This window comes from Streptomyces sp. NPDC088157 (assembly GCF_044741545.1).
In the GTDB taxonomy this organism is placed as follows: Bacteria; Actinomycetota; Actinomycetes; order Streptomycetales; family Streptomycetaceae; genus Streptomyces.
Window position 1 is genome coordinate 281,835 of the sequence record NZ_JBIUSU010000005.1, and the last position, 211,273, is coordinate 493,107.

Consider the following 211,273-nt stretch of genomic DNA (forward strand, 5'->3'; position numbering starts at 1 on the left):
CCGGGTGAGGCTGCAGGTCGACACCGACAAACTCGACGCCGTGCTGCGGTCGTTGACCGACTCGGGCGTCCGGTCGCTGACGTCGACACCACCGACGTTGGAGGAACTGTTCCTGCGCCACTACCAGGAGACGCGGCCATGACCACGTTCGCGGGCACCGCCCCGCTCCTGCGCTTCGCGCTGCGCCGCGACCGGGTGCTGATCCCCGTCTGGGTGGCGGTGAACACCCTGATGGTCCTCTCCATGCCGAACACGCTCAAGAGCCTCTACGGCACCCCTGCCGACCGCGCCGACCTGCTGCGGCAGCTGGAGACCAACTCCTCCCTGCGAGCCCTGATCGGCCCGGTCTTCGACGACTCGCTCGGCGCGCTCACGGCCTGGCGGGTCGGCGTGTACGCGGCGGCGCTCGCCGCCGTGACGAGCCTCCTGATCGTCGTCCGGCACACCCGTGACGAGGAGGAGAGCGGCCGTCAGGAGCTGATCGCGTCGGGCATGGTCGGCCGCCGTGCCTCCCTCACGGCGGCACTGCTGGCGGCCGGCGTCGCCAACGCCGTACTGGCCCTGCTCGTGACGGCCGGCCTGGCGGGCCGGGGAGCGCCGGGAGCGCTCGCGTTCGGGCTCGGTCTGGCAGGGGTGGGCATGCTGTTCGCCACGACGGCCGCGATCGTCGCGCAGCTCACGGAGAGCGCGAGGCTGACCCGTGGGCTCACGGCGGCGGTGCTGGGCGCGGCCTTCGTCCTGCGGGCGGCGGGCGACGCGTCGACGGACGGGGGCTCGTCACCGCTGACCTGGCTGTCCCCGCTCGGCTGGCTGGAGAACCTGCGGGCGTTCGCGGACGAGCGGTGGTGGGTGCTCCTGCTGATCGCGGCGGCGGTCCTGACGCAGGGCGCGCTGGCGTACAGGCTGGCCGGGCGCCGGGACGTGGGCATGAGCTTCCTCCCCACCCGGCCGGGACCGGCGACAGGCCGCCCAGGTACGGCTTCCGCCCTGGCCTGGCGGCTGCAGCGGGGCAGCGTGCTGGGCTGGAGCGTCGGGTTCTTCCTCGCCGGGGTCGTCTACGGCGGGCTGACGGACGGCGTGGCCGACCTGGTCGGCGACAACGACAAGGCCCGGCAGATCTTCGAGCGGATGGGCGGCCGGTCGGGTCTGACGGACGCGTTCCTCGCCTCGATGATCGGCATGCTGGGCCTGATCGCGGCACTGTACGTCGTCGCGTCCGTACTCCGGCTGCACGGCGAGGAGACCTCGGGCCGAGCGGAACCCGTCCTGGCGAACGCCGTGGGCCGACTGCGCTGGGCGGCCGGTCATCTCCTGATCGCCTTCGGCGGCTCGGCCCTGATCATGCTCCTTGCCGGACTCGGCTTCGCGGCGGGTCACGGCAAGGAGGCCCTCCCGATCCTGGGCGCCTGCCTGGTGCAGCTTCCGGCGGTCTGGGTGGTCGGCGGTCTGGCGGTCCTGCTGTACGGAACGGCCCCCCGCCTGGCGCCGGCCGCGTGGGGCGTGGCGGGCGCGATCCTGCTCATCGGCTGGATCGGCCCGGCGCTGGACGCTCCGCAGGCGGTCCTGGACCTCTCCCCCTTCGGCCATCTGCCGAAGCTGCCCGGCGGGCACATGGAGTGGGGCCCGGTGCTGCTGCTCCTGGCCACGGCGTCGGCCCTGGTGGCCGCAGGGCTGGCAGGCCTACGACGGCGGGACCTGACGACCTAGGCGTTACTACGACCTGGGCGTACGGAGACATCGGCGTACGACGACCTGGGCGTACGGAGACATCGGCGTACGACGACCTGGATGCCACGCCTACCAGGATGCACGCCGGCATGGGTGTACGACGACCTGGGTGGTGCGCGAGGGTCCTCGGCCGGGGTTCCCCGGACGAGGAGTCCTCGGCCGGGGTTCCCCACGGCGGCCCGCGCGCGTCCCTCGCATACATGGGACAACGTACGCAGGCCGCCGTCGGCTGCCTCGCCATGGCGCTCGGCTGGGGGGCGGGACTGGCCGTGTGGGCCGTCGGCGTCCGCGCCCGCCTCTGGCGCTTCGAGCAGAGCCCCGACTGGAGCGTCCTCTACGCGGAGCTACCGATGGCCCTGCTGGGCGGGACGGCCGGGGGCCTGGCCCTGTGGGCCGGGCTCAGCCGCCTCAGCAGGTCACGCTGAGCCCCTCCAGTCCCCGGATCACGAAGTTCGGCTTCCGCCGGGGTTCCGCCGCCAGGGTCAGGGCCGGGGCCTTCTCCAGCAGTGCCGTCATCGAGGCGGCCAGCTCGATACGGGCCAGCGGGGCGCCGATGCAGTAGTGGATGCCCGCGCTGAAGGAGATGTGCGGGTTGTCCGTGCGGGTCAGGTCGAGCCGGTCCGGGTCGGCGAAGACGGCCGGATCGTGGTTCGCCGCCCCGAAGAGCATGGCGATCTCGGCACCCCGGGGCACGACGGTCCCGTCGATCTCGATCTCGTCGAGCACCCACCGCTCGAAGAGCTGGAGCGGAGTGTCGTACCGCATCAGTTCCTCGACGGCGGAGGGCACGAGCGAGTGGTCGGCACGCAGCGCGGTCAGCTGCTCCGGGTTGCGGAAGAGCGCCCACCACCCGTTGACCGTGGCGTTCACGGTCGCCTCGTGCCCCGCGTTGAGCAGCAGCACGGCGGTCGAGATCATCTCCTGCTCGGTGAGCCGGTCGCCCTCGTCGTGGGCGGCGATGAGACCGGAGATGAGATCGTCGCCGGGCTCCTTGCGCCGAGCGGCGATGAGCTCCCGCAGATACTCGGAGAACTCGACCGAGGCCCGCACGGCCCGCGCCGCCGTCTCCTGCGACGGGCTGAGCTCGTACATCCCGCAGATGTCCGCCGACCACGGCCGCAGGGGCGCCCGGTCCGACTCCGGAATGCCGAGCATCTCCGCGATCACGGCGACGGGCAGCGGCTCGGCGACATCGCTCAGCAGATCGCCTCCGCCGGCCACCACCAGCCGGTCCACCAGTTCGCCGGCCAGCCGCCGCACATACGGCTTCAGCTGCTCCACCGTGCGCGGGGTGAACGCCTTCGACACCAGCCGCCGGATCCGGGTGTGGTCGGGCGGCTCCAGGTCGAGCATCCCGTGATCGTTGAGCGTGTGGAACGGCTCCTGCTCGGCCGGGGGCGCCGTCCGCCCGAAGTCCTCGTGCGTGAACCGGTGCTGGTACGTCCGCCCCAGCCGCCGCTCCCGCAGCAGCGCCGAGACATCCGCGTGCCGGGGCACCAGCCACTGGTCGGTCGGCTCGTAGTAGATCACCCGCCCCCGCTCCCGCAGCTCGGCGTACGCCGGGTACGGGTCCGACACGAACGCGGGATCCCAGGGATCGAAGGAGAGCTCGTCAACTGCTGCCATGAACGGACGCTAGCCGGTGAACGAGCTGCTGACCAGGGGGGTCTTGGCGGGGTGAGGGCTGGACGGGTGCTGGGCGGGACGGGTGCTGGGCGGGGTGAGGGCTGGACGGGTGCTGGGCGGGATGAGGGCTGGGCGGGGTGAGGGCTGGACGGGGGGGGTCAGGACGGAGTGCCGGGCTTGGTGCGGTGGGGGGCCTGGCGGCGTGAGGCCCAGGCGCGGGGGGCCTGGGCTCGGGAAGCCTTGGCGCAGGAAGCCTTGGCGTCGGGGTCCACGGCGCAGGCGAGGCTGGGCGCAGGGCTTCTCGGCGCAGGGGCCCGGGCGCGGCATGGGGCTGGGGGCGGTGGGGCCCAGGCGCGGGAAGACCAGGCGCGGGACGCCTTGGCGCGGGAGACCTTGGCGTCGGGGTCCACGGCGCAGGCGAGGCTGGGCGCACGGCCTTTCGGCGCAGGGGCCCGGGCGCGGCATGGGGCTGGGGGCGGTGGGGGGATCCGTCGGGGGAGCGCCACGCTGGGGTGTGGACCACCGTGCCGCCGTGGGATCCGGGGCCCGCCCTAGCCCGGGGTCACCAACCTCGCCTCGTACGCGAACACCGCCGCCTGGGTGCGGTCCCGCAGGCCCAGCTTGACCAGAATCCTGCTCACGTGGGTCTTGATGGTCGACTCCGCCACCACCAGCCGGCCGGCTATCTCCAGGTTCGACAAACCCTGGGCGATCAGGACCAGTACCTCCGTCTCCCGTTCGGTCAGTTCCCCGTAGGCCGCCTGCGCGGTCAGGGACAGTCGCGGGGTGTCGGACAGCTTCGAGAACTCCGTGATCAGGCGCTTGGTGACGGACGGGGCCAGCAGGGCCTCGCCCGCCGCCACCACCCGTACCCCGTCGGCCAGCCGGCGGGCCGACGCGTCCTTCAGCAGGAAGCCCGAGGCGCCCGCGCGCAGCGCCTGGTAGACGTATTCGTCCAGGTCGAAGGTCGTCAGCACCAGGACCTTCGCCGCGCCGTCCGCCGCCACGATCTCCCGCGTCGCCTCGATGCCGTTCAGCTCGGGCATACGGATGTCCATGAGGACCACGTCCGGGGCCAGTTCGCGGACCCGGTCGACCGCCTCTCGGCCGTTGATCGCCTCGCCCACGACCTCGATGTCCGGCATCGCGTTCAGCAGGACCGAGAAGCCCTCGCGCACCATCATCTGGTCGTCGGCGATCAGTACTCGGATCGTCATGTTCCACTCTCACTCGCGGCGGGCACCGGCAGGAACACCGTCACCTCGTAGCCGCCCGCCGGCGTCGGTTCCGCCGTCATCTCGCCGTTCAGCATGCTCACCCTTTCCCGCATTCCCGTGATGCCGTGACCGGCGCCGGGCGAGGGCTTGATCAGGGACGGGTTCGGCGGTGCGCCGTTGACTATCCGCAGCCCCAGGCCGCCCAGCACGTAACCGATCTCCACGCGGGCGCCCGCGCCGGGAGCGTGGCGCAATGTGTTGCTCAGTGCCTCCTGCACTATCCGGTACGCCGACAGCTCCACGCCCTGCGGCAGCTCGCGCACCGCGCCGGTCACCGTCTTCTCCACGTCCAGGCCCGTCTCCCGCACGTTGGTGAGGAGCCCGTCGAGTTCGGCGAGCGTGGGCTGTGGGGCGTCGGGGACCTCGTAGTCCTCGGCGCGGACCACGCCCAGGACCCGGCGCAGCTCCGTGAGAGCCGCCACCGCGTTCTCCCGGATGGTGGCGAAGGCGTTCTCCAGCTCCGGCGGAGGGTTCTCCACCCGGTAGGGGGCGGCCTCGGCCTGGATGGCGACCACCGACATGTGGTGGGCGACGACGTCGTGCAGTTCTCGGGCGATCGTGGTGCGCTCCTCCAGCAGTGTGCGGCGGGAGCGCTCGTGCGCGGTCACCGACTGCTGGGCCGTCACCTCCTCCTCGGCCTGCCGGCGGATGTGCCAGACGGTGACGGCGAGGAGGATGATCGCGGAGAAGACCAGCATGGGGGCGACGTTCGTGAGGTCGTGGCCCCAGCTGAAGAAGGTCTCGGCGACGAAGCCGTAGGCCGCCGTCAGCATCCACATCCAGGCCGTCGTGCGCGGGCGGGTGCGTATCGCCACGACCGTCAGGACGATCAGGTGGGCGGCGAAGCTGCCCGGCAGCCAGGGCCACTCGCCGTACGTCGTGCCGATGACGGCCACGATGGTCGTCGCCGCTATCGACAGCCAGAAAGCGCCGACCGGCCGCACCAGCGTCAGCAGCACCGGGGCCAGAGCGAGGAAACCGGTCAGGAGACCCACGCCGCCGCCCGAGTCGTCGCCCCAGGCGATGAACATGGCCAGGGCGCCGGCCGCCCCGACCATCGCGTGCCGGGACCAGGCGGCGTACTCCCGCTTGCGGCCCTTCAGGCCGCGCGTGAGGCGGCCGGGTTCCTTGCGGGGAAGCGGGCGGTAGGCGAAGGCGTCGTGGAAGAGGTCCTCCCGCAGGCCGCGCAGGGCTTCCGCGGCCGCCCGGACCTCCGGACTGCGCGGCCGGTAGGACTCGTCCGGGTCGTCCGGGTGCGCGGTGTGCGTCTGCGTCGTATCGGTCACGTTCAAAACGGTATGCGGAGGAAGGGGCCTCGGTCGTCACCAGTGAGAAGGGTTCCGTCGGATCCCTCTCAAGTACTACGGGTCGGAGGAGGAGCCGTCGGGGAACCACCGCTCAGTACCCCGCCGGTCTCACCAGCCCCGATTCGTACGCGAGCACGGCCGCCTGGGTGCGGTCCCGCAGCCCCAGTTTCGTCAGGATGCGGCCCACGTGCGTCTTCACGGTCTGCTCGGCGACGAACAGGTGGTCGGCGATCTCCGCGTTGGACAGGCCCTGCGCGATCAGCGTGAGCACCTCCGTCTCGCGTTCGGTGAGGTCGCCGACTCGCTCCTTCAACGGAGCTCTGGGCCTGCCGTCGAGGCGGGAGAACTCGGCGATCAGCTTCCGGGTGATGACGGGCGCGAGCAGGGCGTCGCCGGCCGCCACCACCCGGACCGCCTCGGCGAGCTGGTCCGCGGACGCGTCCTTCAGCAGGAACCCGGACGCCCCGGCCCGCAGCGCGTCGTACACGTACTCGTCGAGATCGAAGGTGGTGAGCACCAGCACCTTGATGTGGGGGTGCGTGAGGGTGATGCGGCTCGTGGCGTCGATGCCACCGAGCTCGGGCATGCGGATGTCCATCAGAACGACGTCCGGATCGAGTTCGGCGACCTTCGCGACGGCGTCCAGACCGTGCACCGCCTGTCCGATCACCTCGATACCCGGATGGGCGTTGAGCAGCACGGTGAAGCCCTGCCGGACCATCTCCTGGTCGTCGGCGATCAGTACGCGGATGGTACCGGCGGTCGTCATCGGTTTCCTTTTTCTGTCGGGGGCCGAACGCCCGGGTACTCCGGGTCGTCCCGGTCGTCCCGGTCGTCCGGGAAGACGAGTTCGAGGCCGTCCGGGATGCCGGGACCGGCGGAGTCGTCGAGGTCGGCCGGGTCGTCGTAGGGGCCCGAGCCGCCGCGGGGTGTCGCCGCGCCGTCCCTCGGGAGGAACGCCGAGACCGCGAAACCGCCGTGCAGGGTCGGGTACGCGCTGACGTGGCCGCCCAGCATCACCGCTCGCTCACGCATCCCGAGCAGCCCGTGCCCCGCTCCGGGGGAGGGCGGTGCGGGTTCGCGCGGGCGGGAGTTGTTGACCTCCAGGTGCAGACCCCGCTCATGGTGGGTGACCTCCACCCGCACCCGTGAACCCGGCGCGTGCCTCAGGGCGTTGCTGAGCGCCTCCTGCACTATCCGGTACGCCGACAGCTGCACTCCCGGCGGATACACGGGAGCCTCGCCCTCGATCCTGGCGACCACGTCCAGCCCCGCGGCGCGGGTGTTCTCCATGAGGGCGTCGAGCCGGTCCAGCGTGGGCTGCGGGGTGTCCGGGGCGGCTCCGGTGCCGGCCGCCCCGAGGCCGTAGGGGTCCTCGGGGTTCTCCGAGCGCAGCACCCCGAGCACCCGGCGCAGTTCGGTGAGCGCCTCCACGGCGTTCTGCCGGATACCGGCGAGGTTCTCCTTCAGCTCCTCGGAGGGGTTCTCCACCAGGTGAGGGGCGACCTGGGCCTGGATGGAGATCACGGACATGTGGTGGGCGACCACGTCGTGCAGCTCGCGCGCGATCCGGCTGCGCTCCTCGAGCACGGTGCGGCGGGCACGTTCCTCGGCGGTGATGGTCTCCTGCTCGACGAGCCGGGTGCGGGCCTCGCGGCGGCCGCGCAGGGCGCTGCCGAGGAGCACCACGACCGCGAACACGATCAGCGCCGCAGGACCGCTCGGCGCGTAGTTGGCAGCGCCGACAAGCCCTTCCAGGACGTAGGTGACCAGCGCGGTAATGCCCAGCGCCGCCACGGAGGCGCGGGTGGGCAGGCGCAGCGACAACAGGAGCAGCACCATGGCGTGGGCGATCAGACCGGGTACGCCCCAGGGCCAGGAGGCGGCGGGCTCGGCCTGGCCCGACATCAGTTGGGAACGGGCGCCCAGGGCCACGACCACCGTGACCGTCGTCGAGAGCCACCACGCCGGAACCGGCCGCCACAGGGCCAGCACCAGCGCCGCGCCCTGTGCGACGGAGCAGGACAGGGCGTAGCCGGCACCCTGACGGTATTCGTCGGTGATCTGAGCCACGTCGGCCAGCACGACGGCGATGCCGACCAGCATCGCGTGCCAGTGCGGCAGGCGGCGCAGCAGCACGAACGGCGGCAACGGTGCCAACCGGATCGTCCACAGGTCGTCCCGCAGCGCCCGCAGGCCCCTGGTCAGCCACTCCCCCACGCCGTTCATCCGCACCACCCTAGACACGCCGCGTCTCCCGCGGCCCCGGTGTTTTCCCACGGTGTCCGACGCGCACCACGCGTGACCCGCCCGGCTCTCTGCGCACGCGCCGCCCTCCGCCGCTCTCGAAGCCGTGGAACGCCGCCCAGCACACCCCCAGTACGAGGGCGAAGACGGGCAGCCACAGCAGTCGGGCCGCCACCCAGTCCAGCCCGTCGGGGACCGTGTGCAGGCCGGGGAGACGGCCCGCGAACAGGCCGGTCGCGGTGGTCGCCATCATGGCCGTCTGATGCCAGAGGAACACCGTCATCGCCGAGAGGTTGACCAGCGCCACCGCCGCCCAGACCCGGGGCCCGCGCATGGCACGGCGCAGCCGGTCACGCAGCAACAGCGCCGCTCCGCACTGGGCGAGTCCGAAGGCGACGGCGGCCAGCGTCGGCGGGTTGAGGTTGGACACCGCCGCGCCCGGCACGCCCACCATCGACGCCGGATAGCCGGCCAAGCCGACGAGCAGCGCCGTGACCACCACCCCGCCGATCAGCAGGAGCCGCCCCGCGCGGGGTCGCTCCAGTTCGCCCCGGGTCCAGGCCGCGCCCACGGTGTACGGCACCAGCCAGCCCGCCGCCACGTTCACCCAGCCCAGCCAGGACGGGCCGCCCAGGCCGAAGCGCACCAGGTCCACATGGAGGACGACGGCCAGCGGCCACAGCGGGTTGAGCCTGACCAGCAGCGGGGTCGCCGCCGTCAGCACGGCGAAGACCAGCAGGAACCAGAGGGGGGACAACGCCAGCTTGACCACGGTGTGCACGGTGACGAAGGACGCGCCGCCGAGCAGGAGGCCGGCCGCGGCCACCGTCCACACCGCCAGCACGGCTGCCACCGGGACGAACAGCCGAGCCAGCCGGGTTCGCAGCCACGCGCCGTAGGTCCCGCCCCGCGCGCGGGCCGAGGCGAGGCTTCGGGTCGCCACATGACCGCCCACCATGAAGAACACCGCGAGGGTCTGGAACATCCACGACACCGGGGCGAGCCAGGGCATGGGCCCCAGCGGGCTCGCGGCCCGCAGGACTCCGCCGTCGGCGACGAGTGCCGTCACCAGCCAGTGGCCGAGGACGACACCGAGGATCGCCAGGGCGCGCAGGGCGTCCACGGCCCGGTCGCGCTGTGGGGGCGTGGCGGCGTCGATCCGGCCGACGGCCTGCCGGACCCCGAGCAACACCCGCCCCCGCGACCCACGCTCCCATGACCTACGCGCCGTTGACCCATGCACCGGTGACCCATGCATCGGTGACTCATGCACCGGTGACCCGGGTGCCCGTATCGCACGCCCCTGCGTCTCACGCTCCCGGGTCTCACGCACCGGTGACCTCCGAGGTCTCGCCGAGGACGATCCGGGCGATGTTGACCAGAGAGGCCGAGTCCGGCCTGAAGTAGTCGCTGTGGCCGCCGGATCCCGCCGCGAAGACGTGGGCGCCGAACGCCGGTGACAGGGGATCGGTGCCGAAGCCGACCGTCGTGCCGAACAGGTCGGCGCTGACGTGCGGAACGTCCGCCACCCAGTCGTCGGCGCCCCGGGCCGCCCAGATCCGCGCGCGGGTGCGCAGGTCCGCCGCCGCCTCCACGCCCGTGCCCGGGCTGCCGAGGAGGACGAGATCCGTCACGTCCAGGTGCGGGGCGGCACGGCCGCACACGACCGAGCCGTAGGAGTGGCACAGAAGGGTGACCCCGGTGCCCGAACCGGTGACGGCGCGCAGCTCGCGCAGGAACTCCCGCAGGTCCGGGGCCGCCTGGTCGGCGCGGTCCGGGGTGATCGCGGTGGTGCTGATCGTGCCGGGGGTGGTGTAGCCGAGCCAGGCCACCACCGCCGTACGCGGGGACCCGGCCTGCCGGACGAGCCGGTGGTGCAGTGCGGCCGCTCCCGCGCGGAAGCGTTCGTAGGTGTCCAGCGAGGTGTCGGAGCCCGGTACGAGGACGGCGACACGGTCGGCGTGGGCGAGGTCTCCGAACACCTCGACCGCCCGGCCGGAACCCCGGCCGTCGAAGGACAGCAGCCTGCGGGACGGGGCGGCCAGCGCCCGGTCCGCGGCGGCACGGTGGCGGTCCCCGTGGGCGGCGGCCATCCGGGACGACAGCGCGGCGTTGGCCCGGTTGGCGGTGTACGCCTCCTCCAGCGTCGCCGCCGCCACCGGGCCGAGAGCGGCGGGAGCCGGGGCCGGGATCCGCGGCCGGGCCGCCGCTGCCGTGAGGGGGACGACCACGGCGGCGGTGACGAGGACGGCCAGCAGAACGCGGACCCAGCGCCGCCCCTGGAGCGCTCCACCGTCACGACTCCGCCCCCGGGGCGCTCCACCGTCACGGCTCCGGTCCCGGGGCACTGCCCCTCCACGTCGCCGATCCCGTCCTGTCTCCCCCGAACGACGCCATCGCCCTCGAGAACGAACCTCCGCCATCCCGACCCCTCCCCCGCCAGTACGCCCGGCCATCGGGCCTGTCTGGCTTGGAAGTTACGGATCCGCGCTCGTCGTTCGCGTCCCACTGGGGAGCTCTTCTCCGACGTAGCTCTCAGGTACTACGGGTACGACTCAAGGGACTTCACCCCGCCGAACCGGGGCCACGGCTACCACGCGAGCTGTGCGATCTCCTCCGCCACCACCGCACACGCGTCCGCCGCCGGGTCGATCAGCGGGAAGTGGCCGACGTCCTCCAACAGGGTCAGGCCCACCACCTCCCCCGCCTTGGCCGCCGCGTCCGCGTACGCCTCGGCGACCGCCTGCGGGACGACCAGGTCGGTGCGGCCCTGGACCAGGGTCGTCGCGACGCCGGTCGGCAACAGCAGCGCAGGGTCGGCGTAGGGCCGCCGTTCCTCGAACTTCTCCTTGCCACCGAGGAGTTGATCGGCCGCGCCACCACACACATCGAGCTTCCCGGCGACCTCGAAGTCGGCGATCGGGGCCAGTGCGACGACGCCTCGGAGCGAGGCCGAGCCCCCGGTGCGCCAGGGCGCGTCGGCGGGCAGGACATGCCGGGCCGCCGCCCACAGGGCGAGGTGGCCGCCCGCCGAGTGGCCGGTGAGCACCGTGCGGCGCGCGTCGGCCTGCGGCACGGCCTCCCGGACCAGGGCGGGGAGCGCGTCGAGGGCCGCGGCGATGTCGTCGAAGGTCTCCGGCCAGCGTCCCGCGATCGGGGATGTCCCCTCCGGGGCCGGGCTCCCGGCGCCCCGCCGGTACTCCACATTGGCCACGGCGAACCCGCGCTGGGCCAGGTAGTCCGCGAACGGCGTGATGTGCCGCCGGTCGTACGGCGCCCGCCAGGCGCCGCCGTGCAGCACGACGACGAGCGGGACGGGACCGCCCGGGCCCACCTGCGTGCGCGGGACGTAGAAGTCGATCACCTGGTCGGGGTGATCGCCGTACGCGGTGGTGACGTCGGGCTCGACGGGCGGATGCGCGAAGGCCGACGCCTCCTCGGCGGCGGCCCGGGCTTCGACAACGTCGTCCGGCATGCTCCAACCTCTCAGCGGCGAAACGGATTTGGCGGACCAGGAGAGAATTCGGCCGTTGGCCGGGACGCTATCAGGCCCGTGACGTGCGCGGACACGCGGATGTCACGCTCGGTGAGAGGTAAACGGTTCTGCTCTTCCGTCGCCCCGGCAGGCCCGCCCGCCGGGAAACCCCCTGGGCGTACCCCTAGGTACGCCCGGGAGACCCGGCCGGTTCAGCCGACCGGGTCAGTCCACCAGGTCAGCGCGGTTCCTTCGCGCGGACGCACCACGCGGACGCACCACAGACGCGGCGCAGAACCGCGCAGAACCTCAGCGCAGTTCCTCCGCCAGCACCCGCGCCGCCCGCTCGACGTCCGCGAACCCCACGTACAGCGGGGTGAAGCCGAAGCGGAGGACGTCCGGGCGGCGGAAGTCGCCGACGATCCCGCGCCCGATCAGCCGTTCCATGACCTCGCCGGCATCCTCGCAGCGCAGCGCCACCTGGCTGCCGCGCTCCTCGTGGCGCACCGGAGTCAGCGACTCGACCCGCCCCTCGGGGACGTACGCGGCGACGCATTCCAGGAAGAAGTCCGTCAGGGCCAACGACTTCGCCCGCACCGCCTCGACCGGGACGCCGTCCCAGACCTCGAGTGCCGCCTCCAGGGCGAGCATGGACAGGATGTCCGGGGTGCCGACCCGCCCCCGCCGCGCACCGGTCGCCGGCTCGTACGTCCCGCGCATGCCGAAGGGCTCGGCGTGCGAGTTCCAGCCGGGCAGCGGCGAGTCGAAACGGTCCTGGAGGCCGCTGCGGACGTACAGATACGCCGGTGAACCCGGGCCGCCGTTCAGGTACTTGTAGGTGCAGCCGACCGCGAGGTCCACGCCGTGTTCGTCGAGACCGACGGGCAGGGCGCCCGCGCTGTGGCACAGGTCCCAGACGGCGATCGCACCCGCCTCGTGCACGGCGGCGGTGAGCGACGGCAGGTCGTGCAGCCGCCCGGTGCGGTAGTCGACGTGGTTGAGCAGTACGGCGGCCGTGCGCTCCGACAGCGCGTCCGGCACCTCGCCCGGTGTCACCGGGCGCAGGGTGTGGCCGGTGAGGCGGGCCGCGGACTCGGCGATGTAACCGTCCGTGGGGAAGGTCGTCGCGTCGACGAGGATCTCGTCCCGCGCGCCGTCCACCAGGCGTACCGCGCCCACCAGTGCCTTGAAAACGTTGACACTCGTCGAGTCGCCGACCACGATCTGCCCGGCCGCCGCACCCACCAGCGGGGCGATCCGATCGCCGATCCGCTCGGGCGCCGTCCACCAGCCGCTCTCGTCCCAGGAACGGATCTTCAGCGCGCCCCACTGACGCCGTACGACGTCCTCGACTTGCCCGGGGACGGATCGCGGCAGCGCGCCCAGCGAGTTGCCGTCGAGGTAGACGCCGTCGTCGAGGAGGAACTGGGCGCGCTTGCCCGCCAGCTCGTCGCCGCCGTCCAACTCCTTTGCCTTGACGCCGAGTTGCCCGAAGTCGAGTCGCTCAGACATGGGACCTGGCCGTCCACAGCTCGGGAAACACGTTCTTCTGCGCGCGCTTCTCCAGCCAGGCAACCCCGGCCGAGCCGCCCGTGCCCGCCTTGGCGCCCATCGCGCGGCGGGTGGCGACGAGGTGGTCGTTGCGCCAGCGCCACACCAGCTCGGCGACGTCCGTCAGGGCCTCGCCGAGGCGCGCTATCTCGTCACCCTCGTCACCCGAGTACACGGCCGTCCAGACCGCCTCGACCTCCGCCGAGGGCTCGTGGCGCCGCGAGATGTCACGCTCCAGGACGGACGGCGGGATCGCGTGACCGCGCCGGGCCAGCAGCCGCAGCACCTCGTCGTACAGGCTCGGCTCGTGCAGCGCCTTCTCCAGTTCCGCGTGGACGCGGGGCGCGCCGCGGTGCGGGACCAGCATGGACGCGGACTTCTCACCGAGCAGGAACTCCATGCGACGGTACATCGCCGACTGGAAGCCGGAGCCCTCGCCGAGCGCGGAGCGGTACGAGTTGAACTGGGCCGGGGTCAGCTGCCCGAGCGGCCGCCAGGACGCGTTCAGGGCGTCCAGTTCTCGGACGGAACGCTTCAGCGCGTCGATCGCCACCGGCACCCGGTCCTGGCGGAGCGCCTGCGCGGCGGTCTCCCACTCGTGCACGATGACCGTGAACCACAGCTCCATCACCTGGGTCGTGACCAGGAAGACCATCTCTCCGGGATCGTCGGAGAGGGTGTGCTGGAGGTGGGTGAGCACGTCCGCCTTGACGTAGTCCTCGTACGGAGTCGTACCTGCGAAGTCGAGATGCGGGGTCTCGGGCTCCGAAGCCTCTTGAGGCTGAGCCTGCTGGGACATCGCTGTCTCCTGTTGTACTCCGGGTAGCGGTCCGCCCCTGCCGTTACCGACACGGGGGCCCCGGTCCCCACCGGCACATAGTGCGCAATGCCGACCGGTAAACGCAAGGCCCGCCTGGGTCACACCAGACGGGCCTCGGAAGAACACGCAGGTGAACGGCTATCCCAGGGTCTGGGCCGCCGTGGGCGAGGAGTCCTTCAGGAACTGCGAGCAGCGCTCCCACTCCTCCTGCTCCCCGATCGCCTGCGCGGCGCGGGCGAGGCCGTGCAGGGCGCGCAGGAAGCCACGGTTCGGTTCGTGCTCCCACGGCACCGGGCCGTGGCCCTTCCAGCCGTTGCGGCGCAGGCTGTCCAGGCCGCGGTGGTACCCCGTACGGGCGTACGCGTACGACTCCACCACGCTGCCCCGCTCGAACGCGTCGTCGGCGAGCTGGGCCCAGGCCAGCGAGGACGTCGGGTACTTCGCGGCGACATCGGCGGGCGCCGTGCCGTTCGCGAGGAGCTCGCGCGGCTCGGGGTCGTCGGGGAGGTGGGTCGGGGGCGGTCCCCCGAGGAGGTTTTCGTGAATGGACATGCGTCCAGTCTGCGCCATCCGCGGGCCCTCGGCCCCGCTCGCCCGGGAAACCCGGGCGGCCGTGCCCCAGGACCTGTTCCCAGGACTTCTCCGCAGGATTCGATCGGGGTCGCGCAACCTGTCCCCAGGGCCTGCCCGACGTCGCGCAACCCGCACGGGAGCCCGCCCGAGGCGCGCAACCCGCAACCGGCGCATGCCCGACGTCGCGCAACCCACCACCGGAGCCCGCCCGACGTCGCGCAACCGTCACCACAGCCCGCCCGACGTCGCGCAACCCGCAACCGGCGCATGCCCGAGAACGCGGAACCCGCAACCGGCGCATGCCCGACGTCGCGCAACCCGCAACCGCAGCCCGCCCGAGGCGCGCAACCCACCACCGGAGCCCGCCCGACGTCGCGCAACCGTCACCACAGCCCGCCCGACGTCGCGCAACCCGCCATCGCAGCCTGCTCGACGTCGCGCAACCCGCACCCAGGCCTGTCCGAGGTCAGGCGTCCAGGCGTCCCTTCGCGCGTGCTCCCTCCAGCGGTGGCGCCAGGACGCTGCCGTGCGTCCTGCACTCGGGCCTGCGGCAGCCCGGGGCCGGGCGGCGTACCGTCGCGAAGGCGACCACCGCGCCCAGTACGAGCACTCCGGCGCACAGCACCATCGCCCGCCCGAAAGCGTCGTCGAACGCGGTTGCCGAGCGGTACGCCTCCGCGCTCATGCCGGTCAGCAGCGGCAGCGCCGCAACGGCCACGAGACCGGCCGCGCGGGCCGCCGCGTTGTTGACGCCGCTGGCCACACCGGCCCGGGACACGTCCACGGAGGCCAGGACGGTCGCGGTGAGCGGGGCGACCAGCGCGACCATGCCGCAGCCCAGGACCAGGACGGCGGGCAGGACGTCGGCGGCGTAGGACGCGCCGGGCCCGACGCGCAGCATCAGGAGCATCCCGGCGGCGCACAGCAGCGGACCGACGGTGAGCGGGATCCGCGGCCCGATGTGCTCGGCCAGTTCGCCGGAGCGGGCGGACAGCAGCAGCATCAGCACGGTCGTCGGCAGCAGCGCGGTACCCGCGCCGAGGGCGGACCAGCCGACCACTACCTGGAGCTGGACCGCGGACAGGAAGAAGAAGCCGCCGAAGGCCGCGTACACGCACAGGGTGACGAGGTTGACGGCCGTGAACTGGCGGGACGCGAAGATGCCCAGCGGCAGCATCGGGTCCGGGCTGCGGCGCTCCACCGCCACGAAGGCGACGCCGGCCGCCACCCCCGCGACCGCCACCCCCGTGACGACCCCTACGGGCCCGCTCGGGGCCTGGATCAGCGCGTACGTGACGAGGGCGAGCGCCAGCGCGCCCAGGAAGGCGCCGAGCACGTCGAAGTGGTTGTGCGTGCGCACATGCGGATGGCCTTTCCCGCCCTCGGCGGCGCCCTCGGCGGCACTCTCGGCGGCACTACCGGTCGCGCTCCCGGTCGCGCTCTCCGTCGCGCCCGAGCGGAGGGGCCGCCCGTCCGACTCCGGCACGTGCCGCAGCGCCACCGGCACGCACACCGCCGCCAGCGGCACGTTCAGCAGGAACACCCACCGCCAGCCCGGGCCGTCCACCAGCCAGCCGCCCAGGAACGGCCCCACGGCCGCCCCCATGCCGCCGAACCCGGACCACAGGCCCACCGCCCGCCCCCGGTCGTCGGGGTGGAAGGAGGCCTGGATGAGCGCGAGGGAACCCGGCGTGAGGAGCGCGCCGCCGACCCCCTGCAACGCCCGCGCGGCGATCAGCACGCCCGCGTTCGGGGCGATCCCGCACAGCAGCGAGGCGGCGGCGAACCACACCACCCCGACCACGAACACCTTCCGGCGTCCGTAGTGGTCCCCCAGGGAGCCGCCGAGCAGGATGAGCCCGGCGAGCGTCAGCAGATACGCGTTCACGGTCCACTGGAGGGCCGCCAGGTCGGCGTCCAGGTCGCGGCCGATGCGCGGGAGGGCGACGTTGACGACGGTCGAGTCCAGCAGGGCCATGCTGGAGCCGAGCACGGTGGTGAGCAGGATCCACTTGCCCCGGGGCGAGGCCAACCGGACATCGGGCATGTCCCAGGTATACAGCGAGCCCGGCGCCGTAGACAGACGCCGGGCTCACCCGTACCCGTAGTACTCCCGGGTACCTCTGAGGGTCACCCGGTACCGCTCCGGGGTTACTTGATCTTCTGGCCCGCCGAACGCAGGTGCTGCGTGGCCTCGGTGACACGCGCGGCCATGCCCGCCTCGGCCAGCTTGCCCCAGGTCCGCGGGTCGTAGGTCTTCTTGGAGCCGACCTCGCCGTCGACCTTCAGGACGCCGTCGTAGTTGCGGAACATGTGGTCGGCCACGGGACGCGTGAAGGCGTACTGCGTGTCCGTGTCGAGGTTCATCTTGACGACGCCGTTGTCCAGCGCCGTCGCGATCTCCTCCGCCGTGGAGCCGGAACCGCCGTGGAAGACGAAGTCGAACGGCTGCGAGCCGGCCGGCTTGCCGTACTTCGCGGCGATGCCCTCGTTCAGCTCCTTGAGCAGGTCGGGGCGGAGCACGACGTTGCCCGGCTTGTAGACACCGTGGACGTTGCCGAAGGACGCGGCCAGCAGGTAGCGGCCCTTCTCGCCCAGGCCGAGCGCCTCGACGGTGCGCACCGCGTCGTCGACCGTCGTGTACAGGGAGTCGTTGATCTCGTGCGAGACGCCGTCCTCCTCGCCGCCGGTCGGGGTGATCTCCACCTCGAGGATGATCTTCGCGGCGCGGGCGCGCTCCAGCAGCTCCTGCGCGATGGCGAGGTTGTCGGCGAGGGTCTCGGCCGAGCCGTCCCACATGTGCGACTGGAAGAGCGGGTTGCGGCCGGCCTTCACCCGCTCCTCGGAGACCGCGAGCAGCGGACGTACGTACCCGTCGAGCTTGTCCTTCGGGCAGTGGTCGGTGTGCAGGGCGACGGTGACCGGGTACTTCTCGGCGACGATGTGCGCGAACTCGGCGAGGGCCACGGAGCCCGTCACCATGTCCTTGCTGTACTGGCCGCCCAGGAACTCGGCGCCACCCGTGGAGATCTGGATGATGCCGTCGCTCTCCGCCTCGGCGAAGCCGCGCAGAGCCGCGTGCAGGGTCTGGGTCGAGGTGACGTTGATGGCCGGGTAGGCGAACTTGCCTGCCTTCGCCCGGTCGAGCATCTCGTTGTAGACCTCGGGGGTTGCGATGGGCATCTGTCCGCTCCTTGGTATCTGCGGGTTGGCGATCTGTCGATCTGCGTACTACGGCCCTGACCTAGACCTGGGGTGCGACGTCATCGTCGTCCCCATCTTTCCAGACATGCGCGAATGGTCCACGCCTGGTCCACACGCCGGTCAAGTGCAGGTCAAAGCGGCCCGTCAGTCCAGACCCAGTTCATCCTTCGAGAAGGCGAACAGGTACGGCACGCCCGCGCCCTCGCGGATCTTCTCGTCGGCGCCGGTCGCCCGGTCCACGATCGTCGCCACCGCGACGACCTCGGCGCCCGCCTCGCGCACGGCCTCCACGGCGGCGAGCGGCGAACCGCCGGTGGTGGAGGTGTCCTCGACGACCAGGACGCGCCGGCCCTTGATCTCCGGGCCCTCGACCCGCCGCTGGAGCCCGTGCGCCTTCGCCGCCTTGCGTACGACGAAGGCGTCCAGCCGCCGGCCGCGAGCGGCGGCCGCGTGCAGCATGGCGCCGGCCACCGGGTCGGCGCCCATGGTCAGACCGCCCACCGCGTCGAAGTCGAGCTCGGCGGTCAGGTCGAGCAGCACCTGCCCGACCAGCGGCGCGGCCTCCCCGTCGAGGGTGATGCGGCGGAGGTCGACGTAGTAGTCGGCCTCCAGACCCGACGACAGGGTCACCTTGCCGTGCACCACGGCCTTGTCCTTGATCTGTTGCAGCAGCGCGCCACGTACGTCCGTCATGCCCCTCAGCTTAGAGGCGAAGCCCGGAGGGGGAATCCGAGCCGAAGCTCAGAGCCGGGTCCAGCGCCAGGTGGTGTCGGCCTCCAGCGGTTCCAGGGGCGTGACCAGGCGCGGAAGCGTGTTCAGTCCGTTGGGCGGGCCGGTCTGCGGCTCCACGCACACGGCCGCCTCCTGCTCGTCGTAGATGACGACCCACTCCTCGGAGCTGGTCACCGTCAGCGCCAGCCGGCCGGGCCAGGTGAGGCCGACGTCGACACCGCCGGGCATGCCGAAGCAGTCGTCCCAGGGGCCGGCCTTCGGCGCGATGCGGTTGCCGGTCGGCAGATGGTCGTCGCCGCGCTCCTCCTGCCACCCGGGCTGGAAGGAGATCCGCACGTCCTGGCCCTCCTCGCCGCCCGGGCCGCCCAGGTTGCGGTTGAACCAGGGGTGCCAGCCGATCTGCGCCGGGAAGGACGAGTCGTAGGTCTCGACGGCCATCGCGAGGGTCAGGGCGTCCTCGGCCAGCGTGAACACCTGGGTGACCAGACCGGCGAAGGGCCAGGGCGCCACCAGCTCGTACGTCAGCACGGCCTCGCCGGCCGTCCGCCGCGCCACCTTCCAGGCACCGTCGCGGACGGTGCCGTGGATGGCGTTCGGCGCGGCGTTGAGCGGCATCTGGTGGACGTCCCCGCCGTCCCGGAAGCGGCCGTCGCGGATCCTGCCGCACCAGGGGACCATCGGGAAGCAGCCGAAGCGTTCCCCCTGGCGCAGCAGTTCGAGGCCGCCGACGCGCAGCCCCCCGACCCGGCCGCCGTTGCCCGGCTGCACGGTCACCTCCGCGTCGCCCGCGGTCAGCGTGATGTCTTCGTCACTCACGGGACGACCCTACTGGGACGATCGGACCGGTGCGGTGGCGGTCCGGCCGAGACGCCGGGCGAAGAAACCGGGCCGCGTTGTCGGCCTCGAACGGGGCAGTTCGTGGTGCCTGCCCGAGAGGGTGGGCGCGGCCGGCCATCGCCGGGGCCTTCTTGTGGGTGCCGCCGCCGTGGCCGCCGTGCCCCGTCGGCCTCAGCCGCGTCGGCGCAGCGCCCTGCCCACCACGATCGCCGAGGCCACGACCAGCGCGGCAGCCGGAGCGGCCCACCGCAGCGTGCTGTTCGGTACGACGGTCTGCGGGGCCGGGACCGGCGCGTAGCGCCCGCGCGGCGGGGCGTGGTCCACCTCCTCGGCGCTGCGCCCGATCATCGTCCGGCGGGCGTGCGCGGCCTCCGCGGGCGGCTCCGCGGGCCCCGTGAGGTCGTCGAGCCCGGCGGCGGAAACCTCCGCCTCGAAGACGGACGCGGGGGTCGACGAGTCGTCGACGTCGTCCACGTCGTCCACCTCGTTCACGTCGTCCACGTCAACGGCGTCGTCCACCTCGTCCACGTCGTCCACCTCGTTCACGTCGTCCACGTCGTCCACGTCGTCCACGTCAACGGCGTCGTCCACCTCATCGGCGGTTTCGGCGCCCGCGCCCGGGTCCTCCTCCGCCGCGGTTTCGGCGGCTTCCGCCGTCTCCTGCGGGACCGCCGCCGCCAGGTTGACCGCGAAGCGGTTGAGCAGCCGGGAGACCGCCGAGTCCACCGCCTCGGACGGCAGCTCCGCGATCCGGCCGTCCGCCGACGCGGTCCCCTCGAAGCGGAGCGTGGAGCCGGCCTCGGCCTCCCGCAGCCGCAGCGTGAGGGCCAGTTTCACCACACCGCTGCCGCGCGCCTCGGTCGCGTCGCCCTCCACGGCGTAGGCACCGTCCTCGCGCGGGGAGACCCGTACGGCGCCCCGGTACGTGATGGTGTGGCCGCCGACCCGCACCTTCAGCCGGCCCGCGACGGGATCGGTGCCGACGTCCTGCTGGAGGCCGGGGACCGCCCGGGCCACCTGCGCGGGATCCGCGAGGGCCGCCCTCAACCGCTCGGCCGGAACCGGAACGAACACCTCTTGCTCCATGACAGCGGAGCCTACCCAGCGCTCACCGGAAAGCACCTGGCGAAACCGGGAATCGGCCCGGCGGGCCAGGGCCGGTGGTACACCCCGGCATCACCTCCGCACCACCTCGCCACCACCTCGGCACCGCCGAGATCCGGGCCCAGTACCCGCCCCAGCACCGCCGCGATCCAGGCCCAGCACCACCCCAGCCTGGCCTTCGTGACGGCCCGCCCGATCGCCCGCGCCGCCGGGTCCCGCCGGTTTCACCGGTTTCACCGGTTTCACCGACAGGCCGTCACGCGTGTCCGGGCCACGATCCCGCCCCGATCCCGCCCCGGCACACCGCTCACTACCACTCACCACCGCTCAGTACCGCGGATGCACCAGCGTCGAGGCCCGCAGACCCGCCACCCGGGTCCGCTCCGCCTCCCGCGCGTCCGCGGTCAGCTCCGCCTGGGTCAGGGTGCGAGGTGGGGGCTGCTGCCGGCCGAGGCGCAGCGGCGGGCGGGTGTCGACGCCGGCCAGGACGAACCCCCAGTCACGGGGCGCCCGGGAGGTGCCGGCGGTGCGGTCGGGGCCCGCGGTGAGGCCGGTGTCACGGCCGTCCACACGGTAGGAGGCGGTGTGCAGGCCGGCCGCGCGCATCGTCGCCTCGACCGTCCAGAACACGCGCGGCCGGGTGGCGACCGGGCCGGCGTGCACGACGAGGCGGCCGCCGGGTGCGAGAGCGCGGCGGGCGAGGCCGTAGAACTCCTGGGAGTAGAGCTTCGTGCTCGCCGTGATGCCGGGGTCGGGCAGATCCGCGACGACCACGTCGTACGTCGCCGGAGGGGCCCCGCGCAGCCACTGGAAGGCCTCCTCCGTGGCCACGTGGACGCGCGGGTCGCCGAAGGCGTGGCCGTTGAGACGGGACAGGGCCGGGTGGGTGCGGGCCAGCCGGACCAGGCCGGGGTCGAGTGCGACGACGTCGACGCGGCGCACTCCGGGGTGGCCGAGGGCCTCCCGGGCGGCCAGGCCGTCGCCGCCGCCGAGGATCAGCACACGCGCGTGCGGGCCGCTCATCGCGGGCTGGACCAGGGCCTCGTGATAGCGCCGTTCGTCGCGGCCCGCGAAGCGGAGGCGGCCGTCCAGGTAGAGGTCGAGGGGACGGCCGTCGGTGCCGCCGGTGAGGACGATCTCCTGGAGGCCGGTCCCCACCGCCACGCGCGCGTCGTCGCCGTACACCGCCTGCCGTGCCGCTCGTTCGAAGTCGTCGACGAGGACGGCCGCGGAGGCGAGGACGCCGAGGACCGTGATGTTGGCGACGAGCAGCAGGCAGCGGGCCCGGTAGGTGAGGTCGCGCCGGAAGAGGCCCAGGACCAGTGCGGCCCCGGCCACGACGTTGATCCCGCCGGTCAGCAGGGAGCTGGTCAGCTGGCCCAGGAACGGCAGCAGCAGGAAGGGGAAGGCGAGGCCGCCCACCAGCGCGCCCACGTAGTCCGCGGCGAACAGGTCGGCCACCGCGCCGCCCGCGTCCTGGCGGCGGACGCGCTGGATGAGTTCCATGAGGAGCGGAACCTCGGCGCCGATGAGCAGGCCGATGGCGAGGGAGAACGCGACGAGGAGGAAGCGGGGCCCGTCGGCCCACAGGCCGCCCCAGCCGCCCGTCCAGGCGAACACCGCGTACAGGGCCATGGCGCTGCACCCGCCGACCAGGGCGAGGGTCGCCTCCAGGGCGGCGAAGCCGGCCGCGGCGAACCGGCGCAGTCGTTTGGCCGCGAGGGAGCCGATGCCCATCGCGAAGACCATCACGGACAGCACGACGGAGGCCTGGGTGACGGAGTCGCCCATCAAGTAGGAGGCGAAGGCGACCAGTTCCAGTTCGTAGACGAGACCGCAGGCCGCGCAGACGAAGACGCACGCGAGGACCAGGAACCGCCCCGTGTCCGGTCGGACGGGGAGCCGCGCGGGCCCGTGCCGGGGCGGCTCCCGGTCCGGCCGGACACGGGGCGGGGCCGGCGCGTGCGGTTCGATCACAACTGCGACGTTACGTGACGACATGGGTGCCCTTCGTCACCCACACGTGTGGAATCCGAGGGCATCCGCATCCGGACGTTTGAGCCGCCGTCGCTTCAGCCCGCGCCGGCGGAAGCACTCGCGGGCAGGTCGACATCGCCCGGCCGCGCGCGCACCCCCACCCTCGTCCTGGTAGCCACCAGCTGGCCGTCCTGCGGGTAGGCATGCCAGGTGCGCCAGTGCACCTGGCCGTCGCCGCGGTGGGCGAGCAGGGCCGTGAAGGCGTGCGGGCTTCCGGGGAAGACACCGGCGAGGCCGTGCGGATGCTCGGAGACGAGGGCCAGGAGTTCCTGGGCGCGGGCCGCGAACTGGCCGGGCGAGAGCACCTCGACGCGGGCCGCGAACTCGTACTCCCAGTCGCCGACGCGCTTGGCGACGCCGAGCGGGAGCGGGGTGCTGCTGCCGGGGATGCAGGCCACCGTCTCCGAACAACAGCCGCCCTTTTCCGCCTCCAGCAGCACCTGGTGCGATGCGCCGAGCAGCCTCAACTGCATTTTGGCAGCGGACAGTTCGAGGTCGAGCGTGGCGAGGGCGGGCAGCGGCTCCCGCCCCAGGGCCCAGGCGAGGTCGGCCGCGCGCGTGTCGGTGTAGGAGGTGTTCAGGGTCGTGAGCATGGATCGGCTCCGCGGAGACGCAAAGAGAAGAGGGGGTAGGTCCGGCGCACCCCGGTCGAAGCCGGGAGAAGGCCCCGGTCAGCCCGGTCTGGGAAGGTCGTCCGCTCGGGACGTCCGAAAGGGTCCGAGGGGCTGCGTTGGTGGTTTAGAGGGAATCATGAACTGCGGTGGCTCCACAGCGTTTTTACCCAACTTCGTGCGGTTTCCATCCCCCGGGGGGTCCACAGCTCAACTGTTCAACCATGGCGTCCCCCAAGCGGCCCAGACGTGCATCCGCACGCCCCACATGAAAGGCGCGGGGGCGGGTATTCGCTCCGGCCGTCATGCGTGGTGCGACCGCGGAGCCCGTGGTCCGGGCGGGCCCCGCGGTCCGGATGCGGCTCCCCTGCGGGGAGCTCAGCTGCCCCGTGTCAGCTGCCTCCGCCGCCGCATCCGCCGCCTCCGCCGCAGGACGATCCGCCCCCGCAGGACGACCCTCCTCCGCAGGAGTGGCCTCCGTGGCCGCCGTGGCCGCCGCCGGAGCCGCTGTCGCCCCCGCCGGCCCACCAGCTGCCACCGCCTCCGCCGGCGGCGGCGCTCCCGCCGCCGCCGTATCGGCGTGACCGCCCGCCGCGGTACGACCTCTCGGCGCTGCGCCTGCGGACGTTGGCCACCATGGCCCCCACGAACGCGATTCCGACCACCGCCAGGATGATGCCGAAGACCATGGCGTCACCCTCCTTCCGTGTCCCCCGAAGCGGCCCCCCGTGGGCGCCTCGCACGGCGCCCGAGCGCCGCGTGAACGGGGGATGCCCGCCCGTCTCGACCGCCAAAGCAGAGTTGAGGAACTCCAGAGCTTCGGCGCAGGATGACGGGCATGACCTCCACCGCACGCCCCTTCCTCAACCGCCGTCTCGCCGAGTTCGGGACGACGATCTTCGCCGAGATGTCCGCCCTGGCCGCGGCGACCGGCTCGATCAACCTGGGGCAGGGTTTCCCCGACACCGACGGTCCCGAGGAGGTCCGCGAGGCAGCCGTGCGGGCGCTGCGGGACGGGCGCGGCAACCAGTACCCGCCGGGCCCCGGCGTCCCCGAGCTGCGCACGGCGATCGCCGACCACCAGCGCCGCCGCTACGGCCTCTCCTTCGACCCGGACACGGAGGTCCTGGTCACCGCGGGCGCCACGGAGGCCATCGCCGCCACCCTCCTGGCGCTGCTGGAGCCCGGTGACGAGGTCGTCGCCCTGGAGCCGTACTACGACTCCTACGCGGCCTGCATCGCGATGGCGGGCGCCGCGCGGGTGCCGGTCACCCTGCGCCCGGACCCCGAGCAGGCCCGTTTCCGCCTCGACCTGGACGAGTTGCGCGACGCGGTCACCGAGCGCACCCGGCTGCTGCTGATCAACACCCCGCACAACCCGACCGGCACGGTCCTCACCCGGGAGGAGCTGACGGCGATCGCCGAGTTGGCGGTGGAGCGGGACCTGCTCGTCGTGACGGACGAGGTGTACGAGCACCTGGTGTTCGACGAGGCCGAGCACGTGCCGCTGGCGACGCTGCCCGGGATGCGGGAGCGGACGGTCACCATCGGCAGCGCGGGCAAGACGTTCTCGTTCACCGGCTGGAAGGTCGGCTGGGTCACGGCGGCGCCCGGACTGGTCACGGCGGTGCGCTCGGCGAAGCAGTTCCTGACGTACGTGTCGTCCGGCCCGTTCCAGTACGCGGTCGCCGAGGCCCTGGCCCTGCCCGACACGTACTTCGACGCCTTCCGCGCGGACATGCTGGCCAAGCGCGACCTGCTGGCGGCGGGGCTCGCGGACGCGGGCTTCGCGGTCTTCCGCCCGGCCGGCACGTACTTCGTCACCACCGACATTCGCCCGCTCGGCGAGACCGACGGCTTCGCCTTCTGCCGCTCGCTTCCCGAGCGCGCGGGCGTGGTCGCCATCCCGAACGCCGTCTTCTACGACCACCGCGAGGCGGGCGCGCCGTTCGTACGGTTCGCGTTCTGCAAGCGGGTGGGCGTCCTGGAGGAGGCGGCGAGCCGCCTGAAGACACTGGCCGGCTGAGACGGGCCGGCCGGGACAGGCCGGAAAGCGGCGGGTCGACGGACCGGGCCGCACGCGAGCGGGCGCCCGTCCACAGGGTGTGGACGGGCGCCCGCTCGATGTATGGGCAGGTCGCGGACCTACTCGTCGTCCTCGGCCTTCTCGACGTTCTCGGCGCCGTCACCGGGCTCCTCGTCGGCGTCGTTGACCGCCGACTCCAGGCCCAGCTGCTCCACGAGCCACTTGTCGAACTCGATCGCCGCCCGCACCCAGCTCACCGTCGAGGAGACGAAGAGCTCGATGTTCACACCGGCGCCGATCAGCAGCTGCGCCTCGCCGATGAGGCGGACGGTGCCGTCGTCGTGGGTGTGGGTGTAGACCTTGGGCCACAGGGTGCGGCGGTTCCAGTCGTCGATCGACTCGAGCAGCTGCGCCTTGTCGTCGATCTTGTGCGGCCGGTCGAAGAACGTCCGCACCGAGTAGACCGCCTGGTCACCCTCGCCGCGGAACATGAAGTACGTACGGAACTCCTCCCACGGCGCCGCGAGGTCGCCCTCGTCGTCGACGACGTACTTCAGCTCCATCTGGTCGAGAAGCTGCTTCACGAGGTCCTGATCCGGGACGACGGGGCCCGCCGGTCCACCCTGGGGCTGCGGCTCCTGCTGGCCCCCGAAGTTCGGAATCGAGGACGGGTCGATGCTCACCGTGATTTTCCCTTCGTACGGATCCTGCCATCCTCCCCCATGCGGGGAGGGGGGTGGCAAGCCCGGCAGGGGCCTGTCAGCCCTGAGCTGACATGATCCGGCCTGTTGCACCAAGGGGCGGTGACGGGTGGAGGGGAATCGCATGGCGAACGAGCGAAGCGAGACTGGCGAGCGGCCCGCGGCGGTCGTACCGCCGGAGCCGGGGGGCCGGACGCGGTGGGGCCTCGTGGCGGCGATCCTCGCTCTGCCGGTGTCACTGGTGGTGGGCCTGGTGGCGCTGGCCGTCGTCTGGGTGCTGACCGACGACGAGGAACAGGACGGGACCCGGATCGAGAAGGTGCCCTGTGCCGAGGCGCTGGCCTTCGGCGGGGCCGAGCTGCCGACGGGCGCGCAGGACGCGAAGTGCACGGTGGAATCCTGGATGGACACGAACTACCAGGCCGATTTCCGCATGCCGCGCGCGGCCGTGAGCGCCTGGCTGACGGACACCTACCCCGAGGCGCCCGAGCCCGGCGGCCCGGGCACCCAGGCCTGCGTCCACGGCTCGGACTACTGCTTCCAGCTCGACGTCACCGGGCATCCCGGGACGGACGCGTACTACGTCAACGTGAACGTGACCTACGTGAACGCCGAGACCGCGCGGGTGCGGTACTCGGCGTTCACCACGTGACGTGAGCCGGGGCGGGGTCCAGGGCGGCGACAGGGGCAGGGGCAGCAGCGCTACAGCGTCGTGCCCGTCGTGCCCGTCGTCGGGCCGACGATCAGGCCCTCGCCCTCACCGAAGGTGTCCACGCGTACCGTGTCGCCGTCCTTGACCTCGCCGGCCAGGATCTCCTTGGCGAGCCGGTCACCGATGGCCGTCTGGACCAGGCGGCGCAGCGGGCGGGCGCCGTACGCCGGGTCGTTGCCCTCGTCGGCGAGCCAGGCGAGGGCCGCGTCGGTGACCTCCAGGGTGAGACGGCGTTCGGCGAGCCGCTTGGCCAGGCGGTCGATCTGGAGGCGGGCGATCCGCTCCAGCTCCACCTTGTTCAGCGCCGAGAAGACGACCAGGTCGTCGAGCCGGTTGAGGAACTCCGGCTTGAAGGACGCCCTCACCACCTCCAGGACCTGCTCCTTCTTCTGCGCCTCGGTGGACACCGGGTCCACCAGGTACTGGCTGCCCAGGTTCGACGTCAGCACCAGGATGGTGTTGCGGAAGTCGACCGTGCGGCCCTGACCGTCGGTCAGCCGGCCGTCGTCCAGGACCTGGAGCAGGACGTCGAAGACCTCCGGGTGCGCCTTCTCCACCTCGTCGAGCAGCACCACGCTGTACGGGCGCCTGCGCACCGCCTCCGTGAGCTGGCCGCCCTCCTCGTAGCCGATGTAGCCGGGAGGCGCGCCGACCAGACGGGCCACGCTGTGCTTCTCGCCGTACTCCGACATGTCGATGCGGATCATCGCCCGCTCGTCGTCGAAGAGGAAGTCGGCGAGGGCCTTCGCCAGCTCGGTCTTGCCGACACCGGTCGGGCCGAGGAACAGGAAGGAGCCGGTGGGGCGGTCGGGGTCGGCGATGCCGGCCCGGGAGCGGCGTACGGCGTCGGAGACCGCCTGGACCGCCTCCGCCTGGCCGATGAGGCGACGGCCCAGCTCCTCCTCCATGCGCAGCAGCTTCTGCGTCTCGCCCTCCATGAGGCGGCCCGCCGGGATGCCGGTCCAGGAGGCGACGACGTCGGCGATGTCGTCCGAGCCGACCTCCTCCTTGACCATGGTGTCGCTGGCGGCCTCCTCCTCGGCCTGGGAGGCGGCCTCCAGGTCGCGCTCCAGGGTGGGGATCTCGCCGTAGAGCAGCTTGCTGGCGGTGTCGAAGTCGCCGTCGCGCTGGGCGCGTTCGGCCTGGCCGCGCAGTTCGTCGAGCTTCTCCTTCAGCTCGCCGACCCGGTTGAGGGACTGCTTCTCCTTCTCCCAGCGGGCGGTGAGCTGGCGCAGCTCCTCCTCCTTGTCGGCGAGGTCGCGGCGCAGCTTCTCCAGCCGCTCGCGGGAGGCGGCGTCCGTCTCCTTGCTGAGCGCCAGTTCCTCCATCTTCAGCCGGTCCACGGACCGCTGGAGTTCGTCGATCTCGACCGGGGAGGAGTCGATCTCCATGCGGAGGCGGGAGGCCGCCTCGTCGACCAGGTCGATGGCCTTGTCGGGGAGGAATCGGGAGGTGATGTACCGGTCGGAGAGGGTCGCGGCGGCGACCAGCGCCGCGTCCGCGATCTGCACCTTGTGGTGGGCCTCGTAGCGGCCCTTGAGACCGCGCAGGATCGCGATGGTGTCCTCGACCGTCGGCTCCGCCACCAGCACCTGCTGGAAGCGGCGCTCCAGCGCCGGGTCCTTCTCGATCCGCTCCCGGTACTCGTCGAGCGTCGTGGCGCCGACCATGCGCAGTTCACCGCGCGCGAGCATCGGCTTGAGCATGTTGCCGGCGTCCATGGCGGAGTCGCCGCCGGCGCCCGCGCCGACGACCGTGTGCAGCTCGTCGATGAAGGTGATGATCTGGCCTTCGGAGTCCTTGATCTCGGCCAGGACGGTCTTCAGCCGCTCCTCGAACTCGCCCCGGTACTTGGCGCCCGCGACCATCGCGCCGAGGTCGAGCGCGACGAGCCGCTTGTTCTTGAGGGACTCGGGCACGTCGCCCTTGACGATCCGCTGTGCCAGGCCCTCGACGACGGCGGTCTTGCCGACGCCCGGCTCGCCGATGAGCACGGGGTTGTTCTTGGTGCGCCGGGAGAGGACCTGCACGACGCGCCGGATCTCCTGGTCCCGCCCGATGACGGGGTCGAGCTTGCCCTCGCGGGCGGCGGCGGTGAAGTCCGTCCCGAACTTCTCCAGGGCCTTGTACTGCCCCTCGGGATCGGCGCTGGTCACCCGGCGCCCGCCGCGGGCCTTGCGGAACGCCTCCTGGAGCTTCTTCGGGGTCGCTCCCTGCCGGCTGAGCACGTCGGCGGCCTGCCCGCCCTTGGCGGCGATGCCGATCAGCAGGTGCTCGGTGGACAGGTACTCGTCACCGAGGTCGCGGGCCCGGCTCTGCGCGTCCGCGATGACGGCGAGCAGCTCGCGGTTGGGCTGCGGGGGCGCGACGGTGGACCCGGTCACGCTGGGCAGCGCGCCGATCACCTTCTCGGCCCCGGCCCGCACGGCGGCCTGGTCGGCGTCGACGGCGGCCAGAAGATCGACGATGTTGTCGTTTTCCTGCCCCTGGAGCAGAGCCAGCAGCAGGTGGGCGGGGATGAGGTCGGCGTGTCCCTGGGACACGGCGGTGTTGCTGGCCGCGTTGATCGCGTCCCGGCTCCGGTTGGTCAGCTCGGCGTCCACGTTCGCTGTCTCCTCCTTGCGTCAGCGCTCTCCCGTACTGACTCAGTCAGCGTACACAAAGTTGAGTCTATTCCGCTCAAGGTGCGCGCCGGGAGTCCGGTACGGGTTAGGTTCCGGACCATGGCCGCATACCCCCAGGACCCGGGCGCCCCGGAGGCGCCGTACCTCGCCTTCTGGCGGGAACGACACCTGTGCACCCTGACCACACCACGCCCGGACGGCAGTCCGCACGTGGTTCCGGTCGGAGTGACGTACGACCCCGAGGCCCGGCTCGCCCGGGTGATCGCGCACCGGGGCAGCACGAAGGTGGGCAACGTCCTCGCGGCGGGGCCGGACGGCGCCCGGGTCGCGGTGTGTCAGGTCGACGGCGGGCGCTGGGCCACTCTGGAGGGCAGGGCGCGCGTGCGCAGGGACCCGGACCGGGTCGCGGAGGCGGAGCGCCGGTACGCGGAGCGCTACGGGCGCACACCGAGCCCGAACCCCGAGCGGGTGGTGATCGAGATCGAGCTGACCCGGGCGATGGGCCGCGGTTGACCAGATCCGTCCCCGTCGTTTTTCGGCCAACGCTCAAGCAGGCGCTTGTACGGAAATGTCGCCGCAAACTGCAGCGGCGTCACCGTGTTCAGGTCACGGTGACGCCGCTGCGGGGGGAAGCACCTGAGCGATCTGTTACGACGGGGGAATCGCGTCAGGCACTGCGGGGGGTGGCTGAGATGGTCTTCAGGGGCGGAGCCTCGGGCTCGACGAGCCTGTGGTCCCGCTGGTCCAGGTTCACAAAGATCATTCCGTATCGGATGGCGCACCGCACGGGCTGCGGCGCCCCCCGGGGCTTGCGCAGGCACCGGTAGGCCCGTACGTCCTCGTCCTCGTCGCGTGTCACGACCACCGGCTCGCCGAACACGGTCACCATCAACGAGTCACCACTGTGGGGGATGGCGGTGACCAGGTCGATGAAGTGCCAGCCGGAGCGGTAGGCGGTGGCCATTTCGCGGCGGAAGGAGCGGTCGTCGGGTGGAGTGGTCATGACTCGGCGACCCACGTACTGTCGCCGGGAGCGACCCAAGTGCTGTCACCCGGCACGTCTGCCGCCGTGACGACCCACGTGCTGTCGCGTGGCGCGACCCACGTACTGTCCCCGAGCGGCGCGGCGACGGTCTCGGTACCCGTGCTCCAGGTACTGTCGCGCGCCGTGTCACCCGTCGTTCCCGCAAGGCCACTCAGCGCCCCGAAGGCCAAGGCGGCGGAGAAGGCGGCGGCAAGCGCCGAGCGAAGCATTCTCTTATGCATAGTCGGCTTCGTCCTCATTTGAAGGTCACCTCTCCCCCGTCCACTACGACGATGGCCCATTCGGGCACGTCATGGCCACACAATCGATGCATCATGTTCCTGCACGTTCAGGACCCTGGGGGGTGGAGATTTGACGAAAAATCAGACAAAGCAGACACATCCTCATGCGTCGACTGAGCTGTGCGAGGAAGGTCACCGTCTCTATGGGAACGCTCTTCGGACGGGCCGCATAGCCCGTGCGGACGTGGAGCCCGCTCCGTGTTTGATGGAGTTCGCCCTGCTACACGCGGATCCCGACGACGCGAACTGGCTACGTCCGGTGCCCCCGTCGATCGCCCTGTCCCAGCTGCTCAACCCGATCGAACGCGAGATCACCCAGCGCAGACGGCTGTCGGTGGAACTCGCCGACGCTTTCGAGCCGTTCATGACCCTCAGCGCCCAGCCGACGCCGACCACACACTCGATCACGGTGCTGGAGGGCATCGACCGGATCAACGCGGCACTCGATCTGGCCACGTCCCAGTGCCAGACCGAGATGCTCACCGTCCAGCCGAGCCGCCGGCGCCTCGAGCACACCCTCGTCCAGGGACTCGAGCGCGACAGACCGCTGATCGACCGCGGCTGCCGGATCCGGACCCTCTACCAGCACACGGCCCGGTACAGCCCCGAGACACTCGGCTACGTCTCCCAGTTCACCGACGGCAAGGTGGAGTACCGCACCATCGACGAACTCGTGGAGCGGCTGATCATCTGCGACGAGACCGTGGCCTTCATCCCGACCCGGGACGACGGACAGGTCGCCCTCGAACTCCGTCACCCGGGGCTCGTCCGCTACCTGATCAAGGTCTTCGAGTTCATGTGGGGCCGCGCGGTGCCGCTCGCAACCGGCGCCCCCTACGAGACCGCCCCCGACGGCATCACGGACATCCAGCACTCCATCGCCAAGCTCCTCGTCGAGGGGCATGTCGACGAGGCCATAGCCCGCCGTCTCGGCATGAACGTACGGACCTGCCGGGCCCACATAGCCAAACTCGCCACCGCTCTGGGCAGCGGCAGCCGCGCCCAGCTCGGATTCCTCATAGCCCAGTCGGGGATCCTCAAACAGGAACCCTGACACCCGCCCCTCACCGGCGCCCCCCACGGTCCGGAATCCTCGAACAGGAGAAAGAATCGCAGTGAAGGCGCCGCCGCACCCCCACCACGGCGTGGAGAACCTGTGCGCCGCGGGCACGAAGCTCTACGAACAGGCCCTGCGCAACGGGCGCGTCAAGACCGAGGAGGCCGAGGCGGCGGCCCCCTGTCTGCTGTCCTTCGGCCTGCTGCACCCGGTCGTGGACGACCTGGGCCAACTCGAACCCGTGTCCCCGGCCCTCGCGCTGCACCGTCTGCTGCGCGCCTCGGGCACCCGCATCGCCGACGAACGGCGCCGCGAGGAACGACTGACGACCCTGTTCGAACCCCTCATGCGGATCACCGGCAGCCGCACCGCCGCCACGGATCCCGCCCTGCTCCTGCTGAGCGGCACGGAACGCATCAACGGGGCCATCACCGAGGCGACGGCCGAGGCCACGGACGAGCTGCTCTGCATCCAGCCCAACGTCCACTACAGCGGGCCGCGCGGCCAGACGGCCCAGACCGTCGCCATGGCCCGCGACCAGGCACTCCTGGACCGGGGCTGCCGCATGCGCACCCTCTACCAGCACACCCAGCGCCACCAGCCCCTCGTACTGGCCCGCTACGAGCAGCTCCGGGGCGATGTGGAGGCCCGCACCCTCGACGAGGTCACCGACCGCCTCATCGTCATCGACGGCAAGGTCGCCTTCATCCCCGCCGGCGAGGACGGGCGACTGGCCCTGGAGGTCCGCCATCCGGCGCTCCTGACCTACTTCACCGTCACCTTCGACCGCCTCTGGCGGCTGGCCACGCCCATGTACCCGCAAGCGGTCCACCGCCCCTCCCTCAACGGCATCACCCCCCGGCAGCAGGCCATCGCCGCCCTCCTCGTCGAAGGGCACACCGACGCCGTCATCGCCGACCGCCTCGGCATGAACATCCGCACCGCGCGCGTCCACATCGCCAAACTCGCCGCCACCCTCGGCAGCGAGAGCCGCGCCCAACTCGGCTACCTCATAGGGCAGTCGGGGATCCTTGACCGGGAACAGAGCCGGAACCGGACGCCGGGGCAGGAGCAGCAGCCGGGGCCGGACCAGGGACCGGACCCGGCGCCGGGAGACTGACCGGCGGCGGGTCCGCCGCCCCGGACGGCCGGTCCAGGCCGACCTGCGCGATCCGCACCCCCAGCTGGGTCCGGCTGGCCGCGCCCAGGGTCTCCGAGAGACGGGCGATGTGGGCCCGGCAGGTGCGGACGCTGATGCCCAGGCGCTCCGCGATCACCGCGTCCTGGTGCCCCTCCGCCAGCAGGGCGGCGATGGACTGCTCGCGGTGCGAGATGCCCTCGATACGGGTCTCGGGCAGCGGCGCGGTGAGCGGGATCGCCAGCCGCCAGAGCCGCTCGAAGACCGTCACCAGGTAGGAGATCAGCGCCGGGTGGCGCAGCTCCAGGGCCATCGTGCGGTCGGTGTTCGCGGGGATGAAGGCGACCGTGCGGTCGAACAGGATCAGCCGGTCGATGACCTCGTCCAGCGTGCGGGCCTCCACCGCGTCGCCCATCAGCTCCAGATAGGTGAGCAGACCCTGGCCGTGCCGGGCCACGTGGTTGTAGATGTCCCGCATGCGCACGCCCCGGCCGCGCAGCTCCAACGCCCGGTGCAGGCCCTCCGACAGCTCGTGCTCCCGCCGGATGCCGCCGGGCTGCACGGTGAGCACCTCGGTCCTGCACGCCTCGGTCGCCGCGTCCAGAGCGGCCTGGATGCGCGAGGAGCCGTCCAGGACCCGGATCGCCGCGCCCTCAACGGCCGTCGCGCCCGCCGGCCCGCCCAGGCCCGCGTACCACTCGAAGGCGGCGACCGCCGAGCCCATCCGGCGCCGGCTCGCGCTCACCTCGTCGTACAGACCGCGCAGCAGCCGGGTCATGACCTCCTGCGGGGAGGTCGGCACCAGCCAGTCCATGTCGTCGGGGTCGGGGTGCAGGAGGGCGAGTTCCAGAAGGCAGGGGACCGGCTCGGCGTCGGTCCGTGGCACCCGACCGCGCCGTACGGCCCGGGAATACACCCGATCCCCGGCATCGCACAGCCGGTCGGCACCGTGTGGATGCTGCTCCGTCCCGTGCCCGGCCATCGCCCATCCCACCCCCGCCGTACGCCTCTTCCGGAGCGCAACTATGCGCGGCCCGGACCGGGTCCGCAACAAGGCTCCTCCGGCCGACGCCATGGAAATCGGCCTCTCTGTACCTGTTTCTCCCGGCCTCCTCCCCTCGCACTGCAACAAGCTGACGGTGGTGCAGGAGGTATGCCACGGTGCATCGTTGGTCCTGCTTGCCCCCCGGGTGCTCCCCACTCGGGGGACAGCGAGGCCAACCCGGCCGGACCACGGGGGAGTCCGGCCGGGCCACGGGCCCATCACCGCCCGCAGGGGCCCACGCGGACTGGCGCGGACCCGTGCGCTCACGGAAATACCCGGGTGATCGCCGCGTCACGTCCCGCGCTTGGCGTCAGGTCATGGCGGACACATTCGACGCGTACGCGCCGGCCGACGCGTGGGACGAGATGTTCGAGCGGGCGGGTGAGGTCAGGACCGCCTGCGAACCGGTGGACGCGGCGCTCCGGCTGATCGGACCGGGTGAACTGCGCTTGCGGGCCGACCAGATGGCCCGCGGGTTCACCGACCGCGGGTGACCTACGCCTTCGCCGGCGAGGAGCGGTCGGGGCCGCTCGACCCGGCGCCCAGAATCCTCGGCGCCCATGGGATCGCATACAAAGAGGCGTCGCTCAGCGGATCAGAGCCCTGGAGGCCTGTCTCGCCGACGCCCACGGGCCCTGCCGCGCCTTTCGAGGACGGTGTCGTCCACGAGCGCTGCCGGACCCGGAACACGCGGGCGCGGGTGCACCGATGTGCGGTCACCGACCGGGCGGTGTCGGTCGGTGACCGACCGCCCGCCGGGCGCACACGCTCAGAGCAGCTTGAGGGCCTGGCAGGCGGCCTTGTACTTGGCGGTGCAGATCTCGGAGACCGTGTAGATGCCGTCGGCGATGATGGTCGTCTTGATGTTGTCCTTGACCAGCGCGACCACGGGCACCAGCTTGGCCGGGATGTTCTTGTTGGTCGGGCTGTCGACCTTGTCCCGGGTGAGGGCGTCGAACTGGAGGTCGCGGCCCTGGACCTTGGCGACGGCCGCCTCGGCGGCGGCCTCGGCCTCGCTGGCATACGGCTTGTAGACGCTCATGAACTGCTCGCCGCTGAGGATGCGCTGCACGGCCGGCAGCTCCGCGTCCTGGCCGGTGATCGGGGGCAGGTCGCCGTCGCTGACGCCCGCGGCCTTCAGGGCCTTGATGATGCCGCCGGCCATGGCGTCGTTGGCGGAGTAGACGCCGGCGATGTTGGACGCGCCCAGTGCGTCGATCGCCTTGGTCATGTTGGCCTGGGCGACCTCCGGGCTCCACTTGTCGGTGTCGTACGACTTCGCCACCGTCACCCGGCCGTTGAGCTCGCTGAGCGCGCCCGCCTTGAACTGTCCGGCGTTCGGGTCGGTGGGCGAGCCGTTCACCATGACGACCTTGTCACTGGCCTCGGCGTTGGGGATGGCCTCCACGAGGGTGCGGCCCTGCACCTCGCCGACGAGCTCGTTGTCGAAGGAGACGTACCCGTCGATCGGACCCTGGGCCAGGCGGTCGTAGGCGATGACGGGGATGTTCGCGTCCTTGGCCTTCTGCACCAGGGGCGCGATCTTCTTCGAGTCGACGGCGTCCAGCAGGATGACGTCGACCTTGTCGTCGATCATCTTCTGCATCTGGGTGCTCTGCGTCTCGACTTCCCCGGCCGCGTTCGCGTACTCGGTCCTGCCCTTGCCCTGGGTGAGCTCGGTGACCTTCTTCTTGATGATGGGGTAGTCGAAGTCCGCGTACCGGGTGTTGGTCTCCTCCGGCATCAGCACGCCCACCGCGATGTCGTTGCTCCGGGTCGGAGTCGCGCTGGCGCTGTTCTCCGAAGCCCCCAGCATCCCGCACCCGGCAAGCGAGAGGGACATTGTGGAGGCGACCACAGCTATGGCGATACGACGCATTCGGGGGCTCACTTCAGGTGCGTTCGGTGCGATCCGGACATGGGTGCGGCATGTTGGACCCAGGTGTCTGAAAAAGACAACGCGGCCGCGACCACCGGCGTCAAGCCGAACTACTTAACGAAGTAGCAACATCACCCTCCGTTTAACGCGTGAAGACGCATGGAGACGATGCGAAGGGGTTGCGAAGAGCCGGCCAGGAACCCGGGCGGGCATGTGGGGCGTACACAGGGACCTGCGCGGGATGCGGGGCCCCGCAGGGATTCGGGCAGGGACGCGGGGAAGGAGAGCCCCGCCGGACTCGCCGCAGCCACCGCGGGTCACCGGCGGAGCGGAGTGTGATCCCCCGGTTATACGCCCGTGACCTGCGGAATTGCCGCTTCCGGCGCTGTTGCGAAGTGGTGACGGAGCGACGATTGATCAAGCATGGGTACCGGGTGAAGATGAGTGCACCGCGAGCCGCCGGGGGGAACGCAGGACCGGCCGGGCGAACGGACGCTCTCTCTGCTCGCAGCTCTTCTCTCAGCTCTTCCTTCTCCGTTCTTCCGTTCTTCCGGTCGCCTCTTCGTCGTGCACCGGTTCTTCTCCGTTGATTCCTTGGGGGGATTCATCATGTCCGCTCGTTCCGTCGCCGCCCGCCGCATCCGTACCGTGGCCGCGACCGCCGTCGTCACCTCTGTCGCCGGCGCCGCCTTCGTCCCGGCCACCGCCGTCGCCGCCGACAAGGCGGGCGAGCACGCGCTGAAGATGACGCTCGGCGCGCCCACCCCCAACGGCCCGCTCAAGCGCGGCGGGGCGACCGAGTCGATGATCCTCACGGTCACCAACTCCTCCGACAAGGCACAGGACTTCTCCGCCTGGCTGCCGGGCGAGCCCGACGGTCCGAGCCCGGTGCTGAAGGACTCCATCGTCTTCGACGTGACCCCGATCGACGCGCCCGCGACCAAGTCCGCCATCGGTCACCAGGACGGCTACTTCCAGGGCGAGTTCTACCCCGCCTCCGGCAAGGCGTTCTCCGCTTTCTCCGTCCCTGCGAAGACCGAGTTCACCTGGAAGGTCACCTTCGGTCTCAGTGCCACGTACCCGACCAACGACGGTGACTTCACGCTGCACGCGGGCCGGCTGGTGGGCGACATCGACGACGCCCCGGCGCGCAACACCGTCGTGTTCAAAACCGACCCGCAGATCAAGCCCGGCAAGCTGAACCAGGCCTGGGTGCGCAACGACAACGCCGTCGCCCGCCCGGGGGAGCGTGCCGGCCTGCTGCTCGAGGCCCGAGCCGACGGCCCCGGCGAGTTCCCCGCCGTACTGCACCGCACCGTCTCCGCGCAGGGCTTCCGTCAGGGCGCGGGCCACCCCGACTTCATCCTCGAGGCCAAGATCGACGGCAAGATCGTGAAGCTGAAGGAGAGCGCCGACAGCGAGTGGGAGCTGCCCGACCTCCCGAAGGGCTTCGGCGCGGCTTCCGGGCTGGCGAGCATCGACCTCTACCTCTCCCTGGGCGAGCACAGCGACATCAAGAAGGACACGGCCGTACCGCTGGAGGCGATGATCTCCATGGATGGATCCGGGTACTTCAACACGATGACGACGAACGTGACGGCCGGTCCGGCCAAGACCACCCCGAGCTCGCCGTCGGCAACCCCGTCGACGCCCGCGTCGCAGTCGCCGTCCGCATCCGCGACCCCGTCGGCGTCCGCGTCCAGCTCCGCGGCCACCACCACGGGTGGCACGACCGGCGGCACCACGAACACCCCGAGCGCTACCGGTTCGCTCGCCAACACCGGTTCGGGCGGCGGCCTTTACGGCGCCCTGGCCGCCGTCCTGCTGGCCGTCGGCGGCGCGGCTGCGTGGTTCGGCACGCGTCGTCGGCGGGTGGCGCGCGTCTGATCCACCGCGCGACACCGACGAGGGGCCCGGAGGTATCGACCTCCGGGCCCCTCGTCGGTGTCGCGGTGCTGCTGTCAGCGCGCCCCGGGGTCGTACTTCTTCAGCGAGGCCTGGACCTCGGCGGCGTACGCGCCCTCCCACCACGGAACCGTCTCGACCAGCACCGGCTTGGTGCCGGAGGCGAGGACGAGGGCCCGGCCGGGCGGCATCGCGCCGAGGTCGGAGACGTGGAGGACGCGTTCGCGGCGCGTGGACTCGCTGATCGCGCGGTTGCCGGACCAGCCGCCGAACTCCGACTCACGGCTGGTCTGGTACTCACGCAGCTCGAACTCGCCGGCCAGCTCGCTCAGGTCGCCCAGGAAGCGGGTGTCGGAGACGCCGCCGCCGTAGACGCGGACGTTCGCGGCGGACCACAGCTTCTCCATGCCGCGCTCGCCCCACACCTCGATGCCCTGCGCCCAGGACTGGAGGATCGTCATCAGGATGATGCCGCGCGAGCCGTAGTGCGAGTACAGGTCGGGCAGGGACCGCCAGCGGCACACGTTGGCCGCCTCGTCGAGGACACCGACGAGGGGCAGCGGGAGGCGGCCGCCCCGCTGGGTGGTGGCGTACTCCTCGGCGGCCTCGACGACGGCCACGGTGAGCGCGGTCACGAGCGGCCCGGCGGAGTCGCGCCCCTCCCTGCTGAGCGAGTACAGGGTGCCGCCACCGCGGACGAACCGATGCGGGTCGAACTCCCCCGCGTGCTCGTCGGCGGGCGGCGTGACCCACCGGTTGACCTCGGGGTTCACCAGGCAGGACGCCATCTGCTGGGCGACGCCGTAGATGCCGCTGCGCTGCTTGTCGGGTGCGTTGATCACACCGGCCAGCCCGTCCGCGGACATGGCGTGACCGGCGCCGCGCAGGATGCGTTCCGGGGCGTCGTCCTTGGGGTTGGACAGCCAGGTGTAGATCTGGGTGATCGGCGCCTTGGCGCAGGCGGCGGCGAGCAGCAGGTTGGCGAGCAGGTCCTGGCCGGCCGGGTCGAAGAAGGCGTCGGTGGAGGCGTTGGCGTCACGTGAGCCGCTGGCGAAGTGGTCGGCCATCTTGCGGGCCTTGGCGACGTCGGTGACGTACGACAGCGGGTTCCACCACCAGCTGGGCTCCTCCTGCGCCACCTGCTGCGGGTCGAACACCCACACCGGTCCGCGCGCGGTCCGCGGACCCCGGGTGGCGTCCACGATGTCGCGCTTGTTGGAGGTGACGAGGACGGCGCCGGGGCCGTCGAGGATGGCGGGGATGGCCCGCCGGGTCGTCTTGCCGGTCCGCGGACCCCAGATGTCGACGTGCATGTCCTCGTACGACCCGAACAGCGGCTGGCGTCCCTTGACGGACCGTCCGATGAACACCCCCGGAGTGCTCGACCGCACCCCGAGGCGCTCGGCGGTGGCGGCCGCGCCCTTCATGGTCAGCTTGCCGAGCTCCTCGCCCTTCGCGAGGTGCTGGGCGGCGCCGTCCACCTTGGGCTTGTTCCTGAACCGCTCCCGCACCCGGTAGGCGGCCAGGCCGAGGATCCCGACCACCACCGCCTCCCCGGCCGCGACGGCACTGGCCGCGGAACCGGGCCAGCTGTAGTCCCCCTTGATCACCTCGACGAGGAACGTCAGCGGGTTGCCGGGCGGCGCGGGCGCGTCGGCGTACCCGGCCCCGACCTTCGCCGCCAGCCAGGCACCGGCACCGACGAGGAGCACGACCGCGACCGCGATGACGATCTCGAAGGTCCAGTCGTCCTCGGCGCGGGGTTTCTTCTGCTGTTCTGCGGTCACCCGCGGGTCCGTCCTTTCTGGACTACTTCAACTGTCTGGGGAGTCGGTCGGGGGTCCGGTCAGGGCTTCGTCGCCGCGAAGGCGAAGAGGGTGTTGTCGGCGGGGATGAGTGTGTAGCCGTTGGTGGTGAACTGCGTGGGTGCGTCCGCCCCCTGGGGGAGCAGGCCCATCAGGCTCTTCGTCGCCATGGACAGGGCTCCCTGGTTGGACTCGAGCTCCGCGAACAGGACACCGCCCGCCGTCACCGCGACCGGCCGGATCTCCTTCTCGTCGGCCTCCTGTCGCCACAGCTCGGCACCTGTCGCGGTGTTCCAGGCCACCGCTTCTCCGGCGAAGTTGACGACGGCGGTCTTGCCGTCGGGGGAGACCACGGGGACGTCGACCTGGTCGAACTCCTTGAGCGTGGTGCGGGGACCGACGGCCAGGGTGGCTCCGGTGCGCAGGTCGACTGTGGTGATCACCGCGTCGTTGGAGCCGCTCGCCGACCAGACGAGGATTCCCTGGTCGCCGTGGAGGGCGTAGAGCTCGGCATCCGGTTCCTCTTCGTCCTCGATCTGCGCGACGACGTCCGTGGGCGGGGTGAGGTCCGTCGTGGTCCAGAGGGACTTGCCCGTGCTGCGGTCGATCACCGACAGGGGTTCGTTCCTGCCGTCGCCCTCGACCGTGTATCCCTGTCCGGTGCCGACGGGATCGGCCTCGGCGAACTTCGCGGGAAGCACGAGGTCCTTGCCGCCACCGATGGGCGCCAGCGTGCGGTCCTCGTCATCCTCGCCGGGCAGAAGCACATGCCCCCGGACTACGGGGAGTCCCGCATGCTCCTCGTCGGTGTACGTGGAGCTGCCCAGCTTCGTGCCGTTGGGCGCGTACATGGTGTAGACGGTCTTCACCGCGGCCTTCTTCAGGCCGCTGGCCTCGGTGTTCTCGCAGCTGCGGATCAGCACGGCCGGGGAGCCGTCCTTCCAGGTCCCTACCTGGACCTGCGCGTCGCGGCCGGGTGCGTCGCTCACGGACGGGTCGTACGTGCACTCGACGGTGAAGGCCTTGCGTTCCTTGCCGGTCGCCGCGTCGTAGAGGTGACCGACGAAGTGCGCCGTCTGCGGGTCGGTCTCGCCCTCCGCGACCGGCGCGGACAGGTCCTCGACCAGGAGGAAGGCGTCGCCGACCGCGCAAATGCCGTCCTGCCCCTGTTTGTCGGAGGCGAGAGCGGCGTCGCCGGCGCACCACTGGTAGCCATCGGTCTTCTGGGCAATGCTCCACGCGGGCTTCGCCGAGAGCCCGGGGATCGGGTCGCCCGGGTAGGCGAGCGACTTGGCCGCGGACGCCGACGCGTACGGGGAGGCCGGCCCCGTCGCCTCCTTACCCGCCGACTCGTCACCGCCTCCGCAGCCGGTGAGTAGTCCCAGAAACAGCACGGTACCGGCGATGAGGGCGGTACGTGGCTTCGTCAACTTCCTTGCTCCATCAGGTGAGGTCCGACATGAGTGGCGGGCACACGCCAGGCCTCAGGCGCCCGCGGTGTTGTTCGTGCCGTCGCCCTCGACGGCGTTCGTGCCCTGCGGGATCGGGACGCGGTAGACGCCGGTGATCTCGGCCTGGTAGTCCCAGGTGCTGAACTCGACCGACTTGCCCGGGCGAGGGGCGTGAAGGATCTTGTGCCCCTTGGCGTCCCAGACCAGCCCGACATGGCTCGACCTGCCGCCGCCCTCCGGCCCGAAGAAGATCACGTCACCGGGCTGGGCCTCGGACAGATCCACCTTGTACTTGCTCAGATAGGGCTGCTGCGAGTACGTCGTACTGCCGATATCGATCTTTCCGTCGCTGGCCATGTAGTACGCCCACTGGGTGAAGCTCGAGCAGTCGAAGCTGGTGGGGTTCTGACCCTGGAGGCGCGGTGCGCCGTACACGTACGGGGTGCCGATGCCACGCTGGGCCCAGCCGAGGACCGCGCGGATCACCGGGTCGTCGGAGTCGGGGATGACACCGGAGGCACCAGCGCCGTCGGGAGCGACGGCCGCGCCGCCGTTGCCCTCGGCGCACTGGGCGTACTGGGCGTCCCTGCTCTGCTCTTCGGAGCCGGGGACCGTGCCGTAGTCGGGGTTTCCAGTGACCCGGCCGTCCATCCAGGCCTTCGGGTCGACCATCCCGGGGCCTTGGTCCTGACCGCCGACGAACGGGTTGTCCACGCCGGGGACCCGGACCTCCCAGTGCAGGTGGGGTCCGGTGACGTTACCGGTGGCGCCGACCGTGCCGATCTGCTGACCGCGCTTGACGCTGTCGCCGACGGACACCTTGATCGTGGTCTGGTGCGCGTAGAGCGTGATGACGCCGTCCGCGTGCTGGATCTCCGTCTCGTTGCCGTACGAGCCGCCGGGGCCCGCGTGGACGACCTTGCCGTCGGCCGGGGCGTAGATCGGCGTACCCGAGGTGGCCACGAGGTCGAGGCCGGTGTGGTAGCCGAGGCTCCACATGCTGCCGTTCTGGTGGTAGGGCGTGCCCAGCGAGTAGGTGCCCTCCTTCATGGGCCACTGCCAGTCCTTGCCCCCCACCACGGTGGGCTGCTTGGCCTCGGGGAAGGCGACGGTCGTCACGCTCGTCGTGTTCGCGAGGCTCGTGGTGTACCCGGCGGGTGCCATGGCGGTGGTGGTCGAACCGTCGTCGTCCAGCGGCGGTGTGGACCACGAGCGGGCCGGCGACGAGGAGATGCTGAGAGCCTTGTTGGGCTGGGCGTCGTTGCCCACCGGCTCCGGGATGTCCGACTGCTGCCCGAGGGTCGGGAAGTCGGGGTTCTTCTCGACCGTCTCCTTCAGGTGCGCGTACCAGCGCTCGATGAGGTCCTGGTCACCGGTGAGCACCCCGCGGTACCGGGCGGCCTGGGTGAGGACGACTCGCGGGTAGATGGTGTTGGAGGCCGTGGAACCGGAGTAGTTCTGAAGCGCCTTGAAGGGCTCCGTCTCGGCCTTCTTGGCGTGCAGGAACTTGGCGGCGGCCCAGGCCGCGTCATCGATGTTGTAGAGGTCCTTCTTGCCGTCGTCGTTGCCGTCGGAGCCGTAGTCCGTCCAGGCCGGGGTACCGAACTGGAGGATGCCCATGTAGCCGAGGGAGTTCTTGCCACCGGGCGCGGCCGACTTGTCCTGGCCGTACTTGGTCTCCTGGTACATCTGCCCGGCGATGAGCGTCCAGTCGAGGCCGTCGTAGTTGGCGGCGGCGCGCATCGCGGCGAGGATCATCTTCGGCGGTATCTCCGCGCGCGCGGTCGCGCTCGGCATGTACATCTTGCCGGCCGGCATGATCGGGTTGGTGGCGGCGGCATCACCGGTGTTGCCGGCGCTGGCGTTGTCGGCGTAGTCGCCGCAGGCCGCGTTCGTCGCGCCGTTACCGACGCCGCCGACCATGCTGCCGATGAGCAGCAGGACCAGGAAGACCACGGAAGCGGCGGCCAGTCCGCCACCACCGCCGATGATCATCCACCACTTGAAACTCTTGTCCTTCTTCTTGCCGCCGTCGCCGTTCTGGCCTCCCCCGGGACCGGCCGCGAGCTTGCCCGCCTTCTTGGCGGACTTGGCAACCTTCGCGGCCTTGGCCGCGGCCGCGAGTACAGCGGGTGCCACCATGGCCGGCTCACTCCCCCGAGTCGTCGGAGGCGCCGACGTTGCCGAGACCGAAGACGTCGAAGCCGGAGACCTCCCACTGGCCGTCGTCCTCCTTGACGGTCACCAGCCACTCGTTCTCCTCCGTCGAGGACTGCCCGCCGGAGGTGTGCGTGGCTGTCACCTTCACCACGCTGGAGATCGTGCGACCGCTGTCGCGAACAACGTCGTCGGCTATCACCGCGTCACGCTCCACGACCGCCGCGCCCTTGGACGAGCACTCCTCGGCCTGGCAGGTCGCCCACTCCTTGCCGGACGGCAGGACGGTCACCTGCTTCATCCGTGTGTCGTCGGTGGTGAGCTCGAGCAGCGGAGCGCTCCAGGCGCCCGTCTTGCTGGTGTGGTCGTAGGTGGTGAGTCCGGCCATGTAGTGCGCCATGACAGCGTGGGCCCGGGCCACTTCGGCGGGCTCGACGATGGGGGTGGCGCCGCCGCTGGGCGCACCGGAGCCCGAAGACCCCGAATTCGCGTCGGCACCGTTCTGGCCGCCGGAGGTGGCGGCCGGGGCCGCGTTCCCGCCGTCACCACCATCGCCGTCTCCGTCGAAGACGGTGAACACCGTCAGCACGAGAATCAACAAAACGCCGAGCACGACCAGAGGCAGTAGTGCCGTGCGCTTGTTCTCGGCAGGCAACTCCACGTTTCCGCGCCTCCCTTGTGCTGGGCCGGTGACGGCGGTCGACGGGTGACCGGGACACGGTAGGTGGCGGCGGCGCGGCGAAGCCCTGCGTTTTCCCGGTGGGGAAAGAAGCGGGAATTGGCGGGCGGAGGTCCCGGGAAAGGAAGCTGTCCGCCGTGGTCACGAACGAAGTGTCCTCACTCCGAACGCGGATCCACCGGCAACGGATCGAACGGGTAGGCCGTGTGCCCGTCCTTGGGTGAACAGGCGGCGAACGGACCCGAGTCGGCGTCCATCAGGACCCGCAGATGCGGGTCGGCATGGTGCAGCCACCACGTCGACATGCCGAGCGCCGGGTCCTGGCGCAGATGCTCCCAGGCCAGCCAGAGTGCCGACAGACGGGCACCGGCCTCGGGGTGCTCCCACCACTTCGGGCACCAGGTCGCCGAAGTGCCGTTGACACGGCGGCGGACCAACTGGGCGAGGTAGTCGGAGACGAAGACGAAGACGTCCGCAAAGTAGAACTCCGGCTCGGTGCCGACCTCGTCGGTGCTTGTCATCGTTGTCCTCATCGGTCGGTCTGTAGCGTTCGCATGATCAGGTCAGGAAAATACCGAGCAGCAACAGCACCACCACGACCGCGCCCATCACGATGCGCGCCGTCGGATCCTCGCGTTCCCACAGGTCGTGGACGACCGTCCAGCCGCTCATCCGTGCGGCGCGCCCCCCTTGGAGGCGGGCGACCATCCCCTCCTGCTCCTCATCGTCTTCCTCACCGACCGCCGGCGACGGCTCGGGATCCTCGTCGAAACCGACCGGCATCCCCTGCTGTTCCTGCGCCACCAGGACCATCTGCTCGAGGAGTTCGGGAATCGTGTTCGGCGTGAGCGGATAGGCGAAGGTCCCGTACGGCGTCTGCACGCACAGGCTGGCCCGCCAGGGATTGCCGGGCTCATAGCCGTCCACCCAGGCATGCTCGGCCTGGAAGACCTGCGGGGTCTGGGCCGGCTGAGGGGTCGGCACGGCGACGGGGGCGGGAACGGGGGCAGGGAAAGGGGCCTGCTGGACCGGCGAGGCCTGGTGGGGGATCTCCCAAGTGCGCGGGTCGGGCTGCTCCGGGGGTTGCGGCTGCTGCGGATGCTGCGGGTGCCCGTTGTGGTCGGTCAACTCTCGTCCTTCGCCGGGTCCGTCGGGTCCAGGGGGTGGTGCCGGGTGGCGGTACCCAGTACCTCGGGCACACGCGCCCAGCGCATTGTGGGCCCAGGACGGGCCGGAACGGCACGGCGCCCTCCCGACGTGTCCCTGACACTTTTCCCGACCGGTTTCCTCATGGCCACGACATCGGGAATTCCCGCAGTCCCGGCGAGGAAAGCGACACCGGTCCGGTGGCAGGTCTTTGTCACACTGCCAAGCGCACCTGGCCGGGCCAGGGCCCGTCGTGCGGTGCGGTCGTGAACCCGCCCAGGCGGACGGGGAACCGACTCGCTGGAGTAACCGACTCGATGACAGACCACAACAGCCCTGCTGGCGCGGTCGGCGGGGGCCAGCCTTCCGGGCAGCCCGGGTCCTTCGGTCCTTCCCAGCAGCCTCAGCAACAGGCCTGGCAAGGGCAGCATGCCCCCGCCCCGCAGTCGCCTCAGCAACTCCCCTCCGACGCGGCCCGCGCACAGGTCGCCGCCGCCTGGGTGCGGAACACGCCCCGGGCCGGTCAGGCTGCCGTGCCCTCGCTGCCGCCGCGTGAGACGCGCCCCCAGGGCGAGTCGAAGAAGGAGAAGCGGGAGCGGGAGCGGGCGGCGCGCAAGGCGGCCTACGAGCAGAAGAAGGCGGAGAAGGAGCAGCGCAAGCGGGGCGGTACGGTGACAGCCGCTGCCACCGCGGCGACGGCGCCTGTCGTCACGCCCCAGCACAGCCACCACGCCCCCGTCGGCAGCACCCCGACGCACTCGTCGAAGCCCACGGCCACCGCCTCCTCGGTCGTCGTCGGCGCCGCCCCCGCCCGGACCACCACTCCGAAGCCCGCCCCCACCCGCGACTTCGATGTACCCAAGCCCGGTGGCCGTATCCCCGGCGGTGGGCGCCGTACGCACGTCGCGCTCCGCGCCACCCTGCTGATCACCACCTGCGTCTTCGCGCTGGGCTCCTGCGGTGTGATGGGGCTGGTGGTCGGTAAATCTTCCGGGACCACCACCGCCGGGCTGGACGAGGCTGACGCCACCCGGTACCGCCTCACCGAGTTCCCCACCGAGCAGGCGGCGGCCTTCGCGGAGCAGTACGCCCAGCTCTGCATGACGTTCTCCCCGGACGCCTCGACCGCCCGCCGCACCGACCTCGCCCGCTACGCCTCCGCCGGTGTCGACCCCGAGTGCGGCTGGAGCGGCGAGGGCACCAGCAAGGCTGTCTCCGCCACCTGGGACGGAACCACGGAAAACCTTCCCGAGTTCGGTGACCACGGCCGGTACATCGGCGTTCAGGTCCGGACGGACGACGGCACGCTCACCACGCTCACCGTCCCGGTGTACGTGAAAAACCTCAAGACGGGCGAAGGCATGCGCGTCGCCGGCGACGTCGGCCAGATGCCGCTGCCCGCCCGTGCGGACGTGCCGGAGGTCGACCAGCGCGACGAGGTCGTGGACGAAGCGCTGTCCACGCAACTGCAGCAGAAGGTGCTGCCGGGCTACTTCGAGGCCTGGGGCGCCTCCGACGTGACCGCGATGTCCCGCTTCATCACGCCCGACGCGACCCTGACGGCCACCACGGGCCTGGCCGGTCGCATGACGAACCCAAAGATCGGCGCCGTCGTCGCGCTCGTCCCGGCGAGCGTCCAGGACACCGACCCGTACGCCTACAGCGCCGGACAGCCGGTCCAGGTGCGCGTGGTCGTCGACTGGAGCGACGCGAAGGGCGTCGCCGTCAGCCGCGCCTACCGGATGACGATCGTGAACACCGCCCAGGGCTGGTTCGTCAACGACGTCCGGGGCGGTGTCCTCGACGAGCAGGGCGGCCGCGCCGACAGCGACGAGACCGACAGTGGCGCCGCGACGGGAAGCGCGTCGCCGTCCGCCGCGGCCTCCCCTTCCACTTCCGCCTCGACGACGCCCCAGACGTCCAAGAGCGCGCAGACCGGCAAGTCCTGACCGGGACCGCGTCGTCCTCGCCCCCACCACCTACCACCGTTCCACCACCCGAGAGGAATCACCATGTACCTGGCTGCCGGTACGACCCTGGACGAGATGTTCGGAAAGATCGAGGACATCCTCCGCAACGCGGGCACCATGGTCGCCGTCATCGCCCTGCTCATCCTCGGCATCCGCATGCTGATGTCGATGAAGCGCGGCGACGGCATGCGCGAGGCCTTCCAGGGCTTCGGAATGATCGCGCTCGCCGCCCTGATCATCGGTGGTGCCAGCGGTCTCGCCGGTGTGCTGATCGGCCTCGGCACGGAAATCGGTGGCGGCAACTGACCGACCGCTCGGGCACTGCCCGGCGTCCCATCAGTAGCCGTCCCTATCAGGGGAGTTCGCAGTCATGAGCCAGGAGGCACCACCGGAGCCGCTGGTCGCGTACGACCACACCGATCTGGTCAACCGGCCCAAGCGGATCTGGAACTGGGGCAACATCCCGCTGCCGGGGCTGCTGCTGCCCGCGCTCGGTGCGGCCTTCGGCTTCGGGCTGATCTGGCTCATCGCGCTGTTCACGATGTCGGCGTTCCTGCCCTTCCTCGGCATGTCGATGTGGACGTCGATCCTCTACTTCGGACCGCCGTTCGCCGTCTACTTCGTCTGGGGACGGCCGCTGCCCTCGGCGCTCACACTGAGCCAGCAGATCGTGGTGTGGACCGACTGGTGGTTCCAGCCCAAGCGCCTGCAGGGGCTCGCCGCCGACCAGGAGCCGGAGCACCTGCACTGGCAGGTCATCCTCTTCACCCCCGGCTCGCCGCGCTGGCAGGCCCGCTACGAAGCCGCACGCCGGACCGCCGCCGAACGGGGCAGCGCCTTCTCGACCTACCGCTGACCCACCGCCGACCCCCTACACGTCAACTACCGCAGGTGACTCCTCCATGTTCATGCTGATCCTTCTGGGCGGGGCGGCCGCCTTCTTCGTGGTCGCCATGATCATGGCCGCCTCGTCGAGCAAGAAGAACGGCCAGGGCGGCCAGGGCGGCTCGAACCGGTCGTCCTCCTCCCGCTCCAAGCCGTCCGGCTCGTCGGCCGCCGCCCGCCGCGAGGACCTCCGCCTCCCCTACCGCTACGCCGACGACATGATCTTCGTGCACGGCGACTCGGTGTGGACGGGCATGGTCCTGCCCAACGCCATCGACGAGTACCTGAACGCCGGTGAGCTCCAGGCGATGGCCGAGGGGCCGGCCCGCGGTCTGCTGAACCTGGCCCGCGGCGACCGCAACGTCGAGTGCCACTACCGCAAGGTCTACCAGCCGATCACCGCCATGACCTGGGCGGAGGAGCTGAACGCGGTCGCCTGGGAGCCCACCGAGAACTACAAGGCGTACAACCTGCGCAAGGCCGAGTACCAGGAGCGCATCGGCGCCAAGCGCGAGCGCAACATCCTGCTGGTGAAGCTCGGTTCGCTGAAGCGCACCAACGGCGGCAGCGGTGTCGTCGCCCAGGACGACGAGCCGTACGACGAGCCCGGCCTCCTCCGGGGCGTACGGGGCGCAGCCGACCAGGCCGCCGCCACCGCGACCGGCGTCGCGGACGAGTACCTCTCCCCGCACGTCCTCGCCGAGTGGACGCAGGTCGCCGTCGAGGTCCACGAGAGCCTGGAGGGCCTCAAGGGCACCCCGCTCAGCCGCGAGGAGCTCGTCTGGCTGATCCGCAAGCCGCTCCACGGCGACCTGCCGGTCCCGCCGGAGCCGGTGCTCGGCTCGCGCGCCTGGGGGCCGAACCAGTTCGACCTGGTCGTCGACTTCTCCGGCGAGAACCGCAAGACGCACATCGTGCTGAACCAGTACGACGAGGTGACGGGCGAGCAGCAGACCAGCTATACGACCACCCTCGTCGCCGCCAACTGGCCCGCGGAGACCCGCTTCCGCCAGTCGACCGCGTGGGCGCGTTACGCCGCCCAGCACGTGGACTTCCCGGTCGAGATCGACATGCGGTTCACGCTCATCCCGTACCTGAAGTTCAAGGACCGCGCCGACAAGATCCGCGGCAACCTGGTCGACGAGATGAACGACATGGCCAACTCCGGCCGCAGCCCCGACACCAAGCTCGCCACCCAGGTCACCCGCGCCCAGGAGCTCGTCGACGACATCGACGAGCACAAGATGCCGGGCATGGAGGCGCAGATCCGCTTCACGATCTCGGCTCACGACGTGAAGGAGCTCGAACGGCGGCGCCGGGTCCTGGAGATGCAGTTCAAGCAGGACCTGAAGGTCACCCTGCTGCGCCCGACGCGCCAGCAGTGGCGCCTCCTTCAGTCCCAACTCCCCGGCGACGCACCCAAGTTGCCGATCGCGCCCTACCTCCGCCTCCAGGAGGTGGAACAGCTGGGCGCCGGACTGCCCACCGCGGGCACGGAGCTGGGCGACAACCCCGAGCAGCGTTCCGGCAAGCGTCTGGGCTGGGTCGGCAACCTGGTCGGCTGGGCGGGCAAGATGCCGGTCCACTACTCGCTGCACGTCGGCCCGGCGCGCAACGACGGCGGTGGCCTGGCCATCGTCGGCGCGTCCGGCGGCGGCAAGTCCTCCCTGGCCCTGCAGAAGTTCTACGAGGAGTCGGAGTCGGGCGTCCGCTGCCTGGTCATCGACCCGAAGACCGACTTCGCGCAGCTGTGCTACTACCTGGCCTTCGGCTCCCAGGTGAACGATCCGGAGTTCGCCGGCGACGCGGAGACGGGCGTCCTGGGCACCCCGGCCAGCAAGTTCCAGCCGGTGAACCCGGAGTTCTGGGCGGAGACGGAGGTCGTCGACCTCCTGAAGGGCCAGGCGGGCGTCCTCGACCCGTGGGTCATCGCCCGCGACGTCCCCGCGGGGCGCCTTCTCGCCGAGACCATGCTCCGGGGCTTCCTCGGCGACGAGGACTACCAGCGCGTACGGCTCCCCGTCATCGAGGGAATGGCGACCGTCATCGGCCGCTACAACTCCGCGATCCGCCAGGCGGTCGAGCAGGGCTACACGGCCCGCGACGCCGAACTGGCCGTCGCCCGGCCGACGTTGTGGCAAGTGGTCGACGAGGTCGTGGCGGCGTACGACCACGCGGTGGCCAGCGGCGACCGCGAGGCGATCAAGGACCTGAAGCTCGCGCAGATGCTTCTCACCGAGCTGCGCACGCTGCCCTACGCCCGGCTCTCCTTCGCCGAACATCCGCAGCCCCTGTCCAGCATGCGCAAGCGCCGTACGGTCATCACCCTGCGCGGCTTCCAGTCGCCCGCGGCCTCCGACCCGCGCAGCTGGAACCCGGCGGAGCGCCTCGCGGCGACGGCCCTGATGGCGGTCGTGGAACTGGGCAGCCAGATGCTCGACGTCGGCTACGAGAAGAACCCGGTGACCGGCGAGATCGGCCTGCGTCCGAAGGCGCTCTTCGTCGACGAGGCGTACGTCGTGACGGCCACGGAGGCGGGCCGCGACCTGATGCGCCGCGCGCTGAAGCAGGGCCGCTCCTACCTGGCGGTCACCGTCCTGATCACCCAGCAGGCCATCGACCTCGTCCAGATCGAGGACTCCGAGGCCCGCAGCGGAGGCGCCAACCAGATCCACACGGTCTTCGCCTTCAAGCAGAAGTCGGCGCAGGAGGCGTCCCTGGTGGCCCCCCTCCTGGGCCGCCCGGAGAACGACCCGAAGGTCATCGCCGCCCTCCAGGAACTCCGCACCGGTGTCTGCCTCCAGCGTGACGCGGACAAGCGCGTCGGCACGGTCGCCGTCGACCTGGTCTTCAAGGAGATCCTCGCCGCCACGGACACCAACGGCACCACCCGCCCGTCCCGCCAGGGCGTCAACCCGCCGCTGAGCGTCTGGGACTGGACGTTCCTGCAGGAGGTCGAGGAGGACCCGGCAACTTCCCAGCCCGCCACGCCGGAACCAACCGCCGTATGACCTCGCCCGAACCCACCTCGTCCCCGGAGGCCAGCGTCCCCATGTCCCTGTCCAAGCCCCTGACCACGGGCATCGTCTCCCTGGCCCTGCTCACCGCGTTGACCGGGTGCGGGTCCGACTCCGACGGGGACGGCGACGGCTGGCCCCCTTCCGGCTCCGGCTCCTCCTCCACCTCTGGCTCGGGGAACGGCTCCGGCTCGGCGAGTCTTCCCAGTGCCAAGACGCTGAGGGACGTCCAGGAGTTCATCTCCGGCGCGGGGCTGCCATGCGACAACCTCACGGACGACGAGAGCGCTCAGGGAACACCTTCCGAAGGGTTCCTCGGTCCTGCGACCGAGGACGATGACGCCACCCGGAAGGCCGAGGCCGACGCCTGGAAGATCAGCAAGTCCGGTTTCTGCGGGGAGACCCGGTCCGATACCGGTGGCTGGATCATCTACCTTCCGAGCGATATGAAGGCGTTCCAAGAGAACTACCGCAAGCAGGCGCAGGAGTTCGCGAAGGAAGACGGCTGGACGGACAAGCTGGCGCGCGGCAGGTTCCTGTTCGGTGCCGACTTCATCGTGGATCCCACGGACTATCAGGCGAGCAAAACCCTCCTCGAAGCCGGACTGCTGCTGGAGAATTGCGACCCCGGCTTCAAAGCCCCTGACGGATACCGCGTACAGGATGCGCCGGCGAGCGGCTGCGTGCTGACCAACTATCTCCTCGATCCCCTGGACCAGTAGGCAGACATGCCGCCCGGGGCTTGTCGACTGCTGTGTTCTGAGCAACCGCTCCGGCGACTGAGCCCGTACATCGAGCACCTGACTCTGCCCACGCGTACCCGAAGGAATACAGATGCATCCGCGCAACGCACTGAGCCGTCGAATACGGAAAGCCGGTGTGGCCGTCCGTGCCGGCCTCTTCGTGGTGCTGGCGCTGATCGCCCTCACCCTGGCCGCACCGGGTTCGGCGTACGCGGACTTCGCCTGCAACTTCACCGGCGACGAGAGCTACCACATGGACTCGCCGGGCAGTAACGGCGAGGGCATCATGCCCGCTGTCATGCAGTGGAAGGACGGCGGCGGCTCCGAGAACCTCGGTGACCAGAAGGGAACGGTCAAGGGCGCCTTCAAGGTGGATCCCGGCCAGGCCCAGCACTACACCCTCTACGAGCTGAACGGCATGCGGGGCCTGAACTGGTCCATGACGTTCAAGGGCAAGGGCGACGCCTCCGAGAAGAACGGCTCGTGGGGCAGTGGAGCCGACTCCTGCCAGGTCATGGCCTATGTCAACAACGGCATAGCGGACGCCGTGTTCTACGGCACCAAGGTGCTCACCCGATTCTCCATCTCCATCAAGGAGATGGCCTCCAACCCGAGTCCTTTCTCGGGCCTCTACACCGGCCGCGACAATGTGGTGACGACGCTTCGCGACAACGTCCTTAAGCCCGCCGTCACAGTCATGATCCTGCTGGTCGGTCTGTGGGTGTTCACCAAGTGGCGCAAGGGAGATATGCGTGAGGTGTGGGCAGGAGTCTCCTGGACCGCCCTGACCGTGATCGCCGTCATGGCATTCCTCACCGGCAACAATTACGACAAGGTCGTGCAGAGCTCCGACGAATGGATCGCCAGCGCCAATTCGGCGCTCAGTTCCACCGTGCTCGCGGGCGTGTCGGGCCGGATGCAGTCCCCCTGCGATCTGCCGGACAACGGCAAGAACGAGACCGGTCAGGTGGGCCTACGACTTTCGAGCTGTGCCATGTACGACACCCTGGCCTTCCGCCCCTGGGCCATGGGTCAGTTCGGCGATGCGGGATCCAACTGCGTCTTCAGGAAGGACAGCAACAGCGAGGTCTCCGCCCTCGACGGCACCTGCACATTCAGGGGCGACACGGATTACGACTGCTACTGGGGTCAGGAGAACAGCGCCCGCTGCGGGGACCTCCGCGTCCGTCAGGCCGTCGCCCAGTCCTGGACCAACGTCGACAACCAGCGCGGCGACGACAAACCGGACGGGGACAAGTTCGGTGACTGGGAGAAGATCCGCATCGAAATCGCCGGAGGTGAGCACACCCCGGACGAGAAGCTCTACCCCGTGGCCTTCAACGACTGGGCCGGCAAGAACGCCACCGACCGGGTGGGCATCGCCTTCTACTCCCTCGTAGCCGCCTTCATCGTCGGCGTGATGGTCCTCGCGCTCAGCGCGCTCACCCTCCTGTGGCACGCGGTCACGCTCATCCTGGTCATGCTGCTGCCGCTGGTCGCCACGCTCGGCATCCACCCCTCCCAGCAGAAGTTGCTGAAGAGCTGGTTGGAGACGTTCGTCCACAGCTTCGTGCTGCGCGCGGGCTTCGGCGTCATCCTGACCGTGCTGCTCGTGCTGTACCAGATGATCCTGCCCGCGCAGATCGCCCTCGGTACCCAGTTGCTCATGCTGCTGCTGGTCACCGTCGCCGTCGTGATGATGCTGAAGAAGCTCCTAGCCGGGAACTTCACCCCGCAGGTGGCGGGCGGCGAGGACGCCCTCGGCATCCGGGACGGAGCGAACGCCACCTTCGACAAGGCAGCCGCCATGGCCCCGGGGCTCGCCATCGGATCCGCCCGTGCCACCGGCCGCGTCGCGAGCACCACAGCCAAGGGCACGGCACGCGTGACCGGCAGCGCGGCACGCGGCGGCGCCTGGGCGCTGGACAGGTTCGCCAACAAGGGCCGGGCACGGGCCGGACTGCAGAAGCGAGGCTGGCTCGGCCAGTCCAAGCGGGAGCAGCAGCAGACCGCGTACCGGTCGGCGGAGGCGGCACGTGACGCCCAGGAGACGAGGAATCGGTCGTCGGAGGAGCAGGAGGCCCAGTCACCCCCCGCACCCAGGCGCGGCCGCCGCGTCAGCGACTCGGGCGGCAAGCAGGCTCCGCAGCAGTCCGTGCCGCCGACCGAGTCCCGTCCGGCTCCCGCGCCGCAGGCACAGCCGTCGGCGCCACGTCCTCGGCCCGCCCCGGCCGAACCGCAGGCACACCCACGGCAGCAGCCTCCAACAGCCCCTCCAGTCCCTCCAGCGCCCCGGGACCCGCGCGGCCCCAGCGGTCGCGTCTGACCCACCCCCCGCCCCGCCCGTAAACCGCCACGAGGAGCCATTCCATGCCCGTCCTGACCGCCGACCGCACCCCCGACCAGCTGGTCGCGGAGCTGGAGCGGCTCGTCGAGGTGGACTGGCCCACGGTGTGGTCGGGGGTCCCGGAGAACGAGGAGAAGCGCGCCCAGTGGTGCGCCGGCTTCGACTGGCGGCCGCTGTGGTTCGAGTCGGGTCAGTGGGTCCGTACCGCTCAGGGCGCCCGCCTGCATCTCGCCTCGCTGGCCCCCGCCCGCCCGGTGACCCGGCTCGAGCACACCCTGTGGTCGGTCCGGGCGGGCGCGGCAGCGGAGAACGAGGCCCTGATGGTGCTCACCGCCGCGAAGTGGCCCGCGTACGTCGCCGCCGTCCAGGCGGTACTGAGCGTGCCCACCTGGTCCGGCGACTGGGACACGGCCGGCGTCCCCGACCCGCCCGGCCGCGCCCACTGGCGGGTCGCGGAGTGGCGCGCGGAGCACCGGGACCCGTATCGACTGGCGGTGTGGTCCTTCCGTACGCCCGGAGCACCGCTGTTCGTGCTCAAGGCGAACCTCGCGGCGGGTACTGCGACGGGTTGGGGCCCGGGCAGTGCGACGATCTCTCTCGCCTGCCACGGACCTGCCGATCCCGAGGACGACGGCCCCGGCTGGCTGCTGTGACGACGACCGAGACGAGAGACTGATCATGGGCCTCACTTCAGGACTCCAGGACCGCACCCCGCAGGAGCTGGTCACCGAACTGCGGGGACTGACCGACGTGGACTGGCCGACCATCTGGTCCGGCCCGCCCTACCCGGGGCAGGGCCTGGAAATGTGGTGCGCCCAGTTCGGGTGGACGCCGACCAGCTTCGAGCGGGTACTCCAGGTACGGAGCGACACGGGGGGTGACTTCACCCTCAACGCGCCGGGCGGCAGCTGGGCTCCCGTGGCAGGCGTCAGTCACCGGGTCTGGGGAGCCGGAGCCGAGACCGCCGCGGACAACCCCGCGGTACTGGCACAGGCGGCACGCGCATGGCCGCTCTACCTGACGGCGGCCTGCTCGGTGCTGGGAGAACCGACGTGGGAGGGATCCTGGGACTCCGAGGACTTCCCCGACGTGATCGGCGCCCAGGAACTCGCCGACCGGGAGATCCGCTTCGAAGAGCAGAATCCCTACCGTTTGGCCTACTGGCTGCCCACCTCAGGCACCGGCCCACTGGTCGTCCTACAGGTCGCCCTCGCGGTGGGAACGGCACAACAGGACTGGGACGGTGCCGCGAACCTGTCCGTCAAGTTCAGTCCGCGTCCTGTGGAGATGGGAGCAGCGTGAGCACACAGCCGATTCCCGGGCACATAGAGGCCCTGGCCGTCCGGCTCGCCAACAACGAGGCCGAGCACGCCGCGCACGCCAGATCAGACAAGGGCCGACGGGAGATCGTACGGCGGCTGCGGACGGAGGCCACGGCCAAGGGCATGCAGGTCAAGGAGTACATCGAGGCTCTGACCAGGGATCCGCAGGGCGTGACGCCCCCTGAGGGAACGGCCCCCACCAGCGCCTTCTGGTCGTACGGCATCGATCATCCAGATGCGCCGACGAACCGCTGGGGCCAGAACTTCCTCGACAACCGCTACATCGCCGAAGCCTGGTCGACCGTCCAGAACGAGGGGCAACCGGGATCCGCGCGGACCCTCGAGACGACCGAAGCAGGCCGCGAGCTGAACGCGATGTACCTCTGGGAACCAGAGGTCCTCGAAGCGCTCGGCGGAGCCGAGAAGGGCTTCACCGAGGACTGGACCCGCGACTGCTGGGGCACCATCTCCGAGACCTACGCCACCACGGCCAAGGGGCCCGTCGCCGTCTTCGCCCAGTACGCCGACACCCGCTCGATCCTCTACAACCGCGAGCTCCCCACCCTCCACGCCAATACGGATGTCGGTCTCGACAACATCCACTTCGCCTACGAGGCTCCGCAGCCGTGGCCGAAGGAGACGCGCAACGAGGTCGGCACCGACGCGGCGCGCGCGCAGCTCCAGTACAACGACCCGACCAGGGCGCACTACGTCGACCCCAAGACGTACCCGGACCAGGAACCCACGGCACGCAAGGCCGCCCTGGAATCGGAGTTCGCCTCGGTGACGGCCGAGCGAGTCGAACGGGCCACCGAGAGGAAAGCAGGACGGGACACCGAGGAATCAGCTGAACAGAAGGCCGAACAGACGACCGAGGAAGCCTCTCCACCCACGGCCGGGCCGAAGGAGCAGGCTCCCAAACCGCCATCGGCATCTGTCCCCCTGTGGCAGGCCGGCTTCAAGTTCAAGCCCGTGGTGAACGAAGCCGCCGCCTCCGGCGCAGCAGCCGCCTCTCCGGCCCCGCAGCCGCCCGACCTCCAGAAGCAGACCACCGGACCGGGGCTGGGATGAGCGCGAAGACGAGCGGAAAGCCGAAGCCGAGGTCGACATCGAAACCGGCCTCGAAGTCGAAGCCGAAGACGACTGCGGAGCGCCCGCAGAACGCCAAGGCCCAGCGTCGCATGGAACCGCTGCCGGGCCTCCGTCGCCTCCTCCACCAGGACAAGGACGACCCCTGGGCGGTCAAGCTCCTCCCCCGCCTCGTCTTCGGTCTCGCGGCCGCCTACACGCTCTTCACCATCGCCTCCGAGAGCGGCTCCGGCTTCGTCACGATCTGCACCCTGATCGTCCTCGGCGGACTGATCTGGCTGCTCCGCCGCCGTACCCAACTCCTCCTCGCCATCGGGTCGAGCATTCTCTCCGCCGCGTTCACCGGCTACTTCTCCGCAGTGGGCGACTCGGTCCGCATGTCCACAAGCGCCACCGTCACCGGCCAGGCCGCCTTCGGCTACTGGGCGCTCGCCGGGATGGCGCTTCTCGGTGCCTGGATGGTGAAGGAACACCCGGGCCGACGGGGCGTCACCGTGGTGCTCGCGGATGTGATCCTCGTCATCGCGTCCGTCGTCGGAATGTTCCTGCCACAGGCGGGCGTACCGCTCGGATTCCTCGCTGTGATCGGTGTACTGGCGATCCGCGGAAGCAGCGCGAAAGCGGTTTCGGGCCGGGCGCGCCAGGCACTTCGCCGCCTGCGGACGCACAAAGCCAGTGACCCGACGGACAGTTGAGGCCCGTGTGAACGTTTCGTCTCGTCACTGTGCCAAGTCGGCACATGCTTTGCAGATGCGTTGCACGGGGTTGACGGAACGTTTTAGGCTCCCCCCCGATCACGTATCACCACGGGGGACAACACACATGCCTATGGCCAGCCATACGGCGCTGCCCGCGCGCCCCGCGCGCGGGCCGGTACGGGGGGCGGGGGCGGGGACCGGGGTCCACACTCCCGACGCCGCTCTGCCCTGCCAGCGCCGACCGGACGTCTTCCAGCACCCGCTGCTGGAGGCACCCACGGACATTCCGTACACCTCGCCCGAGCAGCGCCACCAGCATCTCGTACTGCTCCGCACCGCCCGCGACCTCTGCGCCTCCTGCCCGTTGTGGGCGGAATGCCTCCAGGACGCCGTCGCCCACGCCGAGCCGTCCGGTTACGCGGCCGCGACCACACTCGACGACCGGCGCTGGATCCGCCGCGCCCTCGGCGTCGGCGACGCGAACGGCGACCTGCCCACCCACACCGTGGACGGACCCGGCGCGGGCCCCGGCCACCACTCCGGCGAAACGTCCCGCCGTCTGCTGCGCCTGCGCTCCCGCAGCACCGCTACGGCCGCCCGGCACGACGCCGAGCACGGACAGCCCACGCTGGAGCGGATCCTCGACGCGTTCGACGCACGCCAGGACCAACCGGCCAGGTCACGACGTGAGTTGCCCGCCATTCCACGGCAGTTGCACGAGCACACCACCGCACAGCAGACGCACAGCGACAGCCATCACCCCAGCGCCTCCAGACCGTCCCACCCCCACGCACACCCGGAAAGCAGGAGCGAGGACATGGCATCGGCCGAGTCCGGGCAGCGGATCGCCTTCTCGTACGAGGATCCCGCCCAGGCCGTACGACAGGCCCTGCTGGCCCCCCTGATCCGCTCCGCCCTGCCCACGCTCGCCGGTCTGGAGCAGCTGGTCACGATGCTGGCGAGCGTGCCCGGCGGCGAGATCGCGCCGGAGCTGCCGGACACCATCCGCGCCGCACGGAAGGCCGTGGAGGCACTGGCCCCGGAAGGGGGTCAGGGCGCCTGCGACGCCGTCGAGGCCGCCGCTGACACCACCGGCCCGCTCCGCGTCCTCACCGGTTCGGTCTCCGTCGAACTCGCCACCACCGACCCGGTGGCGGCGCTGCGCCGCGACTTCCTGGAACCGTTGCTGCGCGAACTGGCCGCCTCCCTCGCGAACATAGAGAAAGTGGCCACCATGCTGGCCGCGACCGAGGCCTCGGCGGGCGACGAGATCCATCCGGAGCCGATCCGCGCCGCGCTGCAAGGAATCCGCGCGTGTCTTCCGCATCCGGCCCCGACCGGCAGGACGTCCACCGGCACCGGCCAGGCCGCCACCCTCGCCTCCTCCGGCGCCCCCAGCATCCGAGCCGCCGTGGAGACGGCCGTGTCGACCTTCCCCGGCCCCTTCTCCGCCCGTGACGTCCTGCGCGCCCTTTCGCCCGGCGTCTACGGCGACCCCTCCAAGACGATCAGCAACGTCCTGTCCGCCCTCGTCAAGTCGGGCCGCCTGCAACGCGTCGCGCGAGGCACGTACGCTCGCACCGTCGATGTCACCATGGACGTCGCCGTTGACGTCGCCGTGGACATCGTCGTGGACGTCCCCGAGCAGGACGAGGCGAAGAGCGCCTGAGCCGGAACTGATCCGGAACCGAGCCGGAAGGAACCCAGACCCCCGATGACCGAACCGACGCCACCCCCCGCCACGGCGGACGCCCAGGTGCACGTCTTCTCCCCCAACGCCGGCCTGATCGACGGCGTCCCGGTCACCGCCCCGCCCTACGGCGACATCCAGGACGTGGTCCTGTCGATCCTCCAGCAACGCGCCCAGCAGCTCGGCGCCCCCACCCCGGCCACCATCACCGACAACCGCTACGGCGGCGCCATCCGCCTCCTGATCCACCCGGACGGCACCACGGAACAGCTGGGCTGAACCGCTTCGGCCTCAGCCCCGTTCGGGCCCGGTGATCGCCTCGCCGATGACGAATGCCTTGCCGGGCCCTTTGGGAACGGTGACCTCGGTGCCGCAGGGAACGCGGTGAACGTCCTCCCCATCGGCCCAGCGCCGGCTGATCACGCTTCGGGAGCGCGGTCGCCGGGTGGGCTGCTGACCGCGTCGATGTCGGCGATGACCTTACGTGTGAGGTCGATGTCCATCTCGAGAATGTCGCGGTCGAACTTCGCCGGTTCCCTCTCATAGCGGGCCCTGCCCACCTCGGAGGTGAAGGCGGCTGCGGGAATGGCGTCCAGTCCCGGAGGAATGAACTTCAAAAGCTCCTCGAAGGCAGCCAGCGCGTAAGCCATCGCGCCCCGGTACGTGCGGTGCTCGGATTCAGGTGAGTTGAGCATGTCGAGCCCGGCGCGACGCGAGACCCGGTGTGCGACCTCCGCGAACTCACCGGGATCGATGATCGTGGACGGCTGTGCGCCACCGAAGGCGGGCGGCGGCGGCGGGATTTCGTCCGCCATCAGGAAGGTGAAATTCCGGTTGCGGCCGCATTCCCGGCAGGCGCCTTCGTAGACAGCGACGATGTCGTCACCACGCTGCTCCAGACGGTGCCGACGATCGAAGTCGGGACTCCCGCACTCGCATGGGTGCAAGTCCATGTACAGGTGCGCTTCCAACGAGGAACGGGCTCTCAACATGACATGATCCTAGGGCTGTTGTGCGATTTGAACATGTATCGGGCCGGGGAGGGGCGTCACATGGACAGTTGGGCCAATCCCCGGACGGCGATGGGCACACTGCCGCAGTACCCACACGCGCACCAGGATGAACTCGTGTCGGCCGCGAGGCGCGGGATGGCCTCGGTGGCCGCCGCTGTCCTTGGAGATGGACTGGAGTCCCTCGACGCGGATCGCACCAAGGACGGACGTCAGTTTTTCGTACTGAGGGACAGCCGGGGAGAGTCCGCGACGGTCTGGGTGGACGCCGTTCCCCTGGTGACGGGAACGATCGCCGACACGGCGACGAACACCACATCGCAGAACTACGTGGTCCGCGTCTCCGACCGTCTTCCGACCGAGATGCTGAGTCGGGTGCTCGCGCACGAGCTCGGTGAGCTCATGGCCGTGCGCGAACGCGCCGCCGAGGGCTTGGCTCCCGTGCGGGAAGACCTGCTGCGCGAAGGAGTCCACCTCCCGGCGGATCAGGAGCTGTCCGCGGGGGACAGAGGCCGCATAGGTGAGCTCAACTGGCTTGCCGCGCTTACCGCGTCCCCCGATCTCTCCCCTCAGCAGCAGCTGGAGGCGCGTGCGGAGTTCTCCGCGCTGCTTGATCCTTACGGCATCCGGCCGACCGTCGCCATGAGCGACGAGGAGGCGTTCCGGCCCCAGGAGAGGGCGGCACGCGTGCGATACCGGGTGTCGGCCGATTTTCTCTCTGCCGGCTCCCGGCGTCTTCTCGACGCCCTCGCCCACCCCATGGAGAACCTCTCCCCCGCCGACGCCACCGCCCTCCAGGCCTCCCGGGACGCCGCCCTGCGCGCGGAACGTCAGGTCGAGGCGTTCATCGGGCGGCGGGACGTCACCATGCCCATGCCGGGCTACGACCAGAACGGCCTCCCCCTCCCCCGAGATGAGCTGCAACCCGCTGCCGAGCGCTGGGCGGAGTACCGCGCGCAGGTCAGCGAGCGCACCGTGCAGACGTTGGAGGGGCAGCTCGCCGAAGGGCGACTCCCGCTGCGCAAAGTCGCGATCGGCGGCGGCGCGAGTCTCACCGGGCGGGATCCGGAGGCGCTGCTGGTGGACGGGGCCGGCCGTTGGCACCTGGACCCCGGAGACGGCATCGTCCAGTCGGCGGACCAGGACCGCGACCTCGCGCGATGGATGGGCGTCGACCCGTACTCGGCGGTCGAGGACCCCCGGCACCGGGTGTCCATCCACGCGGTACGGGTCTGGGAGGACCAGCTCGCCACCCAGGGCGACGTGGTGAACGGCCGCGCCCGGCTGCGCCTGGGCCGGGACGGCGAACTCCTCGTGGAGATAAGGAAGTTCGGCCCGGACGGCCAGGAGAGCGGGACCCCCTTGTGGGTGGCGTGCGACGGGACGCCGAGCGTCGCGACCGGCCTCACGCCCGATGCCGTGCCGGGAATGCCACGCGGGGACTTCCCCGTGGAGAGCCGGAGCGAGGCCGTACGGCTGATCAGTGCACGACTGGGGGAGCTGGAGGGGCAGGGAGTAACCCACGCGGGCGAGGTGCGCGCCTGGCTGACCCAGGCCGAACGGGGCGGCGCGGACGCCCGTACCGTGCTGGAGGCCCTGGACTCCTCGATGCTGAAGGAGGCTCTCTCCGCGGGCCTGGAGAGCGGCGCCGCCGCGCGCATGGAGAACTGCTTCACCGCTCTCGACTCGACGCGGAAGTGGGAGGCGGCGCGTGAGGCCGCGCAGGGCCGGGCGCTGCTGGGCGACGAGGTCGCCGAGAACCGCTTCGACCCGCACGCCGCCCAGCACTGGATCATCGCGGGCTCAGGTGGCACCGGGGTCGCCAACGCCGAGATCATCCTGCGGGCCGATCCCGACGCCCGCGTCACGATCGTCGGCTCGAGTCCACCGGCCGCGCTCCGGCACCAGGTCCAGTACCCGGCGATGCTCGCCGAGTACGGCACGGGCGAGAACCCGCGGCTGACGATCGGCCGGGCCCAGGTGGGCGCGATCGAGACCTACCGGCACGAGAGCGGAGAGACCTGGTTCCAGGCGGGCTACGTGGACGAGGCCACCGGGGAACGGAAGACGGCCAGGGCCGACGGCTACGTCTCCAGCCTAGGCCGCACCAACCCCCTCCCGCCCGCACTCCAGGTCCTGGCGAACGAGGTCCGCGACCGGGGCGGGGAGATCTCCGGGGACCTGCTGTTCGACAAGGACGACCAGTACATCGGCTACGGGCTCACCTTCGCCGTGGACGGCAGGGAACACCGCGTGGACGTGGACGGCGCGGCCTCATGGCAGCTCCCGCGCGAGATATTCGCCCCGGAGACGGGACTCCAAGGCGAGTTGAACGCGATGGGTGTCCGCGGTCTGCCGTCCGAGACCGGCAACGCGGCCCCCGGCTTCTCCCCGATCGCGCGCCAGAGCGCCCTGCGCGCACGCGCCGTCGCGGCGGCTGCGGCCGGCGACCCGGAGGCCGTACGACGGCGGTCGACCATCCCGGAACGCTGGCACCGCCCGCCCCCCGGCCGAACAACGCAGCCGACACAGGAAACGGAAGCGACGCAGGCGACTGAAGCGTCACAGGCGGCGGAAGCGGCACAGGCGGCGGAAGCCGCACAGCCGAGGAAGGCGGCGGAAGCCGCACAGCCGAGGGAAGCAGCGCGACCGGAGAAAGCCGCACAGCCGAAGGAAGCAGCGCAACCGGAGAAAGCCGCACAGCCGAAGGAAGCAGCGCAACCGGAGAAAGCAGCGCAGGCGGCGGAAGTGGCCCCGGCCCCGGCCGGGACCCAGGCCGCAACCCCGGCCGCCTCAACGCCGTCCCCCGCCCCCGGCATCTCCGGTTCGCACCTCTGGCAGATGGGCGTTCCCAAGGGCGGCGCCCACCGGCAGCCCGCGCCCGACCGGCAGCCGCAGCAACAGCCACCCGGCCAGGAGCGGCCCGAACCGGGCGTCGGCAAGGGCGACTGACCCCGTATCGGGCGACCGACTCCCGTGATCCAGACACGAGATGCGGGACACGAGAGGCCAGACGCGGGAAGCGGGAAGCGGGAAGCGGGAAACAAGGCAGGGGCCCGGAGACGAATCTCCGGGCCCCTGCCCTTTCCGCGTACCTGCCGGCCGGGCGTCGGTCAGTCGGGCATCGGCTGCTGCCGCTTCGGTCGCCAGACCACCAGCGCGCTGGTCTGCTGCACCTCCTGGTACGGCACCAGGTCACGCCGGTAGGAGGCGTGCACGGCCGCCTCCCGCTGCTGCATGGCCGCGGCCGCGCCGTCCAGCGCGGCCTCCAGCTCGGCGGCCCTGGCCTGGAGCGCGGCCACCTGGTTCTCCAGCTCGATGATCCGCTTGATGCCGGCCAGGTTGATGCCCTCGTCCTGGGACAGGGCCTGCACCGTGCGCAGCAGCTCGATGTCGCGGGCCGAGTAGCGGCGGCCCCGGCCGGCGGTGCGATCGGGGGACACCAGGCCCAGACGGTCGTACTGACGCAGTGTCTGCGGATGCAGGCCGGAGAGCTGGGCCGCCACCGAGATGACGTAGACCGGGGTCTCCTGAGTCAGTTCATACGGGTTACGCCGACGGCCGTCCATCACTGTCAAGCTCCCTTCGCGGCCTCGAACAGCTCCGCCCGCGGGTCCTCGTCCGCGGTCGCCTCGCGATACGCCTCCAGTGCGTCACGAGCCTTCCCCGACAGGTCCTTCGGAACACTCACCTCCACGGTGACCAACAGGTCGCCGCGAGTGCCGTCCTTGCGGACCGCGCCCTTGCCCCGCGCCCGCATGGTGCGGCCGTTGGGCGTGCCGGGCGGAAGCTTCAGGGTCAGGGACGGCCCACCGAGCGTCGGCACCCTGACCTCGCCGCCGAGTGCCGCCTCGGTGAACGTCACCGGCACGGTCACCGTCAGGTTGTCGTCCTTGCGGCCGAACACCGGATGGGCGCCGACGTGGACGACGACGTACAGGTCGCCCGACGGGCCGCCGCGCTCGCCCGGGGCGCCCTTGCCGCGCAGCCGGATGCGCTGGCTGTCCGTCACCCCGGCGGGGATGCGGACCTGCATGGTCCTCGACGACTTCGCGCGGCCGCTGCCCTTGCAGTCCAGGCAGGGATGCTCGGCGATCAGGCCCCGGCCCTTGCAGTCCGGGCAGGGGTCGGTCAGCGAGAAGCCGCCGCCCGAACCCCTCGCCACCTGGCCGGTGCCCACGCAGGTCGGGCACACCCGGGGGGTGCCGTTCTTGTCGCCCGTCCCCGAACACGCCTTGCAGGGGGCCTGCGAGGACATGCGCAGCGGAACCGTCGCGCCCTCGATCGCCTCCGTGAAGCTCAGGGTGACCTCGGTGTCGATGTCCTGGCCGCGCCGGGGCTGGGTACGGGTCGTGCCGGGGCCGCCACGGTTGAACAGGCCGCCGAACACGTCCCCGATGCCGCCGCCGAAGCCGCCCTGGGCGCCGCCGCCCTGGGCCCCGCCTCCGAAGAGGTCGCCCAGGTCGAAGTTGAAGGAGCCGCCGGCGCCCGGGCCCGGACGGAAGCCGCCGTTGCCGAAGAGGGCGCGTGCCTCGTCGTACTCCTTGCGCTTCTTGGGGTCACCGAGGATGTCGTTCGCCTCGGAGATCTCCTTGAAGCGCTCCTCCGCCTTGGCGTTGCCCTTGTTGGCGTCCGGGTGGAACTCGCGGGCGAGCTTCCGGTACGCCTTCTTGATCTCGGCCTCGGTGGCGTCCTTGGGGACGCCGAGGACCTTGTAGAAGTCCTTCTCGACGAAGTCCTTGGTGCTCATCCTCGACGTCCCTCCTTCCACCCGCTCATCCGCTCGAGCTCAGCCCTCGTCCGGGCCACCGCTCTCCTTGTCGTCACCCGCCGCCTCGGCCTCGTCGGCCTTCACCGCCTGCGCACCGGGCTGAGGTTCGGCCACGGCCACCCGCGCGGGGCGGATGGTGCGCTCGCCGATCCGATACCCGGGCTGGAGGATCGCCACGCACGTCGTCTCGGTGACGTCGGGCGCGTAGCTGTGCATCAGGGCTTCGTGGATCGTCGGGTCGAAGGGCTCGCCCTCCTTGCCGAACTGCTGGAGGCCCATCTTCGCCGCGATGGTCTCCAGAGACTCGGCGACGGACTTGAACCCGCCGAGGAGTTCGCCGTGTTCCCGCGCGCGGCCGACGTCGTCGAGCACGGGAAGGAGCTCGGTCAGGAGGTTCGCGATGGCGATCTCCTTGACCGCGATCCGGTCGCGCTCGACCCGACGACGGTAGTTCTGGTACTCGGCCTGGAGGCGCTGGAGGTCCGCGGTGCGCTCACCCAGAGCGGTGCGCACCTGGTCCAGCTGGGCCACCAGACCGGCTGTCTGGTTCGCGTCCCCTGCCGGGGCCGCCCCGTCCGCCGAAGCGGAGGAGGGGGCGGTCTTCGGCTCGGCGTCTTCAGGGGTGGCGCCGGAGGGGACGTCGGGCTTCTCCTCGAAGCCCGGAGTCTCCTCCGTCACGCGGCACCGTCCTTGCGCTCGTCGTCCACGATCTCGGCGTCCACGACGTCGTCGTCCGCCTTCGGGGCGTCGGCCTGCGGGGCGTCGGCGCCCTGACCGGCCTGGGCGTCGGCGTACATGGCCTGGCCGACCTTCTGCGAGACCGCGGCGACCTTCTCGGTGGCCGTGCGGATCTCGGCGGTGTCCTCGCCCTTGAGCGCGGCCTTCAGCTCCTCGACGGCGGCCTCGACCTCGGTCTTGACCTCGGCCGGGACCTTGTCCTCGTTGTCCTTGAGGAACTTCTCCGTCTGGTAGACGAGCTGCTCGCCCTGGTTGCGGGCCTCGGCGGCCTCGCGACGGCGGTGGTCCTCGTCCGCGTACTGCTCGGCCTCCTGGCGCATGCGGTCGACCTCGTCCTTCGGCAGCGAGGAGCCGCCGGTGACGGTCATCTTCTGCTCCTTGCCGGTGCCGAGGTCCTTGGCCGTGACGTGCATGATGCCGTTGGCGTCGATGTCGAAGGCGACCTCGATCTGCGGGACGCCACGCGGCGCCGGCGGCAGACCGGTCAGCTCGAACATGCCGAGCTTCTTGTTGTAGGCCGCGATCTCGCGCTCACCCTGGTAGACCTGGATCTGCACCGACGGCTGGTTGTCCTCGGCCGTCGTGAAGATCTCCGAACGCTTCGTCGGGATCGTCGTGTTGCGCTCGATCAGCTTGGTCATGATGCCGCCCTTGGTCTCGATGCCGAGGGACAGCGGGGTCACGTCGAGGAGCAGGACGTCCTTGACCTCACCCTTGAGGACGCCGGCCTGGAGCGCGGCGCCGATGGCGACGACCTCGTCCGGGTTGACGCCCTTGTTGGCGTCCTGACCGCCGGTCAGCTCCCTCACGAGCTCGGCGACGGCGGGCATCCGGGTCGAACCACCGACGAGAACGACGTGGTCGATCTCGGAGAGGTTGATGCCGGCGTCCTTGATGACGTTGTGGAACGGCGTCTTGCAGCGCTCCAGCAGGTCGGCCGTCAGCTGCTGGAACTGGGCGCGCGTGAGCTTCTCGTCCAGGTGCAGCGGGCCCTCGGCGGACGCCGTGATGTAGGGCAGGTTGATCGAGGTCTCGGTGGACGAGGACAGCTCGATCTTCGCCTTCTCGGCGGCCTCGCGCAGACGCTGGAGCGCCATCTTGTCCTTGGCGAGGTCCACGCCGTGGCCGGACTTGAACTGCTGCACCAGGTAGTCGACGACACGCTGGTCCCAGTCGTCACCACCGAGGTGGTTGTCGCCGTTGGTCGCCTTCACCTCGACGACGCCGTCACCGATCTCCAGGAGGGACACGTCGAAGGTGCCGCCACCGAGGTCGAAGACGAGGATCGTCTGGTCGTCCTTGTCGAGGCCGTACGCGAGCGCGGCCGCGGTGGGCTCGTTGACGATGCGAAGGACGTTGAGACCGGCGATCTCACCGGCTTCCTTCGTCGCCTGGCGCTCGGAGTCGTTGAAGTAGGCCGGGACGGTGATGACCGCGTCGGTCACCTTCTCGCCCAGGTAGGCCTCGGCGTCCCGCTTCAGCTTCTGCAGGATGAACGCGGACATCTGCTGCGGGTTGAAGGGCTTCCCGTCGAGCTCGATCTTCCAGTCGGTGCCCATGTGGCGCTTCACCGAGCGGATGGTCCGGTCCACGTTCGTGACCGCCTGCCGCTTGGCGACCTCGCCCACGAGGACTTCGCCGTTCTTCGCGAAGGCGACGACGGACGGCGTGGTCCTGGCACCCTCGGCGTTGGTGATGACGGTGGGCTCGCCGCCCTCCAGAACGCTTACGACGGAGTTGGTTGTGCCCAGGTCGATGCCGACCGCACGTGCCATGGTGATCTTCCTCCAGCTGACTTGAGTGGAACGGACTCAAGTGTGCACGACACCCACCGCTGGGTCAACAGACCTGAGTCGGACCCACTCAACTCTTATCCGTTCCTTACACGCAATGTCGCATTGACCTGCGGGGATACGGATCGCCCAGCCCGTCGCACAGGGGGTTCCGGGTGGTTCACCTGGTCCTCGGGTTGACGCCGAGGCGCGTACACCGACGCGGAGCCCGGCACCGGACGCGGTGCGGGGCGACTCTCCTGGGGGCCGCCACCGGTTCCGCCGGCTCCGCCCGTTCCCCCGGCACCGCGAGCGGCGCCCACGGCACGGACACCCGCGGCACGGGCGTCACGCGCGCGATGCGAGCGCCGAGTCCGCCCGGGGCGACGGCCACGCGCGCGTGGCGGCCCGTACACCGCCACCCGCAGCAGCCCGAACACGACGACGAGTGCCCCGCCCGCCACCCACCACACCGCCCGCGCGTCCGTCCGTCCGGCGTGCACCAGCACCCCGACGAGCACCGCCGCGAAGGCCGCGACACCGAGCAGGACGGTCACCCCCTGGGCGGTGAGACCGAGCCGCCGCAGCCGGTGGGCGACATGGTCGGCGCCGCCGCGCAGCAGGGGCCGTCGGGCCAGCCGCCGCGACAGCACCACCAGGACGACGTCCGCCCCGGCGACCGCGGTCAGTGCGAACAGCACGCCCGCACCGGCGACGGGATCGTGTCCCGCGCGGGCGGTCACGGCGGCCGCGGCGAGCAGGAAGCCCGCGAAGAGGGACCCGCACGCCCCGAGGGCGACACGCGCGGGAGGCCAGTTGTGCATCAGGAACCCGGTCAGCGCGGCGGCGAACACGCTCAGCAGGACCGCCAGCCCGTCCATGACCTCGACGGCGGCACAGGCGGCCATCCCGAAGGCGGTGACGACGGCGACGGTCGCGGCCACCCCGTCGGCGTGGTCGAGGGAGCGGAAGGCGAGGGCCACGAAGGTGATCCAGCCGACGCCCGCCACTCCCGCCACCACTCCGGTGTCGCCGTACGGCACCACGAAGGCGGCCGCGACGGCCGTACCGATGACCAGGAACCGCGTGTGGAGCCGCCACACGTCCGCGACGAGCCCGAGCGCGGCGACGGCGCCCCCGGCGGCGAGCAGCACCTCGATGCCGCCCCCGAGCGGAGCGATGCCCGTCCGGTCCCCGGCGACCGCGACGAGACAGGTGGCGAGCACCACGGCGGCACCCCCGAACAGAGGCACCCGCCGCTGTCGCTGCCGCCGGTCGAGCAACCCCAGACGCAGGGCGGGCACGCGCAGCAGCGCGGCGAGGACGGCGGCGAGGAACAGGGCGGTGATGGCGGCGACGATCCCGTAGAGCACGGATATAAATTAGTCATAAATGTACCAATTTGGTACGCATAACACGGCCGAGTTTGCGACCGCCTCACGGCCGGACCCCGACCGCGACCCGACAGGAATCCGGCCGAGGCCCGACCACGATCCGGCCGCGATCCGGCCGGAAAGCGCCCCACGCCGACCGCGGAACCGCCCCGCGCTCCCACCCACGATTCGACCCTTGATCCGCCGCACGACCGACCCGAAACCCGATCGGATTCTGAGGCAACCCTCAGCGACTGAGATCACTCCGCATCCCGCTACAGTGCGACGGAGAATACGGGGTAGTCTCAGACGGACTGCATAAGTTACCGCTTAGTAATTTCCCTCGCAGGCCCGAGGAGCCCCCAAATGCAACTCGCCGCGATCATCGTGTCGCTGCTTCTGACCGCGGTCGGCGTCGCGCTGATCGCGCGTGCCATCGGCCAGTTCGTCCGGTACTTCAAACTGGGCCAGCCGCTGCCCGCAGGAGCCCGGACAGACAATCCCTACGCGCGCAGCGTGACATTGGTGCGGGAGTTTCTCGGCCACACGCGGATGAACCGCTGGGGCATCGTGGGCTTTGCCCACTGGTTCGTGGCGATCGGCTTCCTGACACTGCCGCCGACCCTCGCCCAGGCCTTCGGTCAGCTCTTCCAGGCCGACTGGGTACTGCCGGTCGTCGGCGACTTCCTGCCGTTCGAGCTCTACATCGAGTTCATCGGCGTGATGACGATCCTCGGCATCGCCGTCCTCATGGCGATCCGGCTGCTGAACCTGCCCTCCCGCGCCGGCCGCAAGTCCCGCTTCGCCGGCTCCAAGGCCGGTCAGGCCTACTTCGTCGAGTACGTCATCCTCACCATCGGCCTCGCCATCTACGTGCTGCGGGGCCTGGAGGGCGCACTGCACCACGTGGAGCACTACGAGGCCGGCTACTTCGCCTCGTACCCGCTCGTCCTGGCCTTCAAGGGGCTGAGCGTCACCGCGCTCCAGAACCTGGTCTACCTCGTCGCGATGATCAAGATCGGGACGTCGTTCATCTGGATGATCGTGGTCTCGCTCAACACGAACATGGGTGTCGCCTGGCACCGTTTCCTGGCGTTCCCGAACATCTGGTTCAAGCGCAACGCCGATGGCGCGACGGCGCTGGGCGGGCTGCAGCCCATGACGTCGGGCGGCAAGCCGATCGACTTCACCGACCCCGGTGACGACGACGTGTTCGGCGTCTCCCAGGTCGAACAGTTCTCCTGGAAGGGCCTGCTGGACTTCTCCACCTGCACCGAGTGCGGCCGCTGCCAGTCGCAGTGCCCCGCCTGGAACACCGGCAAGCCCCTCTCCCCCAAGCTGCTGATCATGTCGCTGCGCGACCACGCGCACGCCAAGGCGCCCTACCTGCTGGCCGGCGGCGGCAAGACGGCGGAGGGCGAGGAGAAGGCGTCGGAGGAGCAGCTCAAGGACGTGCCCGCGGCCGCGCTGGCCGAGGCCGAGCGCCCCCTCATCGGCACCGCCGAGGAGAACGGCGTCATCGACCCGGACGTCCTGTGGTCCTGCACCACCTGCGGCGCCTGCGTCGAACAGTGCCCCGTCGACATCGAGCACGTCGACCACATCGTCGACATGCGCCGCTACCAGGTGATGATCGAGTCCGCGTTCCCGTCCGAGGCGGGCACGATGCTCAAGAACCTGGAGAAGAAGGGCAATCCCTGGGGGCTGGCGAAGAAGCAGCGCCTGGAGTGGACCAAGGAGGTGGACTTCGAGATCCCGGTCGTCGGCCGTGACATCGAGGACCTCACCGAGGTCGAGTACCTGTACTGGGTCGGCTGCGCCGGCGCCCTCGAGGACCGCGCGAAGAAGACCACCAAGGCCTTCGCGGAGCTGCTGCACATCGCGGGCGTCAAGTTCGCGATCATGGGCGGCGACGAGAAGTGCACCGGTGACTCCGCCCGCCGCCTGGGCAACGAGCCCCTCTTCCAGGAACTCGGCATGGAGAACGTCGCCGCGCTGAACATGGCGTTCGGCGAGGAGACGGACGACGAGGGCAACGTCACCCCGGAGTCGAAGAAGCCGAAGTCGGCGAAGAAGATCGTCGCCACCTGCCCGCACTGCCTCAACACGATCGGCAACGAGTACCCGCAGCTCGGCGGCGACTACGAGGTCATCCACCACACCCAGCTGCTCCAGCACCTGGTGGACGAGGGCAAGCTGATCCCGGTGACCCCGGTCGAGGGCATCATCACCTACCACGACCCCTGCTACCTGGGCCGGCACAACAAGATCTACACGCCTCCGCGCGAGATCATCGCCAGCGTCCCGGGTCTGCGGAACGAGGAGATGCACCGCCACAAGGAGCGCGGCTTCTGCTGTGGCGCCGGTGGCGCGCGGATGTGGATGGAGGAGCGGATCGGCAAGCGCATCAACAACGAGCGCGTCGACGAGGCCCTCTCCCTCAACCCGGACATCGTCTCCACCGCCTGCCCCTTCTGCCTCGTCATGCTGACCGACTCGGTCAACGGCAAGAAGAACGAGGGCAAGGCGAAGGAGTCCATCCAGGTCGTCGACGTCTCCCAGCTCCTGCTGGAGTCGGTCAAGACCCCGGCGGACGACGAGCCCCCGGCCGGCGCGGCGGAGGCCGAGAGCGAGCCGGAACCGCAGCCGGTGAAGTAGCCCGAACGGCCGTACCGACCCGGTACCCGTGCCGTACCGACGCCCCCGTGTCCCGCCCGGACACGGGGGCGTCGTCGTTGCCCGCCTCCCCCTCCCCCACGCCCCGTAGAACGCCACCTCTCCCCCTACGGAGCTCCCCTGACGAACCGCCGGCTCCCGCCCCGTCGTTCCCCTTAGGGGATGTCACAGCTCGGCAGCAAAGCCGTACCCGGACGGCAGGCCCCGGTACGCCACTCAGCGGGACCAGGTACGTTCGAAGACGTGGCTGGATTCAGGATCGGACGGGGCGGCCGGGACAACCGTGCCCCGCAAGCGCGACCGCAACACCCTTCGCACGGGCAGCAGGCGCCCCAGGGACCATCGAGGTCCGCTGGGCCGTCGGGACCCTCGGGGCCGTCGTACGGCTACCCGTCGGCCCAGCAGCCGTACCCGCAGCAGCGTCCGCAGTACGGCGGCACGGGCGCAGGCGCGGGCGGCGGCCAGTGGCCGCAGGCGAACGGCGGCGGGTACGGCGGCCAGAACGGCGACGAGCCGGAGTACTTCGGCGGCGACGCCCCGTACGGCGCTCCGGGCGGCCCGGGGGGCGCCCCGCACGACCCGTACGCCGCGAACAACCCGGGTCACACCCAGGCGTTCTCGATCGACGAACACAACCAGTACGACCAGTACAACCAGGGTGGTACGTACCACGCCGGCTCGGCCCCGGCGGGCCCGATCGGTCCCCGCCTGCACTGGAAGGAACTACTGAAGGGCATCGTCCTCACCCCCAAGCAGACCTTCCTCCAGATGCGGGACTACACGATGTGGGGCCCCGCTCTCGTCGTCACGTTCCTCTACGGGCTGCTCGCGGTCTTCGGCTTCGACGGCGCGCGCACGGACGCGATAAACGCGACGCTCTCCAACGCGATCCCGATCGTCCTGACGACGGCCGTCGCGATGGTGCTGAGCTCCTTCGTCCTGGGCGTGGTCACCCACACTTTGGCCCGCCAGCTGGGCGGCGACGGAGCATGGCAGCCCACCGTTGGCCTCTCCATGCTGGTCATGTCCCTCACGGACGCCCCGCGCCTGGTCGTCGCGATGTTCTTCGGCGGCGACGCGTCGTTCGTACAACTGCTGGGCTGGGTGACATGGGTGGCGGCCGGCGCCCTCCTGACCCTGATGGTCAGCCGCTCCCACGACCTCCCGTGGCCCAAGGCGCTGGGCGCGGCGTCGATCCAGCTGATCGCACTGCTGTCGATCGTGAAGCTGGGCACCTTCTAGCACCTGACGGACACCCGTAGGGCCCTCGGCTGATGGCCGGGGGCCTTTGGCATGCCCGTCACCCAACGTGAGAATTTCACGAGAGCGCGGGGACGCGAAACCGCCAAATAGCCGCATGTCGAACCGTATCAACTACAGAAAGTAATATATTGTGACTGTTTCCTGACAACCTCCTACAAGGAGTGCGCGTGAAAGCTCGCCTTGGCTTGAGACGGGGAACGCTCCTCGTGACGGCCCTGCTGGTCGCCGTGACGGCCGCCGGCCTCCCGGGATCGGCGTCCGCCGACACGAACAACAACCAGGCCCACCGCCCGGACCACTGGGGCGTGATCGCCCGCAACACGATCGGCTCTCCCGTCGCCGCACTGCGCAAGGGGCCCTACGGCCCGTTCGGCGTGACGGGCACTGCCGCCAGTCCGCCGTACGGGCAGGGCAGCCTCGGCATCGAGGTGGCGAACAACTCCACCACGCTGACCCCTCCCAGCGAGAAGGTCGACTTCGGCAATGAAGTGGACTTCTACGGGAAGCGCCTGCTGGGGCTGCGGCGCGTCGGCTTCCACGTGTTCCAGACGGGCGAGAACGTCTCCTACGGGGGCCCGGCGAACATGCCGAACATCAGGTTCGAGATCGACCCGGACGTGACGTCCACCGACGACTACTCCACGCTGGTGTGGGTGCCGAACGCGTCCCCGGTCACGAACGGCTGGAGCCCGTTCCTCGACGCCACGACGACCGGCTACTGGTACCTCACGGGCGGCGAGACAAGCTGCAACCAGGCCGCGCAGTGCACCTTCACCCAGCTGAAGGCCTCGTTCACCAACGTCAACGCCAGGCCGACCATCTACACGGCCGCCGTGGGCAAGGGGCGGGACTTCATGTGGATCGGCGCGGTCGACGGCCTCCGCCTCAACGACTACATCTACGACTTCGAGCCGGACGGCGTCAAGGTCCGCCAAGTCCGGTAGCCCGGAGGAACGTTCGAGACGTGTCGGGCCGAGACAGACGCCGGCCCGACCCCGCCTCGCTGCGTCACGCGATACGCGTTGCGCAGCGAGGGACGAGTCACCAGGGCACGACTCCCTGGTCGTCGAACAGCCGGCCGGTGGGGCCGTCGTCGGGCAGAGTCGCCAACCGGATGACGATCGCCGCGCCCTGCCCGGGGGTCCGCGTACCGCTGGACCCGTTGAGGTCGGTGGCCACGTAGCCGGGGCAGGCGTTGTTGATCAGGATCCGAAGGACAGGTGGCGATCCTGCCCGCCGCCCACCCACTCGCCGGCCGTTACCGGATCCGGGCGGCCGAGGTCGCCGCGTTGCCGGAGCTCCCGCCGGCCCGCTGACCCGGTCCCGGCGGCAGCTACCCGGAGGGACCAGAGGGCTGTGAAGGGTGTCGACACGGCGGTGACGCGTAGCGACACGGATGTGGAGCGGTTCGCGACCCGACCACCGGCCCCGCGGCCGGTTCGTCGACCGACGCCCTACAGCGCTTCCCCGGACGGCGTGATCGGCTCCCCCGACTTACGCACTACCGGCAGAACGCTCCACGGAAAGTTGATCCAGTCGTCGGTTCAGTCTTCTTCCACACGCGCCTAGACTGGCCTCGCAGGCACACACGGTCGAGGTAAGGGAGCCAGGGCGTTGTACAAGCTGGACACAGGTATGCGGGTGCTCCTCGTCCGCCGCATCAGCCGCGACACCGAGTCGAGCAGCTCGCTGGACCGACAGCAGGAGCAGCAGACAGAGGCCCTCAAGGGCACCGGGTGCATCGTCGTGGACGACGTAGTGGACGCCACCATTTCCGGCAAGATCAATCTTGATGACCGGCCCAAGCTGGGCAAGTGGATGAAGCAACCACTGTGGCACGAGTGGGACGCAATTCTTGTCACGTCGTTGGACCGGATCACGAGAAACCAGGCTCACTGGGAAGCATTTGCCGAGAGGTGCCACCAGGGGGACAAAGAAATCATTTGTCTCGATGACCCAGGGCTGGACATTCACACCGGCACCGGCCGAGTGATTGCCTATGTCAAGGCGTCCCAAGCTCAGGCATACCGAGAGGCGATCTCGGAGAAGCGCATAAATCAGAATGTCTCGTTCAGGGCGGCACGCCTCTGGGCAGGCGGCACATGGCCATTCGGGTACCGGCCGGAACGTGTCAGCCATGATGGAAAGGAAAGATTTAAACTCTTTCTTGACCCGGTGACTTCCGAACTGATCCGGGAAGCCTACGAGCGGATCATCAACGACGAATGGTCTCTCGGCAAGATTGCCCGCGACTGGAACACACGCGGAGTCCTTACCCCGAAGGATTACCAGCGGAGTGAAACAGCAATCGCCAAGGGGATTGCTCCGGAGATCAGGGGGAGCAAGTGGTCCTCCAGTAACCTTGGAGCAATCTTGAAAAAGCCAGCCGTGAAGGGGCTGGCCATGCATAACGGCGAGACATTTAAAGAACATGGGATGGATGTCAGGTGGGCCGACCCGATCCTGACAGACGAAGAATTTGACCGCCTCCAGGACGCATTGCAGAACATGGGCAAGAATCGGAGCGGCATCCGGGGCAACACCAATCCGATTTCAGGACTCGCTCTTTGCCCGTGCGGCTGCCGCCTCTACCCGGAAGTAAGAAACAATGCCCGTAAGGACGGCACCACCAAGGCATACCACGTATTCCGGTGTGGATCTCGAATCCTGAACGGCACCTCGTGCGGATTCCAACCCACCTGGCCTCAAGATGTTGTTCTCAACGAACTGGCGGAAAGGTTCCTCAAGGGGTACGGCGAAACTGAGATGATCGAGCGCACCTGGGTTCCCGGCAAGAACAACAGGAAGCGCATTGAGGAACTCAAGGCATCTATCTCAAACCTGACTGCCGCAATCGGTCAGGCTTCCTCCGCTGCTGTCATTTCCAGCCTGGTAGCTGCACAGGAAACCAACTCGGGAGAACTCGCTAAGCTGGAAAGGGAACCTTTCATTCCCGGGTACTGGAAAGAAGTGGGAACAGGTAAGACTTACGGTGAGATGTGGGCTGGGCTCCAAGGATGGCAGGAGCGAGGGCCTTTCCTCCGACGTGCAGGGTTCCGCATCTTGCCCGTGAAATACGACGGAGAAGCATTCTTCGCAGTGATCGGCGACATGACCAGTGACGCGGCCGCTGCCGACTCTGAGAATCAATTCGACTCGAAGGAATACGACAAGGCCGTTCATGCCGCTTACCTTCAGATGATGGGGGCTCCGGACGGTATCGCCGAGTCGGCGGAGGACCTCCGAGCACTTCCACTACTGAAGCAGGCCGAACAGGCGGCCTGAGCCCCAAATAGGCAGCCCCCGGTGTCGAGCCGGGGGCTTTCTCATGTCCGGGCGAAATTAAGGAATCCAGGATGTGGACGGATTCAGCAAAAAGCGCCTCTTCCCCAGTAATGCCAAGGGTACGTGATTGTGGTCACACCCTCTAAATGGCCTCTCTTTTCTGACTTTCAAGTCCACTAGAACCCGTACGCATTGGCGGCCCATGTGACGTCCCGATCCGGAAACGCGCATGGGTAGACCCCCTCCCCACCCCCCTGGCACCCATATGGGCACTCACAAACACTCTCAGCAACACCACGAAACGAGTGCTGCTAAAGCTTCCGTCGACATCATCGGCAAACAAGCCTGAGTACTTGCCTAAGCTCCTTTCTCCCAGCCTTCGGGCGGGCACTCTCGCTCTCTTCTCTCAGTCGTTCAGATCGAAGCTCACGACGTTGCCGACAGGGCAGACCGAAGCCGCTCACCGTAGATAGGCCACCCGTGCCGGAGGGCGGGCCGCAAGGGGGCCGCTGGACGGCTAGAGACCCCGGAGTCAGGTTGGGTGCCGGGGAGGCCCTGAGAGGGCGGCAGGGGGCGACACGGGGCACCGGGGGTCTTGCCGACCACCCACTACCCCAGACATACCGAAGGGGCCGACTCAAGAGCCGGCCCCCAGGGGTCTAGCTGAGCAACGGTCCGGGCTACTCGATTGCGGTTGAAGAGGGGGTCCCCTCCCCCCTGGCTTGAGACGTCAACTCACGGGCTGCTATTGCCACTTGCTCTTAGGTAGCTGGAGAACACCCTTTACCTGAAACCCTCCCTCCCACTTACTTAGTTACTTAGTTAGGTGGTCCACCTAGAAAAGCCTGAGACCCGGATCACACCTCCAGACCTGTAACGCCGAAGCTGTACCGAACGATGTACCCAGTGATGGACCTGTTGCCTATCCACTCTTAATCCATCGGGAATCAGAATCTGCTGATGCTTTAGCCTGCTCTGAAACGGGTTGGAATTAGGAGCATCATCGCTAACTGGAGATTTCTTGTGCCGTTCCCGCAAATGAACCCGAGAGAGTCCCGAGACGCTCTAGCCGCTGAGCTATCCGAAGTTCTGCACAAACAGGGGATGAGTCAGCCTGAGATATTCGAAACTTTGCAACGTCTGGGTGTGCCTATATCCGTGGCCCACACGATCAGCCAGAGCGCCAACCGCTAGTTTCATCTAAACCTTGATGTTCTACTTGATTTGAGCTTCCGCCGGACGGCCAGCTCGACCCAATAATCCAATATAGCGAGAACCCATCAGGGGCTAGTCATTTCGACTGGCCCCTTTCTTTATGCCCAGAAGGAGCTACCTCATGACTACCGCTGTAGCCAAGTGCAACAGTCCGTTCTGCCCCTGCGCCAATCCGGTGATCAATACGCCTTGCCCCGAGAGGCCGCAAGAGACCTTCTCTACGGTTGTCACGGCCTCCCCGAAGGAATCCCCCACCGAGCCGGTAAAAGTCCAGGAGGCGGCGAATGAGGGCTTCCTCGCCACCTCTGCGGCTGAGATCGAAGAGCGCAGCCGGAAGGTACGTAAAAGAGGGTTCCTCTTCGCCGCAGAACACACACCGCCTACTGGGCAAGCCGCCCTTTGGTACAAGGAGGCAATACAGTACGTGCCCCGTAGCGGAAGGGACGTTGCGAGGCAGATAGCCCGACTGTCCGGAGAGGACTCTCAGGTAACTATCCCCCTGCGTTCCTTGGCGGATGCAGTAGGCAAGTGCAACCGTGCTGGACACCTCCGCTCCTATACAGACCGTGGGATCGAGGTCCTGATAGAGAGTGGTTGGCTCCGAAAGGAAGTCATTGGCCAAAAGCGAGGAGCTAAGACCACGTTCTATCTCCAGGTGGGGGACCTCGCCGACTTGACCCACCTGGAGGACGACTAACTTATGGCCCTAGTAGGAGCCGCCACAGCAAGTGAAGACTTATGGCCCTAGTGAAGAGTCCGGCCTCCCCCGGCTGGACGACAGGACTAACAATGTCCTCAGTAGAGGCCAGCTCTACCCGCTGGCCGACTGAGAGTGACCCATCTGAGGGTCACGACCATAAAGATATCTTTGATATGCCCCTGGGTATCAGACCCAGGGGCTTAGTCTTGTAGCCGCTTTGGCGGCTAAGTAGATTCATAGACCCAGATGAGCCAGAAGCCATCTGGGGATGGAAGGCCGCATCTGAGTCCAGATGCCCGGTCCTCCTCCGTCGGTACTAGCCAGGAGCTAACTCCTGTCTGTCCTCCGGAGTGTCTTCTATCGCCAGACGGTTAAGGTCTGGCTCTTCAATCCCAGATGAGAGAGAACCCTAGGGTTCTCGTGTTCGTGATGGACAGATGGCCTTCGACAGATTCACTACTGGATCTCACCTACACCTACTGCTATGCACTCCGGTGCTTAACGGTGACCTCCATCCGTTCATGGACCATCTGACAGTTGTTTCTCATTCCATCCACCGATGACCAGTCGGCAACAACCACCCCCATAGCTTTGCGAAGGGGGATGGTCGTCTTGACTTGGTCACGGCGGCTTGAATGTAGCCGCCGCCTGGTAGCTACCTTCAAAGATGTTCTTGACTGCAATCTGTGCATCCGTCAGGTGTGGCTCATCACGCCTCTGACCTGATGGAACGTCAGGGCCGGCGGCGGCCCTGGTGCAAATTGCTCCCAGGAAGAACCGCCCCCACTAGGGCGAGGTCAGTATCAAAGCTGCCCCGTCCACTGAGGATCAGAAACCACCTCCTGATCCTCCACCTAGTTGACGCCGGGTCTTCCGTTGTTCTACCCGGCTAGTCCGCTGCTGCCCCCTCCTAAGTAGCGCGGATGCTCTAGCGCTGAATCCTCACAGCGCTCCTGTCTCTCCTCGGTCATGTATCCCCGGGGAGAGGCAGGGTTCTTTACTCGCAACACTGCCACCCTCCGAGGTGGCTTTTTTATTTCCCCACCAACCTTCAATTGAAGGGACGACCCATGAAGCTATGCCCGAAGTGCAACACCCTCAAGCCTGAGAAGAAGTTCTACAAGCAAACCAAATCGCCGGATGGGCTCCAGTATCACTGCAAGGAGTGCCATCGAATCATTGCTAGGAAGTGGTATCAGGATCACAACCACTTCCACATCCGCAAGGAAGGGAGCTATCGATGACCAATGCCACTACTCCTCGGCTACTGGATTCGAAGTCCAGGGCCGTGTTCTACCGAGCACCCCATCTGGAAACCAGTGATTCCCGGATACCGCTGTGGCTCACCTACTCGGCTCCAGTACTTCACCATGCCATCCCAGCAATCCCAGCCGGTGGGAACGGCACCGCTGTTGGTCTCACCCTGGTTGCCTCTTCAGACGGCGCAGTGCGCGTCTACAGCGGTCCGGTAGGGGATTACCTCGGCTTGGTCGAACGGGGATTCCGAGGATGGCTCCAACGATTCCGCCTTGAGAAGCAGGCCCGTAAGCGAGCCAAGCACGAACAGAACGAAATCTTGAAGCAAGAGCAGGCTGCCGAGATTGCAGCCAATCTACTGAATGAACTGGAGAACAAGCATGCCTGAGACTTTTAACCCCATCCTAGACTTTGATGTTCCGTCGCTTGAGTACCGGCACCAGCCGGTGAATCAGGCTCATGTGAATCAATTGGAGAGGGAGAATCGCAAGCTTGCCGACAAGCTTGAGTACCTGACTGACCCCACTAAGCGCAAGCCCTTCGAGATTCCTGCACTCCCTGCCGGATACCAGGAGCATTCCACCGATGATGCCGGTGTGAAGAAGGCTGGAACCGAACTCGTTAAGCGACTTGCTTACGTCGGTAGGCAGATCGATTCTCACCAGATTCAGATGGTTGCGTTCCTGGATTCCATTGCTCAGCGATCGACTGCTGAGCAGGCATACGAAAAGGCACTGACGGCCGCCGTAGAGGCTGGCAAGGACGCTCCGGCCCCTATCACCCATGACGACCTGTCCGGCTTGCACGCGGAGCTGAATCGCCTTGAATCGGCCATTGCTACGGGTGCCCGTCTTGCTCACGAGGCTCGCAGGGTTTTGGATAGCGAGTACGAGCGTCTTTACCGGACAGACGCGTTTAGTCGGTACTCCGACAAGGAGGCTACTGCTCTTACTGAGGATGCCTCGAAGGCTGTTGCGCTGCTCCGTGAGATTTTCTCCAGGCGTGACGCTCTGCTGAGTAAGCTTCCTGACGCGTTCGCAGACCTTGACGGAGTTCCCTTCGTCGTGCCGGTGAAGTTGGGTCGTGGAGGCTTGGACCCGAATGTGACTGCTGGTGGAGCCACATTCAGTATTGGGGAAGCCCTGGCAAAGCTGGAGGCTGCCACCATTCCGGGTGACGGAATCCGCAAGTGGTCGGTCTCTCAGCTCACCGAGGAAGAGAAGAGCGACTACGCCGACCGAGCCGCTCGCGCGAAGGTCGATAGGGAAGATACTCGCACTGCCGGGGAAAGGAACCAGGACTTCGAGAATGAGCGATACGCGAACTACCTCGACAATGGAGGCCGCCTGAAGTGAACGCCATGGATGAGGCTCGGGAGTTTGCTAAGCAGCATCGAGGATGGGTGCGAGGCGGTCCCCCTGCCCGTATCCATGATGACTGGCAGGCCGAGGTCGAGGAATTCGGACCTCTCGGTTTTGGTGGGATGGACCCAACCGGCAGTGAAAGCGTGCTAGATGCTGCAATCGAGTCTGACTACCTCACTCCAGTGAAGTTCCGGCATGACTGGTAGATGAAACGAGGAAGCCCCCGGACCTAACCGGGGGCCTCTTCCTTGTTTGGTGGGGACGGCTGCTGCGGGTTTGCGGTCCGCTCCCTTTCCGGAGGAGGGTCGGTCCTGTTCGTCTTCGCTTCCCTCGGAAATTTAGGGTTCTGCATCGTCACGGGCATGAATGGGGCAATCGGGCCGAGCATCACACACACCCCTCGTAATGCCGGTAAGAACCATGAGCTGGGGTTCCGGACTGACGCTCGATAGTCACCCGCCAAACGCGGTCCATGCTCTTGAAAGGCTGCTGACAGTCGGAGCACTTCGCTCCATTTGGCGGGTACGTAACGTAATCGCCCCGACATGCGTCGGTCTCTGAGGCTGCCGTTCTGGTGATCACCGTCGCCCGCCCTTTCATCGCATCTCGATTCGCTGGGAACCATCGTGGGCCGGTTTGCCAGCGGCTGCTAGCCGCTTTCCCGTTGCTGCAAAAGGTCGTCTCTGATGGACGCCAGAGCTGCCCTCATGTCGTCGCCCTGAAGAGCGCCGGATGCAAATCCATCGAACTTGGCGACGTACAGTGCAACGTCTCTCGGGTCGGTCACGACAACTTCCGCGTGCACGGTCTCTACCGTCACCGCGCGATCGTCACGGACCACGAAAGCGTGATTGGGAATATCGTGCTTCGGGCCTGCGAGAGGCACCATGAGGACGTCAACGTTCGGGAGCCTTGACACGGAGATGAGCCGGTCTATCTGCCCGACCATGACCATGGGAGGCACAATCAGCCAGCGGAGAACAGGTTCTGTGATCACGAACCGCAGTGTCTTTCCCGCGTCGTACAGAACCTCTTGCCGTTCAAGCCTCGCGCTCACGGTCTGACGGACCGCTTCCTCTGTCAGGTCGTCGTGCCGGGACAGAATCGCCCGCATGTACTCGGGGGTCTGGAGGAGGCCCGGCACCAGGGCGGGCTGGAAGAGTCGTAGGAGCGTCATGCGGGCTTCAAGAGCCCTCAACTGTCTCTGTGCCTTATGGAGCCCTGCACGTTGTATGAGACGCCATGCTGTGGATTCTGTTGCTGCCGCACGGGCGGCATCCATGTACTCGGCTTTGACGTCGTCTGAGACGCCGATGGCGGTCAGGATGCGGTCGATGTCATCAGCGGTTGCTGAAGTCTTGCCGGTCTCGATCTTGCTCAACTTGCTGGCCGACATGACAGCGCCACGGGCAACGACTTTGGCCTCTTTCCCCGAGGCATGTCGTAGTACCCGCAGCGCCGCACCAAGCTCTGAACGGTTCACTCCCCGTACTTTGCCCACCAGTCCGCGAACGGAACAGCGTCAGCTAGAGCTGTGGCACGGTAGGTCGCGTACTCGGGGCCCCGATCATCCGGCAGTACATCGGCCCCGAGGAATTTGCCGTCATGGCTGTAGCGGAAGCGTGCCGGAGTGATTGAGTCGAACAGCCAGAAGTCACCCACATCATTGGGGAGAGGGTTCGGCCGGTCGGTCACATCGAGGATGAAGAACTCTTCACCGGCCGTGGCATTCGTCCGGTAGCCCCACCCGAGTTCGAACCGCAGATACGGGCTGAGTGGCCGCGTGAGGATGTGGACGCGGTACACGCGGCGTCCTGAGTCGACATAGGCCCGAATCTCGTCGAGCCAGTCAGCGTTGTAGTCGGCAGGCTGCGGCTGGCCGTCGAGGTACAGCCGGTACGCGTCGACGTTCCCAGATTGGCTGTAGTCGGCGAGGGTTTCGAGCCGGAACGCTTCCTGCCGGAAGTTGTCGAACAGGTCCCCCAGGGAGGGCTTAGAGCTGCCCACCGAACGCCTCTCGGATTAGATCCATAGGAATCTCTACCAGGTGTTCGTGTCCGGGGATGTTGAGCCCGTGATCCTCGGGCGTCTCGCCCTGTACGAGGATCGTGCCCCGGTCGGTCTTGTAGATCGTCGGGCAGTCCTTCTTGTCGCACGTCGTCGCCAGCATGGTCACCTTCACGAGCGTTCCCCTTCCCGTGGACGGAGCGTCTCGTCTGATCGTTGCGAGGTGGCCTGTGTGGGGCAAGGGGTTCGGGTTTCCAGAACGGGAAATCGTCCTTGCGACACGTGCCGTGGCGTTGCTGGTCAGTCGTTGCAGCTCCCCGCGTGCCATCCGAAGTCCCCTTCGGCTGGCCCCTGTTGGGGCTTCTGCCTTGACCGTACGAGGGGCTCCGACCTGCGGCCCGGCTCTCGCTGGCCGGACACACAGAAGCCCCCACCGGACGGCAGGGGCTCAGCGCTGCGACCTGGGCTTACGCGTCCAGGACGGTGGTGTGGTGCTGGACCACAGGCGGCTCAACACTCCAGGGGAAATTAATCCAGACCGAGTCGTCGGTCCGCTTCCACACGTACTCGCACTTCACGAGCGACTGGGACTTCTCGTAGACGACGGCGCTGCGCACCTCGGCGACGGCGTCCAGGCAGAAGTCGCGGACGAGCTTGAGCGTCTTGCCCGTGTCGGCGACGTCGTCGGTGATCAGGACCTTCTTGTCCGAGAAGTCGATGACGTCGGGGACGGGCGCGAGCATGACCGGCATCTCGAGCGTGGTCCCCACCCCGGTGTAGAACTCGACGTTCACCAGGTGGATGTTCTTGCAGTCGAGGGCGTAGGCGAGCCCACCGGCGACGAAGACACCGCCGCGGGCGATGCTGAGCACGACGTCGGGTACATAACCGTCGTCGGCGATGGTCTGCGCGAGCTCCCGGACGGCGGTGCCGAACTGCTCGTAGGTCAGGTTCTCCCGGGCCACGTCCACGCCGCTCGCGGGGTCGCCGCTCACACCTGGGTCCGGTGGAAGTTGAGGAAGGACCGGGAGGCCGTCGGCCCGCGCTGGCCCTGGTACCGGGACCCGTACCGCTCGCTGCCGTACGGGGACTCGGCCGGCGAGGTGAGCCGGAACATGCACAGCTGGCCGATCTTCATGCCGGGCCAGAGCTTGATCGGCAGGGTGGCGAGGTTGGACAGCTCCAGCGTCACGTGTCCGGAGAAGCCGGGGTCGATGAAGCCGGCGGTGGAGTGCGTGACCAGCCCCAGCCGGCCGAGGGAACTCTTCCCCTCGAGCCGCGAGGCGAGGTCGTCGGGGAGCGTGATGATCTCGTAGGTACTCGCCAGCACGAACTCCCCCGGATGGAGGATGAACGGCTCGTCGCCCTCGGGCTCGACCAGCCGGGTCAGGTCGGCCTGCTCGACGGAGGGATCGATGTGCGGGTACCTGTGGTTCTCGAACACCCGAAAGTACCGGTCAAGCCGTACATCGATGCTCGACGGCTGCACCATGGATTCGTCGTAGGGGGCGATCCGCACTCGTCCGGCGTCGATCTCGGCCCGGATGTCCTTGTCTGAGAGAAGCACGTCCCGAGGATACGCATGGCGCGCGAAGCCATCACCATCGGACGACTCCGCGCGCCAGGCCAGCCGACGCCTACAGCGCTTCCAGCGCCTCAGCTCCTCCGACGACCACCGCTCCTGCTCCTGCTCTGCTCCTGCTACCGCTTCTCGAGAGTCACCGGCACGACGCTCCGCAACCGGGTGCACCGAGGACACCGGACGAGCCGTCCGGGACCGAGCCGCTCAGCCTGCTGCATCGGGAACGAAGCGGTGCTGAACACATGCCCATCGGCACAGCGGACGACGGTGCGCTCCATCAAGTCCATGAGTCCCTTCCCCAAGAGCCCTGTCCGGCTACTGCCCGCCGGACCATGAAAGCCACATTACGGGACGATCGGGACGACCCTCCAGGCGGCACTCCGACCCCGCCCGACCCCTCTTCCACGCCTCCACCGTACGCCCCAACTCCGGTTCCCCGCAGCCGGATCCCTCCCCGGAAACGCACTCGGCCCCCAAGGCTTCATCGCCCGGGGCCCGGTATGAGGTAGAGTGACGGAGCGTTCCGACACCGGTCCTGACCGGCGTTTTTGCGGGTGTAGTTTAATGGTAGAACATCAGCTTCCCAAGCTGAGAGCGCGAGTTCGATTCTCGTCACCCGCTCCACGAAGAAGGCCCAGGTCATCGACCCGGGCCTTTTTGCTGTGCTCGGCGATCACTCGCCGCGTGCCAGATTCGTGCCAGAACGTTGATCTTCGGGGGCGGCTGTCTCGGCTTCTGGCACGACCGCAGCTTCCTGCACTTCCTGGCGTGCCTTGCGCACGGTCGCGTCGAGACCCGCTGCAACTTCCTGCTGTCGGTCGTCGTCGGAGTGCTGATGGATCAGCGCGGCTTTCTCCGAGGACTGACCGGCGCGGACCATCGTGTCCTTGATCAGTTACGGGCACGACACAGCCCGGCGGATCTCCACGCTCCGCGAACCAAGGTCATCTCGGGCTCAAGGTCTGCTTTCCATACACGCGCCAGCGGTGAGAGGCCCGAGGGAACTCGCCGGAGGCGAGCGGCGAAGGAGAGATGAAAGCCCAAGCCTTCAAAGCATGTTCCCTTGAACGAGAGGAGCCCCGATGACCGTCGAGCCAGGCGTCCGCACGGGGGCGGAGAGCGATGCCTCGGTGATTGCGCGGTCCCGGGACGAGCCCGAAGCATTCGCCGTGCTCTTCGACCGATACGCGGATGAGGTACATCGCTATCTGGCCCGCAGGCTCGGTGGCGAGCCGGCCGACGACCTCATGGCAGAGACCTTCACCACCGCTTTCCAGCACCGGCACCGGTACAACCCCTCGCGGGCCACGGGCGACGGCGCCCGGCCCTGGCTGTTCGGTATAGCGACCAACCTGGTCGGCCGACACCGGCGGGCCGAGGGCCGCCGCTTCAGAGCCATGGCCCGCATCCCGGCCGCGGCCGATCACGAGGAGCCGCTGGCCGACCGTGCCGCGGCCCGGGTGGGGGCACAGGCCGTACGGCACGAGCTGGCAGCGGCACTGGCCGCCCTGCCCGCACGGCACCGGGACGTACTACTGCTGGTGGCGTGGGGCGGTCTCGGCTACGAGGAAGTGGCCCAGGCCCTCGGTGTCCCCATCGGCACGGTCAGATCACGGCTGCACCGGGCTCGCAGCAAGTTACGCGAAGCGTTGGGCGGATCCGATCCCACGACACTGCGAGGTACCCGGCCATGACTGACGAACTCGAACTCCTGCGGGACTGGGACACGGACGCTGCCCCGCTCACCGACCCGACCCGAGCGAAGGCCCGCTACCGACTGCTCAACGCGATTGCGCGCGCGCAGCAGCACCCCGATGCGGCCCCCAGCCGCCGCCACGCGCTCCGCCTCGCGACAGCTGCGGTGGTCGCCGTGGCGGCTACGGGAACGGCGGTACTGATCACTCAGGGCGGCACCGACGAGGGTGATCACCCCGACCGTGCCGACCGCGTATCGGGCACGGCGACCCCGAGGATGGGTAACGTCAGCGCCGTGACCGTGCTGAACGGGGCGGCAGCGCAGACGGGCACGTATGAGAAGCCTGTGGCGCCGCGCGACGACCAGTTCATCTACTCGAAGCGGATCATCAAGGAGACGGAACGCAAGACCGGCGCGGTCAAGACCTACGAGGACGTGAACTGGGACTCGGTGGACGGCTCCAAGCGCTCCTTGACCATGGAACTCGGCCGGGTGATCTGGGAGGAGCCCTTGAAGAAGGGCGAGAGCGTGTGGCCGCCTCGGGAGTGGAGCAAGCTGAAGAGGCTGCCCACCGACCCGCAGAAACTCATTCCGTACATCGCCGGCGGCGGACCGTCCAGCAGCTCGATCAGCGACTTCACCGCACAGGAATGGTTCCAGGCCTACTTCATGCTCGGTGAGCTGCTGAAATGGCCGGTGCTGCCCCAGGGGCTGCGTCCCGCCGCGTACAAGGCGCTGGCCCTGGTGCCCGGTGTCGAGGCAGTTCCGGGAGTGAAGGACTCCGCCGGGCGCACCGGGGTGGGGATTTCCTACCCCGAGAGCCCGTTCGCGAAGGGCAAGTACCTCATCTTCGACCCGGAATCCTATGAATTCCTGGGCTTCCGCGACGAACGGACTTCGGCGTCCGGCGACAAGACGTACATCCAGCTGTCACACGTGGTGGACTGGGCGATCGTCGACCGGATGAAGCAGCGCCCATAGCCCGCCCATGGCCCCACTGTTTCGTTCGCGCGCGGCCGCTGTCGATACGGAAGCGTGAAAGTGCCTTCCCAACCCGGGACTCCAGGCGCCTCGTCCCGTCAGCCGTACTCGGGCTGCCACATGGCGTCCTGGACCTGCTGGATCACGTCGTCGAGGCGGGTCCGGGCGATGCCCTCCGCGGCGGCTCGGCGGGCGACGGCCGCGGCGACCACGGCCGAGGATGTGCGCAGGTTCTCCACCTCCGGCAGCAGGGTGGCCCCGGACTCCGACAGGTCGGCGAGGCCGGCGACGGCTTCCGCCGCGGCCTGGAGCATGCCGTCGGTGATCCGCTCGGCGCGGGCCACCACGGCGCCCAGCCCCAACCCCGGGTAGAGAAGGGCGTTGTTGGCCTGGCCGATGACGTACGTGGTGCCGTCCAGCTCCACCGGAGGTACCGGGATGCCGGTGGCGACCAGCGCCTTGCCACCGGTCCATCGGAGCACGTCCGCCGGCATGGCCTCGATCTTCTCCGTGGGGTTGGACAGCGGCAGGACGACAGGTCGGTCCACGTGGCGGGCCATGGAACGCACCACGTCCTCGGTGAAGGCGCCGTGCTGGGTGGAGGTTCCCACCAGCACGGTCGGGTGTGCCCGGTCCACCACGCTCGGCAGGTCGGCCGGCCTGTCGTCGGGCCACTCGTCGTCGGGGCGCGCGTACGGCTGCTGGTAGTCGCGGAGTCCCTCGGTGGACTGCCGCAGCAGGCCCTGGCGGTCCACGCACCAGATGCGGCGGGTGGCCTCCTCGCGGCCCAGTCCGTCGCGGACCATGGCGTCGCACAGCTGGTCGGCGATGCCCACGCCTGCCGTCCCGGCGCCGAAGACCACGATCCGCTGATCGCGCATGGGTGTGCCGGTGACCCGTGCCGCGTTCATGACGCAGGCCAGTGTGATCGCGCCGGTGCCCTGCATGTCGTCGTTGAACGTGCGGATCCTCTCGCCGTACCGCTGGAGGATGCGGCGGCCGTTTCCGGGGCCGAAGTCCTCCCAGTGCAGCAGCGCGCGCGGGAACAGCTCGCCCACCGCCTCCACGAAGGCGGCGACGAACGAGTCGTACGCCTCGCCGCGCACCCTGCTGTGCGCGTTGCCGACGTACAGCGGGTCGTTGAGCAGCGCCTGGTTTCCGGTGCCGACGTCGAGCATCACCGGAACGGCCCGCCCCGGGTGGATGCCCGCGGCGGCGGTGTAGACCGCCAGCTTGCCGACCGAGATCTGCATGCCGCCGACACCCCAGTCGCCGATGCCGAGGAGTTGCTCCGCGTCGGTCGCCACCACCAGGTCGACGTCGTCGGGGCCCAGGCCGAGCGCCTGGAAGGCGGGGCGGATGTCCTGGGGCCGGTCGATGGAGAGGTAGACACCGCGCGGTCGCCGGTATTCGTGGCTGTACCGCTTGATCGCCTCCCCCACGGTCGGGTCGTACACGATCGGCAGCAGCTCGGTGAGGTGGTCGGTGAGCAGCCGGAAGTAGAGGACCTCGTTGCGGTCGTGGAGCTGCTCCAGGTACACGTTCTTCGCCAGATCGTCCGGCTGCGCCCGTAGTTGCTCCCACGCGCGGCGCGCCTGGAGCTCCAGCGAAAGCACCGCGGGCGGCAGCATCCCGACCAGGCCGTGGCGTTCCCGCTCCTCCTGGGTGAAGGCGATGCCCTTGTTGCTCAGCGGGTCCGTGAGCAGTGCGCGGCCGGCCGGTCCCTCAGGGCCGGTGCGGCCTTCTCGCCCTCCCTTGCGGACGTCCTGTGCGCGATTGCGGGGCGGCACCATCGGGTCTCCTTGCGTCGGGCGCTTGCCATCCGGACCTGTTTGTCCTCACGCACCCGGGTAACCCGCTCAACAGAACAGGGGCACCGTCGCGTCGCCCTTTTTGCCGCTTCTTTGACGTGGCCGTCCACTCAGGTCCGTCGGCACCGGCGCCTCCGTCCCGGTGAGTCGGTCACCGCTCCCTCGAGGCGCCCCGGCCTGTCCCGCGGCCCGGCGACGGGACCCCGGCGCCGGGAAGCGGGCAGGCACGCGCCCTGGCACCCGACCGGAAACGCAAGGAAGAAAAAGGAGGTACGTCTCCATGGACAAGCCCGCACAGCAGCAACAGCCTCCGGGTACCGAGGAGGACCTGCGGCCCGAGGCCGACCACGGTGAGCGCAGCTACCGCGGTTCGGGCCGACTGGCCGGGAAGGCGGCCGTGATCACCGGTGGCGACAGCGGCATCGGCAAGGCCGTCGCGATCGCCTACGCCCGCGAGGGCGCCGATGTCCTCATCTCGTACCTGGACGAGGAGGACGACGACGCCCGCGACACGGCTCGCTGGGTGGAGGACGCCGGCCGCAAGGCGGTCCTGGTGCCCGGTGACCTGTCCGATCCCGCTCACTGCCGAGAGGTGGTGGCACGGGCCGTCGAGGCGTTCGGCCGCATCGACGTCCTGGTCAGCAACGCGGCGTTCCAGATGTTCCGCGACTCGATCGAGGAGATCCCCGACGAGGAGTGGGACCACACGCTGGCGACCAACCTCAGTGCCATGTTCCACCTCTGCAAGGCGGCGGTGCCGCACATGAAGCCGGGGGCGTCGATCATCGCGTCCAGCTCGGTGAACTCCGACACGCCGCCGCCGGGCCTGCTGGCGTACAACGCGACGAAGGCGGGCCTGGCCAACATGGTCGGCTCGCTGTCCCAGTCGCTCGCCGACCGGGGCATCCGGGCCAACAGCGTCGCCCCCGGGCCCATTTGGACGCCGTTGATCCCCGCCACGATGCCGCCCGAGCAGGTCGAGGACTTCGGCGGCCGGACGCCACTGGGACGGGCCGGACAGCCGGCCGAACTCGCCCCGGTGTACGTCCTGCTCGCCTCGGACGAGGCCGCGTACGTCTCGGGTGCGCGCATCGCCGTCACCGGCGGCCAACCCATCCTCTGACACTCACACGCCCCGACCCCCATCAGGAACCAGGAGAGACCGTGGACTGGTACCCCTTGCGGCTGACCACCCCGGTCAAGCAGCACGTCTTCGGCGGACGGATCCTCGCCGAACGGCTGGGCCGTACAGGCCTGCCCGACGGCCCGGTCGCCGAGACCTGGGAGGTCAGCGATGTGGACGGCGAAGGAGGGCGGGTCACCGACGGGGCGCTGGCCGGCTGCTCGCTGCGCCGGCTCGTCGAGGAGCACCCCGACGAACTCGTGGGGCGCGGGTGGCGCGGCCCGCGCTTCCCCGTGCTGACCAAGTTCATCGACGGCACCGGTGCCCTCCCGGTCCATCTGCACGCCGACGACGACACCGCACGCCGGCTGGAGGGCGAGCCCCACGGCAAGACCGAGGCATGGCACGTCCTCGACGCTGCACCGGGAGCCACCGCCCTGGTGGGGACCAAAGCCGGTGTCAACCGGGACACGCTGCACCGGGCCCTGCTCGCACAGGACTTCGACGCGGTCATGTGCCGGCTTCCGGTGCGGGCCGGGCAGACCGTCTACGTGCCCGGTGGCACCCTGCACAGTTTCGGCCCCGGCACCCTGGTCTACGAGATCGAGCAGACCTCCGACATCCAGCAGCACGCCATGCGCCGGCACATGGAGGACGGCTCGGAACTGGACGAGGAGGAGTGGCACACCAACCTCGGGCGGCTCCTCGAGGAGTGGCGTCCCGGTCCACACCCCGAGTTCCACTCCGGCCTGAGCGTCCGGGTCGACGACACGGTGGAACGCACCGTGCTGTGCGTCGGCCCGTACTTCGCCCTGGAGCGGTGGCGGGCGGGCACCGCGGCCCCACTGGTGCACGACTTCTCCACCGCGCTGGTCGTCAGCAACGCCGGTGCCCCGGTCACCGTGGAGTCCGGTGGCCGCTCCGAGCGGCTCGGGCGCGCCCGCAGTCTGCTGCTGCCGGCCGCGCTGGGCCGCGTACGGATCCAGGGGCCCGCCGATGTCCTCTTCGGCTACCTGCCCGACCTGGAGCAGGACATCCGCACGCCGCTGCTCGCGGCGGGGCACGGGGCCGCCGCCGTGGCCGCGCTCGGTGAGGGCCTCTTCCCGGCGCCGCCGGGGCCGGGCGCCGGGCGGCACTGAGACGAGCGCTCCGGGAACACCCGACACCTCACCGCTGATACGGACACCGCGCGGCGGGACACCCCACGTTGAAGGAGAGCCATGGGCGACATCACCACCAGCGACGGCGTCACGGTCCACTACGAGGAACAGGGCTCCGGCCCCCCTCTCGTCCTGATCCACGGCTGGGGTTTCAGCGGTCGCTTCTTCACCCGCAACATGGACGCCCTCGCCGAACACGCCCGCGTCATCACCGTCGATCTACGCGGTCACGGCGACTCCGGCAAACCCCGCCACGGCTACCGGGTGTCGAGGCTGGCCAAGGACCTGTTCGACCTCTTCGAAGAACTCGACCTGCGCGAGATCACCGTCCTGGGCTGGTCACTCGGCTGCCCGGTCATCTGGAGCTACCTGGAACTGTTCGGCAGCCACCGCCTGGCACGCGCGGTGTACGTCGAGCAGGCACCCCGCCAGTACTACGCGCCGGACTGGAAGCACGCACACGCCACCTGTTACGACGAGCCCTCCCTGGCCGCCCTGCAGACCCAGCTCAGCTGCGATCCACCGGCCTTCGACGAGGACCAGATCGGCACCATCCTCGCCACCGAACCCACTCCTGCGGAAAGGGAGTTGCTCTTGGCCGAGATGGCCAAGTCACCCGCGTACGCACGTAACGCGCTGATGGCCGACCACACCCGCCACGACTGGCGCGACCTGCTGCCCACGATCCGGTTGCCCAGCCTGGTCCTGGTGGCACGTCAGGACCAGGTGTTCCCCTGGCAGGGCCCCGCCTGGGTCGGCGAGGCGCTCCCGGGCGCCCGGACCGTCTTCTTCGAGCACAGCGGCCACGCGCTGTTCTTCGACGAGCCGGAGAAGTTCCACCGGACGGTCACCGGCTTCCTGACCGACAGCAGGAACGATACGGGGGCACTCGTATGAACAGCCCTGCACCTCCGTTCGCCTTCCCCACGGCATCAACCGCTCGGCGCGGACCGTGTCGTCGAGCCGGGAGGACTTCCACGGAGTCGCGAAACCAGGTCTCGCCGCCTGATCAACCAGCACCCTCATCGCATACGCACCCTCACGTGTTCTGCGTGATGTCGGTCCAGCGCCATGCGCGCAGGGACGAGTCGGTGAAGATCCGGTCCAGCGCCCGGTCCAGATCCGAGTCCAGATCCGAGTCCAGATCCGAGTCCAGGTCCGTCTCCTTAGGACGACGAAGGCGGACGGTGAAGCGTTCGCCCGCGAGCTCCGGTTCGTAGTCCCAGCCATCGGGCAGCAGGGCGACGAACCGTACGACTGCCAGTTCCGGGGCACCGGCCACCTCGGTGGACCGGGGTTCGATCAGGACGACGCGGCGGCCTGTCATGAACGGCGACGGCGGGAGGACGGAAAGAACGGCAGGCCCCCGCCCGAGCCGAGTGCCTCGTCCAGGGCGAGCAGGACCCCCGCCGTGCCGGTGGCGAGGTCGGTCGACAGGCGCAGGGTCTGGTCGCCGAGGAAGGCGGGGTGGCCCGCGTACGGGATGGCGTGCCAGCCGAAGGCCACCAGGTGGCGGCGTACTGCGGCGTCGGTCTCCGACTCCCGCTCCGGCTCGGACTCCCGCTCCGGCACCCGCTCCGGCTCTGGCTCCCGCTCCGGCGTTCTGTCGCGCAGGTGCCGCAGGGCGAGCGTCGCCCCGGCGCGGCCCTGGAACAGGCCCGCCTGGGCCTGGTAGAGGGCCGCCACCGAGGACTGGAGGAGGGGGAGGGCGTCGGTCAACTCCTGTTCCGGAGAAGAGAGATGAGGGAGCACGTCGCTCACGACCATCGCCACTCCCGCCCCGCCCACCGCCAGGTACGGCATCCGGCTGATGCCCGGCCCGGCCGACAACTCGGCGAGGTCGTGACGCAGCGCCTCCACCGCGCCGTGCAGCAGCTTCCGGTCACCCGTCTTCTCGTACAGCCGCAGCAGGAACAGCGCCGCGCCCGTCGCCCCGTACAGCAGGCCGGGGCGTGGGCGGGCCGCGTAGCCGCCCGGGGTACGGTCCGCGACCAGCTCCGCGAGGCGTTCGGCCGCGTCGAGGTGGCCGAAGTGGAGCAGGGAGAGGCCGATGCCGGGGAGGCCGGCGAAGAGGGAGCCGTCCAAGTCGTCCGTCGGCAGGGCGAGGGCCCGGTCCAGGACTTCACGGGCCTCGACCGTACGGCCCAGGGCGTCGAGGGCGTACGCGATGCCGTGCAGGCCGTCGTAGAAGCCGGGGCGGGGCTCGGCCCAGCGGCGTACGCGCCCGGTCAGCCAGTCCACGTGCGCGGCCGGGATCTCCGTACCCGCGCTGCCCAGCGCCCACAGGACTCCGGCGGCGCCGTGGGCGAGGTTGAGGCCGCCGCCCGGGGCGGTGAACTGGGCGATGTCGCCGGGGAAGAGGCGGTCCTCGCGGTCCGGGGTCGCGGTGGCCAGGATTCCGGTCGAGAGTGACGCGCGCAGGGACGGCCAGTCGGCCGGGGCGAGGGTCTCGGGCCACACCTGGGCAGCGGCGCGCTCGGCGCTCGCGTCGCCCACGGCGGCCTCGGCAGTCTCCTGTCGTGCGTCGACCTCGGCGGCCTCGGCGGCCTCGGCGGCCTCGGCGGCCTCCTGTCGTGCGTCGGCCTCAACGGACCCAGCACTCACCGCGATCCCAGCGTCCGTACCGGCCTCAACAGCCCCGACCCTCACCACGGTCCCAGCGTCCGCACCGGCCCCGGTCGCGCCGGTCGCCTCGTCACCCTTCGGGCCCGCCAGGTCCGCCTCCACCCGCTCCGCGAAGTCCGCCGGTACCGGGAAGTGCTCCGTCACCAGCGCGATCAGCTGCTGCGTCTTCTCCCGGCCCCAGCCCACCACCACCGTCAGCGGCAGGAACACCGCGAGCCGCAGGCAGCCGAGTGCGTACCGGTCGACCGCCGCGCCCACGTAACCGGCCGGCGCGCGGAAGCCGGGCGCGCCGATCGCCTGGGCCGCCGCGTCGTCGACCGGGCTCGCCGTCTCCAGGTCGATGAAGGCGATCGTGCCGTCCGGCCGGACCAGGACATTGTTGGGGTGCAGATCGCCGAAGACCACGCCCCGGGCGTGCATGGCCCGCACGCCCTCATCGATCTGATCGATGACGGACAGGGCCCAGGAGGTGTACGCCGTGAGCGACTCGGGGGAGGCGTCGGCATCCGGGCTCAGCAGCGGGTTGGACTCGTGGATGCGGGTGTGGAGCGATGCACCGGGCACGAACTCCCTTGCCAGGAAGTAGTGTTCGCGGCCCTTGCGGTAGTCGATCAGCGGCGGTACGCAGTCCAGTCCCGCCAGCCGCTCCAGCGCCCAGCGCTCCCGCTCCAGCCGGGCCACCGCGTCCGCGCCCTCCTCGTCGAGGCCGGCCAGCGGGCGGGCCTCCTTGAGGAGCACGGTGGCGGAGTCCCCGGTGCCAGGGCCCTGGCGCAGGTCCGCGGCCTCGTAGACGCCGCCACCGTTGGAGAAGTGCAGCGCCCTGAGCGCGCGGAACGGGAAGTCAGCCATCGTGCTCGCGTTGCGGGCCGCCAGCGACTCGGCGAGGCAGTCCGGCAGCGTCACCCACGCGGGCGGCCGGAACCCGGGACCGCGTACATCGGGGACGAGGCGGCCGTCCGGGTCCTCGACGCAGTGCACCGGGTCGCCCTTCGCGTCCCGGCCGAGGCGGGCGACGAAGCCGCCGTAACGGACGTAGAGCGGGCCGGAGCGCCAGCGCAGGTCGCTGAGGATGTACGGTCCGGGCTCGCCGCCCACCTCGGCGTCCAGCTCGACGAGCACCCGCTCCAGCTGGGGCTCGTCCAGCGGGTAGACGGTGATGAACTTGCCGCTCGCGCCGCGGTCGCCGTACTTGCTGTTGCGCCGGTTCAGGACCTTGACGCTGCGGATGTACTTGAAGGTCAGCCGCTCGCGTACGCAGTAGGCGCGAACGACGTCGAGGATGCGGTCGGCGTTGTCCCGGGTCGCCGAGACATGGATCTTCCAGCCCTGGCCGGGGAGTTCGGTGTGCGGCGGGGTCAGGACCACCCAGTCGCTGTTGACGGTCCGGGTCCAGCCCGCGGGGGGTTCCGCCACCACGTCAGCGGGCTCGGTGGCGGCGGCGGTCGCCGGGTCCTCGTAGAACGCGTTGTCCGCCTGGCAGTAAGTCACATACCGGAGATCCATGATCGTTCCCCTGTCCCTCTCCGTTTCGGCTTCTCGGCTTCTCGGCTACCAGCGCCAGGCCGGCGCGACGTACTTGGTGTAGAGCCACTCCCAGCCCGGCAGGCTGCCCGCGTCCAGCTGGGCCGTGCCCGAAGCGTCGGCGGGAGCCCGGCCCTGCGCATCGCTCACCTCCAGCGGAAGACCGAGCGCCGGGGTCGGCAGGGCCTCGCTGCGGACCGGGATCAGCGCCGACAGCGGGGCCATGGCGTCCGTGCCGTCCGCCCCGTCGACGGCGACCGTCGCGGCGCCGGTCTGCGCGCGGGTCGCGATGCCTGCGCGGTAGAGGCGTACCGGGGCACCGGCCTCGATCAGCGAACGGTCGGTGGAAAGGGGCAGGAGCAGCGTGATCCGGCCGTCCTTGGCCGTCGTATAGCCGCCGTTGACGGTGTACGGGACCTGGACCGACTGCCCGAGTACGCCGAGGGCGGCAGCGGCGAGGGCGAGCACCGCGCCGAGGCGCCAGGAGCGCCCACCGGCCGTACGGGCCTCGCGGGCGAAGCGGCGTACGCCACGCGCCAGGTGGTGGAGGAAGTAGCCGATGCCGCACAGCACGAGGAGCGCGCCCAGGGCGCCGAGGCGCTGGAGGCTGTCCGACCAGAGGGTGATCGCGCCCGCCACGATGTAGAGCGGGAAGGTCATGCAGAGCAGGCCGAAGGGGACCGCCCAGCGCACGCCGGGCAGTTCGCGGCGGTAGCCGGTGCCGCCGATCAGCAGGCGGGCCAGCCATCTGCGGGCGTCGGTCATCGCCCGGTCGCGCAGATGCGGGATGTCGAGGTGGCTCATCAGCGCGATGTAGCCGTCCAGCTTCACGAACGGCAGGAGGTTGAGAATGCCGGAGAGGTAGGTGACGACGGCGTACACGAGGACCCCGTCGCGCGCCGCCGAGTCGCCCATGAAGAGGGTGGCGAGGGCGGCGCCCCCGGCGATGACGGTCTGGGTGGCGATTCCGGCGAGTGCGACCCGTACCCGCTGCTCCTTGCGCGGCAGCCGCCAGCCGTCGGACACATCGCAGAAGAAGGCCGGCGACATGTAGAAGAGCATCATGCCCATCCGGGTCGGCCGTCCGCCGTAGTACGTGAGGACCGCGCCGTGACCGATCTCGTGGACGGCGGTGGTGGCGAGCACCGCGCCGATCACGCAGAGGTAGAGCAGGGGCGCGAAGGGGCGCCCCAACGCGCCCTGGAGGTCGGCCGTTCGGAGGGCCAGGGCGAGCAGTCCGCCGATCGTGACGGCCGAGGCGGCCACGGCGGCCCTACGGTTCGCGGCGGCCGCCACCAGCGGGGCGAGCCGGGCCAGCAGCCGGTCCGGCTTGAGGAGGGTGAACTGGAGGGTGAGCGGCGGGACGAACCGGAACCACGAACTCCGGTCCTTCTTCGGCACCCCGTCGTCCAGCACCTTCGCCCCGGCGAGTGTCCGCACCGCCGAGCCGACATCGGCCTGGGTCCAGGGCGCGCCGAGGGCGTCGGCCAGGTCGTCGTGGTCGCGTACGCCGTCGACGGCCCGGACGAGGCGGGCCAGGTCCTCCTGGAGGCGGAAGTACTGGTGGCTGCCGCGCTGCACCACCCAGGGCGCACCCGGCTCGGCCGGCTCGTGGACCACCACGTCGGGGGCGAGGCGGGGACGGGCCAGCCGCTCGGGGGCCAGAAGTACGGCACCGGCGGGTGTGCTGGACATGCCTGGTTCTCTCCTCAGGACGGCGGGACGTGGCGGGTTTCAGCGGACTCGGACGACGTCGGACGGCGTCGGTCGGCATGGGGCGGCGTCAGCCGGCACGGGACGGCACGGGACGGCACGGGACGACGTCAGCCGGCACAGGACGGCACGGGACGACGTCAGCCGGCACAGGACGACACAGGACGACGTCAGCCGGCACAGGACGACACAGGACGACGTCAGCCGGCACAGGACGGCGTCAGACGACGTCGCGGGCGGTGAACAGTCTCCGGGCGAGGAGCCCGGCGGCCGCCAGCCAGCCCGCGATCACCAGCAGCGCGAGCGGCGTGGACAGCAGCTCGGGCTTCATGTCCCGGTAGACGGAGCTCTGGGCGATCGTCATCAGGTACTTGCCGGCGTCCGGCACCAGGGCCTGCACCGCCGGATCGACGACCAGGGTCAGCGCGACGACGGTCACGACGGCCCCGACCTGATGCCGGACGATCCAGCCGATCAGCGCGCCCCAGGGAGCGGCGAGCGTGTTGACGGCGAACACGCCCAGCAGGATCAGCCAGGTCTCGCCGTGCCACGCGGGCTCGGTCCCGTCGGCCGCGAGCGCCCCCCAGGCGGAGGCGAGGGACAGTGCGGCGGTGAGCAGTGCGGCAAGGGCGCCCACGGCGGTGGCGACCAGCACCTTGGCGGCGAGCAGGCGGGTACGGCCGCCGCTCATCAGCACGGAGCGGCCGATGGCACCCGAGGTGTACTCGCGGGACACGGAGATCGCGCCGAAGAGAGAGGTGAAGAGCGACATCATGAACCAGGAGCGGACGATGTCGTCGGTGACGGCGGCCCGGCCCATGGTGCCCTCGTCGATGGCCGTGGCGCCCTGGGAGGCGTAACCGAGGGCACCGAGCAGGGACATCAGGACGCCGCATCCGGCAAGGATCAGCCAGCCGCGGCCGGTCCAGGCCTTGGCCCATTCGCCGGCGAGCAGGTTACGCATGGTTCTGTCCTCCGACAGCGGATGGTGCGGTCGTCGCCGTGCCGACCGATGACGCGGCCGTCGCCGTGCCGACCGATGACGCGGCCGTCGCCGTGCCGACCGATGACGCGGCCGTCGCCGTGCCGACCAGGGAGAAGAACCGGTCTTCGAGGCGTTCCCCGTCGCCCGCGCCGACGAGTCCTTCGAGCGGACCGGCGTACCGCAGCGAGCTCTGGATGATCACGACGTCGTCCACGGTCTGCTCCACCTCGGAGAGCAGATGGCTGGAGACGAGGACGGTCCGGCCCTCGTCGGCCAGGCCACGCAGCAGGCCGCGCAGCCAGCGGATGCCGTCCGGGTCGAGGCCGTTGGCGGGCTCGTCCAGGACGAGGAGTTCGGGGTCGGGGAGCAGGGCGGTGGCGAGCGCGAGGCGCTGTTTCATGCCGGTCGAGTAGCCCTTGACGGGGCGGGAGGCCGCGCCGCCGTCGGCCAGGCCGACCAGGTCGAGGACCTCCTCGACGCGCTGCTTGGGCAGGCCCAGGGTCCGGGCCCAGATGGTGAGTTCGCGTCGGGCGCTGGCTCCCGGGAGCGGCCCTACGGCGTCCATGCTGACGCCCACCCGGCGAGCGGCGTGGGGCAGTTCGGCGTACGGGCGGCCGAAGACGGACGCCTCGCCGGAGGTCGGCCGGCAGAGGCCGAGGAGCATCCGCAGCGAGGTGGTCTTACCGGCTCCGTTGCGGCCGAGGAGGCCGACGATCCGGCCGGGTCGGACCTCGTACGTCAGGTCGTCGACCGCCGTGACCTCGCCGAAGCGCTTGGTCAGGCCGCGCAGGGCGACGACGGGGGCGGCGCCGGTGCTCGAGGCGTTCGCGGTACTCAACGGCGCGCCTTACGGAGATTGCCACCGATCCGGACCAGGCAGCTCAGCATGACGACACCGAGGCCGGCCATGACGAAGATCTCGAGGCCGCCCGTCAGCTGCGTGGTCGCGACCGCCATGCCGAGCGGGATGAGAGCGCAGGCGAAGGCGAGGTTCTTGTTCTCGGCCGCTGCCTTGTCTCGGCTGTTGGCCATGCTGGACTCCTTGGTGGGGCGAGGTGGTGGAAGACGAAGCGCGGATTCCGCGGTGGCGGCCCAGGGTCCTCCGAGGTCCCAGGGACGCCGCCGCGGAAATCCGTATGCGGTTCAGTCGCCGCTGATCAGCTGGATCCGGTGGATCGGCCGGATCAGGTGGCGATGACCGCGCTGGCGACGGTGCTGATCACGACGCCGGTCTTGAAGCCGCTCCAGAAGCCCGGGGCCTCCATGGCCTCCAGCTCCTGCATGCCCAGCTCCAGCGACGCGTCGAAGTCGTGCGCCTCCTGCGTGACGATGTCCTTCATATCCGTTTCCCTCCCGTTGAGTTGAGACTGAATCGAGTCGAGTGAATCAGGTCCGCCGGCCGGGCCTTCATGGCCTGCCGCTGCGCGACCACGGTCCGATCAGGTGATGATCGAGACGGCGACGCCCGTCGAGACACCGACGGCCGACACGACGGTCGCGCCCACGACGACGCCACCGGCGGTCCACCAGCCCGGGGCCTCCATCGCCTCGAGCTCCTGCATGCCCAGTTCCAGGGCGGAGCTGAAGTCGTTGTTGTTGTCGAAGTTCTCCTGCATGGGAACTCCCCCTTTTCTCATGAGTGTCGAGAGCCGTTGCTCTCTTTTCCGCCCGCTCCCGGGATCGGGAGCGGAAGTCTCAGGTGCGCGCGGTGTGCGCGGTGGTCGCGCCGAGCGCCGCGTCCAGCAGGCGGCGCACGTCCTGCGCCCGGAGGCCGCCGAGCATCGGCAGCCCGGCGCCCCAGGCCCGTACCGTCCGCTCGGCCAGGGCCTCGATCTGCCCCGGGCCGTCGGCGGTGAGCCGCCGGCCCACCCGCCAGTCGTCCATCAGGGCGGCGATCCCGTCGGCCGGGTCCTCGGGCAGGGCCTGCGCCCGGTCCTGTGGCGCGGCGTCGCGCAGTTCCGCCCACATCCGGTGCAGCCGCGGCGCGGAGCCCAGCCGTGGCTCCCCGTCGAGCACGGCCCGCCACAGGTGCGGCAGCAGCGCGGCGACGGCGGTCATCTTCCGTACGCCCAGGGCCGACGACATCTCGTTGGCGATGAGCCAGCCCTTGACCGCGTACGGGTCGCGGCCCTGGTGCAGCCATTCACCGTGCGTGAGCCCGCTGAGCTTCGCGATGTCGAGGCGGAGCGCGTCGCTCGGCCTTTCTTCCCGTACCGCCTCGTAGCCGAGCTGGACGAGCCGCCGGGCGACCGTCTCCGTCAGACGGTCCTCGGTGCGGCGGTCGTCCCGGTGGTCACCGGCGTACGGGCTGACCGCCCGGAACAGCGCCTCCAGGACGCCCTCCACGACCAGTTCGCAGGGCAGTGTGGCGGTGGCCGACGGGTCGAGCAGCGCCGCCTCCGGCCGCAGTACGCCGCCGAGGATCAGCCGCTTGCCCTGCGGGTACGCCAGGCAGGCGACCGCGCTCAGTTCGCTGCCGGTGCCGAGGGTGGTCGGTACGGCGAGCAGCGGGACGGTACGGGTGACCTCGCCCGGCAGGCCCATCAGGCCGCCGCGCTGGGGCACGGTGAGGCGGGTGTACGCGACCGGGTTGGCCCGCAGCAGAGCCGCGATCTTCGCCTGGTCGAGCACCGATCCGCCGCCGATGGCGACCACCAGGCCGATGCCGGCGAGCCTGTCGGCGAGGCCTTCGGCGATCACGGCAGCCGTGCCGAGATCACCGGGGCCGGTGGTCAGTGGTGTCCGCGTCGTCCGCCAGTGGGCCCGGCCGAGGCGGTCCCGTACCAGGGCCGTGATCCCCGCCGTCTCGACAGCGCTGTCCACGAGGAGGGCGGCCGTGCGGCCCGCCCCGTCGGGGAGCCATGCCGTGAGTGCGTCGGGACCGATCAGCACCCGGGTCGGTCCGCCCCGGCCGTAGCTCATGCCGGTACCTCTGTGTGCGCTTCCGTCTGCGCCGACTGGTGTGTGAACAGGGCCAGTCCGGCGCGGATGCGGTCCATCAGTTCGGTCAGTTCCGCGTCGGTGTAGGTCAGCGCGGGGAAGAGCTGGATGCCGTGGACGCCGGGGTGCACGATGGCGCCCGCCGTACGGATCGCGGCGACCAGCTCCGGGACCCGCGCCTGCGGCAGCGGTTTCCCGTCCGGGGTGGTCAGTCGCAGCGACCGGAAACAGCCCACACCGGTGGTGCCCGTCACCCAGGGGTGCTCGTCGACCAGCCCGGACAGCTCCGCGTCCAGCCGTTCGCCCAGGGCCCGGCCGAGGGCGACCGCGTCCAGGCGGCGCATCTCGGCGATGGTGGCCAGGATGACGGCGCAGGTCACGGGGGTGCCGGCCTGGGTCTCGCCGTGGGTCAGCATGGCGCCCACCGTGTCGAAGGCGTCCGCGACCGTGTGCGAGGCGATGACGGCGGCCGCGGCGCCGGTACCGTTGGTGAGCCCCTTGGAGGTCACCAGGAGGTCGGGCCGGGCGGGCCAGCGCTGGGAGGCGAAGAAGTCGCCGGTACGGCCGAAGCCGGTGGCCACTTCGTCGGCGACCAGCAGGAAGCCGTACTCCTCGCGCAGCCGCAGCAGCTCGTCGACGTACTCCTCGGTGAGCGGCACCGCCCCCGAGCCGAGCACCGGCTCGACGACGACGGCCGCGACCATCGCCCCCTGACGCTCCATCAAGCTACGGATTCCGGCCGGGTCGTTGGGGTCGACGTGGCGGATGAGGCGTTGGTCGACGCCGTACACCTGTTGTCCGAGGTCCTCGCCGGTCAGCGCGAAGCTGCCGTACGTCAGACCGTGGTAGCTGCCGCGCAGCCCGACCACGAGTTTGCGGCGGTCCTCGCCACGCAGGGCGTGGTAGTGGCGGGCGAGCTTCATGACGAGATCGTTGGCGGCGCCGCCGGAGGTCGAGAAGAGGACCCGGCCGTAGGTGTCGGCGCCGCACAGCTCGACGAGGGCGGCGGCCGCGGCACGGGCGTAGGTGTTCTCGTAGCGGAAGACGCTCAGGTACGAGGCTTCGCGGAGCGCTTCGGCGGCGGCCCGGGCGATGGCCTCGTTGCCGTAGCCGATGTTCGTGTTCCACAACCCACTGGAGGCGTCGAGGAGTTCGCTGCCATCGGCGTACCGGACCCGTACTCCGTGCGCGGAGACCGCGCAGAGCGCGTCCGAGCCGTGCAGGGCGGGGGCCAGGAGGGACGGCCACAGCGCGTTCTTCGTGTGTACGGGACTCATGGCGTGACCTCCGTTTCGAGCAGTACGTCGTGGTGGCGGGAGCCGACGGCCGGCAGTGGGTGCCGGGCGCGGACGGCGAATCCGGCGGCGCCCAGTTCGGCTTCGAGGAGGGCGGCGGGCAGCACGCCGACGCTGGTCGTGGTGACCTGCACGGGGCTGTCGTCGTCCGGGATCCGCGCCGGGAAGACGGTGACCGTGCGGGCGCTGTCGCCGACCGCCCAGTGCTCGTACATCCGGTAGGCGCGGCCGGCTTCGGCTTCCACCACCAGTTCGGCTTCGGCGGGCTGGCCGGAGTCCGTGTCCATGCCGACGGTCGACAGAAGGAACCGGCCGCCGGGCGCGAGGTGCCGGCGCACGGCTCGGTAGAGACCGGTCCGGCCGCGCTCGTCGAGGAGCGAGACGGAGGTGGTGCCGAGGACGATCACCGGGAACGTGCGGCCGAGCGCGAAGGCGCTCATGTCGGCCTCGACGACCGTGCAGCGCTCGCGCAGGGCGGCGGGCGCGGCGGCCAGCCGGTCCTCGAGAAGCCGCAGCATGTACGGGGAGAGGTCGAGGGCGGTGACCTGACGGCCCAGCGCGAGCAGCGGCATGGTCAGCCGCCCGGAGCCGGCCGCCAGGTCGAGGACATCGCCGGGCAAGGTCCGCACGAGGCCGGTCAGTTCACGTACCTCGTGGGTGCTGCGGCCGGCCACGTCGTGGTAGACCTGCGCGCCCGCTTCGGCATAGAGGTCGCCGGTGACGGCTCGGGAGCCGAGCTCGACGAGCAGCTCCCCGGCCCGTCCGGGGATGGTTGTCGGGGTGGTGGTGGTCGGTGCGGTCATCGTGGTCACACTCCGGCCCGGGCGAGGAACCGCTCGATGCGTACGGTGTGGTCCGGATCGGCGAACTCCGCCGCCGCCTCGGCCGAACCGCAGGCCAGCAGCGCCTCGACCGGCGTGGCGGCTGCCCGTTCCACGCTGAAGGTGCGGCTGGGGGCAGGGGCGTGGACGTACACGTCCTGGTCGGTCCAGAGGAGGAGCGGCGCGTCCGCGTCCCGCAGATCGGCGTCGGCACCGGCGTCGGCGGCCAGCGCGTCGGTGATCCGCCCGCCGAAGCCGGAGACCCGGATGCTGCCGTCCACGCCCCGGGCCCGCAGGGCCCGGATCGCGCCGAGGGCGGCCAGGTAGCGCCCGAGCCAGGGCCTCGCGGCCAGTTCCGTACGCCGTAGGTCGTCGTCCACGACCGTCCCCAGGCACACCGCGCAGGTGGTCTGCGCGCCGCTGTTGAGCCGCTGCCACTGCGCGTCGAGGAGTTCGGGCCCGTCGCCCGCCGTACCGAGGCGGGTACCGCCCGGCGTGGTGGAGACGGCTCCGTCCGCGTCGACGTACAGCCGGTACCGGGGTCCGGCGGCCGGCGTGCGGTCGACGCCGAGGCCGGGGAGGTCGGCGAGCTGGATGGCGGGGTGGGTGAGGAAGTCGGGGAAGGTGCCGTCGAGCAGGGCCCGGTCGGCGTCGGCGAGGAAGACGCCGAAGTCGGTGTCGTCGGCGATCCGGACAAGGGTCGGCCCGGCGACGGACATGTACTCGCTGATGCCGTAGCCCTGGATCTGGAGGTAGAAGCCCGCGCCCGGTGAGAACTCCCCGCCGGCCCCGGCCAGCGACCCTTCGTACCCGACGACGCGGCGGCCGTCCGCCGTCGTGTCCTCGCCGGGTACACCGGGCACGAGTACCAGCGTGTCCGTCCCGGCAACACCGGAATTCAGCATCGCCGTAAGGTGCTCCCGGTTTTCCAGTACGACGGTTTCCGCGCCGCCGTACGAGAATTCACCGGTAGTCGGGCCGGCGCCGGCCGTACCAGTCCCCCAGCGGATGAGCCGCTCTTTCAGATCAGCCATTGTTTCGTCTTCCCCCACGGTCAGGCGGCCAGGGCGGCCAGAATTCGCTTCGTTTCGTCCAGGGCCGCTTGTGGGCCGTACAGATTGCAAACGCCCGTCAGGTTCAGGACGACCTCGTCCACCCCTGCCTCGCGGAACGCGCCCAGTTTTCCGACGAGTTCGTCCGGGTCTCCGCTGAGGAACGCCCCGCCGTCGACGAGCGCCTTGGCGTTCGCCGCCGGGTCGTCACCGGCGACATCCGTCCCGGACCGGCGCAACATGTCGATGTAGTGGGCGCCCTGGAGATGGGCGGCGTTGCTCGCGTGCGCCAGTTCGGCGGGATCACGGTCGGGCCGGGCCAGGGCGAGCGGCACGATGGCGGTGAGCCTCGGGGTTCCACGTCCCTTGGCCCCCTTGCCGTCCGCCGCGTCCGCCGCGCCCTCGCGCATCGCCGGGAGCACGGTGTCCCGCAGATAGTGCGCCGGAGTCAGCCAGGTCACGGCGACATCGGCAACCTCACCTGCGAGTTTCGCCATACCGGGCCGCAGCACACCGAGCCCGATCTCCACACCCGGCACCGGGTGGCGAGGCATCTCGGCCCGGCAGCTGAAGTACTCGCCCCGGGTGTCGACGCTCTCGCCCGCCAGCAGTCCGCGCACGATCGAGAGGTACTCGCGCGCCGCCGTGAGCGGACTGCGGTACGCCTCGCCGAGCAGCGACCGCTGCAACGGCCGGCCGCCGGGCCCGAATCCGGCGATCACCGGCTGCCCGGTGGCCATCGCCAGCGAGCGGGCCTGGAGGGCGGCCTCGTACGGGTGACGGAGCGGCATGAGCGTGACGCCGAGTCCGGTCGGGACGCGGAATCCCGCACCCGCCGCTGCGACGAATCCCTGGTGCGGCTCGATCATCACGGACTGCCCCTGCCAGAGGCGGCTCGCGTTGCTCCAGTGCACCAGTCCGGCGTACGGAAGGATTTGCTCCGGCCGGCGCGGGAGAAAGGGCAGGAGTACCGAATAAGAAGTCATGCCCTGTCCTCCATTTCGCGACGTAATTGGTTGATCCCGACTGGTACGGCTTGTCCTGCGTTTCTCTTTCTGCTGTCGGCGTTCGTTCCGACACAGAGAACAATGCCAAACCGGAGCACGTCATCGGGCAGTTCCAGGGCGCTACTTGCTGCCAGTGCCCGTGCAGCTTGTTGCAGGTACCCTCACAGTGATCACATAGCCGGATTCAGGCCTTCCTGCGCGCCTGACCAGCGCGCCGACTTGCAACCGGCGACCGATTGCGTTGCGTACGGAGGCACCATGGGGGAATTGTCCGTACTCGGACTCACCGATACGGAAGAGGGCATCTACCGGCACTTTCTACGGAACCCCGGCACCACTGCCGAGGACATCCAGCTGTTGCTGCATGTCCCGCTGGACGAGATCGGGAGCGCGCTGGAGCACCTGTCCGAGCTCGGCCTGCTGCACGAAACGGAAGCGACCGGAACCGGAACGGACTGCGGGCCCGGGGCGATCTCCGCCGCCGACCCCGAGATCGCCGTGGACCGGCTCACCGACCTGCGGCTGCGCGAACTCCACCAGCAGCTCCAGCAGGTCACCCAGTCCCGGCACCTGATAGCCGGCCTGCGCGCCGAGCAAAGCCTGAAGGAGCAGCCGGACTCCGGGAGAATCGAGCGCCTGGAAGATCTCGGCCAGATCCGGGGCCGGATCGACGACCTGGCGTTCTTCGCCCGCGAGGAGATCCTCTCGGTCGAGCCGTACACCGAGCTGACCCCGGCGAACATCGAACACGCCCGGCCGCTCGACACCCGCTGTCTGCGGCGCGGGGTACGGATACGCAACGTCGTACTGCGCGAAGCCCTGGACCATCAGCCGACCGTCGGCTATCTGCGCGACCTCACCTCGCTCGGCGCTCAGATCCGGGTCGCGGACACCATCGCGGAACGGCTCCTGGTCTACGACCGCCGCACAGCGCTCGTCCCGGTCGACCCGGCCGACACCCGGCGCGGGGCTCTGCTCGCCCGGGAGGCGGGGCTGGTCGCCAACATCCTGGCGCTGTTCGAGAAGATCTGGGACCAGGCCACCGACCTCACCGTGCTCATCGACGAGCGGGCGGAGGGCGGCGGGCTCTCGGAGATGGAGCAGCAGGTCCTGGAAGCGATGTGCCACGTCGGCAAGGACGAATCGGGGGCACGCTCGCTGGGTGTGTCGGTGCGGACGTACCGCCGTCATGTCGCCGACGTACTGCGCATCCTGGGCGCGAGCAGCAGGGCGCACGCGGCGCTCCTCGCACGGGAGCGTGGCTGGGTGTGAGACCGGGGCAGGACCCTGGGCACAGTACGAACAAGGGGGTGCCCCGGCGATCCGACCGCCGGGGCACCCCCTGTGTACTGCTGCCGACTGTTCCCGCCGTCCCTACGGATTCGGCTTCTCGATCTGCCACCCGTTGACGGGCTTCCAGGTGCCGCCGCCCTGCCCGCCGCAGAGCGGCAGCCGTACGGGCAGCCGAGTCGCGCAGACGCGCTCGGCGATGGAATCGACAGCGGCCACCAGAGCAGTCACTCCCGACTCCTCGGCCTGCGCCTGCACCTGCGCCTGCGCCGGCCCCTGTCCGCCCACCAGTGCGAGCGCGAGCGCCGCACCCGACACCGCGGCGGCCTTCTTGAACCCCGCGAACCCCTTGGCCCCCATGACGTACCCCCCGTTTGCTGTTCCCCGCGCGTTCTGGGCCGGTCGTGCCCCTGCGGTGTCCCCCACTCTGCCAACGGAAGCCGCAGGCAGGACGGCGAATCCTGTCAGCTTGCTGCACGCGCTCACTCAGCTTCATGCCATGCGGCGCCCGACAGCGGCGCCGCCCCCGTGGTCGGGCGCCGCGTGACCCAGCGGGCCCGCCTGCACGGGCGGCGATCTGCGCGGAACAAGGTCATCCGCGCAGATCCGCCTCATGGTGTGAGCCGTTGTCGGGGCGGGACCTGACGGGACGTGGACTCGGGGGCGGGCATGGTGGCTTTCCGCCCTGCCGGGAACACGACTCGATGCGTCGAGCCGGATGCGCCACCGGGCCCGCCTTGCGCAGGTACGGCTCCGGGGTCTGTCGCTCGCCCGGGTGCCGGACGCCGGCTGTCCGTGCGCCGCACCGTGCGTCGGCAGAGGTGGGGCAGGAAGGTGTAGAAGCGGTCGGGAAGGAACACTGCGTCGGCGACGATCATCGCGCCGGAGAAGAGAGGCAGTCCCATGAGCACGGCGATGCCGATGTGCATGCCCAGCAGCATGGCGAGGACGGGATACTTGAGCCTGCCGAAGAGCACGAACGGGAAAGCCACCTGCAGGAGCACGGTCAGGTAGCCGGCGACGGCGACCACAAGCGTGTACTCGTCCACGAAGTGCGAGATGGCGGGCCAGGGCCTGAAGAGTTCGAGATTCAGAACGTAGTGGAGTGCGGTGCCGCCACCCCAGAAGGCTCCCTGAACCTTGTACAGGCCGGCCGACCCGTAGAGGAAGCAGACCTGTGCCGCGATGACGAACATGCCGCAGTTGTGCGCCACCGTGATCAAAGTGGTCCGGGCATCGCGGAGTTGCCGCGCGAAGAGGCTGCTCGTCGAGGCCGACACGTTGCCCGCGCGATCCGTCTTCAGCCGGTCTCTGCGCGCGTCCAGGGACCAGCGCCGGCCGCACGCGGTGAGGACGAGGTAGATGGACATCAGCAGAATCAGGTTGTCGCCCCCGTCCGTCATGAAGATCGCCCGGCCGTGGAACGAGGTCACCACGACAGCGAAGAGGACCGACAGGACACGGGTCCGCCAGCCCAGCATGAAGAGCGCGGACGTGACGAGGGCCAGCACATAGCAGAGCTCGAAGCAGGTGCGGCTGTCGGACAGAAGCAGAACGCTGAACCAGCCCGTCTGCTCGAAGAGTTGGTGTGCCAGGGCGGGTGTCCACGCGGAACCCGCACCCCAGATCTCGTCACGGTGCGGGAACTCGCGCAGCAGAAAGATCAGGTAGAGCAGTCCGTAGCCGATACGCAGCACCGACGCCGCGTACAGGGACACCGGCCGACCGGTCAGGAGGTCCCACACGGCGGTGATCCGCTCGGCGAGCCACCGGCCGACATCGGCGGACGCGGTCCTCTGCGCCTCATTCTCCATGGCGAGTCACCTTCCACCAGGGCAGGAGCCGGTTCTCGACCGGCGTCTGCGGGCGATTGCCCGCTGCTGAGCCGGGCGCGGGGATGGGCAGGGTGACCACGCGGAGCTGGATGAAGTCGAAGGTGCCGCCCTTGCGTGCGGCGGCGCGGTCCGCGGCGATGTTGCTCAGGTACTTCTGCATCATCAGGGCGCGCTCCGTACGCGCCTTGTCGTCTCCTCCGTGCGCGTCGACGTAGCCGGCCCAGGCGCGGCGCAACATGTTCTGTGCCGTGTGGCTCGGGAACGGATGATGCTCGACGGCGGCACGGTCCACAGCGGTCAGATCGAACCAGGGACTCACCTGAACCGATCCGTCGGAGCCGGTGCGCGCGGTTCTCGCCAGAATCCTCCGGTTGACGGATTCGGGGTCCGGGGCGAAAAGCCGCCAATTCTGTTCGAAGAAGGGGTACACCCATGCATTGATCAGCGGGCTGTATCGCTTGGAGACGGTGTTGGCCGGTGCCACGTGGAGGAACACCAGAACCACGTGGACGACGCTCGCCGCCAGGCACAAAGCCACGGCGGTGTACAGCCCTGCTTTCAGTGCACGAGCGCCTCTCGGCACCCCGGGGGGCGCGGCCACGGCGTCAGGACGTTCCCGCGTGGCCGGACCGGAGTCGGACTGGTGGATTACCTCCACGTCCGCTGAGTCGATTCCGCTCGACACCGCCTACCTGTCTTTCTCTATCAGTTGCTCGCGCCTGGCTTGCTCGCTGACTGCCACCGACGGCGCGCGGCGGACTCGATGAGAATTCCGCCGCGCGCCGTCATCCGGTGAGCGGACTGACCGCGGTGCGCTGCCTAGCCCTCGTAGCCCTTGGAGTGGTCGTCGCCCTCGTAGCCCTTGGGCGCCCCGCCATAGCCGTAGTTCTCGTCGGGCTGCTTGTCGTGGTCGTCCTGCCCGTGGTCGTCCTGCCCGTGGTCGTACTTGCCGTGGTCGTCCTGCCCGTGGTCGTACTTGCCGTGGTCGCCCTGGCCGTGATCGGGCTTGCCGTACTCGTTCTGACCGTGGTCGGGCTTGCCGTGGTCGGGCTTGACCGGCTGGAAGTAGGACCCGAGGTCCAGCTTGCCGCCGTGGCCCGGCTTGCCCGGCGCGTGGCCGTTCCCGCCGGCGGTGTTGCCCGCGGTGTTACCGGTGTTCCCGGCGGTGTTGCCCGCGGTGTTGCCGGACGTGTTGCCGGCGATGTTGCCCTGGGTGCCGCCGGTCCCGACGAGGATTCCGCCGAGGAGGCCACCCGTGACGAGGCCGCCACTGGTGGTCGAGCCGGCGTTGGCGGCCGGGGTGCCGGCGGTGGCGGTTCCCGTCGATCCGGCGGTGGCGGTTCCCGTCGATCCGGCGGTGGCGGTTCCCGTCGACGTTCCACCGCTACTGGCGGCGCCGCAAGTCGGCCGGGTGATCGTGTTGTTGATCAACGACACGATCCCGGACTCGGCCACAGCACCGGCCAGCACCCGGCCCTCGACCGTCGCCCTGTTCTCCATGGTGATCGAGGTGTGGGCCATGAAGGTGCCCACGGAGAAGGAGTCGCTGCCGAAACTGGCGGAACTTCCGATCTGCCAGAAGACATTGCATGCCGTAGCGCCGCCTGTGAATTGCATTCGGCTGCCGGATGCCAGCGTCAGCCCGGAGGGGACCTTGAACACCCAGACGGCGTCGGGGCCGCCGTTCAGCGTGAGAACACCCGAGTTCGTGACCACACCAGGGACGAAGCCGTACAGGCCCGGGCCCAGCCCCGTCGCGCCGCCTGCGCCACTGAGCTCCGAGTTGAGGGTGCCATCGACGGGGCCCCGGGCTGCGGCGACGCTGTACGCATTCTGCAGCGCGGCATGGGCAGAGTTGGCCGGCCCGTCTGTGATGTGGACGGTCCCGTTGATCACATTGGCGCACGGCGGAGACGCGGCGATCGCCGGCGGCGGTGGGTTACAGAATCCAGTAACCGAGGTCCCTGGTGACACCCCGGCGTCTCCGCTGATCAGGGAAGACCCGGTATTGGTGACCGCCTCGCCGCCCAGCACCGCGAAGCTTTCGGCAGCACCAAGGGGAACGGGCGTTGTAATGGCATTTGCCTGCGTCGGCACCATTACCACTGCGGTGGCAGCGATCAACGTCGTGATGACCGTTGCAATCCAGGCGGGCATTGCGCGAAATTGATTCGCACCAGAGATGTTCTGCGTCATCGAGGGGCCTACTCCTCTAGGGAAATTCGGTGAGTGTTTTCTGCTGTCCTTGACGAGTCGCCGCGAGCCGGAATCTCTTCTCGCCGACAAGCGCCGTGGCCACCAATGGCTTGCTCGGCGGTCCCGGAAAAGGGGTTGGATGCAGATTAACCGGCAAAGAACCACAGAGAACGTTAATGCGCGATCCATATGGGTGACTTTCGGCGGACGCAGTCAGACCCGAATCGGAATATCACATAAAGCTACGGGTGTGGCACGCCGACCTCACATATCCGTACAGGCGGAAGTCGCAGGTCGTAACCGCTTCGTCGAGAGTCGACGCCCGCCCTCGGTCCGTAGATTCGAGAATTTTGCAGCCCGTCGTCGAATCCGACCCACTACGTACTACCGCTTGATAACCACAGACGTTCGGGGGCCGCGTCCCAGGTCAGCGCGATTCCGACCTTGGGCCGGAGCCGTGATCGAAATGCCGAAGGTGCGGTTCTATCCGGACTGCATCCTCCGGCGGACCCCGACGCACAGCCCCAGCTCTCACGACGGGCAACCCCGGTGCAGCGGAGGCAGCGGTCGCTCGACGGACGTGATCAGCGTCGGCTTCAGTAGGGTCGTTGGGTGCGGTTTTCGTGAGCCAGCCCGTCCGGGTGAGCAGCCGTACGTGGCACGAGCCCAAGAGGAAGCACGAGGGCCCGGAACTCCTCGGCCTCTGGCGGCCGGAGAGACAGGAGACCGGAACGGTCCGACGGCCGACGAACCAGCCCGATGTCCTGCCAGCCCCACGACAGGAAGGCGTCGCAGACCGCCGAGTCGGCTTGTTCCACCAACGTCGCCCCGAGCGAGGCGTGATGGTCGGCGAGCAGGCGGTGCTGAAGGCGGCGGGCGAGGCCCTGGTCGTCCGTGTGGGGATGAACCACTGTCTCGGTGATCGCGAAGACGTGACCGGACGCCGTGAGCTGTTCGACGCTCCGCGGAAGGGGCCCGTCGAAACCCCGCCACCACGTCCCCTCGCGCCGTACCGGGAATCCGTAGACACACCCGGCGAAAGCGGCGCTCTCCGCGATCAGCAGGGCGAAGCCGGGCCGCCGGATGGCGCCCGTCAGCCGTCGCAGAAACGCCTCCCGGCCCTGGTACCCCTCGCCGGGCCGCGCCCGGGAGGACTCCACGTACAGATCGGCCAGGTCCTCCTTGAGGGTCTCGGCCTGCCAGCGGTTCAGCCGGCGCAGGCGTAACGCGTCCGTGGCGGACGGTGTGCTGCCGTCACGGTGCGGCGGCCGCTCCCGCCCGGGAGGGGCCGTCACGGCGCACCGCCCACGACAACGGGAATCCGACACGATCGCCCGCCGACGGCGGGGAAGGAGTGCAGCAGGAAACCGGAGCCGGTGATCTCGATGATGCGGGCCATGCTCTGCGGCGGGTGGTGCAGCCGCAAGGTCCTGTCGGTCTCCGTGGCGAACCGGGATGCCAGGAGGAAGGCGTTGAGTCCGCCGGCGTCGCAGAAGGTGACCGCCGTGAGGTCGACATCGATGCTGCGGATGCCGTCGCTCAAGCACTCGGCCAGAGCCTTGCGGACCTGTGGCGCCGTGGCCAGGTCGATCTCCCCCGCGAGGGTGATCAGAGCGCGGGTGCCGCGTTCGTGCCGGTAGACGTTCAGCTGTGGAAGGGCCATGGCTCCTCTGTCCGGACGCGTGCGTGCGTGGGTGTGCGTGTGCAGTGACGGACGGGGTGAACTTCCTTTACAGCAAACCGAGTTGCTGCCCTCGGTTCCTGAACTCGGTTCTCTCGGCGCGGCCTCCCGCACCGGAGTGCGCGCTGTGCGACCCGCTGGGCTACCAGCCGGGAGCACCGGGCAGCACGCGCGTCCGGTCGGCGGGGGTGACGCCGGTGGCGGCGAGAATCCGTTCGGCCGAGGCGGCGTTGTCGTCCCGTACGGCCATGGCCATCGCGGCGCGAGCGAGCGAGGGAGCGGTCTGTGGAGGGATCACCAGGAACATGAAGTGGTCCTGGTCGCCCCGAGTGACGATCATGGTGTCGTCACCGACGGCCGCCCAGTCGATGCGCACGGTACGACCGTCGACGACCAGATGGCCCGGCCTCTCGTCCCAGGCGCCCGCGTCGAGGCCGACACGGGCGAGAGGACCCAGCCGGGCGGTCAACGCGGCGACGAGTCCGGACAGTTGGCTCTCGAGGTCGCTTGACCGCGGCCACCACGCGCCGTCGAACGTCCCCGTGCGCTTGGGCGTCGTCTCCATCCGCAGGACCGCGGTACCAGGGAGTATCGGCTCCCTGCTGGTGTCCGCCAGGAGCCTGATGGGGATCACGGGGATCATGGGGACTCACTCCCTTCCAGGTGTTGCGTCCCCGCCAGGTCGCCCGGAGGCGGCCGTGATCGAAGGTGGCGATGCGATCGCGTGCTGCCGGTTGGCCAGGTGGATGAGGAGCACACCCAGAGCGATCATCGCCATGACGACGACCACGATCACGAAGGTCTCCATGATCCTCACATCCCCATCGGCCGATTCGGGGTCGCGACTGGTGCGACGGCTCGGTCTCCGCCATCGGCCAGGACCGCCGGGATCCGTGGACGCGCGGCCGGATCGCGGGCCCCATGCCCTCCCTCGGAGTCCCAGACCGCCTCCAAGGACCGGTCCATCTCCTTCACCGTCCGCAGACGCGCGGCCTGCTCCATCAACCGGCTCGCGGTCGACGTGCCCAGGGGGTCGCTCGCGGCGGCCATCAGCCAGGCGGCCGAGACAGGGTCCGTCGGCGGCGGGATCACCAGCAGGTTCCAGCGGCCCGTGCGGTACGAGAGCAGAAGCAGTTCGTGCGGATCCTGCTCGGCCAGGAACCAGCCCACCTTCACGACATGTCCGGTGACGGGCACCTTGCGCGGAACGGCCGGCCAGTGGGTGGGGTTCACCGTGACCCGGGTGATCCGCCCCCACAGCGGATCCAGTACCGCTGTCAGGGCCGGGAGTTCCGCCCCGAGATCGCGAGAGCGGGGCCACCACGCGCCGTCCAGGAGAGTCGGCGCCCCGCCGATGGGAGCCAGCGACAGGCGGACAGAGGAAGAAGTGGTGGAGGACGAGGAGAGCCGGTCTTCGAGTGTCGGCGAGAGGGAAATGGTCGCAGTCATGACGCGAACCCTGCCCCGGACCGACCTCGGTCGGCCCGGCCTATGCGATCGCCGAAAACGACACGGGCATGGAAACCGGTGCGCGAAATATCCTCGGTACTTCGAGCCTACTCCTCGGCCGGACCGAACGGACCGTGCCGTCGGCGGACGAACCGCCCCCTTACGCTCCTTCTTCGGACGGTCCGACCGCAAGGCGCTGTCAGACGCTGGTGCCGTTCTCGGAGGGCAACAGGACCGGAATCACCGGAACCGCCCTCTGCGGGGAACGTCGAAGTGCGCCTCGTCGCCTCGTCGCCCGAGGCCGCCCGCCAGGTCGCGGAGGTACTCCGTCGCTGCTTCGCCTCGTCTGAGCAGCGCAGCTGTCCCGTCGGCACAGTGGCGGGCGGAACCCGCCTCCACCTCACGGTGGACACCTCGCGCGCAGCAGAGCCTGCGCGCTCCTGGCTGGTCACCAGTCGGGCCTCCGGAAACGGCCGTACTCAGACCGACGAAATCTGAGACACGAGAACCGCGAAGGACCACGAAACACCGGATGCCCGAAATGTGCACCAGGCATAGCATGGGAGCGGGTCGGCACACTCTCACGTGCGACCGGCCCGGAAGGGCGACCCCGGTGTGTATACGCCGGGGTCGTTGGAGCATTACCGACGCGGCCACCCGGAGCAGGGCGTGATCCATTCCGCCGATGTCCCCGGTAAGGGGACCACGACGTCATGGAGCCCGGGAACTCGTAACAAGATCACGGTCGTTACGGCTGGATGGCGAGGCGGGGTCACGGCGGCCTGTTGAAGCAGCCCGGCAGCGGGAGCCGCGATGACGATGCGGCAGGCGGCCTCCGTCTGCTCTCGCGGCCTGCACTCAGAGCTGGATCGCCGCGTCGACGTACGTCTTGGCGGTTTCGATGATGAAGTCGCGGCTGCTTTCCGGGGTAAGGGCCTGGGCCTGGAGATGGTCGTACATCACGCAGTAGTGCTGCACGTCCGACGGCTTCTCCAGGTAGAGGTCGCTGGTGAACCGTCACTTCGTAGATCGCGCACAGGTCGCGCACATCGCGGGGGCTGACGGCACGGTTGCCGTTCTCCAGATGACTGATCTTGGGCTGGGAGACCATGAGCCGCTCAGCCACTTCTGTGCTCTTCAGCCCGCTGGCCACGCGGAGCCTGCGAAGCTCGGCCCCGAGACGGCGTCTCCTCACGGTGGGATTGGTCTTTGGCGCCACGCGCGGTGTACCTCCGGATCCAAATCGCTGTCCTGGCAGGCAGGTTGCCATGGCGCATGGGTTGTTGATCTCGTGCAATGCCGTCATGGTCGCCGGCAACCAAAACGGACTCTTACGTTGGCAATTGCCATGGTTCGAGCAGTGCAAGAGCCCTCGCTGAACTGCGGAACGGACATCTTGCGGAGATCGGCGGTCAGCAAGTCGGCATGCCGCCGACGGGACACCGCACGATCGTGTTCCCCGCAGGTTCACCCTGCTGGAGTTCTCGGCGTGCGCCGCCGATCCAGCCGGCGACGATCCCGCATCGTCCCGGACGAGGCCTTCGGCGTCGGGCGACCCCGCCGGCGCACAGAGCGTGTGGAGCGCCCAGCACATGGCGTCGCTCCCCCGACAAGTCGTGGTGAACCGTCGCGGTGGCCGGGGCCGACGCGGCGGGCGGACTCCCCGGTGAGGAGCGTGACGCAATGCGGCGCGTCGGCCAACAGCCTTTCGCAGTCGAGGTGTTGCCGTGTCACGACTCGGCCACGGCGGTGTCCTGAAGGGTGGACGGGCGTGACCTCAGGGCTCTGGGACTCCTCATACTCATTACAAGATCGGGAAGCCGGCGGAAGACGCCGCCGGTCTTCCCATTCTCCCCCGGAAGGAACCACCCTTGATGAACCGCCACCTGCGCAAGGCCGTCGTCGCCACCGCCGCGATCACCGCCGGGCTGCTGATGACGGCGTGCCAGAACGGCGCCGACGACAGCGCGTCCGGCAAGAGCGGCACGGGCGCGACGGCGGTCGCGGGGAAGGCGTCGGACGCCAAGGACTCGAAGGGCGTCAGCGGTACGTTCAAGAACGGCGAGATCACCTACCTCGCGCCGAGCAAGTACATCGTGTCCGTGGCGGGCAAGGAAGACCAGCAGTTCCTGGTCGCCGAGGACACCGAGGTCTACGGCGTCGGCACGATATGCGGCGAGGCGGGGTCCAAGGTGGACGCGCCCTGCACGCCGGCCCAGTTGGAGGCGGCCGTCAAGAAGGCCGCCGTGAAGGCCGACGTGGAGATGAAGAACGGAATCGCGACCCTGGTGACCGAGCGGCGTGCCGCCCAGCAGGGCTCCGGCTCCGGCAGTGGCTCCGGTTCCGGTTCCGGCAGTGGTTCCGGTTCCGGTTCCGGCAGTGGTTCCGGCTCCGGCAGTGGTTCCGGCTCCGGCTCCAGCAGTGGTTCCGGCTCCGACTCCGGCTCCCGCGACACCGCCATCGAGGGCATCGACAAGGGCGAGGGTGTCAACGGAACCTGGTTCGGCAACGTCTCCTACCTGGCGCCGGGCAAGTACACCGTCTCCGACATGAAGGGCACCGAGCAGCAGTTCCTCGTCTCCGACGACACCAAGATCATCGGCTACGACGACATCTGCGATGCCGTGAACACCGGGCCGGGCGGCGAGGGCGGCGCCGAGTGCACCGAGGCCGACCTGGAGAAGGCGGCCAAGAAGGGCTTCAGCGCCGAGGTCGTGGTCAGCAACGGCATCGCGACCACCATCCGCGACGACCACTGAACCGCGCGCCGGTGGCGGCCCCGCGCGCTGGTACGGGCAGCGCCGTCGAATCGGTGACGCCCCAGCGTGGCGCGAACGGAAGAAACCGGCGGGTCCTACGGGCTCCCCGCTCCCCCTCCCTTCCTGCTCCCGCACCCCGCACCCCGCACCCACACGGTCATGCACGGTCACTCGGTCATGCACGGGACTGCTGAGAAGACGGGTTCCGGGTGGCCGACGACGGTGAAGGCGGTGCCCTTCGGCGACCGCAACGGTGACCGGTGCCGCCGACGTGGTCGCCGCCCCGCGCCGTTCGTAGGTCGGCCTCAATCGTGTCCGGCGCCTCGGCGCGAGGGGGCGGAGCGCACCGCGGTGTGGATGAGGCAGCCCGCCGCCGCGCCGACCGCGTACCAGAACAGGTCGGGCGGATTGAAGGTGGAGCCGAGCACGAGGCGGGCGAGGGTGCTGCGCTGGGAGAGTTCTGCCGGCAGCCCGCTGAGCTGGAGGAACTCGACGGCCCAGCTGAGGGCCAGCGCGCTTCCGGCGGCAGTCGGGGGCGTCACCCGTGGCGCCACCAGTACGACGAGCGTGAGGAGCATGAGGGTGTACAGCGCGTCTCCGCCGTACTTGGCCACGTCCCCTGCCGCCACGGCTCTGAGCCCCAGCCCCGCGCCGACGGTCACCACCGCGGCCCCGGCCGCCGCCAGACGGGTTCTCACCGGGTCGGCGGCGCCGTCGTAGGTGTGGAAGGTGCGGGTCACACGGTCATGGTGCCGTATCGCCGGTGCTCGCGGCGGGGCACACCACGGGGCTCTACGCAGCGAGCGGAACACACGGCGGGCGGAACACATGGCGGGCCGGGCGCACGCAGGGAGCGACGGCTCCCTGCGTGGCCCGCGTCTCCCCGCCCGCCGTCAGGCGGACGGGTTGAGCACCACCTTGGCCGAGTTGTTCGCACTCTTCGGGTCGAAGGGGAAGGACGTGCCGAAGTCGGGCCGGGCGACGACGCGGCCCGTCGCGTCGGGGACGACCCGGTCGACGCGCAGCTGGAACGGGAAACCGACCTTCAGGTCCGGCTTGGCCCACATCGGGAGGGTGCACGCGTAGTGACCGACGGCCGGGTCGTCGCCGGCCCTCGAGGCGTTGCGGCAGGTGTCGGGCACGGACGTGGCGGTGGTGCCTTCCGGGAGGTAGAAGTCGATCACGGCGACCGGGTCGCCGGAGCTGACGTTGCCGACCCAGGCCGGGCCGCGGTTGGCGAAGCGGAAGGCGGCCGTGACGGTGTCACCGGCCGCGCCGCTCACCTCGGTGCCGCGCACCGCGAAGTCGGCGGTGTTGTCGGCGTCGATGCGCCAGGCCCGGCCGTTGTCCGAGCCGTCGAGGTCGGTGGCGTCGCCGCCGGGCTGGACCTCGTAGTCGAACCGCTCGTACAGCGCGTGGTGGGTGACGGCGAGCCGCAGCGGCTTCGGCAGCCGGACGGTCGCGCCGGGCGCGATGTCGGTGTCGAAGGAGCACGTCACGTATGTCATGGGCGTGTACTCGCCGCCGTCGTCCGGCCCGGTGTAGGTGCACTGGGGGTAGCGGGTGACGACGTCGAGGCCGTACGTCGCCCACATCTTCACGCTGAAGCCGTGGGCGGTCTCGTTGCCGGTGTTGGTGACGGAGAACGGCACGGTGAGCCTGGTGCCGGGCGCGACGCCGGTGACGTCCTGCGGGGCACTGACGCCGAGGTCCGGGCCCGAGCCGACGGTGACGGAGGTCGCCGCGGAATCCTCCGGCGCCACGAGCGTGCCGTCGGGACCGCCGGTGGCCTCGGCGGAGTACTCGATCGTGCCCTGCGCTCCCACGGCGGCGCCGGCGGCGGCCCGCACCTTCAGCTGCACCTGCGCGCTGTAGCGGGTCGCCACGTCTCCGGTGTCGCACACGGCGACGGTGCCGACGTCGTTCGGCGCGCAGTTGTCGGGCCAGGACACGTCCGCGACACCGGCGAGGCCGGAGACGTCGACGGTCAGCCGGCCGTCGGTCACCGTGAAGTTGTCGTTGTCGTGGTACAGGCCGAGCGCCAGCGACCGGTACTGCGCCGCACCGCCCTCCGGAGCGACGGTGACCGCCTGCTCGTACGGCGCCTGGATCCACAGCTGATCGCTCTGGGGCTCGTCGTCGGCGGCGGCGACCCCACTCCCGAGACCGGCGAGGACCAACGCCCCGACGGCTCCGGCACATGCCCCGCGCCGCAGCACCCGCGCGACGGAGACGGAACTCGAGACAGCACCCGAGACAGAACTCATGACATCCCTCAGTTGGCACAGAAGAAGTCCCGGCAAGTAACCGACACCGGGCACGAGTTCGACGGCCTGCCGAGACGAAAGGTTGTAGGCGGGGGCGCGCGGCGCCTCGTTCTTACCGTCTTCTTGATCACTCGCGAGAGGTCGACGACCGTGCCCGCCGACTTACCCGGGTCATGGGCCGACGCCAGGCCGAGAGGGCAGGACTGTCACCATCCGAGCCGAGGAGGCAGGACTGTCACCATCCGAGCCGAGGAGGCAGGACTGTCACCGTCCGGGCCGGGCGGCCAGAAAGACGGCCGCCACCGAGGGACGGACCGCGTACGTCGCGCCCGCACCCCCCTCGGGCGCCTCCCACCAGGAGAACGGGTAGCGCCGCCCGCTGTTGCCGTGTGCCTTGCTCATCCCGGACAGCACTCCTGCGACGCGGCGCGCCGGATCGAGGTCGTTCGACCCGCCCAGAGCCTCGTGCACGAGTTCGGTGCAGTGGATCTCCCGGCCGGGGTTGCGCAGCAGGTATGCGAAGACCTGCAGGGCCTGTGGCGCCAGTTCGGCCAGGAAGGCCGCGGCGCGCTCCAGGTCCTCAGGCCCCCATTCCGGCCCGTCGTGCCCCTCTTCGCCGGAGTGCCCGGCCCAGCGCGGATCGGACTCGGTCAGATACACCGTCACATCCACCTTCGTCCGGCGTCCTTGGGTGCTCCATTGTGCTCCGCCGACGGGCTTTCGGATGACTGTTCGGCTCACCCGGCGAAGGCGGCTCCCGTCGGCCCGGCCCAGGCCGCCGCCGGGCCGCGTCGTCCCGCGTGCCTGAGCGGTGGCGGCCGGGTCCGCGACCTTGCGTTCCGGACGTCAGCGGTGGGCCGGTTGCGCCGGGTGGGTGCGGCCGACCGAGAGCTGGGCCGGGTTGTAGGGGACGTACGCCGCGCCGTCCAGGCCTAGCGCGGTGGCGGATCGCTGGAGCGCGGCCGGGGTGGCGACGTCGTCCCAGCGGCCGGTGCCGACCCGGTGTTCGAGCGCGTGCAGGGCTGCCACGGTCTCGGCGGTGGTGAACGTGCAGTGGCCCTGCCGCTCGATGTAGGCCTGCCGCAGCTGCGCGCCGTCGCCCGAGGCGCGGACGCGGGCGGCGAAGCGGTTCTCCTGCTCCACCGGAACGAGGTTGTCGGCGGTGGTGTGCATGTTGAGCAGGGGCACCTCGAGTCCCTGACCCGCGGAGGACGTCCGAAGCGCGGTGCGGACGGCGGCGGGATCGGCGGTGATCGTGGCACCCTCGGTGAGTGTGCGCAGGTCGGCGCGCAGGTCGAGGCCGGCCGCCTGGTAGAGGGCGCGGACCTGGGGCGCGTGCTGGGAAGCGGCGAGCAGGCCGGCGTAGTCGACGCCCCGGTTCCAGGAGTTGTTGCCGCCGACGGACTGCTCGATGGCGTACCGGCCGCCCTCGACGAACGACAGGATGCCCTGGGCGAACCAGGCGTACTGCTGCTCCTGCTGCCCCGCCCAGTCGGCCGGCGCGGGCCGGTCCTTTCCGGGCGCCCAGGCGGGCAGGTTGAGGAAGGCGGCGGCCAGCGCGATCCGGGCGCGGCCCTGCGGGGTGCTCTGGGCGGCGACGACGGCCTTGGTGAGCAGGTCGGCGGTGGCGGCGGCCTCGGCGGAGGTGCCGAACCGCACGAGTTTCACGTCCTGTCCGGGCAGCAGCAGGCGGGCGATCGTGTACTCGGCGTCCAACTGGTAGTTGTCCAGATCCGTGCCGCCCGCGACCAGGCCGCACTGGCCGAGCGCGCCGTCGATGCGCCCGCCGCCGTCCCGGGCCAGCTGCGCGTTGACGAGTCCGCCCATCGAACTTCCGATGGCCAGCGTGCGCCGCGGCTCGCCGATCTTCGCGGCGACGGCGTCGAGGGTGGCGAACTGGTCCCGTTCGGCGCTGTTCAGGGCCCACATCGAGCCGTCGGGGTCGTACGACGACCCGGCCAGCGCATAGCCCTCGGCGAGCAGCTCACTGCGCACGGCTTCGGTGGGGGCGTTCCTCGCGACCAGGGTGCCGAAGCCGTGGCTGAACACCAGCAGGGTGCCGTTCCAGTCCTCGGGTACGTCCGCGATCCAGGTGGCGCCGTCGGAGAGGGTGCCGGTGAGGTGGCCGCTGACCGGCGGGTCGGCCTGGGCGGCCGGGGCGGGGAGGGTGGTGAGCGTCGCGGATGCCAGCGTGACCAGGGCGGTCAGGGCGATGCGCAGGCGAGCGCGGGGGAGGCGGGAGGCACGGGGGGTGTGGAGATCGCGAGGACCACGAGGATTGCGGAGGCGGGGGTTCGCGGGCATGGCGGCGGCTCCTTGTGTGTGTGGGGGGGGGTGGGGGGCTGGTGAGGCAGGGCGGAGCAGGTTGTCGGTGCGCTGAACGAAGGCGTCCCGGAATGTAGGGCATATTTCTTGCGGCAGTCAAGAGAGTGCACAACTTCACTGGCCGAGAGTGTTCGGAGCCACCCGACGGTCGGTCTGCGGTCGCCCTGCGCCGCGAAGTCCCTTGACCGGCAACCCTGTTCGCGAGGGGACCTGGCGGTGCGCAAGGAGTTCCGTCCAGAACCGAGGCGTGGCCGACAGCACGGCGGCTTGTGTTCGCGGCTCACGGCGGGGGGCGGCGGCTGCCGTGGACGGCACGGCCGACGCCCGCTGTCGACGGCGGTCCGGCACGCCCCCGAAGGGCAAACCACCGCTCCCGGGCGCGTGGCCGAGAAGACCAAGGGGGGACGAAACTCTCCCTCCCACGGGTGTCGCCGGTGGTGCGAGACTTCCCGCGAGACCAGCCCCTGTCGAGGCGAGCGGCCACCCGGTGCCCGTGGTGGCGAAGATCCCGCCTGCTGCCCCTCTGTCGTTCACGACGGATCCGTCCGTGATGCGAAGGCGTACGTATGTCTGCTGAACTCCCTGAATTTGACGTTTCTCCCCCCACCGGATCCAGCGAGTCCTGCCCGCGTTGTCCTCGCCGTCCAGGTAGATCGCCCTGACCTCGGGGATATCGGCGTTCACCGGTACGAGGTAGTCGGCAGGCCGGCGTTGACGATCCGGCCGTCGCGGTGGTCGGTGACCGTCTGCTCGAGCAGGGCCGTGCCGATGCCGCCCACGATGCCGCCGATACCAGCGCGCCGAAAACGCGCTCGGCGTCAAGGGGCTCGGCGAAGTCGTCCAGGTGGGGGTGGCCGCCACGATCGGCAACGCGGTGTTCAACGCCACCGGCCGACGGGTCCGTCACCTGCCCATCACCGCCGAGGCGCTGATCTGACCCGAATGCCCCAGGGACGGGTCGTCGGAGAAACGGCCCGCCCCCGGGGCGCCCGTCCACCGTCCTGCCGCCCGCACTCCTGGCCAACGGACCCTCAAGGGTCGCCGCCGCGCACCGATGCTCCCCCGCGGCGCGGCGGCGGCCCGCCCACCCGCGGCCCACCTCGCCCTCATGGAGAGACACCGATGCTGAACATCGCCGACACGCTGCACCGCTGGTGCCGCGAGAAACGTCCCTTCGCCCTGGCCACCGTCGTCGACGTCACCGGCAGCGCGCCCCTGCCGGTCGGTACGTCGGTCGCGGTGGACGAGGACGGCAACGCGGTCGGCAGCATCTCCGGCGGTTGTGTCGAAGGCACGGTCTACGAGCTGTGCCGGCAGGTGCTGCGGGACCGAGGCGGCCCCCAGCGGGCCTGGTTCGGCTCCTCCGACGACGACGCCTTCGCCGTCGGCCTGACCTGCGGCGGCGAACTCGACGTCCTCGTCCAGCGCGTCGACCCGGCGGCACACCCGCACCTCGCCGTGGCCCTCGCCGACATCGTGCGGGGCCGTCCCGCCGCCGTGGCACACGTCGTCGACGGTCCGGCCGGCCTCGTGGGCTCGACGCTGAGCGTCGTCGGCGACGGAACGGCCGCCTACGGGACCCTGGGCGACGAGCCGGTCGGCAGGCTGGTGGCCGAGGCCGCACGGGCCCGGCTGGCGGCGGGACGCACCGCACACGTCATGGTCGGCGGGAACGGCGACGGCTGCCCCGAACCGCTGACGGTCCTCGTCCACGTCCACGGATCACCCCCGCGCCTGCTGGTCTTCGGCGCCGTCGACTTCGCCGCCGCCCTCAGCCAGGCCGGCCACTTCCTGGGTTACCGGGTCACCGTGTGCGACGCCCGGCCCGTCTTCGCCACGCCCGCCCGCTTCCCGCACGCCGACGAGGTCGTGGTCGACTGGCCCCACCGTTACCTGTCACAGACGGCCGTGGACTCTCGCACCGCCGTATGCGTCCTCACCCACGACGCCAGGTTCGACATCCCGCTGCTGAAGCTCGCCCTCGGCCTGCCCGTCGGCTACGTCGGCGCCATGGGATCCCGGCGCACCCACGCCGACCGCCTGCGGCGGCTGCGTGAAGTCGGCGTCACCGAGGACCGGTTGGCCCGGCTGCGCTCCCCGATCGGCCTCGACCTCGGCGCGCGCACCCCCGAGGAGACGGCCGTCTCGATCACGGCGGAGATCATCGCCCACGCCCACCGGGGATCCGGCCGGCCGCTGTCCGACCTGAGCAGCCCCATCCACCGCTCCTTGTCCCAGGCCCGGTTGACGGAAGTGGTGGGCTGAGATCCACCGCGAACGCGAGCGGGGAACAAGGCCGTGTCCGACAATGCGCGTCGGATCAGCGGGACTTGTGGACCCGGCTCAGAGGAGCCCCAGGTCGCCGAGTTCCTTGTGCAGGTCGGCACGCGGGTTGTCGGCGCGTGCCGGAACCCCGCCACGGGCGGTCGGAGACCCCGCGTCGCCGCCCGCGGGCGGGGTCCGGCCGGCTCGGGGGCGCCTGTCCCGGAAGAGCCACGCCCCCAGCACTCCGCCTGCCAGCCCCCCGAGGTGGCCCAGCCAGCTCACTCCCGGTGTGCCCGGCACGGCCACGGTGAGCAGATAGGCGAAGGAGGCCGCCATCACGACACCGATCAGCGTGTCGATCAGGTGCCGGTCGAAGAGCCCACGCACGACGACGTAACCGAAGTACCCGAAGACCAGACCGCTGGCACCGACCGTGTCCACGTCGCCCCGTTCGAGGAACCAGACGGCGAGCCCGCTGGTCGCCGCGACGAGCAGGCTCAGCCCCAGGAAGCGGGCCACCCCCCGGTACGCGGCGAGGAACCCGAAGACGAACAGCGGCCCGGAGTTGCTCTCGATGTGCGCCCAGTTCCAGTGGAGGAAGGGCGCGGTGAGGATGTGGGGCAGCGCGCCGAGGTCGCCGGAGACCACTCCGAAGTCCCGTGAGAGCGCGTACTGATCGGCGAAGTTGGCCAGTTGCACCAGCCATACGACGGCCAGCAGGCAGAACACCACGAAGAACGCCTTGCGCGCCTCCGCGACCATCCGCTCGGCACCGGCCGGTTCTCCGCCGACCCTGAACGACCCGCTCATGACAGCTCCCCTCCGCGGCGGACCCCCTCCGCGCCGTCGAGAACTCTACGCAGCGCCGACCTGGCGGCCCATCTCCCGTCCGAGCGAGAGGTGCGGGGACAGGGCGCGGAGGAAGTCCGCCGCGTCGAAGATCTCGCCGGCGGAGGCCACGCCGGTGGTACGCGTGCGGCCGGTGAGGATGCGGTGGACCGCCTCCACCGCGAGCGGCGCCGTGACGGCGTAGATGTCCCGGCCGCTCGCCACGGCACGCCGTTCGATGCCGCCGGAGCGTACGACGGCGTCGACGAGGAAGGTCTGGTCGGACAGCCCGTTCTCGTCGGCCGCGGTCGGCGCCGGTGTGTCCGGGGCGGAAAGGTCGTGGGCCGCTTCGGTCGTCATGTGGGTGCGTACCTCGGGGATGGCGAGGTGGCTGGGGACGGTGACCACGTCGGCCATCGTGAACTCCCCGACGACCTCTCTGGTGCCCATCGGGTCGGGGAAGGGCCACTTCAGGAGCGTCGGCTCGTCGTCGTGGTACTCCAGCCGCCCGTCCGTGTAGCGGACGCGCCGGCCGCCTCGCCGCTCCCGGGAGACGGCTCCGGCGGTGCGCGTCCCGGGGGTGGGGTGCCAACTGCTCAGCCCGTACGCGATGTTCGCTTCGTCGGCCGTCGTCCAGTCCCCCATCGCGACGGTGGTCAGCAGGTCGCCGAGGCCGCCGTAGAAGGCCATCGCCGGGACGATCACCGCTCCCGCCGCCCGGGCGCGCTCCGCGAAGCGCGTGAACGTGTCGAGGTTGGCCTCGATCTCGGCCGCCACGTCGACGTACGGGATCCCGGCGCGCAGTGCCGCCTCGATCACGGGAGCGGCGGTCACGGCGAACGGCCCGGCACAGTTGATCACGGCGTCCACGCCGGCCAGGGCACGGTCGAGCGAGGCGGGGTCGTCGACCGACGCCGGCCGCACCTCGACTCCGGGGGCGGCCGACGCCCGCAGTTTGCCGGCGTCGCGGCCGGAGAGCACGGGGACGAACCCGCGCTCCCGCAGGTGTGCCACCACGAAGCGCCCGGTGTGCCCGTACGCGCCGAACACCGTCACCGTCCGGCCCGCTCCAGCCCCCGGTCCTGTTCCCGTTCCCGCCTCCACTCCCGTTCCCGCCTCCACTCCCGCTGCCGCTGCCGCTCCCGCTGTCGCTCCCGCTGCCGATCCCCGTGCCGATCCCGATCCCGCTACCGGTCCCATGAGTTCTCCCCCGCGTCCGCATGATCCGCATGATCCGCATGCTCTGCGGACCCGTCGACAACATCCTGTCGAGGGCCGGCACCTCGGCGTGAGTGGCCGGAACGACGTACCCCGTACAGTTTCGGACATGGGTACTGTCGCGCTGGCCGTCACCGAGGGAATGCTGCACTTCGAGCTGTCCATGGCGTACGAGGTGTTCGGCGCCGCCCCGGTCGGCGTGACCGTCCCCTGGTACGACGTCGAGCTGTGCGGGTCGGACGCCGTGCGGGTCGGGCGGTTCCGGCTGGAGCCCGACCAGGGACTCGACCGCCTCCGGCACGCCGGGACCGTGATCGTCCCCGGCTGGGCGGACGTCGACCAGGAACCGCCCGCCGATCTCGTCGGCGCGGTGCGGGCGGCCCACGAGGCGGGGGCGCGGGTGGCCTCGCTGTGCACCGGCGCGTTCGTGCTGGCCGCCGCCGGCCTGCTGGACGGCAGGCGGGCGACCACGCACTGGGCGCACACCGAGGTCCTGGCCGCCCGCCACCCGAGGGTGCAGGTCGATCCGGACGTGCTCTACGTGGACAACGGCAGCGTGCTCACCTCGGCGGGCAAGGCCGCCGCGATGGACCTGTGCCTGCACCTCGTCCGGCTCGACCACGGCTCGTCCGTCGCCAACGCCGTCGCCCGCCGCCTGGTCGTGCCGCCGCACCGGGCCGGCGGCCAGGCCCAGTTCGTCGCCGCACCGGTGCCCACCCGGGACGACCACCCGCTGACCGCGCTGTTCCCCTGGGTGGTCGAACGCCTCGACCAGCCCCTCACCGTGGAGGACCTGGCACGCCGGGCACGGATGAGCTCGCGCAATCTGGGCCGCCAGTTCAGGGCGGTGACCGGCACCACTCCGCTGCAATGGCTGCTGACCCAACGGATCCGCCGGGCCCAGGAGTTGCTGGAGACCACCGACGACGTCATCGACGCCATCGCGACAGCCACCGGCATGGGCACCGCCACCACGCTGCGCCGGCACTTCAACCGCACGGTCGGCGTCCCTCCGGACACCTACCGCCGGACCTTCCGCTCAGGGGCCCGCGCCGGCCTCGACGGATGACAAGGGGATGCGCAGCTCGCGGTGCAGTCGGGTGGACGTCTCGATGTCGAGGCCCAGGCCGGCGTGGCGCAGGGATCCACTGTGCCGGGTGATGAGCGCGAGGTCCTGGAGCTGACGGTGCAGCTCGGCGGCGAGAACCTCGTCGGGGGCGTCGGCGTGGCCGTCGACCGTGGTCGAACGCTCGTCCGCGGCCTCGACGGCGCAGCCGCTCACCACCGTGGCCAGATCGCCCGCTCCGAACAGATAGGCGGCGGCCGTGTGGAGCACCGCGGCCGCCGCCGGCTCGTCCGCGTCACCGGCGCCGTCGGGGCCGTCGTTGTGGCAGTAGTCGCTCAGGAGGTACTCGCCCATCCCGTGCTTGATCTCCCCGAACGCCGCCGGGTTGCCCAGCGCGGCTTCCCAGAGCGCGTTCAGCAACGGCCGGAGGCCAAGCGTGTACTCCGCCTGCTCATCGCCCGGCAGCGCCTCCTGGACTCGCATCAGACGCTCCGCCACCCCCACCGCGAACACGACGCGCTCGTCCAGGGACGTATGGGCCAGCCGGCTCGCCAGCTCGGCTTCCGACTCCCGCCAGGTCGCCACCCGTGCCCACCCCCGGTCAAGACGCTGATCACTTGGCGACGACCTTAGCCGCACCGCCGCCGCCAGGAGCGCCACTGGCGGGCGGCGGGCGGCCCGGGGGGTCACATGGGGGACGTGCGCAGTGCCTGACGGGTGGGGAGTTCGATGGTGAGGAAGGCCGTGACGGTCACCGTGAGCGCCAGGCCGGGCAGGAGCCAGACGGGGCCCGCGGGCCAGGGCCGGCCGAGGAACCCCTGGCCCAGGAGCGCGAGGGGGAGCGCCGAGAGCAGCAGTGCGGTCACGAGCGCGGTGGCGGCGGTCACCGCGGCCTCGCGGCGCATCATCGACCGGATCTGCCGGGGCGTGGTGCCGTTGAGGCGGAGCGCGCCCAGCTCGACGCGGCGCTGGGCGGTGGCCGCGACCAGCTTGTTGGCGATGCTCAGCAGCAGGTAGACGAGCAGGACCACGATGGTGGCCAGGTTGATCCACACCTCGGGCGGGGCGTCCTTCAGGCCGCCGACGGACGGGGGGGTCGCGGGCCCGAGTGTCAGGCCCGGGGTGGCCGCCGCGAGAGCCGTGAGGTGCTTCCGGGCCGTCGCCGTGCCGTCCGTGCGGATCAGGAGGGACTGGTCGAGCGCCGTCGTGGTGTGCCCGGCCGCCAGGTCGTGGGACAGCACCACCGAGCCGAAGCCGAGGCCCCGGCCGTACACGGCGACGACCGTCGCGTCGGCCCGGGTGCCGTCGCCGAGGACCAGGCGGATCCGGCGGCCCACCGTCGCGGAGCGGGTGCGGGCGACGTCGCTGCTGACGGCGACGGTCGCGCCGCTGAGGCGGTCCAGGCCGCCGTCGCGTACATCGAGGTCGAGGACGCCCGCCGCGTCCGGCGTGAGGATCGTCGCCGGGCCCGACTCGGTCACCGGGTCGCCGAACTGCTGGTACTGCCACACCACGGTGGTCGTGCCGACCGGGGCGGCGGCCCGTACGCCGGCCGTGCGCCGGACGGCGGCGAGCGTGCCGGTGGGCAGTCCGCCCAGGCCGGGCGCGCTGAGGCGCTGCTGGGCGAGGGTGCCGGTGCGGGTGTCCTGGGCGGTGGCGGCCAGCACGGTGGTCTGGGTGAAGGTGTACGTCAGCACGAAGACGACCGCCATGGCCAGGGTGCTGACGATCCCCGCGTTGCGCAGGGCGTAGGCGCGGAGGTTGGCCATCGCCAGCCAGGTCGGGGCGGAGGCGCCCTTTGTCGCACGGGCCGCAGCGGTCCCGATGCCCCGGACCAGCGCCGGTCCGGCCAGCGCCAGGCCGATCGCCCCGATGATGCCCGCGATGGACGTGGCCGTCGCGCCGATGACCGTGCGGGAGAAGAGCGGCAGGGCCGACATGGCGGTCGCGGCGACGATGACGACCACGCCGATGCGCGTCCGGGTCCGTGACGGCTCGCGTGGCTCGCTGCGCGACTCGGCGACGGCTTCGGTGGCCGGCATCCGCGAGGTGCGCCAGGCCGAGCACCGGGCCGACACCTGGACGGCCAGGGCCAACAGCAGGACCGCCGCGAGGGCGGGCAACGGACTGATGGTCAGCGGGAGTTCGGACGGCACGACACCGCGGTTCGCGAGCAGCCGCCGGAACTGACCGGCGAGCAGATAGCCGAGTGCCACGCCCGGCACCACGGCCATCGCGGCGACAGCGGTGGACTGGGCGGCGGCCAGGCGGCGGATCTGCTTCGGGGTGGCGCCGACGGCCCGCATCAGCGCCAGGTCACGGCGCTGCCCGGCGATCGACACGGTCAGCGCGCTCGCCATCACGAACCCGGTGATCAGCAGGACGATCCCGGAGAGCGAACCGGCGAGGAGGACCAGCAGCGAGCGCGACGCTCCGGCGCCGGGTGCGGCCGTGTCACCCCGCCCGGCTCCGGTGACGGTCAGCAGCCCGGTGCCCTTCAGCTTCGCGCGGACCTCGGCGGCGACGCGCCGCTCCGCCCCGGGCTCGGTGCGCAGGCCCACCAGGTCCACGGTCCCGGCGCGCGTACCTCCGGCCGTGCCCTTTCCACCGGCCGTGCCGCGGGCCCCGGCGGCGCCGTCGCGGCCGGACAGCCGTACGGCCGTCGGGTCGGCGAAGAAGACGCCCGCGACCTTCGAGGCACCGGCGGCACCCGCGCCCGGCGCGCCGACCACCGCCGAGACGCGGTAGCCGACGGCGGGGCGGCCGTCGACCACGACCAGCACCCTGTCACCCGCCTCGATCCCCGCCGCGGTGGCGGTGGCGCTGTCCACGGCGACCTCGTCGGCACCGGTCGGCGCGCTGCCGACGACCCGCGTGCCGACCGACGGCTCCGCCAGCTTCGTCGAGGACCAGCCGTGCCCCGCCACCTGCGGGTCAGCGGTCGCTACGACCTGTCCGTGGGCGTCGACGAGGGCGGCCGGGAAGCTGATGTCGCCGACCGCCGCGGTGACTCCCGGCAACCCGGCAAGCTCGCCGACCAGCCGGGACGGGACCGTACGGCGTTCCGGCAGCGCCAGCGGCGGTTCGCCGCCCGGTCGGAACTCCTGGTCGGCCGCGACCACGACGTCCGCGCCGGCGAGCCGGCCGGCCGGCAGCTGGGAGCGCAGGCCGGACTCGGCCAGTACGCCGGTGGCGGTGATCAGCGCAGCACCGCCGAGGACCGCGCAGGCCACGGCGATCAGCGCGGTGATCCGGTGCCCGGCCATCCGTATCGCGAGACGGAACATGACTCAGACCTCTCCCAACGCGACGAGACGACTTGCCAGTTCGGGGGCGGTCGGCGCCTTGAGCGCCTCGACCACCCGGCCGTCGGCCATCACCAGCACCTGGTGCGCCCGGGCCGCGGCCGCCGGATCGTGGGTGACCATCACCACCGTCTGGTGCAGGTCGGCGACGAGGTCCCGCAGCAGGTCGAGGACCTCGTGGGCGCTGCGCAGGTCGAGCGCTCCGGTCGGTTCGTCGGCGAACACGACGGCCGGTCTGGCGACCAACGCCCTGACCAAAGCGGCCCGTTGCTGCTGGCCGCCGGAGAGTTCGGCCGGGCGGTGGGTCAGCCGGTCGGTCAGCCCGACCCGCTCCACCAGCGTCCGCAGCCAGTCGCGGTCCGGGGTGCGTCCCGCCAGCCGCAGCGGCAGCGTGATGTTGTCCTCGATGCTGAGCGAGGGGATCAGGTTGTACGCCTGGAACACGAAACCGACGTGTTCCCGGCGCAGTTCGGTGCGACGGGTCTCGTTCAGCCCGGCGATCTCGTGACCGTCGATGCGGACGCTGCCCGACGTCGGGGAGTCCAGCCCGGCGGCACAGTGCATCAGCGTGCTCTTGCCGGAGCCCGACGGCCCCATCACGGCGAGGAAGGTGCCGCGCTCCACGGTCAGCGACACGTCGTCAAGGGCGCGTACGCCCCCCGGATACGTCTTGCTGACGCCGGTGAGGGCGATGGCGGCGTTCATCGACGGCCCCGCACGTTGCGCACGACGAGGGTGCCCGCGCCCAGCACGGTGACCGCGCCGCAGACGAGGTGCACCCAGGTGTCCGCGCCGCCGAAGGAGGCCGACATGTTGGCGACCGCGCTCATCACCACCACGGCCCAGAGCAGCGTGCGAGCGATCTCCCCACCGGTCAGGCGGTCCGGATCGGTGGTCGTCGTCTTCGTCATGGGAGCTGCTCCGGTGGTCTTGTGCCCGTCGGCCCGTGCCGTTCGTGCTGTCGTCACCGACGCTATGGATCAGCACCCCTCGCGGCCGATCCCGCAGCCCGCCGGGTTCGGGGTACAGCAGGCTGTACTCCTCCGTCCCACGCCTGACGTCCAACGGACCGGCGGCATAGGGTCGTTCACGAAACGGCCGGCCAACGGGCAGGTAAGCAGCCAGGCAGGCGGACGGGAGACTCATGGCGATCCGGGAGGACGCTGCGGCCGGCACGACAGTCGCCGGGTCGGACGACGTGGCGGTCGACGCGGCGGCCGGCGGTCGTCGGCGCGAAGACTTCAAGGACATCGCCGTACGGGCCCTGGGTACCGCGGGCGCCGCGATCGCGCAGCTCACCTCCGGGCTCGGCACGGCCCTGCTCGCGCTGCTCGTGCTGCTGTGGCTGGCCGTCACCGCCGTGACGAGCGTGGTCGGGGTGGGGCTGCTCATGGCGCCCGCGCCGCTGCGCGCCCTGCACGCCCTGGCCGGCCGGGAACGCGACCGGCTCGCCCGCTGGGGACCCGAGGTGGTCGCTCCGCAGCCCCCGCCCACGCGGCTGCGGCCCGCCCTGGTCGACCCCACCACCCGCCGTGAGCTGCGTTGGCTGGTCCGGCACGCCATCCTGGGGTTGCCGCTCGGGCTGCTCGGCGTCCTCCTGCCGATCTTCGCCGTGCGCGACAGCGCCTTCCCGCTGTACTGGACGTTCCTGCCCAAGGGCGCGACCGCCACGTCCCTCGCGGTCGGCAGCGCGCACTCCTGGCCGGACGCCCTCGCCGTGGCGCTGCTGGGCGTGGGCTGGATCGCCATCATCCTGGGGCTGGCTCCCGGTATGGCCCGGTCGCAGGCCCGGCCGGGACGTGAGCTCCTCGCGGCCGGCCCGGAGACGGATCTGTCCCTCCGTATCGCCGAGCTCACCGCCACCCGCGCCGCCGCCCTCGACGCCCACGCCACCGAACTGCGCCGCATCGAGCGCTCCCTGCACGACGGCGCCCAGAACCGGCTCGTCTCCGTCACCGTGCTGGTCGGGGCGGCCCGCCGTATGGTGGCGCGCGACCCGGCCGGCGCCGACGAACTACTCGAACGCGCCCAGTCCGCCGCCGAACAGGCGCTGGCCGAGCTGCGTACGGTCGCGCGCGGCATCCTGCCGCCGGTGCTGGCCGACCGGGGGCTCGCGGGCGCGCTCTCCGGTCTCGCCGCGAACAGCGCGGTGCCCTGCCGGATCGACGTGGACGTACCCGAACGCTGTGCCGCCTCCGTCGAGGCGACCGCCTACTTCGTCCTCGCCGAAGCCCTGACCAACATCGCCAAGCACAGCGGCGCCGGACGCGCCACCGTGACCGCACGCGCCGGCGGCGGCCGTCTCCTGCTGCTCGTCGAGGACGACGGCCGGGGCGGCGCCGAAGAGGACGGCGGCACCGGACTCACCGGCATCCGCCGCCGGGTCGCGGCGCACGACGGCCGTCTCTCCCTGTCCAGCCCACCCGGCGGCCCGACCGTCCTGACGGTGGATCTCCCCTGTGGGTCATGAGTTGTGGGTCATGAGTTGTGGACCGTGAACTGTGGACCGTGAACTGTGGACCGTGAACGGTGACTTGTGGGCCGTGAACTGTGGGCCGTGACTTGCGGACTCTGACTTGCCGAGTGTGGCTTGTGGGCTGTGGCTGCCGGGCTGTGACTTGTGGGCTGTGACTTGTTGATCGTGAGCTGGAGCGTGACATGCGGATAGTGATCGCCGAGGACGACCTGTTGCTGCGCGAGGGGCTCGCCCTGCTGCTGCGCGCCGAGGGGCTCGACGTGGTGGCCACCGCGGGTACCCCCGACGAGGCCCTGGACGCCATCGACGTCCACAAGCCGGACGTCGCCATCCTCGACGTCCGGATGCCGCCGACCCACACCGACGAGGGGATCGTCGCGGCCGTCGAGGCCCGGCGCCGACGGCCCGACCTGGCCGTGCTCGTGCTGTCCGCGTACGTCGAGCAGAGTTTCGCGACCGAACTGCTCGGCGGCGGTGTGAGCGGTCTCGGCTATCTGCTCAAGGAGCGGGTGGGACGGGTGGAGGAGTTCCTGGACGCGTTGCGACGGGTGGCGGCCGGCGGCACCGCCATCGACCCGGAGGTCGTCGCGCAGCTGTTCACCCGCTCGCGCCAGGACACCCGGCTGGAGCGGCTCAGCCCCCGCGAACGGGACGTGCTCGCGCTGATGGCCGAGGGTCTGGGCAACTCCGCCATCGCCGAACGGCTCGTCGTCACCCACGGCGCCGTGCACAAGCACATCCGCAGCATCTTCGCCAAGCTCGACCTGTCGCCGACGGACCGGGTGGACCGGCGGGTCGCGGCTGTCCTGCGCTACCTGGAGGATCTGCGGCGGCTCACCTGAGGTCCCGGGACCCGCTGTCGGTCGGCGGGTGCGCCGCGTGGACGGATCAGTCCGCTCTCGCGGTCCGGGACGGCCCGCCTGCGCCCGGTCTCGTGGTGCGGCTCGAACGCGGGCGCGCCCGGTCCCCCGAGGGGGCCGGGCGCGCGGTGTGGACGTGGGTCGTCAGTGGCGGTTGCCACCGTGGTGGCGCCGGTTGCGGTCCCAGGACTCGTCGTCGACGAAGCGGCCGTGGTCGTTGCGCAGGGTGGCGGTGTCGGAGCGGTTGTCCCACACCTCCTTGTTGCGGTCCTGGTACAGGTCGGTGCTGGTGTCGCGGCCCTCACCGGTGTGCACGCGCACCGTGGCACGGGCCTCGAGGCGGTAGTGGTGGAAGGTGTAGGTGCGGCCGTCCTCGTTCTCGAGGGTCCAGTCGTCGAGGTTGACGTCGTGGCGCGTGGTGTTGGTGAGTTCCACCCACTCCTTGTTCAGCGAGTGCCGGGAGCGGTCGTCACGTCCCGGAGCGTCGTACTGGACGTCGCTGATCTTCACTTCGGGACGGTTGTGCGGACGGTGGTCGGACGCGGACGCCGGCAGTGCCACCGCCCCGACCAGGGCGCCGGCCGCGAGGACGGCGGCGGAGAGACGGCGAGCGGTGACAGAAGCGGAAGTGGACAAAGAGTTCCCCTGGCTTGTACGGGCACCCTCGCCCGGCGGCCTTGATGGACGCGGTGGGCGTTGGTGCGATGTGCGGGTGCGGTCGACTGGCCGCACACACACTCTGTCCACGGGGTGCGGAAGATGCGTGGGAAACGTGGCGTGTGTTACTTGTTGTCCATATCTCTGTGACTCTCGACTGTAACGTCCATTCAAGTCACCTGTGTCCCGAGTTGACGCCTGAACAGACCGCATCCCGTTGCGGCTGTTGGGCGGAGTCGCCCGGACGCCATGCCGCACCACCCCACCGCGAATCGACCCGTCACTCGAAAGTGGGTAACGGGCGGACCGGCTCACGAAGGCGCCGGGATCGGCCTGGCGGGCCGCGCCACGGCTACAGATAGTCCTCGAGACGGGCGATCGTGAAGCCCTGCTCCTGGACGTGGCGGAGCAGGTTCGCCGTCATCTCGGTCATCGTCGTGCCCTTGAGCTCCGACGGCCCGCGGAAGTGCGCCAGGATGATGTCGCCCGGATGCAGCTTCTTGTCCCCGCGCTGGTACTGCATGTTCTTGATCTGCATGGACTCACGCCACAGGACGATCGCCTCGACCCCGCAGGACGCCGCGGCGGCCCGGGTGTCCTCGTTCCAGTTGCCGTACGGCGGACGGAACAGCCGTGGCGTGGTGCCGTAGCGGTCCTTCAGCTCGGTCTGCTGGCCGCAGATCTCCTGCTTCTGGGCGGCGGCGCCCAGGGTGCGGAGGTTCGGGTGGGTCAGCGTGTGGTTCTGGACGCCGTCGCCCAAGGCCTCGAGTTTCTTGAAGTAGCCGTAGTCGGAGCTGATGGCGGAGTTCGTCAGGAACATCGTGAAGGGGATCTTCAGCTCCCGCATCATCGTCACGAACTCCGGGTCCTTCTCCGCCCCGTCGTCGAAGGTGAGAAAGACGATCTTCTCCTGGGTGGGTATCTCGCTGATCACCGGTATCCGGCCACCGCCGGTGGACAGGACGACCGGCTTGGCGGCGGGCGCGGCGGGCGGAGCGGCCAGCGGCTCGAGGCCCCACTTGCGGTACGCGGCCTTGACGCCCGCCTGCGCACCGGCCTGTGGGGCACCCGCGTCACGAGGCGGCTGCGTCGGCGATCCCGAGCGGGACGGCGTGGCGGGACGACGGGACTCCGCCGGGGACTCGGTCGTGCAGCCCGTCACCAGGCCCGTCGCGAAAAGGACGCAGGCCAGCGCCGTCCCCCTGATCCGCCTGTCCATCGCGTCCCACCCCATGTCATCCGTACGCCTCGCCCTGTCACCTGCTTGATGTCGAACGGGCGTCCGAGGTTCCGCCACGGATTGGACCACGTGTGCGGCTCCACCGGGCGGGCGGGGGCGGGATGATGACCGGTATGCACATCCGCATCGACGCCGTCGACCTGCCCGGCCTCACCGGACCGGCCTCCGCCGACGGCAGGGTCCCCGCTCACGGCAACCTCCACGTCGCCGTGCAGCGCCGTGACCGTCCGGCCGAACTCCTCGAGCCGCAGCCCGGCGACGCGCCGTCCGCGACCTGGACGCTGGAGTGCACCACCAGCGCCTCGCCGACCGGCATCGACATCAGGGGGCCCTACGTCCAGGACCGGCTGGGCCGACGGTTCGTCTATCTGTCGTGGGGCACGGTCGACGAGTCGGGCGTCTTCACGATGTTCCGCCGAGCCAAGCTGATGCTCGACGCCGTCCCCGCCGACGTACTCGCCGCCGCCGCACGTGACGGTCTGCTGGTCGGACGTCTCGGCCTGACCGACGCTCACGGCGGTCCTCTTTGCGCCCGCGTCGAGCCCCCGCACATCACCTGGACCGCGGAACGCGCCGACTGAGGGTCGTCCCGCAATCGCCGTGTCCGGCAGTTCGCGTCGCCCGCCCGGCGGGAATGGCCAGACACGGCCCAGGGGCTGGGCGGGGCCCGGCGGGCGCCCGGGGGCCGGACGGGATGTCCGCGGCTTGGCTACGCTTGGCGCTAAGTGCCTATTGCGGGGCAATGGCGGACAAAAAGTCCAAGTGTCCTAAGGAACCGAACATGGGTCTCGGTGCCGGCCTTCCGGCCGTGAAGCGCAGGTCCCTCACCCGGGTGTCCGCGGCGGTCGCGGTCGCCGCCGGTCTGGTTCTGACCGGGGCCTGCGGCGGAAGCGGAGGAGACGGGGACGGGGACGGCGGCCTTTCCGTCGGGGTGCTGCTCCCGGGCGGCGGGGCCTCGCGTTTCGGGCAGTTCGACAGGCCACTGATCGAGAAGCAGCTCGAACGGCTCTGCCCGGACTGCCCGGCCCCGACCTTCGTCGCCACGCCCGACCCGGCGGTTCAGCGGCAGCAGCTCGAATCCATGATCACCAGGCAGGTGGACGTCCTGATCCTGGCCGCCGTCGACCCTCAGCTGCTGCGCCCCTCGGTCGAGGCGGCGCACCGGGCCGGCATCCCGGTCGTCGCCTACGACCGGCTCGCGCAGGGCCCGATCTCCGGTTACGTCACCTTCGACGGTGCGACGGTCGGCAGGCTCCAGGGGGAGGCGCTGCTGACGGCGATGGGCACGAAGGCGCGGGACGAACAGATCGTCATGATGAACGGCGCGACGACCGACCCCAACGCCGGCTGGTTCAAGCGCGGAGCGCTCTCCGCCCTGGAGGGGAAGGTGAGGATCGGCAAGTCGTACGACACCGTCGGATGGCGGCCGGAGAACGCCTTCGTCAACATGACCGGCGCGATCGCCGCCCTGGGCGCGGGCAACATCGACGGTGTACTGGCCGCCAACGACAGCCTCGCGGGGGCCGTGGTCGCGGCCCTCAACGCCGCCGAGGTCAGGCCGCTGCCTCCGATCACCGGCCAGGACGCCGACCTCGCGGCCGTGCGGCGCATCGTCAGGGGCGACCAGTACATGACCGTCTACAAGCCGTTCGAGCCCGCGGCCACCGCCGCCGCGAAGATGGCCGTCGCCCTGGGGCGCGGCGAGCAGGTCGGGTCCATCGCCACCGGCACCGTCGACAACGCCACCACCGAGGACATTCCGGCGGTCCTGCTGCCGTCGGTCCCGGTGACCGTCGGCAATATCGAGGACACTCTGGTGAAGGACGGTATGTACACCACCGACCAGATATGCACCCCCGCGCTCAGGTCCGCCTGCGAGAAGGCCGGCCTCACCCGATGAGCCTCACCCCATGAGCCTCACCCCATGAGCTTCTCCCGACGGCGGAAGGAGGTGGACCCGTGCCTGTTCAGCCCCTGCTGTCGCTGCGCGGCGTCTCCAAGCGGTTCGCCGCCGTGCAGGCGCTGGCGGACGTCGAGCTGGAGATCGGGGCCGGGGAGGTGGTCGCCCTGATGGGCGACAACGCCGCCGGTAAGTCCACCCTGGTCAAGGTGATCTCGGGGGTCGGCCCGGCGGACAGGGGCGTCATCGAGTGGCAGGGCAGCCCCGTCCAGATCAGACGGCCCCAGGACGCCCAGGCGCTGGGAATCTCGACCGTCTACCAGGATCTGGCGATGTGCGGCAATCTCGATGTCGTCGGCAATCTCTTCCTCGGCCGGGAGATCCACCGCTTCGGCATCCTCGACGAGGTGGAGATGGAGCGCCGCACCCGCGAGCTGCTGAAGACGCTGTCCATCCGCATCCCCGACGTGCGGGTGCCGCTCGCCACGCTGTCCGGCGGCCAGCGGCAGGTCGTCGCGATCACCCGCTCGTTCCTGGGCACGCCCCGGCTCGTCCTGCTCGACGAACCCACCGCCTCCCTGGGCATCGAGCAGACCAGCCAGCTCCTCGACCTCATCGAGGAGCTGCGCGACCAGGGCCTCGGGGTGCTGCTCATCAGCCACAACATGGGCGACATCAAGGCAGTCGCGGACCGGGTCGCCGTCCTGCGCCTCGGCCGCAACAACGGCTTCTTCGACGTCACCACGACCTCCCAGGAACAGATCATCTCCTCCATCACCGGCGCCTCGGACAACGCCGTGGCGCACCGCACCACCCGCCCGGAGGAAGCATGGCCCTGAGGGGGAGGGGCAAGCGGACCCGCGCCACCGGTGCCACGCACGCCGACGACTCCGCGCACGGCACCGGTTCCGCACCCGACGACCGGGGCGGCGCCGGACGACTCGAGGGCCCTGCCGGACGGCTGGGGGCGTATGCCGGCGCCGTGCGCCGCAGGCTGCACGAGGACGGTCTCGGCCCCGCCCCGGTCCTGCTCGCTCTCGCCGTGACCTGGGCGGTCTTCCAGGCCCTCAACGACAACTTCCTCTCACCGCGCAACCTGTCCGTCCTCAGCGTGGACATCGTCGGGACCGGCATGGTCGCCGTCGGTATCGTCTTCGTCCTGCTGATCGGTGAGATCGACCTGTCGGTGGGCTCGCTCGCCGGCCTCGCGGGCGCCCTGTTCGCGGCGCTGAACGTGAACCTCGGCATGCCGGAATGGCTCGCCGTGATCATCGCGGTGCTGGGCGGCGCGGCCGCCGGGGCCATCCACGGGTTCTCCTTCGCCAGGATCGGCGTGCCCGCGTTCGTCGTCACCCTGGCGGGTCTGCTGGTGTGGAACGGCGTGATGCTCTACCTGCTGGGGCCGGACAGCTCCATCAATTTCAGCGAGGACGGACTGGTCGCCACGCTGACCAGCCGCTACTTCAGCTCGGCCGTGGCCGGCTACGGCCTGGCGGCGCTCTGCACGGCCGCGTACCTCCTGCTCTCCCGGCACGACCGCACGCGCCGCAGCGCCGCCGGGATGCCGTGCCGACCGATGGGCGAGATCTGGGCGCGTACGGCGCTGCTCGCGGTGGTCGCGTTCGCCGCCGTCTATGTGCTGGGTCGGTTCGAGGGGCTGCCGCTGGCGCTGCTGATCTTCCTCGGGGTCGTCGTCGCCTCGGACCTCTTCCTGCGCCGCACGCCCTACGGCCGGCAGGTCCTCGCGCTGGGCGGCGGGGTGGAGGCGGCCCGGAGGTCCGGCGTGGCCGTGGCCCGCGTGCGCATCGCGGTGTTCGTCGTGTCGGGGACCCTGGCCGCGGTCGGCGGTCTGTTCATCGCGTCCCGGCTCACCTCGGCGAGCCAGATCTCGGGCACCGGGATGCTGCTGATCAACGCCATCGCCGCGGCCGTCATCGGCGGCACCAGTCTGTTCGGCGGACGCGGCTCGACCTGGTCCGCGCTCCTGGGCGTGCTGATCATCCAGTCGATCGGCTCGGGCATGGCACTGCTGGGGGTCGAGCCCCCGATCCAGTTCATGATCACCGGTGGGGTGCTGTTCGCCGCCGTGGTCTTCGACTCGCTGGCGCGGCGCTCAGCGGAGTCACGCGGACGGATCTGACGGGCCGTGACCCGTCCGGAAAGATCGCTGAATTTACGAAACATTCGATGATCTGTCCCGTGAACCCTTGATCCCCACTTTACTGATCTTGCTTGACCAAATTCACCGGATTGACGCAGCACTAGTGCTGAACAGCGCGAATTCACTCCTCCACACCTCCTCAAGGCTTCGAATGTTTCGAAGTGAAAACCGAAAGTATTGACAGTTGTCGTGGCCCGGCCAACACTGACGCCGTCATCGGCCTCATGAGGACGAGGAGGAAGCACGCACATGAACCACGCACCCGCACAGCGACTCAGGCTGCTCATCAGCGGTGTCTGCACCATGCTGCTGGTCGCCGTGGCCGCGCTGACCCTGCCCGGCACCGCGCACGCCGACACGGTCGTCACCACGAACCAGACCGGCACCAACAACGGCTACTACTACTCGTTCTGGACCGACTCGCCGGGCACGGTCTCCATGAACCTGGGCTCAGGCGGCAACTACGGCACGTCCTGGAGCAACACCGGGAACTTCGTCGCCGGCAAGGGCTGGAGCACCGGAGGACGCAGGAGTGTGACCTACTCGGGCACCTTCAACCCGTCCGGCAACGCCTACCTGGCTCTCTACGGATGGACGTCGAACCCGCTCGTCGAGTACTACATCGTCGACAACTGGGGCACCTACCGGCCCACGGGCACCCACATGGGCACCGTCACCAGCGACGGCGGCACGTACGACATCTACAGGACGACGCGGTACAACGCGCCCTCCGTCGAGGGCAACCGCACGTTCGACCAGTACTGGAGCGTCCGGCAGTCGAAGAGGACCGGCGGCACGATCACCACGGGCAACCACTTCGACGCCTGGGCCCGCGCCGGAATGACGCTGGGCAGCTTCAGCTACTACATGATCCTCGCCACCGAGGGCTACCAGAGCAGCGGCAACTCCAACATCACGGTGGACGGCACCGGTTCGGGCGGCGGCACCGGCGGAGGCGGCGGCAGCGGCTGCACCGCCACCCTGTCCGCGGGCCAGCAGTGGAGCGACCGGTACAACCTCAACGTGGCCGTCACCGGATCCAGCAACTGGACCGTGACGATGAACGTGCCCTCCCCGGCGAAGGTCCTCTCCACCTGGAACACCAGCGCCAGTTACCCCAGCGCCCAGGTGCTGACCGCGAAACCCAACGGCAGCGGCAACACGTTCGGCGTCACCGTCCAGCCCAACGGCAACTGGACCTGGCCGACGGTCTCCTGCACCGCGAGCTGACCCCACACCCGCCCCAGGCTGGAGGACCATCCCGTATGAGCACCGGACCACTACTCCCGTTACGCAACCTGGTCGCGAGACTGGCCGTCGTCGCGACGGCCGCCGCATGCACCCTCACCGTCCAGTCCGCCGCCCCGGCACAGGCCGCCACCTGCAACGGGTACGTCGGGCTCACCTTCGACGACGGCCCGTCCGGTACGACGACGGCCCTGCTCAACGCCCTCACCCAGAACGGGCTGCGGGCCACGATGTTCAACCAGGGCCAGTACGCCGCCGCCAACCCGTCCCTCGTCCGGGCCCAGGTGAACGCCGGCATGTGGGTCGGCAACCACAGCTACACGCACCCGCATCTGACCCAGCTCGGCCAGTCGCAGATCGACTCGGAGATCGCCCGGACCCAACAGGCCGTCTCCGGTGCGGGCGGCGGCACCCCGGTGCTGTTCCGCCCGCCGTACGGCGAGACGAACTCCACGGTGAAGTCGGTCGAGGCCAAGTACGGACTGACCGAGATCATCTGGGACGTCGACTCGCAGGACTGGAACAACGCGAGCACCGACGCGATCGTGCAGGCCGCCGCCCGGCTCACCAACGGCCAGGTCATCCTCATGCACGACTGGCCCGCCAACACGATCGCGGCGATCCCGCGCATCGCGCAGGGTCTGGCCGCTCGCGGCCTGTGCGCCGGCAGGATCTCCGCGCAGACCGGCCGGGCCGTGGCGCCCGACGACAGCGGTGGCGGCGGTGGCGGCGGGACCGGCGGCTGCACCGCGACCCTGTCCGCGGGCCAGCAGTGGAGCGACCGGTACAACCTCAACGTGGCCGTCACCGGATCCAGCAACTGGACCGTGACGATGAACGTGCCCTCCCCGGCGAAGATCATCGCCACCTGGAACGTCGCCGCCGGTTACCCCAGCGCCCAGGTGCTGACCGCGAAACCCAACGGCAGCGGCAACACCTTCGGCGTCACCGTCCAGACCAACGGCTCGTGGACCTGGCCGACGGTCTCCTGCGGCACGACCTGACCGGCGAGTATCTGTCGTCGCGAAGGGAGAAATAGCCGGAACGCGCGATGAGTATTTCTCGACCGACAGACGGAGCGTAATTGTCGGTCACGCAACGTGGATCTCGGCATGCTACTGTCTTTCTCAGTTGCAGTTGTGGTTGCCAGAAGGTTTTTTCCGACGGGGTGATCATCACGGCGACCGGGCTTCGCGCAGTGCGGATCCCGAACACCGTTCCCGAGGGAGATTCAAAATGGCTGCTGGCACCGTGAAGTGGTTCAACGCGGAAAAGGGCTTCGGCTTCATCGAGCAGGACGGCGGCGGCCCCGACGTCTTCGCCCACTACTCGAACATCGCCGCCCAGGGCTTCCGCGAGCTCCAGGAAGGCCAGAAGGTGACGTTCGACATCGCGCAGGGCCAGAAGGGCCCGACGGCCGAGAACATCGTCCCCGCCTGACCCACGCAGACGCGGACGCAATAATTTCGCAGCTGGGGCCCGCACCTGGGGGTGCGGGCCCCAGCTCGCTGCATTCACCCGTATAAACCCCGTGGCGCATTCAGCCGTCGACTTGTTTCGACGCCATCGCCTTTGGCCCGTTCTCGCGATTCTCTGCGCCGCACACCTGCCGCGGGAATTCCTTGATACGCGCCGACGCATCAAGGAAGGTTCCTATGAACCACGCACGCACACACACGCGTAGGAACGACCGCTTCTCCGATCACCGGTCCCGTGCCGATCGCTCCGGCGCTCCGCGCCGCACCAACGACGGCGGACGCCGACGGATCTCGCCCCAGGGCGAGTTCGCCCTGCCGAAGACGATCACCCCCGCGCTGCCCGCCGTCGAGTCGTTCGCCGAACTGGCCATGCCGGCGCGGCTGCTGGCCGCACTGGGCCACGAGGGCGTGGCCATACCGTTCCCGATCCAGGCGGCGACCCTGCCGAACTCGCTCGCGGGTCGCGACGTACTCGGCCGTGGCCGTACCGGTTCGGGCAAGACCCTCGCCTTCGGCCTCCCCGTGCTGGCCCGGACGGCAGGCCGGCGCGCCGAGCCCCGACAGCCGCTCGCGCTCGTCCTCGTACCCACCCGCGAACTCGCCCAGCAGGTCACCGACGCGCTCACTCCGTACGCACGCTCCGTGGGGCTGCGGCTGGCGACCGTCGTCGGCGGCATGTCGATCGGCAGGCAGGCCGGTGCGCTGCGGAACGGGGCCGAGGTCGTCGTGGCGACGCCGGGACGGCTCAAGGATTTGATCGACCGGGGCGCCTGCCGGCTGGACGCCGTCGACATCACCGTCCTCGACGAGGCCGACCAGATGGCCGACATGGGGTTCATGCCCCAGGTCACCGCCCTGCTGGACCAGGTGCGGACCGACGGCCAGCGGATGCTCTTCTCGGCCACCCTGGACCGCAACGTGGATCTGCTGGTGCGCCGCTACCTGACCGACCCGGTGGTCCACTCCGTCGATCCGGTCGCGGGCGCGGTCACCACGATGGAACACCACGTGCTGCACGTGCACGGCACCGACAAGCAGCGGGCCACCACCGAGATCGCGGCCCGGGACGGCCGGGTGATCATGTTCCTGGACACCAAGCACGCGGTGGACCAGTTGACCAAGCACCTGCTGCACAACGGCGTCCGCGCCGCCGCCCTGCACGGCGGCAGGTCCCAGCCGCAGCGCACCCGGACCCTGGCCCAGTTCAAGGACGGCCATGTGACGGTGCTGGTGGCGACCAACGTCGCGGCCCGCGGCATCCACGTCGACAACCTCGACCTGGTCGTCAACGTGGACCCGCCGAGCGACCCCAAGGACTACCTGCACCGCGGCGGCCGTACCGCCCGGGCCGGCGAGTCCGGCAGCGTCGTGACCCTGGTCACCCCCGAGCAGCGACGTGGCATGAGCCGGCTGATGACCTCGGCCGGCATCACTCCGCAGATCACCCAGGTGCGGTCGGGCGAGGCGGAGCTGAGCCGCGTCACGGGCGCCCGGACGCCTTCCGGTGTGCCGGTCGTCATCACCGTGCCGGTCGCGGCCGCACCTCGTCGCCGCGGGTCGTCGTCCGGGTCTTCGTCGTCCTCCTCGTCGTACTCCTCGTCCTTGTCGTCCCGGTCCCGGGGCCGCCGCGGGGGGCCGGGCCGGGCCCGGCCCGCGGTCAACCCGGCGGCCTGAGACCCGGGCACGCTCCGCACGGCCGGAAAGGCTCCCCCATCCGCAGGAGGCACACGTGACATCGGTCCAGACGCACAGGGTCCGACCGCGGCAGCAGCACCAGGACGAGTCCGGGCCGCGAGTCCGTGACGACATGACCGTCGAGGTGGCCCTGTCCGTCATGGCCGGTGCCCGGGTGGAGTTTCTGCTCCTCTGTGACGGGGACGACCAGTGCACGGGCTCGGTCACCCGGGTCCAGCTGGCCGCTCTCCGCGCCGGCGCCGCGTACACGGACCGGCTCCGCCTGCGGGACGTCCTCGCCGTACCGTTCCAGCCCTCGTCCGGCCCCTGCTCCTTCTCTCTGTGAGGCATCATGCGCTGTGTCATCGCCCGGTACCCGTTCGACCTCACCAAGGACGGCGTCATGGCCTCGATGAAGGGCATCACGCCCGAACCGGTCACGGGTGAGTCCGTGGCCATCGGCCGCCGCCGCTACCCCGTCAAGCAGGTGGGCGAGATCGTCACCCGCCAGGACCGCCGTGACTTCACCAGCGGCGAGATCGTCCGGGCCATGACGCGCCTCGGATTCACCTGCCACGAAGGCCCCGACGCCACGCCCGTCCAGGTCCTGACGCCGCTCCAGAACGCCTCGGCGCTGCTCGGCGCCCCGGGGGCGTGGGAGGCCTGACGGGTCGAAGACCCAGCGGCACCGATCAGCACCCAGAAACACCCGGAAGCACCCAGAAGCACCGTGAGGGCCCTGCCGATACGCCTCGGCAGGGCCCTCACTACGTTGTCCGAGCGAGGACCTGAACCCCCGAAGGACTGAAATCTACTCTTGCCAAGGTAGACATTGGCACACGGCTTGGGTAGCGTTTCTTGCATACGCACGACCAGGAAAGTGGTCGGTTCAGAGGAAGGACGGAAACGCAGACGCCATCAGGATCGCCCGGCCCGAGAAGCTTTCGGGTCCGGGTACCGCAAGGCCATGGATTGGAAGGTGGTCCCCGGTCACGCAGCCGCGATCCACGCGCCCCCGCCCGTTTGCCGGGTCCGGGTAGCGAAACAGAAGGTCGGCACAGCAGTAGGGCCGACCGATGGTGTTGAATTTCCCTTCGGGGCCCTGGTGCCGTACGGCATCAGGGCCCCTCGACGCGTTGTACAACGAGGTGACATGACAGCAGATACCCCGCTCGGCGGTCGTCTGGACGACGACGACTATCCCGCGTACACGATGGGCCGGGCCGCAGAGATGCTCGGCGCCACTCCGGGCTTCCTCAGAGCCATCGGCGAGGCCCGGCTGATCACACCCCTGCGCTCGGAGGGCGGGCACCGCCGGTACTCGCGCTACCAGCTCCGGATCGCCGCCCGCGCCCGCGAGCTCGTCGACAAGGGCACCCCCATCGATGCCGCCTGCCGCATCGTCATCCTCGAGGACCAGCTCGAGGAGGCTCAGCGCATCAACGCCGAGTACCGCCGCGCCGCGGACGAGGCGACCGACAGCTCCTCCGGCTCCGGCTGAGCGTCCGCGTCCGGCCGGTGTCACGCCCCCCGGAAAGTCCTTCTCCTCACGTGCAGGACATCGCGGTTCTCGACCCTTGCCGGGTGAGGGAGCCGAGATGAGGAGAGGGTGCGTTCGTGAGCGACGTCCAACGCTTCCGTGACCTGCACGAGGAGTGCCGGCCACGGGTGCTCGCCCATGCCTGGAGCCCGGTGGGCCGACAGGTCGGTGAGGACACCACCAGCGAGACCTTCACGGTCGCCCGGCGGAGGGTGCGGGACAACCCCACACCACCGCTGCCGGCTGCTGCGGGTGGCCCGCAATCCGACCCACGACTCAACGAGGGCACGGTGTTCGTGTCCCGTGCCGTCGCCTTCGACGTCACCGGCCGACCCGAACGCGGGCCGACCCGGGTCGGCGGCCGGGGCGGCGCCCGGTCCTGTCGCTCGTTTCAGCCGGCCTGGGACGGCGCCTGCTTGATGCCGTCGACGATCGCCCGGTTCAGGATCGCGCTGGTGTAGGTGACCGTGCCGGGCTTGATCAGGGCGTCCGTACCGCTGAGCTGGTTCACCTGGACCAAGCGCTCACCGAGGAAGACGTGGGTCTTCGTGTCGAAGATCCACTCTTCGCGCTGGCCGCTGGTCTCGTCCAGCCGGGCCACCGCCACCCCGGACCGGCCGACCGCGTCCACCGCGTTGTTCACGACGACGACACCGGGGATCTTCGCGGCGGCCTTGAACAGCGCCGAGTACAGCTCCGCCGGCGGGTAGCTCTCGGAGAGCAGGTCTCCGATGGTGGCGAAGGCCTGCTGGTCCGGGGTGTTGCCCTGGCCCTCGGTCTCCTTGTAGATCTTGGCCAGCAGCTTGTCGGGGTCGGTGGTGAGCTTGGCCAGGTACTCGTACGAGGGAGCGCCCAGGTGTGCCTTCGGGGTGTTGCCCAGCTCGTCGGGGAGGCTCAGGGTCTCGCCCTCGGGGCTTTCGTTGACGGCGGGGTCGATCAGCCAGCCCTTGGTGCCGTCCGGGGACTCCCACAGCTGACGGGTGTGCAGCTGGTGACTGGCCAGGTTGGTCCTGTCGTCGACGGTCCGCAGGAAGGTGTCGGCCGACTTGGACTCGATGTAGATGTACTGGCCGGGCTTGACGACCGGGTGGGTGGCCTCGGCCGCCGCCAGCGAGATCTGGTCGAGCAGCTGCGGCACACCCTTGGTGGTGGCGACGCCGACGGTCGTCGTCAGGGCCGGTCCGGTGGCGACGCCGCCGTCCCTGACCCCGCCGCCCCCGGACGACGCCACCGTGGCGACGACCACTCCGGCCAGCGCGGCGGCCAGCGCGGGCAACATGATCGCCGGGCGGGGCAGCCGCAGCCGCCGGGCCTTGACCGGGGCGACGGCCGCGGTGCGCTCTTGCTGCCGGGTTTCGTGGATCTGGGCCATCAGACGCTCCTTGTGGAACTGGTGACGGCCCGTCGGCAGGTCGCGTGCCGTCCGGGCGAAGAGCTTGGCGCTCTCCTCCCCCTCGGCCGGACTCTGCCGGGACGTGTTCGCGTTCATCGGTTTCCTCCCTGCGCGGGCCGGACCACGTTTGCGTGATCGCCTCTTACCTGTCGGCCGGTGCGGCCGCCTTCCCGATTTCCGCGAACTTTCTCGAGCGTCCGGTCGGCGGCGGGGCGGGGGGCCGGTTCGTCCTCGGCGAGGGCACGCAGTTTCCTGCGGGCCCGGGAGAGGCGGGAGGCGACGGTGCCGACCGGGATGCCGAGGGCTTCGGCCGCGGCCTCGTAGTCCAGCCCCTCTCCCAGGCAGAGCGCCACGACTTCGCGTTCCGGTCTGCGCAGGGTGGCGAGGGCGGTGAGGGCCGTCGCGAGCCGCCGCCGGTCGTCGATCCGGTCGGCGACCTCGTCGGCGTGGTCGGGCACCGACAGTTCGGCCGCCGCGGCGGCACCCGCCGCCGCCCGGTAACGCCGGTTGCTGCGGTGCTGGTTGCGGGCGGTGTTGGTGGCGATGCCCAGCAGCCAGGGCCGCAGGGAGCCGCCTTCGGGGTCGACCCGGTCGCGCAGCCGCCACGCCTCCATGAAGGTCGCGGCCATCACGTCCTCGGCCGTCGACCAGTCGGCGGTCAGCCGGAAGGCATGGTTGTAGACGGCGCGGGCGTAGTCGTCGAACAACTCCGCGAACGCGCTCGACTCCCCGGCCCGTACCCGGGTACGCATATGTGTGCTCACCTCAATGAGCTGTCCGGCACCCGACACCGACTTCCCGTGACCTGCGCCACACTCGCCTCGCCGACCCGTTCCGGGATCAGGCGTAGAGGTTCGCACGGGGGCGCCGTCACCTCCGGCGGTGTTCGGCGGTCGTCTTCAGGTCGTGGAGCCAGGCTTCCAGGCCCGCGCCGAGTGCCGCGGTCGCGGTGGGGACGTCGGCTTCGACCTGGGCGCCGGTCCAGGTCTCCTCGGTGTGGACGCGGACGCCGCCCTTGACCTCGGTGAAGGTCCACAGGTGAACGCCCTCGTCGATACGCAGGCCCTGGCCGATCGCCGGCCCGCTCCACAGGAGGCAGGCCCCGCGCTTCAGCTGCCGGACGGTGGAGGTGATGTCGAGGGTGGTGGCGGGGGTGGTGGGCGTGGCGGGCGCCGGGGTGGTCCAGCGGAACCGTGAGCCCTTCCCGAGCCGGCCGGTGTCGAGGCGTTCGGCGGAGAGAACGGGCCGCTGCCAGGACGGCCAGCGTTCGACGTCGGTCTGGAGCTTCCAGACGGTGCTCAGCGGCGCCTTGATCACCACGTCGGATCGGTAGCGGATACGGGCGGAGGCGTCCACGCCCTGCCCTCGGCACTGGGACGCACGGCTGTGGTGGGAGCCGGTCTGGGCGTGCGCGGCCTGGGCGGCCGGGGTGGAGGTGGCGAGGGTGCCGACGACGGCGAGTGCGAGCGGGAGGGCGAACGTCAGCGTCCTGGTCCTGGTGCCGGGCATGAGGATTCCCTTGGTCTGGAGGCCTGGTGGGCCGGTGGGCGTGGGGCGTGGGGCGTGGGGCGAGCGAGGAGTACGGGGTGCGGGTGCGAGCGCGCCCGCCGGCGGATGCAAGGGGTGTAGGTGTGAAGAACACCTACGGGTGGAGGACGACCTTGCCCGCGACCGTTCCGGACTCGGCCAGGCGGAGGGCTTCGGCTGCTTCCGTCAGCGGGAGCCGGGCCGCGATCCGGGGGGTCACGTCGCCGCGCCGGAGGGCGGCGAACAGTTCGGTGAGGTCGGTCCGCAGACGGGCCCGGAAGCGGTTCTTGGCCAGGGCGCGGCCGGCCCAGACGTTGAAGAAGTAGGCGCGGCGGCGGTTGGGCAGCGCGTTCCACAGCCACAGTCGGCCGAGCAGCTTCAGCACGGGCCACTGCTTGGATCCCTCGTCGTCCCGGGTGGAGGCAGTGCCGTACGAGACGAGCGTGCCGCCGGGGGCGAGGAGGCGCCAGGAGTCGACGATGCCCCGGCCGCCGACGTGGTCGAAGACGGCGTCCACGCCACCGGGGGCGAGCTCACGGATCCGCGCGGCCAGGTCGCCGGTGCGGTAGTCGACCGGGGTGACCCCCTGTTGCCGCAGGGCGTCGTGGTGGCGGGCGGACGCCGTGCCGATCACCTTCACGCCGGCGGCCCGTGCCAGCTGGACCAGGACCGAGCCGACGCCGCCGTTGGCGCCGAGCACGACGATGGTGCCGCCCGCGCGGACGCGTGCCTTGCGGTGCAGCATCTGCCAGGCGGTGATTCCGTTGACCACCAGCGTCTCCGCCTCCGCCGCGTCGACCCCGTCGGGCACCGGCACCACGTCGGCGGCGTCGACCAGCACGTGGGTGGCCCAGCCGCCGACCTTGACCAGGGCGGCCACCCGGGTGCCGGCCAGGCCGGGCTCGACGCCGTCGCCGGTGGTAAGGACCGTGCCGACCAGGTCGTAGCCGGGGACGAAGGGGAACGGCGGCTGGTCGTAGTAGCGGCCGCGGCGCATCTGCTGCTCGGCGAAGGAGACCCCGGTCGCCTCCATCCGGATCAGCACCTGCCCGGGGCCGGGGGTGGGGACGGCTCCGTGCCGGATCCGCAGCCCTTCGGGCTCGACCTTGCCCGGCAGCAGGACCTCGACGAGTTGGGTGTCGACGGCGTTCATGACGGCCTCCAGGAAGCGTTATCGCTGCTTGCGTTCGTTAGAAGTTGTAACGCAGATCGAAGGAGAGTGTCAATAGCGCCAGTGATAGCCTCTAACCAAAGCGGGTGACTGTAGGCGCAGGTACGGAGAGAGGTGGCTGCAGGCCATGGCGGACACGGGCACGACGACCCCGCGCGAGCGCTATCGCGCCCAGGTGCGTACGGAGATCAAGGAACGCGCGTGGGAGCAGATCGCCACGGCGGGGGCGTCCGCGCTCTCCCTCAACGCGATCGCCAAGCGGATGGGGATGAGCGGCCCCGCGCTGTACCGGTACTTCGCCGGCCGCGACGAACTGATCACCGAGCTCATCCGGGACGCGTACCGGAGCCTCGCCGACGCCTTCCGCACGGCCTCGGCCACCGGCGCCGGCCTGAGGGGACTGTCGCACGCGCTGCGCGGCTGGGCCCTGGACGATCCCCAGCGGTACTTCCTCGTCTACGGCACGCCCGTCCCCGGCTACCACGCGCCCGACGACGTCACCACGATCGCGTCCGAGATCATGACGGCCCTGCTCGACGCCTGCGCCGACGTACCCGCCGACGGCCCGGAGACCCCGTTGGCCGCACACCTCGAGGGCCTCGGCGAGAAGTGGACCGGCGGCCACCCCGCCCCACCCGCCGCCCTCCAGCGGGCCCTGACCTGCTGGACCCGGCTGCACGGCGTCCTGTCCCTGGAACTCGCGGGCCACTTCGACGGAATGGGCTTCGACCCCGCGCTGCTCTTCACCGCGGAACTGGACGGCCTGACCGGCCCGTCGGCGAACTGACCGACCCGGTCCGCCGACCCGGTCCGCCGACCCGTGAGACGAAATAACCGTGTGGCCAAGGGAGTTGATCACGTCATGACCAAAGGCCCCGCACCTCGCACGTTGTCCGACGAAGCCCTGTCCGAGCTGCTCGGCCGGCAGCGGTTCGGCACCCTCGCCACCGTCCGGCGCACCGGTCACCCGCACCTGACCACGATGGTCTACAGCTGGGACGCCGACGCCCGTATCGCGCGGTTCTCGACGACGGCCGACCGCATCAAGGTCCAGCACCTGCGACGCGATCCGCATGCCGCCCTGCATGTGCCGGGCAGCGACGTGTGGTCGTTCGCCGTCGCCGAGGGCGAGGCCGAGATCTCCGAGGTCACGACGGTCCCCGGGGACGCCGTCGGACAGGAGCTGCTCGACATGATCCCGGTGGACGCGCGGCCGGAGGACGAGGACGGGTTCCTGACGCAACTGGTCGCCGAGCGCCGGGTGGTCGTCCGGCTGAAAGTGGACCGGCTGTACGGAACGGCGCTCGACATCGACGGCTAGGGCCTCTCGTTCGGATCAGGGCGGGCTCGCGAGCCCTGATCCGAACGAGAGACCCCAGGACCTGCCCCGGTCAGCGCGTACGGGTGCGGGGGAAGGCCCCCACACCCGTACCGGTCACCCGTGACGGCTACGCCTGTCGGCCGCTAAAGGGTCACCCTGCTGCCGCCCAGCGTCACCACCAGCTGCCCGTTCGAGGCGAAGGACCAGGCGAGCGCGCCGCCGTAGGAGGAGGCGCACCGGGAGCCGTTGGCGCCGGCCCAGAACTGGTTGGTGCTGTCCGCGTCACCGACGGTCTTGTCGTTGGAGCCGCTCACGTTGTACCGGCAGGACGTGTTGCTCCGGAACACCGAGGTCCCCGCGTCCCACGAGTAGTTGCGCTGGGCGTTGTCGATGCTCAGGTTGCTCGACACGGCCATGGAGCCCGGGTTGCTGTTGTACGTGAACCCGTGCTTGCCGTTGTGGTAGGCGATGCTGCGCCGTACGACGTGGTCGACGGCGATGTCGTCTCCGCCGAGCTTGTAGCCGTTGCGGTCGCCGTTGGAGTTCACGGTGCCGTCGGAGAGGGTGCCGTTGTTGTAGGAGAGGGAGTCCTCGATGGTCACCGGGCCGATGGCTCCGGTGTCCGTCTTGGTGTAGAGGTCCCAGCCGTCGTCGATGTTGTTGTGCGAGACGGCGTACCGGAACACGTTGCCGGTTCCGGTGGTGAGCTTCGCGGCGAAACCGTCGGCGTCCTCGCCGTCGGAGTCGGCGTTGTCGTGCGACTCCGCGCTCAGGATGAGATTGCGGGCCGGCCACTGGGCGGCGGGGGTGGTGGAGGCGATCCGGCCGAGCTGGAGCCCGGTGTCGTGGTTGTAGCGGGTGACGGTGCGCTCGATGATGTTGTCGCTGCCGCCGACGTAGATCCCGTTGTCACCGGCGTGCTCCACGACAAGGCCGTGGACATGCCAGTACGAGCCGAACAGCTGGAGTCCGCGGTTGGCCGAACTCTCGCTCTGCGCCGAGAAGTTGAGCACCGGAGTCTCGCCCGGGTAGGCGGACAGGGTGGTGCGCGCGCTCGCCGTGCCGCTGCTGGTCGCCGGGACGGTGACCGTCGACGCGGGGGTGTACGTCCCGCCGCGCAGGTAGATCGTGCCGCCCGAGGTGACGCGGCTGATCGCCGAGGTGAGGGTGGTCGGCGCGGACTGGGTACCGGCCGCGCCGTCCGTGCCGCTCGGCGACACGTAGATCGCGCCGCCGGCCGGGGGTGTGGTGCCGTCGGCCGTCGTCGCCTCCAGATAGTCGACGTTGGGCAGCCCCGCCGCGACGGTGGGGCTGAGCCGGACGGTGTTGCTGCCGGCGTTGAGCGACACGGTCAACGTCTTGGTGACCCAGGTCGACCAGGCGCCCGTGGCCTCGAAGGACGGCGTCTGCACCGTCGTTCCGTTGACGACGAGCGAGGCCGCCCGCGCCGCGGTGGTGCCGTTGGCGAAGCGCACGTTCAGTGTCGCCGTGCCGGCCGTGGCCGTGTTCACGGTGAACTGGGCGTAACCGCTGGTCGCGTTGGTGCCGTTGCAGAATCCGCTGCCGGAGTAACCGGTCCAGTCGGAGTCGATGGTGCCGGAGCAGACCGCCGGGGAGGTCTCGGCCTCGTAGCGGGTGGTCGTGGCGGCCTGGGCCGTGGTGCCGGACAGCGCGACGAGCGCGCCTGCCACCAGGCTGACGCAGGCCATGACGGATCTCAGCTGCATGGTTCATCTCCAGGAACGGGACGAGTGCGGGTCGGCCGAACCAGAAAGCGCCTCCAGAAAGCGCTTTCTCTCGGAAGCTAGGGGCATGGCCTGAGCACGTCAATAGACGCGTACCTGTTTTCCGTTCACATGGATGGACGGGCGTGCTGTGTCGCGACCCACGTTCGGGGCCCGTGTTCGCCGCATGTGTGCTCATCCCCTCCAGGGATTCGTGCAGGAGCGTCACACAGACTGCACACAGTCCCTGGAACGACTCGTTAGCGTTGCCGGCCATCGGACCCCCGCGTAGGAAGACCGCAGATGGACTACTGCTCCACGTGTCGTCGGCATCTCAACGGCGCCCTCGTGTGCCCTGGATGCGGCGCCTACGCTCCGGACATCGCGCCGGTCACGGTCGACCGCGGCATAGCCCCGGCCCGGGTCGCGATGCCGGCGACGGCGTCCCTGCCGGCGCCGTCGTACACGCCGGCCCCGACTACGCGGCCGCCGGTGCCGACGCCGTATGTGAACACCGCGCCGCGGACCGCCCCGTCGCCCGAGGACGAGGGCGAGGCCGAGGACGCGGCGTCCGCGCCGTCCGTTCCGTACGCGCGGCAGGGACGGGCGGCACGGCGGCGGCAGTTGGCCCGCTGGAAGAAGAACCAGCGCCGAGCGGTGGTCGCGACGGCGGTCGCCCTCGTCGGAGGCGGGCTGACCTTCGCCGCGCTGGACCGGCAGACCGGCGACCAGGCACAGGCGGCCACGACGCCGGAGGTCCCGAGCACGGCGGGCGGGAAGGAACCGACGTCGGAGCGCACCCGCCCGACGGTGACCCGGTCCGACGGGCACCGGTCCTCACCCACCCCCACACTCCCGGCGGGGTCACCGGCGAACACCCACCCGGACTCGCTGGCCTCCTCCCCCGCGACGGCGCCGTCGGTCCCCCGGCAGCGAACCGGAACCTCGTCCTACGACGGAACCGTCACCGCTCCCACCGGCAGGACGGGCACGGCGGGCACGACCGGTACGACCGGCACGACCGGCACGACCGGCACGACCGGGCAGCAGTCATCCGGTCCCGCCGCGGCCGGCGGCGGAGAGTCGTCGACCTCGACCTCCGACTCGAACTCCGCCTCTGATTCCTCTACTTCGTCGTCTTCTTCGTCGTCCTCGTCCTCGTCGTCCTCCTCGACGGGCACCGCGGCCACGGGGACCTCGCCGTCGGACATCTGCCTGCTGGGTCTGATCTGCCTCAGCTGAGGGGCTGAGGGGCTGAGGGGCTGAGGGGCTGAGGGGCTGAGGGGCTGAGGGGCCGAGGGAACTTATCGGGGCGGCTGTGAGTTTCTACGTTGCTGTAGATCTTGTGCAGTCACTTACTCCGCCCCGACCTTCTGGAGTTCTCATGGCCCTGTGGGACCGCATCAAGGAGTCCGCGTCGACGATGCAGACCCAGCTCGTGTCGAAGAAGAACGACCTCAAGAGCGGCGCCTTCCGCGACGCGAGCATGGCGATGTGCGCGCTGGTCGCGGCGGCGGACGGCACGATCGACCCCGCGGAGCGACGTCGGGTGGCGCAGCTGATCGCCACCAACGAGGTGCTTCAGAACTTCGACGCCACGGATCTCCAGCGGCGCTTCGACGACAACCTCAACAAGCTGACCACCGACTTCGACTTCGGCAAGGTCGGTGTCCTCCAGGAGATCGCCAAGGCGAAGAAGAAGCCGGCCGAGGCACGGGCCGTCATCCAGATCGGCATCGTCATCGGCGGCGCCGACGGCGACTTCGACAAGACCGAGCAGGGCGTCGTACGGGAGGCGTGCTTCACCCTCGACCTGCCGCCGCACGAGTTCGACCTCTGAGCGCGTAGGGGGCCGATGCCGGTTCCAGCGGTGAGTCAGAGCCGCTGAAACGGTCGCCGCGGCCCGCCCCGCCCGCTTCACCCTCCCGGCCTGTCGGCGGTGGAGCGGTCAGCCGAGGTCCGTCAGGCCTGTCGCCGTGCCCTGCTCGTCCCAGCGGACCTCCAGGACACGGGTCACGGCGTCCCGGTCGACCGGCCCGAACACATGCGGGAACAGGGTGCCCGCGGCGACTCCGGGCGGCGGTGAGGGGGCGGCCGCCTCCCACTCGCACCTCGCGGTGAGCCGCTCCTCGTCCACGACGAGCGCCAGCAGCGGCCGGGGGCCGGTCCGGTAGAACGCGTTGACGACGGCGAGCGTGGTCTCCTCGTCGGGCGAGCAGTGCACGAAGCCCTCCTCCGCGAGGGAGGCGGGTGCGTAGGGCCGGTCGGGCGCGAGGTTCCAGTCGTCGAGCGGCACCACGTGATAGATCATGATCCGGTTATACAACAGGGGTTCAGCCGTTCGGCGTTCGGCGTCAACTTGCCCTCGGCCACCTGGATGATCTCGCCCTTCTCGTCGAAGGTTGTGGGTGCTCCGGTAGGTGTCCCACTCGTCGCCGACCTTCTCGGGGACCTTGCCCTCGGGACAGCGGGCCGACTCCTCTGCCACGGGTGGACGGCCGCACTGCTGCGCCGGCTGCACCGGCTCTGCGCCCAGCCTGCCGAGCGACGGGAGAGCGGCGGGAGTGTTCCTCTTGAGCACGGGTACTCGCCTGTTCCGGGTGGCATCCTCGGGGCGGGACTCGCGGTGTCTCGCTCCCGGGCCCCGCACCCGGACGTGTGCTACCGTGATAAAAGTGGCAGTTTCGGTTACCAGAGGCTTTTGAGTGCTCTTCGACCTTCCGTCGACGGGCACTCTTTTTGTTTTTGGGGCTTTCCCGATCCTGCGACACCGGGTCCGCAAGGTGCGGACTCCGGGCATTGCCCCATAGGGAGATTCAACATGGCATCTGGCACCGTGAAGTGGTTCAACTCGGAAAAGGGCTTCGGCTTCATCGAGCAGGACGGTGGCGGCGCTGACGTGTTCGCCCACTACTCGAACATCGCCACGTCCGGCTTCCGTGAGCTTCAGGAAGGCCAGAAGGTTACCTTCGACGTCACTCAGGGCCAGAAGGGCCCGCAGGCGGAGAACATCCAGCCCGCCTGAACCGCCTGACGCCGCCTGACGCTGACGCTGACGCGATCGGCTGCGCATCACGCGGACTACGTGGCCGGGGCCCGCACTCCTGAGTGCGGGCCCCGGCCCATGGCATTTTCCCCTTTCCAGGAAGGTATCGGATGAACCGCAACAGCTCCGTCCGCTCCCGTACGGACAGGCGCCAGGGCGCCCCCTCCCGTTCGGCCAAGCCGGGGCGGAGCGGACGCGGGAGTCGTCCCGCCGCGTCCGGCGGTGAATTCGCAGTACCCGTCACCCTCACGCCCGGGCTGCCGGCGGTCGAGTCGTTCACCGAACTCGACATGCCCGAGCAGCTGTTGACCGCCCTCGGTGCCGAGGGTGTGACCACCCCGTTCCCGATCCAGGCCGCGACGCTGCCGAACTCGCTGGCCGGCCGGGACGTCCTGGGCCGTGGCCGCACGGGTTCCGGCAAGACCCTCGCCTTCGGCCTCGCCCTGCTGGCCCGTACGGCCGGACAGCGGGCCGAGCCCCGCCAGCCGCTGGCCCTGGTGCTCGTCCCGACCCGGGAACTGGCCCAGCAGGTCACCGACGCTCTCACCCCCTACGCCCGCGCGCTGCGACTGCGGCTCGCCACGGTGGTCGGCGGTCTGTCGATCGGCAGGCAGGCGAGCGCACTGCGGGGCGGCGCCGAGGTCGTCGTGGCCACCCCCGGGCGGCTCAAGGACCTCATCGACCGGGGCGACTGCCGCCTGGACCGGGTCACCATCACCGTCCTCGACGAGGCCGACCAGATGGCCGACATGGGCTTCATGCCGCAGGTCACGCAGCTGCTCGACCAGGTGCGTCCCGACGGCCAGCGCATGCTGTTCTCGGCGACCCTGGACCGTAACGTCGACCGGCTGGTGCGGAACTACCTGCACGACCCCGTCGTCCACTCCGTCGACCCCTCCGCGGGAGCCGTCACCACGATGGAGCACCACGTGCTGCACGTGGAGGACGAGGACAAGCACGCCACGACGACGGAGATCGCCGCCCGCGAGGGTCGCGTGATCATGTTCCTGGACACCAAGCACGCGGCGGACCGGCTGGCCAAGAAGCTGCTGGCGGTCGGGGTGCGCGCCGCGTCCCTGCACGGTGGCAAGTCCCAGAACCAGCGGACCCGGACGCTGGCCCAGTTCAAGGACGGCCACGTCACGGTGCTGGTGGCGACCAACGTCGCGGCCCGCGGCATCCACGTCGACAACCTCGACCTCGTCGTCAACGTCGACCCGCCCGCCGACCACAAGGACTACCTGCACCGCGGCGGCCGCACGGCACGCGCCGGCGAGTCCGGCACCGTCGTCACGCTGGTGCTGCCCAACCAGCGCCGGGAGATGACCCGCCTGATGGCCGACGCCGGCATCACCCCGCAGACCACCCGGGTCCGCTCGGGAGGGGCCGAGCTGAGCCGCATCACCGGTGCGCAGGCGCCCTCCGGCGTGCCCGTCGTCCTCACCCCGCCGCCCGTCGAGGAGCGTCCCGCGCGCTCGGCTTCCACCGCGCGCTCGCGCCGTGGCCGTCCCGCGGCCCAGGGTGGCGGCCGTCCCACCGCGCAGGGCGGACGACCCACCTCCCAGGGCCGCCGCCGCTCCCCCGCCAAGGGCAACGGCAACGCAGCGAACGGCCGCTGAGTCCGGGCGGGGGCCGGCGGTGGCTCACGCGCCGGCGTCCTCCGCCGGCGTGTGCGCGACCAGCGCGTCGGCGTGGCCGTGCCCCAGCCCGTGCTCGGTCTTCAGCCAGGAGACGAGCTCCATGTGCCGGGTGAGCGGCGAGGCCCGGATCAGGGTCTTCCACTCGGCGATCGGACGTCCGTACTTCTTCTCGATCGACGGGAAGTACTCGCGGGGCCCTTCGCGGCTTCCGTCATGTCCGTATGACCGGCGCCGGTTGGAGAAGTGATCGGTGCCGGGGAAGTGATCCGCGTCAGCGTCCCCGGCCGCGGGGTGGACCGGCCCGGGGCTCACCCGCCGTTCGCGGCGCAGGTGAGGTACGCGGCGTAGGGCAGCAGGATCGCGGGGAGGGTCAGCAGCCGGGGCCTGAGCGAGCGGCCCGTCCGCAGGGGGCGCAGACCGTCGAAGAGGACGAGCAGCAGGGCCACGAACGCGGCGAACAGGACGAGGACGATCAGCACCATGCCGCTGTTCTCGATCTGGTCGTACGTGCAGTTGTCCAGGTCGCGGCGGCCGAGGTCCTCATAGGCGCAGTGCCCGTGGGCGAGGTACCAGCGTGCGCACAGCACGACGACCGCCGTCGGGAGACCGATCAGCAGGTGCACCAGGAGCGGTGGCAGCCAGCCGCGCAGGGCGGAGAGTGCGGTACGCATCCGGTCACCACACCAGGGCGGGGCCGGGCGGGCTGTGGCGGAAGCCACTCCTCCGGTCACAGACCTGTCACAGCGGCCCAAGTGGCCTCAGTGCGCCGGGAACCGGGCCCGGACCTCCCAGCCGTGGCCGTGACCGGCCGGCACCGGCCCGGTGCGCAGTTCACCGCCCAGGGCCGTGACCCGTTCCCGCAGACCGACGAGCCCGAAGGCGCCGCCGTGGGCATCGACGGGGAGCTGGGTGCCGCCGCGGCCGTCGTCGACGACGGTGACCTCGAGGCGGCAGCCGTCCTGGCCGAGCCGGACGGTGACCGTGGCGGCGTCGGCCGCGTGCCGCCGTACGTTGGTCAGGGCCTCCTGGACGACGCGGAAGGCGGCGGCCTGCACCTCGTGCGGGAGATCGTCGGGGAGGGCGGGTCACGGTCCAGGGTGACCCGCCGGCCCGGTCCGGCGAAGCCCTCGGTGAGGCCGGCGATGGCGGCGAGGTCGCCGACGGGGCGCCGGTCGGCCTCCGCCGTGTCGCGTAGGACACCGACCGTGCGGCGCATGGAGGCGAGGGCCTCGGTGGCGGCTCGTTCGATGCCCGCGAGGACGGGGTCGAGGTCCTCGGGCCGGTGACACGGCCGCCCCGCGCCCGGTCCGTCGGCCGGCCCGCCGGTCGCCATCATGCGGGCCACCTGCGTCTGGACGAGGATCCCGGTGACGTGGTGGGCGACGAAGTCGTGCAGGTCTGCGGCGATGGCGAGACGTTCCTCGCGGGGCGTCTCGTCGACGGCGACGGCGACGGTGCGGCGGTAGTCCAGCGACCGCAGATAGGCGGCGAACCCCGCGACCGGCAGGACGAGCGCCAGCCCGACCGCGACGTAGGCAGGCCCCTCCCCCGACCACGCCGGCCGGTAGTACCGGGCGGGGGTGGCGAGCGGGGCGCCCGCGTCCAGCGGGTGCCGCGCGGCCGCCTCAGTCCCCCAGCACGCCCCGCAGCTCGCCTCTCCGCCGGATCCCCAACTTCCGGTAGGTGCTGGTCAGGTGGGTTTCCACAGTGCGGCGGGCCACGTGCAGGAGGTCCGCTATCTCGGTGTTGGTGCGGCCTTCCGCCGCGAGTTCCGCGATGCGGCGTTCGCTGCCGGTGAGGGACCCGGAGCCGGTGTGGGCGGGGGTGGTGCGGCGGCCGCCGGCGGTACGCAGGGCCTGTTCGGCACAGGTCAGGAGCCGGACGCTGCCCAGCCGTTCGGCACGTTCGGCGCCCTCCCGCAGATGGTCGCGGCCCCGCCCGCGCTCTCCGGCGGCGGTCAGCTGCCGGCCGTGTGCGAGGAGGGAGGCCACGAGTTCCGCCTCCGCCGGGGAGTCCCGGAGGACGGCCACCGCCTCCTCGCCCAGTTCCAGGCCCCGCCTGCCGCGGGTCGCCCGGCCCAGGACACGCAGCGCCCGTCCCGTCGTGCGCGGGGTGTTCCACACCCGGGCCAGCCGTAGTTCCTCGGTCGCCAGGGCCAGCGCCTCCTGGGGGTTGCCCAGGGCCAGCCGGCACTCGGCGGCCGCCGTCCGCCACGGCGTGACGACCGGGCTGAGGACGGCGCGGGCGGACTGACGGCGGCCGCACTCCAGGAAGTCGTGCAGGGCCCCCGCCACGTCCCCCTCGGTGAAGCACAGCACGCCCCGCGCGTAGAGGAAGCGGTTCAGCTCCCAGGAGTCGGGGGCGTCACGCAGGTCGAAGGTGTCGGCCAGGCGGCGGGCCTCGGCCGTGCGGCCCGTCTCGACCAGGGCGAGCAGGAGGTGCGCGTCCGTGTTGGCGGGGCCGGCGCCGGTACGCCGGGCTCGGGCCGCCTCGTGGTGTCCGGCCAGCACGGTGTCGTACGCGCCGCGCGCCGCCGCTATGTCCCACCTGGTGTCCAGCAGGGCCTGTTCCATCGGGTGCAGGAGCGACGGATGCTGGCCCGCCAGACCGCGTTCCACCAGGCGTTCCGCCTCGTCGAGTTCATCGGCCCACTGGGCCACCGCCGCGGCCGTGCCCAGCAGGAACGGCTCGGCGAGGGGATCGGCGGGTTCCGTCAGGAGGCTGCGCAGTCGTCGCATCGCCTCCCGCGCCGGGAGCTCGCCCGCCGTCGCCGCGTACCGCACGAGCAGGGCCTGCCCGGAGGGGCCGACGAGTTCCGGGGACCGTTCGGCGGTGTCGGTGAGCCAGCGGTAGGCCTCGCGGCGGACCGTCTGGTCCTGGTCGGAGAGGAGCGCGGACGCCGTCTGGAGGGCGCGCGCCAGGTCGGGGTGGCCGGCCAGCCGGGCCTCCAGGCGGCGCAGCACCTCCACCGCCGTGCGGACCTCCCCCCGGCCCACCAGCGCGGTGCCCAGCGCGATGGCCGTACGGACCTGGTCACGGGGTTCGGCGGGCAGGTCGAGCGCCTCGGCCAGCCGTGGGATGCCCGCCGGGGTGTCGGACGAGGCGTACTCCAGGGAGCCGAGCTCGGTGAGCAGGCGCTGGCGCAGGTCGTCGGGCAGCGGCTCCCGCAGCGCTCGGCGCAGATAGCGGACGGCGTCGTGGGGGCGGCCCTGGCGCGCGGCCACGGTGCCGGCGTCGCGCAGCACCCGCAGCGCCCAGGGCAGGCCCGCGGGGGCGCTGCCGAGCAACTGCCGGGCCACGGCGTCGAGATGGTCGCCCCTGCGCAGCATCGCCTGGGCGACCGCCCGGTGCGCGTCCTGGCGGTGGGCGGTGGACCAGCCGCCCAGGACGGCGTCCCGGAGGAGGGGGTGCGCGTAGCGGGGACGGCCGGCCGGGTCCGGGCGCAGCACGCCGAGCCGTGTCATCGCGGCGAACCAGCCGGAGACGCGCGCCGGGTCGGCGCCGGAGGCGTCCGCGACGAGAGCGGCGAGGGCGTCGGCGGCGGTTTCGGAAGCGGTTTCGGCGGCTGTGCCGACAGCGGGTCCGGCAGCCGGTTCGGCGCCGGTTCCGGGATCCGCTTCGGCATCGGCCCAGGGAGCCCTCGCAAGGGCGGTCGCGGAGGCCGTTGCGGGAGTCGTCACGGAAGCGGCCGGGACTCTGCGGGTGGTCGCGGGGGCCGGGTCGGTGATCCGGACGCCGGCGCCCTCGGCCCGCTCAGCGCCCTCCATCCGCTCCGCCTGTTCCAGGGCCGCGAGGGTCCGGGCCACCTCCGTCGTCGCCGGGCCCGCGTTGTCCAGCCACCAGGAGACGGCCGCCGGATAGGAACCCGGGTACAGCGCGGCGCACGTCCTCGGGACGGCCGTCGGCGGTGGGGCGCCGTCGAGGTCGTCGAGGAGGGCGCGCAGCAGCAGCGGGCTGCCCGCGCCGGCCCGGACGCAGTCCGTCGTCCACCGGTCGGAGGCCGTCGGGAAGGCGGCCCGGACCAGGTCGGCCGAGGCGTCGTCGGTGAGCGGGGCGAGGGTGTGGGTGCGCAACGCGGACGGGGACAGGGCGTGGGTGAGACCGGCGGGCCGCGGGTCGATGTCGTACTGACTGCGCTCGGTGGCCACCAGGAGCACCGGTAATCGGTCGATGCGGCGGGCGGCCTCCACGAACCAGCGGCGCGAGGCCTCGTCGGCGAGGTGGACGTCGTCCACGGCCACCATGAGCGGCGCCTCGTCCGCGTACGAACGCAGCACCCGCCACAGCCGGGCCGCGCTTTCCCGGTCGTCGCCGCCCGGCCCGACGTCCGCGAACTCCGGTACGGAGCCGAGGAGATGGAGGACCGAGGAGAACGGCAGCGCGGTGTCCTCGGGGGAGCAGCGGGCGTGCAGGACGCGCAGCCCGAGGCGGGTGGCCTGCGCGGCGGCGGCTTCGAGGGCGGCGGACCGTCCCGTGCCGGTGGCCCCGCGCAGCAGGACGAGACGGCCCGCTCCGGCTCGAGCGCGCTCAGCCTCCGCCGCGAGCAGTGCGTGCGCGTCCTCGCGTTCCCGCAACGGTCCGGTCATCCCTGCCTCCTGCTGTCGGGTACATCGGACTTGTCCATGTACACGTAGAGGTCGTGCGGTTCGGTACGGGTCCGCACGGCCGTTGTGGCGAGGCTCACGGTGGCCCGGAACACGCCGGTCGTGACGGCTCTGACCTGCGGCGACGCAGGTGAATCGTGGTGGTGGGCGGCTTGCTCTCGTGGTCCGCCTCGTGGTGCTCCACGATTGCGCGCGCCCCAGGGGCCGCAGAAGGCTGGACCGGACCCACCCGTCACCGGTCCCCGCCGGAGGGCGGGCTCGTGAACATGGGGGATTCGGTTGCTCAGCTCACCACGGACACCAGACACCGGCGCCGCGGGTTTCGCAGCCTCGGGCACCGCCGCCCTGGGCACCGCCGCCTTCGGCACCACCGTCGGCAGCGGCCTCGGCAGCGGCACCGGTACCGGCACCCGGCGGCGGATTCCCGTGGCCGTCCAGGCACCGGACCCGATCTCCCGCGAGGGCGCCGTCAGCCAGTTGCGCGGGCGTCCCGAGGTCGAGGTCCGCGAGGAGGTCTCGGCCGCCGCGGGCACCGTGGCCGTGCTGATCGAGGACACCCTCGACGAAGCGGCGCTGGCCCGGCTGCGGCGGATCGTGCGCAGCGAGGGGGCCCGGGCGGTGCTCGTCGTGGGCACGATCCGCGAGACCGAACTGCTGGACGTCATCGAGTGCGGGGTCGGGGCCATCGTCTGGCGCCGCGAGGCCACCGCGCACCGGCTGGTGCAGGCCGTGCTGGCCGCCCACCGCGGCGACGGCGATCTGCCCGCCGACCTGCTCGGCAGGCTCATCAGCCAGGTGGGCACGCTGCACCGTGGTGCGGCGGGCCGGCCCGGCGCCCCCTCCCTGGGACTCGCGCCACGGGAGGTGGACGTCCTGCGGCTGGTCGCCGAGGGCCTGGACACCGGAGAGATCGCCAGCAAGCTGTCCTACTCCGAACGAACCGTCAAGAACGTCATGCACGGACTCACGACGCGGTTGCATCTGCGCAACCGGGCGCACGCGGTGGCATATGCCCTGCGGGAAGGCTACATCTGACCGAACGGGCAATCGAAGGCGGACACGCGGGCACGACGCCCTGCCCGGCCGCCGACCCGGTGGTGCCTGCGGATCCGGGGCCGTCCGGGGCACGATCGTCGGACAGTGGGCGCAGCACGGCAAGTTGAGGAGCACGACGGTGATCCACGAGGTGGACGAGGTCCTCAAAGAGCTGCTCGGGGGCGGCGCACTCGCGGGCTCCGGCATCGACGTCTCCTTCGAGGCTCCGACCCGCGACTGGGCGGCCCGGCGCAACGCCCCTGTGATCAACACCTACTTGTACGACATCCGTGAGGACGTGACCCGTCGCCAGCGCGGCCAGATGGCGGTGCGGGACGACCGGGACATCGTCGTGAAGCGCCGTCAACCACCGCGATGGTTCCGACTGTCGTACCTGGTGACCGCGTGGACGCGGACCCCGCAGGACGAACACCGGCTGCTGTCCGCCGTGTTGGCGACGCTGCTGCCCCGGGAAATGCTGACGGCCGACGAACTGCCCGGGTCGCTGCGTGCCCTGGGGCTGGCGGTGCCGGTGACGGTGGCCGGGATCCAGACCGAGTCGCGATCCCTCGCCGAGATCTGGTCCGCCCTGGGCGGCGAGCTCAAACCGTCCCTGGACCTGGTGGTGACGGCGCCCTTCCCGGCGTACCCCGAGTACGACGCCGGACCACCGGTCACGGAGGGCGCCGCGGTCCGCCTGCGCGGTATGGACGGCGACCCTCCGGAGTCCGGCGAGCGCGCCCACCGCCCCCACCAGGTGGCCGCGGCCCGCGCCGCCCGCGAGGCCGGTACCCGCCGTCCGGACCAGCGGTGAACGGCGCGTACGCCGGGCACGACGCCCTGGAGGCCCAGGACGACCCCGCCTCCACTGGAACCCGCACATCCGTGACCGATACAAGCCCCTCGGTGCCCGGGGCCGGGACACGAGCACCCGACGCCGGACACCGCACGGCCCACACCGAGACCACCGCACCCGACGCCGGACACCGCACGGCCCACACCGGGGCGTCCGCGGTCGGCCGTTCCCCGCACGAGGCTCATTCCGGCCTCGGCCCCGGCCCGCAGGACGAGGGTGCCGGGCTGCTCATCCGGCTCGGGGCTCTGCGCGACCGGGTGGCCGCGCTGGTCGACCGGCGGGCGGCCGTCGATCCCACGGCCGCCGATCCGCTGCGTGGGCTGTATCTCTCCGAGGAGGCGATACGTCACCTGCTCGGCGGCGGGCCGGCCGCCGCCCCCGAAAACGCCACGCCCGAGGGCACCACCCCCGTCGACGACACCCTCGCCGCCGCACCGGCCGGCACCGACTCGCTCGCCGCCCTCGCTGGCCGGCTCCGGCTCGCCGACCTCGACGCCGCGATCCTCCTCATCGCGCTGGCGCCCGATCTGGACCGGGACTTCGAGCCGCTCTACGGGTACCTCAACGACGACGTGAGCAGGCGGCGGGCCACCGTGGGGCTCGCCCTCGAACTGTGCGGGACGCCCCCGCACCGGGCCGCCGCGCGGGCCCGCTTCCACTCCTCGGCGCCGCTGCGCGGATACGGCCTGCTGGACGTCGAGGAACCCGAACGGCCTTTCCTCTCCCGCACGTTGCGCGTCCCGGACCGGGTGCTCGCCCACCTCCTCGGCGACGACACCCCGGACGCCGCCCTGCACGGACATCTGCACCCGCTGCCCCCACCGCTGCCCGCGGACGACGAGGACTTCGTCCGGCTTCTGGCACACCGGATGGCCGACGGCGGCCCGCTCATCGCCTACCTGCGCGAACACCGCGAGGGCGACGGCCTCGCGGCGATCGCCTCGGCCCTGCGCGCCGCCGGAGTCGACGCCCTTCGCTTCACCGGGCCCGACGACCGCGTCCCCGGCCTGCTGCGCGAGGCCCGCCTCGGCGGCCGGGCGATCGTGCTGTCCGGGCTGCCGGACCAGCCCGGGCCGCTGCTCACGGCGTTGGCCGAGGCGACGGACGTCACCGTCCTCCTCACGGACCCGCGCCCCTACGACCCGCACTGGACCACCCACGACCCTCTCGTGCTGGAGGCACCGCGCCGCAGGGCGGGCGGCACGGCCGTCTGGGCGGCCGCACTGGACGCCGCAGGCACCCCCGCCACCGCCCCCGGCTTCGACCTCGCCGCCACCGTCGCCCCCTACCGTCTCGGTGGTGAGCGGGTCGCGCGGGCGGCGCGGGCCGCCTCCGTGCTGGCCGCCTTTGAGGGCGGGCCACTCACCGCCGACCATGTGCGGCTGGCCGCGCGACAGCAGTCGGCGTCCGGTCTCGAACGGCACGCGCGGCGGATCCGGCCGGACGTCGGATGGCAGGATCTCGTGCTGCCCGAGCGGCCGTTGACCCAGCTGCGCGAACTCGCCCTGCGCGCCCGGCACCGCGACCGGGTGCTGGGCGACTGGCGGCTCAGCGCCGGCGGCGGTCGCGGCCGAGGGGTCCTCGGACTGTTCGCGGGCGAGTCCGGCACCGGCAAGACGCTCTCCGCCGAGGTCGTCGCCGCCGAACTCGGCCTCGACCTGTACGTCGTCCAGCTGTCCTCGGTCGTCGACAAGTACGTCGGCGAGACCGAGAAGAACCTGGAGCGCATCTTCTCCGAGGCCGACCGCACCGACGCCGTGCTGCTCTTCGACGAGGCCGACGCCGTCTTCGGGAAGCGGTCGGAGGTGAAGGACGCGCACGACAAGTACGCCAACATGGAGAGTGCCTACCTGCTCCAGCGGCTGGAGTCCTTCGACGGCATCGCGCTGCTCACCACCAACCTGCGCGCCAACATCGACGAGGCGTTCACCCGGCGCCTGGACCTGGTGGTCGACTTCCCGTTCCCCGACGCCGGGCAACGGCTCGCGCTGTGGCGGCACGGGCTCTCCCACGTGCCGTGCGCCGCCGACGTCGACCCCGGCCCGCCGGCCAAGGACTTCGAGCTGGCCGGCGGCTCGATCCGCAGCGCCGTCGTCACCGCCGCCTACCTCGCCGCCGGACGCGACGAGCCGGTCGGCGACGGCGACCTGCTGGAGGGGGCCCGCCGCGAGTACCGCAAGGCGGGCCGCTTGGTGCCGGGCGAGGCCAACTGGTAGGCCACGCAAGGCCGAAGGATGAGCGGCGTACGCCGATCCCCTGCCGGGCCTACTGCGCGCGCCACTTCTGGTTGGGCGTCCCCGAGCACGTCCACAGCTGGAGCTTGGTGCCGTTGCCGGTGCCGTTGTCCTTGGCGTCGATGCACTTGTCGGCCTGCGGGTTGACCAGGTCGCCGTACTGGCTCAGCACCCACTGCTGGGCGGGATTGCCGGAGCAGTTGGCCACCTGGATGACCGCGCCGTCGTCCTTCGAGCCCCAGGCGACGTCCATGCACAGGCCGAGCGCGCGCACGGTGCCGTCGCTCTTGAACACCCACTTCTGATTGGCCGAACCGGCGCAGTCCCACAGCTGGAGCGGGGTGCCGTCCTTGCCCTTGCCGTTCTGGGCGCCGGTGATGTCGATACACCGGTTCGAGGCCTGGCCGATGATCACCGCGCCGGGCACCGGGGCCGTCGTCTTCGTGCCGCCCGAACCGCCGGATCCGCTCCCGCCGCCACCGCCGCTCGCGCCGCCCGGCGCCGGGGAACCGCCGGACCCGGAACCGCCGCTGCCGTCCTCCTCCTGGGCCGGGGCGGAGGGCGCCGGCTGCTCGGGCAGCGGTGCGGCGGAGGCGTCCGCCTTCGGCGCGGACGGCGCCGACACGGACGGGCTGGGCAGCGCGGTGCTGCCGGCCTCCGCGAGCTTCTCGCTCGCCGAGGTCATGACCTTCGGCTTGTACGCCAGCCAGATCATCACGAACGCGATCGCCAGGGCCAGCGTCAGGCTGAGCGCCGTCGCAAGCCAGCGCGGCAGGAACCCGCGCTGCACGAACGTGCCCTCCACCGCCAGCGGCACCGCGCCCGACCGCTGCACGCTCAGCGCGTACGGCCGCTGCTCCTTCGAACCGAACCAGATGGTCTGGCGCGGGCGCAGCGTCGTGTCCACGAACACCGCCCGCCCCGGTTCGATCTGCACACTGCCCGGCCGGAACTCGTACCCGAGGTGGTCGCCCATGTCGGTGCCGGCGACGGACGCCGTCACGCGCGTGTTGCCGAGGTTGTCGATCGCGAGGCGGGGCCGGCCGCGGAACCGCCCCTTCACCGTCGGCGGCACCAGCTCCGCCCGAACCTCGGTGAAGGGGGTGATCGTCAGATTCCCCTCGGGGACGGTCACCGCGTCAGGGTGTTCGGTCGGTGTGATGCGCACGGCGTAGGGGTTGGGGCCGGCCGTCGCGTCCGGGGTGCGCGGCGGGGCGAAGGTCAGCTCGACCGTGCCCGTCGTACCCGGATACAACCGCAGGGTCTGCGGCTCCACCGTCGTCCAGGGTGCGATCGGCCCGACGGGCTCGAAGCGGTACTCGTCGACGACGTCACCGGTGTTGCGCACCCGCAGCCGGACGGTCGTGGTGCCGCCGGGATCCACGGTGACGGAGGCAGGTTCGAGGGAAGTCCACAGGCTCACGCACCGACGCTACGGCGTTACGCGGCAGGAGGTCAGAGGCCATGGGGCAGAGCGGGTGCCCGACCGGACCGGCCGGGCTGCCCTCCCCGCCGGTCCGGTCCACAGCTCGCGCCCGGGTCCTGCCGGGCACACCGACGACGGGGGCGGGGAGGATGTCTGCCGTCGGCCCACCGTTCCTGCGGGAACGCCGTCTCCGTGCCGCCCGAGGCAGTCGTACGCGCATTCCGGACCAATTGCCCGACAGGGATGAATCCCCCGACATGAGGGACCGTGACCGGCCGAGGCCCGTCGGATCCCGAGCCCTGCTGTCTCCCTGAACCACCGTCCCCCGAAGGGGACGAGCGGCGGCGCCCCCGTGCACGGTCAGCGCCACCGTTCCCCGGAAAGGGACGAGCGGCGGCGCTCCCGTGCACGGTCAGCGACGCGTCAGACGGTGAAACGGACCGCCTCCAGTTGGAGTTTCTGCTCCATGGGGCTGCCGCCGTAGATCCAGTCGCCCGGCTTGGTACAGCCGTTCCCCAGCCAGCCCCGGTCCTTGATGTGCGGGTTCTGGCAGACGGAACCCTCCAGGGTCTTGATGGTGAACCCCTCCATCACCGAGACCGCCGGCTTGCTGGAGCCCATGTACATGTCGACGCCGTCGGACGCCTTCGACCACTTGGACCCGGTCAGCCAGCCCCCGTCCACGTGCGCGGCGTTGCCCGTCACACCGCCCGTCCTCGCCGTGGCGATGTTGAGGGCCTTGATGGCCAGGCTCTTGCCGGTCGTCCCGGCGATCGCGCCGTCGCAGACCGGGTCCTGCCAGCCCTTGTCTTCCACATAGGCGCGGTAGCAGATGTGCCGTCCGTCGCTGCGTGCCGCCAGCTTGTTCACGGCGACGGCCGCCGTCTCCTGCTTGGGCTTCGCGGGCGCCTTCGACTCGCCCGTGCCTCCGCCGCCTCCGCCTCCGCCGCCGCTGCCGCCGTCGGCAGGGGCCTGGCTGGTGGCGGGCGCCTCGACCACGGCCGGGGCCGTCGGTGTGGGCACCAGCACCGGGGCGCTGGGCGTGGCCGAGGGGCTGGGTGCCAGGGTGCTGACGCCGGCCCCCGCGAGCTTCTCGTTGGCGCTGGTCATGACCTTCGGCTTGTACGCCAGCCAGATCATCACGAACGCGATCGCCAGGGCCAGCGTCAGGCTGAGCGCCGTCGCCAGCCAGCGCGGCAGGAACCCGCGCTGCACGAACGTGCCCTCCACCTCCAGGGGGTGGGCACCCGACCGGCGTACCGCCAGGTTGTACCGCTGTTCCTCCTTCGACCCGAACCAGATGATCTGGCGCGGGCGCAGCGTCGTGTTCACGAACACCGCCCGCCCCGGGTCGATCTGGACGCTGCCCGGCTGGAGTTCGTAGGACAGACGGTCACCGGTGTCGCTGCCGCTCAGCGAGGCGGTGACCTTGGTGTTGCCGAGGTTGTCGATCGCGAGGCGGGGCCGGCCGCGGAACCGCCCCTTCACCGTCGGCGGGACCAGCTCCGCCCGAACCTCGGTGAAGGGGGTGATCGTCAGGTTCCCCTCGGGGACGGTCACCGCGTCAGGGTGTTCGGTCGGTGTGATGCGCACGGCGTAGGGGTTGGGGCCGGCCGTCGCGTCCGGGGTGCGCGGCGGGGCGAAGGTCAGCTCGACCGTGCCCGTCGTACCCGGATACAACCGCAGGGTCTGCGGCTCCACCGTCGTCCAGGGTGCGATCGGCCCGACGGGCTCGAAGCGGTACTCGTCGACGACGTCACCGGTGTTGCGCACCCGCAGCCGGACGGTCGCCCGGCTGCCGGGGTCGACGGTGACGGACGTCGGCTCAAGAGAAGTCCACAGGCTCACGCACCGACGCTACGGGGAGGCCGGCGGCCGGGTCAGAAGCGAGAGGGCAGTGTGCGTGCCCCGCCGGGCCGCGCCCACCTGCCCGAGCAGACCCAGGAACCCCGAAGCGGCCTCCCGGACCCGGCCCCGCGCTCTCACCGCGGACACCGGCGCACCGGTCCCGGCGAGGGCGCAGGGACCCGGCGAGCACGGCGCGGGCCCGAGCACGGCGCAGGGACCCGGCGAGCGTGGCGCGGGTCGCGGTGAGCACGGCGCGGGCCCCGGCGAGCGGGTCGCGGGCCCGACGAGCGGGTCGCGGGCCCGACGAGCGGGTCGCGGGTCCCGGCGAACGCAGCGCGGGCCCGGTGAGCGCGGCGCGGGTCCCGGTGAGCGTGGCGCGGGTCCCGGTGAGCGTGGCGCGGGTCCCGGTGAGCGTGGCGCGGGTCCCGGTGGGGACGACCGGTCCCGGTGAGGGGGCGTGGGCCGGTGACCGGTGGGTCGTGATGCCCCCGAGGGCAAGAGCCGTGCCCCGGACCCTGCACCGGAAGCCGTTTCGACGGACGCGCTTCGCGCGTGACGGTGAAAGACGTCCTGACGCGTACCCCGAGGAGAGCACAGCATGCCGTCCTACCTGTCGCCCGGCGTATACGTCGAGGAGGTGGCCAGCGGCTCCCGCCCGATCGAGGGGGTGGGCACCTCGGTGGCGGCCTTCGTCGGGCTCGCCCCGACCGGCCCCCTGAACGAGCCGACCCTGGTGACCAACTGGACCCAGTACGTGGCGGCGTTCGGTGACTTCACCGACGGCTACTACCTGGCGCACTCCGTCTACGGCTTCTTCAACAACGGTGGCTCGGCGGCGTACGTCGTCCGCGTCGGCGGTTCCTCGGCCGGTGCCGCCGGTGACGCCAAGTCGCCCGCCGCGGTGACCGGTTCCGGCTCCGCGCCGGCCGCCCTGCCGGCCGGTGAGCCGAAGCAGCTCGGCACGTTCACGGTCACGGCCGTGGCGCCGGGCGAGAGCGGCGGCCCGCTGAGCGTGGAGGTCGCGGACGCGGAGGGCGAAGGCCCCGCCGAGCGCTTCAAGCTGATCGTCAAGGACGGCGACAAGGCCGTCGAGACGTTCGACGTGTCGGCGAAGAAGGGCAACCGCTCCTACGTCGTCACCCAGGTCAAGGAGCGCTCCAAGCTCATCACCGTCGCCGAGGCCGCGCCCGCCGCGCAGCTGGCCCGCCCCGACAACCAGACGGTCGCGCTGGCGGCGCCGCCCGCCGGGGCACCGGCCGGTGCCAACGGCACGGTCGAGGCCGCGCACCCCGTGGGCCCCGCGCAGTACCTGGGCGACAGCTCCGACCGCACCGGCTTCGGCGGCCTGGAGGCCGTCGACGAGGTGTCCATGGTCGCGGTGCCCGACCTGATGGCCGCCTACCAGCGCGGCGCGATCGACCTGGAGTCCGTCAAGGCCGTCCAGCTGGGTCTGATCGCGCACTGCGAGCTGATGGGCGACCGCGTCGCCATCATCGACCCGCCGCCCGGCCTGAACGCCCGTCAGATTCGGGTCTGGCGCCAGGAGACGGCCGGTTACGACTCCAAGTACGCGGCCCTGTACTACCCGTGGATCAAGGCCTTCGACCCGGCCGCCGGCAAGGCCCGGCTGATCCCGCCGAGCGGCCACGTGGCCGGTGTGTGGGCGCGCAACGACTCCGAGCGCGGCGTCCACAAGGCCCCCGCGAACGAGGTCGTGCGCGGCGCGGTGGACCTGGAGATCCAGATCACGCGCGGTGAGCAGGACCTGCTCAACCCGATCGGCGTGAACTGCATCCGTGCGTTCCCGGGCCGGGGCATCCGCATCTGGGGCGCCCGTACCCTCTCCTCCGACCCGGCCTGGCGCTACCTGAACGTCCGCCGGTACTTCAACTACCTGGAGGAGTCGATCCTGATCGGCACCCAGTGGGTGGTGTTCGAGCCGAACGACCACGCGCTGTGGGCCCGGATCCGGCGCAACGTCTCCGCGTTCCTCGTGAACGAGTGGCGCTCGGGCGCGCTGTTCGGCGCCCGTCCCGAAGAGGCGTACTACGTCAAGTGTGACGAGGAGTCCAACCCTCCGGAGTCGGTCGACCTCGGCCGCGTGATCTGCGAGATCGGCATCGCGCCGGTCAAGCCCGCCGAGTTCGTGATCTTCCGGCTGGCCCAGTTCTCCAGCGGCAACGGGGAGCTGGAGGAGTAGGTCCGGCGCAGGCCCCTCCGCTCCGTCCCCGTAACGCCCTCCGCAACGCACGTAGAAGGAAAGCCAGATGAGTCTCCAGCCGGGTGACGCCCTTACTTCACACAATTTCGGCCTGCAGATCGACGGCGTGATGGTCGAGTACCTCGCCGAGGTCAGCGGCCTCAGCCTCGAACAGGACGTCATCGAGTACCAGCAGGTCTCCGCGCAGGGCAAGCCCGTCACCAAGAAGCTGCCCGGCGTGAAGAAGGCCGGCACCTGCACGGTCGTGCGCGGCATGACCCAGTCCGCGGCGTTCAACCAGTGGATCACCGAGTCGATCAACGGCGTGATGGGCACCGCCCGCAAGAACGCCACGATCATGGTGATGGACTACCAGAACAACCCGGTCAAGCGGTACAACATGCGCAACGCCTGGTGCAGCAAGATCGACACCAGCTCGGTGAAGGCCGGCGAGGCCTCCGCGCTGACCGAGACCGTGACCATCACGTTCGAAGAACTGGTCATCGAGTAATGCGGCGCACGGCTGTCCGGGCGGCGGCGAGCGGGGAGCCGCAGGAGGTGCTGCCGGCCGCCGCCGTGCCCGAATCCGCGTCCGGCAACGGGTCCGCGACCGGGTCCGCGTTCTCCGCGCCGGGTGCGGCTGCCGCGCCGGCCCCGGCGGCGTACCGGCTCCAGACGGAGTTCCCCTTCGAGCTGCCGCGCGGTTACGTCGACGATGCGGGCACGGTCCACCGGGACGGCGTGATGCGGCTGGCGACGGCGCGGGACGAGCTGGTCCCGCTCCGTGACATCCGCGTCCAGGAGAACCCGGCGTACCTGTCGGTGGTGCTGCTGGGCCGGGTCATCACCCGGCTCGGCAGCCTCCCCCTGGTCCACGACGGCGTCGTGGAGAACATGTTCGCCTCCGACCTGGCGTTCCTCCAGGACTTCTACCGTCAGGTCAACGCCGAGGGGCACACCCGCGCCTCGGTGCAGTGCCCCCACTGCTCGGAGCCCTTCGAGGTGGAACTCGGCGGGAGCCGCCTGGGGGAATCGTGACGTACGCGACCGACCGGCTGCACGAGGAGATCGCGTACGTCGCCTACCACTTCCACTGGAGCCAGGACGAGATCCTCGACCTGGAACACCGAGACCGGCGCCGTTACGCCGACCAGATCGCTTCCCTGGTGACCCGGGGCGGGGCGGAGGGCTGAGGCATGGGGTTCCTGGAACGGCTGCGAGGCCGACGCGGGGACGAAGGCGGGCGCGGGGGCGACCCGGGTGGGTCGTCAACCGGCTCGTCGACGGCCGGGTCGTCGGCCGCCGGTGCGGGTGGTACGCCGTCCGCGGGCACCGGCGGTCCGACATCGACGTCTGTTGCGGCTTCGACTTCTGTTTCGGCCACAACTTCTGTTTCGGCCTCGAGTTCGGCTTCGGTGCGTGGCGCCGATGCGGTGCCCCGCGTCGTGACGGCCGCCTGGCCGACGCTTCCGCCCATCCAGCGTGCGGCGGCCGGGGGGACTTCGGGTGTCGCCGACGCCGGGTTCGGCGGGAGCCTGGCCACCTGGCAGAACCCCTCCTTCACCGGCACCGGCTTCCACGCGGTGCTGGACGCGGCACCGGGCGGCTCGATGAGCAGCCTGCGGGCGGCTCCACCGGTCGCGGAACCCGAGCGGGTGCCCGCGCCGCCCCGGCCGACGCCCCTTCAGCGTGCGGTGCCCGCGTCGTCGCTGACCGGGCCGCGTCCGACTGCTGCGGCTGCGCCGGGTCCGGTCGCGCCGGGTCCGGTCGCTGCGGGTGCGGTGCCGCAGCCGGCCGGGCCCGCCGCTCCGGCGTACTCGACGGCGTCCGCGATACCGGCGGCTTCCTCTCTTCCGTCGGCTCCGGCCGTGCCCGTGGTGGCGTCCCGGCCGACGGAGCCGTCCGCTCCCGCCGCCTTCCCCGCGCGGGGCATCCGGGTGTCCCCGGCGAGCCCGGTCCCGTCAACGGGCCCGGCCCCGTTGACGAGGTCCGTGTCGGCGCCGGTACAGCGACGCAGCCTGCCTGCCCGGCCGGCGTCCCCGGCCACCTCGCCCGCTCCGGCCCCGTCGCCGTCGGCGTCGGCCGGCAGCGGATCCGCTCAGGCCTCCGGCCGGGGTACCGACACCGACGGCGGAGGCCCGGCGACCGGCAAGGAACCCGCTCCCGGCCCGCGACGGCCACCGACCGGCGGCACGAGTACCGCGACGGGGAGCAGCTCCGTGGCGCGAGCGCCTGGTACGCCTGCTCACCCGCCCGTCGCACTCCAGCGAGCGGCCTCTCCTCGGGCCGGCTCCGCGCCCGGTGGCGAGCCGGTACGAGTTCGGCGCGCGGTACCGGGCGCGGGTGACGTCGGTACGCCCCCCGGTCCGTCGGCGGTGGGCGACGCCACGCCCGCGGGTCGGACCGGTGCGGCCCTGCCGTCCTCCGCCAAGTCGTCCGCTTCGTCGGGTGGTTCGGCTTCGGCGTCCACAGATGCGTCGGCGACAGCGACGACTCCGGCGGTCGGGTCCGCCGCGTCCGCCGGCTCCTCTGCGCCGAGCGCCGGTCGAAGCGTGCAGCGTGCGGTGCCGACGCGTACGGCACCGCCCTCCTCCCCCGGTGGGACGCCCGGGGGCACCGGCATGCGCTCCCCGGCCGGCGGCTCCGCCGCACCTGGACCGGGCACGGGGCAGGTGCGGCCCGTCGGAGCGCAACGCGGCCCGTCGCCGACACCCACGCACAGTCCGCCCCGTGTGACCGCCCCGCGTCCCGGCGCGACCGCACCGGTCCCCGTGAGCAGACGCCTCGCCCCCGACACGACCCCCACCCCGACCGCCGACGCCCTCACCGGGTCGTCGGCCACTCGCCGTTCCGGCTCTGGTTCGGGTTCGGGTCGTGGCCTCGTCCCTGGATCCGGCTCCGGTTCCGGCCGCGCCACGAGCTCCGGTGCCGGTTCCGCGGCTGCTCCGGGCTCCGGCTCCGGTGCTGTGCCGGGTTCCGGTACCGGTTCGGGTGCGGGCCTCGGTCCGGCCCTCGGGCCCGGCCCTGCCTCCGGTCGGGTCTCCCCGGGGCCTGCCCTGGCCGCCGGTCCGGGCACCGGCCCCGGTTCGCCCTCCGGTGGCGGTGGTCGTACGTCGTCGCCCAGCGTGCAACGGGCGTCAGCTACAGCGGGTTCGGCCTCGGACCCCGGATCGCGCTCATCGTCCGGCCCGGGCTCGGGCTCGGCTCCGGGCCCCGGTCCCAGCCACGACCCCGGTTCCGGTCCGGGTCCGGTCCCCGGCTCAACCGCGGCCCCCGGTGCGGGTGCCGCCCCGGTGCCCGGTCCCGCCTCGGGCTACGGCGATGGCGGCCGTGCCTCGGCTCTCCCCGTGCAGCGCGCGGCGACGGCACCGTCCGCGGCCTCGGCGCCCGGTCCCACCCCACCCTCGGGCGATGGTGGCGGTACCTCGGCCCTGCCCGTGCAGCGCGCGGCGACGCCACCGGCCTCGGCCCCGGGTCCCGGCTCCACCCCGGGCTCAGCCCCGGCGTCGACGCCGACCTCGACGCCGGCCCCGCCCCGGATCGCGCCCCCGGTGCCGGTCACGCCCGCTGGTGCCCGTACGCCGTCCACCGACGTGCAACGTGCGGCAACCACCCACGTCCCGGTGACCCCACCCGCGCGCGCCGCCTCCAGCGGTCCCGTCCGGCCGGTGGGCGGCGCGAGCGGTTCGGTGCCGACACACACCGGCCCGGCGCTCCCGTCGAGCACTGCGCCCAACTTCCCCGCAGCTGCCGCGAGTTCCGCTACGCCCGCGATCACGTCCGCGACCAGTGTCCAGCGGGCCGCGTCCGGTGCCGCCGTTCCCCCGCGTCGCGTGGGCCTCGGCGCCCCCACGAAGCTTCCCTCGGGTCGGCCGAGTCCGACGACTCCGCCGTACGCGGCCTCGGCGGCTTCGCCGTCTCCTACGGCTCCCGTACCCCGCACCACCGAGGGGCCGCCCGCGACTCCGGGCCCCGTCGGTACGTTCCCCACCACCGCGCCCGCCTCCGGCACCCAGGGTTCACGAACCGAACCGCTGCCCGTGACTCAGCGCTCGACCTCCCTCGGCGCCCCAGTTCAGCGCGCCGCCCTGCCGGTCGCCGCCACCGGGCAGGCCCCCCGCCCCGCGTCCGCGCGACCCGCGCTGGGCGCCCCCCTGTCCTCCCGCCCCGTCGACGCCACCAGGCTCGACGCGCCGAGCGGCATCCCCCTCGCGCCCCAGAGCGGCGCCCCCCGTGCGGCGACGGGCCCCGGAGTCGGCGCCGCCCCGGGGCACCCGCCGATCCCACCTCCCGTCGTGCAACGCAGCACCGCGGCGTCCGTCGTCCCTGAACTCCCGCTGTTCGCACCTGCGTTCACCCGCAGCGCCGGCACGCCCACACACCGTCCGGGCCCGCTTCCGCAGAGCACGACCACGGCCCCCCTGGGCTCGGTTCCGCGCACGGTCCGTGCCACGACGACCCCCGGGCACGGGCATCCCCCGCTCCCAAGCCCTGTCTCCCTCGCGGGCCGGCCCCCGGTGGCCCTCTCATCGTCGGGCCCGTCGTCGACGACCTCCCACGGCGGCCCGTCGGCCGTGCAGCGCAGCGCGGTCAAGGCCCCCGTGCCGTTGCGCCGCACCACGCCCGGCACGGCCGCGGGCCAACCCGTGGCCCGCCCGTACCCGACGCCCGCCCCCACTCACGGCCTCACGCCCGCACCCGCACCCGCGACCCCGGCGGTCCCGGGCGCGCCCGTCTTCCCGCAACACCCGACCGCCTCCGCGCCCCCCGCCGTCCAGCGCCGGCCGCTGCCCGCACCGGCGTCGGCGGCCACCGCCCCCGTACGTCCCGTCGCCGCACCGGCCCCTCCGCCGCCCGGCCCGGTGCCGGTCCCGATGCCCGCCGCGCGGTCGCTGCCCGCACCGCCCGCGCCCCACACCGCCGTGGTCCAGCGCACCGTCACCCCGCCTCCCACGCCGCCGAAGTCGTCCCGCGCGGCCGCCGACCCGCCTGCCGACCCCCCGCACCGCACCGACCGGGGGACGGCGGGCCCGGGTCCCGCGCAGCCGCATCCCGGCTTCGATCCCCGCGCGCTCACCGACTTCCAGCTCGACGAGCTGACGCACCGCCTGACCGGCCGCATCACCCGTCTGCTGCGCACCGAACTCCGGCTCGACCGCGAACGCATCGGCAGACTCCGCGACCCCCGCCACTGACCCCGACGCCCGTCCGACCCGCCCCCGCCGCCCCCTCTCCCAGAAAGGCCAGGCTCCCGATGCCCTCCGATCTCGACCCGGGCTCCACCATCTTCTTCACCCTGACCATCGACGGCGAGAGCCTCGGGTACTTCAACGGGTGCGAGGGGCTCTCGTCCCAGGTGGAGATCGAGCACCGCCAGGAGGGCGGCAACAACGGCTTCGTCTGGCAGCTGCCGTCCCGGGTCACGTTCTCCACGATCCGGCTGACCCGTCCCCTCACCCCGGACACCACCAAGGTCGCCAAGTGGATCTCCTCGGTCACCACGGGGGTGACCCGCCCGACCGCGCAGATCGCGGCGCTGCGCGCGGACGGTTCGGAGGTCGCCCGGTGGGGCCTCATCGACGTGCTGCCGGTCAGCTGGCAGGGGCCGTCCCTCAGCCCGGACAGCCCGGGTGTGGCCACGGAGGTCCTGGAGATCACCCACCACGGCTTCACGGACTGAGCAGCGGGACCAGGACGAGGACCAGGACGAGGACGAGGCAGGGAGTACAGAGCCATGGCCAAGGGAAGCAGAGGCGGCGCCGGCAAGAGCCTGGTCCGTGCCACCCTCGCGATCCACGAACCGCCGGTGGGCACGAGCACGACCCCCGGCGGGCTGATCAAATCCTTCGGGTTCGACTTCAACCCGTCACAGCTCCAGCTGGGCCGCCGGGCCCAGTGGAAGGTCACCCCCACGGCGGCCGTCCGGGACGGCTCGGTACCGGAGTTCATGGGCCCGGAGCCCCGCGAGATGACCGTGGAGATCTTTCTCGACACCTCGGACCAGCCCGGCAGCAACAACGTGCTGAAGAAGGTGGAGTCGCTGCTGGAGTGCTGCGAGGTCACCACCAAGAGCATCGCCGCCAAGCAGCCCTCGCCGCCGTGGGTGGTGTTCCAGTGGGGCTCGTTCTCCACCGCCCGCTTCACCGCCTACGTCAGCAGCATCGACGTCACGTACTCCCTCTTCGGCACCACCGGCGTCCCGATCCGCGCCACCTGCCAGGTGCGCCTGCACGAGATCCCCAGCAAGACCAAGGGCCAGAACCCGACCTCCGGCGCCCTCACCGCGCAGCGCGTGCACCGGGTCGTCGCCGGTGACTCCCTCCAGTCCCTGGCCTGGCGGGAGTACGGCGACGCCTCCGCCTGGCGGTCCATCGCCGAGGTGAACGGCATCGACGACCCCTCCCGGCTGCCGACCGGCATCGAGCTCGTCCTGCCGTCCGCCGAGGAGGTGCGCCACTAGTGGTCCAGTCCGCGTTCTCCAGCGTCATCCAGGTCACCCTGGGCGGCCGTCCCCTCCCCGTCGACTTCGCCCCGATGCTCGTCGAGGGCTGGGTGGACCAGGGTCTCGGGGTGCCGGCCGCGTTCCGGCTCACCTTCCGCGACCCCTACCGCCAGGTCCTCGGCAAGCTGGGCGTCAAGTTCGGCACCCCCGTCGTCCTCGCCCCGATCGCCGACGGCAAGGGCGCCTCGGACCCGCTCCTCACCGGCGAGGTCTGCGGTCTGGAGGCCGACTACGACGGCACCGGTACGTTCACCGTCATCCGCGGCTACGACTTCGGCCACCGTCTGATGCGTCAGCGCCGCGTCGCCGCCTACCGCAACCAGAGCGCCTCCGACATCGCCCGCAAGCTGGCCGCGCAGGACGGCGTCCCGGTCGGGAAGATCCAGTCCACGAAGACCGTCTACGAGTTCATCAGCCAGGCCAACGTCACCGACTGGGACTTCCTCGCCCGGCTGGCCGACGAGAACGAGATGGTCATGTCGGTGGACGCCAAGGGCAAGTTCCAGTTCGTCAAGCCCGACCCGGCGTCCGGCGCGCCGCCCACCTCCACCCCCGGCGACAAGAGCCCCTTCGTCCTCGAGGCCGGCACCGACATCCTCCGGCTGCGCGCCGCCGTCACCGCCGCCGAGCAGGTCGCGACCGTCGAGGCGCGCGGCTGGGACGTGACGACCAAGAAGAAGCTCACCGCGACCACGCCCGCGAAGACCAACCCCGGCATCAGCATCGGCACCACCCCCGGCGAGGCCGCCGCCAAGTTCAAGCCGGCCAAGCTGGTCGACGCGCAGACGCCGTACGACCGGCAGTCGGAGGTGAAGTTCGCCGCCGAGGCGCTCGCCGACGACGTCACCGGCTCGTTCGCCGAGCTGGAGGTCATCGCGCGCGGCACCCCGAAGCTGCGCCCCGGTCTGCCCGTCACCCTCGCCGACGTCGGCGCACCCTTCGAGGGCAAGTACACCGCCACCTCCGTACGGCACGTGTTCGGCGACGGCAAGCACTACGAGGCCTGGGTGACGGTCAGCGGACGGCAGTGGCGGTCCCTGTACGGGCTCTCCTCCGGCGGCGGCCACGCCGGCAACGGGCTGAACCTGCCCGGCACCACCAACGCCCTGGTCACCGACGTGCAGGATCCTCTCAAGCAGGGCCGGGTGAAGCTCCAGTTCCCCTGGCTCGACGACACGTACATCAGCGACTGGACGCGGGTCGTGCAGTGGGGCGGCAAGGCCGGCGGGTCCATCTTCCCGCTGGACGTCGGCGACGAGGTGCTGGTCGCCTTCGACCGGGGCGCCCTCGACCACCCGTACGTCATCGGCGGCCTCTACAACGGCAAGGACAAGCCGACCCCGGTCAAGGACGTGCCCCTGCACGACGGCGCGCGCAGCCGTGCCGTCCGCCACACCCTCTCCGACCGGGACGGCAACCGCGTCGACCTGCTCAGCCAGACCACCGGCGGCCGCAAGCAGGGGGTGCGGGTGACCTCCGGCGACGACAAGCTCGTCATCAACCTGGACCGCACGAAGACCGAGATCACCGTCGACAGCAAGGGCACGGTCAACATCAAGGGCAGCAGGGCGGTGTCCGTCGAGGCGGGTACCGACCTCACGCTCAGCGCGCGCCGCAACCTGACCATCAAGAGCGGCGCCCTCCTCTCCATCCGGGGCAGCACCGTCCACGTCAGGTCCATGACGGGTGTGACGTCGGTGGACGCGGCGGGTCTGCTCAGCCTCAAGTCGGGCGGCGCCGCGATCTTCAGCGCGGGCGCCACCATGCAGGTCAACGCCACCGCCAACGTGGGCATCCGGGCCGCGACCCTCATGCTCCAGGGCGCCGTACTCGTCAATGCCAAGCCGTATCCGCTGCCGTGACGACAGCCGACCGGTACCGGAGAAGGAAAAGGCAGGTGGCCGTCTGATGGCCGAGCAATTCGTCGGATCGGGCTGGGCGTTCCCGCTCCGCATCGGTCCCACCGGGGGCATCGCCCTGGTCAGCGGTGAGCGCGAGATCGAGGAGGCCATCCGGCTGATCCTCGCCACCGCGCCGGGCGAACGCCCCATGCGCCCTGAGTACGGCTGCGCCATCCACGACCTGGTCTTCGCCCCGGTCAACGAGGCGACGGCCGGCCGTATCCAGCACGAGGTGTACACCAGCCTGGACCGCTGGGAGCCGCGCATCGAGGTCACCGACGTCGAGGTCACCGCCGGCGCCGAACAGGGCGTGCTCTTCATCGACGTCCGCTACGCGATCCGCGGCACCAACAATCCGCGCAGTCTCGTCTTCCCCTTCTACGTCATTCCGTCCCACGACGAGCCGGATCTTCCCGGCCCGTCCGGTACGGCTTCCGAAAGCGACCGCTGATGGCCCTGCCCTCCCCCAACCTGGACGACCGCCGCTTCCAGCAGTTCGTCGACGACGCCAAGCGCTATATCCAGCAGCGCGCACCGGAGTGGACCGACCACAACGTCTCCGACCCGGGCGTGACGCTCGTCGAGACGGTCGCCCACATGGCCGACCAGATCGTCTACCGCCTCAACCGCGTCCCCGACAAGAACCACCTCGCCTTCCTCGACCTGGTCGGCATCCGCCTCTTCCCGCCGTCCGCCGCCCGCACGGAGGTCACCTTCTGGCTGTCCGCCCCGCAGGACGAGCCCGTCCTGCTGCCGGTGGGCACCGAGGTGGCGACGGTCCGCACGGAGAGCGAGGAGGCCGTCGTCTTCGCCACGGAACGCGAACTCAGCGTCGTGCCCAGCCGGTTGAACCACCTGGTCGTGCAGCACCGGGGCGAACCGGTCAGCGACCGGACCACCGACCTCACCGAGGGCAAGGACCTGCTCTGCTTCGCCGAGGCGCCGCAGCCCGGCGACTGCATGCTGTTCGGCCTGAGCGCGGCCGTCCCGCACTGCGCGGTGGTCCTGGAACTGGACAGCCGCGTCGACGGCGTCGGCGTCGACCCGCGTCAGCCGCCGCTCGTCTGGGAGGCCTGGACCGAGGACGGCTGGCAGGAGTGCGAGATCGACCGTGACGACACCGGCGGACTCAACCGCCCCGGCGAGGTCGTCCTGCACATCACCGGCGGCCACGTCCTGTCCCGTTCCGGCGGCCAGGAGGCCGGCTGGCTGCGCTGCCGCGTCACCGAGCCCCTGCCCGGCCAGCCGTTCTACACCACCTCCCCGACCGTGCGCTCCGCCGAGGTCTTCACGGTCGGCGGCACCGCCCCCGCCGTGCACGCCGAGACCGTCTACGACGAGGCCCTCGGCGAGTCCACGGGTCTCCCCGGCCAGCACGTCGCCCTCGCGCACGCGCCCGTCGTCGGCGACGACCCGCCGCTCCTGCTCCAGACCGCCGAGCACGAGGGCTGGACCGACTGGCAGGTCGTCCCGCACTTCGCCGCCTCCGGCCACGACGACCGCCATGTCACCCTCGACGCGGCCACCGGCGAGATCGCCTTCGGCCCGTCCGTCCGCGAACCCGACGGCAGGCTCCGCCAGTACGGGGCCGTCGCCGCCAAGGGCTCGGTCATCCGCGCCCGCCGCTACCGCACGGGCGGCGGCCGGGCCGGCAACGTGGCGCGGGGCGCGGTCCAGGTGCTGCGCACCTCCGTCCCGTACGTCTCGGAGGTCGTCAACCGGGAGGCCGCGCGCGGCGGGGTCGACGGCGAGACGGTGGCGGAGGCGAAACTGCGCGCCCCGATCACCCTGCGCGCCCAGGAGCGGGCCGTGACCCTGCGCGACTACGAGGAACTGGCCCGCCGCGCCGCCCCCGAGACCGCCCGTATCACCTGCCTGGAGGGCGAGCCGAACGAACACGGCTCCTACGCGGTACGGGTGCTGGTGGTCCCGCAGGCCGTACCGGACCCCGGCGGACGGCTTCGCTTCGAGCAACTGGTGCCCGGCGACTCCCTGTTGGACCGCATCACCCGGCACCTCGACGAACGCCGCCTGATCGGCACCAGGCTGGCCGTCGGCCCGCCGTACTACCAGGGCGTGACGGTGGTGGCGACGGTCCACGCCTTCCGGGGCGTCGACACGGACCGCGTCCGCCGCCAGGCCCATGACGCCCTCTACCGCCACCTCGACCCGCTGACCGGCGGCGCGGACGGCAAGGGCTGGCCGTTCGGCCGCCCCGTGCAGTCCGGCGAGGTCTTCGCCGTCCTCCAGCGGGTCCCGGGAGTGGAGTTGGTCGACCAGGTCACACTGCACCCCGCCGACCCCCTGACGGGCAAGCGCGGCGAGGCGACCGACCGCATCGACCTGGCCGCCCCGGCCCTGGTGTTCTCCTACGACCACCGGGTGCGCGTGATCGGGGACGGCGCATGAGCATCACGAACGCACGTAAGGGGGAGGGGCGTTGAGGGGCTCGGTGGACGGACTCGGCTCCTCCGTCCCGATCGGCGCGATGCTGCCTGCCGTCTTCGCCGACGACGACCTGGCTCAGCGCTTCGTCGCGGGTCTGGACGAGGTGATGGCCCCCGTCCTCAACGTCCTCGACTGCCTGCCCGCCTACTTCGACCCGGCCCTCGCCCCGGTCGACTTCACCCGCTGGCTGGCGACCTGGGTCGGCGCGGAGACCGACGGCACGGAACCGGAGCCGAGGCTGCGGGCCGCGGTCGCGGCGGCCGCCTACCTGCACCGGGTACGCGGCACCCGGCGCGGCCTGTCGGAGACGGTCCGGCTGGCCTTCGGCGTGGAGCCGGAGATCTCCGAGAGCGGCGGCGCCGCCTGGAGCGCCCGGCCGCTCGGCCCGGTCCCCGGCGAACCCCGGCCGCATCTGCACGTCACGATCCGCCTGCCCGACCCCGGCCCGGCGGACGAACACCGCCTGGACACCATCGTGGCCGCCGCCCGCCCCGCCCACATGCCGTACTCGGTCAAGGTGACCGCCGCCGAAAGGACCCCGGAGAGATGACCACCCAGAACTGCGCCGAGTGCGGCACGCGGGCCGAGCCCGGCCAGTCGTTCTGCGACGCCTGCGGCGCCGTACTGAGCTGGACGGACCGCCCCCCGGCCCGCACCGGCGCAGGCACAGGCGCGGGAACAGGTTCGGGCTCGGATCCGGGGCCGGCCTCGAACCCCGCCGCCGGCTCGGGGCCGGACCTGGGCGCCGGGTCCGGGCCGGGGTCGAACCCCGGCGGGTCCGGGCCGGGTTCGCACCCCGCCGGGTCCGGGTCGGATTCCGCTGCCGGACCGGCGTCGGGTTCCGGGTCCGGGGCGGGGCCGAGTTCCGGGTACGGGGCGGATTCCGGTTCGCGGACGGGCTCGGCGTACGGGGCCGGCTCGGCGTACGGGTCCGCGACCGGGGCGGATTCCAGTCCCCGGACCGGCTCGGCGTACGGGGCCGACTCGGCGTACGGGTCCGCGTCCGGGGGCGATTCCGGTGCCGTCGGTGGCGGCTCCCCGACCGGTTACCGCTCCGAGGACGGGAGCCGGGAGCCGTCCGGCCTCTCGGGGCCGCCGGCCGGTGCGGTCTCCGTCACGGCCTCCGCCGCCGCAGCCGCGCCCCCCGCCCCCGTCTCCGGTACGGCGGTGGCGAACGCGGCGGCGCCGAGCTCGCCCCGCACCGCCCCGGAGCCCACGACGCGGGCCGCCGCACCGGCCGACGACGACCACGACCCGGACGACGAGGACACCACGGAAACTCCCCTGCCGGTCATCCCGCCGGAGGACGGCACCGCCGCTCCCTCAGGCGTCGCACCGACTCCTGCCCACGCACCCGACGAAACCGCCCCCACCACCCCCGTACCGGCGGCAGCCGCTCCCGCTCCCGCCCTCGGCGACACGATGGCCGCCCGGGCCCGCTCCCTCCTGGTCCCCGTCGCCGACGCCGAGCCCCGTCCCGCCGCGCCCCCGTCCGTGGCCCCGGTCCTGCCGGGCAGGCCGGTCGCGGACCGGCCTCAGGTACGCGCGCCCGGCCCCGTCCAGGGCGAGCAGTACGGCGTCGCGTGCCCCTGGTGTGCCACCCCCAACAACCCCGACCGGCACTTCTGCGTCCGCTGCGCGATGCCCATGACGCTGGAGGACCGCTCCTCGATCCGCCTCCCCTGGTGGCGCCGCCTGTTCAACCGCAACGGCGAGACCCACTGGGCCGGCGACCGCCCGCGCCTGCGCCGTACCTTCGACCGCATCCTCGGCTGGCTGGTGGCGGCCGTCGTCCTCACCCTTCTGATCATCGCCGGGGTGAACACACCGGCCGCGATCCAGGCCACCCGCGACCACTTCGCCAAGCGCGCCCCGGTCGCCCCGGACTCGTTCGCGGCCTCGCGGTCCTACCCGGGGCACAAGCCGGACCTGGCCTTCGACAAGATCAACAACAGCTGGTGGGGCCCCGGTGTCTCGGAGTCGGGTGAGGGCGAGTGGATCGAGGCCCGCTTCGACGAGCCGACCCGCCTGCTGGACCTGATCATCACCTCGGGCACGTCGGTCCGTCCCGACCAGCTCACCCAGTCGGCGCTCCCGCACCGCATCAAGGCGACGATCACCTTGAAGGACGGCAAGACGATCACCCGGCAGATCACCCTGGACCAGAGCGCGGGGCCCCAGCCGCGCGCCTTCCGCGTGGGCGAGGTCACCAAGGTCCGCTTCACGATCGAGTCCTCGTACATGGCCTCCGCGAGCAAGCAGGTGGCGCTGGCCGAGATCGAGTTCATCGGCCCGTCGAGCGCGAACGCGACCTGACGGACTCAGGGACTCACGGGCTGACGGGCTGACGGGCACACGGGCTGACGGCTGACGGGCCCGGGCCCATCCTGCCCCGCCCGGACGGACGGGCCACGGGCCATGGGCCACCAGGAGGCATCCTCCCGGTGGCCCATGGCCCTTCTTCATGGCCCTTCCTCTCTTCCTCATGGCCCTTTCCGGGCCGACAAGGGCTATGTACTTGCGTAAGTCAAGCAAGCTATTTATAGTTGCCTGAGTTAAGCAAGCTAGTTCTCCCACCACGGAAGGCCCTGCCGTGAAGTCGCCGACCTCCCCCACGCCGGACAAGGCGACCCCCGGCCCCCTCGCCGCCTTCGCGCGCTTCGTGGCCTTCGGCGGCGGCACCGGAGTCCTCTCCGGCCTGGCCGTCCCGTTGCTGGCGGCGCTGATCCCGTGGGCCCTGTCGAACGCGCTGATCACCATCGCCTCGACCGTCCTGTGCACCGAGCTGCACGCCCGCTACACGTTCCGCACCGGCGGCCGCGCGGGCCGGCGCGAGCACTGGCAGGCCGCGGGTTCGGCGGCGGCCGCCTATGCGGCGACCTCCATGGCGGTGTTCGTCCTCCACGCAATCCAGTCCGCCCCCAGCATGCTCACCGAGCAGCTCGTCTACCTCTCCGCCTCCGGCCTCGCGGGCATAGGCCGCTTCGTGATCCTGCGCCTGTTCGTCTTCGCGACGGCCGCCGCCCGTGAGACGACGAAGCCGACGCCGCTCCCCCGCCCCCGACGCACCCCCACCGCCGCCACCGGCCTGACGGCGGCCCTCAGCACCGGCTGACCCGACCGCACCGGCTGACCCGGCCGCACCCGCACCCACACCCCCACCCACGGCGGTCCGGCACGATCCGGCACGTCCGGCACGGTCCACAGCGCGAGGTCCGCACGCGGGCACCCGGCGGCCGGGCCGGCTCGGCGGGTGGGCGGGTCCGTACGGGGCGTCGGCCCGGCGGCGACTTCGAGGTCGTCACCGAACTGCCCCTGCTCGCACGGAAAACGAACGAGTCCCACCCCGCCTGACACGGGATGGGACTCGTTCTCGATGGAGCGCCGGGCAGGCCTTGCACCTGCATCTCCCCGCAGGAAGCGGGGCGTCTTTCCTTGGACCACCAACGCAGAGGTCGTTCACCGTTTTGCTTTCCGGTGACCGGCTCAAGATCAAGCTTACCCCAACTCCCGGGTGCTGTTGACCATGTACATCGTCACGCCCTACGCACCGTCAGGCCCTGGAACCCGTCAGGCCATGTCGCCGCCCGGCCATGCAGGTCGTCAGGCGACGTCGCCGATCTTCAGCTCGGGCCCGACCACCAGGGTGATGACGCCGGGAGCCGCCGATGTGTCGGCCGTGGGGCGCATGCCGGGCAGCCGGGAGGCGAGGACAGCGGCCTTGGCGTCGAGACCCGTCGGGTAGGTGACGGCCGTTCTGGTCACCGTCCCGGGCGCGTTGCCGGTGCCGGTGACGGTGTAGCCGGCGTCCTTCAGCTTCTCGGCGACGGCGGCGGCGCGTCCGGAGACCCCGGTGCCGTTGAGGACCTGGACCCGCACGCTGGAGGCGTACACCACGTTCTTCCTCGCCGCCTCCAACTGCGGCTTGGTGACCTCCTTGTCCCTGGCCAGGGAGGTGAACAGGTCGGTGGCCTGGGGGTACTGCCAGACGACGTTGGCCTTGTCGGTGGGCTGATCGGCCTCGCGCCCGTAGTTGGGCACGGTGAGGAAGCTCAGACGGTCGCTCGGTATCCCCTTGAGCTCGTCGGCCAGCCCGTACAGCGGCTTGATGCCGGCCATGTCGGGGTCGGTGGTGAGGGACTTGGTGATCGACTGGAGGAAGCCGTACATCGCGTCGGGGCTCGTGAGCTTGGACTTGGCCTTCTTGGCCAGCGAGTCCATGAACTCCTGCTGGCGCCCGATGCGTCCGATGTCGGAACCGTCGCCGACGGCGTAGCGGGCCCGGACGTAGCCGAGCGCCTTCTCGCCCTTGACGGTCTGACAGCCGGCGTCCATGTCCAGGTGGGCCTTCTCGTCGTGGATGGCCTCCTTCGGACAGACCTCGATGCCGTCCAGCGCGTCGACCATGCCCTTGAAGCCGGAGAAGTCCACCGACATGAAGTGGTCGATGCGCAGACCGGTGTTGGCCTCGACGGTCTTGATGCTGCACGCGGCGGCCTCGGCGACCTTGCCGTTGCTGCCGCCGAGCGCGAACGCCTCGTTGATCTTGAAGTGGTGAGGGGAGGACGAGCTGCCGTCGCCCTTCTCGCAACTGGGTATCTCCACCCATGAATCGCGGGGGAAGGACACGACCGAGGCCCACTTACGGTCGGCCGGTATGTGCAGCACCATCAGCGTGTCGGACTGCATGGTGGTCAGGTCCTTGCCGTACTTGGCGTTGGCGCCGTCACGGCTGTCGGACCCGACGATCATGATGTTCTTGGAGCCGGGGCTGAGGTTCTCGGGCCGGTCGCCGCCCAGCTTGTCGTCCACGTCGGCGGAGTTGATGTTGTTGTTCAGGTCGTTGTAGACCCAGGCGCCGACCCCGCCCATCCCGAGGACGACGACGGACGTCACGCCCGCGCCCCACGCCAGGATCCGCCCGCGTCGCGTGAGCCGCGTTCTGCCGGGCCCGCCCGGCCTGCCGCCGGGACCGCCCGTCCTGCTCCTGCTGCCGGCCGCCTCCATCGGAGTACGCCCGCGCCTCCTCGTTCCGCTCACCGGCGCTCGCCCCTCCGCCTCGGCTGTTTCACCCCGTACACCGTGCTCGGATCGTCGGCGTTGGTCACCGCCGAACGTCGGAACCCTACACGCGTGCAGGAATACGTCCGAAAAGCACAGACGACTCAGGAGACTCACGGAGCCGCACAAGGGTTGCCCCCGGAACGCGGGTGGGAGCGAGGTCACCGGGGGTGCGGCGGTCCCCGCCGTCCGTTCGACGACGCCTCGGCCTCCGGCCTCGTCATGGGCCGGTGCCGTGGGGTGAACGCGGGCCTGTACGGCCGCATGACCTGCCGGCCGTCGCGCGTCGCGGGGGTGCCGCCGTCGGCTGCTGCCCGTGCGCACCGGGCCCGACCGCGTCGGCCGCGCCGAAGCGGGACCATCCCGAAGGGGCCGTGGACACGGCGGGCCGGCCGCCGACGGCAGCACGTCGGTCCCCCAGGCACCCGGCCCGCCGAGGCGGGCCGGGGCAGGGCGGACGCGGTGGGGCGGCCGGTCGTGGGCGTCGGCGGGGGAACCCGCGGGTGCGGTGGATGGGCGCACAACGCCGCTCATCCGGGCAGGTTCACCGCCAACGTCCCTCGAACTAGGGAGCGTTGACCAGGTCGACCGGCGGGACCGACACCGTGCGGGCCCCCACGGTGCCGCCCAGGACGACCTTGCGCAGGGAGACGTTGTTCTTGGTGCTCGTCTCCTGGAGACGGTTCGCCGGGTTGGCGATAACCTGGATGTAGTAGGTGCCGTTCGGCAGGTCGGTGATGTCGAAGGACTGGCCGGGACGGTACTGGGTGTACGTGTCGCCGGAGCCGACGTCGAGGACCTCACGCACGGAGATGGAGTTCTGCTGACCGCACGCGGTCGACAGATCGGTGTTGAACGGGTGCCAGTTGGCGTTCTTCACCGTGTAGTCGATGGCGTCGGTGTTGGCGAGGCAGAACGCCTCCTTGCCGCTCTTGACGATTTCCTTCTGGTCGGCGGCGAGCAGCCGGTAGCTGGCGAAGTCGGTGAAGTGCCAGTGCTCGTGGCCGACGCGGGGGTCCCACTCCATGGTGCCGGCGGGGGCGTATCCGACCTGCTTGCCCTTGGCGTCGTAGAAGTACTGGTACGAGTCCATCAGGTCCGCGCCCGGCTTGCGGAAGCCGTCCACGACGAGCGGCGCGGGGCCGGCGTTCCAGACGTTGGCGCTGAAGGCGAGGTAGTCCTTGCCGGCCACGTCGCCGTCCTCGCCGTCGGTGACCGCGATGTCCCAGGCCGGCAGCGAACGCAGGTCGGGCTTGGGCACGTTGGCCGGCGCGCCCGCACGCCCGGTGGGACGCTGGGTGGCGGACTTCAGCGCGGGCGCGATGCGTGAGCCGTCGGTGTGACCGGCGCCGTCGCCCAGGTGCCGGGCGAGACCCCGGTCCTCCAGGGCGTGCGAGAGCGCGGAGGGCGTGGGGGCGTCGGCTCCACGGGGCCCGTAGTGATGCCCAGCAGTCATGCCCGCCATACCGGCCATGTCGTGCGAGGCGCCATGGCCGCTGCCGGCGCTGTCGGCGCCGTGCGAGCTGTGGGCGGTGAGCCCGACTCCGCCACCCCCGCCGCCTTCGCCTTCCCCGCCGTCACTGATCTCGCGGACGGTCAGCTTGATGGTCGGCTGGTCGTTGGGGATGCCGAACAGGTCCCGGTACTTCTTCGCCACCGCCACCTTGACGGTGTACTCGCCGACGGCCAGGTCGAGGGGCTTGTCGTAGCCGAAGGCGGAGGTGTTGGCCGCCCAGCCCTTCTCGACGCCCCAGACCGAGCCGAGTGTGAAGGGGTTGGTGGAGCAGCTCTCCGGATAGTGCGAGGTGGCCGGGGCGTCCGGGCGCAGCCGCCCGGCGGCGTTGTTCAGGCAGAACTTGCTCTTGCTCTTCTCCACCTCCACCCCGGCCGCGTTCTTGATGCTGACCTCCAGGAAGTCCGGGAGGCCGCCGAAGTCCTTCACGAGCCCGGCGGGCAGCGCCTTCGTCGTCACCTTCGACCCGTCGCGCAGGATCTGCTGGGCGACGATCGGATCCTTGTACGACTTGCGGGTCACCTTGAGCTCCAGCGGAGCGTTGTCGACGGTGACATACGTGCCGAGGTCGAGGTAGATCCCGGGTTCCCCCGCGTACCGGTCGGCGGTCACGGCCTTCGACGCGGCGACGAGCTTGAGCTGCGGCGTCCCGGGCGTGCTCGCGGGCGCGGCACCGGCACCGGGAGCGGACCCGGTGACGGCGGCCACGACGGTGAGCACGGCCCCGGTTGCGAACGCCGTGCGCTTGAGGCCCTTGCGGTGTTGCATTCTGGTCATCGGTTCCTCGTCTGCGAGTGCCATGGTCAGTGGCATCGGACTGGACAGCCCACGGCTCCGGCCGGGTCTGGCAGAACCCCTCGCACCCCGGCCGGGGCTGTGAGCACCCTGTGAGAGCGGTAAAGGGCCTGTCGGGGTTGCCTGTTGGGCGAGAAACCGACTGAAGGTGGGTCAGAGGCCGTAGCGGTTCTTCAGGTGGCGCCAGAAGTCTCGGAGCATCCACTTGTCGAACTCGGTGATCTGGGTGGCGCTGCCCGCGTTCATCAGGAAGCAGCACTGGCCGGTCGGGGTCCAGTCGTAGAAGTCGTCGAGGCCGAAGGTGTGGCCGACTTCGTGCAGGTAGATGTGGATGTTCTCCTGGTTCAGGACGCCGGTGAAGTACTCCTGGCCGACGCGTTGGCCCCAGTCGCCGCCCGCGCCGCCCTGGAAGCCCCTGGTGAGCCAGAGGGACTGGTCGTAGTGCCGGGCGGTGCCGCCGGGGCACTTGGAGTAGTTGCCGTCCTGGTGGAAGAAGCGGCCGCAGTCGGGGGCGCACTGCGGGGCGCCGGCGCCGTCGAGGACGCCGGAGTAGACGTCGACGGAGTTGTCGGTCCACTGGAGGGTGGAGCGGTTCTTGACGGCCCAGCCGACGATGTTGACCGGGACGGTGGTGTACGGCCAGTTGTCGTAGGCCCGGCCGTTCTCCAGCTGCGCGGCCATCCACTTGGCGAACTGCTTCTTCAGGGCGGTGTGGATCTGGTCGCGCAGGGTGGTGCTGACCGGGGCGTCGGACTCCCAGCGGACGCAGTAGTTGATGCTCCCCCTGTTGGCCATGACCTGGTCCCAGCCGTAGTTGCGGAAGCCGTAGAGGTCGGGGTAGGTCGTCGAGACGTGGTTCCAGACCTGGTTCAGGGGCTGGACCAGGTTGGCGGGCGGGTTCCACTCGTCGGCGGCCTCGGCCCGGGGGGCCGCGAATCCGGTCGCGTGGAAGAGGAGTGCGGTGAGGGCCGCGAGGACGGTGAGCAGTCGTGCGAGGGGCCTCGCGGGATGCCGTGCGGGGTGCCGTGCGGGGTGCTTGCGCATGGTGAACTCCTCGTGTGGGGTACGGGATTCACTTGCCTTCGCGTTCGTGCGTCCGGCTTCGTGGGTCCGGCTTCGTGCGTCTGCCGTTCGCGCGTTGTAGTCGCCGCCGGTCCCGGCTCGGGTTGCCGCCTCCCGGTCGTAGCATCTGGCGCCATGGCGGACTGGGTGATCCGAGCGGCCACGGAGGACGATGTCGAGGCCGTCGCGGAGGTGCGGGCGGTGGCGATGCGGGCCGATCTGGAGCGGCTCGGGCGCTACGACGAGCACCGTGTACGGCAGCGGCTGCGTGACGCGTTCGTGCCCGAGCACACCTGGATCGTCGAGCTCGACGGCGTCCTCGCCGGCTGTGTGGCCCTGCGTCCGGCGGACGACGCGCACTGGCTGGAGCACTTCTACCTCGCCCCGTACGCGCAGGGTCGCGGGATCGGCACCGCCGTCCTGCGGGACGTGGTCGAGACGGCCGACCGCTCGGCCCTGCGCCTGCGCCTCGACGTCCTCCGGGGCAGCCCGGCCCGCCGCCTCTACGAACGGCACGGCTTCACACTCGATCACGAGGACGCCGTGGACGTGTTCATGGTGCGCGAGCCCCGTCTTTGATCCCATTGCCTCGCGTCCTGTCCCCGGTCCGGATGGTTCGGCGGCGATTCCTGTGTGCGGGCGGGGATCGGCCGTCATCATGTGCCGATGCTCATGCCGGTGTTTCGTCCTTTTCGTGCTCTGCCGAGGTCAGGCGTTCGGTGTGGTCTCCGGCCGCCTCGTTCGGCTCTGACGCTTCTTCTCGTCGCTCTCGTCCTTCTCGCCGGGCCGGCCTGTTCGGCTGTCGGGGAGCAGCCGCGGGCCGGGGCCTCCGATGTCTCCGAGGGGAAGCCTCCCAGGCCGGCGCCGCCCGGGCCCTTCGGGGCCTATGTCGGGTACGGCTCCGGAGGGATCCGGCGGATCGCGGAGATCGACAGGTGGCTGGGACCGGCCACACCGCGGGTCGGGCACGCCTATCTGCTGGGGACCCGGTGGGGATACATCGAGGGCGCGGCCGGCGATCTCGAGCACTGGGCGAAGTGGCGGAAGGCCCGCGCGGACCGCCTGTTCGTGCTCAACGTGCCGATGCTGGACCGTGCGGAGGCGCATCTGTCCGACGCCGTCGTGCGGGACGAACTGGGCAGGGGTGCGGACGGCGCGTACGACGAGCATTTCCGGAAACTGGCCCGGCGGCTGGTCGCGCTCGGGGTGCCGGACACCATGCTCGTTGTCGGGTGGGAGATGAACGGGATCACCTACACCCATCGGTGCGGGCCCGATCCGGAGGCCTGGAAGGCGTACTGGGTGCGGATCGTGAAGGCCATGCGGTCCGTGGGCGGGCAGCGGTTCCGGTTCGAGTTCGCGCCGAACCGGGGACGGGACGCCATCCCCTGGACCAAGTGCTATCCCGGCGACCGGTACGTCGACATCGTCGGCATGGACGCCTACGACCAGCCCCATGGCATGACCTTCGACCAGCAGGTCGCCGAGCCGTACGGTCTCGCCGCGCATGTGCGGTTCGCGCGGGCGCACGGCAAGCCGGTCGCGTACCCCGAGTGGGGGCTGTTCCGCAACGGCGACAACCCGCGCTACGTACGAGGCATGCTCAACTGGTTCGCCGAGCACCGGCCGCTGTACCAGACCATCAGCGACTACTGCCCGCACGGCGTGTGGTGGTGCTCCGGCAATCCACGGTCGTCGGCCGTCTACCGGTCGCTGCTCGGGGGGCCGATCGGCTGAACCTGGCCGCCACGCGGGCCGCGTGGCGGACCCGGCCACCCCACCGGTCCGATGATCAAAAAATGGGACGAGAACACCACGCCCGTCTCCCACGAACGCGAACACGAGCGCGGGCGCAGACGCGAACACGAGCGCCGGCGCGAACTCGGGCGCGGGCGCGCTTCCGTGCCACGACCCGGTCCGCGGCCGGCGCCGCCCTGCTCGCCCTCCTGCTGCTCGCGCTCACCGTCGTGCCCGCCGGCGCCGGGAGCGACGGATTCCGCAGGGAGGCCACCCGTGCCGTCCGCGCGCACGAACAGGCCCGCAAACAGGTCGACCGGCTGCGCGAGGCGGACGCCCCGGCCGACAGGGTCAAGAACGCCGAACGCCACCGTAAGGCCGTCCGCGCCGGGCTCTGGGACCTGCTGTGGGCCATTGCGAGGAACTCCGGTGATCCGGTCGCCGTCGATCCGTCCGGCCGGGACAGCCACTGTCCGTTCGGTCACCGGAGCCGCCCGCCCGAGCGACGCGCCCACCCCTGGACGGCCCCGACCCGCCACTACTGGCTCTCCGCGAGCTACGCCGCCAAGGGCTCCCGCTGGGCCCACCGGCACACCGGCCAGGACTTCGCCGTGAACTCCGGTACCCCGGTGTACGCCGTCGGCGCCGGCACCGTCCGTGCCACGACCTGCGGCGACGGCTTCGGCAATCAGGTCGTGATCCGCCACCGCGACGGCTACTTCACGCAGTACGCCCACCTGTCCCGCATCAACGTCCGCAAGGGCGGACACGTGAAGGCCGGCCAGCGCATCGGCCTCTCCGGCGCGACCGGCAACGTCACCGGACCGCACCTGCACTTCGAGGTACGGATCACGCCCTACGCCGGGTCCGCCGTACCGCCCCTGCACTGGCTGCGCCGGAAGGCCGTCCAGGTCACGGGAGCATCCGTGATGACGCCTTGACCGGGGACCGCGGACACCTGCCGGGGGTCCGCCGACACCTACGCCTGCTGGGGGCGGTAGGCGGCCAGGGCCCAGATCACGAACACGTCGATGGCGATCTGGATGACCGCCCAGAACGGCGCGTACGGCAGGAACAGGAACTGGAGGATCAGGCTCAGGGAGGCCAGCGCGATACCGCTGATCCGGGCCCACCCCGCCCACTCGCCCCCGCTGAGCAGCCCGTAGCCGGTCACCGCCGCCACAATGCCCACGATCAGCAGGACCCAGCCCCAGCTGGTGAGGCTCAGCTCGTAGACGTAGTCCCCGACCCGGCCGTAGACGTCGTCCTCGGCGATGGCGGCGATGCCCTGGAAGACGGCGAGGAAGCCGCTCACGAACATGAGCACGCCTCCGAAGACCACCCCGCCGGCGGCCAGTCCGCCCCCGGTCGGCGGGGGCGTGGTCCGCCCCGGCGTACCGGTGCCCTGGTGGGACGGGTCCCACACGCGGGGTCCCTGCGACGGCTGGGAGTGCGGCTGGTCGCTCATGGCGCCACCCCGTCTCTGAGTCGGAACTTGCTTTCTTCCCTGCTTGGTTCTATTTCGTTCTGCTTTGTTCCACTTCGTTCTACTGCGTGCTCCACCGACCCTCCGTCCGGGCGAGGGTCGCCACCACGGGGGGTGCGCCGTTCGGGTGACCCGGCATGCGGACCGGCGGGACCGCCCCTTCACTGGAGGAAGGCCCGCGGACCCCTCACAAGGAGACATGAGATGCCACGCACCAAGGGCGTGCTGCTGACGGCGGTGGCTGTCTGCTGCGCCACCGCGCTCACCGGCTGCTCGGACGAGGACACCCCTTCGTCCGTGTCGTCCGCGGCCAGCAAGGCCGCCTCCGCGGCCGAGTCGCTGGGCAGGGAAGCCACGGCGGCCGCGTCCTCCCTCGCCTCCGGCCTGGCCTCCGAGGCGTCCTCGGCGCTCGCGTCGGCGACGGCGGAGGCGAGCCGCGAGCTGGGCGAGATCAAGGACGGCGTGGACGTGAAGTCCGACGTGAAACTCGGCGCGCCTGCCACGGACCAGGACGACCGGGCGACCGTCGAGGTCACCGTCTCCAACACCACCGACGAGTCGAAGTCCTTCAGCGTCCAGGTCGACTTCTCCGACTCCGCGGGCAACCGGCTGGACACGGTCGTCGTCACCGTCTCCGACGTGGCTGCGGGCAAGACCGGCAAGGAGACGGCCCGCAGCAACCGCACGCTGTCCGGGCAGGTGAAGGCGGAGGTGGCCCGGGCGGTGCGGTACTGACGCGGAACCCGGAGAGGTCCGTCGCGGACCGGCTGCCGCGGGAGGTCGTCACCGATCCACACCACCTGGGCGTCCAGGGCGCTTTCGTGGGCGGTCCGTTCCTGCTGCTCGTCCCCGTCGCGTCCAGCGCCGCCCGGCTCGGCTCACGCCATCCAGAAGAAGACGGCCGTCATCCGCTTCTCCTCCAGCGTCGTACCGCAGTAACCGGTCGCGCTGTGCACGAGGTTGGCGTTGTAGAGGAGCAGCCGGTTGTGCTTGTGGGGCACCCGTACGTCCTCCTCGAAGGCGTCCGGCGCGACGAAGCGGGTGCCGAGGGCCTCGACGAGGTTGTTGTGCGGGGCCTGGACGACGTTGCCGCCGAGCCGCCCGCCGGGCAGCGACTGCCGGTAGAAGCTGGTCCCGCAGTCCTTGGGGACGGACGGGTTGAGGTACAGCACGGCCGCGTACCGGCACAGCGCGCGCGAGTCGGAGTGCGGCCGGGGAGTGCTCTCGCCCTCTCCCACCACCTGGACGCAGTTGTGGTTGAGGGTCCCGCCGCCGGGCGCCCGCTGCACCCACAGTTTCCGCGCGCCCGTCGCCCTGCTCACCAGCCGCTCCACGCGCCCGAGTTCACCCGGCTCGAGACCCGGCATGGTGCGCAGTCCGGGCCAGCTCTCCGAGGTGTACGGATAGCCCTTCACCCAGTCGTCCTTGGCGAGGCAGCGCTCGCGGATCGCGGTGACGCCGGCCTCGGGGAAGACGTCGTCGATCACCCAGTAGTCGCGGCCCTTGGTGGGCTTGCGGTAGGGGAGTACGGGGAGCGTGGCGGCAGCCCTGACGGGCTGGTGGGGCCGCTGTGGCATGGACATGCAGCGAATCTAGGTCGGGGGATCCTCATGACTCGCCCTCCCCTTCGTCCGCACTCCTCCGCGAAGTGGTCAACGTTTCACCGGGGCGGTCAACGGATCACCAACCGCACAAGCCCCGACGGTCATCCGTTCGGATCGGCGAACGGATCAGCGGTGGCGGTGGCGGTGGCGGTGGCGGTGGCGGTGGCGGTGGCGGTGGCGGTGGCGTGATCAACGAGCTACGCCGCGTTCAGTTCGCACCACACCAACTTGCCCCGGTGGCCCATGCGGGACAGCGGCTGCCAGTGCCAGAGGTCCGAGCAGGCCCGGACGAGGGCCATACCGCGACCGCTCTCCGCGTCGGCCGGCTCCTCCAGCCGTCCCGGCGGCTCGGGCGGTTCGGGGTTCGCGTCCCAGGCGCCGATCTGGAGGACGCCGTCCCGGAAACGGAGACGCAGGCACGCGGGGCCCATGGCGTGCAGTACGGCGTTGGAGACCAGCTCCGAGGCGAGCAGCTCCGCGGTGTCGACCAGGCGAATCAGGCCGTGCAGGGTGAGGATCAGGCGCAGGGTGCGGCGGCAGACGGTGACGGCTCTGGGGTCGCTGGGGATGTAGAGGGAGTACTCCCAGGAGTCGGGAGTGGGAGTGGTTTCGGGCATGGGTCGGCTCCGGAGGTGGGGGCGCAGGAAGTGCGTGCGGTGGCATGCCTCAGCCGTCTTGGCAGGACGGAGTGGTGCACTTCCGCAGCGTGTGCGATGCGTCACCGACGGTAGACCTGAATGTTTCGGTGCAGCAAGCCGATCGCGTAATCTGGCCCCGAATGGGTCGCGTCTTCGAGCGAGTTGAACAAGGGGTACCGATGACGACCAGGCGCGAACCAACTGCCCGTCAGATGCGTCTGGCGTTGGAACTGCGCAGGCTTCGCGAAGCGGCGGGGCTCTCCGCGCGCCAGGCGGCCGCACTCCTCGGCGTGAGCAACGTCCAGATCAGCCAGATCGAGTCCGGGGTCACGGGCGTGAGCGAGGAGCGGCTACGTCGGCTCGCTTCCCATTACGACTGCACGGACGACGAGTTCATCGACGCCCTGGCCGCGATGGCCGCCGACAGGACGCGTGGCTGGTGGGAGGAGTACCGGGGGCTGCTGCCGGCGTCGTTCCTGGACCTGTCGGAGTTGGAACACCACGCTCGGACCCAGACCAATGTGGCCGTTCTGTTCGTGCCGGGCCTGTTGCAGACGGAAGAGTACGCCCGGGCTGTGTTCTCCAACAGGATCCCTGAACTCAGCACAGACGAGCTCGAGTTGCGTGTTCGGCACCGCATGGCACGCCGCTTGGCCATCGAGCGTGCGGCACCCATCAGACTCGAGGCGGTGATTCACGAGGCGGCGTTGCGCATCAGGGTCAGCGACCGTGCCGCGTCACGAGTCCAGCTCACACGCATCCTGGAACTCTCCGAAGCGGATCACATCAGCGTCCGTGTCATCCCTCTCGACCTTGACGGTTTCTCCAGGGGTGGCAGCAGCATGACCTATCTGGGCGGCCCAGTGACCAGGCTGGACACGGTCGTTCGCGACGCTCCCCATGGCGCGGCCCTGGTCGATTCCGAGGCTCAACTCGCGGAGTACCGCACGCGCTTCCTTAAGGTGGAGGCTGCGTCACTCGAACCGGAACGGTCGCGTGACTTCATCCACACCCTGGTGAAGGAGCTGTGAGGCGCGCTGTGATTCCCACCAACTGGCAGAAGTCGACCTACTCCGACGGCGGCGACGGCAACGACTGCGTCCAACTCGCGTCCACCCCCGCCACGCTCCACCTCCGTGAGTCGGACGACCCCGGCACCGTCCTCACCACCGCCCCGGCCCCGCTCGCTCAGTTTCTGCACGCCATACACACAGGAACTCCCGGAATTGTGGCCTCCATCACAGCCCGCGCGGGCCACGCCTGCTGAAGTGACCCGATGATCGGTCTCGTACTCCGCGTCCTTCCCTTCTGGGTGCGCGAGCCTCTGCTTGTCGTCGTCGGTGTCCCCTTCAGTGGCCTCCTCTTCTATGCCGCCATCCGGGACGGCGAGTGGATAGGGGCCGCCCTCGGCACCGCCGTCGCCGTGTTCACCGCCGTCCGCATCCACACGATCAGGCGCGCCCTCCAGACCCGCCGCCGGCTGAAGCTCATGGAGGGCATGAAACGCATCGAGGGCATCTAGGGCGCCCGGGGACGTCAAAGAACGTGGAGGTGCCGAGGGGCGCCCCGGGGCCTCTCAGTCGTCGACGTCGACGTGGTCGAACGTCCTCAGCATCTCTGTCAGCACCCGTACACAGCCCCGCACCTCGGCGTCGGTCAGATCGCCCCCGACCTCGCGGTTCAGGGTGTGCTCGCGGTCCAGAACGGTGGCGATCAGGGTCCGGCCCTCATCGGTGATCCGGATCAGGGACGAGCGCTGGTGCGCCGGGTTGGGCAGGGTCTCCACCCACCCGTGCGCCACCGCGTCGTTGACCATGCGCTGCACGAACTGCCGGCTCAGCGCCTGGATACGGCTCAGCTGCGGGACCGTCAGGTCTCCTTTGCGGCGCAGCAGATCGAGCACCGAGCGCACCCCGACGGAGGCACCCTCGACGGCCTCGCCCTGCTCGACCTTGCGCAGGGCGCGGCGGTAGAGGGGGCCGACCAGGTCGAAGACCTCGGTGAGCCGGTGACCGAGTTCGTCGGCCGGGAGAGGCGGGTCGGCCGGGAGAGGCGGGTCGGTGGGGTGAGGCGGGTCGGCGGGGAGAGGCGGGTCGGTGTCGTTCACCTCCACATGATGCACCCGGGATTATGACACCTAGGTTGCCAACACCCGAGTGAGATGACACCTTGGTTGTCATGACTGCTGCCTCGGACATGAAGTACTTCGCCTCCGCCGACGGGGACCTCGCCTACCGCGAGGCCGGCGCCGGAGAACTCGTGGTCCTGGTCCACTCGGGATTCGTCGATCACCGTGTCTACGACGCGGTGATCCCCGCGCTCGCCCTCACCCACCGGGTGATCGCGGCGGACGTGCGTGGCCACGGCGCCTCCGCCAACGCGACCCGGCCCTTCCGCTGGGCCGACGACCTCGCCGCGCTGCTGCGCCACCTCGACGCGGGCCCCGCGGTGCTGGTCGGAGTCTCGATGGGTGGCGTGATCGTCAGCGACACCCTGCTCGAACACCCGGGGCTGGTCCGCGCGGCCGTCGTGGGCGGCGCCTCGACCGGCGAGTTCCAGGACTCCGACCCCTGGCACCGGGCGATCCAGGCCGAGACGGCCCGTGCCCTGGCCGCGGGTGACATCGAGGGCTGGCTGAAAGCGTTCCTGAGCTATGTGCCCGGCCCGCACCGCGCTCTCGACGAGGTGGACCCGGACATCCCGCGCCGCCTGAGCGAGATGGCCCTGAACACCCTCTCCAAGCACACGCCCGGAGAGAAGGACTGGCTCGTCCGGGTGACCGACACCTGGTCGCGGGTGCCGAAGATCGACGTCCCCGTGCTCACGGTGAACGGCGCGCTGGACACCCCCGATGTGATCGCCGCGGCACAGCGCCTGGCCGACGGCGTCCGGAACGGCCGCTCCGTGCTGATCGAGGGCACCGGCCACTACTTCAACATGGAGAAGCCCGAGGAGTTCACCGCCGTCGTCGCGGACTTCCTGCGCACCCTCTGACCGGCCGCGGGGCCGGCGGGTATCCGGTGGATCAGGCGGGCCGCCCGCGGTCACCGCCGACGGCACGACCGCGCGCGTCCGGGCCGTGCCGGACGATCACCTGTCCGACGACGGCACCTCCGCCGTACGCGCGCTGTGGCGGGACGTTCCCCTCGAAACCGAACTCGAAGCCTGACCCGAAGCCGGACCCGAAGCCGGACCCGAAGTCACCATCACCTCGTCGCCCACCGACACCCTCCCAGCCCGCCGCACCTCGAAGTACGCGCCGAAGGCGACTCCGCCGCCGTCGGCCCGGCGGTAGTCCGCGAGGGTGCGCAGGGGTTCCGGGCCCGAGCGGCGGCCGGTGTGCTGGTCGACCATCGTGATGGCGCAGCGGATCGTGTCCTCGGTGAAGGCCAGCTCCGTGCCGGCGATGGCGAGACGGGCGGCACCGTCCTCGGTGTGGGGGGTGTCCCAGCCGTCCACCACCAGGTTGGGGCGGAAGCGGTCCATCGGGAGGGGCGCGGCTCCGCGTTCGGCGAGCCGGTGGTTCAGGGCGTCCAGGCTCGCCCGGGACACGAGGTGCAGGCGGCCGCTGTTGCCGGCCGGGGGCCGGACCAGGGTGCTCGGGGCACCCAGGACGTCCGTGAGCCACGCGTGCACGTCCGCGCTGTCCGCCCGCACCGGGTCCCTGCCCGGCGCACTCAGCGTCAGCTCGCCGTCGGTCGACTCCGGGGTGATCAGGGCCAGTCCGGGGTCGCCCCACTGCCAGCGCAGGTCGCCCTTCTCGTCGGCGATCGCGTACGTGCGGTCGTGCAGCAGACCGGTGCTCGTCAGCGTCACCTCCGAAAGCGCCGTCCCCGCGCATCCCTTCACCGGGTAGTACGTGATCCCTGCCAGTCTCGCGACCGTCATCCCAACGCCCCCTCGTCAGCCTGTCCGAGTCCGCCCGGCCGGCCTGGGCCCGTCCCGGCCGTCCCGTTCGATCCCGGTCCCGGTCCCGGTCCCGGTCCGCCTGAGCTTGTCCTGGCCGGCCCGGGTCCGGCTCAGTCCGTCACCAGCGCGAGCACAAAACCGTCGTACCCCTTTTCGCCCACCGTCTGAACCGCCGTGGCCGTCAGTTCCGGGTGTTCCGCGACCAGTTCGGTGAAGCGGCGGACTCGGAAGTAGTCGTCGACGGCGGTCCAGGTCTGCTGCACCACGGGTCCCCTCGTTGTCCGGCATGGCATTCAGTGAGTTCCTTGAGGGAACTTACCCGGGGCCCGTGATTGTCGTCCATCAACTTTTCACGGCTACCGGTGAGTCGGATCGGCTCCCCGTGCGTACTCCTGTGTGTCCGCCCCCACCGGACACACAGCACATCGACACATCGGCGGAATCCCCGACCGGGCAGGAGGCACGGTGCCACTTTCGCGAAACATGATGGGAACGCTGTTCGTCGGCGGTGCGCTGACCCTGACGTTCAGCGCCCTCGCCTACCCATCGATGCTCGGACTTGACACCGTGTCGACCTCGACCGACCGGATCATCGCCAACACCCAGTGGGGTCCGCTGACGGAAGGCGACCGCTCCTTCGTCGTCGCGGTGCGCGCGGCCGGCCTCTGGGAGTACCCGGTCGGGCAGATCGGGCTGCAGAAGGGGCAGAGCAAGGGCGTCCTCGTCGCCAGCCAGCACCTGATCGACGGGCACGCGGCCCTGGACGAGACCTGCCGCAAGATCGCGCCGATGCTGAACATCACGATCCCGAACATCGCCAGTCCGCAGCAGGAGGGGTTCGTCAACACCCTCAAGGCGGACCAGGGCAAGCAGTTCGACGTCGACTTCGCCAACATCCTGCGCATGACGCACGGTTCGATCTTCAACACCGTGGCGAAGATCCGCTCGACGACGAAGAACACGCTGGTGCGCGCCCTGGCCGACCAGGCCAACAACACCGTCCTGGACCACATCACGGTGATGGAGCAGACCGGCCTGGTCGACTTCGACACCACGCTGTTCACCCAGACCACCCCGCCGAAGCTGCCCAAGGCGGACATGACCCCGCCGGTCCCGCCCGCCGGTCAGCCCCTGATCGTCCTGACCCCGCCGCCGAACGCCACCTCCACCCCGGTGGACATCGGCGGCGCGGTGGCGGGCAACGGCGGATAACCGACGGACGCACGCACGCCGGAGCGGCCCGGCCGACAGGTGTCGGCCGGGCCGCTCCGGCGCCGCACGGGCCAGGGCCCGTGCGGCGGATCAGGCCGCCCGTACGGGCCTACTTGGTCCGGTAGGCGTGGTGGTCTGGGTGATCAGGGTGATCCAGTGGGTCACGGGGGCGGCGGTGCCCGCGCCGGTGGCGGCAGGCGATCCGGTCGCCACCGGCGCGGCGCCGGCCGGCAGGGCACCGGCGGTCCCCGCGATCAGCGCGAGCGCCGCTGCCATGACGGCCTTGCCGGGTCCGTTGAGTCTTCTGCGCAACTGTCCCCCTCGGAGAGGTGATCGGGCACACGAGGAAACATGTGCCTCACCCTCGACAGACGAGGTGCGCGGACCGGAATGTTTCACTTCCACTTCGGCCGGGGCGGCGGTCCGGGACCGGTTTCAGGCCAGCCAGACCGTCGTGTCCGGAGCCAGTCGGCCGTCTCCGTCGAGGGGAGCGCTGCTCAGCAGCACCTCCCCCGGGGGCAGCGGGACCGGTGTCTGCGACAGGTTGGTCACGCACCGCCAGCCGTCGTGGCGGGCGAAGGCCAGCACGCCCGGCGGGGTGTCCCACTGCCAGCCGAACTCCTCGCCGTCGAGCAGCTTGCGGCGCAGGCGCAGGGCCGTGCGGTAGAGCTCCAGGGTGGAACCCTGCACCCCCTCCTGGGCCTCGACGGCGTACCGCGCGAAATACGGCGGCTGCGGCAGCCAGGCACCGGCCGCGCCGAACCCGTACGACGCTCCCGTCGTCGTCCAGGGAAGCGGCACCCGGCAGCCGTCGCGGCCCTTGCGGACGCGGCCCGTCTGCTCCCACAGGGGGTCCTGGAGCACCTCCACGGGCAGGTCGGCGACTTCGGGCAGACCCAGCTCCTCGCCCTGGTAGACGTACGACGATCCCGGCAGCGCCAGCATCAGCAGGGTCGCCGCGCGGGCCCGGCGCAGGCCGGCGTTCACGTCGACGCGCGGGGCGTGGCCGCCCGAGAGGAGCCAGGCGTTGTCGTCCGTGCCGGGCGGCAGCATGAGCCGGGAGGCGTGCCGCAGGACGTCGTGGTTGGAGAGGACCCAGGTGGCCGAGGCTCCTACGGCGCGGGCGGTGGCGAGCGAGTCGGTGATGACCGTACGGATCTCCTCGGCATCCCAGGCCGCCTGCAGATACTCGAAGTTGAAGGCCTGGTTGAGTTCGTCCGGGCGGGCGTAGAGGGCGCGGCGGGGCCCCGGGACCCAGGCTTCGGCGACGGCGGTGCGGGGCGGGGTGTAGGAGTCGAGGACGCGGCGCCAGTCGCGGTAGATCTCGTGGACCTCCTCGCGGTCGTAGAAGGGGTGGGTACCGGGGGGCAGTCGGTCGAGGGCCGCCTCGCCCAGGAGTTCCGGTGTGCCCAGGTCGCGCAGGGGTTCGGTGAGGTCCTTGGCCAGCGCGTGGGCCACGTCCACCCGGAAGCCGTCCACACCCCGGTCGGACCAGAAGCGCAGGGTGGTGCGGAAGTCCTCGCGGACCTCCTCGTGGTCCCAGTTCAGGTCGGGCTGCTCGCGGGCGAAGAGGTGCAGGTACCACTGGCCGTCGGGGACGCGCTGCCAGGCGCTGCCGCCGAAGACCGACTGCCAGTCGGTGGGCGGGAGTTCGCCGCTCGGGCCACGCCCGGCGCGGAAGACATAGCGCTCCCGGGCCGGTGACCCGGGGCCGGCGGCGAGCGCCTCCTGGAACCAGACGTGCTGGTGGGAGGTGTGGTTGGGGACGAGGTCGACGATCACCTTCAGTCCGAGTCGGTGGGCCTCGGCGACCAGCGCGTCGAAGTCGGCGAGGGTGCCCAGGCGCGGGTCCACGTCCCGGTGGTCGGCGACGTCGTAGCCGCCGTCGGCGAGCTCGGACGGGTAGAAGGGGGAGAGCCAGAGGGCGTCCACGCCGAGGCCGGCAAGGTGGGGCAGCCGACCGGTGACGCCTCGCAGGTCCCCGAGTCCGTCGCCGTCGGCGTCGGCGAAACTGCGCGGATAGACCTGGTAGACGACGGCCTGTCGCCACCAGTCGGGACGGTGTGAGGAGAAGTCGGTCATGAACGGAAGTCTGTCCATCTTGCCGGGAATGTGAACGCGCGAGCCATTCGGAGTAGATCATTCCGCACGTGCCGGAGATGTGACGGAATCTTGAACTCCCTGAGGTTTGGCCCAGGTTGACAGCGGTCTACGGTCCGCACGACGATGGGCCCACACTGTGGCCCCCGTGACCGGAGGGCCTGGTGTTTCTTCTTCTGATCTGACCAATCAGCCCCGGCCGTTCCGCTCCGGCCGATGAAGCCTGGCACTCGCCAAGAATGGGATTCGCATGTCCATAGCGAGACGTGTCACCGTGCGCCGCCTGCTGGGGACGGGCGCCGCTTCGCTCACCCTGTGCGCCGCCTCCGTCGCCGCCGCCTCCGGCGCCTTCGCCAGTACCGGGACACCCGGTGGCGACGGCTGGAAGTCCGGCGGCCAGTACCAGCCGGGAACGGGCGCGGGCACCGAGACGGGGACCGACCGCTGCGAGTTCTCGCTCGACGGCACGCACTTCTACGACTCGGTCCGGGTCGACGACCAGAACCTCAAGCCGACCGAGGACGGCAAGATCCACGTCACGGTCCGCGCGGCCGGTGACGCGACGACGTGCACGGCCTCCCTCGCCTCCTACCTCGCCCACGGCGCCAGCTTCCGCACCTCCGGCGAGCAGGTCTTCGTCGACTTCGACACCGTGACGGTCAAGCCCGGCAAGACCGACACCCTCGACATCTCCGTGCCCGACGCCGGCTGCTACGCGCAGATCGACCTCTACCGCGGCGCGGTCAGGTTCGACGGCAAGCTCGACGCGAAGGACGGGTTCGTCCACGGGGACCTGCCCAAGGGTCCGGACCGTCCGGTCATCAAGGACAAGCTGATCGCGGCCTGGAACGGCGGCACGAAGGACTGCACGGTCACCGAGCAGCCGCCGCCGGCCGGGGGCGGTGGATCGTCGCCGTCGCCGTCCGCTTCGACGCCTTCTGAGCCGTCGAAGCCGTCGGAGCCGTCGGAGCCGTCGGAGTCGACGTCCGGGAGCACGTCTCCCTCGCCGTCCGCGTCGGAGTCGGAGTCGAGCACGCCGACGCCGTCCGCGTCCGCCTCCGAGTCGACCACCGCGCCGGCGGCCACGCCGAACGGTGGCGGTGGCGACCTCGCCGAGACCGGCGCGGACAGCAACACCCCGCTGATCGCCGGCGGCGCGGCCGCACTGCTGGCGGGCGGCGCGGCGATCGTCGTCGCGACCCGCCGCCGCAAGACGCTGCGCGGCTGACGCTGCGGCGCTGACACCGTCGCGGACGGCGTGACGCTGCGGCGCCGACACTGCGGGGTCGGCCTGACGCTGCGCGGCTGACACTGCGCGCACGACGTGACGCTGCGGTGCTGACGCTGAGGGGCCCGGGAGCACTGCTCCCGGGCCCCGTTCGGGTATTGAGGGGTGTCAGCCCTCCAGCGCCGTCAGCCACAGCTTCACGTAACGCTCCACGTCCACGTCCAACGCCACGTCCACCAGGGTCTGTTCACGGACACCCTCGTGGATCTCGGACTCGCCGGGGCGCGGGCGCCGGTCGACGATCGTCTGACCACGGGCCGGGCCCGGGGCGAGGGAGACCTCGACCGGGAGCAGCTCGGTGGTCAGGCCCGCCGGGTCGGCCACCGCGCAGACCGCCCCCGCGTCGCCGAGACCACCGGTCGGGGTGGGGTCGCCGGAGGTGGCGGGGTCGCGGTGGGCGAGCAGTTCGCCGGCCAGCCGGAGGCGGGGTTCCGGGCTCGCCCGCAGCCGCGCCACGTCCGCCGCCGGGACCAGGACCCGCTTGAACACGTCCAGGCCGTACATGGTGATCGGCACGCCGGCGGTGAGCAGGATCGCGGCCGCCTCCGGGTCGTGCCACACGTTGAACTCCGCGACCGGCGTGGCGTTCCCGGTCGTCACCGCGCCCCCCATGAACACGATCCGCTCGATGTTGCGGGTCACCTCCGGGTGGGTGCGCAGCAGGAGGGCGATGTTGGTCAGCGGGGCCGTGGGAACGAGGGTAACCGGGCGCGGGGAGGCCAGGATCTCGCGGCGCAGCAACGTGACCGCGTCCACGTCGACGGGCCTGCGGGTCGGGGCCGGCAGGCCCAGATCGCCCATGCCGTCCTGCCCGTGCACATGGCTTGCCGTGCGGACCGCTTCGATCAGCGGCCGCTCCGCGCCCCGGGCGACCGGGACGTCCCCGGCGCCCGCGTACTCCAGCACGGTGAGCGTGTTGCGGACCACGCCGTCCACGTCCGTGTTCCCGGCCACGCACGTCACCGCCCGCACGTCCAGGCCGGGATGGCGTACGGCGAACAGCAGGGCGAGGGCGTCGTCGACACCCGTGTCGCAGTCGATGATCACGGGGATGGGCTGCTCGGTCACCTCGGTAACTCCTTCCGCACCACGGTCGCCGTCGCCACCGACCCTATGCGCCCACCCACCGCCACCGCCCCTGTACGGGCGGGCGCGGGCCCGTTCACACCCACAGCCCGGTTCCACGCGCCGCAGCCCGCTCCCCGATCCGGCGGACCAGCTCGTCGGCGGGCAGCGCCGGTGGGCGGCGGTTGTCGCGCAGCCGGACGGCGACCAGGTCGTCCCGCGCCTCCCGCTCCCCGATCACCGCCTGGTACGGCACCAGCCGCGCCGCCCGCACCCGGGCCCCCAGGCTGCCCCGCTCCGGCCCGGCGAGCTCCGCCCGGAGTCCGGCCGCCACCGCCCGACGCACCAGCTCCGCCGCCCGTTCCCCCTGCGCCTCCGACACCGGCAGCACGACCAGCTGGACGGGCGCCAGCCACACGGGGAACGCGCCACCGTGTTCCTCGAGGAGATGCGCCACGGCCCGTTCCACGCTGCCGATGACACTGCGGTGCACCATCACCGGGCGGTGTTTCGCGCCGTCGGCGCCGATGTAGTGCAGGTCGAAGCGCTCGGGCTGGTGGAAGTCGATCTGGACGGTGGAGAGGGTCGCCTCGCGGCCGGCCCGGTCGGTGATCTGTACGTCGATCTTCGGACCGTAGAAGGCGGCCTCGCCCTCGACGGCGTCGTAGTCGATGCCCGCCCGGTGGAGGACCTGCCGGAGCAGAGCGGTGGCCCGGCTCCAGAGCTCCGGATCGGCGACGTACTTGCCGCCCGCGCCCGGCAGGGAGAGCCGGTACCGGGCCGGGCGGATCCCCAGGTCCGCATAGGCGCGGCCGATCAGCTCCAGGGCGGCCCGGGCCTCGTCGACGGCCTGCTCCAGGGTGCAGAAGACGTGGGCGTCGTTGAGCTGGATGGCCCGTACGCGGGTCAGTCCGCCGAGCACACCGGACAGCTCGGAGCGGTACATTCCACCCAACTCGGCGATGCGGAGCGGAAGTTCGCGGTAGCTGTGGGAACGGGAGCGGTAGATGAGCGCGTGATGCGGGCAGAGGCTGGGGCGCAGCACGACCTGCTCGGCGCCCAGCTGCATCGGCGGGAACATGTCCTCGCTGTAGTGGTCCCAGTGGCCCGAGATCTCGTACAGCTCACGCTTGCCGAGCACCGGCGAGTACACGTGGTGGTAGCTGGCGGCGCGCTCGGCCTCCCGTACGTACTCCTCCAGGGTGTGGCGTACGACCGCGCCGTCGGGCAGCCAGTACGGCAGCCCCGCGCCCATCAGGGGGTCGGTGTCGAAAAGGCCCAGCTCACGGCCGAGGCGTCGGTGGTCATGGTCGTTCATGGGGAGCTCCCTCATCGAGGCGGGGCGAGGGAGCCGGGGAACGACGAAGCCCCGGGGCACTCGCCCCGGGGCTTCGGACATCCAGTTCGTGGATCAGCGCGCCGGGACGGGGTCCGGCGTCGTCGTGAGGGACGGCTGGGCGCGCTTCATAGAGCCGACCGTAGCAACCGGATCCAGCGGGACGCGATCCGTTTTCCCCCGCCGATCCACACTCCGGCCACCCGCCCCGCCACCCGCCCGCAGCAACGCGGTTAACCCGTACGGACCGCCGCGCTGGTCGCCCCGTGGCACCGGTGTTGCCGTGAGAGAAGGCACTACCGGCACACCCCCGCCCTCCCGCACACCCCTCGGTACCGCGCGCACTTCTGGAGGCACCCCCGATGGCCCGTACCGCTTCCCCGGCCTCCACGCTTCTCCTCGTCGCGGTCGCCGCTGTCGCCACCGTCACGACCGGCTGCGCCACCCTCGGTCTCGAGCACCCGCCGACCGCCGCGCCGGCCACCCCCACCGTCGCGCGGTCCTCGGCCCGGCCCACCGCGCCGACCACCTCCCCCGTCCTCACCGAGGCGCAGGCGCGCGCCGCTCTCATCACCGAAACCGACCTCGGCGCGCCCTGGACCAAGACCCAGGGCGCCGCCACCTGGCGGGACGGGATTCTCAAGGCGACCACCTCGACCCCCGACTGCCGGCGACTCCTCGACGCCCTCTACGCCGAGGAGTTGCTCGGCGGTCCCGCCCGCGCGGTCGTCGGACTCGACGACCCGGACGCCGGCGCCCAGCTGCGCTACCAGCTGATCGGCGCCCGTCCGGCCGACGTCGACCGCAGGCTGGCCTGGCTGAGGACGATGCCGCAGAAGTGCGCCCGGTTCGCGGCCGAGGCGACCGGCGACACCGTGCTGGACGTGCAGGTCTCCGAGCTGCCGCTGCCGGAGGTGGGTGACGTCCGCCAGGGCCTGCGCGTGACCCTGACGATCTGGGCCACGGCCGAGGAGAACCCCGGCGGCGACCCGACCGCCCTCACCCTGGACGTCGCCGCCGTCCGGGCCGGCGAGGACGCCTTCGTCCTCACCAACGGCGGCCTGAACGACGCACCGAACGCGGCGACCCAGGCGGCCGTACAGCTCGGCGTCCGGCGACTGGCGGACGTCCGACAGCAGGGGAAGGTGCGGGTCTGAGGCGCGAGGCTGAGGGACGGGGCTGAGGGACGGGTGCGAGACGCAGGGCTCAGGCGCGCGTGCGAGACGCAGGACTCAGACGCGCAATGCGAGACGCAGGACTCAGGCGCGCGTGCGAGACGCAGGACTCAGACGCGCGTGCGAGACGCAGGGCTGAGGCGCGGGTGGGGGTGTCGCGGCGGGTGCGTGCGGGTTCGGGGGCGGCTCAGACGGTCGGCTCGTCGTCGAAGCTCAGCCGCAGGGCGACCACCTCGTGGGCCAGTTCCAGGACGGTGCAGCTGTGCGCGAAGGCGTGGCCCCGCAGCAGGGACAGCGCCTCGTCCGCGGCGATGCCGTGCTGGGCCATCACCATCCCGACGGCCTGGTACACCTCGTCGTGTTCGGTGGCCAGCGGGCTGAGCCAGCGGCCGACGTCGTCCGGGTCGTGCGGCTCCGCCCTCGGCAGCACCACCAGGGCCGCCGTCACGGCCTCGGCCACCACCCGCGCCGTGCGGACCTCCTCTGCGGCGAGCTCACCGGGCACGTCCCGGTAGAGATCGAGGATGCCCACGCACATCGCGCGGTCGCCCAGCGGCATGGCGTACACCGCCCGCACCCCGACGGACGCCGCCTGCTGCGCGAACACCGGCCAGCGACAGGCGTCCCGGTTCGAAAGCAGGTCCGCGGCGGAGACCATCGCACCGGTCTCGGCCGCCTCGAAACAGGGCCCGTCCCCCAGCGTGACCTCCATCTCCATCATCTGGGCGGCCCGCTCACCGCTGGCGCTCAACGGCACCGGCATCCCGTCGCCGCGCAGCGACATGCTCGCGCCGCTCACCGGCAGCAGCTTCATCACGGCGTCGCACAACCGCTGCGGCACCTCCCGCGGACCGGCGCCCCGCGTCTCCTCGGCGATGACTTCGGCGACCCGGTCCCGCTCCCGGTGGCCCATGGTCATCACCTCCGTCCACGGGCCGGCCACCCCTCGTGATGGGCCGGGTACCCCGCGCCCACCGGGGAAACCGGCTTCGGCTACGGCTTCTCGTACGGATCCGCGGGCTGTTTCACCCGCGTGAGCGTGACCGCGTCCAGGACCGGCGGCCAGGCCGCGTCGGAGCCGAGCGCGCCCTTCGGACGCCAGGTGCCGGTGACGGTGACCCAGGTGTCGGCGGGCAGGACGTCGTCGTCCGCGTCCCGGATCTCGACCTTGCCCATGGCGGCGTCGGCGGCGCAGCGGGTGGCGAGGAGGCGGGTGACGTACCAGGTGCTGTCGTCACCGTGGGTGACGACTCCGGTCAGGCGGACGGTACGGCCCTTCAGCGAACACCCGCTGTCGTGGATCGCGCGCGAGCTGCACCCGGCCACCGGTCGGCTCGACCGGGCTCCCCGCCGGGAGCGCCGGGAAGGACCCGACGCCCTGCGCGGCCCGCTGGGCGGCCTCGCGGCCGGCGCCGCAGGAGCCGAGCGGAGAATTCCGTGCCCCCTTCCAGCCCGTCCGGCGATTGAGGACGAGGCCCGTCCAGGGCCGAAGCGGGGCTCTGGGGGCGGCAGCCCCCAGGGATGGGACGGGAAGGGGCGGCGGGGGCGAGAAACTACAGCGGCGGCTGCGCGGGCGCCGGCCCCAGCGTCGTGGTCCCCGGCGCCGTACGGTGCCCGAGCCCCGTGCGATACGCGTCGAGCGCCGCCTCCACCCGCCCCGTACGCCGCAGCAGATCCCCCAGCATCCGGCACAGATCGGCGAGATCCCCCGCAGCCCCGGCCCGCTCCAGCAGACTCAGCGCCCGCACATAGTGCTCCTCCGCCGCCTCCGTGTCCCGCGCGTCCTCGGCGATGATCCCGAGCAGCCGGTGCGCCCCCGCGGAGTGCACGGCACCGCGTTCGGGCGACAGGTCCCCGAGCACGGTGTGCAGCAGCGCGGCGGCGTCCTCCGACTTGCCCCGCCGGTGCAGGACGTCGGCCAGCTCGACGGCGACCTGGCTGCTGTAGAGCGCGGCGCGCTGGGCCGAGAGCATGCCCTGGGCCTGCTTCAACTCGTCCTCGGCACGCTCCAGTTCGCCGTTCTGGGCGTAGACGTAGCCGCGCATCCAGTGGCAGTTGGCGAGTTCGGTACGGAGCTGGAGCTGACGGTAGAGCTCGGACGCCTTGGCCAGCGAGGCGTCGGCCTCCGCGAGGCGGCCCTCGGCGAGGAGCGTGCGCGCGACGGAACGGTGCATCCGGGCGACGAGCGCGGGGTCGCCGACCTGGGGCGCGAGAGCGAGGGCGAACTCGGCGGCCTGCGCGGCGCGGGCGTGGGCGCCCATGTCCATGTACGGGCCGATGACGGAGGCGTAGAGGAGGAGCAGCGCGTCGGGGTCGTGCAGCCCGCCCCGGTTGAGCTCGTCGAGGGTCGACTCCAGCAGGTATACGGCGTAGCGGAGTTCACCGGCGAGATAGTGGGCGACGGCGCGGCCGCGCAAGGCGGGGACGCGGGCGGGCAACGGCGCGTGCGCGAGACAGGCCTCGGCGCGCTCGAAGCAGCGCAGGGCGGTGTCCAGGTCGCCCGTGTCGATCCCGCACTCCCCGAGGCCGAGCAGCGCGGTGGCCTGCTCCTCGTCGAGCCCGTGCTCCCGGGCCTCGGTGAGCAGCGCGGTGTACTGGAGAGCCGCTTCCTCCGCCTCCCCGGTGGCCAGCGCTCGCTGGGCCTCGGTGAGGCGGAGGCGCAGATCGGTGACCAGGCGGGCGGGCCGGCCGGTCGCGAGCTCCTCGAAGTCGACGCCGAGCCGCTCGGCGATGTGTTTGAGCGCCTCGTCGGAGGGCCGCACCCGGCCCGCCTCCAGCGTGGAGACATAGGCAGGGGTGTAGGTCGGCTCGGCCAACTGCCTCTGTGTCAGCCCCTGTTCGACACGCAACCGCTGCACCCGGCGCCCCACGACCTCCGGTTCGTCCCGCTCTCCCACGCCCGACTCCCCCAACTCCCCCTGTGCCTCTTGCCGTTGGACTATCTCAGCCTCTAGGTTAAACGGCGAGTTAAGCACGTTTAACAGTTGGTTGACGTGAGTATCGCAGTTGCCGACGTTGCGAGGTAGCCGTGCCCGGAAGCACATCCGCACGCCCTTCCGCACGCCCTTCGGCGCCCTATGCCAGAGCCGTCGCCGCGGCGGTCCTTGCCGTCACCGCACTGATCACGGCGGCCAACGCGGGCCCGGCCGGACACACGGAGACCACACCGGTCTCCCCGACGGCCCGCCACGACATGGCGGAGCGCCACTAGGCCCTGCCCCCGCCGGCGAAGCGGCCGCCCTCCGGGGAGGCGGCTCACCCCTGCGTCTGCAACTGCCGCAACTGTTGCTGGACGTGGTCCAGCGCGCCCTCACGCCGGCCCGGCACCCGGGCGCGCAACTCCGCGATCGCCTGCCCCAGCGCACGGGCCCGCGGCACGTCGGCGATCCGGCCCCACTGGTGGTGCGCCCGGTCGACCGCCGCCTCCACGGCGGGCGCGTCGACCGGCTGCCCGGCGGCCAGCCGCGCGACGGCGACCGCCATCCAGGTACGGCAACTGCGCTCGGCGTCCCCCGCGAACATCGCCAGATCCGCCCGCACCTCACCCCAGTGCAGCGCCTCCTCGGACCCGGGCCCGTACGAGGCGGCGGCGGCCTGCTCCAAGTCGGCGGCAAGCACATCGGCGTCGGCGTGCCGCCCGGCCCGGACGGCCGTGGAGATGGCGGCATGAGACTCGAGATCACGCCTGCCCGATCCGTCCGCGACCACCGCCCCCTGCCCGGAAGACGCCGACCCGTGAACCCGGGGGCGGGACCCCCCTGAGGCGCCGGAAACGCCGGGGGGACCGGAAACGCCGGGGGTGTCGGAGACGCCGGGGGTGTCGGAGACGCCGAAGCCGGTTGCAGGCACGGCCGAGGTTGCGGGCACGACCGAGGTTGCGGGCACGACCGAGGTTGCGGGCACGACCACGGTTGCAGGCACGGCCGAGACCGAGGGCACGGCCACGGTTGCGGGCACGGCCACGGTTGCGGGCACGGCCGAAGCGTGGAGCACGCTGGAGGTGGTGGTCGCGTCGGAGGCGGCGGGCACAGCCGAAGCCGCGGGGACGCTGGGTGCGGGGGGTATGGCCGAAACCGCGGGCACGCCGGAGGCGATGGGTATGTCCGAAGCCGCGGGCACGCCGGAGGCGACGGGTATGGCCGAAGCCGCGGGCACGCCGGAGGCAACCGATATGCCGGGAGCCGCTGGCACGCCGGAGGCGACGGGCACGGCCCAGGCGGCAGGCACGGCCAACGCTGCGGGCGCGGTCGAAGCTGAGGGCATGTCGGAGGCGGCGGGCACGGCCGGACCGGCGGTCGCGTCGGGGGCGGCAGGCACAGCCGAAGCCGCGGGCACGCCGGAGGCAACCGATATGCCGGGAGCCGCTGGCACGCCGGAGGCGACGGGCACGGCCCAGGCGGCAGGCACGGCCAAC

Annotated in this window: 194 protein-coding genes, 1 tRNA gene and 9 pseudogenes (1 of these 204 running past the window's edge); 89 read left to right on the top strand and 115 right to left on the bottom strand. The window is 70.9% G+C overall.

All coding sequences use genetic code 11. From position 1 onward, the window contains the following. From ACIPFH_RS21355 to ACIPFH_RS21365, 3 genes are all read left to right on the top strand, one after another. Positions 1–142 carry the 3' end of an ATP-binding cassette domain-containing protein gene (locus ACIPFH_RS21355; protein ID WP_401828436.1) on the top strand. The gene continues 749 nt to the left of window position 1, outside the view, so the window shows 142 of its 891 coding nt (coding positions 750–891); its start codon lies off the left edge, out of view; the stop codon is at positions 140–142. Continuing rightward, positions 139–1,707, top strand: a complete 1,569-nt coding sequence (locus ACIPFH_RS21360) for an ABC transporter permease (protein WP_401828438.1) — start codon at positions 139–141, stop codon at positions 1,705–1,707. The genes ACIPFH_RS21355 and ACIPFH_RS21360 overlap by 4 nt, the downstream gene beginning before the upstream one ends. 221 nt (positions 1,708–1,928) lie before the next feature. Beyond that, positions 1,929–2,153 (top strand): hypothetical protein, encoded by a 225-nt coding sequence (locus ACIPFH_RS21365; RefSeq protein WP_401828439.1) that lies wholly within the window; start codon positions 1,929–1,931, stop codon positions 2,151–2,153. Here the strand turns inward: ACIPFH_RS21365 and ACIPFH_RS21370 are convergent. The 19 genes from ACIPFH_RS21370 to ACIPFH_RS21460 all read right to left on the bottom strand — a co-directional run bounded on the left by ACIPFH_RS21370 (position 2,137) and on the right by ACIPFH_RS21460 (position 23,818). Continuing rightward, complete coding sequence (locus tag ACIPFH_RS21370) at positions 2,137–3,354, bottom strand: cytochrome P450 (RefSeq protein WP_401828440.1); 1,218 nt, start codon at positions 3,352–3,354, stop codon at positions 2,137–2,139. The genes ACIPFH_RS21365 and ACIPFH_RS21370 overlap by 17 nt on opposite strands. Before the next feature lie 551 nt (positions 3,355–3,905). Then, entirely contained in the window at positions 3,906–4,571 is a 666-nt protein-coding gene (locus tag ACIPFH_RS21375) for a response regulator (RefSeq protein WP_401828442.1), read from the bottom strand. After that, the gene (locus ACIPFH_RS21380; protein ID WP_401828444.1) at positions 4,568–5,917 is read right to left on the bottom strand and encodes a histidine kinase; all 1,350 of its coding nucleotides are present in this window, start codon (positions 5,915–5,917) and stop codon (positions 4,568–4,570) included. The genes ACIPFH_RS21375 and ACIPFH_RS21380 overlap by 4 nt, the downstream gene beginning before the upstream one ends. Before the next feature lie 112 nt (positions 5,918–6,029). Then, entirely contained in the window at positions 6,030–6,707 is a 678-nt protein-coding gene (locus ACIPFH_RS21385; protein WP_401828446.1) for a response regulator, read from the bottom strand. Then, complete coding sequence (locus ACIPFH_RS21390) at positions 6,704–8,167, bottom strand: sensor histidine kinase (RefSeq protein ID WP_401828448.1); 1,464 nt, start codon at positions 8,165–8,167, stop codon at positions 6,704–6,706. The genes ACIPFH_RS21385 and ACIPFH_RS21390 overlap by 4 nt, the downstream gene beginning before the upstream one ends. Positions 8,168–8,177: 10 nt before the next feature. Next, the gene (locus tag ACIPFH_RS21395; RefSeq protein WP_401828449.1) at positions 8,178–9,443 is read right to left on the bottom strand and encodes an acyltransferase; all 1,266 of its coding nucleotides are present in this window, start codon (positions 9,441–9,443) and stop codon (positions 8,178–8,180) included. A 67-nt stretch (positions 9,444–9,510) separates the two neighbouring features. Further along, positions 9,511–10,440 carry an alpha/beta hydrolase gene (locus ACIPFH_RS21400; protein WP_401829218.1) on the bottom strand — a complete coding sequence of 310 codons (930 nt, stop codon included), beginning with the start codon at positions 10,438–10,440 and terminating at the stop codon, positions 9,511–9,513. A gap of 335 nt (positions 10,441–10,775) precedes the next feature. Further along, positions 10,776–11,660, bottom strand: a complete 885-nt coding sequence (locus ACIPFH_RS21405) for an alpha/beta hydrolase (RefSeq protein ID WP_401828451.1) — start codon at positions 11,658–11,660, stop codon at positions 10,776–10,778. Between the two features lie 309 nt (positions 11,661–11,969). Continuing rightward, positions 11,970–13,172: a kynureninase gene (kynU, locus tag ACIPFH_RS21410; protein ID WP_401828453.1), complete on the bottom strand. Its 1,203-nt coding sequence runs from the start codon at positions 13,170–13,172 to the stop codon at positions 11,970–11,972. Continuing rightward, positions 13,165–14,010 (bottom strand): tryptophan 2,3-dioxygenase family protein, encoded by an 846-nt coding sequence (locus ACIPFH_RS21415; protein WP_356254726.1) that lies wholly within the window; start codon positions 14,008–14,010, stop codon positions 13,165–13,167. Before ACIPFH_RS21415 ends, kynU begins: the two co-directional genes overlap by 8 nt. A 159-nt stretch (positions 14,011–14,169) precedes the next feature. Then, a complete protein-coding gene (locus ACIPFH_RS21420; protein WP_401828455.1) occupies positions 14,170–14,583 on the bottom strand; it encodes a DUF3151 domain-containing protein in 414 nt (137 codons plus the stop codon). Between the two features lie 487 nt (positions 14,584–15,070). After that, positions 15,071–16,651 (bottom strand): MFS transporter, encoded by a 1,581-nt coding sequence (locus ACIPFH_RS21425; protein WP_401828457.1) that lies wholly within the window; start codon positions 16,649–16,651, stop codon positions 15,071–15,073. A gap of 104 nt (positions 16,652–16,755) precedes the next feature. Further along, on the bottom strand, positions 16,756–17,787 hold the full coding sequence (gene fbaA, locus ACIPFH_RS21430) for a class II fructose-bisphosphate aldolase (RefSeq protein WP_401828458.1): 1,032 nt from the start codon (positions 17,785–17,787) through the stop codon (positions 16,756–16,758). A gap of 165 nt (positions 17,788–17,952) precedes the next feature. After that, positions 17,953–18,501 carry an orotate phosphoribosyltransferase gene (gene pyrE / locus ACIPFH_RS21435; RefSeq protein ID WP_356254714.1) on the bottom strand — a complete coding sequence of 183 codons (549 nt, stop codon included), beginning with the start codon at positions 18,499–18,501 and terminating at the stop codon, positions 17,953–17,955. Between the two features lie 48 nt (positions 18,502–18,549). Beyond that, positions 18,550–19,356 carry an aldose 1-epimerase gene (locus tag ACIPFH_RS21440; RefSeq protein WP_401828460.1) on the bottom strand — a complete coding sequence of 269 codons (807 nt, stop codon included), beginning with the start codon at positions 19,354–19,356 and terminating at the stop codon, positions 18,550–18,552. Between the two features lie 192 nt (positions 19,357–19,548). Continuing rightward, positions 19,549–20,463, bottom strand: a complete 915-nt coding sequence (locus ACIPFH_RS21445; RefSeq protein WP_401828461.1) for an SRPBCC domain-containing protein — start codon at positions 20,461–20,463, stop codon at positions 19,549–19,551. Between the two features lie 345 nt (positions 20,464–20,808). After that, positions 20,809–22,458 carry a polyamine aminopropyltransferase gene (locus tag ACIPFH_RS21450; protein ID WP_401828463.1) on the bottom strand — a complete coding sequence of 550 codons (1,650 nt, stop codon included), beginning with the start codon at positions 22,456–22,458 and terminating at the stop codon, positions 20,809–20,811. Positions 22,459–22,553: 95 nt separating this feature from the next. Beyond that, positions 22,554–23,111 (bottom strand): DUF2617 family protein, encoded by a 558-nt coding sequence (locus tag ACIPFH_RS21455; protein ID WP_401828464.1) that lies wholly within the window; start codon positions 23,109–23,111, stop codon positions 22,554–22,556. 410 nt (positions 23,112–23,521) lie between these two features. Next, complete coding sequence (locus tag ACIPFH_RS21460) at positions 23,522–23,818, bottom strand: hypothetical protein (protein WP_401828466.1); 297 nt, start codon at positions 23,816–23,818, stop codon at positions 23,522–23,524. A 140-nt stretch (positions 23,819–23,958) separates the two neighbouring features. On the opposite strand from ACIPFH_RS21460, the gene ACIPFH_RS21465 reads away from it, so the two are divergent. Next, positions 23,959–25,155, top strand: coding sequence for a pyridoxal phosphate-dependent aminotransferase (locus ACIPFH_RS21465; protein WP_401828468.1), 1,197 nt, complete (start codon positions 23,959–23,961; stop codon positions 25,153–25,155). Between the two features lie 119 nt (positions 25,156–25,274). On the opposite strand, the gene ACIPFH_RS21470 is transcribed toward ACIPFH_RS21465, so the two are convergent. Continuing rightward, on the bottom strand, positions 25,275–25,838 hold the full coding sequence (locus ACIPFH_RS21470) for a YbjN domain-containing protein (RefSeq protein ID WP_401828470.1): 564 nt from the start codon (positions 25,836–25,838) through the stop codon (positions 25,275–25,277). Between the two features lie 142 nt (positions 25,839–25,980). Here ACIPFH_RS21470 and ACIPFH_RS21475 point away from each other — a divergent pair, with 142 nt between their 5' ends. Next, positions 25,981–26,508 (top strand): hypothetical protein, encoded by a 528-nt coding sequence (locus ACIPFH_RS21475; RefSeq protein ID WP_401828471.1) that lies wholly within the window; start codon positions 25,981–25,983, stop codon positions 26,506–26,508. A gap of 50 nt (positions 26,509–26,558) precedes the next feature. Here the strand turns inward: ACIPFH_RS21475 and clpB are convergent, their stop codons facing one another. Next, the gene (gene clpB, locus ACIPFH_RS21480; protein ID WP_401828473.1) at positions 26,559–29,171 is read right to left on the bottom strand and encodes an ATP-dependent chaperone ClpB; all 2,613 of its coding nucleotides are present in this window, start codon (positions 29,169–29,171) and stop codon (positions 26,559–26,561) included. A 120-nt stretch (positions 29,172–29,291) separates the two neighbouring features. Between clpB and ACIPFH_RS21485 the strand changes: the two genes are divergently transcribed. Further along, a complete protein-coding gene (locus ACIPFH_RS21485; protein ID WP_401828475.1) occupies positions 29,292–29,705 on the top strand; it encodes a pyridoxamine 5'-phosphate oxidase family protein in 414 nt (137 codons plus the stop codon). A gap of 154 nt (positions 29,706–29,859) precedes the next feature. Here ACIPFH_RS21485 and ACIPFH_RS21490 read toward each other — a convergent pair whose 3' ends face one another. Next, entirely contained in the window at positions 29,860–30,195 is a 336-nt protein-coding gene (locus ACIPFH_RS21490) for a hypothetical protein (RefSeq protein ID WP_069768324.1), read from the bottom strand. A gap of 528 nt (positions 30,196–30,723) precedes the next feature. Here ACIPFH_RS21490 and ACIPFH_RS21495 point away from each other — a divergent pair. Together ACIPFH_RS21495 and ACIPFH_RS21500 are read left to right on the top strand one after the other, a co-directional pair. Continuing rightward, positions 30,724–31,572 (top strand): hypothetical protein, encoded by an 849-nt coding sequence (locus ACIPFH_RS21495; protein WP_020129176.1) that lies wholly within the window; start codon positions 30,724–30,726, stop codon positions 31,570–31,572. Between the two features lie 61 nt (positions 31,573–31,633). Beyond that, positions 31,634–32,695 (top strand): helix-turn-helix transcriptional regulator, encoded by a 1,062-nt coding sequence (locus ACIPFH_RS21500; protein ID WP_401828476.1) that lies wholly within the window; start codon positions 31,634–31,636, stop codon positions 32,693–32,695. Here ACIPFH_RS21500 and ACIPFH_RS21505 read toward each other — a convergent pair. After that, entirely contained in the window at positions 32,586–33,695 is a 1,110-nt protein-coding gene (locus tag ACIPFH_RS21505; RefSeq protein ID WP_401828477.1) for a LuxR C-terminal-related transcriptional regulator, read from the bottom strand. The genes ACIPFH_RS21500 and ACIPFH_RS21505 overlap by 110 nt on opposite strands. Before the next feature lie 380 nt (positions 33,696–34,075). On the opposite strand from ACIPFH_RS21505, the pseudogene ACIPFH_RS21510 reads away from it, so the two are divergent. Then, a pseudogene (locus ACIPFH_RS21510) lies at positions 34,076–34,422 on the top strand (circularly permuted type 2 ATP-grasp protein); the annotation flags it as partial. A gap of 105 nt (positions 34,423–34,527) precedes the next feature. On the opposite strand, the gene ACIPFH_RS21515 reads toward ACIPFH_RS21510, so the two are convergent. Beyond that, positions 34,528–35,637: a sugar ABC transporter substrate-binding protein gene (locus ACIPFH_RS21515; RefSeq protein WP_401828479.1), complete on the bottom strand. Its 1,110-nt coding sequence runs from the start codon at positions 35,635–35,637 to the stop codon at positions 34,528–34,530. A 609-nt stretch (positions 35,638–36,246) separates the two neighbouring features. Here ACIPFH_RS21515 and ACIPFH_RS21520 point away from each other — a divergent pair. After that, entirely contained in the window at positions 36,247–37,524 is a 1,278-nt protein-coding gene (locus ACIPFH_RS21520; protein WP_401828480.1) for a hypothetical protein, read from the top strand. A 74-nt stretch (positions 37,525–37,598) separates the two neighbouring features. On the opposite strand, the gene ACIPFH_RS21525 is transcribed toward ACIPFH_RS21520, so the two are convergent. The 6 genes from ACIPFH_RS21525 to ACIPFH_RS21550 form a co-directional block, all read right to left on the bottom strand. Then, positions 37,599–39,329, bottom strand: coding sequence for a type IV secretory system conjugative DNA transfer family protein (locus tag ACIPFH_RS21525; protein ID WP_401828481.1), 1,731 nt, complete (start codon positions 39,327–39,329; stop codon positions 37,599–37,601). 59 nt (positions 39,330–39,388) lie between these two features. Continuing rightward, the gene (locus tag ACIPFH_RS21530) at positions 39,389–40,777 is read right to left on the bottom strand and encodes a PQQ-binding-like beta-propeller repeat protein (protein WP_401828483.1); all 1,389 of its coding nucleotides are present in this window, start codon (positions 40,775–40,777) and stop codon (positions 39,389–39,391) included. 54 nt (positions 40,778–40,831) lie between these two features. Then, a complete protein-coding gene (locus ACIPFH_RS21535) occupies positions 40,832–42,940 on the bottom strand; it encodes a peptidoglycan DD-metalloendopeptidase family protein (RefSeq protein WP_401828485.1) in 2,109 nt (702 codons plus the stop codon). 7 nt (positions 42,941–42,947) lie between these two features. After that, on the bottom strand, positions 42,948–43,616 hold the full coding sequence (locus ACIPFH_RS21540; RefSeq protein ID WP_401828487.1) for a hypothetical protein: 669 nt from the start codon (positions 43,614–43,616) through the stop codon (positions 42,948–42,950). Positions 43,617–43,792: 176 nt separating this feature from the next. Next, positions 43,793–44,155, bottom strand: coding sequence for a DUF4913 domain-containing protein (locus ACIPFH_RS21545; RefSeq protein WP_401828489.1), 363 nt, complete (start codon positions 44,153–44,155; stop codon positions 43,793–43,795). 37 nt (positions 44,156–44,192) lie between these two features. Further along, a complete protein-coding gene (locus tag ACIPFH_RS21550) occupies positions 44,193–44,762 on the bottom strand; it encodes a hypothetical protein (RefSeq protein ID WP_401828491.1) in 570 nt (189 codons plus the stop codon). 335 nt (positions 44,763–45,097) lie between these two features. Here ACIPFH_RS21550 and ACIPFH_RS21555 point away from each other — a divergent pair, with 335 nt between their 5' ends. From ACIPFH_RS21555 to ACIPFH_RS21610, 12 genes are all read left to right on the top strand, one after another. Next, positions 45,098–46,729 (top strand): conjugal transfer protein, encoded by a 1,632-nt coding sequence (locus tag ACIPFH_RS21555; RefSeq protein WP_401828493.1) that lies wholly within the window; start codon positions 45,098–45,100, stop codon positions 46,727–46,729. A gap of 63 nt (positions 46,730–46,792) precedes the next feature. Continuing rightward, the gene (locus ACIPFH_RS21560) at positions 46,793–47,056 is read left to right on the top strand and encodes a TrbC/VirB2 family protein (RefSeq protein ID WP_069768313.1); all 264 of its coding nucleotides are present in this window, start codon (positions 46,793–46,795) and stop codon (positions 47,054–47,056) included. Positions 47,057–47,120: 64 nt separating this feature from the next. Beyond that, positions 47,121–47,606 (top strand): hypothetical protein, encoded by a 486-nt coding sequence (locus tag ACIPFH_RS21565; protein ID WP_401828494.1) that lies wholly within the window; start codon positions 47,121–47,123, stop codon positions 47,604–47,606. 46 nt (positions 47,607–47,652) lie between these two features. Continuing rightward, positions 47,653–50,646 carry an ATP-binding protein gene (locus tag ACIPFH_RS21570; RefSeq protein WP_401828495.1) on the top strand — a complete coding sequence of 998 codons (2,994 nt, stop codon included), beginning with the start codon at positions 47,653–47,655 and terminating at the stop codon, positions 50,644–50,646. Beyond that, the gene (locus ACIPFH_RS21575) at positions 50,643–51,374 is read left to right on the top strand and encodes a hypothetical protein (protein WP_401828497.1); all 732 of its coding nucleotides are present in this window, start codon (positions 50,643–50,645) and stop codon (positions 51,372–51,374) included. Before ACIPFH_RS21570 ends, ACIPFH_RS21575 begins: the two co-directional genes overlap by 4 nt. Positions 51,375–51,531: 157 nt before the next feature. Further along, positions 51,532–53,721, top strand: a complete 2,190-nt coding sequence (locus tag ACIPFH_RS21580; RefSeq protein ID WP_401828499.1) for a hypothetical protein — start codon at positions 51,532–51,534, stop codon at positions 53,719–53,721. A gap of 44 nt (positions 53,722–53,765) precedes the next feature. Next, entirely contained in the window at positions 53,766–54,395 is a 630-nt protein-coding gene (locus ACIPFH_RS21585; protein ID WP_401828500.1) for a hypothetical protein, read from the top strand. 25 nt (positions 54,396–54,420) lie between these two features. Beyond that, positions 54,421–55,044 (top strand): hypothetical protein, encoded by a 624-nt coding sequence (locus ACIPFH_RS21590; protein ID WP_401828501.1) that lies wholly within the window; start codon positions 54,421–54,423, stop codon positions 55,042–55,044. Next, positions 55,041–56,135, top strand: a complete 1,095-nt coding sequence (locus ACIPFH_RS21595) for a hypothetical protein (protein WP_401828502.1) — start codon at positions 55,041–55,043, stop codon at positions 56,133–56,135. The genes ACIPFH_RS21590 and ACIPFH_RS21595 overlap by 4 nt, the downstream gene beginning before the upstream one ends. Further along, positions 56,132–56,848, top strand: a complete 717-nt coding sequence (locus tag ACIPFH_RS21600; protein WP_401828503.1) for a hypothetical protein — start codon at positions 56,132–56,134, stop codon at positions 56,846–56,848. The genes ACIPFH_RS21595 and ACIPFH_RS21600 overlap by 4 nt, the downstream gene beginning before the upstream one ends. Before the next feature lie 133 nt (positions 56,849–56,981). Continuing rightward, on the top strand, positions 56,982–58,520 hold the full coding sequence (locus ACIPFH_RS21605; RefSeq protein ID WP_401828504.1) for a WhiB family transcriptional regulator: 1,539 nt from the start codon (positions 56,982–56,984) through the stop codon (positions 58,518–58,520). 45 nt (positions 58,521–58,565) lie between these two features. Beyond that, entirely contained in the window at positions 58,566–58,820 is a 255-nt protein-coding gene (locus ACIPFH_RS21610; RefSeq protein WP_328480725.1) for a hypothetical protein, read from the top strand. A 140-nt stretch (positions 58,821–58,960) separates the two neighbouring features. Here ACIPFH_RS21610 and ACIPFH_RS21615 read toward each other — a convergent pair whose 3' ends face one another. Next, positions 58,961–59,533: a hypothetical protein gene (locus ACIPFH_RS21615; protein ID WP_401828505.1), complete on the bottom strand. Its 573-nt coding sequence runs from the start codon at positions 59,531–59,533 to the stop codon at positions 58,961–58,963. Between the two features lie 60 nt (positions 59,534–59,593). Between ACIPFH_RS21615 and ACIPFH_RS21620 the strand changes: the two genes are divergently transcribed. Beyond that, the gene (locus tag ACIPFH_RS21620) at positions 59,594–62,503 is read left to right on the top strand and encodes a hypothetical protein (RefSeq protein WP_401828506.1); all 2,910 of its coding nucleotides are present in this window, start codon (positions 59,594–59,596) and stop codon (positions 62,501–62,503) included. 161 nt (positions 62,504–62,664) lie between these two features. On the opposite strand, the gene ACIPFH_RS21625 is transcribed toward ACIPFH_RS21620, so the two are convergent. From ACIPFH_RS21625 to ACIPFH_RS21645, 5 genes are all read right to left on the bottom strand, one after another. Then, complete coding sequence (locus ACIPFH_RS21625; protein ID WP_401828507.1) at positions 62,665–63,120, bottom strand: heat shock protein transcriptional repressor HspR; 456 nt, start codon at positions 63,118–63,120, stop codon at positions 62,665–62,667. A 5-nt stretch (positions 63,121–63,125) separates the two neighbouring features. Further along, complete coding sequence (gene dnaJ / locus ACIPFH_RS21630) at positions 63,126–64,301, bottom strand: molecular chaperone DnaJ (protein WP_401828509.1); 1,176 nt, start codon at positions 64,299–64,301, stop codon at positions 63,126–63,128. A 39-nt stretch (positions 64,302–64,340) separates the two neighbouring features. Then, complete coding sequence (gene grpE, locus ACIPFH_RS21635) at positions 64,341–65,000, bottom strand: nucleotide exchange factor GrpE (protein ID WP_401828511.1); 660 nt, start codon at positions 64,998–65,000, stop codon at positions 64,341–64,343. Beyond that, positions 64,997–66,835, bottom strand: coding sequence for a molecular chaperone DnaK (gene dnaK, locus ACIPFH_RS21640; RefSeq protein WP_356247069.1), 1,839 nt, complete (start codon positions 66,833–66,835; stop codon positions 64,997–64,999). Before dnaK ends, grpE begins: the two co-directional genes overlap by 4 nt. A 95-nt stretch (positions 66,836–66,930) precedes the next feature. After that, the gene (locus tag ACIPFH_RS21645) at positions 66,931–68,205 is read right to left on the bottom strand and encodes an undecaprenyl/decaprenyl-phosphate alpha-N-acetylglucosaminyl 1-phosphate transferase (RefSeq protein WP_401828512.1); all 1,275 of its coding nucleotides are present in this window, start codon (positions 68,203–68,205) and stop codon (positions 66,931–66,933) included. A 366-nt stretch (positions 68,206–68,571) separates the two neighbouring features. Here ACIPFH_RS21645 and ACIPFH_RS21650 point away from each other — a divergent pair, with 366 nt between their 5' ends. From ACIPFH_RS21650 to ACIPFH_RS21660, 3 genes are all read left to right on the top strand, one after another. After that, a complete protein-coding gene (locus tag ACIPFH_RS21650; RefSeq protein WP_356247065.1) occupies positions 68,572–70,863 on the top strand; it encodes a heterodisulfide reductase-related iron-sulfur binding cluster in 2,292 nt (763 codons plus the stop codon). 180 nt (positions 70,864–71,043) lie between these two features. Further along, entirely contained in the window at positions 71,044–72,123 is a 1,080-nt protein-coding gene (locus ACIPFH_RS21655) for a Yip1 family protein (RefSeq protein WP_401828514.1), read from the top strand. 227 nt (positions 72,124–72,350) lie between these two features. Beyond that, positions 72,351–73,088 (top strand): hypothetical protein, encoded by a 738-nt coding sequence (locus ACIPFH_RS21660; protein WP_401828516.1) that lies wholly within the window; start codon positions 72,351–72,353, stop codon positions 73,086–73,088. Positions 73,089–73,185: 97 nt separating this feature from the next. On the opposite strand, the pseudogene ACIPFH_RS21665 reads toward ACIPFH_RS21660, so the two are convergent. Beyond that, positions 73,186–73,353, bottom strand: a pseudogene (locus ACIPFH_RS21665) (dehydrogenase); the annotation flags it as partial. Positions 73,354–73,598: 245 nt separating this feature from the next. Beyond that, a pseudogene (locus ACIPFH_RS21670) lies at positions 73,599–73,688 on the bottom strand (phosphoribosyltransferase); the annotation flags it as partial. Positions 73,689–73,758: 70 nt separating this feature from the next. On the opposite strand from ACIPFH_RS21670, the gene ACIPFH_RS21675 reads away from it, so the two are divergent. The 4 genes from ACIPFH_RS21675 (at position 73,759) to ACIPFH_RS21690 (ending at position 79,956) form a co-directional block, all read left to right on the top strand. Beyond that, positions 73,759–75,429, top strand: coding sequence for a recombinase family protein (locus ACIPFH_RS21675; RefSeq protein ID WP_401828518.1), 1,671 nt, complete (start codon positions 73,759–73,761; stop codon positions 75,427–75,429). A gap of 1,336 nt (positions 75,430–76,765) precedes the next feature. Continuing rightward, positions 76,766–77,341 (top strand): hypothetical protein, encoded by a 576-nt coding sequence (locus ACIPFH_RS21680; RefSeq protein ID WP_401828520.1) that lies wholly within the window; start codon positions 76,766–76,768, stop codon positions 77,339–77,341. A 1,243-nt stretch (positions 77,342–78,584) separates the two neighbouring features. Continuing rightward, complete coding sequence (locus tag ACIPFH_RS21685; protein ID WP_401828522.1) at positions 78,585–78,989, top strand: hypothetical protein; 405 nt, start codon at positions 78,585–78,587, stop codon at positions 78,987–78,989. Beyond that, a complete protein-coding gene (locus ACIPFH_RS21690; RefSeq protein ID WP_401828523.1) occupies positions 78,982–79,956 on the top strand; it encodes a hypothetical protein in 975 nt (324 codons plus the stop codon). The genes ACIPFH_RS21685 and ACIPFH_RS21690 overlap by 8 nt, the downstream gene beginning before the upstream one ends. Positions 79,957–80,614: 658 nt before the next feature. Here ACIPFH_RS21690 and ACIPFH_RS21695 read toward each other — a convergent pair. The 5 genes from ACIPFH_RS21695 to dcd form a co-directional block, all read right to left on the bottom strand. Next, positions 80,615–81,448 (bottom strand): helix-turn-helix domain-containing protein, encoded by an 834-nt coding sequence (locus ACIPFH_RS21695; protein ID WP_401828525.1) that lies wholly within the window; start codon positions 81,446–81,448, stop codon positions 80,615–80,617. Beyond that, complete coding sequence (locus ACIPFH_RS21700) at positions 81,445–81,972, bottom strand: DUF6879 family protein (protein ID WP_401828526.1); 528 nt, start codon at positions 81,970–81,972, stop codon at positions 81,445–81,447. Before ACIPFH_RS21700 ends, ACIPFH_RS21695 begins: the two co-directional genes overlap by 4 nt. Next, positions 81,959–82,147 (bottom strand): hypothetical protein, encoded by a 189-nt coding sequence (locus ACIPFH_RS21705; protein WP_401828528.1) that lies wholly within the window; start codon positions 82,145–82,147, stop codon positions 81,959–81,961. Before ACIPFH_RS21705 ends, ACIPFH_RS21700 begins: the two co-directional genes overlap by 14 nt. 292 nt (positions 82,148–82,439) lie before the next feature. Then, a complete protein-coding gene (locus tag ACIPFH_RS21710) occupies positions 82,440–82,943 on the bottom strand; it encodes a phosphoribosyltransferase (RefSeq protein ID WP_401829220.1) in 504 nt (167 codons plus the stop codon). Positions 82,944–82,963: 20 nt separating this feature from the next. Continuing rightward, complete coding sequence (gene dcd, locus ACIPFH_RS21715; protein WP_356247059.1) at positions 82,964–83,539, bottom strand: dCTP deaminase; 576 nt, start codon at positions 83,537–83,539, stop codon at positions 82,964–82,966. 565 nt (positions 83,540–84,104) lie between these two features. Between dcd and ACIPFH_RS21720 the strand changes: the two genes are divergently transcribed. Continuing rightward, positions 84,105–84,178: transfer RNA gene (locus tag ACIPFH_RS21720), tRNA-Gly, on the top strand. A 49-nt stretch (positions 84,179–84,227) separates the two neighbouring features. Here ACIPFH_RS21720 and ACIPFH_RS21725 read toward each other — a convergent pair. Continuing rightward, positions 84,228–84,446: pseudogene (locus tag ACIPFH_RS21725) on the bottom strand (site-specific integrase); the annotation flags it as partial. A 190-nt stretch (positions 84,447–84,636) separates the two neighbouring features. Between ACIPFH_RS21725 and ACIPFH_RS21730 the strand changes: the two are divergent. Further along, the gene (locus tag ACIPFH_RS21730) at positions 84,637–85,248 is read left to right on the top strand and encodes an RNA polymerase sigma factor (RefSeq protein ID WP_401828529.1); all 612 of its coding nucleotides are present in this window, start codon (positions 84,637–84,639) and stop codon (positions 85,246–85,248) included. Next, positions 85,245–86,231, top strand: coding sequence for a CU044_5270 family protein (locus tag ACIPFH_RS21735; RefSeq protein WP_401828531.1), 987 nt, complete (start codon positions 85,245–85,247; stop codon positions 86,229–86,231). Before ACIPFH_RS21730 ends, ACIPFH_RS21735 begins: the two co-directional genes overlap by 4 nt. A 98-nt stretch (positions 86,232–86,329) precedes the next feature. On the opposite strand, the gene ACIPFH_RS21740 is transcribed toward ACIPFH_RS21735, so the two are convergent. Continuing rightward, the gene (locus ACIPFH_RS21740; protein WP_401828532.1) at positions 86,330–88,024 is read right to left on the bottom strand and encodes an NAD-dependent malic enzyme; all 1,695 of its coding nucleotides are present in this window, start codon (positions 88,022–88,024) and stop codon (positions 86,330–86,332) included. A 298-nt stretch (positions 88,025–88,322) separates the two neighbouring features. Between ACIPFH_RS21740 and ACIPFH_RS21745 the strand changes: the two genes are divergently transcribed. The 3 genes from ACIPFH_RS21745 to ACIPFH_RS21755 all read left to right on the top strand — a co-directional run bounded on the left by ACIPFH_RS21745 (position 88,323) and on the right by ACIPFH_RS21755 (position 91,222). Next, positions 88,323–89,165, top strand: coding sequence for an SDR family oxidoreductase (locus ACIPFH_RS21745; protein WP_401828534.1), 843 nt, complete (start codon positions 88,323–88,325; stop codon positions 89,163–89,165). 41 nt (positions 89,166–89,206) lie between these two features. Next, the gene (locus tag ACIPFH_RS21750; protein ID WP_401828535.1) at positions 89,207–90,304 is read left to right on the top strand and encodes a class I mannose-6-phosphate isomerase; all 1,098 of its coding nucleotides are present in this window, start codon (positions 89,207–89,209) and stop codon (positions 90,302–90,304) included. An 81-nt stretch (positions 90,305–90,385) separates the two neighbouring features. Beyond that, entirely contained in the window at positions 90,386–91,222 is an 837-nt protein-coding gene (locus ACIPFH_RS21755) for an alpha/beta fold hydrolase (RefSeq protein WP_401828536.1), read from the top strand. 142 nt (positions 91,223–91,364) lie between these two features. Here ACIPFH_RS21755 and ACIPFH_RS21760 read toward each other — a convergent pair whose 3' ends face one another. From ACIPFH_RS21760 to ACIPFH_RS21820, 13 genes are all read right to left on the bottom strand, one after another. Further along, positions 91,365–91,652 carry a hypothetical protein gene (locus ACIPFH_RS21760; protein WP_401828538.1) on the bottom strand — a complete coding sequence of 96 codons (288 nt, stop codon included), beginning with the start codon at positions 91,650–91,652 and terminating at the stop codon, positions 91,365–91,367. Then, on the bottom strand, positions 91,649–94,453 hold the full coding sequence (lanKC, locus tag ACIPFH_RS21765) for a class III lanthionine synthetase LanKC (RefSeq protein WP_401828540.1): 2,805 nt from the start codon (positions 94,451–94,453) through the stop codon (positions 91,649–91,651). The genes ACIPFH_RS21760 and lanKC overlap by 4 nt, the downstream gene beginning before the upstream one ends. A 45-nt stretch (positions 94,454–94,498) precedes the next feature. After that, a complete protein-coding gene (mpaP, locus tag ACIPFH_RS21770; protein ID WP_401828541.1) occupies positions 94,499–96,166 on the bottom strand; it encodes a daptide biosynthesis intramembrane metalloprotease in 1,668 nt (555 codons plus the stop codon). 238 nt (positions 96,167–96,404) lie between these two features. Next, the gene (locus ACIPFH_RS21775; protein ID WP_401828542.1) at positions 96,405–97,148 is read right to left on the bottom strand and encodes an ABC transporter permease; all 744 of its coding nucleotides are present in this window, start codon (positions 97,146–97,148) and stop codon (positions 96,405–96,407) included. Continuing rightward, the gene (locus ACIPFH_RS21780; RefSeq protein WP_401828544.1) at positions 97,141–98,007 is read right to left on the bottom strand and encodes an ABC transporter ATP-binding protein; all 867 of its coding nucleotides are present in this window, start codon (positions 98,005–98,007) and stop codon (positions 97,141–97,143) included. Before ACIPFH_RS21780 ends, ACIPFH_RS21775 begins: the two co-directional genes overlap by 8 nt. Then, positions 98,004–98,201: a hypothetical protein gene (locus tag ACIPFH_RS21785; RefSeq protein WP_356247014.1), complete on the bottom strand. Its 198-nt coding sequence runs from the start codon at positions 98,199–98,201 to the stop codon at positions 98,004–98,006. The genes ACIPFH_RS21780 and ACIPFH_RS21785 overlap by 4 nt, the downstream gene beginning before the upstream one ends. Before the next feature lie 152 nt (positions 98,202–98,353). After that, entirely contained in the window at positions 98,354–98,509 is a 156-nt protein-coding gene (locus ACIPFH_RS21790) for a daptide-type RiPP (protein ID WP_356247012.1), read from the bottom strand. Positions 98,510–98,608: 99 nt separating this feature from the next. Beyond that, on the bottom strand, positions 98,609–98,785 hold the full coding sequence (locus ACIPFH_RS21795) for a daptide-type RiPP (protein WP_356247010.1): 177 nt from the start codon (positions 98,783–98,785) through the stop codon (positions 98,609–98,611). Positions 98,786–98,864: 79 nt separating this feature from the next. Next, positions 98,865–100,091 carry a daptide-type RiPP biosynthesis dehydogenase gene (gene mpaC, locus ACIPFH_RS21800; RefSeq protein WP_401828545.1) on the bottom strand — a complete coding sequence of 409 codons (1,227 nt, stop codon included), beginning with the start codon at positions 100,089–100,091 and terminating at the stop codon, positions 98,865–98,867. Further along, a complete protein-coding gene (gene mpaD, locus ACIPFH_RS21805) occupies positions 100,088–101,386 on the bottom strand; it encodes a daptide-type RiPP biosynthesis aminotransferase (RefSeq protein ID WP_401828546.1) in 1,299 nt (432 codons plus the stop codon). The genes mpaC and mpaD overlap by 4 nt, the downstream gene beginning before the upstream one ends. After that, a complete protein-coding gene (mpaM, locus tag ACIPFH_RS21810; protein WP_401828547.1) occupies positions 101,383–102,207 on the bottom strand; it encodes a daptide-type RiPP biosynthesis methyltransferase in 825 nt (274 codons plus the stop codon). The genes mpaD and mpaM overlap by 4 nt, the downstream gene beginning before the upstream one ends. Positions 102,208–102,212: 5 nt before the next feature. Continuing rightward, positions 102,213–103,259, bottom strand: coding sequence for a daptide biosynthesis RiPP recognition protein (gene mpaB / locus ACIPFH_RS21815; protein WP_401828548.1), 1,047 nt, complete (start codon positions 103,257–103,259; stop codon positions 102,213–102,215). Between the two features lie 20 nt (positions 103,260–103,279). After that, on the bottom strand, positions 103,280–104,263 hold the full coding sequence (locus tag ACIPFH_RS21820) for an LLM class flavin-dependent oxidoreductase (RefSeq protein ID WP_401828549.1): 984 nt from the start codon (positions 104,261–104,263) through the stop codon (positions 103,280–103,282). Between the two features lie 279 nt (positions 104,264–104,542). On the opposite strand from ACIPFH_RS21820, the gene ACIPFH_RS21825 reads away from it, so the two are divergent. Further along, positions 104,543–105,556 (top strand): helix-turn-helix transcriptional regulator, encoded by a 1,014-nt coding sequence (locus ACIPFH_RS21825; RefSeq protein ID WP_401828550.1) that lies wholly within the window; start codon positions 104,543–104,545, stop codon positions 105,554–105,556. Positions 105,557–105,658: 102 nt separating this feature from the next. On the opposite strand, the gene ACIPFH_RS21830 is transcribed toward ACIPFH_RS21825, so the two are convergent. The 9 genes from ACIPFH_RS21830 to ACIPFH_RS21870 all read right to left on the bottom strand — a co-directional run bounded on the left by ACIPFH_RS21830 (position 105,659) and on the right by ACIPFH_RS21870 (position 112,735). Beyond that, positions 105,659–105,934, bottom strand: coding sequence for a hypothetical protein (locus ACIPFH_RS21830; protein WP_401828551.1), 276 nt, complete (start codon positions 105,932–105,934; stop codon positions 105,659–105,661). A 251-nt stretch (positions 105,935–106,185) separates the two neighbouring features. Next, positions 106,186–107,388 (bottom strand): HTTM domain-containing protein, encoded by a 1,203-nt coding sequence (locus ACIPFH_RS21835; protein WP_401828553.1) that lies wholly within the window; start codon positions 107,386–107,388, stop codon positions 106,186–106,188. Further along, complete coding sequence (locus ACIPFH_RS21840) at positions 107,378–108,010, bottom strand: DUF5819 family protein (protein ID WP_401828554.1); 633 nt, start codon at positions 108,008–108,010, stop codon at positions 107,378–107,380. Before ACIPFH_RS21840 ends, ACIPFH_RS21835 begins: the two co-directional genes overlap by 11 nt. 218 nt (positions 108,011–108,228) lie before the next feature. Beyond that, complete coding sequence (locus ACIPFH_RS21845) at positions 108,229–109,605, bottom strand: ice-binding family protein (RefSeq protein ID WP_401828556.1); 1,377 nt, start codon at positions 109,603–109,605, stop codon at positions 108,229–108,231. A gap of 596 nt (positions 109,606–110,201) precedes the next feature. After that, complete coding sequence (locus ACIPFH_RS21850) at positions 110,202–110,900, bottom strand: hypothetical protein (protein WP_401828558.1); 699 nt, start codon at positions 110,898–110,900, stop codon at positions 110,202–110,204. After that, a complete protein-coding gene (locus ACIPFH_RS21855; RefSeq protein ID WP_401828560.1) occupies positions 110,897–111,268 on the bottom strand; it encodes an STAS domain-containing protein in 372 nt (123 codons plus the stop codon). The genes ACIPFH_RS21850 and ACIPFH_RS21855 overlap by 4 nt, the downstream gene beginning before the upstream one ends. Positions 111,269–111,428: 160 nt before the next feature. Further along, a complete protein-coding gene (locus ACIPFH_RS21860) occupies positions 111,429–111,929 on the bottom strand; it encodes a DUF5994 family protein (RefSeq protein ID WP_401828562.1) in 501 nt (166 codons plus the stop codon). 6 nt (positions 111,930–111,935) lie between these two features. Continuing rightward, the gene (locus ACIPFH_RS21865; RefSeq protein WP_401828564.1) at positions 111,936–112,094 is read right to left on the bottom strand and encodes a hypothetical protein; all 159 of its coding nucleotides are present in this window, start codon (positions 112,092–112,094) and stop codon (positions 111,936–111,938) included. Between the two features lie 5 nt (positions 112,095–112,099). Further along, entirely contained in the window at positions 112,100–112,735 is a 636-nt protein-coding gene (locus tag ACIPFH_RS21870) for a DUF5994 family protein (RefSeq protein ID WP_401828566.1), read from the bottom strand. Between the two features lie 273 nt (positions 112,736–113,008). Here ACIPFH_RS21870 and ACIPFH_RS21875 point away from each other — a divergent pair, with 273 nt between their 5' ends. Next, positions 113,009–113,233, top strand: coding sequence for a hypothetical protein (locus ACIPFH_RS21875; protein WP_401828567.1), 225 nt, complete (start codon positions 113,009–113,011; stop codon positions 113,231–113,233). Positions 113,234–113,593: 360 nt separating this feature from the next. On the opposite strand, the gene ACIPFH_RS21880 is transcribed toward ACIPFH_RS21875, so the two are convergent. Both ACIPFH_RS21880 and ACIPFH_RS21885 read right to left on the bottom strand, forming a co-directional pair. Continuing rightward, the gene (locus ACIPFH_RS21880; protein WP_401828568.1) at positions 113,594–113,713 is read right to left on the bottom strand and encodes a hypothetical protein; all 120 of its coding nucleotides are present in this window, start codon (positions 113,711–113,713) and stop codon (positions 113,594–113,596) included. A 28-nt stretch (positions 113,714–113,741) separates the two neighbouring features. After that, a pseudogene (locus ACIPFH_RS21885) lies at positions 113,742–113,954 on the bottom strand (helix-turn-helix domain-containing protein); the annotation flags it as partial. A 655-nt stretch (positions 113,955–114,609) separates the two neighbouring features. Between ACIPFH_RS21885 and ACIPFH_RS21890 the strand changes: the two are divergent. Continuing rightward, positions 114,610–115,494: a hypothetical protein gene (locus ACIPFH_RS21890; RefSeq protein ID WP_401828570.1), complete on the top strand. Its 885-nt coding sequence runs from the start codon at positions 114,610–114,612 to the stop codon at positions 115,492–115,494. A gap of 305 nt (positions 115,495–115,799) precedes the next feature. Here ACIPFH_RS21890 and ACIPFH_RS21895 read toward each other — a convergent pair whose 3' ends face one another. From ACIPFH_RS21895 to ACIPFH_RS21915, 5 genes and pseudogenes are all read right to left on the bottom strand, one after another. Then, on the bottom strand, positions 115,800–116,234 hold the full coding sequence (locus ACIPFH_RS21895) for a DUF2809 domain-containing protein (RefSeq protein WP_401828571.1): 435 nt from the start codon (positions 116,232–116,234) through the stop codon (positions 115,800–115,802). Between the two features lie 153 nt (positions 116,235–116,387). Then, positions 116,388–117,761: a hypothetical protein gene (locus tag ACIPFH_RS21900; RefSeq protein ID WP_401828572.1), complete on the bottom strand. Its 1,374-nt coding sequence runs from the start codon at positions 117,759–117,761 to the stop codon at positions 116,388–116,390. Between the two features lie 264 nt (positions 117,762–118,025). Next, positions 118,026–118,433: a DUF6416 domain-containing protein gene (locus tag ACIPFH_RS21905; RefSeq protein ID WP_359120307.1), complete on the bottom strand. Its 408-nt coding sequence runs from the start codon at positions 118,431–118,433 to the stop codon at positions 118,026–118,028. 174 nt (positions 118,434–118,607) lie between these two features. Continuing rightward, positions 118,608–120,065: an alpha/beta hydrolase gene (locus ACIPFH_RS21910; RefSeq protein WP_401828574.1), complete on the bottom strand. Its 1,458-nt coding sequence runs from the start codon at positions 120,063–120,065 to the stop codon at positions 118,608–118,610. A gap of 654 nt (positions 120,066–120,719) precedes the next feature. Next, positions 120,720–120,877: pseudogene (locus tag ACIPFH_RS21915) on the bottom strand (molybdopterin cofactor-binding domain-containing protein); the annotation flags it as partial. 331 nt (positions 120,878–121,208) lie between these two features. Between ACIPFH_RS21915 and ACIPFH_RS21920 the strand changes: the two are divergent. After that, positions 121,209–122,351, top strand: coding sequence for an XdhC family protein (locus ACIPFH_RS21920; RefSeq protein WP_401828576.1), 1,143 nt, complete (start codon positions 121,209–121,211; stop codon positions 122,349–122,351). Between the two features lie 78 nt (positions 122,352–122,429). Here ACIPFH_RS21920 and ACIPFH_RS21925 read toward each other — a convergent pair whose 3' ends face one another. Beyond that, on the bottom strand, positions 122,430–123,161 hold the full coding sequence (locus tag ACIPFH_RS21925; RefSeq protein WP_401828578.1) for a rhomboid family intramembrane serine protease: 732 nt from the start codon (positions 123,159–123,161) through the stop codon (positions 122,430–122,432). Positions 123,162–123,206: 45 nt separating this feature from the next. Next, complete coding sequence (locus ACIPFH_RS21930) at positions 123,207–124,229, bottom strand: saccharopine dehydrogenase family protein (protein WP_401829222.1); 1,023 nt, start codon at positions 124,227–124,229, stop codon at positions 123,207–123,209. A gap of 277 nt (positions 124,230–124,506) precedes the next feature. On the opposite strand from ACIPFH_RS21930, the gene ACIPFH_RS21935 reads away from it, so the two are divergent. Next, positions 124,507–125,466, top strand: a complete 960-nt coding sequence (locus ACIPFH_RS21935) for a helix-turn-helix domain-containing protein (RefSeq protein ID WP_401828579.1) — start codon at positions 124,507–124,509, stop codon at positions 125,464–125,466. Here ACIPFH_RS21935 and ACIPFH_RS21940 read toward each other — a convergent pair. From ACIPFH_RS21940 to ACIPFH_RS21955, 4 genes are all read right to left on the bottom strand, one after another. After that, the gene (locus ACIPFH_RS21940) at positions 125,437–126,048 is read right to left on the bottom strand and encodes a hypothetical protein (protein WP_401828580.1); all 612 of its coding nucleotides are present in this window, start codon (positions 126,046–126,048) and stop codon (positions 125,437–125,439) included. The genes ACIPFH_RS21935 and ACIPFH_RS21940 overlap by 30 nt on opposite strands. Positions 126,049–126,149: 101 nt before the next feature. Continuing rightward, positions 126,150–128,750, bottom strand: a complete 2,601-nt coding sequence (locus tag ACIPFH_RS21945) for an ABC transporter permease (RefSeq protein ID WP_401828581.1) — start codon at positions 128,748–128,750, stop codon at positions 126,150–126,152. Between the two features lie 3 nt (positions 128,751–128,753). Continuing rightward, entirely contained in the window at positions 128,754–129,473 is a 720-nt protein-coding gene (locus ACIPFH_RS21950) for an ABC transporter ATP-binding protein (protein ID WP_401828582.1), read from the bottom strand. Further along, on the bottom strand, positions 129,470–129,679 hold the full coding sequence (locus tag ACIPFH_RS21955; RefSeq protein WP_401828584.1) for a hypothetical protein: 210 nt from the start codon (positions 129,677–129,679) through the stop codon (positions 129,470–129,472). The genes ACIPFH_RS21950 and ACIPFH_RS21955 overlap by 4 nt, the downstream gene beginning before the upstream one ends. Positions 129,680–129,912: 233 nt before the next feature. Between ACIPFH_RS21955 and ACIPFH_RS21960 the strand changes: the two genes are divergently transcribed. Both ACIPFH_RS21960 and ACIPFH_RS21965 read left to right on the top strand, forming a co-directional pair. Next, the gene (locus tag ACIPFH_RS21960; RefSeq protein ID WP_401828585.1) at positions 129,913–131,238 is read left to right on the top strand and encodes a sensor histidine kinase; all 1,326 of its coding nucleotides are present in this window, start codon (positions 129,913–129,915) and stop codon (positions 131,236–131,238) included. Between the two features lie 188 nt (positions 131,239–131,426). After that, on the top strand, positions 131,427–132,086 hold the full coding sequence (locus tag ACIPFH_RS21965; RefSeq protein WP_401828587.1) for a response regulator transcription factor: 660 nt from the start codon (positions 131,427–131,429) through the stop codon (positions 132,084–132,086). A gap of 162 nt (positions 132,087–132,248) precedes the next feature. Here ACIPFH_RS21965 and ACIPFH_RS21970 read toward each other — a convergent pair whose 3' ends face one another. Beyond that, positions 132,249–132,740 carry a lamin tail domain-containing protein gene (locus ACIPFH_RS21970; RefSeq protein ID WP_401828588.1) on the bottom strand — a complete coding sequence of 164 codons (492 nt, stop codon included), beginning with the start codon at positions 132,738–132,740 and terminating at the stop codon, positions 132,249–132,251. 373 nt (positions 132,741–133,113) lie between these two features. Continuing rightward, complete coding sequence (locus ACIPFH_RS21975; protein WP_401828590.1) at positions 133,114–133,980, bottom strand: polysaccharide deacetylase family protein; 867 nt, start codon at positions 133,978–133,980, stop codon at positions 133,114–133,116. Positions 133,981–134,114: 134 nt separating this feature from the next. Here ACIPFH_RS21975 and ACIPFH_RS21980 point away from each other — a divergent pair, with 134 nt between their 5' ends. The 12 genes from ACIPFH_RS21980 (at position 134,115) to ACIPFH_RS22035 (ending at position 144,463) form a co-directional block, all read left to right on the top strand. After that, positions 134,115–134,582, top strand: a complete 468-nt coding sequence (locus tag ACIPFH_RS21980) for a DUF5990 family protein (protein WP_401828592.1) — start codon at positions 134,115–134,117, stop codon at positions 134,580–134,582. 200 nt (positions 134,583–134,782) lie between these two features. After that, entirely contained in the window at positions 134,783–135,901 is a 1,119-nt protein-coding gene (locus tag ACIPFH_RS21985; protein WP_401828593.1) for a sugar ABC transporter substrate-binding protein, read from the top strand. Between the two features lie 59 nt (positions 135,902–135,960). Continuing rightward, positions 135,961–136,740 (top strand): ATP-binding cassette domain-containing protein, encoded by a 780-nt coding sequence (locus tag ACIPFH_RS21990; RefSeq protein WP_401828595.1) that lies wholly within the window; start codon positions 135,961–135,963, stop codon positions 136,738–136,740. After that, positions 136,731–138,041, top strand: coding sequence for a sugar ABC transporter permease (locus ACIPFH_RS21995; protein WP_401828597.1), 1,311 nt, complete (start codon positions 136,731–136,733; stop codon positions 138,039–138,041). The genes ACIPFH_RS21990 and ACIPFH_RS21995 overlap by 10 nt, the downstream gene beginning before the upstream one ends. A 270-nt stretch (positions 138,042–138,311) precedes the next feature. Continuing rightward, a complete protein-coding gene (locus tag ACIPFH_RS22000; protein WP_401828599.1) occupies positions 138,312–139,292 on the top strand; it encodes a glycoside hydrolase family 11 protein in 981 nt (326 codons plus the stop codon). Between the two features lie 35 nt (positions 139,293–139,327). Next, positions 139,328–140,314 carry a polysaccharide deacetylase family protein gene (locus ACIPFH_RS22005; RefSeq protein ID WP_401828600.1) on the top strand — a complete coding sequence of 329 codons (987 nt, stop codon included), beginning with the start codon at positions 139,328–139,330 and terminating at the stop codon, positions 140,312–140,314. A gap of 232 nt (positions 140,315–140,546) precedes the next feature. Beyond that, positions 140,547–140,750, top strand: coding sequence for a cold-shock protein (locus ACIPFH_RS22010; protein ID WP_020133169.1), 204 nt, complete (start codon positions 140,547–140,549; stop codon positions 140,748–140,750). 215 nt (positions 140,751–140,965) lie between these two features. Further along, positions 140,966–142,462, top strand: coding sequence for a DEAD/DEAH box helicase (locus tag ACIPFH_RS22015; RefSeq protein ID WP_401828602.1), 1,497 nt, complete (start codon positions 140,966–140,968; stop codon positions 142,460–142,462). Between the two features lie 133 nt (positions 142,463–142,595). After that, positions 142,596–142,808, top strand: a complete 213-nt coding sequence (locus tag ACIPFH_RS22020; RefSeq protein ID WP_356265864.1) for a CBS domain-containing protein — start codon at positions 142,596–142,598, stop codon at positions 142,806–142,808. Positions 142,809–142,814: 6 nt separating this feature from the next. Further along, positions 142,815–143,129 (top strand): SCO5918 family protein, encoded by a 315-nt coding sequence (locus tag ACIPFH_RS22025; protein ID WP_401828604.1) that lies wholly within the window; start codon positions 142,815–142,817, stop codon positions 143,127–143,129. A gap of 486 nt (positions 143,130–143,615) precedes the next feature. After that, the gene (locus ACIPFH_RS22030) at positions 143,616–143,963 is read left to right on the top strand and encodes a MerR family transcriptional regulator (RefSeq protein ID WP_401828606.1); all 348 of its coding nucleotides are present in this window, start codon (positions 143,616–143,618) and stop codon (positions 143,961–143,963) included. 116 nt (positions 143,964–144,079) lie between these two features. Beyond that, a complete protein-coding gene (locus tag ACIPFH_RS22035) occupies positions 144,080–144,463 on the top strand; it encodes a hypothetical protein (protein ID WP_401828608.1) in 384 nt (127 codons plus the stop codon). Here the strand turns inward: ACIPFH_RS22035 and ACIPFH_RS22040 are convergent. From ACIPFH_RS22040 to ACIPFH_RS22055, 4 genes are all read right to left on the bottom strand, one after another. After that, positions 144,394–145,491, bottom strand: coding sequence for a CU044_5270 family protein (locus ACIPFH_RS22040; protein WP_401828610.1), 1,098 nt, complete (start codon positions 145,489–145,491; stop codon positions 144,394–144,396). The two genes, ACIPFH_RS22035 and ACIPFH_RS22040, sit on opposite strands and share 70 nt — an antisense overlap. Then, the gene (locus ACIPFH_RS22045) at positions 145,488–146,147 is read right to left on the bottom strand and encodes an RNA polymerase sigma factor (protein ID WP_401828612.1); all 660 of its coding nucleotides are present in this window, start codon (positions 146,145–146,147) and stop codon (positions 145,488–145,490) included. Before ACIPFH_RS22045 ends, ACIPFH_RS22040 begins: the two co-directional genes overlap by 4 nt. Before the next feature lie 118 nt (positions 146,148–146,265). Then, positions 146,266–146,904 (bottom strand): SRPBCC family protein, encoded by a 639-nt coding sequence (locus ACIPFH_RS22050; protein WP_401828614.1) that lies wholly within the window; start codon positions 146,902–146,904, stop codon positions 146,266–146,268. Positions 146,905–147,037: 133 nt separating this feature from the next. After that, the gene (locus ACIPFH_RS22055) at positions 147,038–148,075 is read right to left on the bottom strand and encodes a medium chain dehydrogenase/reductase family protein (protein ID WP_401828616.1); all 1,038 of its coding nucleotides are present in this window, start codon (positions 148,073–148,075) and stop codon (positions 147,038–147,040) included. Between the two features lie 145 nt (positions 148,076–148,220). On the opposite strand from ACIPFH_RS22055, the gene ACIPFH_RS22060 reads away from it, so the two are divergent. Continuing rightward, on the top strand, positions 148,221–148,880 hold the full coding sequence (locus ACIPFH_RS22060) for a TetR/AcrR family transcriptional regulator (RefSeq protein WP_401828618.1): 660 nt from the start codon (positions 148,221–148,223) through the stop codon (positions 148,878–148,880). 75 nt (positions 148,881–148,955) lie between these two features. Beyond that, on the top strand, positions 148,956–149,414 hold the full coding sequence (locus ACIPFH_RS22065; protein ID WP_401828620.1) for a TIGR03618 family F420-dependent PPOX class oxidoreductase: 459 nt from the start codon (positions 148,956–148,958) through the stop codon (positions 149,412–149,414). 143 nt (positions 149,415–149,557) lie between these two features. On the opposite strand, the gene ACIPFH_RS22070 is transcribed toward ACIPFH_RS22065, so the two are convergent. The 3 genes from ACIPFH_RS22070 to ACIPFH_RS22080 all read right to left on the bottom strand — a co-directional run bounded on the left by ACIPFH_RS22070 (position 149,558) and on the right by ACIPFH_RS22080 (position 152,349). Next, a complete protein-coding gene (locus tag ACIPFH_RS22070) occupies positions 149,558–151,141 on the bottom strand; it encodes a carbohydrate-binding protein (protein WP_401828622.1) in 1,584 nt (527 codons plus the stop codon). Between the two features lie 365 nt (positions 151,142–151,506). After that, the gene (locus ACIPFH_RS22075; protein WP_401828624.1) at positions 151,507–151,983 is read right to left on the bottom strand and encodes a hypothetical protein; all 477 of its coding nucleotides are present in this window, start codon (positions 151,981–151,983) and stop codon (positions 151,507–151,509) included. A gap of 105 nt (positions 151,984–152,088) precedes the next feature. Then, positions 152,089–152,349 carry a hypothetical protein gene (locus ACIPFH_RS22080; protein ID WP_401828625.1) on the bottom strand — a complete coding sequence of 87 codons (261 nt, stop codon included), beginning with the start codon at positions 152,347–152,349 and terminating at the stop codon, positions 152,089–152,091. Between the two features lie 173 nt (positions 152,350–152,522). Here ACIPFH_RS22080 and ACIPFH_RS22085 point away from each other — a divergent pair, with 173 nt between their 5' ends. Next, the gene (locus ACIPFH_RS22085; RefSeq protein ID WP_356262910.1) at positions 152,523–152,978 is read left to right on the top strand and encodes a TerB family tellurite resistance protein; all 456 of its coding nucleotides are present in this window, start codon (positions 152,523–152,525) and stop codon (positions 152,976–152,978) included. 108 nt (positions 152,979–153,086) lie between these two features. Here the strand turns inward: ACIPFH_RS22085 and ACIPFH_RS22090 are convergent, their stop codons facing one another. Beyond that, positions 153,087–153,449: a DUF952 domain-containing protein gene (locus ACIPFH_RS22090; RefSeq protein WP_401828627.1), complete on the bottom strand. Its 363-nt coding sequence runs from the start codon at positions 153,447–153,449 to the stop codon at positions 153,087–153,089. Between the two features lie 510 nt (positions 153,450–153,959). Here ACIPFH_RS22090 and ACIPFH_RS22095 point away from each other — a divergent pair. Continuing rightward, positions 153,960–154,163 carry a cold-shock protein gene (locus ACIPFH_RS22095; protein ID WP_020133270.1) on the top strand — a complete coding sequence of 68 codons (204 nt, stop codon included), beginning with the start codon at positions 153,960–153,962 and terminating at the stop codon, positions 154,161–154,163. 131 nt (positions 154,164–154,294) lie between these two features. Beyond that, complete coding sequence (locus tag ACIPFH_RS22100) at positions 154,295–155,803, top strand: DEAD/DEAH box helicase (RefSeq protein ID WP_401828629.1); 1,509 nt, start codon at positions 154,295–154,297, stop codon at positions 155,801–155,803. Positions 155,804–155,827: 24 nt separating this feature from the next. Here ACIPFH_RS22100 and ACIPFH_RS22105 read toward each other — a convergent pair whose 3' ends face one another. The 4 genes and pseudogenes from ACIPFH_RS22105 to ACIPFH_RS22120 form a co-directional block, all read right to left on the bottom strand. Beyond that, entirely contained in the window at positions 155,828–155,998 is a 171-nt protein-coding gene (locus ACIPFH_RS22105) for a DUF4287 domain-containing protein (protein WP_401829224.1), read from the bottom strand. 134 nt (positions 155,999–156,132) lie between these two features. Next, positions 156,133–156,495, bottom strand: coding sequence for a hypothetical protein (locus ACIPFH_RS22110; RefSeq protein ID WP_401828631.1), 363 nt, complete (start codon positions 156,493–156,495; stop codon positions 156,133–156,135). An 87-nt stretch (positions 156,496–156,582) separates the two neighbouring features. Then, a pseudogene (locus ACIPFH_RS22115) lies at positions 156,583–157,430 on the bottom strand (sensor histidine kinase); the annotation flags it as partial. Between the two features lie 19 nt (positions 157,431–157,449). Then, positions 157,450–160,410 carry an AAA family ATPase gene (locus tag ACIPFH_RS22120; protein WP_401828633.1) on the bottom strand — a complete coding sequence of 987 codons (2,961 nt, stop codon included), beginning with the start codon at positions 160,408–160,410 and terminating at the stop codon, positions 157,450–157,452. Between the two features lie 297 nt (positions 160,411–160,707). Between ACIPFH_RS22120 and ACIPFH_RS22125 the strand changes: the two genes are divergently transcribed. The 3 genes from ACIPFH_RS22125 to ACIPFH_RS22135 all read left to right on the top strand — a co-directional run bounded on the left by ACIPFH_RS22125 (position 160,708) and on the right by ACIPFH_RS22135 (position 164,535). Next, a complete protein-coding gene (locus ACIPFH_RS22125; RefSeq protein WP_401828634.1) occupies positions 160,708–161,463 on the top strand; it encodes a LuxR C-terminal-related transcriptional regulator in 756 nt (251 codons plus the stop codon). Positions 161,464–161,602: 139 nt separating this feature from the next. Next, positions 161,603–162,277 (top strand): DUF4255 domain-containing protein, encoded by a 675-nt coding sequence (locus ACIPFH_RS22130; RefSeq protein WP_356263139.1) that lies wholly within the window; start codon positions 161,603–161,605, stop codon positions 162,275–162,277. A gap of 266 nt (positions 162,278–162,543) precedes the next feature. After that, positions 162,544–164,535 (top strand): ATP-binding protein, encoded by a 1,992-nt coding sequence (locus ACIPFH_RS22135; protein WP_401829226.1) that lies wholly within the window; start codon positions 162,544–162,546, stop codon positions 164,533–164,535. 49 nt (positions 164,536–164,584) lie between these two features. Here ACIPFH_RS22135 and ACIPFH_RS22140 read toward each other — a convergent pair whose 3' ends face one another. After that, positions 164,585–165,976, bottom strand: coding sequence for a ricin-type beta-trefoil lectin domain protein (locus ACIPFH_RS22140; protein ID WP_401828636.1), 1,392 nt, complete (start codon positions 165,974–165,976; stop codon positions 164,585–164,587). A 426-nt stretch (positions 165,977–166,402) separates the two neighbouring features. Next, positions 166,403–167,827, bottom strand: coding sequence for a hydrolase (locus tag ACIPFH_RS22145; protein ID WP_401828638.1), 1,425 nt, complete (start codon positions 167,825–167,827; stop codon positions 166,403–166,405). A 598-nt stretch (positions 167,828–168,425) separates the two neighbouring features. On the opposite strand from ACIPFH_RS22145, the gene ACIPFH_RS22150 reads away from it, so the two are divergent. The 4 genes from ACIPFH_RS22150 (at position 168,426) to ACIPFH_RS22165 (ending at position 171,220) form a co-directional block, all read left to right on the top strand. Then, on the top strand, positions 168,426–170,027 hold the full coding sequence (locus tag ACIPFH_RS22150) for a phage tail sheath subtilisin-like domain-containing protein (RefSeq protein WP_356254353.1): 1,602 nt from the start codon (positions 168,426–168,428) through the stop codon (positions 170,025–170,027). Between the two features lie 67 nt (positions 170,028–170,094). Continuing rightward, on the top strand, positions 170,095–170,538 hold the full coding sequence (locus ACIPFH_RS22155; RefSeq protein WP_020132887.1) for a phage tail protein: 444 nt from the start codon (positions 170,095–170,097) through the stop codon (positions 170,536–170,538). Further along, the gene (locus ACIPFH_RS22160) at positions 170,538–171,065 is read left to right on the top strand and encodes a hypothetical protein (RefSeq protein WP_401828639.1); all 528 of its coding nucleotides are present in this window, start codon (positions 170,538–170,540) and stop codon (positions 171,063–171,065) included. Before ACIPFH_RS22155 ends, ACIPFH_RS22160 begins: the two co-directional genes overlap by 1 nt. After that, positions 171,062–171,220, top strand: a complete 159-nt coding sequence (locus ACIPFH_RS22165) for a DUF6760 family protein (protein ID WP_356254349.1) — start codon at positions 171,062–171,064, stop codon at positions 171,218–171,220. The genes ACIPFH_RS22160 and ACIPFH_RS22165 overlap by 4 nt, the downstream gene beginning before the upstream one ends. A 491-nt stretch (positions 171,221–171,711) precedes the next feature. Here ACIPFH_RS22165 and ACIPFH_RS22170 read toward each other — a convergent pair whose 3' ends face one another. Further along, on the bottom strand, positions 171,712–172,074 hold the full coding sequence (locus tag ACIPFH_RS22170; RefSeq protein WP_401828641.1) for a hypothetical protein: 363 nt from the start codon (positions 172,072–172,074) through the stop codon (positions 171,712–171,714). A 1,266-nt stretch (positions 172,075–173,340) separates the two neighbouring features. Beyond that, positions 173,341–174,018 carry a hypothetical protein gene (locus ACIPFH_RS22175; RefSeq protein ID WP_401828642.1) on the bottom strand — a complete coding sequence of 226 codons (678 nt, stop codon included), beginning with the start codon at positions 174,016–174,018 and terminating at the stop codon, positions 173,341–173,343. A gap of 49 nt (positions 174,019–174,067) precedes the next feature. On the opposite strand from ACIPFH_RS22175, the gene ACIPFH_RS22180 reads away from it, so the two are divergent. From ACIPFH_RS22180 to ACIPFH_RS22220, 9 genes are all read left to right on the top strand, one after another. Then, complete coding sequence (locus tag ACIPFH_RS22180; protein WP_401828643.1) at positions 174,068–175,222, top strand: hypothetical protein; 1,155 nt, start codon at positions 174,068–174,070, stop codon at positions 175,220–175,222. Positions 175,223–175,281: 59 nt separating this feature from the next. After that, positions 175,282–175,707, top strand: coding sequence for a phage tail protein (locus ACIPFH_RS22185; protein ID WP_093780725.1), 426 nt, complete (start codon positions 175,282–175,284; stop codon positions 175,705–175,707). 54 nt (positions 175,708–175,761) lie between these two features. Then, positions 175,762–176,487 (top strand): peptidase M23, encoded by a 726-nt coding sequence (locus tag ACIPFH_RS22190; protein ID WP_401828645.1) that lies wholly within the window; start codon positions 175,762–175,764, stop codon positions 176,485–176,487. Beyond that, on the top strand, positions 176,487–178,391 hold the full coding sequence (locus ACIPFH_RS22195) for a VgrG-related protein (RefSeq protein WP_401828647.1): 1,905 nt from the start codon (positions 176,487–176,489) through the stop codon (positions 178,389–178,391). The genes ACIPFH_RS22190 and ACIPFH_RS22195 overlap by 1 nt, the downstream gene beginning before the upstream one ends. Before the next feature lie 46 nt (positions 178,392–178,437). Then, a complete protein-coding gene (locus ACIPFH_RS22200) occupies positions 178,438–178,881 on the top strand; it encodes a GPW/gp25 family protein (RefSeq protein WP_189923470.1) in 444 nt (147 codons plus the stop codon). Further along, positions 178,881–180,839, top strand: coding sequence for a putative baseplate assembly protein (locus ACIPFH_RS22205; RefSeq protein ID WP_401828649.1), 1,959 nt, complete (start codon positions 178,881–178,883; stop codon positions 180,837–180,839). Before ACIPFH_RS22200 ends, ACIPFH_RS22205 begins: the two co-directional genes overlap by 1 nt. Before the next feature lie 31 nt (positions 180,840–180,870). After that, positions 180,871–181,428: a phage tail protein gene (locus tag ACIPFH_RS22210; RefSeq protein WP_356254334.1), complete on the top strand. Its 558-nt coding sequence runs from the start codon at positions 180,871–180,873 to the stop codon at positions 181,426–181,428. Continuing rightward, positions 181,425–183,194, top strand: coding sequence for an NADase-type glycan-binding domain-containing protein (locus ACIPFH_RS22215; RefSeq protein ID WP_401828651.1), 1,770 nt, complete (start codon positions 181,425–181,427; stop codon positions 183,192–183,194). Before ACIPFH_RS22210 ends, ACIPFH_RS22215 begins: the two co-directional genes overlap by 4 nt. A gap of 277 nt (positions 183,195–183,471) precedes the next feature. Next, positions 183,472–183,993 carry a GtrA family protein gene (locus ACIPFH_RS22220; RefSeq protein WP_401828652.1) on the top strand — a complete coding sequence of 174 codons (522 nt, stop codon included), beginning with the start codon at positions 183,472–183,474 and terminating at the stop codon, positions 183,991–183,993. A gap of 488 nt (positions 183,994–184,481) precedes the next feature. Here the strand turns inward: ACIPFH_RS22220 and ACIPFH_RS22225 are convergent, their stop codons facing one another. From ACIPFH_RS22225 to ACIPFH_RS22235, 3 genes are all read right to left on the bottom strand, one after another. Next, on the bottom strand, positions 184,482–185,885 hold the full coding sequence (locus ACIPFH_RS22225; protein ID WP_401829227.1) for an LCP family protein: 1,404 nt from the start codon (positions 185,883–185,885) through the stop codon (positions 184,482–184,484). Positions 185,886–186,504: 619 nt separating this feature from the next. Continuing rightward, a complete protein-coding gene (locus ACIPFH_RS22230; protein ID WP_401828654.1) occupies positions 186,505–188,229 on the bottom strand; it encodes a lysyl oxidase family protein in 1,725 nt (574 codons plus the stop codon). A 171-nt stretch (positions 188,230–188,400) separates the two neighbouring features. Next, positions 188,401–189,291, bottom strand: a complete 891-nt coding sequence (locus ACIPFH_RS22235; RefSeq protein ID WP_401828655.1) for a hypothetical protein — start codon at positions 189,289–189,291, stop codon at positions 188,401–188,403. Between the two features lie 153 nt (positions 189,292–189,444). Between ACIPFH_RS22235 and ACIPFH_RS22240 the strand changes: the two genes are divergently transcribed. The 3 genes from ACIPFH_RS22240 to ACIPFH_RS22250 all read left to right on the top strand — a co-directional run bounded on the left by ACIPFH_RS22240 (position 189,445) and on the right by ACIPFH_RS22250 (position 191,987). Further along, positions 189,445–189,888 carry a GNAT family N-acetyltransferase gene (locus ACIPFH_RS22240; protein WP_401828656.1) on the top strand — a complete coding sequence of 148 codons (444 nt, stop codon included), beginning with the start codon at positions 189,445–189,447 and terminating at the stop codon, positions 189,886–189,888. 489 nt (positions 189,889–190,377) lie between these two features. Then, entirely contained in the window at positions 190,378–191,046 is a 669-nt protein-coding gene (locus ACIPFH_RS22245) for a glycoside hydrolase family 26 protein (RefSeq protein WP_401828658.1), read from the top strand. 62 nt (positions 191,047–191,108) lie between these two features. Beyond that, positions 191,109–191,987, top strand: coding sequence for a M23 family metallopeptidase (locus ACIPFH_RS22250; protein WP_401828659.1), 879 nt, complete (start codon positions 191,109–191,111; stop codon positions 191,985–191,987). Between the two features lie 38 nt (positions 191,988–192,025). On the opposite strand, the gene ACIPFH_RS22255 is transcribed toward ACIPFH_RS22250, so the two are convergent. Then, positions 192,026–192,514, bottom strand: coding sequence for a hypothetical protein (locus tag ACIPFH_RS22255; protein WP_401828661.1), 489 nt, complete (start codon positions 192,512–192,514; stop codon positions 192,026–192,028). Between the two features lie 222 nt (positions 192,515–192,736). On the opposite strand from ACIPFH_RS22255, the gene ACIPFH_RS22260 reads away from it, so the two are divergent. Next, a complete protein-coding gene (locus ACIPFH_RS22260) occupies positions 192,737–193,267 on the top strand; it encodes an FxLYD domain-containing protein (protein WP_359129036.1) in 531 nt (176 codons plus the stop codon). Positions 193,268–193,410: 143 nt separating this feature from the next. Here the strand turns inward: ACIPFH_RS22260 and ACIPFH_RS22265 are convergent, their stop codons facing one another. Both ACIPFH_RS22265 and ACIPFH_RS22270 read right to left on the bottom strand, forming a co-directional pair. Beyond that, a complete protein-coding gene (locus ACIPFH_RS22265; protein WP_401828662.1) occupies positions 193,411–194,115 on the bottom strand; it encodes a DUF6445 family protein in 705 nt (234 codons plus the stop codon). A gap of 218 nt (positions 194,116–194,333) precedes the next feature. Continuing rightward, positions 194,334–194,753 (bottom strand): ATP-binding protein, encoded by a 420-nt coding sequence (locus ACIPFH_RS22270; RefSeq protein WP_401828664.1) that lies wholly within the window; start codon positions 194,751–194,753, stop codon positions 194,334–194,336. 200 nt (positions 194,754–194,953) lie between these two features. Between ACIPFH_RS22270 and ACIPFH_RS22275 the strand changes: the two genes are divergently transcribed. Genes ACIPFH_RS22275 through ACIPFH_RS22285 form a run of 3 tightly spaced genes read left to right on the top strand, consistent with a single transcriptional unit; the run spans position 194,954 to position 196,296 of the window. After that, entirely contained in the window at positions 194,954–195,805 is an 852-nt protein-coding gene (locus tag ACIPFH_RS22275; protein WP_401828665.1) for a helix-turn-helix transcriptional regulator, read from the top strand. Then, positions 195,802–196,041 carry a DUF397 domain-containing protein gene (locus ACIPFH_RS22280; RefSeq protein ID WP_401828667.1) on the top strand — a complete coding sequence of 80 codons (240 nt, stop codon included), beginning with the start codon at positions 195,802–195,804 and terminating at the stop codon, positions 196,039–196,041. The genes ACIPFH_RS22275 and ACIPFH_RS22280 overlap by 4 nt, the downstream gene beginning before the upstream one ends. Before the next feature lie 9 nt (positions 196,042–196,050). Beyond that, positions 196,051–196,296, top strand: coding sequence for a hypothetical protein (locus ACIPFH_RS22285; RefSeq protein WP_401828668.1), 246 nt, complete (start codon positions 196,051–196,053; stop codon positions 196,294–196,296). A 54-nt stretch (positions 196,297–196,350) separates the two neighbouring features. Here the strand turns inward: ACIPFH_RS22285 and ACIPFH_RS22290 are convergent, their stop codons facing one another. After that, positions 196,351–196,761: a MarR family winged helix-turn-helix transcriptional regulator gene (locus ACIPFH_RS22290; RefSeq protein ID WP_401829228.1), complete on the bottom strand. Its 411-nt coding sequence runs from the start codon at positions 196,759–196,761 to the stop codon at positions 196,351–196,353. 191 nt (positions 196,762–196,952) lie between these two features. On the opposite strand from ACIPFH_RS22290, the gene ACIPFH_RS22295 reads away from it, so the two are divergent. Continuing rightward, positions 196,953–197,768, top strand: coding sequence for an alpha/beta fold hydrolase (locus ACIPFH_RS22295; RefSeq protein WP_401828670.1), 816 nt, complete (start codon positions 196,953–196,955; stop codon positions 197,766–197,768). A gap of 96 nt (positions 197,769–197,864) precedes the next feature. Here the strand turns inward: ACIPFH_RS22295 and ACIPFH_RS22300 are convergent, their stop codons facing one another. Further along, positions 197,865–198,662 carry an MOSC domain-containing protein gene (locus ACIPFH_RS22300; protein ID WP_401828671.1) on the bottom strand — a complete coding sequence of 266 codons (798 nt, stop codon included), beginning with the start codon at positions 198,660–198,662 and terminating at the stop codon, positions 197,865–197,867. Positions 198,663–198,793: 131 nt separating this feature from the next. Next, positions 198,794–198,907 (bottom strand): annotated as a pseudogene (locus ACIPFH_RS22305) (methyltransferase); the annotation flags it as partial. A 262-nt stretch (positions 198,908–199,169) separates the two neighbouring features. On the opposite strand from ACIPFH_RS22305, the gene ACIPFH_RS22310 reads away from it, so the two are divergent. After that, positions 199,170–199,895: a DUF4142 domain-containing protein gene (locus ACIPFH_RS22310; RefSeq protein ID WP_401829231.1), complete on the top strand. Its 726-nt coding sequence runs from the start codon at positions 199,170–199,172 to the stop codon at positions 199,893–199,895. Between the two features lie 90 nt (positions 199,896–199,985). Here ACIPFH_RS22310 and ACIPFH_RS22315 read toward each other — a convergent pair whose 3' ends face one another. Together ACIPFH_RS22315 and ACIPFH_RS22320 are read right to left on the bottom strand one after the other, a co-directional pair. Then, positions 199,986–200,207 carry a hypothetical protein gene (locus tag ACIPFH_RS22315; RefSeq protein WP_401828673.1) on the bottom strand — a complete coding sequence of 74 codons (222 nt, stop codon included), beginning with the start codon at positions 200,205–200,207 and terminating at the stop codon, positions 199,986–199,988. Positions 200,208–200,330: 123 nt separating this feature from the next. After that, complete coding sequence (locus ACIPFH_RS22320; protein ID WP_401828674.1) at positions 200,331–201,977, bottom strand: glycoside hydrolase family 13 protein; 1,647 nt, start codon at positions 201,975–201,977, stop codon at positions 200,331–200,333. 268 nt (positions 201,978–202,245) lie between these two features. Between ACIPFH_RS22320 and ACIPFH_RS22325 the strand changes: the two genes are divergently transcribed. Continuing rightward, positions 202,246–203,223 carry an LAETG motif-containing sortase-dependent surface protein gene (locus ACIPFH_RS22325; RefSeq protein WP_401828675.1) on the top strand — a complete coding sequence of 326 codons (978 nt, stop codon included), beginning with the start codon at positions 202,246–202,248 and terminating at the stop codon, positions 203,221–203,223. 168 nt (positions 203,224–203,391) lie between these two features. Here the strand turns inward: ACIPFH_RS22325 and ACIPFH_RS22330 are convergent, their stop codons facing one another. Then, positions 203,392–204,351: a nucleoside hydrolase gene (locus tag ACIPFH_RS22330; protein WP_356252237.1), complete on the bottom strand. Its 960-nt coding sequence runs from the start codon at positions 204,349–204,351 to the stop codon at positions 203,392–203,394. A gap of 94 nt (positions 204,352–204,445) precedes the next feature. Continuing rightward, the gene (gene thrS, locus ACIPFH_RS22335) at positions 204,446–205,666 is read right to left on the bottom strand and encodes a threonine--tRNA ligase (protein ID WP_401828677.1); all 1,221 of its coding nucleotides are present in this window, start codon (positions 205,664–205,666) and stop codon (positions 204,446–204,448) included. A 380-nt stretch (positions 205,667–206,046) separates the two neighbouring features. Here thrS and ACIPFH_RS22340 point away from each other — a divergent pair, with 380 nt between their 5' ends. Further along, positions 206,047–206,841, top strand: coding sequence for a hypothetical protein (locus tag ACIPFH_RS22340; RefSeq protein WP_401828678.1), 795 nt, complete (start codon positions 206,047–206,049; stop codon positions 206,839–206,841). A gap of 205 nt (positions 206,842–207,046) precedes the next feature. Here the strand turns inward: ACIPFH_RS22340 and ACIPFH_RS22345 are convergent, their stop codons facing one another. From ACIPFH_RS22345 to ACIPFH_RS22355, 3 genes are all read right to left on the bottom strand, one after another. Next, on the bottom strand, positions 207,047–207,778 hold the full coding sequence (locus ACIPFH_RS22345) for a GAF and ANTAR domain-containing protein (protein ID WP_401828680.1): 732 nt from the start codon (positions 207,776–207,778) through the stop codon (positions 207,047–207,049). 74 nt (positions 207,779–207,852) lie between these two features. Continuing rightward, positions 207,853–208,185, bottom strand: a complete 333-nt coding sequence (locus tag ACIPFH_RS22350) for a hypothetical protein (RefSeq protein ID WP_401828682.1) — start codon at positions 208,183–208,185, stop codon at positions 207,853–207,855. A 227-nt stretch (positions 208,186–208,412) separates the two neighbouring features. Then, entirely contained in the window at positions 208,413–209,756 is a 1,344-nt protein-coding gene (locus ACIPFH_RS22355) for a helix-turn-helix domain-containing protein (RefSeq protein ID WP_401828684.1), read from the bottom strand. Between the two features lie 131 nt (positions 209,757–209,887). On the opposite strand from ACIPFH_RS22355, the gene ACIPFH_RS22360 reads away from it, so the two are divergent. Further along, entirely contained in the window at positions 209,888–210,070 is a 183-nt protein-coding gene (locus ACIPFH_RS22360; RefSeq protein WP_356252255.1) for a hypothetical protein, read from the top strand. Between the two features lie 44 nt (positions 210,071–210,114). On the opposite strand, the gene ACIPFH_RS22365 is transcribed toward ACIPFH_RS22360, so the two are convergent. Then, on the bottom strand, positions 210,115–210,567 hold the full coding sequence (locus tag ACIPFH_RS22365; RefSeq protein WP_401828687.1) for a hypothetical protein: 453 nt from the start codon (positions 210,565–210,567) through the stop codon (positions 210,115–210,117). A gap of 109 nt (positions 210,568–210,676) precedes the next feature. Between ACIPFH_RS22365 and ACIPFH_RS22370 the strand changes: the two are divergent. Next, a pseudogene (locus ACIPFH_RS22370) lies at positions 210,677–211,273 on the top strand (hypothetical protein); the annotation flags it as partial.

Coding starts and splice junctions, on each gene's coding strand:
- ACIPFH_RS21360 (WP_401828438.1), top strand. CDS start 139: ATGACCACGTTCGCGGGCACCGCCCCGCTCCTGCGCTTCGCGCTGCGC.
- ACIPFH_RS21365 (WP_401828439.1), top strand. CDS start 1,929: ATGGGACAACGTACGCAGGCCGCCGTCGGCTGCCTCGCCATGGCGCTC.
- ACIPFH_RS21370 (WP_401828440.1), bottom strand. CDS start 3,354: ATGGCAGCAGTTGACGAGCTCTCCTTCGATCCCTGGGATCCCGCGTTC.
- ACIPFH_RS21375 (WP_401828442.1), bottom strand. CDS start 4,571: ATGACGATCCGAGTACTGATCGCCGACGACCAGATGATGGTGCGCGAG.
- ACIPFH_RS21385 (WP_401828446.1), bottom strand. CDS start 6,707: ATGACGACCGCCGGTACCATCCGCGTACTGATCGCCGACGACCAGGAG.
- ACIPFH_RS21390 (WP_401828448.1), bottom strand. CDS start 8,167: ATGAACGGCGTGGGGGAGTGGCTGACCAGGGGCCTGCGGGCGCTGCGG.
- ACIPFH_RS21395 (WP_401828449.1), bottom strand. CDS start 9,443: ATGCATGGGTCACCGGTGCATGGGTCAACGGCGCGTAGGTCATGGGAG.
- ACIPFH_RS21405 (WP_401828451.1), bottom strand. CDS start 11,660: ATGCCGGACGACGTTGTCGAAGCCCGGGCCGCCGCCGAGGAGGCGTCG.
- kynU (WP_401828453.1), bottom strand. CDS start 13,172: ATGTCTGAGCGACTCGACTTCGGGCAACTCGGCGTCAAGGCAAAGGAG.
- ACIPFH_RS21415 (WP_356254726.1), bottom strand. CDS start 14,010: ATGTCCCAGCAGGCTCAGCCTCAAGAGGCTTCGGAGCCCGAGACCCCG.
- ACIPFH_RS21420 (WP_401828455.1), bottom strand. CDS start 14,583: ATGTCCATTCACGAAAACCTCCTCGGGGGACCGCCCCCGACCCACCTC.
- ACIPFH_RS21425 (WP_401828457.1), bottom strand. CDS start 16,651: ATGCCCGATGTCCGGTTGGCCTCGCCCCGGGGCAAGTGGATCCTGCTC.
- fbaA (WP_401828458.1), bottom strand. CDS start 17,787: ATGCCCATCGCAACCCCCGAGGTCTACAACGAGATGCTCGACCGGGCG.
- pyrE (WP_356254714.1), bottom strand. CDS start 18,501: ATGACGGACGTACGTGGCGCGCTGCTGCAACAGATCAAGGACAAGGCC.
- ACIPFH_RS21445 (WP_401828461.1), bottom strand. CDS start 20,463: ATGGAGCAAGAGGTGTTCGTTCCGGTTCCGGCCGAGCGGTTGAGGGCG.
- ACIPFH_RS21455 (WP_401828464.1), bottom strand. CDS start 23,111: ATGCTCACGACCCTGAACACCTCCTACACCGACACGCGCGCGGCCGAC.
- ACIPFH_RS21460 (WP_401828466.1), bottom strand. CDS start 23,818: ATGGTCTTCGGCATCATCCTGGCGGTGGTCGGAATCGCGTTCGTGGGG.
- ACIPFH_RS21465 (WP_401828468.1), top strand. CDS start 23,959: ATGACGGGCATGACCTCCACCGCACGCCCCTTCCTCAACCGCCGTCTC.
- ACIPFH_RS21475 (WP_401828471.1), top strand. CDS start 25,981: ATGGCGAACGAGCGAAGCGAGACTGGCGAGCGGCCCGCGGCGGTCGTA.
- ACIPFH_RS21485 (WP_401828475.1), top strand. CDS start 29,292: ATGGCCGCATACCCCCAGGACCCGGGCGCCCCGGAGGCGCCGTACCTC.
- ACIPFH_RS21490 (WP_069768324.1), bottom strand. CDS start 30,195: ATGACCACTCCACCCGACGACCGCTCCTTCCGCCGCGAAATGGCCACC.
- ACIPFH_RS21495 (WP_020129176.1), top strand. CDS start 30,724: ATGGAGTTCGCCCTGCTACACGCGGATCCCGACGACGCGAACTGGCTA.
- ACIPFH_RS21505 (WP_401828477.1), bottom strand. CDS start 33,695: ATGGCCGGGCACGGGACGGAGCAGCATCCACACGGTGCCGACCGGCTG.
- ACIPFH_RS21515 (WP_401828479.1), bottom strand. CDS start 35,637: ATGCGTCGTATCGCCATAGCTGTGGTCGCCTCCACAATGTCCCTCTCG.
- ACIPFH_RS21520 (WP_401828480.1), top strand. CDS start 36,247: ATGTCCGCTCGTTCCGTCGCCGCCCGCCGCATCCGTACCGTGGCCGCG.
- ACIPFH_RS21535 (WP_401828485.1), bottom strand. CDS start 42,940: ATGGTGGCACCCGCTGTACTCGCGGCCGCGGCCAAGGCCGCGAAGGTT.
- ACIPFH_RS21545 (WP_401828489.1), bottom strand. CDS start 44,155: ATGACAAGCACCGACGAGGTCGGCACCGAGCCGGAGTTCTACTTTGCG.
- ACIPFH_RS21555 (WP_401828493.1), top strand. CDS start 45,098: ATGACAGACCACAACAGCCCTGCTGGCGCGGTCGGCGGGGGCCAGCCT.
- ACIPFH_RS21560 (WP_069768313.1), top strand. CDS start 46,793: ATGTACCTGGCTGCCGGTACGACCCTGGACGAGATGTTCGGAAAGATC.
- ACIPFH_RS21565 (WP_401828494.1), top strand. CDS start 47,121: ATGAGCCAGGAGGCACCACCGGAGCCGCTGGTCGCGTACGACCACACC.
- ACIPFH_RS21570 (WP_401828495.1), top strand. CDS start 47,653: ATGTTCATGCTGATCCTTCTGGGCGGGGCGGCCGCCTTCTTCGTGGTC.
- ACIPFH_RS21575 (WP_401828497.1), top strand. CDS start 50,643: ATGACCTCGCCCGAACCCACCTCGTCCCCGGAGGCCAGCGTCCCCATG.
- ACIPFH_RS21585 (WP_401828500.1), top strand. CDS start 53,766: ATGCCCGTCCTGACCGCCGACCGCACCCCCGACCAGCTGGTCGCGGAG.
- ACIPFH_RS21590 (WP_401828501.1), top strand. CDS start 54,421: ATGGGCCTCACTTCAGGACTCCAGGACCGCACCCCGCAGGAGCTGGTC.
- ACIPFH_RS21600 (WP_401828503.1), top strand. CDS start 56,132: ATGAGCGCGAAGACGAGCGGAAAGCCGAAGCCGAGGTCGACATCGAAA.
- ACIPFH_RS21605 (WP_401828504.1), top strand. CDS start 56,982: ATGGCCAGCCATACGGCGCTGCCCGCGCGCCCCGCGCGCGGGCCGGTA.
- ACIPFH_RS21610 (WP_328480725.1), top strand. CDS start 58,566: ATGACCGAACCGACGCCACCCCCCGCCACGGCGGACGCCCAGGTGCAC.
- ACIPFH_RS21615 (WP_401828505.1), bottom strand. CDS start 59,533: ATGTTGAGAGCCCGTTCCTCGTTGGAAGCGCACCTGTACATGGACTTG.
- ACIPFH_RS21620 (WP_401828506.1), top strand. CDS start 59,594: ATGGACAGTTGGGCCAATCCCCGGACGGCGATGGGCACACTGCCGCAG.
- ACIPFH_RS21625 (WP_401828507.1), bottom strand. CDS start 63,120: ATGGACGGCCGTCGGCGTAACCCGTATGAACTGACTCAGGAGACCCCG.
- dnaJ (WP_401828509.1), bottom strand. CDS start 64,301: ATGAGCACCAAGGACTTCGTCGAGAAGGACTTCTACAAGGTCCTCGGC.
- dnaK (WP_356247069.1), bottom strand. CDS start 66,835: ATGGCACGTGCGGTCGGCATCGACCTGGGCACAACCAACTCCGTCGTA.
- ACIPFH_RS21650 (WP_356247065.1), top strand. CDS start 68,572: ATGCAACTCGCCGCGATCATCGTGTCGCTGCTTCTGACCGCGGTCGGC.
- ACIPFH_RS21655 (WP_401828514.1), top strand. CDS start 71,044: ATGTCACAGCTCGGCAGCAAAGCCGTACCCGGACGGCAGGCCCCGGTA.
- ACIPFH_RS21680 (WP_401828520.1), top strand. CDS start 76,766: ATGACTACCGCTGTAGCCAAGTGCAACAGTCCGTTCTGCCCCTGCGCC.
- ACIPFH_RS21685 (WP_401828522.1), top strand. CDS start 78,585: ATGACCAATGCCACTACTCCTCGGCTACTGGATTCGAAGTCCAGGGCC.
- ACIPFH_RS21690 (WP_401828523.1), top strand. CDS start 78,982: ATGCCTGAGACTTTTAACCCCATCCTAGACTTTGATGTTCCGTCGCTT.
- ACIPFH_RS21730 (WP_401828529.1), top strand. CDS start 84,637: ATGACCGTCGAGCCAGGCGTCCGCACGGGGGCGGAGAGCGATGCCTCG.
- ACIPFH_RS21735 (WP_401828531.1), top strand. CDS start 85,245: ATGACTGACGAACTCGAACTCCTGCGGGACTGGGACACGGACGCTGCC.
- ACIPFH_RS21740 (WP_401828532.1), bottom strand. CDS start 88,024: ATGGTGCCGCCCCGCAATCGCGCACAGGACGTCCGCAAGGGAGGGCGA.
- ACIPFH_RS21745 (WP_401828534.1), top strand. CDS start 88,323: ATGGACAAGCCCGCACAGCAGCAACAGCCTCCGGGTACCGAGGAGGAC.
- ACIPFH_RS21755 (WP_401828536.1), top strand. CDS start 90,386: ATGGGCGACATCACCACCAGCGACGGCGTCACGGTCCACTACGAGGAA.
- ACIPFH_RS21760 (WP_401828538.1), bottom strand. CDS start 91,652: ATGACAGGCCGCCGCGTCGTCCTGATCGAACCCCGGTCCACCGAGGTG.
- lanKC (WP_401828540.1), bottom strand. CDS start 94,453: ATGGATCTCCGGTATGTGACTTACTGCCAGGCGGACAACGCGTTCTAC.
- mpaP (WP_401828541.1), bottom strand. CDS start 96,166: ATGTCCAGCACACCCGCCGGTGCCGTACTTCTGGCCCCCGAGCGGCTG.
- ACIPFH_RS21775 (WP_401828542.1), bottom strand. CDS start 97,148: ATGCGTAACCTGCTCGCCGGCGAATGGGCCAAGGCCTGGACCGGCCGC.
- ACIPFH_RS21785 (WP_356247014.1), bottom strand. CDS start 98,201: ATGGCCAACAGCCGAGACAAGGCAGCGGCCGAGAACAAGAACCTCGCC.
- ACIPFH_RS21790 (WP_356247012.1), bottom strand. CDS start 98,509: ATGAAGGACATCGTCACGCAGGAGGCGCACGACTTCGACGCGTCGCTG.
- ACIPFH_RS21795 (WP_356247010.1), bottom strand. CDS start 98,785: ATGCAGGAGAACTTCGACAACAACAACGACTTCAGCTCCGCCCTGGAA.
- mpaC (WP_401828545.1), bottom strand. CDS start 100,091: ATGAGCTACGGCCGGGGCGGACCGACCCGGGTGCTGATCGGTCCCGAC.
- mpaD (WP_401828546.1), bottom strand. CDS start 101,386: ATGAGTCCCGTACACACGAAGAACGCGCTGTGGCCGTCCCTCCTGGCC.
- mpaM (WP_401828547.1), bottom strand. CDS start 102,207: ATGACCGCACCGACCACCACCACCCCGACAACCATCCCCGGACGGGCC.
- mpaB (WP_401828548.1), bottom strand. CDS start 103,259: ATGGCTGATCTGAAAGAGCGGCTCATCCGCTGGGGGACTGGTACGGCC.
- ACIPFH_RS21820 (WP_401828549.1), bottom strand. CDS start 104,263: ATGACTTCTTATTCGGTACTCCTGCCCTTTCTCCCGCGCCGGCCGGAG.
- ACIPFH_RS21825 (WP_401828550.1), top strand. CDS start 104,543: ATGGGGGAATTGTCCGTACTCGGACTCACCGATACGGAAGAGGGCATC.
- ACIPFH_RS21830 (WP_401828551.1), bottom strand. CDS start 105,934: ATGGGGGCCAAGGGGTTCGCGGGGTTCAAGAAGGCCGCCGCGGTGTCG.
- ACIPFH_RS21835 (WP_401828553.1), bottom strand. CDS start 107,388: ATGGAGAATGAGGCGCAGAGGACCGCGTCCGCCGATGTCGGCCGGTGG.
- ACIPFH_RS21845 (WP_401828556.1), bottom strand. CDS start 109,605: ATGACGCAGAACATCTCTGGTGCGAATCAATTTCGCGCAATGCCCGCC.
- ACIPFH_RS21855 (WP_401828560.1), bottom strand. CDS start 111,268: ATGGCCCTTCCACAGCTGAACGTCTACCGGCACGAACGCGGCACCCGC.
- ACIPFH_RS21860 (WP_401828562.1), bottom strand. CDS start 111,929: ATGATCCCCGTGATCCCCATCAGGCTCCTGGCGGACACCAGCAGGGAG.
- ACIPFH_RS21865 (WP_401828564.1), bottom strand. CDS start 112,094: ATGGAGACCTTCGTGATCGTGGTCGTCGTCATGGCGATGATCGCTCTG.
- ACIPFH_RS21870 (WP_401828566.1), bottom strand. CDS start 112,735: ATGACTGCGACCATTTCCCTCTCGCCGACACTCGAAGACCGGCTCTCC.
- ACIPFH_RS21890 (WP_401828570.1), top strand. CDS start 114,610: ATGAACCGCCACCTGCGCAAGGCCGTCGTCGCCACCGCCGCGATCACC.
- ACIPFH_RS21900 (WP_401828572.1), bottom strand. CDS start 117,761: ATGAGTTCTGTCTCGGGTGCTGTCTCGAGTTCCGTCTCCGTCGCGCGG.
- ACIPFH_RS21910 (WP_401828574.1), bottom strand. CDS start 120,065: ATGCCCGCGAACCCCCGCCTCCGCAATCCTCGTGGTCCTCGCGATCTC.
- ACIPFH_RS21920 (WP_401828576.1), top strand. CDS start 121,209: ATGCTGAACATCGCCGACACGCTGCACCGCTGGTGCCGCGAGAAACGT.
- ACIPFH_RS21925 (WP_401828578.1), bottom strand. CDS start 123,161: ATGAGCGGGTCGTTCAGGGTCGGCGGAGAACCGGCCGGTGCCGAGCGG.
- ACIPFH_RS21935 (WP_401828579.1), top strand. CDS start 124,507: ATGGGTACTGTCGCGCTGGCCGTCACCGAGGGAATGCTGCACTTCGAG.
- ACIPFH_RS21945 (WP_401828581.1), bottom strand. CDS start 128,750: ATGTTCCGTCTCGCGATACGGATGGCCGGGCACCGGATCACCGCGCTG.
- ACIPFH_RS21950 (WP_401828582.1), bottom strand. CDS start 129,473: ATGAACGCCGCCATCGCCCTCACCGGCGTCAGCAAGACGTATCCGGGG.
- ACIPFH_RS21955 (WP_401828584.1), bottom strand. CDS start 129,679: ATGACGAAGACGACGACCACCGATCCGGACCGCCTGACCGGTGGGGAG.
- ACIPFH_RS21960 (WP_401828585.1), top strand. CDS start 129,913: ATGGCGATCCGGGAGGACGCTGCGGCCGGCACGACAGTCGCCGGGTCG.
- ACIPFH_RS21965 (WP_401828587.1), top strand. CDS start 131,427: ATGCGGATAGTGATCGCCGAGGACGACCTGTTGCTGCGCGAGGGGCTC.
- ACIPFH_RS21975 (WP_401828590.1), bottom strand. CDS start 133,980: ATGGACAGGCGGATCAGGGGGACGGCGCTGGCCTGCGTCCTTTTCGCG.
- ACIPFH_RS21980 (WP_401828592.1), top strand. CDS start 134,115: ATGCACATCCGCATCGACGCCGTCGACCTGCCCGGCCTCACCGGACCG.
- ACIPFH_RS21985 (WP_401828593.1), top strand. CDS start 134,783: ATGGGTCTCGGTGCCGGCCTTCCGGCCGTGAAGCGCAGGTCCCTCACC.
- ACIPFH_RS21995 (WP_401828597.1), top strand. CDS start 136,731: ATGGCCCTGAGGGGGAGGGGCAAGCGGACCCGCGCCACCGGTGCCACG.
- ACIPFH_RS22000 (WP_401828599.1), top strand. CDS start 138,312: ATGAACCACGCACCCGCACAGCGACTCAGGCTGCTCATCAGCGGTGTC.
- ACIPFH_RS22005 (WP_401828600.1), top strand. CDS start 139,328: ATGAGCACCGGACCACTACTCCCGTTACGCAACCTGGTCGCGAGACTG.
- ACIPFH_RS22010 (WP_020133169.1), top strand. CDS start 140,547: ATGGCTGCTGGCACCGTGAAGTGGTTCAACGCGGAAAAGGGCTTCGGC.
- ACIPFH_RS22015 (WP_401828602.1), top strand. CDS start 140,966: ATGAACCACGCACGCACACACACGCGTAGGAACGACCGCTTCTCCGAT.
- ACIPFH_RS22020 (WP_356265864.1), top strand. CDS start 142,596: ATGACCGTCGAGGTGGCCCTGTCCGTCATGGCCGGTGCCCGGGTGGAG.
- ACIPFH_RS22025 (WP_401828604.1), top strand. CDS start 142,815: ATGCGCTGTGTCATCGCCCGGTACCCGTTCGACCTCACCAAGGACGGC.
- ACIPFH_RS22030 (WP_401828606.1), top strand. CDS start 143,616: ATGACAGCAGATACCCCGCTCGGCGGTCGTCTGGACGACGACGACTAT.
- ACIPFH_RS22040 (WP_401828610.1), bottom strand. CDS start 145,491: ATGAACGCGAACACGTCCCGGCAGAGTCCGGCCGAGGGGGAGGAGAGC.
- ACIPFH_RS22045 (WP_401828612.1), bottom strand. CDS start 146,147: ATGCGTACCCGGGTACGGGCCGGGGAGTCGAGCGCGTTCGCGGAGTTG.
- ACIPFH_RS22050 (WP_401828614.1), bottom strand. CDS start 146,904: ATGCCCGGCACCAGGACCAGGACGCTGACGTTCGCCCTCCCGCTCGCA.
- ACIPFH_RS22055 (WP_401828616.1), bottom strand. CDS start 148,075: ATGAACGCCGTCGACACCCAACTCGTCGAGGTCCTGCTGCCGGGCAAG.
- ACIPFH_RS22060 (WP_401828618.1), top strand. CDS start 148,221: ATGGCGGACACGGGCACGACGACCCCGCGCGAGCGCTATCGCGCCCAG.
- ACIPFH_RS22065 (WP_401828620.1), top strand. CDS start 148,956: ATGACCAAAGGCCCCGCACCTCGCACGTTGTCCGACGAAGCCCTGTCC.
- ACIPFH_RS22070 (WP_401828622.1), bottom strand. CDS start 151,141: ATGCAGCTGAGATCCGTCATGGCCTGCGTCAGCCTGGTGGCAGGCGCG.
- ACIPFH_RS22080 (WP_401828625.1), bottom strand. CDS start 152,349: ATGTCCGACGGCGAGGTCCCCGTGGCCGCGGTGCCCGTCGAGGAGGAC.
- ACIPFH_RS22085 (WP_356262910.1), top strand. CDS start 152,523: ATGGCCCTGTGGGACCGCATCAAGGAGTCCGCGTCGACGATGCAGACC.
- ACIPFH_RS22090 (WP_401828627.1), bottom strand. CDS start 153,449: ATGATCTATCACGTGGTGCCGCTCGACGACTGGAACCTCGCGCCCGAC.
- ACIPFH_RS22095 (WP_020133270.1), top strand. CDS start 153,960: ATGGCATCTGGCACCGTGAAGTGGTTCAACTCGGAAAAGGGCTTCGGC.
- ACIPFH_RS22100 (WP_401828629.1), top strand. CDS start 154,295: ATGAACCGCAACAGCTCCGTCCGCTCCCGTACGGACAGGCGCCAGGGC.
- ACIPFH_RS22110 (WP_401828631.1), bottom strand. CDS start 156,495: ATGCGTACCGCACTCTCCGCCCTGCGCGGCTGGCTGCCACCGCTCCTG.
- ACIPFH_RS22120 (WP_401828633.1), bottom strand. CDS start 160,410: ATGACCGGACCGTTGCGGGAACGCGAGGACGCGCACGCACTGCTCGCG.
- ACIPFH_RS22150 (WP_356254353.1), top strand. CDS start 168,426: ATGCCGTCCTACCTGTCGCCCGGCGTATACGTCGAGGAGGTGGCCAGC.
- ACIPFH_RS22155 (WP_020132887.1), top strand. CDS start 170,095: ATGAGTCTCCAGCCGGGTGACGCCCTTACTTCACACAATTTCGGCCTG.
- ACIPFH_RS22160 (WP_401828639.1), top strand. CDS start 170,538: ATGCGGCGCACGGCTGTCCGGGCGGCGGCGAGCGGGGAGCCGCAGGAG.
- ACIPFH_RS22185 (WP_093780725.1), top strand. CDS start 175,282: ATGCCCTCCGATCTCGACCCGGGCTCCACCATCTTCTTCACCCTGACC.
- ACIPFH_RS22190 (WP_401828645.1), top strand. CDS start 175,762: ATGGCCAAGGGAAGCAGAGGCGGCGCCGGCAAGAGCCTGGTCCGTGCC.
- ACIPFH_RS22200 (WP_189923470.1), top strand. CDS start 178,438: ATGGCCGAGCAATTCGTCGGATCGGGCTGGGCGTTCCCGCTCCGCATC.
- ACIPFH_RS22205 (WP_401828649.1), top strand. CDS start 178,881: ATGGCCCTGCCCTCCCCCAACCTGGACGACCGCCGCTTCCAGCAGTTC.
- ACIPFH_RS22215 (WP_401828651.1), top strand. CDS start 181,425: ATGACCACCCAGAACTGCGCCGAGTGCGGCACGCGGGCCGAGCCCGGC.
- ACIPFH_RS22225 (WP_401829227.1), bottom strand. CDS start 185,885: ATGGAGGCGGCCGGCAGCAGGAGCAGGACGGGCGGTCCCGGCGGCAGG.
- ACIPFH_RS22230 (WP_401828654.1), bottom strand. CDS start 188,229: ATGACCAGAATGCAACACCGCAAGGGCCTCAAGCGCACGGCGTTCGCA.
- ACIPFH_RS22235 (WP_401828655.1), bottom strand. CDS start 189,291: ATGCGCAAGCACCCCGCACGGCACCCCGCACGGCATCCCGCGAGGCCC.
- ACIPFH_RS22240 (WP_401828656.1), top strand. CDS start 189,445: ATGGCGGACTGGGTGATCCGAGCGGCCACGGAGGACGATGTCGAGGCC.
- ACIPFH_RS22250 (WP_401828659.1), top strand. CDS start 191,109: ATGGGACGAGAACACCACGCCCGTCTCCCACGAACGCGAACACGAGCG.
- ACIPFH_RS22255 (WP_401828661.1), bottom strand. CDS start 192,514: ATGAGCGACCAGCCGCACTCCCAGCCGTCGCAGGGACCCCGCGTGTGG.
- ACIPFH_RS22260 (WP_359129036.1), top strand. CDS start 192,737: ATGCCACGCACCAAGGGCGTGCTGCTGACGGCGGTGGCTGTCTGCTGC.
- ACIPFH_RS22265 (WP_401828662.1), bottom strand. CDS start 194,115: ATGTCCATGCCACAGCGGCCCCACCAGCCCGTCAGGGCTGCCGCCACG.
- ACIPFH_RS22270 (WP_401828664.1), bottom strand. CDS start 194,753: ATGCCCGAAACCACTCCCACTCCCGACTCCTGGGAGTACTCCCTCTAC.
- ACIPFH_RS22275 (WP_401828665.1), top strand. CDS start 194,954: ATGACGACCAGGCGCGAACCAACTGCCCGTCAGATGCGTCTGGCGTTG.
- ACIPFH_RS22285 (WP_401828668.1), top strand. CDS start 196,051: ATGATCGGTCTCGTACTCCGCGTCCTTCCCTTCTGGGTGCGCGAGCCT.
- ACIPFH_RS22295 (WP_401828670.1), top strand. CDS start 196,953: ATGACTGCTGCCTCGGACATGAAGTACTTCGCCTCCGCCGACGGGGAC.
- ACIPFH_RS22300 (WP_401828671.1), bottom strand. CDS start 198,662: ATGACGGTCGCGAGACTGGCAGGGATCACGTACTACCCGGTGAAGGGA.
- ACIPFH_RS22310 (WP_401829231.1), top strand. CDS start 199,170: ATGGGAACGCTGTTCGTCGGCGGTGCGCTGACCCTGACGTTCAGCGCC.
- ACIPFH_RS22320 (WP_401828674.1), bottom strand. CDS start 201,977: ATGACCGACTTCTCCTCACACCGTCCCGACTGGTGGCGACAGGCCGTC.
- ACIPFH_RS22325 (WP_401828675.1), top strand. CDS start 202,246: ATGTCCATAGCGAGACGTGTCACCGTGCGCCGCCTGCTGGGGACGGGC.
- thrS (WP_401828677.1), bottom strand. CDS start 205,666: ATGAACGACCATGACCACCGACGCCTCGGCCGTGAGCTGGGCCTTTTC.
- ACIPFH_RS22340 (WP_401828678.1), top strand. CDS start 206,047: ATGGCCCGTACCGCTTCCCCGGCCTCCACGCTTCTCCTCGTCGCGGTC.
- ACIPFH_RS22345 (WP_401828680.1), bottom strand. CDS start 207,778: ATGACCATGGGCCACCGGGAGCGGGACCGGGTCGCCGAAGTCATCGCC.